187 protein-coding genes, 3 tRNA genes and 2 pseudogenes (2 of these 192 cut by a window edge) are annotated in these 228,124 nt (G+C 67.6%); 99 read left to right on the top strand and 93 right to left on the bottom strand.

What is annotated here, in order from left to right; genetic code table 11:
- A protein-coding gene (locus CYFUS_RS34370) for an RtcB family protein (protein ID WP_095989071.1) crosses the window boundary here: on the top strand, positions 1–475 show its end. The gene continues 761 nt to the left of window position 1, outside the view; only the last 475 of its 1,236 coding nucleotides appear in the window; the start codon falls outside the window, past its left edge; its stop codon occupies positions 473–475.
- Between the two features lie 141 nt (positions 476–616).
- The gene (gene rtcA, locus CYFUS_RS34365; protein WP_095989070.1) at positions 617–1,642 is read left to right on the top strand and encodes an RNA 3'-terminal phosphate cyclase; all 1,026 of its coding nucleotides are present in this window, start codon (positions 617–619) and stop codon (positions 1,640–1,642) included.
- A gap of 62 nt (positions 1,643–1,704) precedes the next feature.
- Here rtcA and CYFUS_RS34360 read toward each other — a convergent pair whose 3' ends face one another.
- From CYFUS_RS34360 to CYFUS_RS34345, 4 genes are read right to left on the bottom strand one after another with little or no spacing between them, the layout of a single operon-like run.
- Positions 1,705–2,727: an MBL fold metallo-hydrolase gene (locus CYFUS_RS34360; protein ID WP_095989069.1), complete on the bottom strand. Its 1,023-nt coding sequence runs from the start codon at positions 2,725–2,727 to the stop codon at positions 1,705–1,707.
- Positions 2,727–3,692 carry a fumarylacetoacetate hydrolase family protein gene (locus tag CYFUS_RS34355; protein ID WP_095989068.1) on the bottom strand — a complete coding sequence of 322 codons (966 nt, stop codon included), beginning with the start codon at positions 3,690–3,692 and terminating at the stop codon, positions 2,727–2,729. Before CYFUS_RS34355 ends, CYFUS_RS34360 begins: the two co-directional genes overlap by 1 nt.
- A 21-nt stretch (positions 3,693–3,713) precedes the next feature.
- On the bottom strand, positions 3,714–4,787 hold the full coding sequence (locus CYFUS_RS34350; RefSeq protein ID WP_095989067.1) for a 2,4,5-trihydroxytoluene oxygenase: 1,074 nt from the start codon (positions 4,785–4,787) through the stop codon (positions 3,714–3,716).
- A gap of 17 nt (positions 4,788–4,804) precedes the next feature.
- Entirely contained in the window at positions 4,805–6,424 is a 1,620-nt protein-coding gene (locus CYFUS_RS34345) for a bifunctional 3-(3-hydroxy-phenyl)propionate/3-hydroxycinnamic acid hydroxylase (protein ID WP_198316242.1), read from the bottom strand.
- A gap of 137 nt (positions 6,425–6,561) precedes the next feature.
- On the opposite strand from CYFUS_RS34345, the gene CYFUS_RS34340 reads away from it, so the two are divergent.
- The 3 genes from CYFUS_RS34340 to CYFUS_RS34330 all read left to right on the top strand — a co-directional run bounded on the left by CYFUS_RS34340 (position 6,562) and on the right by CYFUS_RS34330 (position 10,440).
- Positions 6,562–7,350 carry a TetR/AcrR family transcriptional regulator gene (locus tag CYFUS_RS34340; protein ID WP_095989066.1) on the top strand — a complete coding sequence of 263 codons (789 nt, stop codon included), beginning with the start codon at positions 6,562–6,564 and terminating at the stop codon, positions 7,348–7,350.
- Positions 7,351–7,535: 185 nt separating this feature from the next.
- Complete coding sequence (locus tag CYFUS_RS34335; RefSeq protein WP_157758827.1) at positions 7,536–8,606, top strand: hypothetical protein; 1,071 nt, start codon at positions 7,536–7,538, stop codon at positions 8,604–8,606.
- A 67-nt stretch (positions 8,607–8,673) separates the two neighbouring features.
- Positions 8,674–10,440 carry a hypothetical protein gene (locus CYFUS_RS34330; RefSeq protein WP_095989064.1) on the top strand — a complete coding sequence of 589 codons (1,767 nt, stop codon included), beginning with the start codon at positions 8,674–8,676 and terminating at the stop codon, positions 10,438–10,440.
- Positions 10,441–10,507: 67 nt separating this feature from the next.
- Here the strand turns inward: CYFUS_RS34330 and CYFUS_RS34325 are convergent, their stop codons facing one another.
- Complete coding sequence (locus CYFUS_RS34325; protein ID WP_157758825.1) at positions 10,508–11,827, bottom strand: alginate lyase family protein; 1,320 nt, start codon at positions 11,825–11,827, stop codon at positions 10,508–10,510.
- A 383-nt stretch (positions 11,828–12,210) separates the two neighbouring features.
- Here CYFUS_RS34325 and CYFUS_RS34320 point away from each other — a divergent pair, with 383 nt between their 5' ends.
- Positions 12,211–13,353, top strand: coding sequence for a zinc-binding dehydrogenase (locus tag CYFUS_RS34320; RefSeq protein ID WP_095989062.1), 1,143 nt, complete (start codon positions 12,211–12,213; stop codon positions 13,351–13,353).
- Positions 13,354–13,449: 96 nt separating this feature from the next.
- On the opposite strand, the gene CYFUS_RS34315 is transcribed toward CYFUS_RS34320, so the two are convergent.
- Positions 13,450–14,142: a hypothetical protein gene (locus CYFUS_RS34315; RefSeq protein ID WP_095989061.1), complete on the bottom strand. Its 693-nt coding sequence runs from the start codon at positions 14,140–14,142 to the stop codon at positions 13,450–13,452.
- Between the two features lie 217 nt (positions 14,143–14,359).
- Here CYFUS_RS34315 and CYFUS_RS34310 point away from each other — a divergent pair, with 217 nt between their 5' ends.
- The 4 genes from CYFUS_RS34310 to ruvA all read left to right on the top strand — a co-directional run bounded on the left by CYFUS_RS34310 (position 14,360) and on the right by ruvA (position 17,628).
- On the top strand, positions 14,360–15,487 hold the full coding sequence (locus CYFUS_RS34310; RefSeq protein WP_095989060.1) for a response regulator: 1,128 nt from the start codon (positions 14,360–14,362) through the stop codon (positions 15,485–15,487).
- Positions 15,488–15,604: 117 nt separating this feature from the next.
- Positions 15,605–16,354 (top strand): YebC/PmpR family DNA-binding transcriptional regulator, encoded by a 750-nt coding sequence (locus tag CYFUS_RS34305; protein WP_095989059.1) that lies wholly within the window; start codon positions 15,605–15,607, stop codon positions 16,352–16,354.
- A gap of 93 nt (positions 16,355–16,447) precedes the next feature.
- Positions 16,448–17,020, top strand: a complete 573-nt coding sequence (gene ruvC, locus CYFUS_RS34300; protein WP_095989058.1) for a crossover junction endodeoxyribonuclease RuvC — start codon at positions 16,448–16,450, stop codon at positions 17,018–17,020.
- The gene (ruvA, locus tag CYFUS_RS34295; protein WP_095989057.1) at positions 17,017–17,628 is read left to right on the top strand and encodes a Holliday junction branch migration protein RuvA; all 612 of its coding nucleotides are present in this window, start codon (positions 17,017–17,019) and stop codon (positions 17,626–17,628) included. Before ruvC ends, ruvA begins: the two co-directional genes overlap by 4 nt.
- A gap of 36 nt (positions 17,629–17,664) precedes the next feature.
- Here ruvA and CYFUS_RS34290 read toward each other — a convergent pair whose 3' ends face one another.
- Together CYFUS_RS34290 and CYFUS_RS34285 are read right to left on the bottom strand one after the other, a co-directional pair.
- Complete coding sequence (locus CYFUS_RS34290) at positions 17,665–18,312, bottom strand: TraR/DksA family transcriptional regulator (protein ID WP_157758824.1); 648 nt, start codon at positions 18,310–18,312, stop codon at positions 17,665–17,667.
- A 161-nt stretch (positions 18,313–18,473) separates the two neighbouring features.
- Entirely contained in the window at positions 18,474–19,535 is a 1,062-nt protein-coding gene (locus tag CYFUS_RS34285) for a hypothetical protein (protein WP_095989055.1), read from the bottom strand.
- Between the two features lie 213 nt (positions 19,536–19,748).
- On the opposite strand from CYFUS_RS34285, the gene ruvB reads away from it, so the two are divergent.
- The 7 genes from ruvB (at position 19,749) to CYFUS_RS34250 (ending at position 27,520) form a co-directional block, all read left to right on the top strand.
- Positions 19,749–20,780: a Holliday junction branch migration DNA helicase RuvB gene (gene ruvB / locus CYFUS_RS34280; protein ID WP_095989054.1), complete on the top strand. Its 1,032-nt coding sequence runs from the start codon at positions 19,749–19,751 to the stop codon at positions 20,778–20,780.
- Positions 20,777–22,264 carry a hypothetical protein gene (locus tag CYFUS_RS34275; RefSeq protein WP_095992404.1) on the top strand — a complete coding sequence of 496 codons (1,488 nt, stop codon included), beginning with the start codon at positions 20,777–20,779 and terminating at the stop codon, positions 22,262–22,264. The genes ruvB and CYFUS_RS34275 overlap by 4 nt, the downstream gene beginning before the upstream one ends.
- A gap of 477 nt (positions 22,265–22,741) precedes the next feature.
- Entirely contained in the window at positions 22,742–23,671 is a 930-nt protein-coding gene (gene lpxC, locus CYFUS_RS34270; RefSeq protein WP_095989053.1) for a UDP-3-O-acyl-N-acetylglucosamine deacetylase, read from the top strand.
- A 50-nt stretch (positions 23,672–23,721) separates the two neighbouring features.
- The gene (locus CYFUS_RS34265) at positions 23,722–24,804 is read left to right on the top strand and encodes a thioredoxin domain-containing protein (RefSeq protein WP_095989052.1); all 1,083 of its coding nucleotides are present in this window, start codon (positions 23,722–23,724) and stop codon (positions 24,802–24,804) included.
- A 9-nt stretch (positions 24,805–24,813) separates the two neighbouring features.
- Positions 24,814–26,094: a DUF4388 domain-containing protein gene (locus tag CYFUS_RS34260; protein WP_095989051.1), complete on the top strand. Its 1,281-nt coding sequence runs from the start codon at positions 24,814–24,816 to the stop codon at positions 26,092–26,094.
- Entirely contained in the window at positions 26,091–26,816 is a 726-nt protein-coding gene (gene pyrF, locus CYFUS_RS34255; protein WP_095989050.1) for an orotidine-5'-phosphate decarboxylase, read from the top strand. The genes CYFUS_RS34260 and pyrF overlap by 4 nt, the downstream gene beginning before the upstream one ends.
- A gap of 92 nt (positions 26,817–26,908) precedes the next feature.
- Positions 26,909–27,520: a hypothetical protein gene (locus CYFUS_RS34250; RefSeq protein ID WP_095989049.1), complete on the top strand. Its 612-nt coding sequence runs from the start codon at positions 26,909–26,911 to the stop codon at positions 27,518–27,520.
- Positions 27,521–27,529: 9 nt separating this feature from the next.
- Here CYFUS_RS34250 and CYFUS_RS34245 read toward each other — a convergent pair whose 3' ends face one another.
- Positions 27,530–29,134, bottom strand: coding sequence for a leucyl aminopeptidase (locus tag CYFUS_RS34245; RefSeq protein WP_095989048.1), 1,605 nt, complete (start codon positions 29,132–29,134; stop codon positions 27,530–27,532).
- 122 nt (positions 29,135–29,256) lie between these two features.
- On the opposite strand from CYFUS_RS34245, the gene CYFUS_RS34240 reads away from it, so the two are divergent.
- The 3 genes from CYFUS_RS34240 to CYFUS_RS34230 all read left to right on the top strand — a co-directional run bounded on the left by CYFUS_RS34240 (position 29,257) and on the right by CYFUS_RS34230 (position 31,465).
- Complete coding sequence (locus CYFUS_RS34240) at positions 29,257–30,150, top strand: zinc dependent phospholipase C family protein (RefSeq protein WP_095989047.1); 894 nt, start codon at positions 29,257–29,259, stop codon at positions 30,148–30,150.
- Positions 30,151–30,263: 113 nt separating this feature from the next.
- Positions 30,264–31,040, top strand: coding sequence for a sulfite exporter TauE/SafE family protein (locus tag CYFUS_RS34235; RefSeq protein ID WP_095989046.1), 777 nt, complete (start codon positions 30,264–30,266; stop codon positions 31,038–31,040).
- A complete protein-coding gene (locus CYFUS_RS34230; RefSeq protein ID WP_095989045.1) occupies positions 31,019–31,465 on the top strand; it encodes a hypothetical protein in 447 nt (148 codons plus the stop codon). Before CYFUS_RS34235 ends, CYFUS_RS34230 begins: the two co-directional genes overlap by 22 nt.
- 18 nt (positions 31,466–31,483) lie before the next feature.
- Here the strand turns inward: CYFUS_RS34230 and CYFUS_RS34225 are convergent, their stop codons facing one another.
- Together CYFUS_RS34225 and CYFUS_RS34220 are read right to left on the bottom strand one after the other, a co-directional pair.
- Positions 31,484–32,722, bottom strand: a complete 1,239-nt coding sequence (locus tag CYFUS_RS34225) for a serine hydrolase domain-containing protein (RefSeq protein WP_198316241.1) — start codon at positions 32,720–32,722, stop codon at positions 31,484–31,486.
- Complete coding sequence (locus tag CYFUS_RS34220) at positions 32,719–33,489, bottom strand: 3-hydroxybutyrate dehydrogenase (protein WP_095989044.1); 771 nt, start codon at positions 33,487–33,489, stop codon at positions 32,719–32,721. The genes CYFUS_RS34225 and CYFUS_RS34220 overlap by 4 nt, the downstream gene beginning before the upstream one ends.
- A gap of 126 nt (positions 33,490–33,615) precedes the next feature.
- On the opposite strand from CYFUS_RS34220, the gene CYFUS_RS34215 reads away from it, so the two are divergent.
- The 3 genes from CYFUS_RS34215 (at position 33,616) to CYFUS_RS34205 (ending at position 35,582) form a co-directional block, all read left to right on the top strand.
- Entirely contained in the window at positions 33,616–33,972 is a 357-nt protein-coding gene (locus CYFUS_RS34215) for a DUF6184 family natural product biosynthesis lipoprotein (RefSeq protein ID WP_232536972.1), read from the top strand.
- A gap of 190 nt (positions 33,973–34,162) precedes the next feature.
- The gene (locus CYFUS_RS34210) at positions 34,163–34,705 is read left to right on the top strand and encodes a GFA family protein (protein WP_232536971.1); all 543 of its coding nucleotides are present in this window, start codon (positions 34,163–34,165) and stop codon (positions 34,703–34,705) included.
- A 55-nt stretch (positions 34,706–34,760) separates the two neighbouring features.
- Positions 34,761–35,582 carry a methyltransferase domain-containing protein gene (locus CYFUS_RS34205; protein WP_095989042.1) on the top strand — a complete coding sequence of 274 codons (822 nt, stop codon included), beginning with the start codon at positions 34,761–34,763 and terminating at the stop codon, positions 35,580–35,582.
- 114 nt (positions 35,583–35,696) lie between these two features.
- Here the strand turns inward: CYFUS_RS34205 and CYFUS_RS34200 are convergent, their stop codons facing one another.
- The 3 genes from CYFUS_RS34200 to CYFUS_RS34195 form a co-directional block, all read right to left on the bottom strand.
- On the bottom strand, positions 35,697–36,155 hold the full coding sequence (locus tag CYFUS_RS34200) for an immunity 26/phosphotriesterase HocA family protein (RefSeq protein ID WP_095989041.1): 459 nt from the start codon (positions 36,153–36,155) through the stop codon (positions 35,697–35,699).
- A gap of 158 nt (positions 36,156–36,313) precedes the next feature.
- Positions 36,314–37,039 (bottom strand): hypothetical protein, encoded by a 726-nt coding sequence (locus CYFUS_RS51165; RefSeq protein WP_157758823.1) that lies wholly within the window; start codon positions 37,037–37,039, stop codon positions 36,314–36,316.
- 1,515 nt (positions 37,040–38,554) lie between these two features.
- Entirely contained in the window at positions 38,555–38,791 is a 237-nt protein-coding gene (locus CYFUS_RS34195) for a hypothetical protein (protein ID WP_157758822.1), read from the bottom strand.
- Positions 38,792–38,910: 119 nt separating this feature from the next.
- Between CYFUS_RS34195 and CYFUS_RS51160 the strand changes: the two genes are divergently transcribed.
- Both CYFUS_RS51160 and CYFUS_RS51155 read left to right on the top strand, forming a co-directional pair.
- Positions 38,911–39,210, top strand: coding sequence for a hypothetical protein (locus tag CYFUS_RS51160; RefSeq protein ID WP_157758821.1), 300 nt, complete (start codon positions 38,911–38,913; stop codon positions 39,208–39,210).
- 323 nt (positions 39,211–39,533) lie between these two features.
- Entirely contained in the window at positions 39,534–41,147 is a 1,614-nt protein-coding gene (locus tag CYFUS_RS51155) for a M57 family metalloprotease (RefSeq protein WP_232536969.1), read from the top strand.
- A gap of 119 nt (positions 41,148–41,266) precedes the next feature.
- Here CYFUS_RS51155 and CYFUS_RS34180 read toward each other — a convergent pair whose 3' ends face one another.
- The 3 genes from CYFUS_RS34180 to CYFUS_RS51150 all read right to left on the bottom strand — a co-directional run bounded on the left by CYFUS_RS34180 (position 41,267) and on the right by CYFUS_RS51150 (position 42,909).
- On the bottom strand, positions 41,267–41,449 hold the full coding sequence (locus CYFUS_RS34180) for an SDR family NAD(P)-dependent oxidoreductase (protein WP_095989038.1): 183 nt from the start codon (positions 41,447–41,449) through the stop codon (positions 41,267–41,269).
- A gap of 420 nt (positions 41,450–41,869) precedes the next feature.
- Positions 41,870–42,754, bottom strand: coding sequence for a hypothetical protein (locus tag CYFUS_RS34175; RefSeq protein ID WP_157758820.1), 885 nt, complete (start codon positions 42,752–42,754; stop codon positions 41,870–41,872).
- A 17-nt stretch (positions 42,755–42,771) separates the two neighbouring features.
- Positions 42,772–42,909 carry a hypothetical protein gene (locus CYFUS_RS51150; protein ID WP_157758819.1) on the bottom strand — a complete coding sequence of 46 codons (138 nt, stop codon included), beginning with the start codon at positions 42,907–42,909 and terminating at the stop codon, positions 42,772–42,774.
- Positions 42,910–43,046: 137 nt separating this feature from the next.
- On the opposite strand from CYFUS_RS51150, the gene CYFUS_RS51145 reads away from it, so the two are divergent.
- A complete protein-coding gene (locus CYFUS_RS51145; RefSeq protein WP_232536968.1) occupies positions 43,047–43,214 on the top strand; it encodes a hypothetical protein in 168 nt (55 codons plus the stop codon).
- 214 nt (positions 43,215–43,428) lie between these two features.
- Here CYFUS_RS51145 and CYFUS_RS34170 read toward each other — a convergent pair whose 3' ends face one another.
- The 3 genes from CYFUS_RS34170 to CYFUS_RS34155 form a co-directional block, all read right to left on the bottom strand.
- Positions 43,429–43,758, bottom strand: coding sequence for a YnfA family protein (locus CYFUS_RS34170; RefSeq protein ID WP_095989036.1), 330 nt, complete (start codon positions 43,756–43,758; stop codon positions 43,429–43,431).
- A 170-nt stretch (positions 43,759–43,928) separates the two neighbouring features.
- Positions 43,929–44,951 (bottom strand): hypothetical protein, encoded by a 1,023-nt coding sequence (locus tag CYFUS_RS34165; protein ID WP_095989035.1) that lies wholly within the window; start codon positions 44,949–44,951, stop codon positions 43,929–43,931.
- A gap of 905 nt (positions 44,952–45,856) precedes the next feature.
- Positions 45,857–46,633 carry an LCCL domain-containing protein gene (locus tag CYFUS_RS34155; protein WP_095989034.1) on the bottom strand — a complete coding sequence of 259 codons (777 nt, stop codon included), beginning with the start codon at positions 46,631–46,633 and terminating at the stop codon, positions 45,857–45,859.
- A gap of 627 nt (positions 46,634–47,260) precedes the next feature.
- Between CYFUS_RS34155 and CYFUS_RS34150 the strand changes: the two genes are divergently transcribed.
- The 5 genes from CYFUS_RS34150 to CYFUS_RS34130 all read left to right on the top strand — a co-directional run bounded on the left by CYFUS_RS34150 (position 47,261) and on the right by CYFUS_RS34130 (position 53,575).
- Positions 47,261–48,685, top strand: a complete 1,425-nt coding sequence (locus CYFUS_RS34150; RefSeq protein WP_095989033.1) for a lipase maturation factor family protein — start codon at positions 47,261–47,263, stop codon at positions 48,683–48,685.
- A 233-nt stretch (positions 48,686–48,918) separates the two neighbouring features.
- A complete protein-coding gene (locus CYFUS_RS34145; RefSeq protein WP_095989032.1) occupies positions 48,919–49,449 on the top strand; it encodes a DUF2087 domain-containing protein in 531 nt (176 codons plus the stop codon).
- 185 nt (positions 49,450–49,634) lie between these two features.
- Positions 49,635–51,302, top strand: a complete 1,668-nt coding sequence (locus CYFUS_RS34140; protein ID WP_157758818.1) for a serine hydrolase domain-containing protein — start codon at positions 49,635–49,637, stop codon at positions 51,300–51,302.
- Positions 51,303–51,375: 73 nt separating this feature from the next.
- Positions 51,376–51,711, top strand: coding sequence for a hypothetical protein (locus CYFUS_RS34135; RefSeq protein ID WP_095989030.1), 336 nt, complete (start codon positions 51,376–51,378; stop codon positions 51,709–51,711).
- Positions 51,712–51,775: 64 nt separating this feature from the next.
- Positions 51,776–53,575: an SLC13 family permease gene (locus CYFUS_RS34130; RefSeq protein WP_095989029.1), complete on the top strand. Its 1,800-nt coding sequence runs from the start codon at positions 51,776–51,778 to the stop codon at positions 53,573–53,575.
- Positions 53,576–53,675: 100 nt separating this feature from the next.
- On the opposite strand, the gene CYFUS_RS53230 is transcribed toward CYFUS_RS34130, so the two are convergent.
- A complete protein-coding gene (locus CYFUS_RS53230) occupies positions 53,676–55,565 on the bottom strand; it encodes a hypothetical protein (protein WP_095989028.1) in 1,890 nt (629 codons plus the stop codon).
- Positions 55,566–55,853: 288 nt separating this feature from the next.
- Between CYFUS_RS53230 and CYFUS_RS51930 the strand changes: the two genes are divergently transcribed.
- Positions 55,854–56,660, top strand: coding sequence for a hypothetical protein (locus CYFUS_RS51930; protein ID WP_198316239.1), 807 nt, complete (start codon positions 55,854–55,856; stop codon positions 56,658–56,660).
- Between the two features lie 181 nt (positions 56,661–56,841).
- Here the strand turns inward: CYFUS_RS51930 and CYFUS_RS34115 are convergent, their stop codons facing one another.
- Positions 56,842–57,438: a dihydrofolate reductase family protein gene (locus CYFUS_RS34115; protein ID WP_198316238.1), complete on the bottom strand. Its 597-nt coding sequence runs from the start codon at positions 57,436–57,438 to the stop codon at positions 56,842–56,844.
- A 184-nt stretch (positions 57,439–57,622) separates the two neighbouring features.
- Between CYFUS_RS34115 and CYFUS_RS34110 the strand changes: the two genes are divergently transcribed.
- Together CYFUS_RS34110 and CYFUS_RS34105 are read left to right on the top strand one after the other, a co-directional pair.
- The gene (locus CYFUS_RS34110) at positions 57,623–58,207 is read left to right on the top strand and encodes a hypothetical protein (RefSeq protein ID WP_095989027.1); all 585 of its coding nucleotides are present in this window, start codon (positions 57,623–57,625) and stop codon (positions 58,205–58,207) included.
- A gap of 75 nt (positions 58,208–58,282) precedes the next feature.
- On the top strand, positions 58,283–58,816 hold the full coding sequence (locus CYFUS_RS34105; RefSeq protein WP_095989026.1) for a DUF1801 domain-containing protein: 534 nt from the start codon (positions 58,283–58,285) through the stop codon (positions 58,814–58,816).
- A gap of 33 nt (positions 58,817–58,849) precedes the next feature.
- On the opposite strand, the gene CYFUS_RS34100 is transcribed toward CYFUS_RS34105, so the two are convergent.
- Together CYFUS_RS34100 and CYFUS_RS34095 are read right to left on the bottom strand one after the other, a co-directional pair.
- Entirely contained in the window at positions 58,850–60,301 is a 1,452-nt protein-coding gene (locus CYFUS_RS34100; RefSeq protein ID WP_232536967.1) for a hypothetical protein, read from the bottom strand.
- Positions 60,302–60,400: 99 nt separating this feature from the next.
- Complete coding sequence (locus CYFUS_RS34095; protein ID WP_095989024.1) at positions 60,401–61,141, bottom strand: alpha/beta hydrolase family protein; 741 nt, start codon at positions 61,139–61,141, stop codon at positions 60,401–60,403.
- Positions 61,142–61,211: 70 nt separating this feature from the next.
- Between CYFUS_RS34095 and CYFUS_RS34090 the strand changes: the two genes are divergently transcribed.
- Both CYFUS_RS34090 and CYFUS_RS34085 read left to right on the top strand, forming a co-directional pair.
- Positions 61,212–62,780 carry a DEAD/DEAH box helicase gene (locus CYFUS_RS34090; RefSeq protein ID WP_095989023.1) on the top strand — a complete coding sequence of 523 codons (1,569 nt, stop codon included), beginning with the start codon at positions 61,212–61,214 and terminating at the stop codon, positions 62,778–62,780.
- A 97-nt stretch (positions 62,781–62,877) separates the two neighbouring features.
- Positions 62,878–63,474, top strand: a complete 597-nt coding sequence (locus CYFUS_RS34085) for a response regulator transcription factor (RefSeq protein ID WP_095989022.1) — start codon at positions 62,878–62,880, stop codon at positions 63,472–63,474.
- Here CYFUS_RS34085 and CYFUS_RS54110 read toward each other — a convergent pair.
- Positions 63,463–66,513 carry a serine/threonine-protein kinase gene (locus CYFUS_RS54110; protein ID WP_095989021.1) on the bottom strand — a complete coding sequence of 1,017 codons (3,051 nt, stop codon included), beginning with the start codon at positions 66,511–66,513 and terminating at the stop codon, positions 63,463–63,465. The genes CYFUS_RS34085 and CYFUS_RS54110 overlap by 12 nt on opposite strands.
- Before the next feature lie 147 nt (positions 66,514–66,660).
- Between CYFUS_RS54110 and CYFUS_RS53215 the strand changes: the two genes are divergently transcribed.
- The 3 genes from CYFUS_RS53215 to CYFUS_RS34060 all read left to right on the top strand — a co-directional run bounded on the left by CYFUS_RS53215 (position 66,661) and on the right by CYFUS_RS34060 (position 71,082).
- On the top strand, positions 66,661–68,040 hold the full coding sequence (locus CYFUS_RS53215; protein ID WP_232536966.1) for a sensor histidine kinase: 1,380 nt from the start codon (positions 66,661–66,663) through the stop codon (positions 68,038–68,040).
- Positions 68,041–68,710: 670 nt separating this feature from the next.
- On the top strand, positions 68,711–69,667 hold the full coding sequence (locus CYFUS_RS34065) for a non-reducing end alpha-L-arabinofuranosidase family hydrolase (protein ID WP_095992398.1): 957 nt from the start codon (positions 68,711–68,713) through the stop codon (positions 69,665–69,667).
- 146 nt (positions 69,668–69,813) lie between these two features.
- The gene (locus tag CYFUS_RS34060) at positions 69,814–71,082 is read left to right on the top strand and encodes a glycoside hydrolase family 30 beta sandwich domain-containing protein (protein ID WP_095989020.1); all 1,269 of its coding nucleotides are present in this window, start codon (positions 69,814–69,816) and stop codon (positions 71,080–71,082) included.
- Positions 71,083–71,114: 32 nt separating this feature from the next.
- Here the strand turns inward: CYFUS_RS34060 and CYFUS_RS34055 are convergent, their stop codons facing one another.
- From CYFUS_RS34055 to CYFUS_RS34040, 4 genes are all read right to left on the bottom strand, one after another.
- Entirely contained in the window at positions 71,115–72,539 is a 1,425-nt protein-coding gene (locus CYFUS_RS34055) for a TolC family protein (protein ID WP_095989019.1), read from the bottom strand.
- Entirely contained in the window at positions 72,539–73,882 is a 1,344-nt protein-coding gene (locus tag CYFUS_RS34050) for an HlyD family secretion protein (RefSeq protein WP_095989018.1), read from the bottom strand. Before CYFUS_RS34050 ends, CYFUS_RS34055 begins: the two co-directional genes overlap by 1 nt.
- A 14-nt stretch (positions 73,883–73,896) precedes the next feature.
- On the bottom strand, positions 73,897–76,122 hold the full coding sequence (locus CYFUS_RS34045) for a peptidase domain-containing ABC transporter (protein WP_198316237.1): 2,226 nt from the start codon (positions 76,120–76,122) through the stop codon (positions 73,897–73,899).
- Positions 76,123–77,011: 889 nt separating this feature from the next.
- Positions 77,012–77,482 carry an NUDIX hydrolase gene (locus tag CYFUS_RS34040; protein ID WP_095992396.1) on the bottom strand — a complete coding sequence of 157 codons (471 nt, stop codon included), beginning with the start codon at positions 77,480–77,482 and terminating at the stop codon, positions 77,012–77,014.
- A 286-nt stretch (positions 77,483–77,768) separates the two neighbouring features.
- Here CYFUS_RS34040 and CYFUS_RS34035 point away from each other — a divergent pair, with 286 nt between their 5' ends.
- On the top strand, positions 77,769–77,987 hold the full coding sequence (locus CYFUS_RS34035) for a DUF6766 family protein (RefSeq protein ID WP_332468307.1): 219 nt from the start codon (positions 77,769–77,771) through the stop codon (positions 77,985–77,987).
- Between the two features lie 83 nt (positions 77,988–78,070).
- Here CYFUS_RS34035 and CYFUS_RS51135 read toward each other — a convergent pair.
- Positions 78,071–78,226 (bottom strand): annotated as a pseudogene (locus CYFUS_RS51135) (ketol-acid reductoisomerase); the annotation flags it as partial.
- Between the two features lie 180 nt (positions 78,227–78,406).
- On the opposite strand from CYFUS_RS51135, the gene CYFUS_RS34025 reads away from it, so the two are divergent.
- The 4 genes and pseudogenes from CYFUS_RS34025 to CYFUS_RS34015 form a co-directional block, all read left to right on the top strand.
- Positions 78,407–79,459: an Rpn family recombination-promoting nuclease/putative transposase gene (locus CYFUS_RS34025; RefSeq protein WP_095989016.1), complete on the top strand. Its 1,053-nt coding sequence runs from the start codon at positions 78,407–78,409 to the stop codon at positions 79,457–79,459.
- Positions 79,460–80,016: 557 nt separating this feature from the next.
- Positions 80,017–80,289, top strand: a complete 273-nt coding sequence (locus CYFUS_RS34020) for a hypothetical protein (protein ID WP_095989015.1) — start codon at positions 80,017–80,019, stop codon at positions 80,287–80,289.
- 12 nt (positions 80,290–80,301) lie between these two features.
- The gene (locus CYFUS_RS51130; RefSeq protein ID WP_157758817.1) at positions 80,302–82,665 is read left to right on the top strand and encodes a hypothetical protein; all 2,364 of its coding nucleotides are present in this window, start codon (positions 80,302–80,304) and stop codon (positions 82,663–82,665) included.
- A 58-nt stretch (positions 82,666–82,723) separates the two neighbouring features.
- Positions 82,724–82,999: pseudogene (locus CYFUS_RS34015) on the top strand (tyrosine-type recombinase/integrase); the annotation flags it as partial.
- A 9-nt stretch (positions 83,000–83,008) separates the two neighbouring features.
- Here the strand turns inward: CYFUS_RS34015 and CYFUS_RS34010 are convergent.
- The 6 genes from CYFUS_RS34010 to CYFUS_RS33985 all read right to left on the bottom strand — a co-directional run bounded on the left by CYFUS_RS34010 (position 83,009) and on the right by CYFUS_RS33985 (position 88,833).
- The gene (locus CYFUS_RS34010; protein WP_232537855.1) at positions 83,009–83,932 is read right to left on the bottom strand and encodes a DUF2381 family protein; all 924 of its coding nucleotides are present in this window, start codon (positions 83,930–83,932) and stop codon (positions 83,009–83,011) included.
- A gap of 62 nt (positions 83,933–83,994) precedes the next feature.
- Positions 83,995–86,121, bottom strand: a complete 2,127-nt coding sequence (locus CYFUS_RS34005) for a serine/threonine protein kinase (protein WP_095989012.1) — start codon at positions 86,119–86,121, stop codon at positions 83,995–83,997.
- Positions 86,122–86,275: 154 nt separating this feature from the next.
- Positions 86,276–86,638, bottom strand: a complete 363-nt coding sequence (locus CYFUS_RS34000) for a helix-turn-helix domain-containing protein (RefSeq protein ID WP_095989011.1) — start codon at positions 86,636–86,638, stop codon at positions 86,276–86,278.
- A 12-nt stretch (positions 86,639–86,650) separates the two neighbouring features.
- Positions 86,651–87,094, bottom strand: coding sequence for a helix-turn-helix domain-containing protein (locus CYFUS_RS33995; RefSeq protein WP_095989010.1), 444 nt, complete (start codon positions 87,092–87,094; stop codon positions 86,651–86,653).
- Between the two features lie 4 nt (positions 87,095–87,098).
- On the bottom strand, positions 87,099–88,211 hold the full coding sequence (locus CYFUS_RS33990; RefSeq protein WP_095989009.1) for a serine/threonine protein kinase: 1,113 nt from the start codon (positions 88,209–88,211) through the stop codon (positions 87,099–87,101).
- A gap of 22 nt (positions 88,212–88,233) precedes the next feature.
- Positions 88,234–88,833, bottom strand: coding sequence for a hypothetical protein (locus CYFUS_RS33985; protein ID WP_157758815.1), 600 nt, complete (start codon positions 88,831–88,833; stop codon positions 88,234–88,236).
- An 833-nt stretch (positions 88,834–89,666) separates the two neighbouring features.
- Between CYFUS_RS33985 and CYFUS_RS51125 the strand changes: the two genes are divergently transcribed.
- Complete coding sequence (locus CYFUS_RS51125; RefSeq protein ID WP_157758814.1) at positions 89,667–90,254, top strand: hypothetical protein; 588 nt, start codon at positions 89,667–89,669, stop codon at positions 90,252–90,254.
- 438 nt (positions 90,255–90,692) lie between these two features.
- Here CYFUS_RS51125 and CYFUS_RS33980 read toward each other — a convergent pair whose 3' ends face one another.
- Both CYFUS_RS33980 and CYFUS_RS33975 read right to left on the bottom strand, forming a co-directional pair.
- The gene (locus CYFUS_RS33980; protein WP_095989007.1) at positions 90,693–91,778 is read right to left on the bottom strand and encodes a phage major capsid protein; all 1,086 of its coding nucleotides are present in this window, start codon (positions 91,776–91,778) and stop codon (positions 90,693–90,695) included.
- A gap of 4 nt (positions 91,779–91,782) precedes the next feature.
- Complete coding sequence (locus CYFUS_RS33975; protein ID WP_095989006.1) at positions 91,783–92,577, bottom strand: HK97 family phage prohead protease; 795 nt, start codon at positions 92,575–92,577, stop codon at positions 91,783–91,785.
- Between the two features lie 1,019 nt (positions 92,578–93,596).
- On the opposite strand from CYFUS_RS33975, the gene CYFUS_RS33970 reads away from it, so the two are divergent.
- Both CYFUS_RS33970 and CYFUS_RS33965 read left to right on the top strand, forming a co-directional pair.
- Positions 93,597–93,836 carry a helix-turn-helix domain-containing protein gene (locus tag CYFUS_RS33970; protein ID WP_232536965.1) on the top strand — a complete coding sequence of 80 codons (240 nt, stop codon included), beginning with the start codon at positions 93,597–93,599 and terminating at the stop codon, positions 93,834–93,836.
- The gene (locus CYFUS_RS33965) at positions 93,833–95,044 is read left to right on the top strand and encodes a tyrosine-type recombinase/integrase (RefSeq protein WP_095989005.1); all 1,212 of its coding nucleotides are present in this window, start codon (positions 93,833–93,835) and stop codon (positions 95,042–95,044) included. The genes CYFUS_RS33970 and CYFUS_RS33965 overlap by 4 nt, the downstream gene beginning before the upstream one ends.
- Before the next feature lie 224 nt (positions 95,045–95,268).
- Here CYFUS_RS33965 and ilvC read toward each other — a convergent pair whose 3' ends face one another.
- The 11 genes from ilvC to CYFUS_RS33915 all read right to left on the bottom strand — a co-directional run bounded on the left by ilvC (position 95,269) and on the right by CYFUS_RS33915 (position 108,143).
- Positions 95,269–96,285 carry a ketol-acid reductoisomerase gene (gene ilvC, locus CYFUS_RS33960; protein WP_095989004.1) on the bottom strand — a complete coding sequence of 339 codons (1,017 nt, stop codon included), beginning with the start codon at positions 96,283–96,285 and terminating at the stop codon, positions 95,269–95,271.
- A gap of 41 nt (positions 96,286–96,326) precedes the next feature.
- Positions 96,327–98,066, bottom strand: a complete 1,740-nt coding sequence (gene ilvD / locus CYFUS_RS33955; RefSeq protein ID WP_095989003.1) for a dihydroxy-acid dehydratase — start codon at positions 98,064–98,066, stop codon at positions 96,327–96,329.
- Between the two features lie 56 nt (positions 98,067–98,122).
- Positions 98,123–99,193: a 3-isopropylmalate dehydrogenase gene (gene leuB, locus CYFUS_RS33950; protein ID WP_095989002.1), complete on the bottom strand. Its 1,071-nt coding sequence runs from the start codon at positions 99,191–99,193 to the stop codon at positions 98,123–98,125.
- The gene (leuD, locus tag CYFUS_RS33945; protein WP_095989001.1) at positions 99,190–99,765 is read right to left on the bottom strand and encodes a 3-isopropylmalate dehydratase small subunit; all 576 of its coding nucleotides are present in this window, start codon (positions 99,763–99,765) and stop codon (positions 99,190–99,192) included. Before leuD ends, leuB begins: the two co-directional genes overlap by 4 nt.
- Positions 99,766–99,770: 5 nt before the next feature.
- Entirely contained in the window at positions 99,771–101,201 is a 1,431-nt protein-coding gene (leuC, locus tag CYFUS_RS33940; protein WP_095989000.1) for a 3-isopropylmalate dehydratase large subunit, read from the bottom strand.
- A gap of 1 nt (position 101,202) precedes the next feature.
- On the bottom strand, positions 101,203–102,783 hold the full coding sequence (locus tag CYFUS_RS33935) for a 2-isopropylmalate synthase (protein ID WP_095988999.1): 1,581 nt from the start codon (positions 102,781–102,783) through the stop codon (positions 101,203–101,205).
- A 31-nt stretch (positions 102,784–102,814) separates the two neighbouring features.
- Positions 102,815–103,735 (bottom strand): branched-chain amino acid transaminase, encoded by a 921-nt coding sequence (locus CYFUS_RS33930; RefSeq protein WP_095988998.1) that lies wholly within the window; start codon positions 103,733–103,735, stop codon positions 102,815–102,817.
- Between the two features lie 88 nt (positions 103,736–103,823).
- Entirely contained in the window at positions 103,824–104,363 is a 540-nt protein-coding gene (ilvN, locus tag CYFUS_RS33925) for an acetolactate synthase small subunit (protein WP_095988997.1), read from the bottom strand.
- Positions 104,364–104,375: 12 nt separating this feature from the next.
- Positions 104,376–106,202, bottom strand: a complete 1,827-nt coding sequence (gene ilvB, locus CYFUS_RS33920) for a biosynthetic-type acetolactate synthase large subunit (RefSeq protein WP_095988996.1) — start codon at positions 106,200–106,202, stop codon at positions 104,376–104,378.
- A gap of 107 nt (positions 106,203–106,309) precedes the next feature.
- The gene (locus tag CYFUS_RS51120) at positions 106,310–106,462 is read right to left on the bottom strand and encodes a hypothetical protein (RefSeq protein ID WP_155893167.1); all 153 of its coding nucleotides are present in this window, start codon (positions 106,460–106,462) and stop codon (positions 106,310–106,312) included.
- A gap of 214 nt (positions 106,463–106,676) precedes the next feature.
- Positions 106,677–108,143, bottom strand: coding sequence for a PLP-dependent aminotransferase family protein (locus CYFUS_RS33915; protein WP_095988995.1), 1,467 nt, complete (start codon positions 108,141–108,143; stop codon positions 106,677–106,679).
- A gap of 127 nt (positions 108,144–108,270) precedes the next feature.
- Here CYFUS_RS33915 and CYFUS_RS33910 point away from each other — a divergent pair, with 127 nt between their 5' ends.
- From CYFUS_RS33910 to CYFUS_RS33900, 3 genes are all read left to right on the top strand, one after another.
- The gene (locus tag CYFUS_RS33910; protein ID WP_095988994.1) at positions 108,271–108,774 is read left to right on the top strand and encodes a cupin domain-containing protein; all 504 of its coding nucleotides are present in this window, start codon (positions 108,271–108,273) and stop codon (positions 108,772–108,774) included.
- 2 nt (positions 108,775–108,776) lie between these two features.
- A complete protein-coding gene (locus CYFUS_RS33905) occupies positions 108,777–109,679 on the top strand; it encodes a dihydrodipicolinate synthase family protein (protein ID WP_095988993.1) in 903 nt (300 codons plus the stop codon).
- A gap of 189 nt (positions 109,680–109,868) precedes the next feature.
- Positions 109,869–110,177, top strand: coding sequence for a hypothetical protein (locus tag CYFUS_RS33900; RefSeq protein WP_095988992.1), 309 nt, complete (start codon positions 109,869–109,871; stop codon positions 110,175–110,177).
- 320 nt (positions 110,178–110,497) lie between these two features.
- Here the strand turns inward: CYFUS_RS33900 and CYFUS_RS33895 are convergent, their stop codons facing one another.
- Together CYFUS_RS33895 and CYFUS_RS33890 are read right to left on the bottom strand one after the other, a co-directional pair.
- The gene (locus CYFUS_RS33895; RefSeq protein ID WP_095992394.1) at positions 110,498–111,589 is read right to left on the bottom strand and encodes an alpha/beta hydrolase; all 1,092 of its coding nucleotides are present in this window, start codon (positions 111,587–111,589) and stop codon (positions 110,498–110,500) included.
- A 106-nt stretch (positions 111,590–111,695) separates the two neighbouring features.
- Complete coding sequence (locus CYFUS_RS33890) at positions 111,696–112,940, bottom strand: MFS transporter (protein ID WP_095988991.1); 1,245 nt, start codon at positions 112,938–112,940, stop codon at positions 111,696–111,698.
- A 244-nt stretch (positions 112,941–113,184) separates the two neighbouring features.
- Here CYFUS_RS33890 and CYFUS_RS33885 point away from each other — a divergent pair, with 244 nt between their 5' ends.
- Positions 113,185–114,090: a LysR family transcriptional regulator gene (locus CYFUS_RS33885; protein WP_095988990.1), complete on the top strand. Its 906-nt coding sequence runs from the start codon at positions 113,185–113,187 to the stop codon at positions 114,088–114,090.
- Between the two features lie 280 nt (positions 114,091–114,370).
- Here the strand turns inward: CYFUS_RS33885 and CYFUS_RS33880 are convergent, their stop codons facing one another.
- Positions 114,371–114,595 (bottom strand): hypothetical protein, encoded by a 225-nt coding sequence (locus CYFUS_RS33880; RefSeq protein WP_157758813.1) that lies wholly within the window; start codon positions 114,593–114,595, stop codon positions 114,371–114,373.
- Between the two features lie 40 nt (positions 114,596–114,635).
- Here CYFUS_RS33880 and CYFUS_RS51925 point away from each other — a divergent pair, with 40 nt between their 5' ends.
- The 3 genes from CYFUS_RS51925 to CYFUS_RS33865 all read left to right on the top strand — a co-directional run bounded on the left by CYFUS_RS51925 (position 114,636) and on the right by CYFUS_RS33865 (position 118,708).
- Entirely contained in the window at positions 114,636–116,138 is a 1,503-nt protein-coding gene (locus CYFUS_RS51925) for a hypothetical protein (RefSeq protein ID WP_198316235.1), read from the top strand.
- A 31-nt stretch (positions 116,139–116,169) separates the two neighbouring features.
- A complete protein-coding gene (locus CYFUS_RS33870; RefSeq protein WP_095988988.1) occupies positions 116,170–117,246 on the top strand; it encodes a peptidylprolyl isomerase in 1,077 nt (358 codons plus the stop codon).
- A gap of 112 nt (positions 117,247–117,358) precedes the next feature.
- On the top strand, positions 117,359–118,708 hold the full coding sequence (locus CYFUS_RS33865) for a carbohydrate-binding protein (RefSeq protein ID WP_157758812.1): 1,350 nt from the start codon (positions 117,359–117,361) through the stop codon (positions 118,706–118,708).
- A gap of 54 nt (positions 118,709–118,762) precedes the next feature.
- Here CYFUS_RS33865 and CYFUS_RS33860 read toward each other — a convergent pair whose 3' ends face one another.
- The 5 genes from CYFUS_RS33860 to CYFUS_RS33840 form a co-directional block, all read right to left on the bottom strand.
- Positions 118,763–120,181 (bottom strand): DcaP family trimeric outer membrane transporter, encoded by a 1,419-nt coding sequence (locus tag CYFUS_RS33860; RefSeq protein ID WP_095988986.1) that lies wholly within the window; start codon positions 120,179–120,181, stop codon positions 118,763–118,765.
- 45 nt (positions 120,182–120,226) lie between these two features.
- On the bottom strand, positions 120,227–120,997 hold the full coding sequence (locus CYFUS_RS33855) for an amino acid ABC transporter ATP-binding protein (RefSeq protein WP_095992393.1): 771 nt from the start codon (positions 120,995–120,997) through the stop codon (positions 120,227–120,229).
- Positions 120,998–121,013: 16 nt separating this feature from the next.
- Positions 121,014–121,799, bottom strand: coding sequence for an amino acid ABC transporter permease (locus CYFUS_RS33850; RefSeq protein WP_095988985.1), 786 nt, complete (start codon positions 121,797–121,799; stop codon positions 121,014–121,016).
- 40 nt (positions 121,800–121,839) lie between these two features.
- Positions 121,840–122,601, bottom strand: a complete 762-nt coding sequence (locus CYFUS_RS33845) for an ABC transporter substrate-binding protein (protein ID WP_095988984.1) — start codon at positions 122,599–122,601, stop codon at positions 121,840–121,842.
- Between the two features lie 163 nt (positions 122,602–122,764).
- On the bottom strand, positions 122,765–123,628 hold the full coding sequence (locus tag CYFUS_RS33840; RefSeq protein WP_232536964.1) for an alpha/beta fold hydrolase: 864 nt from the start codon (positions 123,626–123,628) through the stop codon (positions 122,765–122,767).
- Positions 123,629–123,841: 213 nt separating this feature from the next.
- Here CYFUS_RS33840 and CYFUS_RS33835 point away from each other — a divergent pair, with 213 nt between their 5' ends.
- The 4 genes from CYFUS_RS33835 to CYFUS_RS33820 all read left to right on the top strand — a co-directional run bounded on the left by CYFUS_RS33835 (position 123,842) and on the right by CYFUS_RS33820 (position 127,490).
- A complete protein-coding gene (locus tag CYFUS_RS33835; RefSeq protein ID WP_095988982.1) occupies positions 123,842–124,846 on the top strand; it encodes a DUF6310 domain-containing protein in 1,005 nt (334 codons plus the stop codon).
- Positions 124,847–125,605 carry a DUF5953 family protein gene (locus CYFUS_RS33830; RefSeq protein ID WP_095988981.1) on the top strand — a complete coding sequence of 253 codons (759 nt, stop codon included), beginning with the start codon at positions 124,847–124,849 and terminating at the stop codon, positions 125,603–125,605.
- Positions 125,606–125,725: 120 nt separating this feature from the next.
- On the top strand, positions 125,726–126,757 hold the full coding sequence (locus tag CYFUS_RS33825) for a DUF6310 domain-containing protein (protein WP_095988980.1): 1,032 nt from the start codon (positions 125,726–125,728) through the stop codon (positions 126,755–126,757).
- A complete protein-coding gene (locus CYFUS_RS33820; RefSeq protein ID WP_095988979.1) occupies positions 126,738–127,490 on the top strand; it encodes a DUF5953 family protein in 753 nt (250 codons plus the stop codon). Before CYFUS_RS33825 ends, CYFUS_RS33820 begins: the two co-directional genes overlap by 20 nt.
- Positions 127,491–127,723: 233 nt before the next feature.
- On the opposite strand, the gene CYFUS_RS33815 is transcribed toward CYFUS_RS33820, so the two are convergent.
- The 7 genes from CYFUS_RS33815 to CYFUS_RS33785 all read right to left on the bottom strand — a co-directional run bounded on the left by CYFUS_RS33815 (position 127,724) and on the right by CYFUS_RS33785 (position 134,597).
- Positions 127,724–128,065 (bottom strand): hypothetical protein, encoded by a 342-nt coding sequence (locus tag CYFUS_RS33815; RefSeq protein ID WP_095988978.1) that lies wholly within the window; start codon positions 128,063–128,065, stop codon positions 127,724–127,726.
- Positions 128,066–128,157: 92 nt separating this feature from the next.
- Positions 128,158–128,733: a hypothetical protein gene (locus CYFUS_RS33810; protein WP_157758809.1), complete on the bottom strand. Its 576-nt coding sequence runs from the start codon at positions 128,731–128,733 to the stop codon at positions 128,158–128,160.
- 457 nt (positions 128,734–129,190) lie between these two features.
- Positions 129,191–129,994, bottom strand: a complete 804-nt coding sequence (locus tag CYFUS_RS33805; RefSeq protein WP_095988976.1) for a hypothetical protein — start codon at positions 129,992–129,994, stop codon at positions 129,191–129,193.
- A gap of 81 nt (positions 129,995–130,075) precedes the next feature.
- Positions 130,076–130,819: a PH domain-containing protein gene (locus CYFUS_RS33800; RefSeq protein ID WP_095988975.1), complete on the bottom strand. Its 744-nt coding sequence runs from the start codon at positions 130,817–130,819 to the stop codon at positions 130,076–130,078.
- Positions 130,816–131,361, bottom strand: coding sequence for a PH domain-containing protein (locus CYFUS_RS33795; protein WP_232536963.1), 546 nt, complete (start codon positions 131,359–131,361; stop codon positions 130,816–130,818). Before CYFUS_RS33795 ends, CYFUS_RS33800 begins: the two co-directional genes overlap by 4 nt.
- Positions 131,362–131,383: 22 nt before the next feature.
- Positions 131,384–134,017, bottom strand: coding sequence for a serine/threonine-protein kinase (locus tag CYFUS_RS33790; RefSeq protein WP_095988974.1), 2,634 nt, complete (start codon positions 134,015–134,017; stop codon positions 131,384–131,386).
- Positions 134,018–134,231: 214 nt separating this feature from the next.
- Complete coding sequence (locus tag CYFUS_RS33785) at positions 134,232–134,597, bottom strand: hypothetical protein (protein ID WP_095988973.1); 366 nt, start codon at positions 134,595–134,597, stop codon at positions 134,232–134,234.
- Positions 134,598–134,682: 85 nt separating this feature from the next.
- Here CYFUS_RS33785 and CYFUS_RS33780 point away from each other — a divergent pair, with 85 nt between their 5' ends.
- On the top strand, positions 134,683–135,834 hold the full coding sequence (locus tag CYFUS_RS33780; protein WP_095991839.1) for an IS4 family transposase: 1,152 nt from the start codon (positions 134,683–134,685) through the stop codon (positions 135,832–135,834).
- A 171-nt stretch (positions 135,835–136,005) separates the two neighbouring features.
- Here CYFUS_RS33780 and CYFUS_RS33775 read toward each other — a convergent pair whose 3' ends face one another.
- Positions 136,006–136,881 (bottom strand): tetratricopeptide repeat protein, encoded by an 876-nt coding sequence (locus tag CYFUS_RS33775; RefSeq protein ID WP_095988972.1) that lies wholly within the window; start codon positions 136,879–136,881, stop codon positions 136,006–136,008.
- Positions 136,882–136,895: 14 nt separating this feature from the next.
- A complete protein-coding gene (locus tag CYFUS_RS33770) occupies positions 136,896–138,434 on the bottom strand; it encodes a helix-turn-helix domain-containing protein (RefSeq protein ID WP_095992391.1) in 1,539 nt (512 codons plus the stop codon).
- Positions 138,435–138,893: 459 nt separating this feature from the next.
- Between CYFUS_RS33770 and CYFUS_RS33765 the strand changes: the two genes are divergently transcribed.
- The 6 genes from CYFUS_RS33765 to CYFUS_RS33740 all read left to right on the top strand — a co-directional run bounded on the left by CYFUS_RS33765 (position 138,894) and on the right by CYFUS_RS33740 (position 144,803).
- The gene (locus CYFUS_RS33765) at positions 138,894–139,151 is read left to right on the top strand and encodes a hypothetical protein (protein ID WP_095988971.1); all 258 of its coding nucleotides are present in this window, start codon (positions 138,894–138,896) and stop codon (positions 139,149–139,151) included.
- Between the two features lie 109 nt (positions 139,152–139,260).
- On the top strand, positions 139,261–140,106 hold the full coding sequence (locus CYFUS_RS33760) for a DUF692 domain-containing protein (protein WP_095988970.1): 846 nt from the start codon (positions 139,261–139,263) through the stop codon (positions 140,104–140,106).
- A complete protein-coding gene (locus tag CYFUS_RS33755; RefSeq protein ID WP_095988969.1) occupies positions 140,103–140,819 on the top strand; it encodes a DNA-binding domain-containing protein in 717 nt (238 codons plus the stop codon). The genes CYFUS_RS33760 and CYFUS_RS33755 overlap by 4 nt, the downstream gene beginning before the upstream one ends.
- Before the next feature lie 77 nt (positions 140,820–140,896).
- Entirely contained in the window at positions 140,897–141,985 is a 1,089-nt protein-coding gene (gene serC, locus CYFUS_RS33750; RefSeq protein WP_095988968.1) for a 3-phosphoserine/phosphohydroxythreonine transaminase, read from the top strand.
- Positions 141,986–142,018: 33 nt separating this feature from the next.
- Positions 142,019–142,579 (top strand): chalcone isomerase family protein, encoded by a 561-nt coding sequence (locus tag CYFUS_RS33745; RefSeq protein ID WP_095988967.1) that lies wholly within the window; start codon positions 142,019–142,021, stop codon positions 142,577–142,579.
- Positions 142,580–142,709: 130 nt separating this feature from the next.
- Complete coding sequence (locus tag CYFUS_RS33740; RefSeq protein ID WP_095988966.1) at positions 142,710–144,803, top strand: M13 family metallopeptidase; 2,094 nt, start codon at positions 142,710–142,712, stop codon at positions 144,801–144,803.
- 26 nt (positions 144,804–144,829) lie between these two features.
- Here the strand turns inward: CYFUS_RS33740 and CYFUS_RS33735 are convergent, their stop codons facing one another.
- The 7 genes from CYFUS_RS33735 to prfA all read right to left on the bottom strand — a co-directional run bounded on the left by CYFUS_RS33735 (position 144,830) and on the right by prfA (position 152,016).
- Entirely contained in the window at positions 144,830–145,867 is a 1,038-nt protein-coding gene (locus CYFUS_RS33735) for a PA0069 family radical SAM protein (protein ID WP_095988965.1), read from the bottom strand.
- Positions 145,868–145,976: 109 nt separating this feature from the next.
- Positions 145,977–146,049, bottom strand: a tRNA-Gly gene (locus tag CYFUS_RS33730).
- A gap of 65 nt (positions 146,050–146,114) precedes the next feature.
- Complete coding sequence (locus CYFUS_RS33725) at positions 146,115–148,019, bottom strand: ABC transporter substrate-binding protein (RefSeq protein ID WP_095988964.1); 1,905 nt, start codon at positions 148,017–148,019, stop codon at positions 146,115–146,117.
- Between the two features lie 191 nt (positions 148,020–148,210).
- On the bottom strand, positions 148,211–148,600 hold the full coding sequence (locus tag CYFUS_RS33720) for a zf-TFIIB domain-containing protein (protein WP_095988963.1): 390 nt from the start codon (positions 148,598–148,600) through the stop codon (positions 148,211–148,213).
- A gap of 168 nt (positions 148,601–148,768) precedes the next feature.
- The gene (murA, locus tag CYFUS_RS33715) at positions 148,769–150,034 is read right to left on the bottom strand and encodes a UDP-N-acetylglucosamine 1-carboxyvinyltransferase (RefSeq protein ID WP_095988962.1); all 1,266 of its coding nucleotides are present in this window, start codon (positions 150,032–150,034) and stop codon (positions 148,769–148,771) included.
- Between the two features lie 12 nt (positions 150,035–150,046).
- Positions 150,047–150,928, bottom strand: a complete 882-nt coding sequence (prmC, locus tag CYFUS_RS33710; protein ID WP_095988961.1) for a peptide chain release factor N(5)-glutamine methyltransferase — start codon at positions 150,926–150,928, stop codon at positions 150,047–150,049.
- Positions 150,925–152,016, bottom strand: coding sequence for a peptide chain release factor 1 (gene prfA, locus CYFUS_RS33705; protein WP_095988960.1), 1,092 nt, complete (start codon positions 152,014–152,016; stop codon positions 150,925–150,927). The genes prmC and prfA overlap by 4 nt, the downstream gene beginning before the upstream one ends.
- 445 nt (positions 152,017–152,461) lie before the next feature.
- Between prfA and CYFUS_RS33700 the strand changes: the two genes are divergently transcribed.
- The 3 genes from CYFUS_RS33700 (at position 152,462) to smc (ending at position 158,634) form a co-directional block, all read left to right on the top strand.
- Entirely contained in the window at positions 152,462–153,277 is an 816-nt protein-coding gene (locus CYFUS_RS33700; protein WP_095988959.1) for a tetratricopeptide repeat protein, read from the top strand.
- Between the two features lie 53 nt (positions 153,278–153,330).
- Positions 153,331–154,671: a hemolysin family protein gene (locus CYFUS_RS33695; protein ID WP_095988958.1), complete on the top strand. Its 1,341-nt coding sequence runs from the start codon at positions 153,331–153,333 to the stop codon at positions 154,669–154,671.
- 363 nt (positions 154,672–155,034) lie between these two features.
- Positions 155,035–158,634 (top strand): chromosome segregation protein SMC, encoded by a 3,600-nt coding sequence (gene smc, locus CYFUS_RS33690; RefSeq protein WP_095988957.1) that lies wholly within the window; start codon positions 155,035–155,037, stop codon positions 158,632–158,634.
- Between the two features lie 103 nt (positions 158,635–158,737).
- Here smc and CYFUS_RS33685 read toward each other — a convergent pair whose 3' ends face one another.
- The 6 genes from CYFUS_RS33685 to groES all read right to left on the bottom strand — a co-directional run bounded on the left by CYFUS_RS33685 (position 158,738) and on the right by groES (position 164,576).
- Positions 158,738–159,958 (bottom strand): hypothetical protein, encoded by a 1,221-nt coding sequence (locus CYFUS_RS33685; RefSeq protein ID WP_095988956.1) that lies wholly within the window; start codon positions 159,956–159,958, stop codon positions 158,738–158,740.
- Between the two features lie 37 nt (positions 159,959–159,995).
- Positions 159,996–161,375, bottom strand: coding sequence for a sigma 54-interacting transcriptional regulator (locus CYFUS_RS33680; protein WP_198316234.1), 1,380 nt, complete (start codon positions 161,373–161,375; stop codon positions 159,996–159,998).
- A gap of 258 nt (positions 161,376–161,633) precedes the next feature.
- Positions 161,634–162,041 (bottom strand): hypothetical protein, encoded by a 408-nt coding sequence (locus CYFUS_RS33675; RefSeq protein WP_232536962.1) that lies wholly within the window; start codon positions 162,039–162,041, stop codon positions 161,634–161,636.
- Between the two features lie 108 nt (positions 162,042–162,149).
- Entirely contained in the window at positions 162,150–162,407 is a 258-nt protein-coding gene (grxC, locus tag CYFUS_RS33670; RefSeq protein WP_095988955.1) for a glutaredoxin 3, read from the bottom strand.
- A 180-nt stretch (positions 162,408–162,587) separates the two neighbouring features.
- The gene (gene groL / locus CYFUS_RS33665; protein ID WP_095988954.1) at positions 162,588–164,243 is read right to left on the bottom strand and encodes a chaperonin GroEL; all 1,656 of its coding nucleotides are present in this window, start codon (positions 164,241–164,243) and stop codon (positions 162,588–162,590) included.
- 42 nt (positions 164,244–164,285) lie between these two features.
- Positions 164,286–164,576, bottom strand: a complete 291-nt coding sequence (gene groES, locus CYFUS_RS33660) for a co-chaperone GroES (protein WP_002624038.1) — start codon at positions 164,574–164,576, stop codon at positions 164,286–164,288.
- Between the two features lie 404 nt (positions 164,577–164,980).
- Here groES and CYFUS_RS33655 point away from each other — a divergent pair, with 404 nt between their 5' ends.
- Genes CYFUS_RS33655 through CYFUS_RS33645 form a run of 3 tightly spaced genes read left to right on the top strand, consistent with a single transcriptional unit; the run spans position 164,981 to position 166,742 of the window.
- Positions 164,981–165,574 carry a hypothetical protein gene (locus CYFUS_RS33655; RefSeq protein WP_095988953.1) on the top strand — a complete coding sequence of 198 codons (594 nt, stop codon included), beginning with the start codon at positions 164,981–164,983 and terminating at the stop codon, positions 165,572–165,574.
- A 16-nt stretch (positions 165,575–165,590) separates the two neighbouring features.
- A complete protein-coding gene (locus CYFUS_RS33650) occupies positions 165,591–166,229 on the top strand; it encodes a hypothetical protein (RefSeq protein WP_095988952.1) in 639 nt (212 codons plus the stop codon).
- Positions 166,230–166,262: 33 nt separating this feature from the next.
- Entirely contained in the window at positions 166,263–166,742 is a 480-nt protein-coding gene (locus CYFUS_RS33645) for an NUDIX hydrolase (protein WP_095988951.1), read from the top strand.
- On the opposite strand, the gene rpoZ is transcribed toward CYFUS_RS33645, so the two are convergent.
- Positions 166,739–166,978 carry a DNA-directed RNA polymerase subunit omega gene (gene rpoZ, locus CYFUS_RS33640; RefSeq protein ID WP_002624043.1) on the bottom strand — a complete coding sequence of 80 codons (240 nt, stop codon included), beginning with the start codon at positions 166,976–166,978 and terminating at the stop codon, positions 166,739–166,741. The two genes, CYFUS_RS33645 and rpoZ, sit on opposite strands and share 4 nt — an antisense overlap.
- 247 nt (positions 166,979–167,225) lie before the next feature.
- Here rpoZ and CYFUS_RS33635 point away from each other — a divergent pair, with 247 nt between their 5' ends.
- A complete protein-coding gene (locus tag CYFUS_RS33635; protein WP_095988950.1) occupies positions 167,226–168,629 on the top strand; it encodes a sugar porter family MFS transporter in 1,404 nt (467 codons plus the stop codon).
- A gap of 9 nt (positions 168,630–168,638) precedes the next feature.
- Here CYFUS_RS33635 and CYFUS_RS33630 read toward each other — a convergent pair whose 3' ends face one another.
- From CYFUS_RS33630 to CYFUS_RS33615, 4 genes are read right to left on the bottom strand one after another with little or no spacing between them, the layout of a single operon-like run.
- Positions 168,639–169,613 carry a hypothetical protein gene (locus CYFUS_RS33630; protein ID WP_095988949.1) on the bottom strand — a complete coding sequence of 325 codons (975 nt, stop codon included), beginning with the start codon at positions 169,611–169,613 and terminating at the stop codon, positions 168,639–168,641.
- Between the two features lie 14 nt (positions 169,614–169,627).
- On the bottom strand, positions 169,628–171,229 hold the full coding sequence (locus CYFUS_RS33625; protein ID WP_095988948.1) for a caspase family protein: 1,602 nt from the start codon (positions 171,227–171,229) through the stop codon (positions 169,628–169,630).
- On the bottom strand, positions 171,226–171,975 hold the full coding sequence (locus CYFUS_RS33620) for an ACP synthase (protein WP_095988947.1): 750 nt from the start codon (positions 171,973–171,975) through the stop codon (positions 171,226–171,228). The genes CYFUS_RS33625 and CYFUS_RS33620 overlap by 4 nt, the downstream gene beginning before the upstream one ends.
- A complete protein-coding gene (locus CYFUS_RS33615) occupies positions 171,972–172,505 on the bottom strand; it encodes an RNA polymerase sigma factor (RefSeq protein ID WP_095988946.1) in 534 nt (177 codons plus the stop codon). Before CYFUS_RS33615 ends, CYFUS_RS33620 begins: the two co-directional genes overlap by 4 nt.
- Positions 172,506–172,898: 393 nt before the next feature.
- Between CYFUS_RS33615 and CYFUS_RS33610 the strand changes: the two genes are divergently transcribed.
- Entirely contained in the window at positions 172,899–173,723 is an 825-nt protein-coding gene (locus CYFUS_RS33610; protein ID WP_095988945.1) for a nucleotidyltransferase, read from the top strand.
- Positions 173,707–174,411, top strand: coding sequence for a metallophosphoesterase family protein (locus CYFUS_RS33605; RefSeq protein WP_095988944.1), 705 nt, complete (start codon positions 173,707–173,709; stop codon positions 174,409–174,411). Before CYFUS_RS33610 ends, CYFUS_RS33605 begins: the two co-directional genes overlap by 17 nt.
- Before the next feature lie 16 nt (positions 174,412–174,427).
- On the opposite strand, the gene CYFUS_RS33600 is transcribed toward CYFUS_RS33605, so the two are convergent.
- From CYFUS_RS33600 to CYFUS_RS33585, 4 genes are read right to left on the bottom strand one after another with little or no spacing between them, the layout of a single operon-like run.
- Positions 174,428–175,933, bottom strand: a complete 1,506-nt coding sequence (locus tag CYFUS_RS33600; RefSeq protein WP_095988943.1) for a DUF4340 domain-containing protein — start codon at positions 175,931–175,933, stop codon at positions 174,428–174,430.
- The gene (locus tag CYFUS_RS33595; protein ID WP_095988942.1) at positions 175,930–177,513 is read right to left on the bottom strand and encodes a GldG family protein; all 1,584 of its coding nucleotides are present in this window, start codon (positions 177,511–177,513) and stop codon (positions 175,930–175,932) included. The genes CYFUS_RS33600 and CYFUS_RS33595 overlap by 4 nt, the downstream gene beginning before the upstream one ends.
- A 24-nt stretch (positions 177,514–177,537) precedes the next feature.
- Positions 177,538–178,332: an ABC transporter permease gene (locus CYFUS_RS33590; protein WP_095988941.1), complete on the bottom strand. Its 795-nt coding sequence runs from the start codon at positions 178,330–178,332 to the stop codon at positions 177,538–177,540.
- 55 nt (positions 178,333–178,387) lie between these two features.
- A complete protein-coding gene (locus tag CYFUS_RS33585; protein ID WP_198316233.1) occupies positions 178,388–179,119 on the bottom strand; it encodes an ABC transporter ATP-binding protein in 732 nt (243 codons plus the stop codon).
- A 151-nt stretch (positions 179,120–179,270) separates the two neighbouring features.
- On the opposite strand from CYFUS_RS33585, the gene CYFUS_RS33580 reads away from it, so the two are divergent.
- Entirely contained in the window at positions 179,271–180,464 is a 1,194-nt protein-coding gene (locus CYFUS_RS33580; protein ID WP_095988940.1) for an aspartate kinase, read from the top strand.
- 272 nt (positions 180,465–180,736) lie between these two features.
- On the top strand, positions 180,737–183,103 hold the full coding sequence (locus CYFUS_RS33575; RefSeq protein ID WP_332468306.1) for a N,N-dimethylformamidase beta subunit family domain-containing protein: 2,367 nt from the start codon (positions 180,737–180,739) through the stop codon (positions 183,101–183,103).
- 63 nt (positions 183,104–183,166) lie between these two features.
- Here the strand turns inward: CYFUS_RS33575 and CYFUS_RS33570 are convergent, their stop codons facing one another.
- Together CYFUS_RS33570 and CYFUS_RS33565 are read right to left on the bottom strand one after the other, a co-directional pair.
- The gene (locus CYFUS_RS33570; protein WP_095988938.1) at positions 183,167–184,117 is read right to left on the bottom strand and encodes an ATP-binding protein; all 951 of its coding nucleotides are present in this window, start codon (positions 184,115–184,117) and stop codon (positions 183,167–183,169) included.
- A 123-nt stretch (positions 184,118–184,240) separates the two neighbouring features.
- The gene (locus CYFUS_RS33565; RefSeq protein ID WP_095988937.1) at positions 184,241–184,888 is read right to left on the bottom strand and encodes a hypothetical protein; all 648 of its coding nucleotides are present in this window, start codon (positions 184,886–184,888) and stop codon (positions 184,241–184,243) included.
- A gap of 280 nt (positions 184,889–185,168) precedes the next feature.
- Between CYFUS_RS33565 and CYFUS_RS33560 the strand changes: the two genes are divergently transcribed.
- The 11 genes from CYFUS_RS33560 (at position 185,169) to CYFUS_RS33510 (ending at position 212,716) form a co-directional block, all read left to right on the top strand.
- Positions 185,169–188,789, top strand: a complete 3,621-nt coding sequence (locus tag CYFUS_RS33560) for a tetratricopeptide repeat protein (RefSeq protein WP_198316232.1) — start codon at positions 185,169–185,171, stop codon at positions 188,787–188,789.
- Positions 188,789–190,225, top strand: a complete 1,437-nt coding sequence (gltE, locus tag CYFUS_RS33555) for an adventurous gliding motility TPR repeat lipoprotein GltE (RefSeq protein WP_095988935.1) — start codon at positions 188,789–188,791, stop codon at positions 190,223–190,225. The genes CYFUS_RS33560 and gltE overlap by 1 nt, the downstream gene beginning before the upstream one ends.
- Positions 190,226–190,323: 98 nt before the next feature.
- Positions 190,324–190,602 (top strand): adventurous gliding motility protein CglF, encoded by a 279-nt coding sequence (cglF, locus tag CYFUS_RS33550; RefSeq protein WP_095988934.1) that lies wholly within the window; start codon positions 190,324–190,326, stop codon positions 190,600–190,602.
- 68 nt (positions 190,603–190,670) lie between these two features.
- Positions 190,671–192,626, top strand: a complete 1,956-nt coding sequence (gene gltG, locus CYFUS_RS33545; protein ID WP_095988933.1) for an adventurous gliding motility protein GltG — start codon at positions 190,671–190,673, stop codon at positions 192,624–192,626.
- A gap of 109 nt (positions 192,627–192,735) precedes the next feature.
- Positions 192,736–193,350, top strand: a complete 615-nt coding sequence (cglE, locus tag CYFUS_RS33540; protein WP_095988932.1) for an adventurous gliding motility protein CglE — start codon at positions 192,736–192,738, stop codon at positions 193,348–193,350.
- A gap of 12 nt (positions 193,351–193,362) precedes the next feature.
- Positions 193,363–195,240, top strand: coding sequence for a DEAD/DEAH box helicase (locus CYFUS_RS33535; RefSeq protein ID WP_095988931.1), 1,878 nt, complete (start codon positions 193,363–193,365; stop codon positions 195,238–195,240).
- A gap of 100 nt (positions 195,241–195,340) precedes the next feature.
- The gene (locus CYFUS_RS33530) at positions 195,341–207,610 is read left to right on the top strand and encodes a tetratricopeptide repeat protein (RefSeq protein WP_095988930.1); all 12,270 of its coding nucleotides are present in this window, start codon (positions 195,341–195,343) and stop codon (positions 207,608–207,610) included.
- Between the two features lie 152 nt (positions 207,611–207,762).
- Entirely contained in the window at positions 207,763–209,754 is a 1,992-nt protein-coding gene (gene gltJ / locus CYFUS_RS33525; protein WP_095988929.1) for an adventurous gliding motility protein GltJ, read from the top strand.
- A gap of 227 nt (positions 209,755–209,981) precedes the next feature.
- Positions 209,982–210,836: a hypothetical protein gene (locus CYFUS_RS33520; protein WP_095988928.1), complete on the top strand. Its 855-nt coding sequence runs from the start codon at positions 209,982–209,984 to the stop codon at positions 210,834–210,836.
- Between the two features lie 194 nt (positions 210,837–211,030).
- Entirely contained in the window at positions 211,031–211,519 is a 489-nt protein-coding gene (locus CYFUS_RS33515) for a toxin-antitoxin system YwqK family antitoxin (protein WP_095988927.1), read from the top strand.
- Between the two features lie 156 nt (positions 211,520–211,675).
- Positions 211,676–212,716, top strand: coding sequence for a TIGR04552 family protein (locus tag CYFUS_RS33510; RefSeq protein ID WP_232537854.1), 1,041 nt, complete (start codon positions 211,676–211,678; stop codon positions 212,714–212,716).
- 25 nt (positions 212,717–212,741) lie between these two features.
- Here CYFUS_RS33510 and CYFUS_RS33505 read toward each other — a convergent pair whose 3' ends face one another.
- The gene (locus tag CYFUS_RS33505; protein ID WP_157758808.1) at positions 212,742–214,721 is read right to left on the bottom strand and encodes an Ig-like domain-containing protein; all 1,980 of its coding nucleotides are present in this window, start codon (positions 214,719–214,721) and stop codon (positions 212,742–212,744) included.
- A 259-nt stretch (positions 214,722–214,980) separates the two neighbouring features.
- Positions 214,981–216,609 carry a signal recognition particle protein gene (gene ffh, locus CYFUS_RS33500; protein WP_095988925.1) on the bottom strand — a complete coding sequence of 543 codons (1,629 nt, stop codon included), beginning with the start codon at positions 216,607–216,609 and terminating at the stop codon, positions 214,981–214,983.
- Positions 216,610–217,159: 550 nt separating this feature from the next.
- Here ffh and CYFUS_RS33495 point away from each other — a divergent pair.
- From CYFUS_RS33495 to CYFUS_RS33445, 12 genes are all read left to right on the top strand, one after another.
- A tRNA-Leu gene (locus CYFUS_RS33495) sits at positions 217,160–217,245 on the top strand.
- Between the two features lie 196 nt (positions 217,246–217,441).
- A tRNA-Arg gene (locus tag CYFUS_RS33490) sits at positions 217,442–217,515 on the top strand.
- A 325-nt stretch (positions 217,516–217,840) separates the two neighbouring features.
- A complete protein-coding gene (locus tag CYFUS_RS33485) occupies positions 217,841–218,212 on the top strand; it encodes a hypothetical protein (protein WP_095988924.1) in 372 nt (123 codons plus the stop codon).
- Positions 218,205–220,157: a hypothetical protein gene (locus tag CYFUS_RS53210; protein WP_232536960.1), complete on the top strand. Its 1,953-nt coding sequence runs from the start codon at positions 218,205–218,207 to the stop codon at positions 220,155–220,157. The genes CYFUS_RS33485 and CYFUS_RS53210 overlap by 8 nt, the downstream gene beginning before the upstream one ends.
- Positions 220,154–221,845, top strand: coding sequence for a DNA cytosine methyltransferase (locus tag CYFUS_RS33475; protein ID WP_198316231.1), 1,692 nt, complete (start codon positions 220,154–220,156; stop codon positions 221,843–221,845). Before CYFUS_RS53210 ends, CYFUS_RS33475 begins: the two co-directional genes overlap by 4 nt.
- Positions 221,842–222,654 (top strand): hypothetical protein, encoded by an 813-nt coding sequence (locus CYFUS_RS33470; protein WP_095988922.1) that lies wholly within the window; start codon positions 221,842–221,844, stop codon positions 222,652–222,654. Before CYFUS_RS33475 ends, CYFUS_RS33470 begins: the two co-directional genes overlap by 4 nt.
- Before the next feature lie 503 nt (positions 222,655–223,157).
- Entirely contained in the window at positions 223,158–223,793 is a 636-nt protein-coding gene (locus tag CYFUS_RS53205; protein WP_232536959.1) for a hypothetical protein, read from the top strand.
- Positions 223,790–223,957 (top strand): hypothetical protein, encoded by a 168-nt coding sequence (locus tag CYFUS_RS51920; RefSeq protein WP_198316230.1) that lies wholly within the window; start codon positions 223,790–223,792, stop codon positions 223,955–223,957. Before CYFUS_RS53205 ends, CYFUS_RS51920 begins: the two co-directional genes overlap by 4 nt.
- Entirely contained in the window at positions 223,954–224,334 is a 381-nt protein-coding gene (locus CYFUS_RS33460) for a VRR-NUC domain-containing protein (protein WP_095988920.1), read from the top strand. The genes CYFUS_RS51920 and CYFUS_RS33460 overlap by 4 nt, the downstream gene beginning before the upstream one ends.
- Entirely contained in the window at positions 224,331–224,744 is a 414-nt protein-coding gene (locus tag CYFUS_RS33455; protein ID WP_232536958.1) for a hypothetical protein, read from the top strand. Before CYFUS_RS33460 ends, CYFUS_RS33455 begins: the two co-directional genes overlap by 4 nt.
- 36 nt (positions 224,745–224,780) lie before the next feature.
- Entirely contained in the window at positions 224,781–225,764 is a 984-nt protein-coding gene (locus CYFUS_RS33450) for a hypothetical protein (protein WP_232536957.1), read from the top strand.
- Entirely contained in the window at positions 225,764–226,051 is a 288-nt protein-coding gene (locus CYFUS_RS33445; protein ID WP_095988919.1) for a hypothetical protein, read from the top strand. The genes CYFUS_RS33450 and CYFUS_RS33445 overlap by 1 nt, the downstream gene beginning before the upstream one ends.
- Here CYFUS_RS33445 and CYFUS_RS33440 read toward each other — a convergent pair.
- On the bottom strand, positions 226,048–228,124 hold the 3' portion of the coding sequence (locus CYFUS_RS33440) for a fibronectin type III domain-containing protein (protein ID WP_157758807.1). It continues 281 nt past the right edge of the window; only the last 2,077 of its 2,358 coding nucleotides appear in the window; its start codon lies beyond the right edge, outside the window — the gene reads right to left on this strand; it ends in the stop codon at positions 226,048–226,050. The genes CYFUS_RS33445 and CYFUS_RS33440 overlap by 4 nt on opposite strands.

Raw genomic sequence — 228,124 nt, 5'->3', positions numbered from 1 at the left:
GTTGATGCTGCGCTCGACCGTGGAGGCGTTGCAGGCGAGCGGGGAGCTGCCGGAGTTCTCGCTCACGCAGGCGGCGGTGAACTGCCACCACAACTACGTGTCGCGCGAGCACCACTACGGCAAGAACGTGCTGGTGACGCGCAAGGGGGCGGTGCGGGCGCGCGAGGGCGACCTGGGCATCATCCCCGGGAGCATGGGGGCACGCTCGTACATCGTGCGTGGGAAGGGGAACGCGGAGTCCTTCCACTCGTGCAGCCACGGCGCGGGCCGGGTGATGTCGCGCGAGGCGGCCAAGCGGCGCTTCACGCTGGAGGACCACGCGCGGGCGACGGAGGGCATCGAGTGCCGCAAGGACGCGGACGTCATCGACGAGACGCCCGGGGCCTACAAGCCCATCGACGCGGTGATGCAGGCGCAGGCGAGCCTGGTCGACGTCGTCCACACGCTGCGGCAGGTGGTGTGCGTGAAGGGGTGAGAGGCAAGCACGGACCCTGGACCCGGGAGGACGCCATGAGGGGATAGAGACATCGAGACGCCCGCTTCCCTTCCGGTCAGTAGGATGGGGGAGCGGGCGTCGCTACGTGCGGGCAAAGGGAAGTACAGGGAGGGAGCTGAGATGGTTCGCATTGATGGTTCGAAGGGAGAGGGCGGCGGGCAGGTGCTGCGCACGTCGCTGGCGCTGGCGCTGGTGACGGGGACGCCCTTCCAGATGGTGAATATCCGCGCGGGGCGCTCCAAGCCGGGGCTGTTGCGCCAGCACCTCACGTCGGTGAAGGCGGCGGCGGCGGTGGGGGACGCGGAGGTGGAGGGGGCGCAGCTGCACTCGCAGGAGTTGACGTTCCGACCCCGGAGCGTGAAGCCCGGGGACTACCACTTCGCGGTGGGCACGGCGGGAAGCGCCACGCTGGTGCTGCAGACGGTGTTGCCGGCGCTCTTGAGCGCGAGCGGACCGTCCACGCTGGTGTTGGAGGGGGGGACGCACAACCCGGCGGCGCCGCCGTTCGACTTCCTGGCCAAGGCGTACCTGCCGCTGGTGCGGCGGATGGGGCCGGGGGTGGAGGCCACGCTGGAGCGGCCCGGGTTCTTCCCCGCCGGGGGAGGCAGGTTCCACGTGAGCGTGCAGCCGGCGCCGCTCGTGCCCCTGCACCTGCTGGAGCGGGGGAATGTGGTGCGGCGGCAGGCCACGGCGATGTTCTCCCAGGTGCCCTTCGACGTGGCGAAGCGGGAGTTGGAGACGGTGGGGCGCAGGCTGGGCTGGAGCGAGGAGGAGCGGCGGGTGGAGGAGCTGAAGCGCGCGCCCGGGCCGGGAAACGTGTTGTCGCTGGAGGTGGAGAGCGAGCACGTCACCGAGGTGTTCACCAGCTTCGGGGAGCGGGGCGTGCCCGCGGAGTCCGTCGCCTCGGCGGTGTCGGAGGAGGCGCGGGTCTACCTGGAGGCCGGGGTCCCCGTGGGACACCATCTGTGTGATCAGCTCATGTTGCTGCTGGCGCTGGCGCGCGGCGGCTCGTTCCGGACCCTGCCGCTGGATGGACACGCTCGGACGCAGCTTGAAACGTTCGCCCACTTCCTGGACGTGAAGCTCTCGGTGAATGAGCTCTCCGCTTCGGTGTTCGAGGTGGGCGTGGGTCAATCCTCCGTCTGAGCAGGAGCGGCGCTCTTGTCGCCCCGGCGTGGGGAGGCCCGAGACCCTGCTTTTCGTGTTCTTCAGGGCTTCGGCGGCAGGCTGATGCGCAGCCGGTCCCGGCCCACCACGACGCGTCCGTGATAGTGCTCGCTCATGCCGCGTTCGAAGACTTTCTCGGCGAGCCAGTTCGACGGGCTGGGAATCAAGTGGGTCAGGACCAGCGTCTTCACTCCGGCGCTTTCAGCCAGCTTCGCCAGCTCGAGTGTGTCCGCGTGGTAGTGGATGATTTCCTCGGTGTGCCGGGCTTGTCCGGTGTAACCCTCCCGCTTGCTGACCTCGAGCACGCGATCAATCAGCGTACGGCACAAGGCTTCGTGGACGAGGATGTCCGCACCCGCGGCAGCCGTGGCGACATGCGGGGACACCTTGGTATCGCCCGAGATGACGATGCTCTGGCCCGCGTAGTCGATGCGGTAGCCCAACGCTGGTGAGACGGGCTCGTGCTCGACGAGAAAGGCGCTGACGCGAACGTCGCCCGCCCGGTAGATCTCTCGGAGTTCGCCGTGTGCGGTGGGTTCTACCTCGTGCGCGGTGGCGGCGGCGTCTTCTGCCCGCAGTTGATCCGGACGACCGGCCGCGCGGAAGCCGAGATCGATGCTGTAGGCCTGCGCGAGCCCGGTGAGCACCTGCTGGACTCCTCGCGGCCCGTAGACCGGCAGCGCGGTCTTCCGACCGTAGATCCAGGAGTCGTTGATGAGCATGTCGAGTCCCCCGAAGTGATCTGAATGCCAATGGGTGATGAACACCGCATCGACTTCGTGCGTGTGCAAGCCCAGCAGATTCAGACTGCGGCTGGTGCCCTCGCCCGCATCGAAGACCAGGAGTTGATCCCCGGCGACGATCGCCAGACAGGAAGGCAAGTGCGTCTCGTCGGCCTGTGGCGTTCCGGTTCCGCACAGCACGAGATGGAGGCCGGGACCGAGATCTACGGGTGCGTTCGCCTGCTCCAGCCCCTGACGAATCTTGCTGTCGACGTAGGTATCACAGGCGGAGCAACTGGCCAGGAGCAACGTGAACAGTAGGCGGGGAAATGAATGTCGCATCAGTGAACTCCCTGTGACTCGTCCACCACACGGTTGCGCTGCACACCGAGGTTGATGGCGCCGTCCCGGCTGACGATGCGTGACTCGACCACGTCGCCCGCCTTCAAGTACTGGGTCCTCCGCGCCTGTGCCTTCATGAAGAGCTCCCACTTCTTCTTTTCCGAAAGCAGGACTCCCATGCGCTGCATGGCGGGGGAGGGGATGGAGAGCGCGCAACCGGCTGGCGTCCCGGTGGCGATCAAGTCCCCGGCGAGGAAGTCCTGCAGGCCCGAGAGCTCGGTGAGCGTCTCCGCCGGGCCGAACACGAGGTTGGCGGTGGAGTCCTGTTGCCGTACCTCTCCGTTGACCGTGAGCGTGAGCTGGAGCTTCTCGAGCTGAGGGATGTCCTGGGCCTCCAGCAGGCACAGGTAGGGGCCGACCGGTCCAAAGGTGCGGTAGCTCTTCCCCTTGTAGAACTGCATCTGCGGAATCTGCACGTCGCGCGCCGAGTAGTCGTTGACGATGACGATGCCGGCGATGAACTCGTGAAGGTTCGTCCGGGTCACCACGACTCCGCGGTTGAGCTCTCGCTTGAGGACCAGGCCCAGCTCGATTTCATAGTCCAGGAACCGCACGTGCGAGGGCTTCACCAGTTCGCTGTTCGCGGGCACGATGCAGCTCTGTGCCTTGGTGAAGATCATGTTGAAGGTCTTGGCGTGCGGATCCATGCCAGACTCGATCATGTGCTGCCGGTAGTTCGCGCCCTGGCAGACGAACTGCTGGTTGCGCGTCACCGGCGAAAGCAGCTTGACCTCTGTCTCGGCGAGGCTCGGACCCGAAAGCGTGGAGAGCTCGCCGATGCTCGTGCCGCGGATGAAGTCACCCGTGGTCGTGAAGTCGGCCGGAACCGGAGTGATCCGGTTCTCGCGTATCACGCCCCACCGGGCGCGGCCCTGCTGCTCGAAGTGCACGACATTCAATGCCATGATGGTATTCCTCGAAGATGTCTAGCCAAACAGACGCGCCAGTGTGCGCAGCTTGCCGATGCTCAGGTCCGGGCTGCGGCGCAAGTGGCGCAGGGCCCGGATGAGCGTCGCTGGCGTGAGCTTGGGTTGGGTGAAGCCGCGCGGCATCGGCTGGCCCCATTGCGCCATTGCGTCGCGCGAGGTCGGGTGTACGCCAGTGGCCACGTCGGCGGTGAAGAGATCGCCGTCGGTGTAGTGCTCATGCTTGTCGCCGTGGGGATCGTGCCAGTAGTCGAAGATCTGGCTGCCGAGGATGTGGCGGCCGATGCCCCAGGCATGTCTCCAACCCCTGTCGCGCAGCACACGCTGCCCCATGCCGACGGCGTCCGCGTCCACGACTTCGTAGGCGCTGTGGCTGTAGGTCGGCACCACGCCCTGTGCCAGGGCCAGCGTGTGATGGTCGGCCGGACGGTCGCCGAGATCCAGGCGCAGGAAGGCGACGGCCGGCGAGCCATCCGGCAGAACCTGCACGTCGGAGGGGATGAAGCCGAAGTGCCGCGTGTACCAGTCGGCGGTCGCCTGGTAGTCCGCCACTTCGAGCACCACGTGGCCCAGGCGGATGACTTCCGGCGGAGAGAGGGGGGGCCGCTGCGTGTCGTTGATGCGTGGCCGCTCGTCCGCGAAGTTGAGCCGTACCGGCGCCCGGTGCGGCAGTGCCGCGGCCTCGGCCATGCCGAACACGGCGTGCACCGTGAATCCGGAAGGATCCGTCAGGAGGATGCGCTCACCGCCGCCCGGCCAGGGCATTGGCTCGATCTCCGAGGCGCCCGGCAGCGCCGCGAGCTTTTCCAGATCCTCGCGCGAGCCCAAGCGCAGGCCGAAGCCGACGAAGCGCGGTTCGTTGCCTCGGAGTGCGACATAGCAGAACGGCGTGGGGGCCGTGCCGCGCAGGAACAGCGCTTCGTTCGTGCGCGCCGCCACGCGCAGGCCGAAGTCAGTGAGGAATCGCTCGGTGAGTTCGAGATCGGGACGCTCGAACATCAAATAGGCGAGTGCCTGGGCCTTCACCGTCGGGTTGGGATGACGGGCTGGGTGGGGGGTCAGAAGTCTCGACATGGGAATCGCTCCAGCATTCATGCGGCGGGGAGGGCGGGGGCAGCGTCGGCTGCTCGTGGCGCACCGAGCAGAACGAGTGCTTCGCGCACGAGGCGATTCACCTCGCTCACCGGGCCGTCGTGCAGCACGGTGCGGTCCGGGCGTACGAGCGCCGCCCAACCGAAGGGGGCCGCGCCTGGAATCAGCGCTTCGTGCAGGTCCTCCCAGGAGTCGCCGTGCGCCGCTCGATGCAGGCGCTGGCCGCGATGGCGGATCTGCACGACCCTGCCACCGGAAGCGGCGAAGTCGGCCCGTGTCGCCGCGTCGAGCCGCTCGCTGGTGTCCAGGCCGAAGCCGATCAGCGTCAGCGAGGGGCCGAACACGTCGTCGCTCAACCGCGTCGAACCATCGGCACCGCGCAGCCATCCCTGGGGCAGCACTCCGCCGCGGACGAGGTTCGAGGACGTGCGCCCCTCCACGAACAGCCCGCGCGCGAAGCGGTTCCTGGGTTTGAAGCCCAGATTCTCGAGGTAGCCGCTCAGCGGCGGTATGAGCCGGCTCAGCCTCATCAGGCCGTGCGTCGATATCGCGACGGCGGCGTTGCCTGGCATCACCAGCCTGCCCATCCGTCTGGCCATGGCGATCATGGTCTTCGCATGCGGCCGGCGCTCGGTGTCGTAGCTGTCGAGAATCGACGGTGCGGCGTGGTTTCGCAGCACCCACGCGAGCTTCCAGGCAAGGTTGGCCGCATCGCGCAGGCCCGCGACCAGGCCCTGGCCCACGAAGGGCGGCGTGATGTGGGCGGCGTCGCCCGCCAGGAACACGCGGCCACGGCGGAAGGCGTCGGCCACGCGCGCGTGGAAGCGGTAGACGGCCTTGCGCTCGAGCACCATGTCTTCAGCCCGGCCCCAGCGTGAGAGCAGGCGCCGGATGCTCTCGTCGGTCGCGATCTCCTCGGGCGATTCGCCCGGTCGCAGCATGAACTCCCAGCGTTCGCGCCCACCCGGCGCCACCATGTGCGGTGTGGGCCGTCGCGGGTCGCACAGGAACTCCACGTGGTCGATCGGCCGTGGCACGTTCCGCGCGTCGACGATCAGCCAGTCCTCGGCGTAGGTGTGCCCCTGGAAGTCCAGCCCGATGAGCCGGCGTACTCGCGAGCTGGCTCCATCCGCGCCGACAACGTAGGCCGCTTCCACCGAGACCGTGCTCCCGTCGGACCGCTTCAGCTTCGCGAGGACCGTCTCGCCGCGCTCCTCGAGCTCCGTCAGCTCCACGCCCAGCGCCGTGTGCACGGTGGTGTGGGGCGCGACGTTCGCCCGCAGCGCCCGCTCCAACTCGGGCTGGAAGAAGGTGACCAGCTTCGGGTGGCCATCGATGGCACCGCTGGTGTTGAAGCGCGCGAACTCGCCGCAGTAGGGCGAGTGCATGCGCACGTAGGGAATCGCGAGGGTGGTGAAGGCGTCCTCGGCGAGCCCGGCGAGCTGCAGGATGCGCAGCGCTTCGTTGTCGAGCGCGATGGCGCGGGGATGGGTGAGCAGCTCCGGCGAGCGGTCGATGACGAGCGTGCTCACTCCATGGCCACCGAGCAGGCTGGCCACCACGGCGCCCACCGGGCCGAATCCGACCACCAGCACATCAATCTTCGAGGGCAGGTTCATTTGACCGCCTCCACGAGGCCACGCCCCATGCGCGCCTCTTGTTTTTGATGAATTCATCATGATTGATGATTTTGTCAACTCTGAGCCGGATGCCTATATTCCTCCCTGTTGGTCGCCATCTCACCTTTCCCGACACCATGCCGAAGACCACTGTCCCGAAGCGCCCGCCTCGGTCGAGCCAGCCCCCGAAACCAGCAACGGATGAGCCCACGGAGAAGGAGCCGCGCGGAGCACGCCGCAAGCGTGAGACGCGGGCGCGCCTGCTGGAGGCGGCGCTGCGGTTGATGTCCGAGCGTGGGATGGAAGGGGTCGCGATCAACGAGATCACGGAAGCCGCCGACGTCGGCTTCGGCTCGTTCTACAACCACTTCGAGTCCAAGGAGGCGATCTACGAGGCGCTGGTGGACACCGTCTTCGAGGACTTCGCCGATGCGCTCGACCGGCTCACGGCGGACATCGGCGATCCGGCGGAGGTTCTCGCGATCTCTGTCCGCCACGCCATCCGGCGCGCGCGACGCGAGCCCGTCTGGGGCCGCTTCCTGGTCCGCGAGGGGCTTTCGGCACGCGTGATGTCGCGCGGCCTCGGCCAGCGCCTGCTGCGTGACATCCAGAAAGGCTTCGCGGCCAAACGCTTCAAGGCGGAGGATCCGCTGATGACCTTCATCGCCGTCGGCGGCACCGTGCTCGGTGCGCTCTCGGTGGAACTGCGTTCCGGCATGCTCGACGCGCCGCAGTCCGCGCGGCTCGACAGCCTGGGCCTGATGGGCGATGAGTTGCCGGAGCGCACGGCCGCCATGCTGCTGCGCACGCTCGGGCTTTCCTCGGCGGAAGCGGGGGCCATCTCGCGGCGTCCACTTCCCGAGGGGGAATTCGCCTCGGAATCGGTTGGGAGCACCTCATCGGAGACGCGCACGAAGGCCAGATGAGATGGACGGTGGGTGTGGTTGCGGCGCTACCAGGGGTTGACCGCCGTCAAGGATCGCGTTCGTACTGGCGCTCGCGGGTCGTGTTGGCAGCCGCCGCGAAGGGCACGTAGAATCGAGGATACGCTCGTGATGCACGATATCCATGACGGGATATCTCGAACCCATTGCGAGCCAGGAGAACGCACGTGGCAACGAGTCCCAAACGCGTGAACTTGCGGCCTGCCAGCAACTTGAGGGATCTCTTGTTGAACATCCCGATGAACGCGGGGACGAACGTCAACGACGACGATGGAAGAGGAAGAACCTGGGAGAGATTGCACCGGCACCTCGGAGTCCTACACCCCCTGAACAATGGATATGCGTGTGGGAATTTCGCCTTGTCGGGGGGGACCGATGGGAACTTCAACGAACTGGGAACGGAGCACTCCGTTCCTCTCTCCTGGATCATCGATCCGTACGGGCGGAATCCATATCGCGTCTATTACAATCACACCGGGATCGATCCGGGCCGGGTTGCTCGAACGCGAGACGGAGACGAGTATGCCTGGAAGGGGAGGTACGCCTACCAAGGCCGGAATAACGTCCTTGATGACCATGCGGCCGTTTTCAACTTCATCCCGGGTGTGATTGGTGATAACGGCGAGATGCCGAATCCCAATTATTCTCTCTCGGGGAGCGAGTGGACCGGGCTCCAGAATCTGTGGCGTGACGCCTGCCGGGAGGCCTTGAGGTGGAAGAAGGTCGGGCGTCGTGGGAACGGTGGGCGAGCGAGTTTCAACGACGCCGAGACCACTTCGGACTGGGGTGACAGGCTGCGAAGTCTGGACGACCATGAGGCGTTGAATGCCGCCGAGCAGAGCGTGCTCAGGAACAGGGGCCCACTGCACGACAGCGCGTCGATGAAGTTCTTCCACAAGCTGATGAAGAGAGTCGCTGAGTTGTATGGGTGGAAAATCAAGGACTATGACGAGGCACCGAACCCGGGGCGAGCGATGGGGTACAGGAACGGAGTCGGGATCGCGGTGACTTCGTGTAGCTGGTGGGCGGCGGATCACTGGGGATTCGTTGTAACGAATGCGCGGAATCCCGATGGTGACGACATGCCGTATGCCTTTTTTCAACAGGTGCCGACATGTAACGGCAACCTGGATTGCTACGGAACGCGCTTGTGGGACGAGGGACGGGCGATAACGGTGTTGTGGGTGGAGTCCGTGCCGCAACTGGTTTTGGATAAGATCCGCGATCACTATTACTAGTCCTGCCTCCGGCGCGAGAGCCCGCTCCGAGTGCTATGATTCCCACCCTCTTCGATGAGGGGTGGTCTTGAACGTGAAGACGTTTGGAGCGGTAGCGGGTACGGCATTCGCGCTGGGTCTGGGCCTCGCTGGCGAGGCCTGGGCGGGTCCGGGCACGGTGGTCATCCCCACGGCGCCGGAGTTGGGCCTGTCGGTGCGCCTCGGTGGACAGGTGCGGATGATCCCGACGCTCGAGAGCAACTGGGACCTCGGGCTGTCCGAGCGGACGCCCATCCGTGGGATGGGGAGTCACGTGAACGAGGCGGGCATCGTCGGCCACGACTACGTGCGCACGGAGGATCGCCTCTACTTCAACGTGAGCAAGGGCGATGACTGGGACTTCTTCATGGCGCTCGAGTTCGACAGCGTCCTGAACCAGCGGAGGACCGACCGCATCTCCAATCAGGAGAAGGGACTGTTCGATGACTTTGGCGTGGAGCGGTTGCAGGCCAGCGTGAAGCTGCCGTGGATCTCCTCCCGGCTCCATGTCGGGTGGGACACGGGGCCCTCGGCGGACATGGACGGTGGCGGGTTGCTCTACGTGGATGACGACCCGGGCTTCTGGCTGACGGGCAAGGCCGGCCCGCTGGCATGGAAGGCCGCGTACGTCCTCAAGAACGAGTCGCAGTTCGTCTACGCGGATCGCACCACGAGCGTCTCGGGGCCCTGTCCTCCCGTCATCAACGTGCCGCCGGGCGGCGGAAGCGTCCCCACTGGCTGTGCGCAGTTGCTGCCCATCGGGGCCTTCGATCGCAACTTCGGCGAGCGGCGCATCGGGGTCGGGCGGCTCGACTACACCCCGGTGGAGGGGCTGACCCTCTCGGGTCTCTACGCGGTGAACCACGCGCGCGTGCGCGGCCAGCCCCCCGCCACGGGAATCAACGCCCTCACCTCCGTCACCCACTACCCGGGCCTGTTGATCACCGGCAACCTGGGGGGGTTCAAGCCCATCCTGGAAGTGGCCGGGAGCTACGGCTCGGTGCGTTATCCGGGCACGGCGGCGGACATCCCGGACTATCTCGGCAAGCCGATCAACGGCCGCACCTTCCGGGTCCAGTCGTTCGCGGCCTTCGCGGACCTGGCCTACGACGCGAGCGCGGCGGTCGGTTTCAAGTTCGAGCCCCACGTGGGCGCCTATTACCTGAAGGGCGATAGCAACCCCGGGGACGATCTCCTCGGAGGCTATACGCCAGTGGTGGGCATGCCCCGGTTCACGCAGCGCTTCTCGGGGGAGGGCATGATCGTGGCCGATGGCAACATCGCCTATGGCAGCACGCTCTACAGTGCCTTCCCCGAGTTGTGGGGCAATCAGAGCAACCTGATGAGCAACGGGGCGGGTCTCTTCAGCAACAGCCGCTCGGACTCGCCCGGCCTGACGATGATCGGAGGAGGTGTGGACACCGAGCCCCTGAAGGGCACGCTGCGGTTCCGGACCAATGCCTATGCGCTCATCTACAACGAGCGTTTCCTGGTCGGCGCGCTCTCCGAGCCCAACAACGCCTCCTCCGTGGGCCTGACCGCCCGGGACTTCGGCATCAAGCGGCTGGTGGACGAGCACCTCTTCGGCGTGGAGTGGGACAACGAGCTGACCTACATGTTCAACAGCGCGGTCTCGGCCAGGCTCCAGTTCTCGTTCCTCTTCACGGGAGCGGCGGCCGAGCAGGTCGCGGGTGCGCTCTCCGACCAGGGCAGTGGTGAGCCGGTGGAGGTCGCTGGCGTCTCGTTCGAGCGCGCACGGCGGAGCGAGGCGGATTCGATGCGTCGACTCGCTGTCGAGTTGCTCTGGAACTTCTGACGTGCCGTCGTAGGCGACCCCGAGAGCCGGCTTCCGGCTCCCGGTACACGCTCGACACCTCGTTCGCTCACTGGAAGAGATACATGGACGGGATGGGGAACCCGTTGAGCGAGCCATCATCCATCTGTCCCTTGACGGCCTTGTTCACCCAATCGCCCTTCTGCTCGCGCGCGGCCAGGGATTCGGCGATGCGCTTGAGGTTCTCGTTCTGGGGGAAGCGGGAGGCGGCGATGGAGTAGAGCGCCGCCGCGCCCTTGCCGGGGTTGCCGCTCTCCGGGTACTTCCACTGGCCGCGGTCCAGGAGGCCCTCTCCCACCCGCTCCAGGCTCTTGCCGAGCTTCTGGCCCGCGGGCGTGTTGTAGATGTCCACCCCGGCCGAGCGCGCCACCTCCGCCATGGCCGTCATCGGCTGGAGCGCGTAGAGGTGGTAGTGCAGGGACTGCGTGCGCTTGAGCTCCTTGGGCATCAGTCCGTCGCCGTTGATCTGCGTCTCCATGGCCTTCATCATGGCATTGGCCTGCTCACGCACTCCCGCGGTGTCCCCCGTCAGCGCGGCGGCGGAGCCCCGGAAGAGGGTGCGCCAGGCGTGGATGTTGTTGTTGTCCGCGTGCATGTTCTTGGCATTGTCGGCGAAGGTGTCCACCCACTTCATGGCGCGCGCCTTCTGCTCGGGCTCCCACCCCTTGTAGTCCTTGAGGGCGGTCATGGAACTGAAGACAGAGGAGAGCGGGTGGTAGCTGGAGATGCCCGCCTGCCAGGAGCCGAACTCGGGCTTCATGTTCTTCGCCCAGGCGTCCATGAGGTTCGTCGCCTTCTCGGCGTAGCGCTCATCGCCGGTCATGGCGTAGGCATGGTTGAGCGAGTTCATCTGGGTGGCGAACTTGTTCATCTTGTTGATTTCCGACATGTCCCGGTTCGTGTTGACCACGCCGTCCTTGCCGGGCACGTAGCGCCGCTCCGGATCGAACGAGCCGTGGATGGGATCCGGTGAGGCCTTGAGGGCCTCGTCGGCCATGGCGATGATGCGCTTGCCCGCGGGGGTGTTGGCCTGCGCGCGCAGGGCGGCGTGATTGCGCGGATCCAGCGCGTTGCCATAGGGCATGAACGTGTCCTTGGCACCCGCGCGGGAACTGCTGGGGACGTCGTCCAGGGAGGGCACCTCCTCCAGGGGATCCGCCTTGTACGCGAAAGCATTCTTGTCCGGCGAAGACACCTCGGACGGTTTGAAGTGCTTGTCGTAGTGATCGGTGAACTTCCGCTCGGGCTCCTTGTGTCCGCCCTTGTTCTTGATGCCCCACTTCTCCGGATCGCTCTCCACGGGCCGGGACTTGAAGACGTCGTAGCGGTTGTAGTGGTGATGATTCTGGCTCGTGGATGAGATGCGCATGGGAGAGAGTCTCGGGGCTTCGGGCGAAAGGGGTGGGTGTAGGGGGTCCCGTGGACTCAGAGCAAGCGCCGTACCACCGGGAAACATCGAGGAGGGGACGGGGTTCCCCAGGAGAAACGCGGGGGAAGGGGACGGGGAAGTGGTGACTCCCGTCATCAACTCGCGAAGGGAGTCACCACTTCGCCCTGGGAGGCATCAGCACCGAATTGATGCGATTCGCGTTTGTCATAAGACAGTGGAGCCAGTGGGTATAAGCCCCTGGCGCTCGATGGGGCTGGCCCGGCTCGGATTCACTTGATTTCACCTGGCTCCCTCGACAAGAGACGGCCTTCGCGGCGGTGGCCACGAAGTGTCTTCCGACGAACCAAGGTGAGGAGATCCAGATGAACACCCAGAATCAGGAACAGGGGCTCCAGCTTCGCTCGCGAGTGAGCTCCCAAGGCGAACTGGAGTTGTCGCTGGCGCGGGTCGCGATCCCGGAGCCGGGTCCCGACGAAGTCGTCATCCGCGTCGAAGCCTCGCCGATCAATCCCTCGGACCTGGGCTTGCTGCTGGGCCCGGCCGACCTGTCCACGGCCCGGGCCGGAGGAACGGCGGAAAGTCCCGTGATCACGGCGACCATTCCGCAGCCGACGCTGAATGCCCTGGCGTCGCGCTTGGACAAGTCCCTACCCGTGGGCAACGAGGGCGCCGGCGTGGTGATCAAGGCGGGCGCCAATGCGCGGGAACTGCTCGGCAAGACCGTGGCCGCGCTGGGTGGCGGCATGTACTCCCAATTCCGGGTTCTCAAGGCGTCCAATTGCCTGGTCCTGCCGGCGGACGCGACGCCGGCCGACGGCGCTTCCTGCTTCGTCAACCCGCTGACGGCGCTGGGCATGGTCGAGACCATGCGCCGGGAGGGTCACAAGGCGCTGGTGCACACGGCCGCCGCCTCCAACCTCGGGCAGATGCTGAACAAGATCTGCCTCAAGGACGGCATCGGGCTGGTGAACATCGTCCGGAGCCCGGAGCAGGTGGCGCTCCTGCGCGAGCTCGGCGCGGCCCATGCGTATGACAGCACCTCGTCCACGTTCACCGAGGATCTGACCAGGGCCCTGGTGGAAACCGGTGCCACGCTCGCGTTCGACGCCACCGGGGGCGGGCAGCTCGCCGGGCAGATCCTGGCCTGCATGGAAGCCGCGGCCAACCGCACCGCCACCACCTACAGTCCTTATGGATCACCGATCCACAAGCAGGTCTACGTCTACGGCAGACTCGAGCCGCGCCCGCTCGAGCTCACGGGCAACTTTGGCATGGCCTGGGGTGTGGGCGGTTGGTTGCTGATTCCGTTCATGGAGAAGATTGGACCCCAGGCCACGCAAAAGCTGCGCGAGCGGGTGGCCGCCGAGCTGAAGACCACTTTCGCCAGTCATTACGCCGCGGAACTCTCGCTGGCCGAGGCGCTGCGGCTCGACGTGCTCTCCGTCTACAGCAAGCGCTCCACCGGCAAGAAGTACCTGATCAATCCCAACAAGGGTCTGAGCTGAGCCCCCGGACATCGCCATCGCCGGGATGTCCGGTAGCCGTTCCCCTCGGTCGAATGACGCCGCCGGGCGCGGCGCCCTTCCCGGGGAGCGAGTCGCTCAGAACAGCCGCACGCCCAGGCCCAGCCGCGCGCCGTAGCCCAGCCGGCTCTGTGTCACCCCGCGCACTTCCTTGAACACGTCCACGCCGAGCTGGCCCAGCAGCGACAGCGTCAGGTCCTCGCCGAGGTAGATCTCCGCGCCCACGCCGGCCAGGGGCTTCACCCGCCAGGTGCCGCCCGGGCTCAGTCCGATGTCGTAGGGCACTTCCACCGTGCCCAGCGCCGCCACCGTCTCCACCACCCGCCAGGTGGCCACCAGCGCGGGATCCACTCGCAGGAACCAACCCCGCAGGTTCTGCGCGTCGAAGTAGCGGCTGCCCGGGTTGGCCGTCACTCCCAGTCCCAGTTCTGGCGCCACGGCCCATGCGCCCTCGCTCCACACGGGCCAGCGTCCCACCGCCTCCACCGTCGTCGACAGGTGCAGATAGTCGAAGCGCGCCCGGGCTCCCAGCTCCCAGCCCGACAGGCCCTGCCGGTAGGACACACCCACCTCGGGGGCTCCCACCCACCCGGCCACCGCGCTCCCTCCGTCCGGAAGCACCGCCGGGGCCAGCATCGCCCCGAAGTGCCTCTGGCGGTCCTCCACGCGCACCGCTTCCGTCTCCGACGGAGTCGTCTTCTCCGGCGCCGCCGTCCCCTGCGCCATCGCCACCCACGGCATCAGCACCCAGGCCTGCATCAGTCGCTTCATAGGGCCGTGCACTCTGGCGCTTCCTCCCCGGCCCCGTCGAGCGTTTCCTTCGCTGATGTATTGCGCTATACCCAACGATTTCAGGTGCTTGGACTTCACAGCGGGATCATTCCACGTAAAACGTGCGTCCCGAGTGTTTCCTGGTAGGCTTTTTACCGGCATCTCGTATTTTTGGGCTGAAAGCGGACAGCGGCTCACCCTCGAGTAGGAGTCGTCCATGGCCAACAGCACGCGTGTTGCTTCCGTCCTCGAGCCGGCGCCCACGGCGCCCTGCGCGGATGTCAGCCCCCGGCGCCGCGCCAACCGCTTCCGCCCCCGCGTCCTGCTCGCCGAGTCCCAGAGTGAGGTGCGCACCGCGCTCGCCCAGGAGCTGGTCGGCGCCGGCTTCGAGGTGGTCGCCGCCCCGGTCATCGAGGAGCTCCTCGGGGAGCTGAGCGAAGGGGGGCCGCTGCCACACCTGGTGCTCGTGCCCACCGAGGGCTCGCCGGACGGTCTGGACGGATTGACGCTGTGCGAGCGGCTGCGCGCGGATGCCCGCACCGCGTCGCTCCCGGTGTACGTGTTCTCGCGCGAGCAGGCGTCCGCCCCGCGTGAGCGCGCCGAGGCGGTGCGCGTGGATGATCTGCTCGTGCAGCCGGTGGATCCCCGGGTGGTGGTGTCGCTGGCGCGGTTGAAGGCCGGACGGGGGGCGTTCGCGCCCGCCTACGAGGCGCATACCGTGCGCATGCCCCTGTCCCAGATGGTGCGGGCGCTGCTGTGCGGCTCGCGCTCTGGCCGTGTCGAGCTGCGTGACAACGAGGGCTGGCTCGCCTTCCGCCAGGGGCACGTGGTGGATGCGTCCTACGAGGGGGAGCGGGGTCTGGTCGCCCTGCGCCGCCTGCTCTTCTTCGGCTCGGGCGCGTACGCGGTGTCCTTCGGGGACGCGCTCGCCCAGGGCAAGCCCCTGCTCAGCCCGCGGGTGTTCACCTCGCTGCTGCTGCCGGCCGTGGAGCGCTTCACGGCCCTGTGCGACCTGGGCATTCCGCTGTCGGCCCGGCTCTCGGTGGACTTCAAGCGGCTGGCGGACGCGCTGCACTCGCTGCCCGACGACGTGGGGCAGGTCATCCGCCTGTGCGACGGTCAGCGCACCGTGCACACCACGCTCCTGGTGTGCGAGTTGCCGGAGATCACCACCCTGGAGGTGGTGACGTTGCTGTACGCGCAAGGGGTGCTGGCGCCGGCCAACTTCATCGCCGAGCGCGAGCCGCCGAGTCCCCGCGTCCCGCCCTTCTTCGAGCCGGATCGCACCCTGGACGAGGAGCCGTTCTCGGAGGCGTTCGCGGCCGTGGATTCCCGGGCTGCCTAGAGGAGAGAGGCCCTCGCCCTCCCAAGGGGTTTGACTCCCGCCGCGCGTCCGGGCGACAAGGCGCGGCGCTGTCTCCACCTCGCCGGGGGCACATCCGCCTCCAGGAGTGTCATCCCCATGTCCGGTCACAACCGATGGTCGAAGCTCAAGCGGGCCAACGCCATCATGGGCAAGACCAAGGGCAAGCTCTACTCCAAGCTCATCAAGGAGATGACCGTCGCCGCGCGGCTGGGCGGCGGCAATCCGGAGGGCAATGCCCGGCTGCGCGTGGCCATCGCCGCCGCGCGCGAGGCGAACATGCCCAACGACAACATCCAGCGCGCCATCAAGAAGGGCACGGGGGAGTTGGAGGGGGAGAGCTACGAGGAGATCGTCTACGAGGGCTATGGCCCCGGGGGCGTGGCCCTGCTGGTGGAGTGCCTCACCGACAACCGCAACCGCTCGGCGGCCGACGTGCGCTCCATGCTGGGCAAGGAGGGCGGCAACATGGGCGCGGAGGGCTCGGTGAGCTGGATGTTCCACAAGAAGGGCGTCGTCACCGTGAAGCCCGGTCCCAGCGAGGACGTGGTGATGGAGAAGGCGCTCGACGCGGGCGCCGAGGACATGCTGCCCCTGGGCGAGGACGGCTTCGAGGTGAGATGCGCCCCGGCGGACCTGCACGCGGTGGCCTCGGCGTTGGAGGGAGCGGGCCTGAAGCTCGGCGAGCAGAAGTGGACGTACCTGCCGCAGAACACCGTGCGCGTCGAGGGCGACAATGCCCGGAAGATGCTCAAGCTCATGGAGCTGCTCGAGGACAACGACGACGTGCAGAACGTCTACGCCAACTTCGAGATGGATGACGCGCTGATGGACTCGCTCTCGGGGTAAGGGGGCGGGGAGCGCACGGGTCCATCGACACGGAGCGGGCCAACGCGTTATAGGGCTGGCTGAACCCCTGTTCCGTTGTTTCCGGAGAGGCACGTGCGTGTCCTAGGCATCGATCCTGGCAGCCGCTTCATGGGCTATGGCGTGGTGGAGGATCGGCGCGGCCGTCTGGTCCACGTGGGTCACGGCGTCATCAAGGTGGACCCCGACGCCGCGCTCGAGCTGCGGCTCAAGTCGCTGCACGAGGCCCTCCTGGAGTCCTTCAAGCTCTACCGGCCCGCGTCGGTGGCGGTGGAAGGCGTGTTCACCTTCCGCAATGCGCGCAGCGCGCTCATCCTCGGGCACGCCCGGGGCGTGGCGCTGCTGGCCGCCGCCCAGGCGGGGCTGAGCGTGCACGAGTACGCGCCCGCCAAGGTGAAGCGCTCGGTGGGCGCCGGGGGCTCGGCGGACAAGGACGCGGTGGAGCGCATGGTGTGCACCTTCCTCGACCTGGAGGAACTGGAGCGCTCGGACGCGAGCGACGCGCTCGCGGTGGCGCTCTGCCACCTCAACCACGCCCGGACGGGTGTTCCGGTGGCGGGCACCCGGGGCCGCACGCGTGCTCGCGCGACCCAGGCGAAGCTGGCCGACAAGCTCACGCCGTCCTACCGGCGTCCGGAGGCGCGATGATCGCGGCACTGCGTGGCACCGTGCAGGAGAAGAGCCTCGAGGAGGCCATCATCGACGTGGGGGGCGTGGGCTACCGCGTCTTCTTCTCCACGCTCACCCTGGGCCGGCTGCCCGCGGAGGGCGAGCCCGTGCAGGTGCGCGTGCGCACCGTGGTGCGCGAGGACGCCTTCGAGCTGTTCGGCTTCCTCTCGCGCCCCGAGGAGGAGCTCTTCCTCCTGCTCAACTCGGTGAGCCACGTGGGGCCGCGGCTGGCGCTGGCGGTGCTCTCCGGCATGGAGGTGAACGAGCTGGTGGCGGCGCTCGGCCGGGGCGAGGTGGCCCGCCTCACGAAGATCCACGGCGTGGGGAAGAAGACCGCCGAGCGGCTCGTGCTGGAGCTCAAGGACAAGGTGAAGACGCTGCACCTGGAGCAGGTGGCCACGCAGCTCAAGCCGGAGGCCCCCGCGGCCAAGCACCTGGCGGACCTCATCTCGGCGCTCGTCAACCTCGGCTACAAGCAGCCCCAGGCGGAGAAGGCCGCCCAGTCCGCCAGCGAGCGGTTGGGAGAGGAGGCCGCCTTCCAGGCTCTCTTCCGCGAGGCCCTCAAGGTCCTGCGCGCGACGCCTTGAGCCGGGTGCCGCTCGGAAGGCCGCTCGCGTGGCCGCTCAGAAGTAGGTGACGCGCACCTCGGGCTCCGGCGCTTGGTCCGGAACGCCCTCGCGCTTGCGCTGGCAGGCGGCGCAGCACTCCGCCCAGGGCACCAGCTGGAGCCGCTCGAGCAGGATGATGGCGTAGCAGTCCTCGCACAGGCCGTAGATGCCCGGGGTCACCTCGAGCTTGTGGATGGCCCGCTGCACGCGCGGCAGGAGCTGATCATCCCGCTCCTCGCCGGACTCGGCCGCCTCGCGCAACTGCTCTCGCTGGTCCTCGTCGATGGTGGCCCACACCCACTCCGGGGGCTGCTTGCCCGACAGGACGTAGTGCAGCACGTGCAGCTGGTGCTCGGCCTCGCGGCGCTGGGCCTCGCGGCGCATGGTGACGAGCTTCGGATTCTCCATGAGGCGCGACAGGCGCTGCTGCACCTCGCGCCGCATCCCGGTGTCCCGGGTGATGTGCTCGATATAGGCCTGGGGCGAGACTTCCGCGGGTCCACACACCTGCTGGAGCACGCGCTCGAAGACGGGCTCGATGCCCACGGTCGCCGCGGTGGCGATCCAACTCGTGGAGGCGTTCAGCGCATCGAGGGTGGAGAGGATCGATTGGTGGATGTCCTTCCACTGCGGCGGGGGGCCTTCTGGGGAACCGGTCGTCATGCCTGGGGGCATCTAACCACAGGGAACCGGGAGACACACGAGCCCGCTTTTGGGCGGAGTTCGCCAGGAGGGTCCACCGCCGGGCCACCTTGGCGCGTCCGGCCGTCCCCGGGGCGAACCCCGAATTCCCAGGCGCCCGAGGAGCCGCGCCCCCGGTGTGCTCAGGCGGCGGAGGCCAGGCGGATGCGGCCGTGCGCCGGCGCGGGCAGGGTGAGGGTGGGCGTGAATCCGGGTGCCACCTTCGCTCCCGTCAGCAGCGAGGAGGGGTGGAAGTTCACGAAGCATCCATCCACCCGCGAGGGCCCCGCGAACACCTTCTCCACGATCATCGACGAGTACTGCTCCAGCGAGCTCTCGCGGGTGTTGCCGTTGAGGACGACTTCCCAGCCCATCTGCTCGGCGAAGGCGCGCACGCCGGGGATGCCCGATTGCAACGGGGTGTAACTCTCGGTGGCGATGCCGTTCTCGCTCACCACGAAGATCTCCTGATCCGTGGCCACCGCGAGCGACATGTTCCCCAGCGTGTGCCCGGGCGTCGACAGGAGCGCCACGCCCCGGCCGAGCCACGTGTCCCCGTCCAGCAGCACCACGCGCTCCCCGGGCACTCCGTCGGTTCCCCCCGGCACGTACCAGACGCGCTCCAGCGGATGCAGGTTCTTCACCGACGCCCACTCGGTCCGCTGCACCAACAGCTTCGCCCGGGGGAAGTACGCGGGCTGACCGTCGCCCCCGAGCCAGCGCCGCACGTCCTGCACATGCAGGTGATCGAAGGCGATGTAGTCCACGTCCCCGGGCCCGAGGCCCAGCGCCTCGAGGTGCCCCTGCACGGTGCCGTGCTTGCGCGTCATCACCTTGTCCGCGAGGAAGGCGCCGTACTTGCCGCGCAGCGACTTGTAGAAGGGCGCCTCATGTCCGCGCTCATAATCGCTCGGGTTGAAGAGCAGCACGCGCGAGGTTCCCTCCTCCTCGTACTGCACCACCTGCATGCGGTTCATGATCATCACATAGGGGGCCGGGGAGAGCGCCGCGCCGCTGAAGGCGAACAGGGCCGGATAGGGGAAGGTGATGAGATCGCAGGTGGCGAGCGCCTGGACCGGACCGTCCGCCGCGAAGGCCTCGCGCGCCTGCCAGGCTGCCCGGCGCAGCTTCTGCAGCCGGGAGCTGGCGAGGGGCTCGGCGCGGGCTTCGGAGAGGAAGGGCAGGGGGCGGAAGGAAGGAGTCATGGGGTTCACCGGGAAAACGCACGATCCAGGGGGAATGTGTCGCACGTTTCGAGGGGCGGCTGGATGCTCCCGGGCGCGGCGAGGGGGCCTCGGGTTCACTGGTAGACGGGGCCTGCGGGCAGGCGGCCCGGCGGCCGGCGAGCATCGGAGCGCATCATGTCGAGAGCCCTCCACCCGAGGGCCATTCTGGTAGGGTGGGGGCAGAGGACTGGCATGGCGAAGCGGAAATCGGAAGACGCGCTCTCGGGTGAGGCGCTCAACGACGAAGTGCGGGTCGAGGCCTCGCTGCGTCCACGCTCCTTCGACGAGTACGTGGGCCAGAGCGCCGTCGTCGACAAGCTCCGGGTGTACGTGCAGGCGGCGCGCAGCCGCGGGGAAGCGCTGGATCACTGTCTCTTCTCCGGGCCTCCCGGCCTGGGCAAGACGTCACTCGCCTACCTCATGGCCACGGAGCTGGGCGTGGGCATCCACGTCACCAGTGGCCCGGCGCTCGAGCGCAAGGGGGACCTGGCTGGCCTGCTCACCAACCTCAACGAGCGCGACATCCTCTTCATCGACGAGGTGCACCGCCTCAACGCCGCCATCGAGGAGTACCTCTATCCGGCGATGGAGGACTTCCGGCTGGACATCACCATCGACACCGGCCCCGCCGCGCGCGCGATGAAGATCGACCTGCCGCCCTTCACCCTCATCGGCGCCACCACGCGCACGGGCCTGCTCACCTCGCCCTTGCGCGACCGCTTCCAGATCCAGGAGCGGCTCGAGTACTACGAGCCCAAGCACCTGGAGATGATCCTCAACCGCTCCGCGCGCATCCTGGGCGTGAAGCTGGAGCGCGAAGGCGCCCGGGAGATCTCCACCCGCGCCCGGGGCACGCCCCGCATCGCCAACCGGCTCTTGCGCCGCCTGCGCGACTTCGCCCAGGTGGAGGGTGATGGCACCATCACCCGCGAGCTCGCCGCCCAGGCGCTCACCCGGCTGGGCGTGGACGCCTCGGGCCTGGACGCCATGGATCGGAAGATCCTCCTGGCCATCCTCGAGAAGTTCGGGGGCGGACCGGTGGGCGTGGAGACGATCGCCGCGAGCGTGGGCGAGCAGCGCGATACCATCGAGGATGTGTACGAGCCGTACCTCTTGCAGGAGGGCTTCCTGCAGCGCACGCCGCGGGGCCGCACGGCCACGCACCGCGCCTACACGTACTTCAACAAGAAGGCGCCCGAGTCGGCGCAGGGGACCCTTTGGTGAGCACCGCGCCCGTCGTCCATCCGCCTCGTGCCTCGCGCGTCCCCCGCGACTTCTATGAGGACTTCGTGCGCTTCTCCCAGGGCAGCCAGGCCGGCTACCTCGCCGAGCGCGAGCGCTGGTTGCGCGCCCTGCCCGTGGAGGCACGCGAGGAGCTGCTCTTCGAGTTCGAGATGCTCCTGCGCGGCCTGGAGCGCTATGTCCACCAGGAGGACAACGGCGTCACCGATGCCCAGGAGCAGCCGCTCGTCACGCGCGACTTCCGCGAGGAGCTCAAGGACATCCGCGCCACGCTCAGCCAGGCCATCCGCCTCGCCCGGCACCTGTTGGATCCGGACTCGGACCAGAAGCTGCAATTCCGCCGCTACGTGGAGACGCAGCTCGCCGATGACCGGGGCCTGCGCTCGCGCATCGAGGGCGAGCGCAAGCAGGAGACGCCCCAGGAGAGCCTCTTCGTCCTGCGCCAGTCCTTCGAGTCGCTGCGCAACCTCATCGATCACCTGCTGCAACTGCCGGTGTGCGGCCTGAGCCTCTTCACCGACGTGGGCAACCTCGTCCTGCGCGAGATCGTCCTCAACCGCTACTTCCGGCCCTGCCGCCTCACCGAGTTCCGCCTCGAGTACGATCGGCTGCGCTCGGCGCGCCTGCTCGCGCTGCTCGCCACGGTGCCCGCGGAGACCCGGCCCCTCTTCACCACCGTCTACCTGGGCCTGTTCCGGCTGTTGCACTGCCTGGCCTACGTGAGCCAGGACGCCCAGGGGCCCATTCCCCGGCGCGTGCGCGTGCTGCTCGCCCTGGTGCGCAGCGAGGCGCTCAGCCTCGTGGGCTACCTGAAGAACGAGATCGCCCCCCGGGCGGGTCCCAAGCCGCTCCAGGCCGCGTGCCTGCGCGCCGCGCGTGACATCGCCCGCGAGACGGAGCGCATCGCCCGCGACATCCTCGTGGAGCTGGACAGGGATCGGGCCGCCGCCGCGCGCGCCTCCTACGCCTTCACCCAGCTCTTCCAGGCCCAGGTGGTGGCGCTCACCGAGGCGCTCTCTCCCGGCTCCGCCTCCGGCGAGGCCCCCTTCGAGCAGCTCGTCTCCGCCACCGAGAGCGCCGAGCGGCTGCGCCGCGACCTGTGGGTCTTCTCCCAGCTCTGCCGCACGGCGGAAGGCCACCTGCGCAACGACAACGTGCCGTCGGCCGAGGCCGTCATCTCCAGCATCGTGGCCTTCCTCGGTTACTTCCAGGACGGCAGCTACCAGTTGCTGCGCTACGTGGACTACGAGGCCTTCGATCGGTTCTCCGCGCTGCTCACCGAGCTGCCCTGGCCTCCCGAGGGGCCCGCCGTGCGCACCCGTCTCATCGAGGATCTGCGCGGCTTCTCCCAGGTGCTGGAGAACACCTTCGCCGCCGTCAGTCGCCGCGCCCAGCTCCGGGGCTTCAACTTCGACCGGGAAGAGGCGGAGCGTCTGCGGGATCGCTTCCTCGCCGAAGGCAGCTGAGCCGCTGGGGCCCGGACGGGCCTCGTGTGGACGGTTTCGTCCGGTGCGGGTTTCGTCCGGTTCGCGGCATTGCAACCGCGCTGGACTTCATGCTTTTTGCCCGCCGCCGTTTGATTCCGGCCCCCCGTCTGCGCTATCTGCGGGGCGTCCGTGACGCGCCAGGACGGCGCGTCGGCAAGTAAAAGTCCGGACACATTTGTCACGGTGGTGGGGCTGGTGCACGGCGGGTCGAGGGGCTGTCGGAGTTCCCGAGGACGGGAGAGCTCCAGCGGGACGCCCGAAAACTCAATGAATTCAAGCCTTTGGGCAAGGGTTGACTCCCCACGGTTCCCCCCGCAGGTTGAGGAGGGGCGTGGTTTGGGTTTTGCATCGATACGCGGCGCGTCAGATGAGCAGTGAACAGTGAAGGCCCGAGCCCGGAGGTGGAATCCGGGGTGGGGAAGAGAAGCATCCGCATCGGCGAGGCGACAAAAGAACATGCCTTACACCTCCTTCAACCAGCGCACCCTCCTCCAGCCCGTCCGTTGCCAGGGGGTGGGACTCCACTCCGGCGCCCCGGTGAACCTGTCCCTGCTGCCCGCGCCGGTGAACCACGGCATCGTCTTCGTGCGCACGGACACGCTGCGCCCGGTGTCCATCCCCGCGTTGACGGAGTACGTGGTGGACACGTCCCTGGCCACCACCCTGGGCAAGGACGGCGTCAAGGTGAGCACGGTGGAGCACCTGATGTCGGCGCTGGCTGGCATGGGGCTGGACAACGTGCGCGTGGAGCTGGATGGCCCCGAGGTGCCCATCATGGATGGGAGCGCCGCGCCCTTCTCCTCCCTCATCTCCGAGGCGGGGGTGCGCGAGCAGGAGGAGCCGCGCCGCCTGCTGGTCATCAAGAAGACGGTGACGGTGACGGACGGGGACAAGGAGGCGAGCCTGTCGCCCGCCAAGGGCTTCCGCATCTCGTGCACCGTGGACTTCAAGCACCCGCTCATCACCGAGCAGTCCTTCGAGCTGGAGTTCTCCGATCGGTGCTTCGCCCGGGAGATCTCCCGCGCGCGCACCTTCTGCTTCCGCCGGGACGTGGAGATGCTGCAGAAGATGGGCCTGGCGCGCGGCGGCTCGCTGGACAACGCCATCGTGGTGGACGAGTTCTCCATCCTCAACCCGGATGGCCTGCGCTTCGCGGATGAGTTCGTGCGTCACAAGATCCTGGACGCCATCGGAGACATCTCCCTCTTTGGCCACCCCGTGATGGGCCACCTCAAGGCCTTCAAGACGGGCCACGCGCTCAACCAGAAGCTGGTCAAGGCGGTGCTCGCCGACCCCAGCTCCTACGAGATCGTTCCGGCGCGCAAGCACCTGGAGCTGCCCGAGCTGCGTCTGCCGGAACTCGGGCTCGAGCCCCTGGTGGCGTGAGAAATTTCTTTGCGGCTTCGGGGTTTTCTCGACTAAGGACCCCAACCCATATGCTCATGCGCTCGACTTCCACCCTCCTGGCCGGTCTGCTGGCGGCCTCCCTGTTCTCCGGCTGCAACAAGGAGAAGGCCCCGGCGACCGCCGGCACTCCCACCACCGCCTCCTCCACGGAGCTGCCTCCCGACACCGTCGTGGCCACCTTCGGTGACGGTCAGAAGATCACCTTCGGTGAGCTCAACGATCGCATCAAGGAGCCGCTGGCCAACCTGGAGAAGCAGAAGTACCAGACGCGCAAGCAGGGTCTGGATGGCTTCGTGGTGGAGAAGCTCGTGAAGGCCGAGGCCACCAAGCGCAACCTCACCGAGGAGCAGCTGGTCAAGGCCGAGGTGGACGACAAGATTCCCCAGCCGCCCGAGGCGGAGATCCAGAAGCTGTACGACGAGGCCAAGGAGCGGCTGCCCCCGGGCACCACCTATGAGCAGGTCAAGCCGCAGATCGTCGACTTCCTCACCGGCTCGAAGAAGCAGGAGCGCGCGCGCGAGTACTTCGCCGAGCTCAAGAAGAACGCCAACGTGCAGATCACCCTGCCCGAGCCCCCGCGCCCGCCCGTCGAGCGCAAGGAAGTGGCCGCCACCGGCCCCTCGCGCGGCCCGGACAACGCGCCCATCACCATCGTGGAGTTCAGCGACTTCCAGTGCCCCTTCTGCAGCCGCGCCGTGAAGACGGTGGAGGAAGTGCTCGCGGCCTACCCGGACAAGGTGAAGCTGGTGTTCCGCCAGTTCCCCCTGGACTTCCACAAGGAGGCCCCCAAGGCCGCCGAGGCCTCGCTGTGCGCCCAGGATCAGAACAAGTTCTGGGAGTACCACGACACCCTGTTCGCCAATCAGAGCGCCCTCAAGGTGGAGGACCTCAAGGCGCACGCCAAGACGGTGGGCCTGGACACGGCGAAGTTCGACAAGTGCCTGGACTCGGGTGAGAAGGCCACCGTGGTGAAGGCCGATCAGGAGGCCGGCTCGAAGGTGGGCGTCACGGGCACCCCGGCGTTCTTCATCAATGGCATCCTGCTGTCCGGCGCCCAGCCGATCGACGAGTTCAAGAGCATCATCGACAACGAGCTGAAGGCCAAGCAGTAGGGAGTCCGCGTGGCGGCTCGTCCCAAGGCCTCGCTTCGTCCAGGGCAGGGCGGTGAGCCGGCGGTGCTCGAGTTGGAGCGCCCCCTCGCCGCCAGCCTCGCTCCGGGCCAACCCCTCGTGGCGCATTTCCACTCGTCCGAGGGGGTGGTGCTGTTGCGCGAGCCCGCCGCCCTGGGCGGTTTCTTCGCCGGCAGCCTCAGCTCGCTGTCCGTGGAGGAGGTGCTCGGCCACGTCGTCTCCGGCATCCGCAGCGGCCAGCTCACCCTCCAGAACGGCCCGGTGCAGCGCACCGTCACCTTCCGGGATGGTCAGCCCACCTTCGCCGTCTCCAGCGTGCACCATGAGCGGCTCGGCTCCGTGGTGGTGCAGCTGGGGCTCGTCACGCCCGAGCAGCTCCACCTCGCGCTCGGCAAGGTGACGCCCTCGCTGCGCATCGGCGCGGTGCTCACCCGCGAGGGCTTCCTGTCCGAGGCCAACCTCTACAGCGCCATGACGTACCTGGTGCGCGAGGTGATGCTCAACCTCTTCGAGATGGCCGAGGGCAGCTTCCTCTTCCTCGAGGGGCGCCAGCCTCCGGGAGATCAGGTGAAGCTCCAGGAGCGCACGAGGGATCTGGTCATCCAGGGCCTCAAGCGGGGCGAGGCGGTGGCGCGGCTGCGCCGGCGCTTCCCGGATGATCTGCTGGTCACCACCGGCGCCGAGGCGCCTCCTCCCGGCGAGGAGTCCCTCTTCGCCCAGGCGGCCCCTGGCACCTCGCTGGGCGCGCTGCGCTCCTTCTGGGAGGGCAGTCTCTTTTCCTTCCTCACCTGGGTGGAGGAGCGCATGCGCGATGGCGCGCTCGTCATCCAGCTCAAGACGACCGTGCCGGCCGTGGCGCCCGTGGTGCCCGTGCCGCGGCGGGCCTCGGGCACCTTCGCGGCGATTCCCCCGCCCGTGGTGGCCCCCATGAGTCCCGAGGAGCGCTTCAACTCGCTGCTCGCGCAGATCCACACCGCCATCCGCCTCGCGGGCGCCAACCCGGACCTGCTGCGCGGCTTCCTCGAGTCGCCCCAGCCCGGGCTGGAGGCGGCCTACGAGGGGGTGACGCTCGGCCCGGATGGCCGGCTGGACGTGGAGCGCATCCGGCAGAACGTCTCCAGTGGCGGCGAGGCGCTCGCGCGCGCCATGACGCTTGAGGCGCTCGACGCCTTCGTGTCCTACGCGCTCTTCTCCGCGCGCAACGTGCTGCCCGGCGAGATGTCCGAGCGGCTCTACCGCGGCTACCGCGACCTGCAGGAGGGACTGTCATGACGGAGGTATTGCCCGCGCGGGAGCGGATCGCGCTCGCCGCGGATCTCCCCCTGGACGAGGGCCTGCGCCTCTATGAGCGCGTGGCGCCCCACGTGGGCTACGCCAAGGTGGGCTTGTCGCTCTTCGTGGAGCATGGGCCCGCGGCCGTGGCCGCCTTCCAGCGCCTGGGCGCGCGCATCTTCCTCGACCTGAAGCTGCACGACATCCCCAACACCGTGGAGCTGGCGGCCGCGCGGGCCGGAGCGCTCGGCGTGTCGCTGCTCACCGTGCACGCGGCCGGAGGCGAGAGCATGCTGCGCGCCGCGGTGAAGGGCGCGCGCGAGGGGGCTCGCTCCAGGGGACACGCGGCGCCCCGGGTGCTCGCGGTGACGGTGCTCACCTCCCTGTCCGCCGAGGAGGTGGCGGCGGTGGGTCTGCCCGGCACGCCCGAGGAGGCGGCGCTGCGGCTGGCGCGGCTGGCCGTGGGCGCGGGTGTGGACGGTCTCGTGTGCTCGCCCCGCGAGGCCGCCGCCTTCCGCCGCGAGCTCGGGCCCACGCCCTTCCTGTGTACCCCCGGCATCCGCCCCGCGGGCGCGGCGGCGGGGGACCAGAGCCGCGCGGAGACGCCCGCCTTCGCCCGGCGCGCGGGGGCGGATCTGCTCGTGGTGGGCCGCCCCATCCACACCGCCCCCGAGCCGCTGGCGGCCGCGCGCGCCATCGCCGAGGAAGTTTCCTCCGCCTGACATCCCGCGGCGGCCCACCCTTCCATACCCCTGGCCGCTTCCGCCTTCCGTCCCCAGCTTGTGTCCCAGGCCATCCGGCCAGGGGAGAACACATGGACGCAAGGCGGTTGTTGGGGTGGGGCCTGGTCGCGCTCTGCACGGCGTGCAGCGGGGCGAAGCAGGCGGTGCGGGCGTCGTCCGATGAGGCGGTGGGAGGCTCGGGCCCCGTGGCGGAGCGCTCCCAGGAGTCGCTGCTGCCGCCAGAGTCCCGGCGCTATGTGGATCAGACCCTGGGCTTCGAGCTGACCCAACCGGGCGGCGACTGGCTCCTGGATGAGACGGACGAGCAGACGCCCGAGGGGCTCGCCATTCCCGTCGTCCTGCGCCATCGCACGAGCGGTGCCCAGGTGGTGTTGCAGGTGGCGCCCGCGGTGGCCTCGCCCATCCAGTTCGCCGAGCGGCTGACGCTGGGGTTGCGCAGCCAGCCCGGCTTCGTCACCAGCGATCCGGAGCCGCTGCCCCTGTCCGACAGCGCCGTCGGCTTCCAGTTCGCCGTGGGCGACAACGTGCGCGGCCGCGTGGTGGTGCGTGACGGCAGCGCGGGCCACGTCTTCATGATGCTCGCCACGTGGCCCTCGGCCGCGCCGGACGAGGTGCCCGAGACGGTGAACACCCTCTTCGAGAGTGTCCACCCGCTGCCCGTGGAGGTGCCCGAGCAGCTCTGAGCCCGGGACTCAGCTCCGGGCGCGCCCGCCTCGCGCGGGCTTCGCCTTGGGAGCCGGCGCCGCGGGGGCGGCAGGGGCCTCCGTGGCCTCGCTGCGCTCGAGCTGCGCGGCGCGGCGCCGCACGTACTCCACGAGCGTGCGCACGCCCACGCCCGTGGCACCCTTGCCGTTGTAGCCGCGCTCCTTGGGGCTGACCGACGGGCCCGCGATGTCCAGGTGCACCCACGGCGTGTCCCCGACGAACTCCTTGAGGAAGAGCGCCGCGTTGGTGGCGCCGCCCCAGCGCTCGCCCGAGTTCTTCATGTCGGCGATCTCCGAGCGCAGCGCGTCCTTCTGCAGCTCCGTCACCGGCATGCGCCACATCTCCTCGCCCGCCGCGCGCGCCGACTCCAGCACCTCGTTCACCGTGGCGTCGTGGTCGCCGAACGCGCCCGTGAGGTAGTGGCCGAGCGCCACCATGCACGCGCCGGTGAGCGTGGCCAGATCGATGAGCGCCGCGGGCTTGTGCTCGTTGGCCCAGGTGATGATGTCGCCGAGCACCAGGCGGCCCTCGGCGTCCGTGTTCGTCACCTCCACCGTCTTGCCCGAGCGCGACACGAGCACGTCGCTCGGCCGGTAGGAGGTGCCCGACGGCATGTTCTCGCACGCGCCGATGAAGGCGTGCACGGGGAAGGGGGGCTTGAGCGCGGCGATGACCTTCATGGCCCCGAGCACCGCGGCCGAGCCGGCCATGTCCGTCTTCATGTCCACCATGGAGTCGGTGGGCTTGAGCGACAGGCCGCCGGAGTCGAAGGTGATGGCCTTGCCCACCAGCGCCACGGGGGCCTGCTTCGCGTGCCGGGCGTTCTTCGGCGTGTACGCGAGGTGGATGAGCTGGGGCTCGTTCACGCTGCCCTGGGCCACCGCGAGGAACATCCCCATCTTCAACCGCTCGATCTCCTTGCGCCCCCCCACGCTCGCCTTGAGCCCGCTCTGGCGCGCCATCTGCTGCGCCGCCTTGGCCAGCCGCTCGGGGTTGATGACGTTGGGCGGCTCGTTGATGAGATCCCTCGCCCAGTTGGTGGCCTCGGCCACGTGCTGCGCGAGCGCCACCGTCTGCTCCAGCTCCTTCGTCTTCTCCCCCTCGGCGAGCGCCAGCTTCACCGTGGTGAGCCGGGGCGCGTTCTTCTCCTCGCGGGCCGAGGACTTGTAGGTCTCGAAGCGGTAGGCACCCAGCTCCAGGCCCTCCACCACGGCGCGCACGGTGGCCGAGGCGTCCAGCCCCCCCGGCAGCGCGAACACCAGCGAGCGCACCTTGAGCCGCTGGGCCGTCTTCGCGGCGCGGCCCGCCGTCAGGCGCAACACCTCGGGGGTGAAGCGGGCCCGGGTGCCCAGGCCGAGCAGCAGCACGCGCTCCGCCTCGAGCTTGCCGAGCGTGTGCATCACGAAGGTCTGCTCGCTCTTGCCCTTGAAGCCCTCCTGGGTGGCGGCCGGCAGCAGCCGGGCCTCGAGCGCGGCGTGGGCCTGGGCGAGCAGGCCGGGCGCGCCTTCCCCGGTCTCGCCTTCGAAGAGGGGAATCACGAGCAGCTCACCGCTCGTGCGGGCGAGTTCGCCGGAGATGAAACTGAAATTCATGCGGGGGGACAGCTCCTGAAGAGGGAAAGGGGCGCAGGACTGTAGCGCCCGGAATGTTTCAAGCAAGAAGGGTCGAACACTCCCGCGTTGCATTGCCCCGTGGGGCTGACTAGGTCCTGCCCATGCCTTCGTTGTTGCTCCACCTCACGGCCATCGAGCGGCTGGCCGCCAATCCCGGCGAGCTGCCCGAGGACTTCATCCGCGCGCTCTCCGAGGATCTGGCCTATGCGCGCTTTGGCGCCGCCCTGCCGGATCTGCCCCTGTGCGATGGGCTCGTCGGCGGGCTCGCCGCCAACTTCTCCGGGCGGGACTGGCCCCCCTTCGCGCGCCTGTTCCACGAGCGCGCCCCGGTGGCCCTGGGCCTGAAGATGGCCGAGCTGGTGGCCGCCGGCGCCCTGGTGGGCACCGAGGCCGGGCTCGCGATCCTCGCCGGCTACTTCACCCACCTGTGCCTGGATCGCGCGCTCCACCCCCGGGTGGATGAGCTGGTGCTGCGTCACCGGCGCCGGGGCGAGCACGCGCTCGTCGCCCACCGGCAGATCGAATGGACCCAGACGCTCTTCTACCTGCGTGAGCTGCATGGGGCGGACCTCATGGGCAGCCCGCGCCTGCGCTCGCGCTTCCAGGTCACCAAGAGCGCGGGCATGCCGCTCAAGGGCATCGGCCGGGGCATCTACGAGCTGGTGCGGCTCGCCTCCCAGGAGACGCTGCAGCAGGCGCCCACCAAGGCCGAGCTGGACGGGTGGGTGCGCGGCCTGTACCTGGGCGGGCTCTACCTCTCCAGCCCCCTGGGCCGCATGCGCGCCCTGCCGGCCTGGTCCCAGTTGAGCTTCCAGGAGCTCTACCGCAACGACTCCTTCGACTTCGCCGCCGAGGTGGAGCGCGCCGTGGAGCAGTCGCGCGCGGTGCTGCGGCGGCTGTTGGCCTTCATGGCCCGGGGCATTTTCACTCCCCGTGCCCGCTCGCGCTTCCTCTCCGAGTTTCCAGAGGGGAACATCGGCGCGCGCGCCGCCTAGGGAGAGCCTCCCGGCGTTGTCCCGCGGTAGGGGGCAGCCAGCCGATCGAGCCCCGAGCGAGGGGGGAATGCTCCTATCCGATCGTCAAGGGGGCCCCTATCCTCTTTTTGGGTATGACGCTTCTCCTGTTGATCGCAGCGGGTGTGTTCGCGGGCACCATGGGTTCACTCCTGGGGGTCGGAGGAGGTGTCATCCTGGTTCCGGCACTCGTCCTGGGGTTCAAGGTGCCGCTGGAGGACGCGGTGCCGGCGAGCCTGATGTGCGTGGTGGCCAGCTCCTGTGGCGCGTCGGCGAGCTACGTGGAGCGGCGGCTGAGCGACATCCGCCTGGGGCTGACGCTGGAGCTGGCCACGGTGACGGGCGCCATCGTCGGCGGGCTGGTGGCGAGCCTGGTGGCCCCCGCCTGGGTCGCCCTGGTGTTCGGCCTCTTCGCGCTCTACGTGTCGGCGCAGATGCTGCTGGCGCGCGCGGCGGTGGAGCAGGGGCTCGAGGACTACGAGCCCACCAACTACCCGCTGGGCATCTCCGGCTCGTTCGTGGCCGGCGGCCTGTCGGCGCTGCTGGGGGTGGGTGGCGGTCCGCTCAAGGTGCCGCTGATGAACCACGGCATGCGCGTGCCCTTCAAGGTGGCCAGCGCCACGAGCAACCTGATGATCGGCGTGACGGGGGCCGCGAGCGTGGCCGCCTACGCCTGGCGCGGACACGTGAACCTCGCGCTGGTGGCGCCGCTGGTGGTGGGGGTGTTGGCGGGCGCCTCGGTGGGCAGTCGGATCATGCCGCGCCTGCCCACGGCCGTGCTGCGACGGATGTTCGCCTGTGTGCTGCTGGTGGTGGCGGCACAGATGCTGTGGAAGGGAGTGGAGGGGATATGGACGAGCGTGGCGAGATGATGACGAAGAAGGTGTCCGTGCCCGTGGCGCAGTGGGTACCCCAGCGGGTGCGCCCTCGGGCCGTCTCGGGCTCCTACCCGGCGGTGCCCCGGGTGGGCACCCCCTCCACCTCCACCGAGCACATCGCGCGCGCGGAGGCCGGGGAGCGGTGGATCTCCCGGCTCCTCCGGGGAGGCGCCGCTTGCAGTGGCGTGCTCTTCCTGACGTCCCTGGCGCTCGAGTCCCTGCCGGACAGTGAGCCCGTGCACGTGGCCATCGACGTGCTGCGCAAGGGCGCCGCGTCCGCGCTGCTGGTGACGCCGGTGGTGCGCCTGGTGGTCGCGGGCACCACGCTCGGCATCCGCGGCGAGTGGCGCTATGCCGCCTACGCCGCCGGGGTGTTGAGCCTGCTCGCGGTGGCGGTGGGGGCCGGGTTCCACGCCTGAGCCCCAGCGCCCGGGCGCTCAGTCGACGAGCGCTTGATAGACGAGCTGGCGCAGCTGCGAGCGCAGGGGATAGGCGCTGGAGGGCATGAGCTGGGTCATGAGGACCACGGTCAGGTGCTCGGCCGGATCGACCCAGAACGCGGTGCTCGCCATGCCGCCCCAGTGGTACTCGCCCACGCTCGTGGGCGTGCGGTAGGCCACCGGATTGTCGACCACGGCGAAGCCGAGCCCGAAGCCGACTCCGTCGAACCGGGTCTCGGCGAACAGCGGCCGACCAAAGGTGGCCAGGTCCGCTTTTCCCGGCAGGTGGTTCTGGGTCATGTAGCGCACGGTCCTCGGGGACAGCAGGCGCACGCCGTCCAGCTCTCCGCCCCGCAGGAGCATCCAGGAGAAGCGCGTGTAGTCGCGCGTCGTCGACACCAGCCCACCTCCACCCGACAGCCACACCGGAGGCCGCATCACCTCCTGGCCGATCGCGTCGATGCGCGCGGTGCCCGGGGCTCCGGGCGCGCGGGTGTACAGCGCCGCCAGCCGATGCCGCTGGGCCTCGGGACACCAGAAGGCGGTGTCCGTCATCCCGAGCGGCCCGAGGATGCGCTCGGAGAAGAAGGTGTCGAGCGACTGGCCGGAGACGACCTCGACGAACCGGCCGAGCACGTCCGTGGCCACCGAGTAGTTCCACTCCGCCCCGGGCTGGAACGCGAGCGGCAGCTTCGCCCACCCGCGCACGCGCGTGGCGAGATCGGCGCTGCCCATCTCGGCTTCCGCGACCCGGTAGAGCTCGTCGGTGACGTGCGTGCGGTGGAAGCCGTACGTCAGCCCCGCGGTATGGGTGAGCAGGTGCCACACGCGGATGGGCTCCGTCGCGGGCACGGTGACGGGTTTGGCCGCGGGGCCTCCGGTGTAGACGCGCGGCTCGGCGAACTCGGGCAGCCAGCGGCTGACGGGATCGGACAGCTCGAAGGCGCCTTCCTCCCAGAGCATCATCGCCGCGACGGAGGTGAGGGGCTTCGTCATGGAGTAGATGCGCCAGAGGGTGTCCGTGCGCACCGGCACGCCCGCCTCCTTGTCGGCGAGCCCGTGGGACGTCAGGTGCGCGACCTTGCCGCGGCGAGACACCATCACCTGCCAGCCGGCGAGCCGCCCGTCGTCGACGTAGCGGCTGAAGTGCGTGTCGATGCGCCGCAGCCGCCGCGCGTCCAGGCCCACCTCGCCCGGGTCCACGTTGACGCCAAAGCCCATGCTGGAGTCCGTCATCGCGCCGTCCACCCGCAGTCCATCATCTGGGCGGCGCCGGTGATGCCGCTCGCCGCGTCCGAGCACAGGAAGGTGGCGTAGGCGGCCACCTCCGAGGGCTCCAGGAGCCGTTTGACGGCGGCGGGAGCGAGCATGATCTTCTCGATGACGTCCGTCTCGCTCATGTGGTTGACGCGGGCCTGGTCGGCGATCTGCTTCTCCACGAGCGGGGTGCGCACGTAGCTGGGGCACAGGGCGTTGACCGTCACGCCCTTGTCCGCGGCCTCCAGGGCCACCGTCTTCGTGAGCCCCATGAGCCCGTGCTTGGCGGAGATGTAGGCGGACTTGTACGGCGAGGCGACCACGCCGTGCAGCGAGGAGATGTTGAGGATGCGGCCCCACTTGCGCGCGTACATGAGGGGCAGGGCGTAGCGGGTGAGCAGGAAGGGCCCCACGAGCATGATGCGGATCATCAGCTCCCACTTGTCCTCGGGGAACTCCTCCACGGGGGACACGTGCTGGAGCCCCGCGTTGTTCACCAGGATGTCGAGCCGGCCCCACTCCTTCTGCGCCCGCTCCACCAGGGCCCGGCACTCCTCGCGCGAGGACACGTCGGCCCGCTGCGCGATGGCGTTGGGGATGCGCCCGGCCACCGCGCGCGCGCCCGCCTCGTCGAGGTCCGACACCAGCACCCGGACCCCTTGCGCGCCCAGCGCCTCGGCGATCGCCTGGCCAATTCCACTCGCCGCGCCCGTCACGAGCGCACACCTGTCCGTCAACGTTCCCATGGGTGCTCCTTGCATGGGGGGAATCATCCCCAGTGAGAGGTGCACCGACAAGCCCGCCCTTCGGGTTTCGCGGGGGTCCTCTTGACTCTTGCCGGTATGACGCACCCGCGCATAAACCCCGCGTCCATGAACATGAACAACTGGCTGTGGATGTTGGGAGTGGTGGGACTGATGGGCTGCGGCGTGAGTTCCCAGTCCGATGCGGTGACCGTGACCGCCCGGAACATGTGCGCGAGGTACGAGAGCTGTGGCGACATCGGCAGCGGCAAGGCCTATGCGAACGAGGATGACTGCATGATCAAGCAGAAGGCCGACTGGAACAACCGTTGGTCGGTGGCGGCCTGTGACGATCACATCAATGGCGACAACTTCGACTTCTGCCAGGATTCCATCAAGGTCATGTCGTGTGACAATGTCGTCGAATGGATCGTGCTTGTCGCGGACAAGTGTTCCCGGGACAAGGTCTGTAGCGGCAATCCGTAATCCGTAGACCCGAGCGGAGCACTCGCGCGCCGTCACCCGGACCCCTCGGGTGAACGGCGTGGAGGCTGGAGCACCGGGTTCACGTACCGGCGGATGACAGGGGGCGCTCGGCCCACCCGCTCTGGAGCGGCGGTTTCTGGGCGGGAGTGTAGTCCCTGGATGGTCTGGTTTGACTCAAGGACGAGGCGAGATGAGTGTTGATTCGGGTAGGTCCCACCTCGTCGCGTGCGCATGCGGCCAGGTGGTATTCGAGGCGGCGGGTGCGCCGATCCTGACCACGGTCTGTGATTGCGCGAGCTGCCGCGAAGCGGGCCGGCGGATCGAGGCGCTTCCCGGCGCGGCACCGGTGCTCGATGCCGATGGCGGCACCAGCTTCGTGCTCCATCGCAAGGACCGCGTGCGCTGCACGAGGGGAGGGGAGCAGCTCAAGGAATATCGCCTCAAGCCCGATTCGCCAACACGGCGGGTGGTGGCGACCTGCTGCAATTCGGCGATGTTCCTCGAATTCAACAAAGGCCATTGGCTGAGCCTGTACCGGAACCGCATCCCCGGTGCGCCGCCGGTGGAGATGCGAGTGATGACCCGGGACCGCCCCGAGGGCGCGCCCCTGGACGGAAACGTGCCTGCCCATGCCACGCATTCGGTGGCGTTCATGTGGCGGCTGTTCGCGGCGTGGTTCGCGATGGGACTGCGCACTCCGCGCGGTATCGACGGCACGAAGATCGAGGCCTGAGCGGCACCGACGCCGAGATGGCGATTGGGAACATCAACTGAAGCAAGGAGAAGTCATGGGCACGGATGTTTATTTGCTTGGCCACGAGGCCGCTGAGGATCAACGTCTGGTTCGCCAATCGCAAGAGATGGCGGGGGAGGCGAGCTGGCTCTTCGACCAACTCGACCTCCCTGTGGGCGCTCGCGCGATCGACCTGGGCTGTGGTCCGAGCGGCGTGCTCGAGCAACTCTCCGTGCGCGTGGGCTCCTCCGGCACGGTGGTGGGCCTCGAGCGCGGTGGAGACACGCTCGCTCGCGCACGCGCGTTCGTGGCCGAACATGGCCTGCACAACGTCGAGTTGATTCAAGGGGACGCGCGCGCGACGGGGCTACCGCCCGGCTCATTCGATCTCGTCCATGCGCGTCTCGTACTCGTCAACGTCCCGCGACCCGAGGAAATCGTCCGTGAGATGGTGGCGCTGGCGCGGCCGGGCGGCGTGGTCGCCAGCCACGAAGCCGACTACTTGCCGCATCGCTGTGATCCGCCCTGCGCGGCGTGGGATCGTCTCTTCGAACTCTTTCACGCACACTCGCGTGATCACGGCATCGACTTGTTCGTGGGCCGGCGCTCTCACCGCCTGCTTCGCGAGGCCGGACTGACGGATATCCAGGTCCGGCCCCTCATTCACGTCTATCCGAAGGGCCATCCACGTCGCGAGATCTTCGTCCACTTCATCCAGAACGTCCGCGCGGAGCTGCTCGAAGCCGGAAGGATCGAGGCCAAGGAGTTGGACAACCTGATGACCGAGCTCGTGGCACATCTGGCGCGCGAAGACGTGCTCGTGATCTCACACATGTTTTTCCAGGTGTGGGGACGAAAGCCCAACCAAGCTGGGTGAGCCTTCGTTCCTTGCTTCTCGGTGTCTCCGCTCGCGCCCACCGCGGTAGGCGAGATGATCCTTTTGGCCGAGCGCGGACTGGTCGCTGTCGAGCGCCTCGGCCTTCAAAGCACTCTACTGCCCCAACTCCTTCCATATGTGCTCTAATGAATCATTGGGCCGCCCCATGAAGGCGTCAAGCAGGCGTTCCTCGACACCGTGGGACTCCCAAACAGCCGCTGGCTCAAGCCCAATACATTCTAGGGGGGATGCCTCTCTCGAATTGCCGAGGCTATCGAAAATCCAGCAGCGGCGGAGTGGGCCCACTTCCATTCTGAATTGGACAATGGGTTGAGTCAGACGCTCCTCAATCTCTTTCCACCCTATACGCTCCCATGACTTCGGGCGTGGATGGCTGACAACAATCCTGAAGAGTATGGGCTTTGATGCGATCCTGTCCAGATCTGAGTCTGGGCTGGCGGTTCTGTAGTCATAGAAGGCATCAAATGGTGATTCGAGAACCCTTCCATAGCCGAAGGAGCCATCTGCGAGGGGGATTCTCAAGAATGAACCTGGTTTATGTGTTGGCCGCATATCCTAATATCCTGTGTAAGGGTGAATCTGGCCCCAGTGCGTTGTAGCAGCGTCATGAAACCGCCTGCCTCGCGGGTTGTCTTTTGCCACGGCACGCACGATGTTCCCGGTTCGATAGGGCTTGCCCGTGTCGGACTGGGCGCCTCCATGGAAGTCTATCAACTGCTGCTCTCTTCCGCGAATCCGCCAATACGCCAATACGCTGGGTCATCATGCCGCAGATCGTAGTCAATGGCGGTTCCGATATCGAATACATCAGGCAGTGCTTTGTCGAATGAAGCATCCTTCGGGTCTTGGTTCTCGTCAATATGATGATTCATGTCTCGGAATTGAATGGCTAACTGGGCCTGGAGGTCAGGTGGCAGGCCGAGATCAACGACCATGCTGGTTCGCCCTGAGTAATAGAGCTTGGTTTTCTTGTTGAGCTTTCTGTAGGTCACATAGAGACGGCCGCGTTTCTTTTTTCTTTCCCTATCGGATTCTCCATCTGGCCGTCCACTGGGAGGAGCGTGAGGGGAGGACAGCGATTCAGATTGGGCCATGGGCGCGCTTGTCGTCACTGCCACTGTGCCGTCAGGCGCTTGGTGAATGAGGATGTCTATATCGATGGTGCGCGAATTCGCACAGCTCTTTGGGGGATACCGATCCCGAACCCATCCAAAGACATCGCCGAAATGTGTGCCGTAGAACTTGTCCGCGATGTCGATGGGGGTCTGCTCCCCGGCCACAACCGCTTTGACGGTGAAGCAAAGCAGCAGAACACTTCCCGCGGCCGCAACCACCGCGCCACCCGTGACCAGGGCTTCTCCTGCCGCAGAGCCAGTGCCTGCTCCTGGCACGGTCGTGCCACCTTGCGGCGCCGGGCGGAGAATGCCGCGGGGCACCCCATCTCCTGCTCCTCCGCCAGAAGCCCTCGCAGCGGTGGTGGGGAAGGGGGGAGTGGAGTCGTCGGCGAACCCGCCCCCGGCGAAGGCACGGCGGCAGATGCTCCACCTTGTTCTGCCTGCTCAAAGTCGCTGCTCGGGACGTAGACGCAGTACCTTGTCTGTCCAGTGGCAGGGAGAACGCTCCGGGGGACGCTGCTACACCCTACAAGCAACATGCATGTCAGCAGAGCCATCCCTCTTGTCACCTGGCGCCTCCTGGCATGGGCTCCACTCGCGAGGAGCCCCACCTGGGATTACAGGGTGGCCGTACGGTCGAGTCAACCACGGAGAGGAGGTCGAGAGGGGTCCCCGGATCGCGTCCGCGTGGCCAGGGAGCCTCACGTGGCCCACGGCCTCAGCGGAAGTAGCTCTGGGAAATGTCCTCCGAGTCGCCCAACTCCAGCGCGGGTGCGGAGGCCGCCACGAGTGACTGGCGGAAGTGGAGCACCTTGCCGGGCAGGGGCGTCGACGTGTCCGCGGCGTCCTGGCCTTTGTGGGTCGCTGACCTCAGCTGTGTGAATTCAAACAGGACTGGCGGTGGGGGTCTTCGCGACCACTATCAACGTTCATATCTATCCGTTCCACCCCAAGTCCGGTGCTGGCTGGGCAGGGGTGGAGTGGATGGTGGACGTGGCCACTTCGAGGGTCGCGCCATGGCGAACGAAAGGGAACGAGGCTCATGACGGTCGCGGTAGGGACGGCCCTTCGCCGTTTCCGGCTGAGGCCGCCCCCCGCACAGATCCCAGCGAGCGGAATTACCGCACTGGGCTCCCACCTCGGGTCTTGGCGTAGAATCGTTCGTCGGGCCAAGGATGCTGGGTCTTCGCGGGCGGCAGCCACCGGTCCGCGAGCCGAGTCATCCGCTTCCAGTTCAGCCGGTGACGCTGGCTTCGCCGTCGCAGGCTCTTCACCCACGCGCGGATGACCTCCGTTCGGAAACGGCCGATGATTCGGTTGTTCGTCGGTACCGCGTGGTACGCGAAGTACCCGCGGACGACAGAGCCGAGCCAACGACCTTGCTCATCAACTGGATCATGTCGGCGCCGCGCCATGGCGCCCTTGAGCGCCTGGAGCGTAGCTCGCATCCGCTTCGAGTCCGTGTGCCGGGTCAGCAAGAAGCCTCCCCGGCGGGACTTCCCGCAGATGTGAACCAGCCCGAGGAAGCGGAAGGTCTCCGCCGCACCTCGCTCACCTCGTCTCAGTCGCTTCGCGTTCGCGTAGCGCCCAAACTCGAGCCGAAATCCTTCCACGGTCTTTTGGAGCCATAGGCCTCGGTGAGAAGGGTGCTCGCGATAGCTCAAGGAACCCAGCGCTTGACGCCATAGTGCAGCACCACCACGCCACGCTGGTACGTCCGGGTGCCGAGCTACTCGAGCCCGACGAGCTGGGAGCGCCGCGGGGCGAGCCTGCCCCCGCAGCTTGGGCAGGAGAAGACATCCACTGCGAACGTCCTGCGGAGCAACCCGGCCCGGTCTAGCCTCGGGACGCGCTGCCGCTTCCTGCACCTCCTCCCTGCTCCCGCTCCTCCCTCTGCTGCTTCGTCCTCGCCCGGCGCCGCCGCCGTGGCGAGGCGACGTAGGCGAAGCTCTCCAGCTCCTGGTTGGAGTGCTCCAGGCGTTGCTGAGTCTGCTTGAGCTTGGTGATGTCGTTGAGGATCAAGGAGAAGCCGATGATGCGCTCGTTTACATGGATGGGGGCGAGCAGGCCCATGTACCAGCCGGAGTCCACCGCGTCCGAGGTCTGGCCCTCGAATATCTGCTCTTTCCAGAGGAGAGCATCTGCTGGACGCAGTGGCGCGTCTTCTCGACCGACTCCGGAGTGAACCAGTCATGGATGATCGTGCCAATCACTTTCGCGGGGATCAGGTCGGCCACGGTCCGATTGATGAAGCGGATACGCGCCTCGATGTCGCACGTGATCATGAAGTTCGGCGACTGGGCGAGCAGTATTTGGGGACCGAAGATGTCCTCGACGCTCGGCTGGGCCGACACAGCTCGGTGGTCAGGCGGTTGAGCGCCACGGCGAGGGGCGCCAGGGGGGCCGCTCCCTTCCTGACACCGGGCGTGGGGCTCGCGTGCCGTGATGCGCGCGATCAGCGTAAGCAGTTCCTCGAAGGTCACATCCCGTAGTGTCAGATACATCTTAGTTGTAGCACGGTTGGACCCGCAACAGGTGAGGATTCAACAACCGTGAGATTGCTCCTTGTCTTTACCTGATGTGTGTGCTAGGGTTCGCCTCGCCGCCAGCATTTAGACTGGTACGCCTGAGGCAACCCCATGCGCCTGGGTCCGTTTGGGTGGGGAGATCCCGGTTTTCTGGCCGTCTCGTGGGGCAGGCGGGCAGGCGAGGGGTTGAGCCGTCAGCCCGTGTCGCGTCGATCGGACGCTATAACCATTGAGAGCCATTCATGGAATGGCCTTTGCTCACTGCCTGTAAATGCAGAGACAATTATATGAAAATCAATAGCTGTTCATGGATCCTGGCTGCTGTCCGTGTTGTATCCATCTCCGCGTTCGCGGCCTGTGGCGGCTCGCCCGGCACGGAAGCGGGTTCGTCCGAGGACGAATCGATTTCGAGCACGTCGGTTTCGATGAGCTTCGAGGAGTTCGAGGCAAACGCTTATCAAGAGCCCGGGACGGGGGTCTATATCGTCGACGGCGACATCCCTTTGGAGTCGCACGCGAAATTGAAGGAGTTCTACGATCAGCATTTCCAGAATGGCGCGCTGATCGTCAATCGCGTCAACAGTGTGGACGATCGATGGAGCACGACCCAGAAGCGGAGTCTGAGCTATTGCGTCAGCACGGCCTTTGGCTCCAGGCATGATTCGGTGGTGCAAGCCATGGCCAGCGCCGCCAATGATTGGCAGGCTTCGGCCGATGTGCGACTCATCTACGATCGCGCGCAAGATGGTAACTGCACGAGCCTCAATCCGAATGTCGTTTTCGACGTCAACCCTGTCAATCTGGGGCAGTACTCAGCGCGTGCATTCTTCCCGAGTTACCCTCGGCCCATTCGGAACATCCTCATCGATGAAGTCGCCTTTGGTTCGCAGGGACCCTGGACGCTGACGGGTATCTTGCGGCACGAGATCGGACATGTGCTGGGGTTTCGTCATGAGCACACGCGTGTTGGTATCGGGGGTTGCTACGAGGACGGTAACTGGCGTCCGTTGACGACCTATGATTCGGCATCCGTCATGCACTATCCCAGTTGCATGGGAATCAATACAGGTGACCTCGTCCTGACCCAGAAGGATCGCGATGGGGCCAGGGCCTTGTATGGGATCGCTCTCCATTTCAGTCTGCATACCGGCACTCCCTTGGGGGAGACGGACGACCGATGGGCGTTCGCGATCGCCGACAACGGGGACCTCTTCTCCATCCTCAAGAGCGGCACAGGGACGCACAGCACCGAGGTCCATATCCTCTCCGCGGCGAGCAACTACCAGAGCTTCAGCATGCACACCGGGACCGCACTGGGAGAGACGGGGGGAAATTGGGCGTTCGCGGTCGCCGCGAACCGGGATCTCGTCGGCATCCTCAAGAGCGGCACAGGGACGCACAGCACCGAGGTCCATATCCTCTCCGCGGCGAGCAACTACCAGAGCTTCAGCATGCACACCGGGACCGCACTGGGAGAGACGGGGGGAAATTGGGCGTTCGCGGTCGCCGCGAACCGGGATCTCGTCGGCATCCTCAAGAGCGGCACGGGGACGCACAGCACCGAGGTCCATATCCTCTCCGCGGCGAGCAACTACCAGAGCTTCAACCTGCACACTGGTACTCCGCTGGAGCAGACAGACGACTCGTGGGAGTTCGCGGTCGCCGCGAACCGGGATCTCGTCGGCGTCCACAAGCGCAACACGGGGACGTACAGCACTGAGGTCCACGTCCTCTCCGCAGCGAACAACTACCAGAGCTTCAGCATGCACACCGGCACGCCCATCGAGGAAACGGATCAATCCTGGCAGTTCCTTGTCAGCAGGCAGCGTGACCTGGTGGGCGTCAAGAAGAACGGGACGGGCACGCGGAGCACAGAGGTCCACATCGTCGATCTCCCGTGACGTCGCTCGCTCCGGCGGCTGTGGCGAGAGCCAATCCGGGGCGCGTGAACGTGTCCGGGAACTGGTCTGGCGTGGGCGGCCACTCAGCCACTCACGCTGCCACTCGCGCTGAGAGGGTGTCAAAGAACTCGAGCGGCTGCGCGATGGCGTTGGGGTTGCGCCCGGCCACCGCGCGCGCCCGCCTCGTCGAGGTCCGAGACCAGCACCCGGACCCCTTGCGCGCCCAGCGCCTCGGCGATCGCCTGGCCAATTCCACTTGCCGCGCCCGTCACGAGCGCGCACCTGTCCGTCAACGTTCCCATGGGTGCTCCTTGCATGGGGGAATCATCCCCAGTGCGAGCAGCACCGACAAGTCCGCCCTTCGGGTTTCGCGGGGGTCCTCTTGTCTCTTCCCGTCATGACGCACCCGCGCATAAACCGCGCGTCCATGAACATGAACAACTGACTGTGGATGTTGGGTGCAGTGGGACTGATGGGCTGCGGCGTGAGTTCTCAGTCCGATGCGGTGACTGTCGCTGCCCGGAACTCCTGCGCGGCCTACGCGCGCTGTGAAAAGCTTGGCAGCGGCAAGACGGGGGCTGGCACTCGCGTGGTGCTGCTCGGAGAACCCGCCCCAGCACCAGCTCGCGGTGAGCTGCGTCTGGAGCGCCGCCAGCTGGGGCTTCAGGTGAAGAAGGCCATCAGGAGCGTCAGCAGGATCCACAGACCCGGCAGTCAGCCCATCAGGTCACCGACATGGCGGCGTGGATGAAGCAGAACTTCACGAGGGCGCCCAGGATGGCGTCGATCACGTGGGGCTGGCGCATCCAGAAGGAACTGCCCTTCGGGAATACCTTGATGCAGATGTCGATGATGATCTTCGCCAGCCCCGCGTAGTCCGAGTAGAACCACACGGGAGCCATGCTCTCCGGCAGGATGTAGGCGCCCGCCAGCCGGGCCACGCTCAGCGTCGTGATACCGCCCACCGCGCGCCGGTAGAAGCTTGCCCCCCTGCTCAGCAAGCGCCGGGTCTGGAGCGGGTTGAGTTGCATGCCCGAGTCCAGGTCGTGCAGGACGAGCGTCTGGTTGCGGAAGCCTTGGGTCATCACACCCGTCAACTGTCCCTGCGCGGGGGACATGTCGAAGCCCGGCGCCGCGGTGAGCCTTCCCGTGGAGCGCGATGTCAGCTGCTGGCTCGCGGAGACCACCAGGTTGCTGCGCGTCAGGGCCTGGATGATGAAGTTGATACAATTGCCTATCTGGCTTGGGTTGAACTGACCGTGCTGGGAGGCTAGCCGCTGCCCGTCGCGCGTCACGTATTGCGTCAGGAAGTTCTGGTTGACGGCCCTGCCCGGACGCGGCACCACCCGCTCCAACTCGTCCACGTGGTAGGTGTCCACGCGGAACTCGACGATGAGTGCGTCCGGGCTGCGGAATATCACCCGCTCATCGTAGTAGTAGCCCTGCGTCGGGTGACGCCCGCTGCTCACCTGTTGCATCACCATGTCTTGCGCCATGCCCAACCGGTGCGGGTCGAACCCCACGGCGCGCACCACCCGACCGTTGCGTCGCAAGTAGAGGGCGGAGTGTCCCCAGAGGTTCGCGATCTCCTCCGGGTTCGTCATCATCAGCGCCATGTACTGGTCTAGGCCTGGGGACCCGGCTGGATGATGATACCCACCGCGTTCTCGTTACCCCGGTTCGGAGTGAACCCATCCATCGTGGACCAGATGTAGGCATCCGGCAGAATCCGCTTCAGCAGGTCGAGTAGCTCCTTCATCATGTACCTTTCTGTTCTGACGACCACACCCGTAATCGTAGAGTAAACAGTATACCACGAAAGCGTCCCCCAAGCAGGAGCGAGGCCGGAGGAAGAGAGCCCGTCCTTTGCCGCGACGGTGGAGGAGCAAAAATGTTTATTTGCTCGGCCACGAGGCCGCGGAGGAGCAACGTCTGGTTCGCCAAGCGCAAGAGATGACGGGGGAGGCGAGCTGGCTCTTCGACCAGCTCGACATCCCCGTGGGCGCTCGCGCACGCGCGTTCGTGGCCGAACATGGCCTGCACAACGTCGAGTTGATAATCGTCTGATAACGGATTTCAGTTGAATGTTCCGGTCAAGACATACAAACAATCCCGTTCGGGGAGCCCTCGGTAGAGCCTTCGCGCGGTGACGACGGTTCTACCCTCTGTGGGCGAACAGGAATCGATATAAGATATAGGTTTCTGTACCCGTTCACCGGGTTGATGCGCCCGGAAGGGGATGAGAACACTCAACTGAAATCCGTTATGACACCCTCCAAGGCTATTTCCGGGGCCCAAGCACGATGATGGCCATTCCCGTCATGGCAACGAGCGCGCCGATGATGTCCCAGGCCGTGGGCCGTTCTCCCTCAACGAACCACAGCCAGCCGAGAGCCACGGCGATGTACACTCCTCCGTAAGCCGCGTATGTGCGGGCCGCTCCGGTGGGATGTAGCGTCAGGAGCCACGCGAACACAGCCAGGCTTGCGGCCGCGGGGAGGAGCAGCAGTGGTGACCTGCCCTCGCGCAGCCACAGGTAGGGAAGGTAGCAACCGAGCACCTCGGCCAGTGCCGTGAGGACGAAGAGCCCGAAGGCGCGCAGCAGCAGCACGGTGCGGTGCCTCTCACGGGAAAAAGGGGCCAGCAAGCTCCCATTACTACAGGTTTGCTCGGCCTTGAACTTCGCGTTGAAGCTTCGTCTCTTCCTTCGCCCTATGGACACTCCCTTCCGTGTAGCCGACTTACGAGGTATGTCCACGGAAACGGATCAAGCCCAGCCCGCTAGAAGCTGATGAAGGCGTACAGCGCGCGGTGGTTCGACTTTGTACTGCTCACCGTGTAGTCGATCGGCGACGGTTGCACGGCCCCCTGGACGAACAGGTAGTCGATCTTTGATGCCCCGTGCGTGGCCGCCGTACCGTAGCCGGTCATGCCCTGAGCGCTGAGCGTGGTCGAGGGGATGTTCCTGCGGTTCGCGTCGATGCCCACGATGCGGATCGTCGATGCGTTTATCAAGCGGGTCGCGTCCGCCCCGATGTGGATGCCGGTACCGTTGATGCCGGTGTTCCCGTCACCCGCGCACGCGTTCGCCGAGTTCTCCTCCGGAAGGTGCATGGTCGCCGCGAACACCGTGGTGCCGGTCGCCTTGATGGTGAATCGCGCGGCGATGGCGCTGGTGCGCTTCCACTTGTATTGATACGTGGTACCGGAATCGCTGTTCGGCGGCTTGTACAGGGTGCATCCAGCCCCCCCGTTGTACGCCATCCCCGGCTTGAGCCACCCGGCACTCCAGTAGGCCGAGATGTCGTCGGCGGCTAGGCTCAACCGCCCGGTGTTGTAGATGATGCCGTTGGTCTGCTTCTTCTTCAGGTCGCCCAACGACTGATCACTGCACTTGTGGCTGCCTCCCCATGGCTCGGGATCGTCCCAGGCAACGAGCGCCTTGTACGTCCCCACCGGCAGCCCGAACATGGCGGAGAGCTGGTCGGCGTAGGCCTGTGCCTGCCCGATACCGCGTACCTGCTGCACGATGAGCAGATCGGGGGCGACCACTCCGGAGGTACCGGTCTGCCCAGCGTCGTCGACGAGCATCGACCTCAGGTGGTCCGTACCCGAGACCCGGGTGCAGGTCCCGTCGGCGTTGTTCAGGACCAGGTTCTCGATGTTGTTGCTGTACACCCGCAACACCCGATCCGTCGGCTGTCCCGAGATCATGGCGTCCGCGTCTGTGGGCCGGAACGCGGCAAATACCGCGATCAGCGCGAGGCCCGTGAGCACGACCAGTCTTCTTCGATAGATGAACACTGTTTCTCCTTCTCCGCGGTAGAAGCGCTCAGCCCAGGGCCACGGCAAGGGGCAGGCCGAACTCGTGTTCGAGCATGCCCCATTCGCTTCCGGGGTTGACCTCCAGGAAGATGTGCAGTCCCGCGAGTAGGACAATGAGCCCCACGGCGTCTTACACGACCCCCCGTTCGGCGACCAGGCGTTCCATGCTACCAGGCCGTCACGGCTGAAAGCTCGCGGAGACGGACCTGGCGTTGAGGTGTGCCAGATTGGTTCCACGCCTCGGACTTCTGGATCGCGCGACTTGTCCTCCAGTGCGGCCTGGGGCTTGCCTACCTGATTGCCTTCCTGGTCGCGCTGGAGCAGTTCCGCCCATTGCTCGGTGAGCGGGGTCTCCTTCCCGCGCCGCGGTTCATTGCCAGGGTTCGCTTCCGCGACGCGCCCAGCCTGTTTCACTTCCGCTACTCCGATCGCCTGCTTGGTCGTCGTCGCGCTCGCGGGCATCCTCCTGTCGCTCACGATCGTCCTGGGGCTGCCGGATGCCTGGCCGGTGCCTCTCACGATGGCGGCATGGCTCGTGCTCTGGGCGCTCTACCTCTCCATCGTGAATGTCGGACAGACGTTCTACTCCTTCGGCTGGGAGTCGCTGCTCCTCGAGGCTGGCTTCCTCGCCGCGTTCCTCGGCCCGGCTTGGAGCGCGGTGCCCGCTCCGATCCTCTGGCTGTTCCGGTGGCGCCGGGGAAGGTGTCAAAGGATTCGTTCCGACACCTCGTCTCCCACGAATCGTCTGACACCCTGGAACGCTGCGCCCAGCCCTCAGCGCGGCGTGCGTGAAGCCCTCATTCTCAAGACGGTCATCCCTTGGCAGCGCTGGGCCCGCGCTTCCCGTGTCGGCCCGCCGCGCGGGAAGCGCCAGCGCCAGGCGGCTACTGGAAGTAGTAGCTGCCGTAGATGTATTCGCTGTTGGTGTAGTTGTTGCTCGTGATGTCGTTGCGGGTGCTCCCGGTATACGTCAACTGGGCTGGGGCGATCACCGCGTTGACGATGCCGCCGCTCGCGGTGATGACCCCGGCGTGGACGGCCGCGTGGCACACCGACGAATCATCCGTGTAGATGTCCGTTCCCCACACCACCCTGAAGCCGGTCGGGGAGGCGATGACCGCGGCGGTGCAGTTGCAGGACACCACCGTGCTGTTCTGGCCCCGGTAATCCTTGAGCTGGATGGGGCACGGCAGCGCGCACGCATCGGCCGACGCCACGGAGAAGCTGCCCGCATAGCCGCTGGCTTTGTAGTAGGAGGAGGAGGTCACGTCGTTGCGCGTGGAGCCCGTGTAGGTGGTCTGCCCCGCCAGCATGGTCACCCCGATGAACCCGCCGCTGGCCGTGATGGCGCCCGCATGCACCGCCGAGCGGCACGGCGACGAGTCCGACGTATAGACATCCGTGCCCCACAGCGAGCCGGTGCCGCTGGCTTTGCTGTCCGTGCAGAAGCAGGGGATCGTCGTGCCGATCTGGCCGTTGTAGACGGACATGCTGTTGGGGCAGTAGTTGCAGGCCTCCAGTTCCTGCCGCGCCGCGCCCGTGGGCTCCGCGCTCGTCAACTCCGCCGGCTCCAGCTCCGCGCCGCCACAGCCCCCCACCGCCAGCGCGCCGACCACGGCCAGCAGCCGCAACCCATACAGTCCACCGGAACTCTCGAACATCTGTTTTATCTCCTCCTCGTTTGGGTCGCCCCGGGCTGGGGCGAGGACGAGTGCTTGTACGACGTGATGAACGCATCGGTGAAGTCTCCATTGCCGACTTTCTTCACGTTCATCGCACCGCTTTCGCTGTAGGCGTCGAAGCGCTCCGACTCCGTGGCTTCCGGGTAGGCCCTCAACAGCTGATGGTGGAACCGCGGCCTGTACAGTCGGATGCTGAAGCTCGACTGTCACGGCAGGACGACGGAGCAGGTGGGGAACGTCCGGGTGTCCATCCTGGGCATCTCGCAGCCAGTACCCATTCGCCGGGAGCGTCCGTATCCCGACCCCGCTATGATGATTGCTTCTTGACTCCGCCCGCTAGATGCCGATGAAGGCGTACAGCGCGCGGTGGTTCGACTTTGGTTCCTCCTTCTCCGCGGTAGAAGCGCTCAGGCCAGGGCCGCGGCGATGGGCAGGCCGAGCTGCCCCATTCGCCCCCGGGGTTGACCTCCAGGGAGATGTGCCGTCCCGCGGGTATGACAATGAGCGCCACGGCGCCGTACACGAGCCCTCGTTCGGCGACCAAGCACCCCAGGCTACCAGGCCGTCACGGCTGAAAGCTCGCCGAGGCGGACCTAGCGTTGAGGTGTGCCAGATTGGTTTCACGCCTCGGACTTCTGGATCGCGCGACTTGTCCTCCAGCGCGGCCTGGGGCTTGCCTACCTGATTGCCTTCCTGGTCGCACTGGAGCAGTTCCGCCCATTGCTCGGTGAGCGGGGTCTCCTTCCCGCGCCGCGGTTCATTGCCAGGGTTCGCTTCCGCGACGCGCCCAGCCTGTTTCACTTCCGCTACTCCGATCGCCTGCTGGTCGTCGTCGCGCTCGCGGGCATCCTCCTGTCGCTCACGATCGTCCTGGGGCTGCCGGATGCCTGGCCGGTGCCTCTCACGATGGCGGCATGGCTCGTGCTCTGGGCGCTCTACCTCTCCATCGTGAATGTCGGACAGACGTTCTACTCCTTCGGCTGGGAGTCGCTGCTCCTCGAGGCTGGCTTCCTCGCCGCGTTCCTCGGCCCGGCTTGGAGCGCGGTGCCCGCTCCGATCCTCTGGCTGTTCCGGTGGCTGCTGTTCCGCGTGGAGTTCGGGGCCGGGCTCATCAAGATGCGGGGTGACCCCTGCTGGCGTGAGCTCACCTGCCTCTACTACCACCATGAGACGCAGCCGATGCCGAACCCTCTCTCCTGGTACTTTCACCGCCTGCCCGGGCCGCTGCACCGGATTGAGGTTCTCGGCAGTCACTTCGCCCAGCTCGTCGCGCCGCTCCTGCTCTTCTTCCCGCAGCCGATCGCCTCCTTCGCGGGGCTGGTGATCGTCATCACCCAGGCATGGCTCGTGCTGAGCGGCAACTTCTCGTGGCTCAACGTCGTGACCATCGTGCTCGCCGCCTCGGCGTTCGACGATGCCGCACTCGCACGCGTTCTACCCCTCGAGAGGGCCGGCACGATGGTGGTGGCGTGGCACGATGGTCTCGCCCTCGCGGTCACCGTGCTCGTCGTCGTGCTCTCGTACCGTCCCGCGCGCAACCTCTTCTCGCGGGAGCAGATCATGAACACCAGCTTCGATCCTCTCCACCTCGTGAACACGTACGGTGCCTTTGGCAGTATCACGCGCGAGCGCTACGAGCTCGTTCTCGAGGGCACCCACGAAGAGCGTCTCACTCCGGACACGGAGTGGCGTGAATACGAATTCCGAGGCAAGCCGACCGACCCGAAGCGGCGCCCGTCACAATGGGCGCCGTACCACCTGCGGCTCGATTGGCTCATGTGGTTCGCCGCGCTGTCGCCAAGGTATACGCCCTCGTGGTTCCCTCCGTTCGTGGAGAAACTCCTGGAGAACGACCCGGCGACCCTCCGCCTGTTGAGGCACAACCCCTTCGCGGAGCGCCCACCGCGCGCGATCCGTGTGATCCTGTACCGCTACCGCTTCACGACCTGGAAGGAGCGGCGCGACACGGGCGCGTGGTGGACGCGCACGCGCCTGGGCGAGTACCTCCCGCCCATGGCGCTCAGCGGCTGACGGCTCCCAAGTAGGGGCGAGGCCGGAGCCGGAGCATACGGGAGCGCGTGGAGCGGTTGATCGCCGCGCCATGTGTGTTAGAAATGGCCAACGGTCCGCAGTTCACCGAGGCGTCGCCGCCCCGCGAGGGGAGCTAAACCTGCACCTTCATGTGACACGGACTTGTCCCCGTGCCGAGTCGTAAGGGCGACCAGCGACATCCTTCATTGGAACGGCGCATACGAGGATAAGCCATGTCCCGACTCGCCCTCCCCTTCGAGGTCGCCGATCTCTCGGCCTTCGCCCGCTCGCTTCGTGACCAGCTCGAGCACAAGCCGAGCCATGTGGAGCTGCTCAACCTGCTGTGCCGCGCGGCCGGCTTCCGGAACTACCAGCACTTCCGCGCCGACTCAGAGGCCAGGCAACGCCTGGTCGCAGCCCAGGAAGTGAAGCCTGTCCCCGACCATCAGCTCGTCGAGAAGGTCGCTCGGCATTTCGATGCAGAGGGGCGCTTGCTTCGCTGGCCAGCCAGGAGGCCCCACCTGGGGCTCTGCCTGTGGGTGCTCTGGTCACGCATCCCGAGCGGCAGCGTGCTCTCCGAACGCGAGATCAACGAGCTGTTGAACCGCTGGCATGTGTTCGGCGATCACGCCGTGCTCCGCCGGGCGCTGTTCGAGGCTGGCCTCGTCGACAGAACACAGGACTGCCGCAAGTACCGGCGTATCGAGCAGAAACCGCCGGTCGAGCTCGGCGCGCTGCGGGCCCGTGTGACCACCGCCGCCTAGACGCGCCTCCTTCAGCGTGGGGCCTGGCTGAGCCACCGGGCCAGGCTCCCGAGCCCCACGGCCGTGGTGAGGTAGACTGTCGCATCACCATCCTGCCATGAGCCGTCCGCCTCAAGGTGTAGCGCATGCCCCGCCGGGCCAGAGCTGGGCGATATGCTGCCTCGGCCCTTCTGAGAGGACCTCCCATGCTCGCATCGCCGCGCCTCACGGTCGCGGGGCTCGTCGGCTTCATGACGGCGCTTCCGGCCCTTGCCGCCACCCCCTCGCCCATCCGCATCAACCCGGCCCGCATCGATGCGGTGTTCAAGGACTACAACAGCCCCTCGAGCCCGGGCTGTGCCCTGGGCATCTACCAGGACGGCCGGGTCCTCTACTCCCGGGGCTACGGCATGGCCGACTTGAACCAGGCCACGCCCATCACCCCCACCACGCTGTTCGACGTCGGCTCTGTTTCCAAGCAGTTCACCGCCGCGAGCGTCGTGCTGCTGGCCAACGAGGGGAAGCTCGCGCTGACGGATGACATCCGCAAGTACCTGCCCGAAATCCCAGACTACGGAACGCCCATCACCGTCGACCACCTGCTCCACCACACGAGCGGCCTGCGCGACTACAACCAGTTGCTCTTCTTCAAGGGCTACCACTACGAGGACTTCACGGATGACGACGACGCCCTGGACGTCATCGCCCGCCAGCGTGCCCTGAAGTTCAAGCCCGGGACGCGTTTCGAATACAGCAACACCGGCTACTTCCTGGCGGCGCTCATCGTGAAGCGTGTCACCGGCAAGAGCCTGGCCGAGTTCGCCCGGGAGCGGCTCTTCCAGCCCCTCGGCATGACGCGGAGCCACTTCCGCGACGACCACACGGCCGTCCTGCCCGGCCGCGCCACCGCCTACTCCCCTTCGGGGAAGGAGGCCTATCGAATCGACATGTCGAACTGGGAGCAGTTGGGGGACGGGCAGGTCCAGACCAACGTCACCGAGCTCGTCAAATGGGAGGAGAACTTCTACAGCGCCCGCATCGGAGGGCGCGCCCTCATCGACAGGCTTCAGGAGCGGGGAGTCCTGGACACGGGAGCCAGCACCTCCTATGGCCGGGGACTCTTCCTGGACACCTACCGCGGCGTGCCACGCATCCAGCACTCCGGGTCCTGGGGGGGCTATCGCGCGCTGCTGACGCGCTACCCCGCGCAACACGTCTCGATTGCCGTCCTCTGCAACCGGGGTGATGCCCGGCCGAATCTCGCCGAGAGCGTGGCGGACGTCGTCCTGGGCGAGACCTTCCGCGCGGCCGAGCAGCAGCAGGAGGCGAAGGCACCCGCGCCCGCCTCGCCTCGCGCACCGGAGGCCGCGGCCGGGGCGCTCGCCCGGTATGTGGGCCTCTACTACGACGAGAGCGCGCAGCGCGTGGTGCACATCCTCGAGCAGGACGGCCGGCTCCAGCTCCAGCCCGGCGTCGGGAGAAGCTGGCCCCTGCGGGCCGTGGGCGGCGAGCGCTTCGAGATGGAAGGCGTCCCGCTCGAGCTCGTCTTCTCGGACGGGCAGCTGACGATGTCGCGCCGTGAGGGGGTGCTGGGCGTCTTCAAGCGGGCGCAGCCGGCCCCGCTCCCGGACGGCGACTGGAAGCAACTGGCGGGGGCGTATTACAGCCTGGAGCTGGATGCCACCTGGAGCATCGAGCTGAAGGACGGGAAGGCGGTGCTGAAGGGCCGGGCCCTCGGGGCTCATCCGCTCGAGACGACCTTCGCCGATGCGCTCAACTCGACCTTCGGCCTCGTCCGGCTGACCCATGATGAAGCCGGGCGGCTGACGGGCTTCGTTTTCAACGAGCTCCGCTTCGAGCGGAAGCCGCGGTAGGCAGGGCCCGGGCCGTCGAAGCGCGCCGAAGCAAGCTCCTTGTGAAGAGCTCGATGAGGCCGGGTTGCGTGCCATGCTCGCGCATGCACTCGAGGACGCCCTGGGCCTGGCGGCCTTGCTCGCACGGTTGAAGGAGCGTTCCACCTGGGGAGCGCCTGTTTCGCTCTCCGAGGCGGGCACCCCCTTCATGGCCCCCAGCATGAGGGGGCACTCTCTGGATGAGCGCATCCATCAGCTCAGGAGGATGGCCGCCGAGGAGCATGCGCGGCGAGCGAAGGCCATCATTCTCCGCTCGCTTCGTCGTGGCTCCCGGTTCTACCCACGCGCGGGCGCCACGCGGCGGCGGAGTGCCAGCACCCGGCCGCCGCCCTTCGCCCGGCATGAGCAGGCCAGGCAGGCATTCGCTTGATCCATCCCCGAGGTCCGAAGCTCGCCTCATTGCTCCCGCCCCAGGCTCTCCCCACTCTACAGACATGATCACGATAATCGCCCTGGGCGTGCTGGTGATCGCCATCGTCCTGCTCTCCATCGATCGCATCCCCATCGAGGTGAGCTCCCTTGCCATCATCGTGTTGTTGGTACTGAGCGGGCTCGTGACACCGCGGGAGGCCCTCTCCGGGTTCTCGAGCGACACGGCCATCTTCATCTTCACGCTCCTGGCGCTGACGCAGGGGCTCAGTGCGACCGGTGTGATGCAGCTCGTCGGCCGGCGGCTGATCTCCCTCTCGCGCTTCAACCCGCGGGTCTTCACCGTCCTGATGCTGGTGGCCGTCTGCGCGTTCTCCTCCGTCGCGTCGAACACGGCGGTGACGGCGGCGTTTCTCCCCGTGGTGACCGCGGTGTCCTCTCAGGCGAGAGTGGCCACGCGCGGGCTGTTGATGCCCATGGCGTTCACCTCCATGTTGGGCGGCACCATCTTCCTGTTCGGCACGTCCACCAACCTCGTCGTCAGCGCGGCGCTGGAGCAGGTGGGACTCGAGCGCATTGGCTTCGCCGAGCTCGCGCCGGTGGGGCTGCCGCTGGCGATCATCGGAATCATCGCGACGCTGCTCCTCGTGCGGCGCTTGCTCCCGGAGCGTGGCGTGGAGGGCGGCGAGAGGGTCCTGGCTCCGCGTGAGTACGTGACGGAGGCGGTGCTCACGCCTGGCTCCCGGCTGGTGGGAAAGGAGCTTCGCTACGTCACCGAGGGACTTGGGATTCCGGTGCGGGGGCTCGTGCGCGAGGGCGTCACGTTGCCTCCCGCGCCCGGGGAAGTGCTCGTGGCCCGGGAGCACCTCATCATCGCTGGCGGCCTGGATGACATCTTGCGTGTGAAGGATCTGCGCAGCATCGGCCTCAGCGCCGCTCTCCGGATTCCCGAGGGCCAGCGACAGGCGTATACCCTCGTCGAGGTGTCGGTGCCGCCGACGTCGGGCCTGGCCGGCAGGTCCTTGCGCGACATCCGCTTCGCGGAGCGCTACGGCCTCGTGGCTCTGGCCATCCACCGCCACCCCACGCTTCAGCGCGCCCATCAGCATCTGAGCCTGGTGGGCAGCTTCAGGGGGAGGGATGCCCTGAAGAACCTCCCCCTGGCCGTGGGCGACATGCTGCTGCTCGGTGGGCCCGAGAGACGTGTCCGTGAGCTCGCGCGGGACGAGGAGCTGACCGTGCTCGGCAGTGTCGAATATCAGCGGCCGCGCTACCGTCGCGCCGTGCTCTCCGTGTGCATCTTCGCCAGCACGGTGGTCATCGCGGGGCTGCGAATCACCTCACCGGCCATCGCGGGGCTGGCGGGTCTGGTGGTGATGGTGGCGGTGGGCTGTGTCGACGCACGCACGGCGTTCCGCGTGGATTGGCGGGTCGTCATCATGATTGGCGCGTTGCTGGCCCTGGGGTTGGCGATGGAAAAGAGCGGCGTGGGCGCGTTGCTCGCCCAGGGAGTCATTCCCCTGGTGGGCGTCGTGGGACCCCGCGGAGTGCTCTGCGTGCTCATGATCGCCACCGTCCTGCTCTCCGTGCCCATGAGCAATCAGGCCGCCGCGCTGATCATGCTTCCCGTCGGAATCCATGCCGCGCTGGACATGGGGCTCGAGCCGCGAGCGTTCGCCATGGGGATCTGCCTGGCCGCGTCGTACTCGTTCCTCACGCCCCTGGAGCCGTCCGCCGCATTGGTGTACGGCCCCGGGCGCTATCGCTTCCGCGACTTCCTGCGCGTGGGCACGCCCCTCTCCGTGCTGATGCTCGCGCTGCTGACGGTGGCCGTGCCGCTCGTCTGGCCATTCACGACGGCATGAGCGCCGAGCGACCTCCTCCATCGCCGGTTCACCGGCGAGGCGGTGCTGACGCTGGACGGCGGCCGCCGAGACAAGGCGGCCGCCGGTCAGACCGTGGACGTCACGGCTCGAACTGCACGACGAAGGACGTCCACCGCGCCCGGCCCTCGAAGGAATCGCGGATGATCCGCAGGCGGTTGGGCGAATCGAACTCGAACCCCGCCAGCGACTCGCTGATGAGATCATCCGCCGAATAGGACGACTCGCCTCCGGCCTGGCCGTTCATGCCCTGCCCGCTGGCGAACACCACCGAGCGGGACTCATCCACCCGGGAAATGGCGGGGTAGGCCTCGTATTCACCCGGGTTCAGGGTGACCGGCACCGTCTGCACGCTGGCGCGCGGCCCGAAATCGATCCGCTCCCAGGAGATGTCCTGGATGACCGCCGTCGTGCAGCCCGCGCTGGAGCCCGCACCGCGTGAGAAGGAGATCTCCGTGGGAGAGGTGAGCGTGCCCCGCAGGACCCGGTCGCAGAGGCTCGCCGTGCCCGCGTTGGTCACCCGGTAGGTGAAGAGCAGCACGCTGGTGGTGAGGTCCACCGCCGGCAGGCCCGTGACGGTGGCCGCGGTCTGGGTTCCGGTCATCGTCACGCCCGAGCCCCGGGTGACCCGGAGCCCCTCGGCCTCCACCACCTGGAGCGAGCCCTTCCAGGCAGCGGCGCAGGACACTGGCCACTGGAGGTCCACGCGGGAGGACGACTCGGCCAGCTTCGCGGTGAAGTAGTCATCCTCGCCGAGGATCTTTCCGTTCTGCTCGCCGGTCACCAGCAGGAAGGTGTTGTCCGGCGACACGCGCTGGATGGGGACCTGGAGGGTGGTGCTCTGGACCTGGCAGGTCGGCTGCAGGTGCTGCACCTTCAGCCCGGTGCCCAGCTCCACCGTGTGCCACACGATGTACACGATGCCCGTCCCCCTTTCGTTCCGGCTACAGGTGATGGCCTCCCGGGCCGAGAGCACGCAGCGCACGCTCGAGGCGTCGGGATTGGTGCCCGGAGGGCTGATCGAGACGAACAGCATCGTCTTCGACAGATCGAGCTGCGCGGGCGAGATGGGACACGTCATCGAGAGGTCGCCGGCGGGCATCTCACAGACGCCCTTGCGCACCGCCGGCAGGAGGGTCTGGTTCTGCTTCGCCGTGGGCAGTCCCGAAACCGCGGCGACCAGGGGGAACGTGCCGCCGCTCTTTCCCTTGAAATAGAAGGAGGCACGGGTCGCGCCCTGGGCGAACACCGCCGCGGACAGAGGGCTGGTGCAACCCGGATCGGAGAAGAACGAGAAATCCGAGCCCGAGAGCGTCACGCTTGTCGGGCCGGCGAAGGGGAGGGGCTTGCCGCCACCATCGCGTGCCTCGAGTTCCACCAGGGCCGAGCAGCCGCCCGCGGGCAGGGTCTGGGCGCTGGTGACGAAGAAGATGTCCGTCGGCTCGACGACGACGTTCTCGTCCTGGAACGCGGACTCGAGCCCGTTGGCGGCCACGCTGAGACGGACGCTCCTGGCCGCCGTGCTCCGGAAGTAGAAGGTCGCACGGCTGTCGCCAGCCTCCAGCGTCACCGTCTCCGTGGCGTCCGAGCAGGACGCGTCACGGAACAGCCTCACGTCCGTGGAGGGTTGGACGCTCAGCACGACATCCGTGGCGGCCTGCACGGGGGCGGCGCTTCCCGCCGCCGTCCGCGTCTCGAGCACCACGGCCGCCGAGCATTTGCCCACGCCCACGGTCTGCGCGGGGCTGGCGAAGTCCAGCCGAGTGGGCGGACCACTCGGTGGGTCCACGGACCCGCCCTCGGACTGACACATGCCCGCGCGGCAGGTGTAGCCCGCGGCACACTCGTCGCTCTGGGTGCAGGGGTAGCGCCGCGTGTCGGCGCCGGTGGAGCTGGATTGACACCCCTGCAGCACGGCCAGCAGCGCCAGGGCGAGCCAGCAAGACACTCCAGGCCACGACAACCGCTTCATGGGAAGATACCTCCGACCACCACCCCGGTCGGGTGAGTACGGCGAATTGATGGAGAGCAACCAAGGTCCCTTCATCTTAATGAAATGTGCCGGGCCTCGAGCCCACCTCATGGGGGGCTCGAGGCAGACGACAAGCCGAAAGACCCCCGTGATTCCGGGCGATTGCAAGAAAGCGCGGGACCTCTTGGGGGGCGGGAAACTTCCGCCGGCGATTATCGACAATTGGAAATACGAAACCTTCGGGGGTGCAGGAGTGGGAGAGCCCGAAGCCATGCCGAGGTCACGCCCATGAGCGTCGGTTCCACCAGCAGCTCCAGCGGTTCCAGTAGCTCCAGCCGCAGCTCTTCTTCCTCTTCCTCCCGTGGGTCGTCCGAGTCGTCCAGCAGCGGGTCAGGGAGCAAGATCTCCCAGGAGAAGTCGCAGGCGAAGGAGAAGTCTCCGGCGAAGGAGAAGTCTCCGGCCAAGGACAAGGCCCTGGTCAAGGAGAAGGCCTTGGCGTTGTCCAGGCAGGTCGCCGCGCGGAGGGCGGACGTCGTTCGGGAGAAGTTGACCCGCAGCGGCTTCGACACCGCGTCCGTGGCCGGTCCCCGGAAGCAGTTCGTGAACAATGGCGGCACGCAGCGCAACCCCGGGCTCGACGCCATCAACGCGCTGAACCTTCAAGGGGGCGAGCCCCACTCGTGTGTGAGGACCACGCGCTCCAACCTCCAGCGCGCGGGACTGAAGGGGCTGCCTGCCGGCACGAACGCTGACGGCAACAACCCGCGCGGCATGATGGTCCAGATGCTCCAGAGCGGCCACTGGAAGTCCGTGAACATCCCCGAGTCGACGGTGCAGACCATCAACAGCCCCTACGGGAGCGTGCAGGCGCACGTCCTCTCCGGAGAGGCGTATCTCGCGGCCGCCGCCAACGGGCAGATTCCCGAGGGCTCGGTGGTGTTCCAGACGAAGATGGGCTGGGATTACGGCGTGGAGTCCAAGGGCAGTGACGTGGGCATCGTACGCAATGGCGCCATCTTCAACTACCAGGCGAACCGGGGCATGTCTGTCTATGGGAACAACGTGAGCGAGGTCGTCGTGATGCATCCCCAGTAGAACCGACACGCCGGGTGTGGCCAACGGGCGGAATCATGTGGCCGCTCTGGTACGTGATGGTGTTGATCGCCCTGAACGGACTCGTTCCTGGCGTCCTGTGGGATTTGGATGGACTGACGCGCCCGCCGGGTGGGCCTGATCCACGTAAGCGGCTCAAGCCCCTGACGATCCTGGATGGGCCTCAGCGCTTGACGGCGTAGTGCAGCAGCACCACGCCACTCTGGTACGTCCGGGTGCCGAGCAACTCGAGCCCGACGAGCTGGGCGAGCCGCGGGGCGACTGCCTTGCCCGAGCCAATCATCACCGGGTTCACCTTGATGAGGACCTCGTCGATGAGGCCCGCGTCGAAGAGGGTCGTCGCCAGGAGCCCTCCGCCGCACAGGTAGATGTCCTTGCTGACGCTCAGCTGGGCGGCGCGCACGATGCGGCTCATGTCCTTCTGCTGGCCTGGACGTGATTTGAGTTCCTTCACGAAGCCGACGACGTCCTCCCGGACGAGGTGCACACGGGGGGAGGGACTCTCCTTCATGGATCGCGAGCAGACATGGGTCTCCATGGACGGGTACGGGTCCGTGACGCCCGCCTTCAGGCCGAACTCGTAGGTGCTCCGTCCCATCACCACGGTGTCGTACGCCGAGGCCAGGTTGTCGAGGTAGTCCATGACGTGGTCGGGCGGGGAGAGGTGGGGGAAGAAATCCGTCGAGTCATCCTCTCGGGCGATGAAGCCGTCGAGGGTCATGGCCACGTGATACTTGAGCTTGCGCATCTGGGCTTGCATGGGAACTCCACCGGGGTCCAGGACTCCGGAATGTAGGGTGGGAAACCGGCTGGTGCAGCTTACTGGACCACCAGCCCGGCGAGTGCCCGCCGGGCCCCTTGCCCGTGGGCGTGACAATGGATTCCTCCGTCCTCCGTACTGCAGGACGACAGGAGCATCGTGCTCCGGATGGAGGATTCGCACCATGCTGGACCTGCACATCGATCAGCGCTTCAAGCGCACCTGGGACTTCTTCGTGGCCAACGCCACCGCGCTGCTCCTGGGCAGCCTCGTGGTCCTGGCCGGCTTCCTCGTCGTCATTCCGGCGCCGTGGTTCGCCTTCAACCTGCTACAGGAAACCCTCGAGTGCATGCGCACCGGACGCCCCGTGCGCTGGCAGGCGGCCTATGACCGGCCGGGCAACTTCCTCAAGAGCTGGGGCCTCACCCTGGCCATGGGCATTCCCATCGCCCTGGGCTTCATGCTCCTCGTGGTGCCGGGTGTGCTCCTGGCGATCCTCTGGTTCCATGCGCCGCTGCTCGCCGCCGAGGGGCGTCCGGTCCTGGAGTCCCTCGCCGAGAGTGGCCGCATCTTCCAGCGTCGCAAGGACTGGGCCTCGTACTTCATCAACTTCCTCGTCCTGGTGGTGCTGTCGGCCGTGGCGGGAGCGACGGTGCTGGCGTGCCTCGTCACGTTGCCTCTCTCCCTGATCTATCTGGCCTACTGCCACACCGACGAGCTGGGCCAGGGGACAGTGCCGCCGCCGTCCGAGCGGCGGATCATCGTGTGAGCCCTGTCCGGGGAATCCACGAAGCCGCCCTCCCGGACGGCTTCCCCCCTGGGCCTTGGTGCTAGACTCGCCTTCATGCAGCGCAAGGCCACCACCGTCGACCAGTACCTCGCCTCGCTTCCCGAGGATCGCCGCGCGGCGCTCTCCGCCGTGCGCGACGTCATCCGGAAGAACCTCGATGGGGACTACGAGGAGGGCATGCAGTACGGGATGATTGGTTACTACGTCCCGCATACGGTGTTCCCGGCGGGCTACCACGTCGATCCGAAGCAGCCGCTGCCGTTCGCGTCACTGGCCTCCCAGAAGAACCACATGGCCGTCTATCTGATGTGTGTCTACGGCCAGCCGGAGCAGGAGCAGTGGTTTCGCGAGGCGTGGGCGAAGACGGGCAAGAAGCTCGACATGGGCAAGTCGTGCGTGCGCTTCAAGAAGCTCGAGGACGTGGCGCTCGACGTGATTGGCGAGGCCATCCGCCGCGTGCCCGCGAAGAAGTACATCGCGCACTACACGTCCGTGATCCAGCGTCCGGAGAAGAAGAAGGCACCGGCCGCCGCGAAGGGCAAGCCGGCGGCGAAGCGGAAGCCGGCGGCGAAGAAGCGCGCGAAGTGAGGGCCACGTCGTGCGCGTTCGTGTTCCACCGGCTCAGGGGCTCATCGGCTCCTGGCCCGGGCGATCGTCGAACAGTTGCACCCAGCGTCCGTCGAAGCCGCCGTTCTCCGCGAGGTACCACGGGCCGGGCAGCCAGAAACCCGTTTCCACTCCATCGCTCGAATCGACGTCGCCCGAGTGGACGAAGTAGTCGTGCTGCCACCAGTAGGCGTTGGGCGAGCCGGTGTAGCCACTGGCGCTCGCGCGTGTCCGCCCGCGGGAGTCCGCCACCGTGCTGGCCCAGGCGTTGTCATGGAAGTCGCTGGAGCCCCCGCCGCCCATGTCCGAGGCGCTGGCATTGAGCTCATAGGTGCCAAGGAGCCACTTCTTCGTGGGGTAGCCGTCGCGATCGTCCTCGTTCTCGATGTCCCGGGTCGCGGAGAAGAAGCGTTGCATGCCCGCGCTGACCTCGGCCTGTCCGGACTCGTTGATGAGCGGGCTCTCGAGCCAGAAGTCGCGAAAGTTCGTGCCCAGCCAGTGGGTGGAATAGCCGCCGTATTGCCAGTGGGTCGGCAGGATGTCCGCGATGTCTTGCAGCTCGTAGGTCACCCGCTTGACGTCCGACCAGGAGACGGTCTTGCCATTGTCGAAGCGGCTCGCGAGCCGGTCCGCCGTCGCGTAGGTGAGGGGCTGCGCACCGAACGCCGCGACCGCTCCGGGGGACCCTTGCGGCACGAACGCGTAATGCACGTTCTTCTTGCCGTCGTCGTCGTTCACGCCGGCCTCGGCCTTGGCGTTGGCTGCCATCTGGCCCGCGAGCCAGGAGGAGGGGTTGGTCACGAAACGCAACTCCTGCCCATGGGCTGCCAGGAGCTTGTCCGACCACTCCGCCTGCCAGATGAGCACGTGCTGGCCGGTGGGGGTGGACATGAAGTTGAGCTGGGCATGGTCCTGGCGGCGGATCACGTTGCGCTTGTGCTGGGTCACGATGGCATGAGCCACGGACTCACCGCTGCCCGGCGAGCCGACCACGTTCTTGACGAGCAGCTCCACGCGCTCCCAGTCATGCAACTGGTAGTCGCCCGCGGCGTTCTTATCGAGCGCGTGATAGATGTGATAGATGAGGACGAGGTTCTTGCCCCCATCCATGAATTCGATGAGTGAGGTATAGAGCGTTGGACGGATGCGCCAGCGATCGTAGGTGCTGGGACCGGTGCGCGAGGCATTGATGTACTGGGAGATGCTCTTCCAGTGGAGCTTGTTGTTCGAGAAGTCTCCGTCCTGGTCGAAGTCGAAGTTCGTGATCCAGTCGTAGCCATGACGGTCGTTGTTCGCGTTGGCGCGCTTGAGGACGATGGGCGCGTAGTAGTGAAGGTACGCCTGCCGCTGGGCGTGGCTCAGCGACCAGGCTTGAGCCCGGGCGTCGGAGGGCCAGACGAGGCACGCGAGGAGGAGCGCGAGCGCGCCCACGAGGCCGGGCCCTCGCGGTGATGCGGTTTGTCTCATGGGGATGGCGTTCATGGCGGCGGAGGACACCACGGAACATTCATCCTCTCCAAGATGGGAAAACGTGAATTTCGAGTTTCCATGGGGTGCGGAAACGAGTCACCCGCGATGGAGATGACGCCGGAGGAAGCCCAGCGTCCGTTCCCAGCTGTCCTCCCAATCCTGTTGTCGCATCATGTGGTCCGACTCTGGGTACTCGAAGTACTCGACGTGGGAGCCCCAGCCAGGCAGTCCCTGCCAGAGCGTCTGGGCGAAGTCTCTCGCCCGGTGTGGCGGGACGATGCCATCCCGGCCCGCGTTCACCATCAGCAGGGGATTGCGCGCGCAGTCCCACGGACGGTGGACGGGCGCGTGGCGCATCAGCTCGCCAATCTCCTCGGTGATGGGTCCCTCCCGAGGCGTCCAGTCCGGCGAGCCGAGCAGGGACACGGTGGCCTGGACCCTCGAGTCCTCCATGGCCACCGCCAGCGCGGTGTACGCCCCGAACGAGATGCCCACGAGCCCGATGGGGCCATGGCCCTCGTACACCACGTGGTCGATGACGCGGGACACATCCCGGGCGGCCTCGCGGATGGCATGCAGCAGGCGTGCATGGGACTCGGAAGGGCCGAGCTGCTCCATTTCATCCAACCACGCATCGCGCCGGGCCCCGTGGTGCGGGGCATCCACCCCCACCGCGCTGAAGCCCCCGTGGGCGAGCAGGTTCAGCTCCCCCCGCTGGACGTCCGCGTTGGCTCCCAGCCCGTGCAGGACGAGGACGGCCGGCGCGGGCCGGGGTTCGACGTGCAGCTTGAGTACGGGAATGCGGCCATCCACGTGGAAGCGGTATTCGTCGGGCATGTGGCGAGTCTATGGGGGGAGCCGCGAGGCATGCATCGCCCCTCGCGCCCGGGTGTGATAGCCCGTCCGGGTGAGCTCTTCCTTCAAGACCCTCGGCCTCTCCGATGAATCGCTCGATGCGGTGCGGCGTGCCCGCTTCGCCTCGCCCACCCCCATCCAGGCCCAGGCCATCCCTCCGGCGCTCGCCGGGCGGGACGTCATCGGCTGCGCCGCCACCGGCACCGGCAAGACCGCCGCCTACCTCCTGCCCCTCGTCGAGCGTCTGGTGGGGGCTCCTGGCCCGGCCGGACTGGTGCTCGCCCCCACGCGCGAGCTCGTCCAGCAGATCGCCGACGAGGCCACCTTCTTCGGCCAGCCCCGGGGCCTCTCCCAGGCGGTCGTCATCGGTGGCACGGACGCGACGGCCCAGACCGAGGCGCTCCGTCAGCACCCGTCCCTGGTGCTCGCCACCCCGGGCCGGCTGGCGGACCTGCTCCAGGCGGGCATGGTGAACCTCTCCACCGTGCGCATGCTCGTGCTGGACGAGGCGGACCGCATGCTGGAGATGGGCTTCATGCCCGAGTTGGAGAAGATCCTCGCCGCGCTGCCCCGCGAGCGCCAGACGCTCCTGTTCTCCGCCACCCTGAGCCACAACGTGACGCGCTTCGCCCAGGAGGTGCTGCGCAAGCCCGTCCGGGTGGAAGTCACTCCGAGCGGCACGCCCGCCGCGCGCGCCGTGCAGCGGCTGTACGACGTGAAGTCCGAGGAGAAGTACCCCCTCCTGCTCACGCTGCTCGCGAGGGATCAGCTCAGCGCCATCGTCTTCACCCGTACCCGCGAGCGCGCCGAGAAGGTACAGGGCTATCTCAAGGAGGCGGGCCACAAGGCCGCCCTCATCCACTCCGATCGCACCCAGGGACAGCGCCGTCAGGCGCTCGAGGGCTTCCGCAAGGGGCAGTACCGGTGTCTGGTGGCCACGGACATTGCCTCGCGCGGGCTGGACGTGGAGGACATCGGCCACGTCATCAACTTCGACCTGCCGCACTCGCCCGAGGACTACGTGCACCGCATCGGCCGCACGGCGCGAGCGGGCGCGAGTGGGCGCGCGTCGACGTTCGTCACCGAGCGGGACGCGGAGACGGTGGCCGCCATCGAGCGCATCACCCGGATGAGCCTGCCGCGCACCGAGGTGCCCCGGAAGGAGCCCGTCTACCTCGAGGCGCTGGAGGCGTTCCGGGCCCGGAAGGGGGACGACGAGTTGCTGGACGCGCTGGACGCCCCGCGCCCCCGTGCGGCCGAAAAGGCGCCGGCCCGTCCCGCCCGTGCGAAGGGGGCTGGGCGCGAGGAGCGAGCGGAGCGAAGGGGAGGGGAATCCAGCCGCCGTGAGGCCCCGGGCCGGGGCGGAGGGGCCTCTCGGGGCACGGGCCGGGCCAAGGGGCGGGAAGAGTCGCGCGAGCGCGGCTTCGGCCGGGGCGCGGCGCCTCGTGGAAAGGGGAAGGCGGAGGGGAAGGCACCTCGGGCCGCGGGAGGCCCGGGACGGAGTGGACCCCGCGATGCGGCTCGCCCCGGGGGCCGGTCAGGTGCGCGCAAGGGAGGGCCTGCGCGTGGGTCGGGTGCGCCTTCTCGAGGACGAGGTGGCGGGGGACGGGGGCGCCGGTAGCCTGAGTGGGTCCCCATCGGGCGTGGTAGCGTGTGCCGTTTGGTACGACCAAGGGGCCACCACGTTGCACGGTCTTTCGAGCCAAGAGCGTTCCACGGTGTTCGTCGTGGATGACGATCCCTCGGTGCTGCGCAGCCTCTCGCGCATGTTTCAGCTGGAAGGGTACGAGGTCGAGAGCTTCGACCACCCGCGACAGGTGCTGGAGCGAAAACCCGGACGGCGTCCGGGGTGCGTGGTGCTGGACCTGCGCATGCCGGAGCTCAACGGGCTGGAACTCCAGGAGGAGCTGCGGCGCGCGGGGTGGAAGCAGCCCATCGTCTTCATCAGCGGACACGGGGATGTGCCGGCGGCGGTGAAGGCCATGAAGGCCGGTGCCGTGGACTTCCTGCCCAAGCCAGTCGGCATGGCGGAACTGCTGGAAGCGGTGGAGCGGGCGTTGGCACGGGACCGGGAGGCGGTCGCCTCCGAGCAGGAACTCGAGGCGCTGCGGGTCCGCTTCTCCACGCTGTCGCCCCGCGAGAGGGAGGTCTGCCAGTGGGTGGCGCGGGGGCTGATCAACAAGCAGATCGCCGCCGAGCTGGGCACCGCCGAGCAGACCGTGCGCCTGCAGCGCAGCCGTGCCATGGAGAAGCTGGCGGTGGACTCGGTGCCAGAGCTGGTGCGGCTGCTGGAGCGGCTGGGCTCACCGTCGTGAAGCCAACCACTGGGACACTTCGGCCAGCCGGGGGGCATTGTCGCGGCGTTGCCAGTCCTTCTGGGCTCGGGTGGCCAGCTCGAGGGCGCGAGGGCGCTCCTGCTTCGACTCCCAGAGGGCCTGGGCCAGCACGAACCGCGTCTCCGTGGCCGCCTCCTCCGGCGCGAGCCGCAAGGCCCGCTCGAGCAATGGCACGGCGGCCGCGGGCTTGCCGCGCGCCAGTTGGAGCAACCCCAGCCCGGTGAGCGGCTCTACCAGTCCGGCGTGCTCTTCCGGCTGTTGTTGCAGGGCCAGTGCGCGATCCAACTGCCGCTGCGCCTCCTCATACCGGCCCAGACGCGTGAGGGCCCGGCCCAGCAGGGTGAGTGGGATGGAGAGCCTCGGGAGCTGGGGACCCAGCGCCTTCTCCAGCACCGCCAGCGCGCGCTCCAGCCGGGCCTTGGCCTCTTCATACCGGCCCAGGTCCGCGAGCACTCCCCCCAGGTTGATGAGCATGGCCGCCACATCCGGGTGCTCGGGCCCAAAGGTCTTCTCCTGAATGGCCAGCGCGCGCTCGAACCGCAGCCGCGCGTCTTCATACCGGCCCAGGCCCGCCAGATCGATGCCCAGACTGGCGATCACCTTGGAGACGTTGGGGTGAGCGGGGCCCAGCGCCTTCTCCAGGATGGCCAGGCCGCGCTCATGCCGGGCCCGGGCCTCCTCGTATCTTCCCTGGTCCAGGAGCACATTTCCCAGATTGCTGAGCAGGGTTGCCGTCTGGAGATGATCGGGGCCCAGGGCATCCTCCACGATGTTCAGGGCGCGTTCGTGTCGGGCCCGGGCCTCATCGAACTGGCCCAGCTCCTTGAACACGATGCCCAGGGTGGCGAGCGCGTGGGCGACCGACACGTGCGTGGGCCCCACCGTGTCCCGCTGAATGGCCAGGGCGCGTTCGAGCCGCTCCTTCGCCTCCGCGTACTGGCCCATGCTCCGGAGCACGTTGCCCAGATCCGTGAGCGCCAGGGCCACCTGGAGGTGGCTCTTTCCGTAGAGCTTCTCTCGAAGGGACAAGACGCGCTCATGGTGCTCCCTGGCCTGCTTGAACTGGCCCACGTTCTCCAGCAGCCGGCCGCGCACCTGGAGCGAGTCGGCGCGAGTCGCCTCGTCTCCCGCCAGCTCCACCACCGTCTCCACCATTGGCTCCAGCCACTCGGCGTCCTTGGGGCGGGCCTGTCGGAGGCCCACCAGCAGCAGCCGAAGGTTCCAGGCTCGCGCCACCAGCACCGCATCCCTGCCCCTGGCCGCCTCGGAGATGGCCCGCAGCGCCGTGCTCTCGCTGCCCTTGTAGTCGCCCGCGCCCTCTTGCAGCTGGGCCCGGAGCAGCAGGGCTCGCGCATGCAGGGGCGCATGACCCACCGGCTCCACCTGGGACAGCAACTGCTCGCTCAGCGCCAACCCCTCTTTGTACTTTCCCGCCGAGAGCAGCACCGCCAGCGGCTCCACCTGCGCCTGTAGCGCCTCCACCCGCGCGCGCACCTGGGGATCCTCGGGAGGCGGCACCGCCGCCAACAGTGCCTGGGCATCCGCGCAGTACTCCAGCGGCGGCAGTGCCTGCGCCACCGGCACCGCCTTGTCGACGAGCTCCGGATCCGGCCCGCGCCCCAGCAGGCCGGTGAAGGCCTGGAGCTGGCTGCGCCGCCGTTCCAGGCAGGCCTCCCGCAGGAGCTCCAGGCGCTGGGACCGCGATGCCTCCGCCGGGTGCGCGGCCGCCACCTGGCACACCTCGATCCGCTGCTTCACCCAGGCCTGGGCGTACCCATCCAGCAGCCGCTCCACGCGCCGCGCGGTGTCCTTCGCATAGGGCAGCCCCGTGGCCTCCAGCGCCTGGGTGACGCGGGCCTTCACCGGCGCGTCCCACACGTCTTCCAGGCGGCGCTCCAGACTCTCGCAGCCGGGGCCCTGCTGGCGCCCCCACGTCCAGACCGCCAGCCCCGCGAGCAGCGCCACCGACGCGGCCAGCCCGCCCATGCGCAGCCAGGTGCGGCGCCGCACCTCGGGATCGTCCTCCAGCCGCCGCAAGACCTGCTCCAAGGAGTCAGGCCGTTGCTGTGGGTCGGGGTGCAGGCCCTGCAAGACCGCGCGAGAGACCCAGGCCGGCACCTGCGAGTCCGAGGGAGGAACCGGCGGCTGGCGCTCCTTGAGACGGAGGATCGAGGCCATCGAGTCCATGGGGAAGGGGACCCGCCCATGGAGCGCCTCATGGAGCGAGGCACAAAAGGCATACACGTCACTGCGCACGCTCGCTGTCTGGCCTTGGAGCAGCTCCGGGGCCATGTACGCGGGCGTCCCCAGCACGGAGCCCGGCAGGGTGAGCGGCGCCTGCAGCGCCAGGCTGGAAATGGCGGTGACGGGCTGCTCGGCGTCGCCCGGGACGGACCCGGTACGTGCCAGGCCAAAGTCCGTGACGCGCACCCGGCCGTCCTCGCCGACCAGGACATTGTCTGGCTTGAAGTCGCGGTGAACGAGTCCCGCCGCGTGCGCGGCCGCCAGCCCGCGCCCCGCGTCCAGATAGGCGTCAATCACCTTCCGCCAGGGCCGGGGCGGGGTGTGCTGGCACCAGCTGCGCAACGTCTGTCCCTGGACGTACTCCATGGCAATGAAGACGGAGCCATCCTCGAGCGTCCCCGCGTCATAGACGGCCACCACGTGGGGGTGATTGAGGCGGGCCATGCTCTGCGCCTCACGCACCATGCGGACCTGGGCCAACCCATCGCCGCCGCGGCCCTCCTCGCGCGAGTGCACCAGCTTCAGGGCCACGCGCCGATCCAGCCTCGCGTCATAGGCGGCCAACACCACGCCCATGCCACCCCGACCCAAGACGTCCAGCACGGTGTAGCGGCCCGCCAGGGTGCGCCCGGGAGCCATGTGGAAGCCATCTCCCCCCGTGGCGGGGGGCGTGGGCCGCTCGCTCTCGGCGGGGGCGGGGCCTCGCCGCGGGCTGATGACCGTGCGGGCTTCCCCGGGGGCTGCCGTGCGCTCCTCCTGCTCGGGCTCACTCATCCACGCAGCTCCTCGTCTGGTCCGCGAATGGAAGACACCCCATCAACAACTCCGCGTACCTGTCAATTCGACCTGGAGCAAACGAGATGGAATGATGGGAGCGATGGCAGGAGGGAGGTCGCGGCCTGCACGGCACGGAGAATGGGGATGCGCGCCCTGGGCGTTTTGATGCTGTGGCTGATGGCCACCCCGCTCGCGGCCGCCGAGCCGGGCGACACGGTGCTTCCCTCCGGGGAGAGCAAGCGCGGGGACATCTCCGCCTGCGCGCTCCCCTCGGACAGCAGGGGAGACCTCCGCGAGCTCGAGCTCTGGGAGCGCTACCGCTGGGGGGTGCTCGCGGTGGTGGCGGCGGGCTTGCTCCAGGCGGCGCTCATCGTCGTGCTGTTGCTGGAGCGGCGCGGGCGCAGGGGGGCCCAGCGGCTGAACCTGGCCGTGCTGGATTCGCTCCCGGGCGCGGTGGCCATTCTGGACAGGCAGGGCGCGGTGCTTCGGGCCAGCGCCCCCTCGGCCCAGCGCGAGGGGCTGGGCGCGTTGTCCACCCAGAGGCTCCTCTTCCCGGGCAGCTCCTACCTGCAGTCCCTCCAGAAGCTGGCGCACGAAGGTGAGCTCAAGACGGCGGGGGTGGCCACGCTGCTGGAAGACGTGCTCTCGGGCCGGGTGGATGAGGGCATGGTGGAATTCCGGGGCCCTCGGGCGGACACCTGGTTCGAGCTGCGCGCCCGGCGGCTGGAGCTGCCGGGCGGCGGCGCCGTGGTCACGGTGGTGGACGCGACTCCGCGCAGACGCGCCGAGCTGGATGCACGCCGGGCCCGGGACGAGCGGGCCCACATGGAACGGGTCGCCGCGGTGGGTGAGCTGGGGGCCTCCATCGCCCATGAGCTGAACCAGCCCCTGTCGGCCATTCTCACCAACGCCGAGGCGGCTCGGCGGCTGCTGCAGCGCACACCGGCAGATCTCACCCTGCTGCGAGAGATGCTCGATGACATCATCGCCGACGACAAGCGGGCCGGAGAGATCATCCGCCGCACGCGGGCGCTGCTGAAGAAGGACCAGGGCCCCTTCGTCTCCCATGACTTCAATGTGCTGGTCCGCCAGGTGGCGCAGCTGACCGGCAATGATGCGCAGCTTCGGGGCGCCACACTCACGTTGCAACTGGCGGATACCTCGCTGCCCGTGAGGGGAGATGGGGTTCAGCTCCAACAGGTGGTGCTCAACCTGATCATCAACGCGCTGGATGCGGTGAACCCGTGCCCGCCCGGGGAGCGGCAGGTGTGGGTGCGCACCCAGCGGACGGAGGGGCGCGTGGAGCTGGTGGTGGAGGACACGGGCGTGGGCTTGAGCCCGGAGGCGAGCAAGCGCCTCTTCGAGCCGTTCTTCACCACCAAGCCGGCGGGACTGGGCATGGGCCTGTCCATCAGTCGCTCCATCCTCGAAGTGCACCAGGGCCGGCTGCAGGCGGAGCCCCGGCCGGGTCGTGGCACCTTGTTCCGATGCTCCCTTCCGTCTGACCTGTTAGCGGGTGTCTGACCTCGAGAGCCCGAAGACCTCGCGCAACCCCTCCGGGAGCCGGGTGGGCGCGCGCCCGAGCAGCGTCTCGAGGTCGGAGCTGGTCTCGTCCAGCTGGTTGCTTCGGATGTCGGAGCAGAAGCCTCAACGACCGGCTGGCGAACCCGATCAGCCGACACCGGCGCGCCGGGCCGCGTCGATGACGTTCTGGTGCTGCTGCACGTGGCGCTAAGCCAGGCGCGCTCCCCGGTCAACGCTCTGGGGCGCCAGGAAGGTGTCAAAGAACTACCAAGAAGGTGTCAAAGAACTCGTACCGACACCTCGTCTCCCCACGAGTAAAGGAATTCTTTGGGCCCACTGTCTTTGACGTGTCGTCCACTGGTGAACAATCCGATGTGAGCGCTCACAATCCGGGTTGTTCGAGCATTGACTGGTTGGCCGCGACGTCGCTACGGTGACCAGGAGTAAAGTTCAATCGAGCGGATGTTTTGACCCGGGTTGGGCGGCGTCCGGTATCGCGGCTGCTTGCCCATTCCCATTAACGATGACGATGGGGACTCCAATGCGAGGAACACGCTGGTACGCGGCGCTCGCCGCAACCACTCTCTGCCTGAATAGCTCCACCGCCGCGGCTTCCGCCGGGGGTCGACCGTCCACGGACTCAACCCAAGGGGTGGCCACCGCGGCCGGGTTGCCATCAAGTTTCCGCTGGTCGTCCAGCGGGGTGTTGATTGGCCCGAAGTCCGACGCTTCGCACAACATCGTCGCGGTCAAGGATCCGACCGTGGTGCGCTACAACAACAAGTGGCACGTGTTCGCCTCGACCGCCAATTCGGCCGGCAACTACAACATGATGTACACCGGCTTCGCCGACTGGTCGCAGGCGTCCTCGGCGTCGCAGTACTACCTGGACCGCTCGGCGATCGGCCCCGGATACCGCGCGGCGCCGCAGGTGTTCTGGTTCGCGCCGCAGAACCGCTGGTATCTGGTCTACCAGACCGGTCTGCCGTCGTACTCCACCACCACCGACATCGAGAGGCCCGAGACGTGGTCGGCGCCGCGCAACTTCCAGAGCTCGATGCCTGACATCATTCGTGGCAACATCGGCAACGGGTACTGGGTGGACTTCTGGGTGGTCTGCGACACCCTGAACTGCTACCTGTTCTCCTCCGACGACAACGGCCATCTCTACCGCGCGCAGACCACGGTGGCCAACTTCCCCAATGGGTTCACCAACACCGTGATGGTGTTGCAGGACTCCAACAAGTACGCGCTGTGGGAGGCGTCGAACATCTACAAGATCAAGGGCACCAACACCTATCTGCTGATCGTCGAGGCGATCGGCAGTGACGGCAAGCGCTACTTCCGGTCGTGGACCGCCAATGGCATCACCGGTTCGTGGACGCCGCTGGCGTCAACGGAGAGCAACCCGTTCGCGCGCGCGAACAACGTCACGTTCCCGTCGGGTGCCTGGACCAACGACATCAGCCACGGAGAGATGATCCGCTCCGGCATCGACCAGACAATGGAGATCGACCCGTGCCGCTTGCAGTACCTCTACCAGGGCAAGAACCCCTCGGCGGGTGGTGACTACAACCTGCTCCCCTATCGGCTCGGGCTGCTCACCCAGACCAACTCCTCCTGCTGACCACGGCGTCAGCGAAACTGTCATTCGAGTTTGTCCACACCCAGGCCGGCGCCGCGTTCCGGGGTCGGCCGCCCATGACTGCTACTGGTTCGATGGTACTCCAGGCCATCGGACCGAATGCTCTTCTCACAAGCGCGGGGAATAACATGAAAACATCATTCGTACTACGGGCGATCCTGCCTCTGATGGGCGCATGTCTTTTCGGTGCGAACGCATCGGCGCAGGACGTCGTCATCGATCCATCGAAAACACATCAGGTCATTCGCGGCTTCGGCGGCATGAATGGCCCGGGATGGATCGACGATCTGACTCCGGCCCAGGTCGATCTGGCCTTCGGCAGCGACACCGGCCAGCTCGGCCTGTCGATCATGCGGATGCGCATCGATCCGTCGAGTTCCAGGTGGAATCAGCAGGTGTCCTCGGCCGCGCGCGCGCATGCCAAGGGGGTGCTCCTGTTGGGGTCGCCGTGGACGCCTCCCGCCTACATGAAGTCGAACAACAGCCTGAACAACGGCGGCAAACTGCTGCCACAGTATTACGAGGCCTATGCGACGCACCTGCTCGGTTTCGCCAGCTACATGGCCAACAACAACGCGCCGCTGTACGCGATCTCGTTGCAGAATGAGCCCGACTGGCACCCGGACTACGAGTCGGCGGAGTGGAGCGGGACCGACTTCGTCAATTTCCTGAATGCCCAGGGCGCCAGGTTCGGCACGCTGAAGGTGTTGGCCTCCGAGTCACTGAACTTCAACCCGGCGGTGACCGATCCCATCCTCAACAGCGCCACCGCCAGCCAGCACGTGGACATCGTCGGCGGCCACCTGTACGGCGTGCAGCCGAAGGACTATCCGCTGGCCCGGAGCAAGGGCAAGGAACTGTGGATGACCGAGCACTACACCGACAACACCGATGGCAATGTCTGGCCGTCGGCATTGGAGGTGGGAAGCGAACTGCACAAGAGCATGGTGGCCAACTACAGCGGGTACATCTGGTGGTACATCCGACGCAGCTACGGCCTGATCTCGGAGAACGGCAGCGTCAGCAAGCGCGGTTACGTGATGTCCCAGTTCGCGCGCTTCGTCCGGCCCGGTTCCGTGCGCATCGGTGCCACCGAGAAACCGTATTCGGACGTCTATGCGACCGCGTACGCGACGCCGGACGGCAAGATCGTGCTCGTCGTCGTCAACACCAGCACGCAGCACCGAGCCCTCAACGTCAGCGTGCCGAGCGGCCGCGTGGCCAGATTCACCAAGTACGGCACCTCGTCGAGCCTGAACGTCGGCTACGGCGGCGGCTATCAGGCCCAGAACGGCAAGGCGTCGTTCTATGTCGATCCGCAGAGCATCGCCACGTTCGTCGGCGAGGCCACCGCGAGCACAATCGGCGCGTCCGAGGGCGCCTCGTCCGGAGACTGACGCGCTCCCGCCATGTCCTCGCTCAGGGCCACTCACGGCGATACTGGCTCGATCGTGGCCGTGGCGGCGAGCAGGTCCACCACCGCGTGGTGGTAGTCCATCAGGGCCTTGATCTCCTTGAGCTCGGCGTCGGCCGCGGCCTGCTCCCGCTGGTTGACGACCAGCAGGTGGGTGGCGCCTTGCTCGAAGCGCGTGAATTCCGCTCGAGCCAGCCGCCGCGCCACGTCCGCGGCGTTCCGGGCGAGCCCCACCCGCTCATGGGCGGCCCGCAGGGCCGAGACCGCGTCACGCACCTCGGTGGCGATCTTGTCGTGCGCTAGCCGGGTCTTGGCCTCCACCGCCGCTCGCTTCGCCTCGGCGGCGCGCCGCTGTCCGCGCGCCGCCCGCGCCTGCAGGGGAATGTCGAGCGTGAGCGAGGCCTGGAACTCGGTGGGTCTCAGATTGGCCGGCCCCGCCCCCACGTCCCGGGCCACGCTCAGGCCCAGGTCCACCGCCGGGGCCGCCTGATTGCGCGCCAGGGCCGCGTCCACCTGGAGCACGTCGCGCTGGAGCGCCAGTTCCCGCAGCTCTGGCCGCCCCCGCAGCGCCCGCTCGAGCCACGCGTCCAGGGAGTCCTCGAGCGCCGTTTCCGGCACGGGCAGTCCGTCTGGCAGCCGGGAGGCGGGGACGACGTACGGCTCTCCCTGGGCATCCCGCAGGGACAGCGACAGCTTGAGGGCTGTCTTCTCCAGCGCTCGCCGGGCGGCGATCCGGTCCGCGTCGCGCTCCAGGAGCACGCGCTCGTTCTCCGTGTGCTCGATTCGTGGAATGTCTCCTGCCTCCGCCCGGCGGGCGAGCTGGTCATGGCGCGCGGCGGCCAGTTCATACTGGTCATGGGCGATGCGCAGCTGCTGTCCCGCGGCCACCCAGTCCCAGTAATGGTAGGCCGCTTGACGTTGCAGCTCGATCCGCTCGCCCGTGAACGTGAACCCGGCGATCTCCCGCCGCAGCCTCGCCTGGGAGAGGCTCGCCCGCCGCTTGTCGATGGTGCCGTTGCGCCAGAGGGGAATCTCGAGACCGGCGCGCAGCTCGCCATCCGAGAGCGTCTCGTACCCGCCGTAGTACACGGGGAAGTCCCCCCGGCCCAGGCGGTAGCCCGCGAACAGGCGCGTGCCCAGCAGGGGCGTGGGCTGTTCGACGACCGCATCCAGCCGCTCGTGGGGGTAGTAGCTGAAGGGCACGTATGTCCCCTTCGCCTTCACCAGGGTGTCGAAGCCTCCCTCGGCGGACAGCAACTCGGCGTCCGCCGTGGCCAGTCCCTGCCGGGCCGCCGCCACGCCCGGGTGCCGCTCGCGCGTGGAGTCGAGCACCTCCTGGAGCGTGAGCGGGGTCAGGCTCGCGGCGCGCGTGGACGGCGCCGTCAGGTTCACCGCCAGCAGCAGGGTCAGGACGCTCCCGGAGGCGTGGCGCGCGCTCATCACGCACCTCCCGCGGAGGCCTTGCCGCCGGACGAGTCCTTGCCGGAGGCGTCCGGCTCGGAGGTGGCGATGGACGGGGGGAAGCCGTTGAACTGGCGCCACATCTCGTATCCCAGGCGGACCTCGTCCAGGAGGATCCACCCATTGGCGCGCACGCCCTGGCGCAGGAAGCGGCCCGAGGGCCACGCCTCCCCCTCGTCCGGCACGACGACGATGCGGAAGCCGCCCCGGCCGTCGTCCGCGGCGTCCACGAAGGCCACCGTGCCGCCGAAGGTGCCCACCGCCACCGAGGGCCACCCCGCGAACTGAACGGCGGGCCAGCCCTCGAATTGCAAGCGCACGTGGCGTCCGGGGGAGATGAGGGGGGCGTCCCGGCCCGGGACATGCAACTCGACGGCGATCGAGTCCGTGTCGGGCACCAGCACCGCGAGCGGATCTCCCACCTTGACGACCTCGGCGCCCTGCCGGGGCATGAGCCGCAGGAGGGTGCCCGCGCGCGGGGCGCGGATCTGCTGGGTCGACTGGCGCGCGAGCGTGCTGTCGAGCCTGGCCAGCTCGATGCGCTCCTTGGCGAGCTCGGCCTTGGCGGACTCGTACCTGGCGAGGCCGTCGTTGACGAGGGCATCCGCGTCCGTCTGGATGCGCTGGCGCTCCGAGCTGAGCGCCGCCAGTTCGTTCCGGGCGGCGTTCAGGCTGGCACGCGCGCTCTCGGTATCCGTACCCGCCTTGGTGTACTCCAACTGGGCGATTTCCAGGGCCCGGGTGGCCGTGAGGCCGTCCTTGTGCAGGGTGCGCTGGCGCTCCAGGTTGAGCCGTGCCGTCTCGCGCGTCACCTCCGCCGCGGCGAGCGACTGCTCGGCGGAGCGGATGCGCTCCTGCACCATGCGCACGCGCGAGCCCGCCGCGTCGACGCCCGCCAGGCGCGAGGAGCGCAGCGCGTCCACGCGAGACTCGTAGGCCAGCATCTGGCTTTGGGCGGCGTTGATGCGGGCCTCGATGGAGCCGCGCTGCTCTTGCAGCCGCGTCATCAGCTCCGGATCATTGTCGGACAGCTCCACGATGAGCTCTCCCTCCTTCACACGCGAGCCCTCCTGTACCGCCCAACGGGTGATGCGTCCGGCGACGGGGGCCTGGAGGGTCTGCTGGCGCTCCAGCGGCGCGTAGGCGGTGACACGGCCGTGGCCGGTGATGTTCTGCTGCCAGGGGGCCACCAGCAGGGCGAGCACACCGAGCAGCAGCGTCAGCATCAGCACCCGGGCCACCGTGCGAGCCACCCGGGTGCTGTGGCGCACCAGGCGCATGGCGGGCAGCGAGGGCAGGGTGGGGGAGGAGGTCGGATTCATGGTCGGACGCGGGTTCAAGAAGGAAGCGCCTCGTGGTTTCGGGACTCGGGATTCAGGGGGTGGAGCTGGCCGTCGCTCAGCACGAGGGCGCGCTCGCACTGGCCGAGCAGCTCCGGCTGGTGGGTGATGAGGAGCAGGGTCCAGGGGGCATCGGGCGCCAGCAGGGTCTGGAGCACGCGGCCCCGGGTGCGCGTGTCGAGCGTGTCCAGCACCTCGTCGAGGATGAGCAGGCGCGGACGGAGCGCGAGCGCGCGCGCCAGATGCACCAGCACCGCCTGTCCCGAGGACAGGGGCAGGCCGCCCGTGGTGAGGGGCGTGTGGAGTCCGTCCGGAAGCTGGGCGAGCACGTCTCCCAGACCCACCGACTCGAGCACCTGACGCACCTGGCTCAGGGTCAAGGTGGGCTGTCCCATCCGGACGTTGTCCACGAGCGTGCCGGCGAAGAGCTCCGGCGCCTTGACGAGCGCCACGTCCCGGCGAAGCGTGGCGAGTGACAGGTCACGCGTGTCGGTACCGTTGAGCAGGATGCGGCCACGCGTGGGCAGGCGCAGGCCGTAGAGCAGGTCCACCAGGGTGCTCTTGCCCCCGGCGGTGTCACCCGTGAGGACCACCTTCTGGCCGGCCCGCACCTCGAGGCTGACGCCGCGCAGCACGGGCGCGTCCTCGCGGTAGTGGAACCTCACGTCGCGCAGCTCCAGGCTCGCGGGCCCGGACGGGGGCGGATGGCTCTCCCCGGTAGCCTGCTCCAGGGGCAGATCCACGAGCTGGCCCAGCTTGTCCGAGGCCGCCAGCAGATCGTAATAGGCCTCCAGGTGCTTGCCGAACTTGGCGAAGGCGGCCAGGACCGCGGTGACGATCAGCTCGGCGGCGACGAGCTGGCCGAGGGAGAGCTGCCGGTCGATGACGAGCCAGCCGCCCAGGCCCAGCAGCAGCGCGCTCGCCACCGCCTGCAGGCCCAGGGCGCCAAGCACCTGCCGGAACAGGTACTTGAAGTGCTTGCGTCGAAGGCCCAGCCAGTCGCGGGCGAGCGTGTCGGCGCGTTCCAGGGCATGGGCGGCCGCGCCGTGCTGGCGGAAGGTGATGGGGTGGCGCACCAGCTCCTGGAGCCAGGCGGCCACGGCGTACTTGGCCTTGGACTCCTTGAGACCCGCCGCGGCCGCCGAGCGTCCATAGCCCAAGAGGATGCCCGCCACCGACAGCAGGAGGAAGAAGTCGAAGGCCAACAGCAGCGGATGGTAGAACGCCAGCATCAGCAGGCCGATGCCCGTCTGGAGCACCACCGATAGACCCTCGAGCAACAGGGTGGCGCTGGCCTTCTGGATGGTGACGACGTCGAAGAAGCGGTTGACGAGTTCGGGGCCATGCGCTCGATCCATCGCCCGCGCGTGAACCCGGGGCAGCCGGTGGCTCAGGTCGCTGACCACGCGGATGAACAGGCGCTGCTGGAGCAGCTCCACCACCCAGTACTGCATGGCGCGCAGACCTCCGGCGAACACGAGGCCTCCGAGCAGCAGGATGCTCAGCACCACCAGCGGCTGGAGCAGTGCGCCGAAAGCCACGGTGTTGACCAGGGACTGGACGGCGATGGGCGTGGTCAGCGCGAAGAGCCCGACGCCCACCGCGTAGACGAGCACCGCCCGGAGATCCGCCGCCTCCAGCCGCACCAGTTCGCGCACCCGGGCGAAGGGCGAGGGCGTCTGGTTCGCCTCGCCCCGCAGGGCCTGGAGGGACTCCGACTCCTCGGCAATCACCCAGGTGATTGGCGCTGGACCCCAGGCGGCGAGCAGCGCGGAGAGCTCCCGGTGAGCCAGCCAGGCCTGTCCCTCGGACAGCAGGTTGGTGCGCACGTGCACCCGGCTTGTCTCCCATGTGTCGATGAGGAGCCACCGGGCCCCCTGCTCCGAGACGGACACCGTGGCGAGTGGTCCCTGGTGTCCCCCCTCGCGGAGGACCTCCTCGAGGGGACGGCGCATGAGCGTCAGCGTGAGGCCAAGGGCCAGACCCGCGTGCTGGAGATGCCGGCTCCACGTGTCCGCGAGGGACCCGGGGTCGTGTCTCCCGGCATCCTGGAGTGCTCCGCGCACGGTGCCGTGCCCGGGCTCGAGTCCCGCGGTGTGGGCGAGCTCGGTGAGGACGGCCTCGAGCACGTCGGAGGCGGACTCGGAGGGGCCCTGGCCGGCTGGCATGGGGGGCTCGCCCCGGGTGGGCGTGATCGTGGGGGAGGAAGTCTGGTCAGACATGGGAACGGAGGGCCCGTGGCACGCTTGTCATGAAAGGGGTTGTTCGAAGAGGCCATAGGGTAGTGCCTGCTCCTGTGCAGGAAAGTCAGATAATTTGACGGGGTTCCTTCGGAAAAACCGAAGAATGACCCTCCGTGAAGGCGCGGTCTCTGGAGAGGGAGGCAAGAGAACAGTCCCACGAAGAGCCTCGTGCCCCTGCGCGGGATCACCTCGACGTCGATGGAATCCTCGAGGACGAGATGTCGAGCCCATTCACTTGGAGTCTGATTCATGTTAAACAGTTTCGACCTGATTTCATGGATTCCAGCCCGCTTCATCATCTCCGGTGGATGGTTGTTCCCGGCGAGGGGTTCTCGTGCGTCGCTCATCTCGAAGTGCGTTTCTCGCTCCGTGGCTGGTGCTGTGGATGGCGTGTGGTTCGAGTGAACCGCTCCAGGACCAGGCCCCCAACGCCTTGAGCGCCCAGGGCCAGGCCCTCCAGGCGTGTCCCGCCAAGAACCGGAGCCTGACGGGACAGGGAACCTGTAGTACCTGCCACTCGTGTGGCGATGGCCTGTGCACCACGGACGAGTCGGAGTTGACCTGTCCCCGCGACTGCTACTGCGGAGATGGGCAGTGTGTTGGGGAGACGGTGGATACCTGTCCCAAGGATTGCGGGTGCCCTCATCCGCCGGGCACCTGCAACGGCTGCCATATGGGCCTCACGGCGGACACCTCGGCCGGGGCCTGTACGCGGGCCCCAGCCACGAAGGCCGCGTCTCCACTGGAGCAACTCTCGTTTCCGGCCCGTTTGCGGTTCTGAGCCACGTCCAGGACCAAGCCCGTCCATACGCCCCACCGCCACACAGGAGATGGCTGATCGCCATGGCTCTGCCCGGGGAGGTGATGTTCAGACTTCCTCGTCAGGCAGGAGGGTGAGCAGCAGTTCGTCGTCGGGTCCGAGTGGTCGCCAGCCGGGTGGCGGAGGTGCGGCACGGAGTGCTGCCCTGACCTGATCGACGCGATCCTCATGGGTTTCTGGTGTGTAGGCAGACCACATGCCGAGTGCCTTGGCGACCTTGAAACGTTTGGCATCGTCCATCACGGTCGGCCATCCATCAGGGAGCGCCTCGTACAATTCGCGCACGAACTGTCCGCGCACTAGGCGTGTGAGCCGCTTACTCCGCTCCGCCTCGGCTACCAGCCCACTGAATACCTGCACGCCGGTGATGTCGTCCTCGCCGAGTTCCTCGGCCAGCGCCACCAGCGAAACGGTGGGGCGTGCCTCGGCGAAGGCGGTGAGTGAATCATAGCCTCGCTCGCGGACCCGCTCATACAGGCGGACCTTCCAGTTGCCCTCCCAAGGATGAGTGCCGCTCATCGCCCACTCCATGGCGTGAACTTCACGGGGATTCTGTCGCGCCTCATCGCCGCCGCAACGATGTCCAGGATCTCATTTCGCGTCAACATCCGGCCGGCGATGGCACCACGGCCTCTCGCGGCGTGTAGCGCAGGTTCTTCCCACGGCTGGGCGGTGGCGTCAGCGACGCACCTTCTGTGGAGGAAGGTGTCAAAGAACTCGCACCGATACCTCACTACCCCTACGAGTCGTCTGACACCTTTTTGGGCCTCGGAAGGAGGCAGGCCCGGACTCTCCTGGCCCCGGGATGAGTTTCAACGAGGAGCAGCTCCAGCTCGGTCAGCAGGCCGTGAGCTTATGGCAGTACGTGAGCAGTTCCCGGTTCTGGTTCAAGTCCTTCCAGAACTGGCAGAGCGAGTTCCTCTCCGTCGGGGCGCTCGTGGTTCTCTCCATCTTCCTGCGCCAGAAGGGCTCGCCGGAGTCCAAGCCCGTCCATATACCCCACCGCCACACAGGAAATGGCTGATCGCCATGGCCCTGCCCGAGAGACACCTTCTCCGGTGGGTGAGGAGGGAACCGCGAGGAGCCGGTTCCCTCTCCAGCCCCGCTTCAGCGCTCGCTGGAGTCCTTCTTCGACTCACGAATCCAGGACATCATCTCGCGCAGACGCCGGCCCACGTCCTCGATGGGATGCTCGCGGCCCTGCTCGCGCAGCTTGTCGAATACCGGGCGACCGGCCTGGTTCTCGAGGATCCACTCGCGTGCCTGAGAAGGTGTCAGACGATTTGTGTGAGACGACTCGTACGACTCGGGGGGGCCAGTTGGAGACCCCTCCCGGGAGAAGGGCATCCCGCAGGCGAGACGAAGGGGGGCGGAAGCGGACGTCCACGGCCTGCTGGCTCCCCGCGGGGGCGACTGGCCCGTTCCGTGCTGGGGCGCCGCTCCATGCCGGGACCTCATGACCTCTTCGCCCGCTATACCTTTGGCCGTCCCGAGCGGGCAGAAGCCGAACTGCGTGCCGTCCTGCCCGCCCAGATCGTCTCCGCGGTGGACTGGTCCAGTCTGCGCCTGGAGCCCGGCAGCGTGGTGGACCCGGAACTGCGCGAGACCGAGAGCGATCTGCTCTTCACGGCCCGCCTGCGGACGGGCCGCCCGCTGCTGCTGTACGTGCTGCTGGAGCACCAGTCCACGGTGGACCGGTGGATGGCGCTGAGAATGCTGCGCTACGTAGTGCGTCAGGTGGAGCGCTGGCGTCAGGAGCACCCGGAGCACGCCTTGTTGCCGGTCATCCTCCCGCTGGTGATGTACCACGGGCCGGAGGGAGCCTGGAGCGCGCCGCGGCGGGTGGAGGACCTGTTCGAGCTGCCCGGGGAGAGCGAGGAGGAGCGGAAGCAATGGCGAGCGTGGGTGCCGCGCTTCGAGTACCTGCTCGATGACCTGACAACCGAACGGGAAGAGGCGTTGAAAGCACGGCCGGGTCCTTCGCTGGTCCGGCTGGCTTGGTTGGTGCTGCGCTACGGGCGGACGGAGGAACTGGCGCGCAAACTGCCAGAGTGGGTGGGCCTCTTCGCCCAGGTGCAGGCAGCGCCAGAGGGCGCCGAACACCTGCGTGTGGTCCTCCGTTACCTACTGTGGACCGGGGACAAGGCCGTCCACGACGCAACGGGGCAGGTGCTACATTCAGTGCTGGATGAGCAACACGCGGAGGAGTTGATGCGGAGCTATGGCGAGGAACTCATCGAGCAGGGACGTCAGCAGGGGTTGGTGCGAGGCAGGGAAGAGGGTCTGGCACGGGGGTTGAGCCGAGGACGTGCCGAGAGCCTCCTGCGGATTCTCGCTCTCCGGGGGATTCACGTGGAGGAAGGAGCGCGGCAGCGCATCCTCGACTGCACGGACACGGACACGCTCGACAGCTGGTTCGACTGGGTCCTCCAGGCCACGACCCTGTCCGAATTTCTGGATGGTGGGGCACATGCGTCTCGACCAAAGGACTCGTGACATGGCCTCCGCTCGCGTGCCTCTGACGTGGAGGCGGCGGGAATCGAACCCGTGAACAAGGCGATGGAAAACCCTAAGCAGGACGCGCTGTTACCCGCTATCGCCTTGATTCTCCTCGGGTTCGCCATCCCGTCCCGTCCCACCCTGTACCCTCGTGTGCAGCCTCTAACCCCGCTGGAGGGGCACACTGGGGACACACGCGGCCCAAAAGGATCAACCCGCTCACAGACGCGAACGCCCAGAGCGCCCCGGTCACCCAGGGCTCACGAGAGGTCCGTGGGAGGCTGACGGTAGCGTGTGCCCGGCGAGGTGTGGTGGGGAGTAGGTGGTACGCGCAGGTGGGAGTGCCTAAGGCGGGGCCTGCATGGGAGCCAAATTTCCCCTCGGCGCTCGGTATTTGCCTCAGTCTCGATGCGGTAAGTGCCTGAAATTCCGTGGAAAATCAGCCGTTCAAGAATCGTGAACTTCGGTTTAGATTGGGGCGCCCTCTGTCCGATGGTTTGGTCAGCCTTCAGCCCACCTTCGGTCAGTGCCCGCATCGATCTCAAGGAGGATGCATGGACGCTCGGGAATCGCTCGCACACATTCTGAAGATCAAATTCCGCCTCCCCCCGGCGCGCCCCTCCGATGAGGAACTGGACGCCATCCTGGGCGACGTTGCCGAACTACGAAGGTCAAAGCGACGAGACCTGACGGAGGAGGAGTGGGGCGAGATCGTTTACCGCCACGTCAAGTTCAGGGGCAAGTACCTCTACGAAGGGCTCGACTTCTCGGACCTCAATGCCCTGTACGCCATGCTGAGGGCTCAGGCCCAGTCCATGAGAAAGTAGGTCATTGCGGCTATGAACACGACTAACGAACAGGCGGCATTGCAGGCTGAGAAGGAAATCCAACTCGCCCATCATCGACACCACGACGAGCTGCGGGCATTCATACAATTCAACGGGGAAGATCACCCCGTAGAGAAAAAGCAGCAGCGGTTTCTCGACCTCCACCGTAACGCAATTGCCTTCTTCAATCTTGGTGAACAATCAGTTGCTGACAGCAGCCTACTGGGAGCACACCGTGATGAATGGTGGGCGAAGAACAAGGCGGAAACCAGCATGGCTGTTCTTAATGCGGTGCTGAACTTCTATGCAAGTTTCCGCGAGATGACGGCAGCACTTCAGTTGCCGCCCGAGACCATGGAACCGGCCTCAACGGCCTTCGCGAGCATGCAGCGGATCGTCAAACTGCATTATCCCGAAAAGGCTACCGAACTCCGGGAAATGTTCGCCGCCGCAGGGCTGCCGACGATGGGCTTCGACGCGCCACTTCCTCCGCGGGCTACACAAGGGGCGGCAATTAAATTCAAAGATGGCGAGGTCGAGCATGTTGAGGGGCTTACGAGCAGCGATGCCGCCAGCTTTCTGAAGGGGCGCAGCCGAGTGGTGAGCGGGGAAACCAGCGTGACCGGTGCCTATTCGGGGGACCAGGTGGTTCAGGTTGTCGGTGCCGCGAAAGGGTCCGGCGCGGGCAATCATTTACGCAGCTGGAGGAATATCCGTAGCACTGGCTTCATCGTTTTGGGGACCATTGCTATAGCGGCCATGGTGGGAGTTATCTATCGGGCCGTCAGTCCACCACTTAGTACTTCCGACGACCCACGAACGCAGTGCATTCGTGAGGTGCTTCTATCCAAGATAACTCGAGATACAAACGCCGCTGGCAACCTTGTCACTCAACTGAAAGGTAAGGCGTCTCTCGATCTTCAGGGCAGTGGCGACGTTGAAGAGATACGACGGAGTCTCGATCAGAATGCCATTCTAGCGCTTGGTGCGTGTGGGCTACGGATCAAGTCCAAGATTACCGTCACAAGGCGCACTGCCGCCTTGCCTGGAGTCAAGGTTGTTCTGCTTGGCGGGAGCAATACAGAATGTGTAACGGACCCCGAAGGGCGATGTGAAGTCGACCTCTCTGAACTGAAATCATCGGACCCGTTGCGTCTCCGCGTCCTCTACGATGGACAGTGGTCTCCTGACTCTGGGCCGATTGCTTTCGACGAGATCGCAAAGGGCAGTGCGCGCATCGACATTTTTGATCTGTTCGGCGAACCCCAAAAAACAAATCTACGTGAGTTTGATCTACATAAGTCCCGGATCAATTTCAAAGTGCCGGACGCTCATCAAACACATGGGCTGGAACTCCTTGAGGGCGGACAGGCGGATGACCTGTTTCGTTTCTACGTTGTGGCCGGTCGGGGCGCCCGATATTCACTTGAAGATGTTTCACTTGAACTCGAATGGCTTGCTGAGTGCCCGCTACGCGACGAATGCTCCGAAGTTCAGGCCCCGGAGCAGGTAAACGAGTTCATAATTCCGCTTTCGCGGGAGTATAGCAAGTACCCGCTGATCCCACTTCAAATACCGAAGAAACAAGAATGGGTGATGACTGGCCCCGAGGCACAGGTGTTCACTGTGCAGTTGGTTTATGAGCCCTATGTCCTTTATGTGTTCAAGGCTGTTGTGATTGCACGGGATCTCGTCAAGGGGACGACTCTGCGATTGGAATCCCCTAGCTACGGCGCACTTGCCACTGCCAACGGGAATTCTGGCGGATGCCACGATCTCCGTCAGTGGCTTGATGCAGCAAAACACCAAAAGCCCAGTGAAAAGCGATTTGACGAAGGATTGTCCCCTCAGGAATATTCGATTCTAATCTTTCGTCCTGATGATGTCAGAAATCTCGAACAGCAGCAAATGAGGAGCAAGAGCAGATTCGGAGATCTGAAGTTGTCTCGTGAGATTGAGGAGTACAACATTCGTTCACGACTCTCGCAAACGACTGCTGCGGCTCTGTTCCCGAGAATGGTGCAAGTCGCAGAAGCTAGGCAGTTGCCGCAAAATTGGCTTCCTACCCTTTATGAGTTGGAAAGTGCATCGAAGGGGAGACGGTTTACTCCAGAAGGAACTATCAAGGCGGCAGGTAGGCTAGGATGGTTGGTGATGTCTACAGCACAGCTATACGGTAGATATGATCCGGAGTTGCGGCGCATCGCTGCTTATCGAGACTTGGTCGATGCTGCTGTTTCTAAGAATCCGAGGCTTCCCCGCCCATACTGGCAGTCGGGAAGGCTTGAAGCGACGGATTATAAAAGGTGTTCGAAGTCTAATAGTCTAATTGATTTGCCGATGACAACCACTTACACTCTGAAGCCGCCCATGTGAACAGGCGTCACGCCAAGATGTCGTCTGTACGTCCCCGTCCGGCAGGCAATGTACTGCGCAACACCCTCTAAGCCGAGCGGGCATCACGCGCGAGCAGGGGTGCATCATATGGAACGACCTGCGGCACACCTACGGCATCCACCTCACCATGCGGGGTGTCCCGCTCAAGGTCATCCAGGCGCTGATGGGCCATGCGTCCATCGAGATGTCCATGCGGTACGCCCACCTCGCGCCCGAGGCCCGGGAGAGCGCCGTGCAGCAGCTCGACCTGCCCGTGCGCCAGCTCCAAGCCGTTCCGGGCAGAAGCGCCGAAGGGCACACTGGGGGAACATAAACGGCGCGCTTACTGCGCCCTGGCTTTGCCCTCCGGGAAGGTGACGTTCCCGAGGGTGACGGTACGCGGCCCCCCTGCCTCCCACAGCTTGAGGGTACAGGGGCAGCCGAGCTGCGCGGACTCCCCCTCAATGCCCACCACGACGGCACCGGCCCCATTCGCGGGAATGGGTGCCTCTTGCCACCGGGCAAGCTCCACCTGTTCCCCCGTCGCGTCCACCAGCACCGCCCCCGCCAGCGTCCAGGGCTCCGCGCCAGGGTTGGCGAGGGCCAGCCGCACAGCCGCGCTTGCCGGGCGGCTCTCGCCAGTGCGCGTGTAGCTGTAGCTCCTGGCGTCCTTCATCCCGAGCGCGTTGCCTGGCTGCTCCCTCGCAAAGGAACGAAGGTCTTTGAACGCCACGACCCCGGCCCGCTCCAGCCACGCGGCTCCCATGAGCCCGCCCGGTGCCTCACGCTCGGCCAGAAGCCGCGCTTTGTCCTCTTGGCACTGGCGCGCTTCGGCCTGTGCTTCGTCACGCTCTTTCTTGAGCATGTCGGGCGGGCGCGGCTGCCGGAACACCTCCACCCGGCGCGTCCCTCTTGACGCATGACCCACGAGCCAAAAGCTCGCGCTCGCCGGTGCCGCGCCATCCGCGAAGCGCACCGTCACCTTTACCCGCTCCCCCGGCAGATAGTCCGCCTTGGGAGTGGCGTAGAGACTCAGCCCGTCTTGCCCGAGTGCCCAATGCGCGAGGCGTTCCCTTGGCTGAAACTCCACTGCCCCCACAGCGACGCGGGAGTCAAAGACGAAGGTCGTCGTCTCGTCCGCGCTAGCGCACACTTCCGGCGCTCCCTCCGGAGAGACCATCGCCAAGTCAAAGCGAGCCGTCGAGACGCAGGGGGTGACGGGGGCCGGCTCTGCGGCTTTCGCAGTACCAGCGAGCAGGGCGACCACCAAGACGGCACCGGAAGATGGGGGCAGCACGGAATCTCAACCTCCAAAAAGCGGCACAATGCTTAGGGCTGCCCGAAAGGAACCAGGAGAAGAACGCGCGTGGCAGTCTTGGCGTTGCCGTGCTTGCTTCCGGGAGTGAGGCAGACGCCCAAGCCAGGGCCGCAAAGGTATTCATTGCCGCGTTCGTCCAGATAACCTGTGTCGATTTCCAGGCCAGCAACCAAACACACGGGGAGAGTCCCCACGCCTGGAATCTGCGCCCGGTTGAAGGTGCCGAAAAGGCGGTCGTCGCCGAGCTGCCACTGTCCAAGTAGAAGGGTGCCGGCAGGCAGATTGCCAACGTAACCGAATCCAACGCCACCGACCTTGCCCACCTGTAGGGCAGCGGGACCATCCTTCACCCTGGCCAGCTCCCCGGGTTCGCCCTTGTACCCTTTCACCGTGGCGGTCTCGCCGGAGCCGGTAACGTTGAACCTCTCGTGGGTCTCCCGCCATCCCTGCGGACACGTAATCGCGGGGGGCTCGGGGCGCACCTGGGAAGCGGCCCCGGTGCATCCCCCATCCAGCAGCGAGCAGGCCGCGACCGCCGCAACGGCCGGCCTCACCGGGAAGCGGAACCCGGAGCTTTGCGGCTGCGTTTTGGGAGTCTCATTCTTGGTCGTCTGAGCAGTAGTGCGAGGCATAGGGTTAGAGGCGGACGCGGGAGGTTGAGCCCCCGTAGGCGCCGCATCTCCTCCCGGGTGAGATTCCAGCGGCTTTGCCGAAAGCGCCACTTCATGACCGCGCACGCCTGCATCGGTAGCGTGAGGGCCCGGGGACGTGGACGGTAGCGGCAGCTCTGGCCCTGCCTCGCTGGTGCGGCTTGACGAGCCAGGTCCCCCCAGGTTCGCGCCCACGGACAGGACAACGACGGCCACCAGCAGCACGGCCCCAGCGAGCCCTAGACGCCACGCGGCGCGACGGAGCTGGGGAGCGGCGGCGGCGGGCTCGAGTTCGCGAGCTGGCGGCACTGGGGCGCTCTTAACGGGCAGCTCGTGCTCTGCCGGGGCCGGGGCCACGCCGGGCGCGTCCACCGTGGGGATCTCGTCCGGGTTTGCGGCTGCTGCCGGGACCTTTGGGGCTGCCATCTGCTCGGGCAGGAAGAACACCCGGTCCCTTTTCGGCAGAGGCCGCCCGCGCCGGGGGCGCCGCTTCACCGCCCTTAGAAACGCGCGCCGCTGCTCGCTCGCCTCCTGCCGTTCCGGGTCCTCGACCGTGGTTGTGAGCTGCGGATCGTCCGGGTCCCCGAGCGGCGGATCCCAGGTGGCGTCGTTCTCAGCGTTGGACAGGGACTCATTCAAAGCCGCGCACAGCGTCGCAACCACCGGGAAACGATCCTCCGGTCGATCAGCAAGCATCCTCATGCACAGCAGCGAGGCTGCCAGCGGCACTCGGGGGTTCACGACGTGCGGCGCTTCGGGCCGATGGCTCAAGATGCGCTCGCGCAGCCCATCCAGCCCCCCCGGATCCGTCCGCTCGCCAAAGGGAAACACATCCGTAAGCAGCCAGTAATAACTCACGCCCAACGCCCACATCTCGTCGGCCGTGCCGTACTCGTATTGACCCGCGCCGTCAGGGTGGGCGCGCTTGAACCGGATCTGCTCGGGGGATCGGAACTCCTCTGTCCCCGGTGGGAGCTGCGAGCCGGTGACAGTCGGGGCACTCGCAAGAGAACCAATTCCGAAATCAATCAAGATCGGTCTCTCGCTCCCTTCCCGAATGAGAATGTTCTCAGGCTTCACGTCGCGGTGAAACACACCCGCCGCGTGTACCTCCCCGAGCGTCACCGCCACTTCCAGAACGATACGCGTCGCCTTCCGCGCCGATGGGTTTTGGCTGTAGGCAAACGCAAAAAGCGTATCGCCCGGCACGAATTCCATCACGATATAGGGATGGCCGATAACCGGGTCGGGCCAGAAGTCCGAGCCCACGTAGCGGACGACGCCGGGGTTCTCCAGGTGAATGAGAATGCCGATCTCACGCTTGCCCCTGCCGTCCAGCGTGGAGACCAAGAGGAGCTTCAACGCAAAAAAGCGGCCCCCGCGCTCGACCTTGTAGACGATCCCGAGGCCCCCCGCGCCCAAGAACCCCACGACCTTGTAGTCCCCGATCATCTCGCCGATGTCCGGGTGCCTGAGTGTCAGTCCCACGCTCTACCTCACCTCCTAGATGGGGGAGCGTAGCATAACCGCAGGGATGCGGCTCAGACAGCGGGACCGGGGCGGCAGGTGGACCCCTCCATGGTGGCGACCGCTCCAAGTCGGCCGCCCCACCCACCGCCCCAGTCCCTAATCCGAGATGGGGCTATTCATCACGCATCGGCGCAGCGTCGAGCACGCGCAGCAGTCCACACCCGACCGCGACCTTGGACTCCGGCCACGTCCGCAGGAGCCCGACAGCCTTCCGGGTCTCGGGTGACAGATCCTTGTCCGTGGCGGGCACTTCGCGGGGGCTCATATCCAGCAGCACAGCAGGCGACACACCCAACGCCGCCGCGAGCCGTCGGAGTGCCGGAACGCTAGGCATCATTCCGCCGCGCTCGATTCGTCCGTAGACCTGCGCGCTCATGCCAGCCTTTTGCGCTACTTGGGCCTGAGTGAGCCCGAGCCTCTCGCGTGCGGTTCGGGCAGCCTCTCCGATCGTCTTTTGCAGAAGGTCGTCTTCCATAAGGCATCTCTATCAGGTCGCCGCCGCTTGTGCCCGGCTTCGGGAGCGCTGCCGCCGCCGCTTATGCGTCACGAGCACAGCAGCCATGCGCGTGAAGGTGGCAAGCTGAAGCTTATCCATTGTCCGCAACGTGCGGCGCAGCCGTCGAAACTCTCGCGGCATGGGGGCGGGCGTTGGTTCGGGAATCTCGGGTGTCGTCGTCTTCCTGTCACCAGCGAGCCCGATCAAGACATCGACAGAAGTCCCGAGCGCCTTGCTGAGCTTTACAAGCGTCGGAGTGCTCGGGCGCAGGTCGCCCCGTTCATACTTTCCATAGACTTCCGTCGCAACGCCGACAAGCTCGGCGGCTTCCTCCTGCGACAGTTTCAAAGCCATTCGAGCCTTGCGTGCTGCACCTCCAATCTGGACGCTCAGCGGATCCTTCTCGGGCGACCGTGTGACAGGCTTTTGACTCATGGCGCTAGCCTCCCTGCTCGTCCGGCGACAACGCGGTTCGCTCGATTGGATTCGCGACCAACCGCTTGAACTTCGCGGCAGCGTCGAAGATCGCCTTCAGCTCTGCCGCGACCTCGTCGGCGACGACGGGCGGCTCTACAGTCCCGAGGTAGACGAGCAGTTCTTCGCGCATCTCGGCGGCAGAACAACGCTCGCGGGGATCCGGTTGAAGCGCACGCCGGACAATGGACCGCAAAGGACCGGGCGCGAACTCCAGACGACGATCCGCGTCCTGGGGTTGAAAGCGCAGCGTGCGGTAAACCAGCGTGTCCAGGCTTAGCTGCGCGCTCCGCTCGGCTCGCACATGGTAGGCGAATCCCTGCGGCGCGCGTTGCACGGGGATATCGGTCGGATCGAGCGGGTATTCAGCCAAGAGCATTTCCAGCAGCACGAGCCCGAGCGAAAACACATCCGCCCTGCCGTCAATGGCTCCCGCGATGAGCGGGTCGGCCTGGCGCCCGGTGGCCTCCATCGCAGCGCGCAGGATTTCGGGCGCACAATAGGCCGGATCGCCGCGCAGCAGGCCGGGCGGCGTCTGCAAGCGATCGCGCAGCTCGGAGTACGCCGCGCCGAAGTTCACGAGCTTGACGCGACCATCAAACCCGAGACGAATCCTCATCGGCCCCACGGCGCGGTGTATGACGTGCAGCGGTTGGGCATGTGCATAAGCAAGCGCGTCCGCTACTTCCGCCGCGACATAGGCAGCGAAGGGGGGCGACAACATGCGCCCCACCAGCAAAGCGAAGTCCATTGCCGTCAGGAGGTAGCAGCCTCGCATGTGCTCCGAGATGACATAGGGAACATCGGCATGGGAAGCGAAGCCGAAAACCTTCGCGATGCCCGGGTGCTGCAAATACGTGGCGAGCTGCACCTCTTCCCACGCTCGCTCGCCCCGCTCGTGGTCCGACGGCAACTGCATAGGTTTCAGAATGACTTGCGAGCGAGGCCCGCCGCTAACGGGCTGCCTCCAGGCAAGCAAAAGAGTGTCGTAGTCCCTGTGTTCAACCTGGGTGCCGTAAACCTCGTAACGGAAGCCCTCGAAATCGAGGCGAAGGCGAGGGCCAGAGCTGTCAGTCATGGTGCGCTCTCCTAACGAGGCCCTACAGCCTGTCGAGGTTGGGATTGTCTGCACGCCGCCAGCTCTCGCCGTCCCCGCGCGTGTAGAACACGCCTATTTCAAACTCAGCCGCGCCTGCCCCGTGGTCGCGAACCTCGACCGGGCCAACCCATCGCGCGGGCTCACCGGTGAGCGCTGCCGCGAGGAAGCCATCCTGGCGGAGAAGGAATAGGTTCCGGTACTCCTGAACCATCCGGCTCAAGTCCCAGCGGGACAGCCCTTGTCCGTGCTGCTCGACGTAGCGCAGCAGCTCGTCGGCAACGACCCGGGGGGCGTAGTGCTGGGGGAGGTAGGGCAGGATCGGGAAGTAGCGCCGCAGCCGCTCGGCCTGCACAGGCGACACGCTGCGCCCCTGGAGAATGGCTTCGACGGGCAGCCCGGCCCCCAGCAGCAGCGCGCCGAACTCGTCCAGGCCCGCGAGCGCGTCACGGGTAGCGGCGAGCGCATCCGGGGGAGGACGGCTCGCGCACGCAACCGGGCCGGACGCGAGCAACGCCAGCACTGCAAGCAAGCTCAGCGGGGGACGAACCGAAAGACAGGCAACACGAATCCACCTCCGAGGCGAACGCGGTTCGCTCAGCATGGGGCACCTCCAGCGCGGTAGTCAGTAAGGCGGCGAAACGCCCGGATAGGTAACACAGTCATGTGAACAGGGGAAGCCCCGGACTAACGAACAGGTCCGAAACAAATATTGCAGAGATTGCGCGTTTAGGCCCGAAACGGGGAAATCAGTACAGATTTGTTCCCTACATGCCTGGCTTATTCGGGCCACTGTGCGCGGCGGGTGCCCTTACCGGAATCGGTACGGCGCGGGGCTGTGTAGAGGTCGCGCGCTCACGCGCCGCCTTCTGCAAATGATTGTCAATGCAAGGCGGGCCTACGCGCAGTAGTGGCGCGGCCTTCGGGCTGAGAGGTATTGCACCATGGCGCAGCGCGCGGCCACGGCGGCGAGTTGCTGCGCCTCGGGGCCGTGGACGGCAGCGAAGTGAGGGGCCCCAGAGGCTTGGATGCCTGCCGACTCTGCGACCCCGGGCGCAGTGGGGCGCTCTCAGGGACGGGAGGCGGCCAAAGCGCGAGCAGCCCGGGCGCGGTCCCCTCCTGCTCGGGTGCGGCTCATGTCGCGGAACTGCGGCAGCGCGTACCGTGGAGGACATCAGCAACCCGACATGGGGGAGGCGCGGTGGTATCGCGGGAGCGGCAGCCGCTAAGGCGCGACACTCTCGAAGGCGCCCAGCCTCAAAGCTACAGCGACACTGTACGCAGGACCTGTGCCAATGGCCCCGCTGTTCGCGCGTCCTGGCACAGCGTGGTAAAAGTCCCTTGAGAAAGAACCTTGTGCCTTTTATGAAGATGATGCACAGCGGTCATGAATCCGTTCGGAGTACTCTTCAGAGATCCTAACAAAAGGAGGTAGTAGTGGAGCTGAATGCAATTCTTGGGGCGATGAACATTATCATTCTCGGCGGGACTGCCTATCTCATGCACAAAACAAGGCAGGTCATGGTTGAGACTCTTGAGTTTGCGCATTTATCCAAGGTTGTAGACGCGACGCTTCACTGCAACGATCGCTTTGACAGAATCTGTCATGAAAAACTGCCCCCCACCGAGTACTACCTTCGCTTTTGGAGCCATCAGTTAGATCAATTCAATTACTACCGAAGCGGGGTAGTCAAGCCCGCCGACTTCTTTTATTGGATGCTTAGTCGCCATATTGAACTTGTGGGTGACGAGGCACCTGACGCCATATCGGCGGACATGAAAAGCCGAGCTGGCTGGGAAGAAGTAAAGAAGCGATGGATGCCAAATGAATTTACCAGATTTATTGATGAGCACATTTTCACCGAGGGAGACAAGAAGCGAGACATTGGCTATGCGTCCAAGGGCGATATTCCCCCAGAGACCAGAAACCGGATAGAGCGGGCAGTCAACGCCATCAAGCCAAAGCGGTGGCGGCGTCTGGATGGAAGTACGGCTCTTGCCTTAAGCAAGGAACGCAATTTATAAGTGCTTTTGCCAAGTGCAACCTCCCAAGCAATTAAAGAGCCCAAACAATTAAAGAGCCCCTAGTCCCGTTGTCCCGTTTAGTTTGCGAGCCAGCGCCAAGCTTTTCCCGAATCCGATCGCAACACCTCGACATGTCCACGCAGCGTGCCCGCCAGACACACCGCCATATCCCGTCTGCCGTCAGATGCTCGTTGACCGTCAGCTCTCCCTGTTCCCGCCCCAGTCGCATGCCGCATAGCTCACAGCGGGCCGGGTACAAGTTGCGGCGTCGGCCTCCGGCACCCACTCGACCCCGAGCCGCTCGAAGTCCAGGTCGCGGGCGAACCTCTCCCAGAAACCCGCGACGAGCGACGGCTCACTGACCGACAGGATGCGTAGAACCGCGTTGTCGTGGTTCCCCTCCAGGACGGTCAGCTTCGAGCGCGGGCAGGTCTTCCGTTAGTAGGTGATCGAGCTGAACGCCTTCGGCTGGCGCAGCTTGAAGTCGCCCTTCACGATCGCGCGGATGGTCGTCTCGTCGTGCTCGGCGCGGGTGTCGTGCTCGGAGAGGATCAGATTCTCGTCGATTCCGTAGATGAATTGGCGCCAGTCGGCACAGAACGTTACCCGCGTCACCGGGACGCGCGTCGTCATCACGAAGGGGAAGCCCCGGATCGTGCCCTTGTCGAGCATCTCCTGACGGAAGATGAAGATGCCCGTGTCCTTGAGCTGCATCAGCGCGGTCGCCCGGGTCGGGTGAATGACCCACGCCGCAGTGCCCATGCGAACATGTGCGGTCAACGGCAGCTCGACCGCCTTGTCGATGTCGGCCAGGTAGGCTGCGGCGGTCGTGCCCGTGCTCGCGAAGACCTGCGCGGGGTCGAGCTGCACGAAGAGACCCTTCGGCGCGGCGCCCGTGCCGTCACCGTTGAAGCCAGCGTCGTCGAGGCCATCGGCCACGGTGGCGCGGAGGTCCTCACCGACGCCCGCGTCACCGACCCCCGGCGTGCGCAGCAGGTCGTTGCTGACGTCGGTGAGGACCATCCCCTTGTGCGCCTTGAGCACGAGCTTCCCGTACTTCGGCGCGCTCCTCGGGACCGTCTCCCCCTCGCCAACCCACTTGAAGACAGAAGTCCCCGTCTGCCTGCCCATGTGCAACTCGCCCTTGAACGGCTGGGTTCGCACGCCGAGCTTGAGCAGGGCCGCCTCGGGCCGCAGGAACTCGATCACTTCCCCGCTCTGCTGGACGGGCACGAGCACGCCCGCCGAGTCGAACTTGCTGAGCTGAACCGCCTTCTGCACGTCGGCATTGCCGAAGCGCTTCGCGGCGTCGAGCATCTCGGCCGCGCCCGTGCGGCGACCCAAGGCGATGACGCTCTTCGTGAACGCGCCAAAGTTCGCGACGCTCGCGTAGACGCTGCCCTCGCGCGTCGCCCTGTTTGTACCCATGCGGCCCGGCGCGCTCCGGGCGGCGGCGTCGATCAGCTCCCGCGCGACCTCCGGACCAAGCGCCTTGACCATGTCTGCGATTTGCTGGCGATTCATCTTTTCACACTCCTCGGATGTATTGCTTGAACGCCTCGACGAATTGCTTCGCGGCCTCGGGCGCGTCGAAGTTCTTCGGCTTGGTTTTGTCCTCGTCGTCTTCCGCTGGCGCATCGTCAGACGACGGCTCGCCCGGCTCGGGCTTGCTCTCGTTAGCGGGGGGTTGTTCACCCGCGTCAGGCTTCATGTTCTCCTCGTCCGTCGGCACGTCATCGCCGCGCTCGGCGAGCAGCTCGACAACCCGCTGCGCGATACGTTCGACGATGTCGTCGCCCTCGCCGTCGAGAGACTTCGCGCGCAAGGCACGAGCGTTCCCCGGGATCGTCACGATCGAGACTTCGAGCAATTCTTGAGCGGCACAGTCGAAGCCGCCCCGCTCGTTCTGCCGGTAGTGCCCAGGCAGCATGAGGTAGCGAACGGAGACAGCATTGAGGATGCCCTTCGCGACCTTGCGCTCGACCTTGCGTGCGAAGTCGTCTTCATCGTCGAAAACGATGTCGATCATCAGCGCGTCGCCTTCGACGTAGACGCGCCCCTTGCCAATGGGCAGCGCGGGCTCGGCTCCCGTGCTCGCTGCCTGCGCGCCGTCGTCGTGATTGAACAGAACGACGCCGTTCGCGTTGTAACCTTCGACGCGCCAGCCCTTCACGCTCAGGCGGTCGGAGTATCGATCGAAGTCACCGTCGCTCGCCCTGAACGTGTAGACACGTTGACCGCCCGCAGCCTCGACGGCTGCAAGGGAAGCGGCGTCCTTACGAACGGCGGCGAGCTGCAAGCGGCGGGTGATTGGGAGCGTCATTCCTCCCGATAAATGCGTGCGCTTTTTCGGCGTGGCTCAGTCGCCGCTGACGGCGTCGGCGCTCACTTCTGCCGAGATGCCTGCGGAAGGCGTCGGAGTCTGTTGGGGCGCGCTTGGTTGCTGGCCGGGCAAAAGCCGGGCAGTGGAGCCACCAGACGCGAGAGACAGCACGGCGGGCCTGTGGAGGGGCTCCAGGAGCACGGCAGCCGACGCTCGGGCGAGTGCGGTGCCAAGGGCGGGCAGCGGCACCTCGGGACCGTGGAGCGTGCTGGGGTGTGCCTGCTCTGCCGGTAGCCGACGCAGCAGGAGCCAGCCGGTTATGGGGGCAGTTTCGCCTAGTCGGCGGTTTCGCCTAAGAACATCACCCCCGCGCACCTTAAAACGGTCTCACGGTTGATGCGTTCAGAATCCAGCCTCCGGCGTGAACACATCGCCACGGGCCCGCGAGATTTTTTGGAAATTTTCTGAGCGTGTTGGACCGCCGAGCAAGGTTCCAAGTGACGGCGCTCCAGAAAACGGAACCGGGGGGGCCCTCATGGGATGGCACGGCATGGGGGGCGCCGATGAGCGCCTGGCACTGACTAGATTGCTCGCTGCTACAGCAATGCGGTTCCCTTCGTTGTCACGCCGTCAAGCCTTGTTCTATAAACCCCCTAGAGAAAAGTTGATGTAGGAGTAGGAGATGAGGGTATATGAACACACGCGAGGTATAGGGCTATAGGATTGTTGGAACAGCCCAATTGACGCTTGACGCTTGACGCCTGCCCTTGGTTGGTCGCCGACCGCACGGCCCCGGCCGTCAAGCCGTCAAGCCTCTGTTCTATAAACCCCCTAGAGAAAAGTTGATGTAGGAGTAGGAGATGAGGGTATATGAACACACGCGAGGTATAGGGCTATAGGATTGTTGGAACGGCGCAATTGACGCTTGACGGTTGACACCCGCCGCTTTTCCGCTGCCGCTGCCTGCCTGGGCCACGTCTGGAAACCGCACGCATTTAGGCGCTGTGGAAGAGCCCATCTTGTCGCCAGCCCCGAGCCTGCCCACGCCCACCGACGCGGGCATCAACGCACCCGAATTCCTGACGGTTGACGAAGCCGCCGTTTTCCTGCGCGTGAACCGTAAGACGCTCTACGAGTCCATCCGGCGCGGCGAGGTGCCGGGAGTCGTCCACCTCGGTCGATCCATCCGCATCCGCCGCAGTGTTCTGGTATGCTGGTCGCCGGGTAACAGCGGTCCTGCGCTCGGAGAGAAGCGATGAGCGTCAGGCTGCGGAAGTGGGAGACGAAGGAGGGCAAGGTGCAAGAGGCGTGGTGGGTTGACGTGAAGTACCAGCACCCGAGCGGGAGGGTGGAGCGCGTGCGCAAGGCATCGCCCATCAACACCCGCCGAGGTGCTGAGGAATACGAGCGTCAGATCCGGCACGCACTCCTCACGGGTTCCTTCGGAAAGGAGAAACAGAGCGAGGCGGGCCGGATTCCTACGGTTGAAGAGTTTGTCCCGCGATTCCTCACGTACAGCGAGAACAACAACAAATATTCAAGCGTTGTCTCCAAGCGCCAAATCCTCGATCAGCACATCATTCCGGCTCTTGGTCGTATGCCATTGGACTCCATCGGTCTGGCTGAGATCGAGGATTTCAAAGCGGCTATGCGCAAGAAGACGTCGGGAGCCCGCGCCCGGAAGGATGCCCCCACAAAGGCAGCCATTCGCAAGCGTAAGGACATCCAGCCCGCGCTTCTGAGCCTCAAGACCATCAACAACGCGCTAACGGTGCTCCGCAAGATGCTGTCGCTCGCACAGGAGCACGGCATCATCACGCACGTTCCGCGCGTCAAGCTCTTCAAGACTGCGAAGGCGGCGTTTGACTTTCTCAGCTTTGAGGAAGCCGAGCGGGTGGTCGCCGCTGCGGCCCCTGACTGGCGCGCGGTCGTGCTCGTGGCGCTCAAGACGGGACTGCGGCAAGGCGAGCTGATCGGGCTCCAGTGGGGCGACGTGGACTTGCAGCGCGGCAAGCTGCACGTCCGGCGCACCATCTGGCGCGGGGTGACGGGGCTTCCGAAGGGTGGGCGCGAGCGGACGGTCGATCTCCCGGGCTCGGCCCTGGAAGCGCTCAAGGCACACCGGCACCTTCGCGGCCCCTACGTGTTCTGTCAGGCGGACGGGCAGCCACACACGAACGGGACCATGAAGGGCCCTCTGGAGCGTGCGCTTCGGGAGGCGGACATCTGCCGCGAGCAGGGCCGCATCGGATGGCACGACCTGCGGCACACCTACGGGAGCCATCTCGCGATGCGTGGCGTGCCGCTCAAGGCGATCCAGGAGCTGATGGGGCACGCGACCATCGAGATGACAGAGCGCTATGCCCACCTGTCCCCCGAGGTACGGGCGAGCGCCGTGCAGCAGCTCGACCTTCCTGTGCCCCAGCTCCAAGCCGCTCCGGCCAGAAGCGCCGAAGGGGCACACTGAGGGCACATGCGGAAACGAGGGCAAAGAAAAAGCCCAGCAACCCCTCGGGATTGCTGAGCTTCTGAGTGTGGAGGCGGCGGGAATCGAACCCGCCGCCAGGGACTTCCGGCGAACTCGTTCCAACATTGGAACACTTGGCGCTACCTCCGCTGCCTGCTCGGTTGGCGTAAGCGCTAGGGCCTCCAGAGCGGGGGGCGAGGCCCAAGCCGTCACGCTGGCCACCTTCAGCGCTCGCTGGAGTCCTTCTTCGACTCACGAATCCAGGACATCATCTCGCGCAGACGCCGGCCCACGTCCTCGATGGGATGCTCGCGGCCCTGCTCGCGCAGCTTGTCGAACACCGGGCGGCCGGCCTGGTTCTCGAGGATCCACTCGCGGGCGAAGACGCCGGTCTGGACCTCCTTGAGGACCTTTCGCATCTCCGTGCGCACCGAGTCGTTGATGAGGCGCGGTCCGCGCGTGTAGTCGCCGTACTCGGCGGTGTCGCTGATGGAGTGGCGCATCCAGCCCATGCCGCCCTCGTACATCATGTCCACGATGAGCTTGAGCTCATGCAGGCACTCGAAGTAGGCGACATCGGGCTGGTAGCCCGCTTCCACCAGCGTGTCGAAGCCGGCCTGGACGAGGGCAGTGACACCTCCGCAAATCACTGCCTGCTCACCGAAGAGGTCCGTCTCGGTCTCTTCCTTGAACGTGGTTTCCAGCACGCCCGCACGTGTCGTGCCGATGGCGCGCGCATAGGACATGCCCAGCGCCTTGGCCTTGCCCGTGGCGTCCTGGTGCACCGCGATGAGCGCGGGAGTTCCCCTGCCGTCCTGGTAGAGGCGGCGCACCATGTGTCCGGGTGACTTCGGGGCAATGAGCGCCACGTCCACATCCGCCGGAGGGCGGATCTGCCCGTAGTGGATGTTGAAGCCGTGGGCGAAGAACAAGGCCTTGCCTCGGGTGAGGTGGGGCGCGATGTCCGCGTCGTAGATCTGCTTCTGGGTCTGATCCGGAGCGAGGATCATGATGAGGTCGGCCCACTGGGCCGCCTCGGCGACGGACATCACCTCGAGACCCGCCGCTTCCGCCTTGGCGCGCGAGCGGCTGGCGGCATGCAACCCCACCCGCACCTTCACGCCGGATTCCTTGAGGTTGAGGGCGTGCGCGTGTCCCTGGCTCCCGTAGCCGATGATCGCGACCTTGCGGGAGTGGATGGGCTCGAGGGAAGCGTCCTTGTCGTAATAGATGGTGGTCATTGTTCGATCCTTGAGGCGGTAGGGGTGAAACGGTGGGGGGACTAGGAAACCGCGGCCACCTGCCGCCGCTCGGCGGAGGGAGCCTGGGATGAGGCCTGGGGTTGAGGCGGCCGCGTGAGCGCGCCCTCGGAGGCCGAGGACACCAGCGCGGCGTACTTCGCGAAGACTCCCGAGGTGTAGCGGGGCGGAGGCGGCTGGAAGCCCCGCAGGCGCTCGGCGATCTGATCCGCGGAGAGCTCCACGGACAGCTGCCGGGCCTCCACGTCGATGGTGATGATGTCACCCGTGCGGACCGCCGCGATCGGGCCGCCCACGGCCGCCTCGGGTGCCACGTGGCCCACCATCAGGCCGCGGGTGGCGCCGCTGAAGCGCCCGTCGGTGAGCAGGGCCACGGAGTCACCCAGCCCCTGCCCGACGAGCGCCGCGGTCACTCCCAGCATCTCGCGCATGCCCGGGCCGCCGCGCGGTCCCTCGTAGCGGATGACCACCACGGAACCCGGCTGGATGCGGCGCTCCTTCACCGCCGCGAAAGCATCCTCCTCGCGGTCGAACACCCACGCGGGCCCCCGGTGGTGGCCGCGCTCGTGTCCCGACATCTTCACCACACACCCTTCCGGGGCGAGGTTGCCATGCAGGATGACGAGCCCGCCCGTGGAGCGGATGGGCTCGCTCAAGGGCCGGAGGACCCGCTGTCCCGCCTGCTCGGTGGCGTGGGTCGAGGACTCGGCCCAGGTGCGTCCCTCGACGGTCCGAGCACTCCCGTCCATGAAGCCGCCCGCGATCAATCGCCGGGCGAGCAGAGGCACTCCCCCGGCACGGTCCATGTCCACCGCGGCGAAGCGGCCACCCGGCTTGAGGTCCGCGATCAGTGGGGTGCGCCGGCTCACCTCGTCGAAGTCCTTCAGGGCGAGCGGCACGCCCATCTCTCCCGCCAGGGCGAGCAGGTGCAGCACCGCGTTGGTCGAGCCACCCGTGGCCGCCACGGACGCGATGGCGTTGTCGAACGAGGCGCGCGTCACGACGTCCCGAGGGCACGTCCCGCGCTGGAGCACGTCCATGATGAGCCGGCCCGCGGCGACGCTCGCCGCGTCCTTGCGCGCATCCTCCGCGGGGATGGTGGCGTAGCCCACCGGAGCCAGCCCGAGCATCTCGATGGCCAGGGCCATGGTGTTGGCGGTGTACTGACCACCACAGGCTCCCGCGCCGGGGCAGGCGACGTTCTCGATCTCCGCGAGCGCCTCGAGGGACATCTTCCCGGCGGCCACCGCGCCCACGGCCTCGAACATGTCCTGCACGGTGACGTCCTTGCCCTTGTAGCACCCGGGGGCGATGGAGCCGCCGTAGAGGACCAACGAGGGGAGGTTCAGCCGGAGCACCGCCATGGCCGCCGCGGGGATGGTCTTGTCGCAACCCACCAGCGTCACCACCGCGTCGAACATGTGGCCGCGGCACATCAGCTCGATGGAGTCCGCGATCACCTCGCGGCTGACCAGCGAGGCCCGCATGCCCTCGGTGCCCATGGTCACCCCGTCACTGACGGAGATGGTGTTGAACTCCATGGGCGTTCCACCCGCGGCCCGGATGCCCTCCTTCACCTTCTCCGCCAGGCGGCGCAGGTGGAAGTTGCAGGGCATCGTCTCGGTCCAGGTGTTGGCCACGCCGATGAGGGGCTTGGAGAGGTCCTCGTCGGTGAAGCCAATGGCCTTGAGCATGGCGCGTGCGGGCGCGCGTTCGAATCCTTCGGTGATGGCGCGGCTGTTGCGGCGTGTGTCTTGGGACATGGGGGTTCCTGGAAAGCCGTGAGGGAGAAGGAGGTGCTAGCGGGTGCTCGCGGGTGCTAGCGCGCGGGCCCGCCGAGCCGGTCGAGCACGGCCCGGCCAGCCTCCTGGGTTGCCACGGGCCGGGTGCCCGGAGGAACGAGATCGGCGGTGAGGACACCGGCCTCGAGCGAGGAGGCCACCGCGCTCTCCACGGCACGAGCCTCCTGCTCGAGCCCGAGCGAGTGGCGCAGCAGCATGGCCACGCTCAGCAGCGTCCCGTAGGGGTTGGCCACTCCGCGGCCGGCGATGTCCGGAGCGGAGCCGTGAATGGGCTCGTAGAGCCCGCGCCGGTTCGCCCCCATCGAGGCCGAGGGCAGCATGCCGATGGAACCCGAGAGCATGGCCGCCTCGTCCGTGAGGATGTCGCCGAACATGTTCTCCGTGACGATGACGTCGAAGTCCGCGGGGCGTTTGATGAGGTGCATGGCACAGGCGTCCACCAGCATGTGCTTCAGCTCGATGTCCGGGAACTCCTCGCGGATGACCCGCTCGGTCACCGCGCGCCACAGCCGCGAGGTCTCCAGCACGTTGGCCTTGTCCACCGAGGTGAGCCTCTTGCGGCGTGTCCTCGCGAGGGAGGCGGCGGCGCGAACCACCCGCACCACCTCGTCCACCGTGTAGACACAGGCATCGAAGGCGCGATCCTCCTCGCGGCGCTTCTCGCCGAAGTAGATTCCACCCGTGAGCTCGCGCACCACCAGCAGGTCCACTCCGCGCAGCACCTCGGGCTTGAGCGTGGAGGTGTCATGGAGCGCGGGGAGGGGAGCCACGGGTCGCAGGTTGGCGTAGAGGCCCAGCTCCTTGCGCAACGCGAGCAGCCCCTGCTCCGGACGCACCTTCGCGGGCGGATCCCACTTCGGCCCTCCCACGGCGCCCAGCAGCACCGCATCCGCCCGCTGGCAGAGGGCGAGCGTCTCCGGAGGCAGCGGCGCGCCGGTGAGGTCGATGGCCACGCCTCCCATGGGCGCCTCCACCAGCTCGAAGGAGTGGCCGAAGCGCTCCGCCACCGCCTTCAACAGGCGGGTCCCCTGTGCCACCACCTCGGGTCCGATGCCATCTCCCGGCAGAACCGCGATGAGCGCCTTCATGGACGGGCCTCCTCGAAGCGGGTGATGGCCTCTTGCTGGCCGAGCAGGAATCCCAGCTCGTCCACTCCGTTCATCAGGCAGTAGCGGGCGAATGGATCCAGCGGGAAGGTCGCCTCCGTTCCATCCGCGAGTCGCACCGTGCGGTGCTCCAGATCGATGGTGACCTCCGCGCCCGGAGCAGCCAGCAGGCGGCCGTGGAACCCGGCGTCCACCCGCACCGGCAGCAGACCGTTCTTGACCGCGTTGTTGGAGAAGATGTCCGCGATGGAGGAGCTGATGACCGCGCGGAAGCCCCAGTCCACCAGGGCCCACGGGGCGTGCTCGCGCGAGGAGCCGCAGCCGAAGTTGTCACCCGCGACCAGCACCCGGGCGCCCCGGGCCTCCGGCTGCTCGAGGATGAAGTCCGGCCGGGGGCTGCCGTCGGGCTGGTAACGCCAGTCCGCGAAGAGCCAGCGGCCCAGGCCGGTGCGGTGGGTGATCTTCAGGAAGCGGGCGGGGATGATCTGATCGGTGTCGATGTTCTGGCGCGCCAGGACGACGGTGCGCGAGCGCAGTGTGCGGAACGGTTCCATGGGCTTCACCTCAAGAGTTCGCGGGGATCGGTGACCTGGCCGGTGACGGCGGCGGCGGCGGCGGTCAGGGGACTGGCCAGGAAGGTCCGGCTTCCCTTGCCCTGCCGCCCCTCGAAGTTGCGATTGCTGGTGCTCACCACGTACTGACCGGGCCTGGCCTGATCCCCGTTCATGGCGATGCACATCGAGCAGCCGGGCTCCCGCCATTCCGCGCCCGCGTCGCGGAAGATGTCGTGCAGCCCCTCGGATTCCGCCGCCCGTTTGATCTCCTGGGAGCCGGGCACCACGAGCGTGCGCACGCGGGAGTCCACCTTGCGCCCACGCAGGACATGGGCCGCGGCACGCAGGTCCGACAGCCGCGAGTTGGTGCAACTGCCGATGAACACCACGTCGATGGGCTGGCCGATCAGGCGTTGTCCCGGCGTCAGCCCCATGTAGCGCAGCGCGCGCTCCAGCGAGTCGCGGGCGCTCGCATCCGTCAGTTGGTGGGGAGCGGGCACGGTACCGGTGACGGGAATACCCATGCCGGGGTGGGTCCCGTACGTGAGCATCGGCTCGAGCGCGTCGGCATCCAGCGTCACCGCCGCGTCATGGGTGGCGCCAGGGTCCGACGGGAGCGTGCGCCAGTGAGCCACTGCCCTGTCCCAAGCCTCTCCCCGGGGAGCGCGCGGGCGGCGGGCGAGGTACTCGAAGGTGGTGTCGTCCGGGGCGATGAGACCCGCGCGCGCGCCGGCCTCGATGGACATGTTGCACACCGTCATCCGCTCCTCCATGGAGAGGCTGCGGATGGCGCTTCCCGTGTACTCGATGACGTGTCCCGTGCCACCTCCCACCCCGACCTTGGAGATGATGCCCAGGATGATGTCCTTGGCGCTCACGCCAGGGCGGAGGCGGCCCTCCACGCGAACCTCCATCGTCTTCGGCCGGCGCTGCAGCAGGCACTGGGTGGCCAGGACATGCCCCACCTCGCTGGTGCCGATGCCGAAGGCCAGCGCGCCGAAGGCCCCGTGCGTGCTGGTGTGGCTGTCGCCACACACGATGGTGGAGCCGGGCAGCGTCAGGCCAAGCTCGGGCCCGATGACGTGGACGATGCCCTGCCGCTCGGTGCCCAGCGCGTGCAACTCCACGCCGAACTCGCGGCAATTGTCCTCGAGCTGGGAGAGCTGCGCCGCCGCCTCCGCGTCCGCCACGGGGAAGCGCCCTCGTGCATCCCGCGGGAGGGTCGGGGTGGAGTGATCCATGGTGGCGACGGTCCGCTCGGGCCGCCGCACGCGCAGACCCCGCTCGCGCAGCAGGCTGAAGGCCTGGGGGGAGGTCACCTCGTGCACCAGGTGGAGATCCACGTAGAGGATCGCGGGGGTCTCGGCCGTCTCCGGCTGGACGAGGTGGGACTCCCAGATCTTCTGGAACAGGTTTCGGGGTCCAGGAGGGTTCATGTCACGCGCTCACTTCCATGGAGGGGACGTCGTGGCTGGAAACGGGGAGGGGGGTCGCGGTGTTGGCCGCCCGGTTGAGGGCCTCGAGCAGGGCCCGGGCGCTCGCGACGATGATGTCGGTGCTCACGGCCCGGCCGCGGAAGCGGCGGGTACCTGATTCCACCTCCAGGTCGACATGCCCCTGGGCATCCTCGCCGTCGGTGACGCTCGTCACCTGGTAGCGGCACAGGCGGACCTGCTGGCCGGTGATGCGCTCGACGGCCTTGAAGACGGCGTCCACGGGCCCATCGCCGCACGCGGCATCGCGGACCCGGCGCCCATCGGAGTGCTCGAGGCAGACGGTGGCCGAGGGAACGGTTCCCACTCCGGAGACACAGCTGAGCGTCTCCAGCTTCCAGGCCGGCTGCTCCCGAGGGCCGATGAACCCCTGGACGAGTGCCTCCAGGTCCGCGTCGAAGACCTCCTTCTTGTGGTCCGCCAACTGCTTGAACTCCTCGAACAGCTTGTCGATCTGCGGGCCGTCGAGCTGGTAGCCGAGCTCCTTTACCCGCTGGCGCAGCACGTGGCGGCCGCTGTGCTTGCCCAGCACGAGGCTGTTGCCGGTGAAGCCCACGTCCTCGGCACGCATGATCTCGTAGGTGCCCCGGTGCATCAGCACTCCGTGCTGATGGATGCCCGCCTCGTGGGCGAAGGCGTTCTGTCCCACCACCGCCTTGTTGCGCTGGACCTGCAGGCCCGTGACGTTGGAGAGCAACCGGCTGGTGGGGTAGAGGCGCTCGGTGCGGATGGCGGTCCGCACCCCGAAGAAGTCATGGCGCGTGCGCAGGGCCATCACCACTTCCTCCAGGGCACAGTTGCCCGCCCGCTCGCCGATGCCATTGATGGTGCACTCCACCTGCCGCGCGCCTTCCACCACCGCGGCCAGACTGTTGGCCACCGCCAGCCCGAGGTCGTTGTGGCAGTGGACGCTCAGCACGACGCGCTCGATGCCGCGCACGTGGCGCCGCAGGTACGCGATGAGGGAGGAGAACTGGGCGGGCATCGTGTAGCCCACCGTGTCCGGAATGTTGATCGTGGTGGCTCCGGCCTCGATGACGCGCTCCACCACCTCGGCGAGGAACTCGGGCTCGGTGCGCCCCGCGTCCTCGGCGGAGAACTGCACGTCCTCGAAGCGCTCGCGCGCGTAACGCACGGACTCCACGGCGCGCCGGAGGACCTCCTCCTGGTTCATCTTCAGCTTGAACTCGCGGTGGAGCGGACTGGTGGCGAGGAAGACGTGGAGGCGCCGGCGCTCGGCCTCGCGAAGGGCTTCCCACGTGCGGTCGATGTCCTCCCGGTTGGCACGGGCCAGGGCGCACAGCGTGGGGCCCTCGACCCGCCCGGCCACGGTGGAGACGGCCTCGAAGTCCCCTTGCGAAGCGACCGGAAATCCAAGCTCGATGATGTCCACGCCGAGGTCCCGAAGCGCGAGTGCCACCTGTAGCTTCTGCGCCACGTTCATGCTGGCGCCGGGCGACTGCTCGCCGTCGCGCAGGGTGGTGTCGAAGATGATGACGCGCTCCTTCGTGCTCTCCGTACTCATCCGTTCGCCTCTTCTCCTGTTCTGGGGACCACTACTTGCCGGGTACGTAGGTCAACCACTCCGCGGCGCGGGGCAGCTCGCCACGGACGGCCGCGTGATAGGCCTGTTGAATCTTCTGGGTGGTGGGGCCGGTGCGGCCGTTTCCGATGGTGCGGAAGTCGATCTCCCGCAGGCCGATGACCTCGGCGGCCGTTCCGGTGACGAAGACCTCGTCGGCCGTGTAGAGCTGATCGCGAGAGATGGGCTGGGCGCTGACCTCCAGGCCCATCTCCCGAGCCAGGATCATCACCGTGTCCCGGGTGATGCCCTCGAGGATCTGCCCCTCGGGCGGCGTCATCACCCGGTTGCCCCGGACGATGAAGATGTTCTCGCCGGTGCACTCGGCCACCATGCCCTGCGTGTCCAGCATGATCGCCTCGTCGAACCCCAGGCGGACCGACTCCGTCTTGGCGAGCACCGAGTTGGGGTAGTTCCCCGCGACCTTCGACTTGGTCATCACCACGTTGGGGTGGTGCCGGGTGAACGAGGAGACGTTGGCGCGCACGCCCTTCTCAGCGGCCTCCGCACCGAGGTAGGCGTTCCAGGACCACACGGCGATGCCCACGTGCGCCTGGCCGTTGTCGATGTTGAGGTTCCACCCACCGCCACCGAGGTAGAGGAGCGGGCGGATGTAGCATTCCTCATGGCCATTGGCCCGGACCGTCTCCTGGCAGGCCTCGATGAGCTGTCCCACGCTGAAGGGCAGCTCGCGCCAGCCGAGGATCGTCGCGGACCTGTGGAGCCGCTCGATGTGCTCGCGAAGACGGAAGATCGCGGGCCCCTTCGCCGTCCGGTAGCAGCGGATGCCCTCGAACACCGCCATGCCGTAGTGCGTGGCGGGCGTGAGGAAATTCATCTGCGCCTCGGCGGCGGCCACCAGCTTCCCGTTCGTCCAGATGTACTTGCAATCCATGCGTGCTGCCTCTTTGGGTAATACGAGGGGTTCTTCCTCACGCCTCGAGAGCGGAGGGAGCTACTGAGTTGCCAATGACAGGGTTCGCCTAGGCCGCCTGCTCCGGGGGCGCCGCATCCAGCACGCCCGCGAGGGGAGAGCGGGCGCCCCGCTCCATCGCGACGGCGCCGGTGCGCACCAGCTCGATGATTCCGGCGGGGCGTAGCACCTCGATGAGCCCGTCGATCTTGTCCGGCGTTCCGGTGAGCTCCACCACCAGCGCCGAGGGCGTCACGTCGATGGCGCGCGCGCGGAACACGTCGCAGACCTGGAGGAGCTGCGAGCGGGTCTCCTCGGTGGCTTTCACCTTGAGGAGGGCCAGCTCGCGAACCAGCGGGCCCTGGTGCGTGACGTCCTCCACGTAGAGGACGTTGATGAGCTTGTAGAGATTGGCTTCGAGCAGACGCGCCTCGCGCTCATCCACCACCACCACCAGGGTGATGCGCGAGATGGCGGGGCGCTCGGTGCGTGCCACCGTGAGCGAGTCGATGTTGTAGGCGCGGCGCCTGAAGAGCGAGATGACACGGTTGAGGACGCCAGGGCGATCCTCGACGTGAACGATGAAGGTCCGTTGATGGGATGGGCTCATGGCATTGGCTCCTCAGACGGCCCCGCTGTTCCACGGAGAGATCGCGCAGACCTCGCTGTCGTCCTGGGGACGGCGGATCATCTCGTCGAGGTCCGCGCCCGAGGGAACCATGGGGTAGACGCTGTCCTCCTGCTCCACCCTGAAGTCGATGACGGTGGTGCATGCACTGGCGCGCGCCTGGGCCACCGCCTCCGGAATCTGCTCCCGCCGGGTAACGCGCAGGCCGTTCAATCCGTGCGCCTCGGCGAGCTTCACGAAGTCCGGGTTCAGCAAGGGGGTGGCGGTGTAGCGGTTCTCATAGAAGAACTGCTGCAACTGCCGCACCATGCCGAGATAGCCATTGTTGATGATGGCCACGTGGAGCTTGATGCCTTCCTGGGCACAGGTCGACAGCTCGGCCGCCGACATCTGGAAGCCCCCGTCGCCCACCACCACCCAGACCTCCTCGCCTGGCTGGGCGAGGTGTGCGCCCATCGCGGCGGGCAGGGCGAAGCCCATGGTCCCCAGTCCCCCGGAGGTGATGAGTTGCCGCGGGCGCTCATGCCGGTAGTACTGGGCCTCCCACATCTGATGCTGACCCACGTCGGTGACCATGAGGGCCTTGCCCCGGGTCAGCCACCACAGGTCATGGATGACGTGCGCCGCGTGGAGCCTGCCGTTGTGCGGCATGTACTGGATGTCTCGCGCCGCCGAGCTGCTCTTGAGGGACTGGATGTGCTGTACCCAGGGGGTGCAGGTGCGCTGCGCGACGCGGGGAATCAGGTCCGTGAGCGTCCGGCGCAACTCCCCCGCCAGCGCGACGTCCACCTGGACGTTCTTGTTGAGCTCGGAGGGGTCGATCTCGACGTGGATCTTCCGCGCCTTGCGCGCATACGTCTTCAGGTTGCCGGTCACCCGGTCGTCGAAGCGCATGCCCAGGGCAATGAGGAGATCGGACTCCTGGATGGCGGTGTTGACCCAGGCCTCTCCGTGCATGCCCATCATCCCGAGGCTGAGCGGGTGCATCGCCGGAAAGCCGCCCAGGCCGAGCAGCGTGCTGGCCACCGGAATGCCCGTCTTCTCCACCAGCTCCATCAGCTGCGCCGAGGCCTCGGCCTTGATGATGCCGTGACCGGCGAAGATGAGCGGCCGCTCGGCCGCGGCGATGAGCTCGGCGGCGCGAGTCAGGTCCTCCGCTGATGGGTGGTGCGCGGGGCGATGGCCGGGCAGCCGCACGGGCCGGGGCCGGGACTCGATGGAGGCGGTGGCCTGCTGCGCATCCTTGGTGATGTCCACGAGCACGGGCCCGGGACGGCCCGAGCGCGCGATGAAGAAGGCTTCCCGGAGGGTGGGCGCGATGTCCTCGGCTCGTGTCACCAGATAGTTGTGCTTGGTGATGGGGAGGGTGACGCCCGTGATGTCGAGCTCCTGGAAGGCGTCACTGCCCAACAGCGTGGAGGAGACCTGTCCGGTGATACAGACGAGGGGGGTGGAATCCAGCATCGCGGTGGCGATTCCCGTCACCAGATTGGTGGCCCCGGGACCCGAGGTGGCCAGACACACCCCGACCTTTCCCGAGGCGCGTGCATAGCCATCCGCCATGTGGGCCGCCCCCTGCTCATGGCGCACGAGAACGTGGCGGATGGGGCGCTGATGCAAGGCATTGTAGATGGGCATGATGGCCCCGCCTGGATAGCCAAAGACGACGTCGACTCCCTCGCTGGCGAGGACATCCCAGACGATTTCGGCTCCGGTTTTCTTGGCCGTGCTCCTGGCGTATTCCGGAGCGGAGTCGCCCGGGGAATCACCTTGCCCCGTGGGCGCCTGCTCTCTCTTGGGGCTTGTGCCAGCTGTCGTCATTGCGTCTCCACTGCGAACCACGAGGGTTGAGGACGCCGAAAAACGAGAAGCCCCGCCTCCGTTTCCGGGGGCGGGGCTTCTCGTTCAGGCCTGGATGCTCTCCAGTGTCAGAACGGTGGCCCGGCCCCCTGCGCAAGAAGCAGCGCAAGCAGCAGCACGGCTACCAGGACGACTACGAGCACCTCCACGACGAGCGAACGCACGCCACGGTTCGTCGCCGGGCGGAGGGTCAGCTCGAGGGTGGAGAGGGCGTTCGTCATGGTTCGTTCAGTCAGAGGGCCACGAGCATGCACCCAAACGGCCCCCAAAGGCAAATCAAAAAAGAACTGGTCCACTTTCCGTCACATCCATCGCCGTGGAATGACTTTTGATTTCTCAATCGAAAAACCTGCCCGGCCTGCGTGGCCACGGGTCAGGAGCCTGTCTCATACCGTGAGAAAGCGCGTCGTGGGAGTCGCCAACACCACGAGGCCCTCAGCGGGCGCGTGCGAGCCGGCGCACCGCCTCGCGCAGCTCCGTGGGGTTGAGCGAGGCGAAGCCCAGGCGGAACGCCTCCGGCCCTTGTCCCTCCAGCGCGAAGGAATGGCCGGCCGTCACGTGCACTCCCTCCGCACGCGCCCGCTCGGCCCACCCGCCCGCTTCGCGCCCCTCCCGGATGCGCACCCACAGGGCCAGCCCGCCAGCCGGCACCTCGAAGTCCACGTGATCCTCCAGGGCTCCGTGCAGGGCCTCCGCGAGCGCGTCCCGGCGCGCCAGGTACTCGCGGCGTGCGCGCCGGGCATGGCGTTGCAACTCCCCCTCCTCCAGCAACTCGGCCACGGCGCGCTCGAGAGGGGCATCTCCCTGGCGGTCCACCACCGCGCGCAGGGCGGCCAGTTGCCGCACCACGGGCGCGGGCGCGACGACGTAGCCGAGGCGCAACCCCGGAGCCATGATCTTGGAGAGCGAGCCCACGTAGACGACGCTCCCCGAGCGGTCCGCACTCGCCAGGGGAAGCACGGGGCGGCCCTCGTAGTGGAACTCGTGGTCGTAATCGTCCTCGACGACGGCCACCCCGGACTCCGCGGCCAGGCGCAGCAGCTCCAGCCGGCGCGCGACGGTGAGCGTGACGGTGGTGGGGTACTGGTGGTGCGGGGTGACGAAGACGGCCCGCACGGGCCCCTGGGCGAGCAGCGTCCGCAGGGCATCCACGCGCAAGCCCTCGCCATCCACCGGGAGCCCCACCAGCCGGGCGCCGGCGAGCCTCAGTGCGTCCCAGGCTGGCCGATAGCCGAGCGCTTCCACGGCGATGACGTCCCCGGGGCGCACCAGGGCCTGGGCCACGAGGAAGAGGGCCATCTGGCTGCCCCGGGTGACGAGCACATCGTCCTCGCCCGCGGCGAGGCCGCGCGTCTCACTCAGCATGCGGGCCAGAGAGCCGCGCAGGAGTGGCTCGCCGCGCGCATCCCCCGCCCCGAGCGTCGTCCGGGCGCGTCCCGTGAGCACCCGGCGGAAGGCGCGTGCCAGGGCCAGGGAGGGGGCGAGTCGCACGTCCGGGGTTCCGTCATTGAAGATCAGCACTCCCCGCGCGGCGGATGCCGCCACGTCCTCTCGTACGCCCCGTGGCGTCTCGAGTGGGAAGGCGGGCTGCTGCGGCATCCGCTGCCTCGGTGAGCTGCCAAACCCCTTGGGCGTCTTCACCGGCAGGGTGGTGGAGATGAAGGTGCCGCGCGAGGGCTCCGCTGCGGCCCACCCCTGCTGGATGAGCTCGCGGTACGCCGCATCCACGGTGTTGCGGTGGATGCCGAGCCGCTGCGCCATGGCGCGCGTCCCCGGCAGCGCGTCCCCTGGCGACAGGCGCCCTCGCTCGACGTCGCGCACGATGGCGCGCGAGAGCTGCACGAAGAGGGGGACGTTGGACGCCGGGTCGACCTCGAGGTTCATCTTCCAGGAGCGGAGCACCGGCCCAGTCTACTTCGACGAACCGGCACTTTCTGGGGTGCCGGTCGTTTTCTTATGTATTGCCCGTGCCCGCCCCCCGGAGAGGAACTCCTCCGGACACAACCGCGGCGGGCCCTTGGGAGACGCCATGAACCAGACCGCTGAAACGAAGAAGAAGTACGAGTCCGCCGACTTCGACAAGACACCGCCCCGCCCGCGCGTCGTCATGCCGGAGCGGCTGGCCCACCCGAATGTCGAGGATGCCGGCCGCAACGAGGGCTATTCGAAGGAGCGCAAGCACCCCGTCTTCTTCGTGGACCTGCCCTCGCACGCCATCAGCATGACGATTGGTTGGCTGGAGCCCGGCCAGTCCTCCAACAAGCACCGCCACACCTACGAGACCATCCTCTACGTGCTGGAGGGCGAGGGGTACTCCGAGATCCAGGGCAAGCGCATCCACTGGAAGCAGGGTGACGCCGTCTACATCCCCGTGTGGGCGTGGCACAACCACGTCAACACGCACCCGACGGGCCGCGCGCGCTACCTCGCCTGCGAGAACGCCCCCATGCTGCAGAACATGGGCGGCGTGGCGCTGCGCGAGGAAGTGGGTGAGAAGGGCCAGTCCCTGCTGCGCAACGACGAGGAGGGATGACCATGAGCCGCAACGTTCCCATGCGCGGTATCATCGGCTACACCATCACCCCCTTCCGGGCGGAGGGAGGCGTGGACCTCGACACCCTCCGGCTGCTCACCGAGCAGATGGCGGCCTCTGGTGTACACGCCATCGCCCCGCTCGGCAGCACGGGCAGCCTGCCCTACCTGGATGATGGGGAGCGCGAGGCCGTCACCGAGTCCACCTTGAAGGCCGTGCGTGGCCGGGTGCCCGTCATGGTGGGGGTCTCGAGCCTCACCACCGAGCGCACCGTGCACCACGCGCGCTTCGCCGAGAAGGCGGGCGCGGCGGCGGTGATGATCATCCCGATGAGCTACTGGAAGCTCTCCGAGGAGGAAATCCTCCGGCACTTCGACCGGGTGGCGAGCGCCATCTCCATTCCCATCATGGCCTACAACAACCCGGCCACGGGTGGGCTGGACATGACGCCCGAGTTCCTCGCGCGGTTGCTGGAGATTCCCAACGTCACCATGGTGAAGGAGAGCACCGGCGACGTGGGCCGCATGCACCGGCTGCGTCAGGTGGCGGGCGAGGACGTGGCCTTCTACAACGGCTCCAACCCGCTCGCCCTGGCCGCCTTCGCCGCCGGAGCGCGAGGCTGGTGCACGGCGGCACCCGCTCTCATTCCGGAGCTCAACCTGCGGCTCTTCCATGAGGTGGTGGAGAAGGGTGACCTCGGCGCGGCCCGGCGCGTCTTCCAGAAACAGTTGCCACTGCTGCAATTCATCGTGAAGGGCGGCCTGCCCCGCACCATCGCCGCGGGGCTGGAACTGCGCGGCACCCGGGTGGGAGCACTGCGTGCCCCGCTCCTGCCGCTGTCCGAGACGGAGCGGGAGGTGTTGCGGCGCATCCTCAACACGCTCGACGCCCACGGCCCGGAGTGACGGCCACCGGCTAGCGCTTCTCGACGGGCGTGAGGAGCTGCTCTCGCGCTCACTGCAAGGTCCCCTGCGGGCCCGCGTGGATGTTGCATGTTCGACAATTGTGGCCAAGACGTGGATTACTGCTCTGTTCACTCCTGGTAGGACTTCACCACCTTTCCGTTCTGGAAAGGGACATGGGGGATATCAACAATGAAGAACATGTTGACGAAGCTGTTCCTGGTCTCGGGCATGGCGCTGGTGGTGGGCTGCGGCGGTTCCATGGAGGCCGACGAGCAGACGGACGCGACGGTGCCCGCTGGCGAAATGTCCGCAGGCGAAACGTCTGACGTCTCGCAGCAGGCCCTGCCGGTGTGCGGGAGCGGGCTGGACTGCCGTGGCTACTCTGTCTCCGGCTCCTATACCTGTGTCCAGACGCCCACCTCCACGAGGGCCGTGTACTGCTGTCCCAGTGGCCAGCGCGTGTATCACAACGACGCGGGTGCTGAGTGGTGCGCCTGAGCCTCCCGGCGCGGACGCGCCCCTGAAGGTGAGTCTCGAAGGACAGCCGGCCGGGCGAGCAGGTGGGGCGCCCGGCTGGTTTTTGAGCGAAGGGTGCGGAGTTGCCTATTCCAGTATCGAGCGCGAGGAGCGCGGATCGAACTACGGCTATAGGACGAAAGTGGGTAGCGAAGTCGACCCAGATGGGGTGTCAGCTCCGGGTCGTGATGATCTTCGGGTCCTCGCGTTCCTCGGCGCGAACGTCGCCAGGGGCTGCCATTACAACTCCACGCATGGGCGGCTTCTCCTTGTTCCGTGTGCTTTCCCTGGCGATGCCTGGGTCACTTCAGATTGTTCCGGAAGAACGTGGTCAACTTGTCAAAGGGAATGAGGTTGACACGATCGTAGAGATCCACGTGACCAGCGCCAGGCACGATGACCAGTTCCTTGGGGTCACCGGCAAGCCGGTAGGCCTCGTCACTGAACTCTCTGGAATGAGCGTTCTCGCCCGCGATGAAGAGCATCGGCCGAGGAGAGATCGTCTCGATGTCCGTGAACGGGTAGAAGTTCATGAACCTGGTGTTGCTGCTGAGCGTCGGATGCGTCGTGGTATTCGGGCTATGACCCCGCGAAGTGCGGTAGAAGTCGTAGAACTCACGATCAATCGCAGTTGACTGGTCACTCAATTCTTCGGGCGTCCCGCTCGTATATCTGGTTTCACCACCCGCGAACTCCACATCGCGCTGCAGCGCTGCCTCCTCGATGAACTTCTTTCTCTGCTCGAGGGTCACCGAATGCCTGAGCCCGTTGCGGTTGGCAGCGCCCATGTCGTACATGCTGACTGTTGCGATGGCCTTGATGCGCGGATCGATCTTGGCCGCACTGATGACGAAGCTCCCGCTGCCGCAAATTCCGAGGGCGCCAATCCGCTCCCTGTCGACAAACGGCTGGGTGCGCAGGAAGTCCACCGCGGCGTTGAAGTCCTCGGCATAGATGTCCGGCGCAACCGCATTGCGGGGTTGGCCTTCACTCTCGCCCCAAAAAGACAGGTCCAAGGACAGGGTGACGAATCCCTGCTCCGCCATCTTCGTGGCGTACAGGTTCGCGCTCTGCTCCTTGACCGCCCCCATGGGATGTCCGACGACGATCGCCGGATTCTTCGCGCCGCGATCCAGGTCCTTGGGAACGAACAGGTTCCCTACGACATTCATCTTGTATTGGTTCTTGAAGACGACCTTCTGAACGGTGACCCTGTCGCTCGTGTAGAAGTTGTCCGCACCGTGGGTCGTGTCCCCAGGCGGGAGGCCCGGCGTTGGACTCGCCACCGATGCCGAGGGCGATGCGCAGGCCACCAGTGCGGAGAATGAACTGAGCAGAAGTGCATCGAGCAAGGAACGTCGGTGGGTCGCGAGGGGCAGCTTCATTTTCTTCATCGTCTTCATCCTTGTGGGGGTGAGGTTCAAGTGGTACCGCCCGGCTCCGCCGGGGGCTACGCGTCGAACGTGAACGGGCCGTTCAGCGCTCGTTGACGGTGGGCCTTCACGCCTTCCTCCAGGAGGCGCTCTTCAGCGACGCCATGTGGACCTCGGCATCGCCAACGCAGGCATCCCTCGACGCCCGGATGGCCAGGAGGGCCGCTGCTCCGAGCAGTGCGGCGCTCACCACGAACGTGCTCTGGTAGCCGCTCCGGTCGAACAGCAGCCCCCCGAGCGAGGCGCCAACCGTGATGGCGAGCTGAATGGCCGCGACCATGAGGCCGCCGCCAGCCTCCGCGTCGCGCGGCAGCGTGCGGCTGAGCCACGTCCACCACGCGACCGGCGCCGCCGTGCCGATGAGCCCCCACCCCACGAGGAGGACGGCCGTTGCCGCGAGGGACCGGCCGAAGACGACGAGCGCGACCGCGATGACGGCCATGGCCACCGGCGCGGCGATGAGCACCGCGGACAGCCGCCTGGCCACGAGGAACCCGATGAGATACGTGCCCAGGAGCCCCGCGGTGCCCATCCCCAACAGGACCAGCGAGAGGGTGGACACCCCGACCCGCGTGACCGTCTCCAGGAAGGGACGCAGGTACGTGAAGAGGGCGAACTGGCCCATGAAGAAGAGCGTGACCGCCAGGATGCCCCACAGCGCCTTGGGGCGTCGAAGGAGGGCGAACGTGCTCGGAGGCGGAGCGGCGCGCTCCGTGGGCATGGGGGGCAAGGTGAAGAACTGCCACACGAGGGTGATGGCCGCGAGAGGAACGACCGCGAAGAACGCACCACGCCACCCGATGTACTGGCCCAGGAAGCTGCCGAGCGGCGCCGCGATGGTGGTGGCCAGCGCGTTGCCACCGTTCAGCACGGCGAGCGCACGCGGCACGTCGCCCTCGGGGACCAGCCGCATGACGGTGGCCGCCGACAACGACCAGAAGCCGCCGATGACGATGCCGATGAGTGCACGGCCCAGCATGAGCACGGTGAAGCTCGGCGCCAGGGCGGTCACGAGGCCCGAAGCCAGCATCACGCCGGTGAGGCCGAGGAGCAGCTTCCGGCGGTCGACGGACCTGGCCGCGGACGCGATGAAGAGGCTCGTCAGCACGGCGAAGAGGCCGGACACGGCAATCGCCTGGCCGGCGCGGCCTTCGCTCAGGTGGAGGTCCGACGCGATGGGCGTCAGGAGGCTCACCGGCATGAACTCGGACGCGACGAGCGTCGAGACGCACAGGGTGAGCGCGAATACGGCGCCCCATGACGCGGAGCGCGGGGCCGGCGCCACGGGCGCGCCGGCGAGTGGGATGGACATGATTCTCTCTCAGGTTGTGTCGAGAGCCTTGCGGGGTGGGCAAGTGCCCTGCGCGTCGTGCTCGCTGGAGCAGCAGGGCACGGTGAAAGGATTACGCGGCGCGCCCTTCGGGCACCAGACGGCGAGGAGCGAACGGGCCGTTAAGCAGGGGTTGATGGTGGCCCGGCTATTTGCCGAAAGTGGCCATACTCGTGCGCAGGGCCGTCACGGCACTCCCGACCGGCACTTCGGAGGAATCACCGCAATGAAGACGGTCCTCTTCCAGCAGCTCCACGTGTTCCTTGCCGTCGCGCGTCTCCAGAGCTTCCGGGGGGCGGCGCGCGAGCTCGGCGTCTCCACGGCCGCCGTGAGCCAGTCGGTGCGGCAGCTGGAGGAGCAGCTGAGCGTGGTCCTGCTCAACCGCACCTCGCGCAGCGTGGCCCTGACGGACGCGGGGCGGCGGCTGGTGGAGGAGGCCGGTCCAGGTCTTGCCCAAGCCGCTGCCGCCCTCCACGGGGCCGCGGCCCAGCCCGGGGAGGCCGTCGGACGGCTGAAGCTGTCCGTGCCACGAGCGGCGGTGCCCCTCCTCATCGCGCCCGTGCTGCCAGCATTCCGGGCGCGGTACCCCCGCGTGGAGGTGGACGTCGTCGTCGAACAGCGCCTCGTCGACATCGTCGCGGAGGGCTACGACGCCGGCGTGCGCCTGAGCGAGACCATCGAGCGCGACATGGTGCAGGTGCGCCTGACGGACGCCTTCCGCTTCGTGGTGGTGGGTGCACCGGCCTACCTCGAGAAGCACGGCCACCCAGCGCGCCCCGAGGACCTGCTCCGGCACGAATGCATCGTCCTGCGCTCACAGACGACCGGGACTCCCTATGCCTGGGAGCTGGAGCGCGGAAGCAGGACCTGGCGCGTCCCGGTGCACGGCGGTGTCGCCACCAACGACGAGATGACCGGCGTGGCGCTCGCCGCCGAAGGGGTGGGGCTGGCGTACACCCTGGAGCCAGCCATCCAGGAGCATCTGCATTCCGGACGCCTCGTGCGGGTGCTGGAGGACTACGCGCCCACCGTGCCTGGCTTCTTCCTCTACTACCCCAGCCGCGCCCAGCGCTCGCAGCCTCTGCGCCTCTTCATCGAGGCAGCCAAGGAGCTGGCCTGGCGCTCGCGCTGACGTCCCCCAGCGTCCTCACTCCAGGTGAAGGGCATGTCCAGGGACTGGCGGTACAGCAAGGCTCCCGTCGCGGTGTCCCAAAGCCAGACTTCGCCGGTCGGGTCGATCCGCTCGCGGTGCAGCCAGGTAAGCGGGACACCTCGTTTTCTCATGAGTTGGCAAAAGCCTTGCATGTGAGACAGCAACTTCCCGAGGTGGGACACGATAATCCTTAATCCTTTGTTTCCCGATACCAGGAGGACGTATTTTCCTGGTCATCCGAGCGAAATCGCTCTCGCCCTCAGGTTGCTCCCATGCCCGTTCGTGCTCCCACTTCTCGGCCCCCCCAGCTGCCGCCCAGGCCCACGACGACGGCGGGGAAGCCGACCACCCCCGCGTCCGCGAAGCCAACGGCGAACAAGCCGGGCACCTCCGAGACCACGAAGCCGACGGGAGGAGCCTCGACGAAGCCCACGGGCACGGCGGCACAGGCGGCTTCCAGTGGGAAACCGACCGTGGCAAGCACCCAGGCCGCTCAAAGCAAGCCGAGCCGCCTGGATAGTGCGATGGAAAAGCCCACCACCAACTCGGCGCAAGTGGCCCAGGCCCTGAGCGGCTCCGGAGGCACGAGCGGAACGGTGCATCCCTCGACCGTTCATGGGAGCTTCCAGCATGCCCTCGCGCAGGCCCAGGAGGCGGATAAGCCCCCTGCCACGGCCCAGGGCGCCTCCACGGTGAAGCCTCCCGAGACCACGGCGAAGCCGCCTACCACGGCCCAGGGCGCCCCCACGGCGAAGCCTCCCGAGACCACGGCGAAGCCGCCTACCACGGCCCAGGGCGCCCCCACGGCGAAGCCTCCCGAGACCACGGCGAAGCCTCCCGAGACCACGGCGAAGCCGCCTACCACGGCCCAGGGCGCCCCCACGGCGAAGCCTCCCGAGACCACGGCGAAGCCTCCCGAGACCACGGCGAAGCCGCCTACCACGGCCCAGGGCGCCCCCACGGCGAAGCCTCCCGAGACCACGACGAAGCCTCCCGAGACCACGGCGAAGCCTCCCGAGACCACGGCGAAGCCGCCTACCACGGCCCAGGGCGCCCCCACGGCGAAGCCTCCCGAGACCACGGCGAAGCCTCCCGAGACCACGACGAAGCCTCCCGAGACCACGGCGAAGCCGCCTACCACGGCCCAGGGCGCCCCTACGGCGAAGCCTCCTGAGACCACGGGGAAGCCGCCTACCACGGCCCAGGGCGCCCCTACGGCGAAGCCTCCCGAGACCACAGGGAAGCCTCCTGAGACCACGGGGAAGCCGCCTACCACGGCCCAGGGCGCCCCCACGGCGAAGCCTCCCGAGACCACGGGGAAGCCCCCTGCCACGGCCCATGCCACCTCCACGGGGAAGCCCAGCACTCTGGCGAACCTGAACCAGCTCGCCACGAGCGCGCTGAACGGCCTGAGCCACGCGGCCAACTTCGCCGATATGGCGGTCCAAGGGACCCATCTCGCCTCCAGTCTGATGGGGAGCGTGAACCATCTCGCCTCGATCCTGACGGGCGGCGGTTCGACGCATGCGTCGCATGCGTCGCACGGTTTCGAGGGGACGCACCAAACCCCGGGCTACGGACACCACAGCGCGGTGGAGCACGGGGCGACCCATGCCGCGTCCCATTCACATCCGACGAATCTGGCTCACTCGGCTTCCTCCGCCTTCGAGGCGGGTCATGCGCTGCTCGGCAACGCGAGCATGCTGGCGGGTCTCCTCCAGGGCGGCAGTGGTGCCCTGGCGAAGGCGGCCGGGCGTTTCGCTCCGGGCCTCAACATCGTCATGGCGGGCATGGACGCCGCCAATGCCGCGAAGACCTTCATGAGCCCCAACGCGACCCTGGGTCAGAAGCTCAACTCGGGCATCACCGCCATGGGCTCCATCGCCGCCGCCACCAACATCCCCGTCTTGTCGCAGGCCGGAGCCACCGCCGCCGCCATCAGTAGCATGGCGGCTCCCCTCGTGGAGAAGTTCTCGGGTTCGGTCGGGGGTTCGTCCCATGGCCACAGTCCGCGCGTCGGCGGTTGAGCGGTAGCCTCCCGCCTCGAAAAGAGCCTTCATGGACCCGAACCAGAAATCCGCTCTGCCCACCAAGAAGCCCTTCGCGTTTCCAATGTCCATGTCGCTGGCGCGAAAGGCCGAGAAGGGCGGTTCGGTGGAGCTGCCTCCGGTGACCGCGCCTTCCCTGGAGGGCCTCTCCGTCACCGTGCCCGCCCCGGAGCCCATCACCGCCCAGCAGATCCAGGAGCGCTTCCAGGAACTGGCACGTGCGTACGCCACCGAGCGCATGCGTTCGCGCACCGAGCCCATTGCCTGGGGCGATGAGGTGCTGGTCAACATCGTGGGGTATTCGAACGGCCGCCTCATTCCCTTCAGCGTGCGCGCCGATGCCTGGATTCCGCTGGCGCCCTCCCCCCTGCTGCCTGGCCTGTACGAGGAGCTGGTGGGGCACCTGCCGGGGGAGAACGTGCTGGTGAACATCACCCTGGGCGAGGACTACCCCGTCGAGGCGCTGCGCGGTCAGCTCGCGCGCTTCGCCGTCCAGCTCCAGGCCGCGCGCGAGGTGAAGTACCCGGATCCGTCGAGCCCGGAGTTCCTCAGGGCCTTTGGTCGGGGGAACACGGTGGAGGCGGCGACGCGTGCCGTGTTGAAGGAGTTGGAGGAGGTGACCGTGCGGTTGCTGCAACTCCGGGCGCAGGAGATGGTGCTCGATGAGGTGGCCGCCCGCACGAAGGTGGACATCCCCGAGGCGCTCGTCGACGAGGAGGTCCGCCGCCGCTGGGGCTCGAGCGAGGGCCGCGCCGTGACCGACCTCAAGTTCACCGTGAAGCAGCAGGAGGAGTCGCTGCAGACGTGGCTGAGTGACGAGCCCACCCGGGCCGCGGCCCGGCAGCGGCTGCGCATCGGCCTGGCGCTGAGCGCCATCTGCGCGCGCGACGGCGTCACCCTCACTCCGGCCAAGGTGCAAGAGGTCATCCAGGCCGAGGCCACCGCCCTTGGGGTTTCGCTGGAGCAGGCCACCGCCGCCCTGCGCGAGGATCCGCAGCAGTACGCCCACATCGATCAGGTGGCCTGGCATCTGATGGCGGTCGGGTACGTCATGAGCAAGGCCCAGGTGCGCTTCGCGGGCGCCTGAGACTCGGGACGCCGGGCGGGGCGCTTGCCTACAACGCCGTGCTCCATCAGGACGGCCACACCACCGTCTTCGGCACACGTCTCGGCAATGCAGCCCATGAGGTGAGCGAATCATGTCCAAACGCGCAGAAGCGATGATGACCTTGGTTTTTCTCGTCGGAGGGATCGTCGGCTTCACGCCGACGGAGACGAGAGCGGCGGGAGCGAATCTCACCGTCAATCCCGGCTTCGAACAGAACCTGAGCGGATGGACGAACTGGGGAGGCGTGAGCGTCGTCACGAGTCCGGTAGGCGGCGGCGCGAAAGCCGCCCGGATGGGACCCGGCGAAAGCGGCGCTGGCCAGATCGTCGAAGGCGTTGGTCCGAACGGAAACTACGTCTTGAGCGGAAGTGGAGCGGTCAGCCACGGCAACGAAATCGCGATCATCGGCGTCGATCTGATGGACGCGAACGGCGCGAAACTGCCGAACGGCAAGTTCGAACTCCGCTTCGACGGAGGCAGTTACACGAAGAAGTCGCTCGCCTTCACGACCGTTCCCGGCACCGCGAAGATCCAGATTTATATCTACAAGAATCCGAACGTCGGCGGGTATGCCTATACCGACGATATCTCCTTGTCGTCCGTATTGAACGACCTGCCCAACGGCGTGAAGGCAATGTGGGTATGGGATCTGGCGGATACAGCCACCGCCGCGAAGCGCGGCGAGATGATCAGCTTCAGCCTGACGAAGGGCGTCAATCTGCTGTATCTCTACACGGGGAACGCCCTGGTCACCTATCCGGACCGCTATCGCGCGTTGATCGCGCTCGCTCATGCGAACGGCATCCGCGTCGAAGCGCTCGACGGTCAATCCGACTGGGTGCGCAGTGCGAATCATGGCTACCCGCTCGAACGCATCCGGCAGGTGATGAGCTATAACGACGCTTCGGCGGCGAATGAGCGGTTCGACGGCATTCATCACGACAACGAGCCGCATACGCTGCCAGACTGGGAAACGAACAAGCAGTCACTCGGCTCCGATTATGTCGATCTGGCGCGCAAGTCCGTCGGGCTGCTGCGCAGTGGCGGTTCGCCGATGACCTACTCGGGCGACATCCCGTTCTGGTACGAGACGGTGACGATCACCTACGTCGGCACAGCCAAGGAGTTGTACAAACATATCCTGGACGCCATGGATTATGTCACGCTCATGGACTATCGCGATTACGCGGAAGGCGTGGACGGCATCATCCAGAACGGCGCCAACGAAATCGCCTACGGCAGGACTCTCGGCAAGAAGGTGGTGCTCGGCGTGGAGACATACGACGTGCCCGGCGATCCGGAATACGTCACCTTCTATCAGGAAGGCGAAGCCTTCATGAACGCGGAGTTGGCGAAGGTGAACGCTTATTACGCGGCTTCGCCCGGTTACGCGGGATACGCCGTGCATTACTACACCACTTACAAGGCCATGCTGCCTTGACCGAGGCGAGGGCGGCGGGTCGAGCGGCCCGCCGCCGAGGCCGGCACCTGTCGCTCAGTTGATGTAGTACCGGGCCAGGAAGTTCAGGCGCGTCATATAGCCCTTCTCCCCGGCGAGCGTCTGGCGTTCGGCCAGGCTCGCCTCGAGTCCCAGGTCGACGTTCTTCATCGGCGTGAAGATGGGGCCGAAGTTGGCCTGATGGACGAAGCGGTTGATGCCGAAGCGGCCACTGTCGAGCCCCGTCGACACGGCGAGCTCGGTGAAATCATCGTCGAAGTGGCGCGCCATGCCGTAGACCACGTTGAAGCGCAGCCAGTCGGTGGGCTTGAACTGGTAGCCGACGAGGAAGCCGATGGCCTTCTCGAGCCGGATCCGATTGGCTTCCGTCTCGTAGAGGGCGCCCTCGGAGTAGTTGAGGTAGCGCCCCACGCCCTTACCCCCTGTCACGCCGAAGGTGAAGATGTCGCTGCCGCGCACCTTCACGAGCCCGCTGACCGCGGCGCCCCAGCCGCGCCGGATCGCGTTCACCTCCTCGCCATCCTTGACGCGCAGCTCCTGCGTCACGGCGCGCGCGCTCAGCGCACCCCACTGGAAGCTCTTGTCCCAGCGCACGATGAAGTCGGGCATGCGAGACAGGCTCGAGGCCATCACGGCGCCCTCCTCGTCGAGCACATAGCTCGACGAGTTCTCGAGCGCGGCGGTGAAGGTGCCCAACGACTGGGTGACGTAGGCGTAGCGGATCTGCGGTTGGCGGATGATGGTCGCGCCCACGGGGCCGTTGAAGTCCACGGTCTCGGGGTAGTTGTCGATGTCCATGAAGGTGGACCAGGTCTGACCGATGAGCAGTCCGCCGAACTGGCCGTACGCATGACGCAGGCGGAAGCCGTAGCTGCTCGTCAGCTGCTGCGTGATGACGTTCCGGGGTGAGCCGTACTGCGCGGTGTCGCCGGTGCGCGGCTCGTTGTTGAAGTCACCTTCGACCTTCACCTCGAGGACGCCAAAGCGGGTGGGCATGCCCGCCTGGAGCCCCACCCGGGACGTGCGGGCGTGGACGAAGTCGCGGTTCTTGCGGTTCCCCCCGGGCGTGCCCTCGAGCGGCACGTACGGGGAGAACGTCGCGTAGTCGATGTCGGAGTTGTCGCCCTGGAAGTCGTGAATCCAGTTCAGCTCCGCCCAGCCGTAGAACCGCATCGAGATGTCCGTGCCGGGCACGCGGAAGGAGCCGGGGATGTCACCCGAGACGACCGCGTCCTCTTGTTTCACCTCGATGGCGTCGAGCCGCTCCTCCGAGGTGGTCTCGGGCCGTGCCGCCTTGAGGGCGTCCAACTCCTCGCGAAGCCGCTTCAGCTCCTCGCGCAGTGCCTCGACGTCCGATGGCCGCGGCTCTTGCTGTGCCTGCTCGGCGGCTGGGGCGGCGGAGCCCAACAGCAGGACCGCGGTGGAGAACCCTCCGAACGTCCGACGCATCCTCATGTCTTTCATCTCCTCGGAGCCAATACGACCGCGCTGTCCGCGCTGTTAATGCGCGAGCTGTCCCAGGAATCCCCGGATCCGCTCGTTTTGTTGTCTGTCAAAGAACTCGTCGGGAGGCGCCTCCTGAAGCAGGCTGCCCTGATCGAAGAACAGGATCCGATCACCGACGTCACGGGCGAAACGCATCTCGTGCGTGACGACGATCATCGTCATGCCCGAGCGGGCGATGTCCTTCATCACGTCCAGCACCTCGTTGATCATCTCGGGGTCGAGGGCGCTGGTGGGCTCGTCGAAGAGCAGGATTTTCGGTTGCATCGCCAACGAGCGCGCGATGGCCACACGCTGCTGCTGACCGCCCGAGAGCTGGTGCGGGTATTTGGTCGCGTGGTCCTTCAGGCCCACGCGGTCGAGCAGCTCGAGCGCCGCGCGCTGGGCGTCCTGGCGTGGAGTCTTGCGGACGCGGCGTGGCGCGAGCGTGATGTTCTCCATCACGGTGAGGTGCGGGAACAGATTGAACTGCTGGAACACCATGCCCACCTCGCGGCGGATGGCATCGAGGTTCTTCACGCTGTCATTCAGCTCGATGCCATTCACCACGATTCGTCCGGAGTCGTGCTTCTCGAGCCGGTTGAGCGTGCGCAGGAACGTCGACTTCCCGGAGCCGGAGGCACCGATGATGACCGCGACCTCGCCCGCGTGGAAGCGGGTGGAGACATCGCGCAGGACATGCGCGGCGCCGAAGTGTTTGTTCACACCCTCCACGGTGATGAGCGGCGTTTGTTGCGAGGCGGTGGGGGGAGGCTGGGCGGGCGGCATGTTCATGCGTGGGGCCTCAGGACCGCTGCTCGATGTCGAGCCGCTGTTCGATGGCACCCGAGATCTGGGTCAGCACGGTCGTGAGGAAGAGGTAGATGCACGCCGTCGCGATGAACACCGGCACGGGCTGGAACGTGGCGGCCTGCACCCGGTTGCCGATGTTGGACAGCTCCACGACGCCGATGACATACGCCAGCGAGGAGTCCTTGAGCAGCGCCACCAGGTTGTTCACCAGGGGCGGCAGCGCGATCTTGAAGCTCTGCGGGAACACGATGTGGAGGAAGGTCTGCGCGGGCGACAGGCCCAGGGACCGGGCCGCCTCGGTCTGCCCCTTGGGAACCGCGAGGATGCCGGCCCGGAGCGCCTCGGCGTTATAGGCCCCCACGTTCACCGCGAGCGCCGCGGCCGCCGAGTTGAAGTCCGAGAGCTGGATTCCGGGGATGAGCATCGGCAGGGCGAGGAACACGAACAGCACCTGCACGAGCAGCGGTGTGCCGCGGATCACCCAGATGTAGAGCCCGGCCACCCAGCGCAGCGGCGGGAAGGGCGCCAGCTTCGCCAGGGCGGCGAGCACGCCGAGCACGACGCCGACCAGCCCCGAGACGAGCGTCAGCTGCACGGTGACGCGCGCGCCTTCCGCGAACTCCTGCGCGGCGGGGCCGATGGGCTCGGGCACCAGCGCGAGGGGGATGGCGAGGAGCCACAAGAACGCCACCAGGACGACGACCGCCAGGACAATGGTGGCGTTGCTGCGCTGTTGGCGCGTCCAGGCCTGGGGCCAGACAGAGAGAAGACCGTTCATTGAGGCGTCCGGCGCGGAGTGATGTCGTCGCGGCGAGCGCTCACCGGCAGCGGATATCTTCGTTGAAGTACTTCTTGGAGAGCGCCTCGTACGTGCCGTCGGCCATGACTTCCTGGAGGGCCTTGTTGATGGCCTCCACGAGCGAGGTGTTGCCCTTCTTCACCGCGGGGGCGATGTGCTCGATGAACACGAAGTCGCCAATCGTCAGGCCCGCGGAGGGGGCCGCCGCCAGGGCGGCCTTGGCGACGAACTTGTCCGTCACCCACGCATCCACGCGACCACTGACGAGCGCGGCGCGCGCGTCGGTATCCTTCGGGAAGTTCTTCACCTCCTTCACCTTCGCGAGCTTCTGGACGTTCTCCAGATAGGTGGTGCCCGTCTGCACCGCCACCACCTTGTCGGCGAGATCCTCTGTCTTTCGGATGGCCGGGTTCTTCGCGACGATCACCCCGCCCGAACAGTAGTGGGGATTGGTGAAGGAGACGGCCTTGGCTCGCACGGGAGTGACGCCAAACGACGCGATCACCATATCCCAGCGATCCTGGCGCAGGCCGGCGAGGAGCGCATCGAACGCGAGGGCGCGCCACTCGATCTTCACACCCATCTTCTTGGCCAGCGCCTCCGCGAGCTCGATCTCGAAGCCCGTGAGCGTCGGGCCCTGGAAGTAGTTGAAGGGAGGGAAACCGCCTTCGGAGGCGACGATGATCTTGCCGTCCTTCTTGATCTCCTCGAACGTCCGAGCCTCGACAAGGGTGGTTACGAGGCACAGCGCCAGGGCGACAAGTTGGCTCAGCAATTTCATGTGGACAACCCCTCCGCGGATGCAGGCGCGCGGAGACTATTGCACCCGCCCCTTTCGAAACAAGGCTGACGATCAGAACTTCTCGCCTCGAATCAGGGCTCCGGGTTCTGGATGGGCGGGATGGCCACGTTCGACACGTAGAGGCGAGCCGTTGGGTGCGGACTCAGCGGACCTCGTGCTCGGTGATCATCGCGAGCTGCGTCTCCACGCTCAGGTCGCGTGAGCCCATGTGGCCATGGGGATAGGAGGTGAAGACCTTCTGGCCCTCCTGTCCGGGGATGGGGCCGGTGCTCCCGGCGATCCCCACGCCGAGGATCTCATCGGCCTGGGACCAGATGCTGTAGACGTGGTCGCCCTCGTCGTGCTCCGTGGCGTTGATGTCGCTCAGGAACTTGGAGAAGGGGTGCAGACCCGTCTCCAGGTTGGTGGTGGGCACCAGGTTGCCCGTGAGCAGGGCCGATGCCAGGCCGTGGTTGGCGCCAGCGATGCCCACGAAGGTGTCCACGCGGCCGGTGAGCGGAGCGCCGAGGTCGAAGTGGTCGCCGCCGTAGGGGTCATATCCCGGGCCGCCCTGGATGGCCTTGCGGGCCAGGGTGACACCCATGGAGTGGCCGATGACATCCACCTTGCGCGCGCCGGTGTACTCCTGGACGGCCTGGATGAAGGCACGCACCTCCTCCTCGTAGTGCCGGGAGTGGTGCTGCTGGCTGGCGAGCCGTGGATCCTGGGGTCCCCAGGTCATGGCGTACATCTCCGAGGGCTTGTAGCCCTGGGCGGCGAAGCCCTCGATGGACTCCTCCCAGCCGGCGGCGCTGTCGGAGTTGCCGTGGATGAAGATGACGGGCTCGCGGGTGAGCTTCTCGCCCGCGCTGTCCCGGCCGCCGAAGGAGGGGACATCCCCCTGGGCGAAGTCGTACTTGCCGTAGCCGTTCGCCTGCAGCCAGCGCTTGAAGTCCGAGGAGAAGCGCGAGTCCTTGGACACGTCGACCCCGGCCGCCGGGGCGGGCGTCCTGGGCGCGACGGGCATTGGGGAAGGTCGATTCGTGACGTGCTGAGTCATCGCGGTCTTCCGGGGAAAGGGGGTGGTTCTGACATCATCGCACCCGCCACTGGAAGGTTGCGTCCGACGACCTGAGCCTGAGGCCGCCCCACACGCAAGGCCCAGCGAGCGGGACTGTGCTGGCATACTTCAAAGGAGGTCAGGCCAGGCTCGCGGCACCCTCGCTGGAAGGACGTGACGATGCGCTTGCAAACCTGGAGTGCTCTGCTGCTGCTCACCGCCTGCGCGAGCGCACCCGCTCCGAGGTCGGTGCCACGGCCTCACGTCGTCGCGTCGACGCCCACTTCGGGCCCGCGCATCCGGCTCGTTTCCGCGCCGATGGAGCCGGCGCCGCAAGGGTCGCGGATTGGAAAGGAGGACTTGGACCAGGCCAGGGCGTTGTTGTCTCGGGCTCGCGAGGACTTGGAGCCGCGTCAGTGGGAACAGTTGGACCGTAAGCTCACCGCGGCGGAACGGGCCTTCGAGCGCTTCTCGCGCGCCGCGAGGACGAGCGGGCAAGCCGCCGAGGTGGTGCGCAGAGCCGAGGGTCTCGCCCAGGTTGGGCGCGCAAGTGAAACCCCTTTGGCGCTCTCCAGGGTAGGCCCGGTGCTCGTGGCCCTCGTCCTGCTCTGGCCCTCCAACACCGCCGGACCGGAGGCTGACAGCCGCCCGCCCTGGGTCGACGCTCAACGGGAGTTCGAGGCACGGCTGCGGGACGTCTCGGCGTCCTCGCGGCAGCTCATGGCGGGGCTCGAGGCTCAGCCTCGTGCGGCGAAAGCACCGGCTCGGGAGCCCTCGCCGCAGAAGCAGCCCGCGTCCGCCCTCGTGGAGGAAGACGACCCGAGATGCAAGCCCATCCCATTGCCGCGCCACTTCGGCGGGCATGACCCGCACAACAAATGCGCCGACAAGATGCCGAACAATAGCTTCCCTGGCGGGGATGTATATGTGAATGGGAAGAACTTCGATGCGCTGCAACTGGCCACGCGTACGTTGTGGGAAGTCAAGACGGATGATTTCGACATACACTCGTCTCATTCTCAGAGGTTCTTTGCCAAAATGAAGTTGCCGGAAATGCAGCGCGAGAAAAGACTCGCAGAAGCATGTGGGTACAACTTTGCCGTTGGTGTGCGGAGCGCCGCACACAAAGCCGCGCTGCTTGAGCTAGACCCTGAACTCACAATCGTTATCATGGATTGGTGTTGAATGACAGCCACACCAAGCTCCCTCACCCTTGCCGTTTACGCGCCTGCGCTCGTGGGCGACGATGGGCGCCCGCTTGCCGTGGTTCATGGAATGGAGCGCGCACTGCCCGGTTTGCGGCTGGCGTGGACCCTTTCTGAAAAGGGAAGCTTCATTGCATTGACTCACCGCGACGAATGGGTTGCGGCAGACAGGACAGACGGTGGATTTCCATTCCTTTGCAACGATGACGAAAGCCGCCCCGTGACGCTGACCGGATGGGAAAACCCAAGCGGTCTTGCCATGGGGAGTCCGCCGCGCTTTGAAGTCCATGCGTCGCTACCACTGGACGCAGCCGGCGTCGCAGCGGCAGCGGATGTGCTGGATGCTATAGGGGAGGGCGCGCGCGCGGTTTGGGGGCATGCGTCGCCAAACGGCCATGGTCAGATAGTGGCCCAGCAGTTTCGCCGCCCAGGTGATGAGCCGCATGTTCCACCCCACGGATTGCCCTCGCTCAAACTCCCACGGTACAACCCTACGCCTGAGATTCCCCATTACCTCGGGTGGCTGAACTACTGGTCGGCCGCAGCCGCGGAAGCCATCGGGTTCCCGGACTCGGCTCGCGATGCGGAGCTGCTGTCACGCGCACGGCGTACCGCGACGGGCGGGTGGGTTGTCCGGCTCACCGATGAGCCGCTCGACCTGGACAACCCCGCCCACTTGGACGCGCTGAAGCGGGCCTACGAGCGCTTCCCGGAGATCGGCGGGCGAGCTGTCTCTTGAGACCGACACCATTCTGAGGCCGCCCCACACGCAAGGCCCGGCGAGCGGGACTGTGCTGGCATACTCCAAAGGAGGTCAGGCCAGGCCCGCGGCACCCACGCTGGACGGGAGGACGTGTCGATGCGCTTGCAAACCTGGAGTGCGCTGCTGCTGCTGCTCACCGCCTGCGCGAGCGCACCCGCTCCGAGGTCGGTGCCACGGCCCTACTCCGTCGCGTCGACGCCCACTTCGGGCCCGCGCATCCAGCTCGTTTCCGCGCCGATGGAGCCGGCGCCGCAAGGGTCGCGGATTGGAAAGGCGGACCTGGACCAGGCCAGGGCGTTGTTGTCTCGGGCGCGCAAAGACATCGAGCCGCGTCAGTGGGAACAGTTGGACCGCAAGCTCACCGCGGCGGAATGGGCCTTCGAGCGCTTCTCGCGCGCCGCGAGGACGAGCGGGCAAGCCGCCGAGGTGGTGAGCAGAGCCGAGGGCCTCGCCCAGGCTGGGCGCGCAAGTGAAACCCCTTTAGCGCTCTCCAGGGTGGGCCCGGTGCTCGTGGCCCTCGTCCTGCTCTGGCCCTCCAGTACCGCCGGACCGGAGGCTGACAGCCGCCCGCCCTGGGTCGACGCTCAACGGGAGTTCGAGGCACGGCTGCGGGATGTCTCGGAGGCCTCGTGGCAGCTCATGGCGGAGCTCGAGGCTCAGCCTCGTGCGGCGAAAGCACCGGCTCGGGAGCCCTCGCCGCAGAAGCAGCCCGCGTCCGCCCTCGTGGAGGAAGACGACCCGAGATGCAAGCCCATTCCGGTGCCGCACCTGGGCGGAAATGACCCGCACAACAAGTGCGCCGACAGGATTCCGAACAACAGCTTCCCCGGCTGGGATGTGCTCGTGAATGGGAAGCACTTCGACGCGCTGCAACTCGCCGTGCGCACGCTGTGGGAGGTGAAAACCACCGCCATCGAAACGTATAATCCTTATATTCAGCGAATGGAGCTTCAAAAGCAGGTGGAGGAAGGGCTGCACGAGCGAGCCCTGGCAGCAGCCTGTGGGTACCAATTTGTCATCGGTGTGCGGACCTTGGCTCACAAAGAGATGCTGGAACTCGCGGAGCGCCGTCTCACTGTTGTCCTCATGCCGTGGTGTCGAGAGCCCCATGATGAAGAACACCCTTAACATCAAGGTCTACGCGCCTGCGCTCGTGAGTGATGGCAAACGCCCCCTGGCCATTGTCCATGGACTGGAACGTACGCTCCCCGGCATACGCTTGGAGTGGACTATCTCTGAAGATAGACAGCTCGTGGCCCTGCCTCATCGTGATGCGTGGCTCGCTCAGGCGATCAGACGTGGAGGCTTTCCAATCATCTGCAACAACGATGAGAGCCACCCCGTGACAATCTTTGGATTGGAATCACCCGCAGAGACAGGGCCAGGGGGCCATGCACTGCTCGACGTAGACGCGCAACTGCCACTGGATGCAGCCGGCATCACGGCGGCAGTGGATGTGTTGGAGGGGGTGTCAGAGGGTGCACGCGCATACTGGGGTCATGCGACGCCGTTCCGTGCGGGCGTGGAGATCTCGCGGCAAACGAGGGATCCGGTACGCAAGCCGGGAGTTCCGCCCCGGGAACTGCCAGTGCTCAAGCTTCCCGAGGACATCCGCTCGCCCGAGATTCCGCATTGCTTGGGGTGGCTGAACTACTGGTCGGCCGCAGCCGCGGAAGCCATCGGGTTTCCGGACCCGGCCCGCGACGCGGAGCTGCTGTCACGCGCACGGCGTACCGCGACGGGCGGGTGGGTTGTCCGGCTCACCGATGAGCCGCTCGACCTGGATAACCCCGCCCACTTGGACGCGCTGAAGCGGGCCTACGAGCGCTTCCCGGAGATCGGCGGGCGAGCTGTCTCTTGAGACCGGCACCATTTGAAATGGTCGTCAGCTCAGGGCTCGATGGACTGTGCTGGCTTGCCTCCCCGGTCCCGATCCTTCGAGATGGGTAGATAGCACTTGCCCTTGTACTCGGCCTGGACGTCCTTCAGTGAACGTGCCCCGGCTTTGTGGACACACCCAATAAGGTTGGCTACATGGAAGGTAGTGTGTCCATGGAACGAAGTCCATGGAACGAAGGAAGAGTGCGTCCCGTCTTACTCCCACAGGAATGCGACCAGGCGCCCAAGTGGCTGGGATTGCTGAACCCACGCTGCGGTGGGGTCGACAGAAGCGATGTCTCTTTTTTTGATCCACTGCACTCGGGTGGCCGATGCCGTCACGACGCTTGAGGCAAAAGCCGTCAGTACAATCTCTGCTCGGCTGCTGTTTCGCCCACCTTCCGGGAAGGGGACAATCCGGCCAAAAAGCTCATCAATCTTCTCTGAATACTCGCCGAACCAATCCAGAGGAGAATAGATGACCCACCACCTGTCCCGACGAAGCGCCGTCACGGGACCCGAGGTGACCAGGATGGCCTCGGTGACAATCGCGCTCATGGCTCTTTCCGGTGACGGTTCCCCGCCTAGGAATATCGAGGGCCTGGCCCTGACAGCGGCAACCGGATCGTCAATAAGGGTAAATTCGTCGCTCATCTGGGCCTCACCACAATCTGACCTGCCTGCCGCAGTTCGTTGAATAACTCGAAGGCTTGGATTGGAATAAAGAACTCGTTTCCCAAGTCATGCATATTGCCGAGTGGGGTCTGGCCGAATTTGGCTCCTGCTGCCGTGAGGCTTTTCGTGGCCTCCGTCGAGAGGGTATACTCAAGAACGCCCCCGGGACTTCTTCGTGCAGCGTAGTAATAGGCCGCCGCATCATAGCTGTCCGTGAGGTAGAACCCAGCGGGTCCATCGAGCTTCTTTGCCATGGCCTTGGCGGCGTCCAATGTCTCGCCTCGCAGTAGTCGTCTCGCGCTGTCGATGTCGGTACCATGGAAGAAGGTCTGCCCCATTCTCGTTGAGGCATTGTTCGCTCCTATCTTGGATGCAACAGCAGCGGATACACCCTTGGTGGATGAGTTCACCCCATTGCCAATCGCCATTTCCAGAACGCTTACGACTCCAGCCATGCCCTGGAGATACTGGCCATTGAACTGATCCCGAGCGTCATCCAATTCGTCCGTGCCGAAGTTCTCCACCCTCGAGTAAGGAGCGTTCTCATTCATGAAGGAACGTCGCTCCTCAGCCGGCATCTCCATCAGCTCACCCGCGGAGATGCGATCCGGATGTTGTCTCCCCCTCGGCTCTCCTGAGACAGGTACGACAACTCTTCCTTGGCCTCCAGTGCGGTTCTCGGCGCTACTCGTGGTGATGGGACGTTCCTGGTCCGGTACGGGAACCGGACACACGTGACGGCCACAGCAATTGTCACACTCCTTGGCTCGTTCCATTTGTCCCACCGTTGGGGTGGGCTTTTCTCTCGCAGACGCGGAAAGAGGTTGCAGAAGAGCCATCAAGAGTAGAGAGATGGCAAGAATGTGAACACGGGAGAGGACTGCTGACAGGTGCGAGCGGGATTGAGGCTGCAACACATCTAGCTGAGAATCACACGCCGGGGAGTAGATTCGTACAAGGATCTGGGACGCCATCGCTGGTGCCAAGGGGCCAGTTGCTCGCTTCAGCTCAGGGCTCGATGGACTGTGCTGGCTTGCCTCCCCGGTCCCGATCCTTCGAGATGGGTAGATAGCACTTGCCCTTGTACTCGGCCTGGACGTCCTTCAGACAGGGAGGACGTCGTTCCACCGTGAACCAGCATCCCCCGTTGATCTCCACCTCATCGAGTTGGGGATAGCAGGGCGCGGTTGATTGATTCCGAAAGGGCTTGCTGGGCATGGGATAGGCGATGGCCGTTTCGCCCGGGATCGTCGAGCTGCCCATGTTCGTCGCCTCTGGCGAGGGCATTCCCTTGGTCGCCGTGGCGGGGGATGCGTGTCTCGGGTCGATGGAATCGCGCTCGGAGCAAAGCCAGACACCGAGCCCCAGCGAGAGCACGACGAGCGCCGCGAGCGCCAACCCACGTCCGAAGCGTGACTCCCGGGCCGTCGGAGGTGGCGCCGATGGCATCGCGTGCGGTCTGGGTTTGGAGGCAACATGGGCTCGCACCTGGGGGTTGTCTTCCACGCGTGTGATCGCCGCAGTGGTCAGCACGAGGATGTTGGCCACATCCGAGAGATCGGGTGGCGCGGGAGCCTCTTCCACCTTCACGGTCACGGTGGACCACTTCGGGTCGAAGGTGAGCTGGACGCGCAGGGGCCCCTCGGGTTGCCAGTTCACGTTCGTGCTAGGTTGCAACAGGAGTACCGGCGCCCCCGTGCCCTCCTGCCAGGCCTCGTAAAGGCGCCCCAGGCCCGGTCCCAGATCGTCATGTCTCGCGCCCAGGTAGAACGCGCCCAACCTGTCATGCGTCCAGTGTTTCTCATCCGCCATGTTCCGCTCCTTTGCCGCGTAGGCAAGCGGAGTTGACCTCTGGAGTCAACTGTCTTGGAGGAGCCTGTCGGGTTCGATTCGTCACGAGCGGGCACGCAGCCGCGCCACGTGGGCGGCGATCTCCCTCAGGGCCTCCAGGTGCGCGGGGGTCCAGCTCGGAGATGGGCTGGCCGGGTGCAGCTCCGTGTCGTGCTCGTCACCCAGCCCCGTCGAGCGGGAGGCTCGCACCCGCGTCATGATCTGCTCTCGCAGGTCCGTGGGGGATTCGACCCCCTGGATCAGTCCGACATGGCTGGTGTGCTCGAGCTGTTGGTGAGGGCCGCTGCCTCCGCCTCCGGCCGTCTCGATCACCAGATCCGAGAAGCCGAAGAGCCGCTGGAGTGGACCCTGGGTGATCTTCACGTTCTGGACGTTCTCGAAGGTGATGGTGGTCTCGTGGATCGTCCACACGCCGCGCCGGATGCGCAGGGAGCGGTCCGACAGGACGTACCAGGTGGTGTCATAGCCCAGGTAGATGGACACATAGCTGGCGAGGCTCATGACGAGGACGACGGCGAACACGGGCACGAGCACCGCCACCGCCAGGATCGGGCGGGCGATGAGGATGACGAGGCCCACCGCGGTCATCGGGAGCACCGTTGCGAGCAGGCCGAGCCAGAAGCCCACCTTGCGGTAGAGCAGCCAGCCGTCGCACGGGCGCATTGCCACGACCTGGTTGCTGGGAAGGGTCGGCGGCTGGCGTGGCACGCGGAACAGCTCCGTCAACACGGCCCAGACGCCCTGGTACACCCACGCGGAGGCTTGCCTCGTGAGCGGCGCTTTCATGAGGAAGAATCCTCCCGGGACGAGGGGGACCCGGCGATGACCGCCAGGTCCGCCGCGATGCGCCGCAGCAGGACCAGGGCTTCATCCGAGGGCTCCGCGGGAGCACCCGCGAGAGCGGGCGGGGCGGCGGGCTCGGCGAGTCCCCGGGCGCCGCGCATCTTCGTGTAGAGGAAGTCGCGCAGCTGTTCGAACTCGAGGATGCCCTCGATCTGCATCTCGGGGGTCGCGCTGCCGCTGGCGGTCTGGATGCTGACGGTGGCCAGTCCCATCCATCGCTGGAGGATGTTCCGGGTGACGTGGATGTCCTGGATGCGCCGGTAGGTGAGGTGGATCTCCCGCCGGAACAGGATGCCCCAGCTCATCGACACCCCGTCCTCGCCGAACGAGTACTTGAGCGTCTCGTACCGGAAGAAGCTCACGAGCCAGGCGATGGGAAAGGCCGCCAGCGCGGCCAACGATACGAGGGTGTAGTAGCGCAGCAGCACGGGGGCGGGCCGGGTGAGGCCGCGCGGATCGAAAGGAGGAGGGGAGGCTGGAGCCATCGTCCGGCGAGCGTACCTCTCCTCAAGGGTGGGTGTGCGTGGCGAGCCACTGCTCCGTCCGGGCCTTCTCGGGATGCCCGAGCCGCCGCCAGTAGGCGTGGGCCTCGGTGGCCAGCTCCCGGGCGCGCGTGGGGGCGGTCCCGAGGCTCCAGAGCGTCTGGGCCAGCTCGAATTGCACCTCGGCGCGGGTGGACTCCTGCGCCCGTGTCAGGGCGCGCTCGAGCAGGGGGCTGGCCTCGGCGGCTCGGCCCTGGATCCGTCGCAGGTGACCCAGGCCGAGCAGGGAGTCGGCGATGCTGGGGTGCTCGGCTCCCAGGAGCTTCTCCTTGAGCGCCAGCGCCTGTTGCTGCCGCTCTTCGGCTTCCGGGTAGCGTCCCAGGTCCGCCAGTACGGAGCCCAGCAGGGTCAGGGGAGCGGTGCGGAAGGGATGCTCGGGTCCCAGTTGCTTGTCGATGAGGGCGAGTGCCCGCTCCAGGGGGATGAGTGCCTCCTCGGGCCGCTCCAGCTTCCAGAGCACCATGCCCCGGCTGATGAGGGCGTGGACCAGATAGGGATGCTCGGGGCCCAGCACGTCCTCCCAGAGCGCCTGGGCGCCCTCGATGTGCTTCAGGGCCTCCGCATAGGCGCCCCGTTGGAGCAGGGCGGTGCCGAGGTTGCTGTGGAAGCCCGCGATGTAGGGGTGCCGGGGCCCGCGGACCTGTTGCCACAGCGCGAGCGCGCGCTCGAAGCAGGACTGGGCCTCGTCGTAGTGGCCATCGCTCATCCACAAGGTGCCCAGGGCGTTGAGGGCCTCGGCGCGGGCCAGGGCGTCCTCGGTGCGCGACGCGACCGCGGAGGTGATCAGCGCCAGGCCCTCCGCCTCCTGGTAGCGGCCCTGCCGATCGCCCACCAGCAATGTCAACAGGCCCCAGGCCCGGGCGTGCAGCGCGTCATCCCGGCCCTCGGCGGCCAGGGGAATCGCCTCGCGGACGCGGGCCTCGGCGCGCTTGAACTCCCCGGCGCCCTCCAGGTTCTGGGCGAGCTGGTACTGGGCCCGCGCGCGCAGCGGGAGGTAGGGCACCTCGGTCACCCGGGGCAGCAGCGCCTCGCCGAACGCGATGCCCTCGGCATACTTGCCCGACTCGTAGAACGCCTCCAGCTTGTCCACCTCGTTCTGGAGGGACTCGGCCCGGGCGCGCACCTGGGGATTCTCCGGGGGCGGCACGGCGGCCGTGAGCACCCGGGCGTCCGCGCAGTACTCGAGCGGAGGCAGGCCCTGGGCGGCCTCCACGGCGCGGGGCAGCAGCTCCGCGTCCGAGCCCCGGCCGAGCAACCCGGTGAGCGCGCGCAACCGGCCGTGTGCTCGCTCCAGGCAGTACTCCTTCAGCACCGCCAGGCTTCGCGGCTCTCCGGCCTGGTCGCGCGCCTCCTCGCACGCCTCGGTGCGCATCCGCGTCCAGGTGCGGGTGTAGCCCTCCAGCGTCTGGAACACGCGGTCGGCGGTGGCGGGCGCGTAGTCCAGGTTCGTGCCTTCCAACGCCCGCCGCACCCGCTGCCGCACGGAGTCGTCCCAGACGCCCGCGAGTTCTCGCTCGAGGTGGGCGCACTCCGGCCCCTCGTCGCGCTGCTGCATCCATCCCCCGGCGGCCAGCGCCGCCAGTCCCAGTCCGGCCGAGACCCGGACGAGTCGGCTCAGCCGCTCGCGGCGCCGGACGTCGGGATCATCCGACAGGGCCTTGAGGAGCGTGGACATGGAGGCGGGGCGCTGCTGGGGATCGACGGACAGGCCCTGGAGCACGGAGCGCATCACCCACGCGGGCAGGTGCGCGGGAGGGGGGTTGATGCGGCCCTCGAAGCGGGCCCGGGTGCGCTCGACGTCCGTGTCGCCCACGAAGACGGGCTGGTCGCAGAGCGCCTCGTAGAGGGCCATGCAGAAGGAGTAGACATCGCCGCGTGCGTCGGCCGGGGCGCCGCGCAGGATTTCGGGGGCGAGGAAGCGGGGGGTCCCCACGACATAGCCGGCGAGGGTGAGCTCGGCGTCCCAGGCGCCCGGCCGCGCGGTAGAGGGTGGGGGCGCTTCGACGAGGGTCTGGGTGCGCGCCACGCCGAAGTCCGTCACGCGCACGCGTCCGTCGCGGCCGACGAGCACGTTGTCGGGTTTGAAGTCGCGGTGGATGAGACCGGCCTCGTGAGCGGCGGCGAGTCCGTGCCCCGCGGCGAGGAAGGAGTCCAGCACCTCGCGCCAGGGGCGGGGCTGCTCCTGCATCCATTGGCGCAGCGTCTGTCCCTCGACGTACTCCATGGCGATGAAGAACGAGTCATCCTCCAGTCGGCCCGAGTCGTAGACGGCCACGACGTTGGGGTGGTTGAGGCGGGCCATGGCCTGGGCCTCGCGCACCATGCGCAGTTCCGAGCGGGCATCGTCCTCCGGCTCGGTGCGAGCGCGCAGCAGCTTGAGGGCCACGCGCCGGTCGAGCTGGGCATCATAGGCGGCGAGGACGAGGCTCATGCCGCCCTCGCCGAGCGGTTGCAGCACGGTGTAGCGCCCGGCCAGCGTCGTGCCCGATGCGGGCACCTCGCGCGGGATGGACCTGGGCCGCTCCTCGGACACCGTCACCGTCTTCTCGGAGGACTCGAAGGCGCCTTCCTCCTCCGCTGGCCACTCCGTGCCGCTCATTCCGCTGCTCCCCGTGTTACCGGATAGTCGAGTAAAAACGGGAGCGTATCCGATACTCGGAGTGAATGGAGGACAAGGGTGGGGAGCACCTTGCGGCCCTCGGCGAGGAGGCTCTGTCACGAAGATGACAGTGGGTCCCTGGATGGCATCGGAGACCCGGACGTGATTCAGGGGCGAGTTGTCGCAGGCCAATATGCGGTTTTGTTGGGCGCTTCTACTCAGACGCTGGAGGATTGTTCTTCATCAGTTCTTCGGGCAGGGGCATCCTGATGAATCGGAGTCCCGTTCCTTTTCGCTGCGGCATGACTTGGAAGCCTTGCCCCGCGATCCTGACGAGATCTCCGTCCCTTGCCGTTCCACCTGCCAGCCATATGTCGGCTTCTTCTCTCGTCGAGAACGTTTGGGAAATGACGACGTAGTCAATGGCTGGAGTGTAGAACGATCGAAAGAACTCGCGATAGTCATCCAATTTCTGGGTTTCGCGAACGTAGACAAGAGCCACTGCGGCGATTCGGAGTGCTTCGTCTTCAGGAGATCCCTCTGGATACCTTTCGTTGATGGTACGCAGGATCTGAGCCATCCCCTCATTTTAACAGGCGAGCAAGGGAGCGCCGCGTAGGCCGAGTAGTGCGAGAAGTAGGACCCGCATGCTTACTTCTGCGGTCATGCGTAAGCCTCGCCTTGATGACCAGCAGGTGCATACCTTTCTGGAGTCCCTCTTCGAAGAAGACCTGCACGCCAAGCGCGTGTTGTCCCTGGCCTACGCGGTCCTGGGTGTCATTCACGCTGCCAGCCTGGGGGTTCATCTCATTGGCAAAGCCCTGGCGTGGGCGCGAGGCACCAAGAGCAAGCATGGGGTGAAGCAGGTGGACCGGCTCTTGTCCAACCAAGGGATTGATGTCTGGGCGCTGTTCGCACAGTGGGTGCCCTTTGCCTTGGGACAGAGAAGCGAGGCACTGGTGGCGCTGGACTGGACGGACTTCGATGCGGATGGGCAGACAACGCTGGTGGCGTCGTTGGTGGCGAGCCATGGACGCACGACGCCCCTGGTCTGGCTCACGGTGGAGAAGTCCGCCTTGGAGGGGATGCGCAATGACGTTGAGGATTTCGTACTCAATCGACTGCGGCAGGTGGTGCCCGAGCGGGTGCGGCTCACACTACTGGCCGACCGGGGCTTTGGAGACCAGAAGTTCTATGCGCTGCTCGAGCAACTGAAGTTTGACTACGTGGTGCGCTTCCGTCAGTGCATTCAAGTGATGGATGAGACGGGAGAGAAGAAGAGCGCGGGCGAGTGGGTGCCCGAATCGGGCCGGGCGGTGCGCATGGTGGGAGCGCGAGTCACCCAGGACGAAGCGCCCGTGGGAGCTGTGGTGTGCGTGAAGCAGAAGGGAATGAAGGAGGCGTGGTGCCTGGCGACGAGCTTGAAAGAAGCGACGGCGGCCTTCGTGGTGGGGCTGTATGGCAAGAGGTTTCGAACGGAGGAAACATTCCGCGACATGAAGGACTTGCGTTTTGGAATGGGCCTGTCGTCGGTGAGGGTCCGCTCGACGGAGAGGCGGGACCGGCTGCTGTTGGTGAGCGCGCTGGCCTGCGCATTGCTGACGCTGCTGGGGGCGGCGGGGGAGAGCTTGGGGATGGAGCGCTACCTCAAAGCCAACACAGTGAAGACGCGCACCTACTCACTCTTCCGGCAGGGCTGTGAGTATTACCAAGCCATCCCGATGATGCCGGAGGAGCAGCTCGTCCCGTTGATGAAGCGATTCGCTTCGCTGTTACGTGAACAGCCAGTTTTTCAGGAATTTCTCGGCCCAATATGAGGGGATGGGTCAGACGCAGGATTTCAAAGACGGAGTTGGTGTCAAAATTGTGATTGTATGTCATTCCGATGTCCGGACTGTATTCTCAGAAATGACATGGGTTCGGATTTCTAGCCTGGGTGTGCTCACCACTCGAGTGGGTGGTGAGCACAGGCCGCTCCGCCCGGGGCCCTACACCCCGCGCGAGTCGAAATGGGCGAGCACCTTGCGGGCCTTGGCCACGTCTTCTCCGCGGCCCTGGTGCTCGAAGAGCGGGATGACCGTCTCGAGCTCGGTCCGCGCGCCCTTCCAGTCCTGCATGAAGGTGCACGCGATGCTCAAATCCCACCGCGCCCGCGACTCGTAGGCATGGTCGTGCAGTTGCGAGTACAGCTCCGCGGCCTGCTGGAGGTGGGGCCGCGCCGCCTCGTGGTTGCCCAGGAGTCCCTCGGCCTCGCCCAGCAGCAGCTCGCACAGCGCCAGGGCCTCCATGTCGATTTCCGGCTCCTTGCGCAGCACCTGCAGCGACTCGGCGAAGCGCTTGCGCGCGGCCTCGTACTCGCCCGCCTCCATGCGGATGTCGCCGATGTCCAACAGCAGCCGGGCCACCCGGGGCCCGTTCTTCGCCTGCCGGTAGAGCAGCAGCGCCTCCTGGAACTTCTCCTCGGCGCCCTTGGGCTGGCCAATCGCTCGCAGCGACTCTCCGATGGCCGCCCGGCACAGCGCCTCGTTCTCCTGATCCTTCAGGCCGTTGAAGAGCAGCGTGGCCTGGGCGATGTGCTCCACGGCGCCCCGGTGATCCCCGAAGTGGGCGCGTGCCACCCCGAGCCCGAAGAGCACCTGGGCCTGGCCCTCCTTGTCCCCCGCCGTCTGGAAGAAGCCCAGGGCCTCCTCGTAGTGGCGGCGGCTCTCGGCGTGCTCCTCCAGCATGCCGTGCAGCTCGGCCAGGTGGACGAGTCCCCGGCCCGTCTCCGCCGGGTCTCCGGTGATGCGCGTCACGGCGAGCGCGTTGCGCTGGTCTTGGATGGCTTGGAGGATGTGGGCGCGTTCGGTGTCGTGGTGATTCATGGAGGGCGGGGGGGCTAGTTTTCCTCGGCCTTGTTACGGCGGCGCGGCGCCTTGTCCAGCGATTCCGCACGGCCGGCCTCGTGGACCAGCAGGGGCGAGAAGAAGCAGTCCTTCTTGGTGTACTCGTCGAAGGAGAAGGCGAAGCGGTAGCTGGCGGCCGCGCGCTGGTTGCAGTCGGTGCGCTCGCAGAAGCGGCAGGAGATGCCGCTGGGGACGGCGTCCTTGCGCAGGTCCGTGGTGGGCAACCCGTACGCCAGGTACTTGGCGTTCTCCGCGTGCGTGCCCAGGCCGATGGAGTAGGCCGTGCCGCGCACGATGGAGCCCTCGATGGGCTGCAACTGCACCTTGGCGAAGCAGAAGTAGGACGTGCCGTCCGGCATCATCGAGTACTGCCGGGTGATCTGCGACGGGTTGAGGAAGGCCAGGTGCACGGCCCACTTGCCGCACGAGCCCCCGCCGGTGGCGAACTTGATGCCGGTGCCGCTGTAGCGCTTGGAGATGTTGCCGGCGATGTCCGCGCGCAGGAAGTGGAAGGGCAGGCCGCGGCGCTTGGGGTCCGACAGGTTGCACAGCCGGTGCGCCACCGTCTCGTACGTGGTGCCGAAGAGGTTGGACAGCAGCTCCACGTCGTAGCGTGTGCGCTCCACCTCCTTGAAGAACTCCCCGTAGGGCAGCATCAGCGCGCCGGCGAAGTAGTTGGCCAGGTTCACCTTGATGAGCCGCAGCGTCTCCGCGTGCCGGGTGCGCACCGCGCCCACGATGCGCTCCACCAGCTTCTCCTGATCCAACATCAGCAGGCCGATGGAGGCGGCGAGCTGGAACTTGAGGGGCTGCTCGGTCAGGTCCGGCGAGAGGATGAGCTCCTGGTTGTCCGGATCCAGGCGGCGCACCACCGAGGAGCCGCTGGAGGCGGCCTCCAGGCGCACGCGGTAGCCGAAGCGCTCTTCCAGCATGGGGACGAGCTGGGGGCTCGACAGCAGGCGCCCGAGCTTGAAGTCGCGCCGCAGCGCCTCGGCCTGCTCCTCCAACTCGGGGAAGTAGTTGTGGTGCGACTCGAGGAAGTCGCTCACCTCGTCGAACGGGGAGTAGTCGAAGCGCGGCCCCTCCGAGCTGCCCGGCGCCGCGTTCATGCGCGAGCGCTCCTCGGAGTTGAGCTGCGCGAGCACGTTCTCCAACTGCGTGCGCGTGTTCTTGTAGAGGTTGAAGAGCGCCGCCACCGTGCCGGCCAGCTTCGGCTCCGCCGACAGGCTCTGCAGGGACTCGGAGTCGATGTCGAGGCTCTTGAGCAGCGGCTCGTCCAGCAGCTTGGCGAGCGCCTCGTCCACCCGGCCCTCACCCAGCGTGGACATGAACTGCTCGGGATCCTGATCGAAGTAGCGCAGCGCCTTCCACAAGAGCGGGAAGGGCATGACGCGCTTGCCCTTCTCGATGAGGTTCAAGTACGCCGGGGACACCCCCAGATCCTTCGCCGCGTCCGTCTGCTTGATGTTCCGGGCGAGCCGCAGGCCGCGCAGCTTCAGTCCCACGTTGGCGTTCAGTGCGTTCTCGTTCATCGCCATCTCTGGGCCGGCGCCCATGGCCCGCCGGCTCCTCCGTTCCTCGAACTGTGCGAGCGCGTTTACTGATTTGCAATCGGCGTTTTCGGAGAAAATATCCCGGACTCCCGAGGCTCCGGGAGTCCCTCAAGGCAGACGCCTCGCCCGTTTTCGACATTCCAAGCCATTGATTCAACAGGGGGTTTTTGGGCTCCATGGACTGGGGTCCAAGGGAGCGGGCGGGCTGTCAAATTCCATTCACCTCGTTTACCGCCACCTGGACAGGGAGGCGGAAAACCCAGCAACTCCCGAGAGGGTGGGCGTCGCACGGGCATGGAATTCCCAAAGCCGTGTTCTCCCCGGTGTAACCCCATCGGGCGCCGGGCGTATGGTGGCGCGGGCTCCCTTCGTCTCCGGGCGAGGGGAGTTCTCCGCCAGGTGCATCCGACCCCGGCCCGACCCCTGAAAGGAAACGCCATGAACCTCAAGACCCTGACCGCCCTCGTGGGCTCCCTCTCCCTCGGCACGCTCGCGACCGGCTGTGCGACCGCCAAGACCGCGGCCGCTCCGGCCGAGCAGGAGAGCACGAGCGCTCACGCGGCCAGCGCCGTCCCCGCCGAGTCCTCCACCGCCCCCGCCGCCGAGGGCACCGCGACGCCCTCGACCGAGAAGTCCAGTGAGCACAGCTGTGGCTCGGGCGGCTGCGGCGCCAACGGCTGTGGTGGCAAGAAGTAGCCGTCGAAGAAGCCTTCCTTCAAGGATGGCCCCCGGTGCTCCGGGGGTTGTCTCCCGGGCGGTGGGGCTTTTCTTCCCGCCGCCCGTGTCTTTTCTGCGAGGAGCCGACATGCCGGTGGCACACGCGCGAAGGTGGGGCGGCGAGCCGCTCGGGGTGGGAATCGGGCTGCGGCGCGAGTTCTATGCGCGGCTGCCGGAGACCCCCCGTGCGCTGGATTGGGTGGAGATCGTCCCGGAGAACTTCCTCACGCTCGGCGGCCGTCCACAGCGTGCGCTGGACGCGTGCCGCGAGCGCTGGCCGGTGTTGCCGCATGGGGTGGCGCTGAACGTGGGCGGTCCGGAGCCACTGGACGAGGCCTACCTCGCCGGGCTCCAGGCGCTGGTGGAGCGGCTGGACGCGCCCTTCTTCTCGGATCACCTCTGCTACGCGCGGCTGGGGGGAGCCTACCTCTACGATCTGCTGCCGCTGCCCTTCTCGCCCGAGGCGGTGGAGCACGTGGCGCCGCGGGTGCGCGAGGTGCAGGCGCGCGTGGGCCGGCCCTTCCTGCTGGAGAACCCGAGCTACTACGCGCGCATGCCCGGCGGCACCCTGGCGGAGGCGGACTTCCTGCGGCACGTGGCCGAGGAGGCCGACTGCGGCCTCTTGCTGGACGTGAACAACGTGTACGTGAACGCGTGCAACCATGGCTATGAGCCGCGCGCCTTCGTGGACGCGCTGCCGCTGGAGCGCGTGGGGCAGATCCACCTCGCGGGGCACGAGCGGCGGCCCGACGTCCTCATCGACACGCATGGGGCACCCGTCTGCGATGAGGTGTGGTCGCTCTACCGCTACGTGCTCGAGCGCACCGGGCCGGTGCCGACGTTGATCGAATGGGATCAGGACATCCCCTCGCTGGAGGCGGTGCTGGACGAGGCGGATCGGGCGCGGGCGCTCCTCCAGGGGGTGGCGCGATGAAACCGGGACTGCGTGGCTTCTTCGAGTCGATGGAGGCGTACTTCACGGACCCGGGGCCGGAGGCGCTCGAGCGGCTGTACTCGACGCACCCGGGCTGGGACGCGCCGCGCTCGCGCGTGGCGCTCTATGGCCAGATGGTGCGCCACCATGGCGAGGCCACCCTGGACAAGCTCTACCCGCGGGTGCGTGGATGCGTGGAGCCGGCGCTCTGGGCGGAGCTGGTGCGGGCCTACGGTGCCTCGCGTCCTCACCGGCCCTTCGAGATGAACCGCCTGGGCGAGGGCTTCGCCGGCTTCCTCGCGGACGAGGCGGGGGCTCGGGGGCTGCCGGACTTCCTGCCCGCGCTGGCGCGCTTCGAGTGGACGGACTTCGCGGTGTACACGTCGATGGAGCCCGTGCCCGCGCGCGTGGAGCGCCTGACGGTGAATCCGACGCTGATGATGTTGGAGCATCCCTTCCGGCTGTGCGCGTTCATGCGGGCCGGGGGAGGGCAGCGGCCGGAGCCCGGACAGGAGCTGGCGCTGCTCTGGCGTCACCCGGAGCGCCTGGTGACGATGTACCTGGAGGCCGAGGAGCGCTCGTTGTTGGTGTTGAAAATGGCGGTGGAGGGGCTGGAGCCCCATCAGGTGGCGGAGGCGACGGGCGTGGAGGAGGCGGTCATCCGTGCCGCCGTGGACACCCGGGTGGCCGACGGTCTCGTCCTGGCGCCCTGAGGGCGCTTCGCGCTTCCCCTGGCGGAGGCGTTGGGCAGAATGGCCGCGCGTTGTTTTCCCAGTGAGAGGACCCAGCCATGCGCGTCATCAACTTCAATCCCGGCCCCGCGGGGCTGCCCCTGCCCGCGCTCGAGCGAGCGCGCGACGAGCTGATCGACTTCCAGGGCTCGGGCATGTCCGTGATGGAGCACAGCCACCGGGGCAAGGAGTACGAGGCGGTCCACGACGAGACCATCTCCCTGCTCACCGAGCTGCTGGGCATTCCGGACACCCACCAGGTGCTCTTCCTCACGGGGGGCGCGTCGCAGCAGTTCGCCCAGGTGCCGATGAACTTCCTGCACCCGGGCACGAGCGCGGACTACCTGATGACGGGGGTGTGGAGCGAGAAGGCCTATGACGAGGCGCGCATCGTGGGTCAGGCGCGCATCGCCGCCACCACCGTGGGCCCGGACAAGCGCTACGTGCGCGTGCCCCGCCAGGAGGAGCTCCAGTTGGATCCCCGGGCGGCGTACGTCCACCTGACGAGCAACAACACCATCTACGGCACCCAGTGGCACACCTGGCCCGAGGTGGGCAGCGTGCCGCTCATCGCGGACATGAGCTCGGACTTCATGTGGAAGCCCATGGACGTGAGCCGCTTCGCCTTCCTCTACGCGGGGGCGCAGAAGAACCTGGGGCCCTCGGGCGTGCTCATCGCCATCGCGCGCAAGGACTTCATCGCCCAGGGCCGCCGGGACATCCCGAAGATCTTCCGCTACTCCCTCCACGCGGAGAACAACTCGCTCTACAACACGCCCCCCACGCTGGCCATCTACCTGTGCCGCAACGTGCTCGCGTGGATGAAGGCGCAGGGCGGGCTCGCGGGGCTGGAGGCGCGCAACCGGCAGAAGGGCGAGCTGCTCTACCGCGCCCTGGACGCGAACGCGGGCTTCTACCGCGCGCCCGTGGAGCGCGAGTCGCGCTCCTTCATGAACGTGGTCTTCCACCTGCCCACCCCGGAGCTGGACGCCGCGTTCGTCTCCGAGGCGAAGAAGGCGGGCATGGTGGGCCTCAAGGGACACCGCATCTGCGGGGGCATCCGCGCCTCCCTGTACAACGCGGTGTCGGTGGACGACGTGCGCGCCCTGGTGTCCTTCCTGGAGGAGTTCGCCCGGAAGAAAGGCTAGGGTGGCCCCCCCACCCCTTCCACAGGAGAGGTCATGAAGAACACCACGCTGTGTGCCGTGTTGTTGACCGCCGTACTCGCGCTGCCCGCCGCCGCCAAGGACGTGGCGGGGGTGGCATTTCCCGACACGGTGTCCGTCGAGGGCAAGGAGCTGAAGCTCAACGGGGTGGGCCTGCGCAAGAAGCTCGTCTTCAACGTGTACGCCGCCGGCCTCTACCTGCAGAACCCCTCGCGCGAGGGCGCCCAGGCCATCGGCTCGGAGCAGCTCAAGCGCGTGCGGATGTCGATGCTGCGCGACCTGGACAAGAAGACGATCTCCGAGGCCATCGTGGATGGCTTCAAGAAGAACGCGAAGGACAAGCTGCCCTCGCTCCAGCAGCGGCTGGACACCTTCACCTCGGCCATTCCGGACCTGAAGAAGGGCGACGAGCTGCTGCTCACGTACGTGCCCGGCCAGGGCACCACCATCGAGAGCAGGGCGGGACAGAAGATCTCGGTGGAGGGCAAGGACTTCGCCGACGCGCTCTTCTCGGTGTGGCTCGGCAACAACCCGGTCGACGGCGGTGTCAAGGACGGGATGTTGGGCAAGGAGTAGCAGGACTCCATGTCGGGGGTCGTGCAACGGGAAGGGCGTGAGGGTGGCCCTCCCGTACGAGGTTGAGGCGCGCGTGCCCGTGGCCGGATAGGGTGCGCGCTGCCTCACACCCCACATGGAGAACGACTGGATGAAGAAGGCATTGCTCGCCGCATGTTGTCTTGTGGCGTCCGCTTGCAAGACGGCGGAGCCCGCGCCCACGCCCCCCTCGCCCGCCACGCCCGCGACGCAGCCCCAGCCCCCCGCCGAGTCCCGTCCGCTCTCCCCAGGTCTGGATCTGGCCTCGATGAACGAGCAGGCCAACCCCTGCGAGGACTTCTACGAGTTCGCATGCGGCAACTGGGTGAAGAACACGGAGATCCCCGCGGATCGCCCCCGCTGGTCGCGCGGCTTCGATGCCATCTCGGCGCGCAACGAGGAGATCCTCCGGGAGATCCTCGAGGGCGCGTCCAAGGGCAAGGCGCCCGAGGGGCTCGCCTCCGCGCAGAAGCTGGGGGACTTCTACGGCTCCTGCATGGATGAGGCGAAGCTGGAGGCGTCGCTGCCGGTGCTCAAGGCGGAGCTGGCGAAGCTGACGGTGAAGAACGCGAAGGACCTGGCGCGGGTGGTGGGCACGCTGCACGCGCAGAACGTGTTCCCGCTCTTCCGGATGGGCGCCAACACCGACTTCAAGGACGCCAGCCAGATGATCGGCGAGGTGGACCAGGGCGGTCTGGGCCTGCCGGACCGGGACTACTATTTGAAGGACGACGAGAAGTCGAAGGCGCTGCGTGACGCCTACACCGAGTACGTGAAGAACACCTTCGTGCTGCTGGGCGAGCCGGCCGAGACCGCGGCGAAGAGCGCGGCGTCGGTGCTGGAGGTGGAGACGGCGCTCGCCAAGGCGTCGATGTCGCGCGTGGAGCGCCGCGAGCCGAAGAGTCTCTACCACCGCCTCGAGCGCAAGGGCCTGAAGGCAGAGGCACCGGGCTTCCCGTGGGACGAGTACTTCAAGGCCGCGGGGGCCGGGAGCGTGCAGGCGCTCAACGTGTCGCACCCACCGTTCTTCAAGGAGGTGGAGCGGCTGGCGAAGACGATGCCGGCGGCGGCGTGGGCGCCGTACCTGACGTGGAACTACGTGTCGAGCGTGGTGCCGGCGCTGCCCAAGGCCTTCCAGGACGAGCGCTTCCGCTTCTCGCAGAACCTGACGGGCGCGAAGGAGGACGTGGTGCGCTGGAAGAAGTGCGTGCGCTTCACCAACATGGCGCTGGGCGAGGCGCTGGCGCAGCCCTTCATCGAGCGCACGTTCGGCGCGGACGGCAAGACGACCACGCTGCAGATGGTGCAGGAACTCGAGAAGGCCTTCGAGCGCAACCTGGACACGCTGGCGTGGATGGACGCGCCCACGCGCGAGCAGGCGCTGGTGAAGGTGCGCAAGATCGTCAACAAGATCGGCTACCCGGACAAGTGGCGCGACTACGGCGCGATGAAGGTGGATCGCGAGTCGTTCCTGCACTCGATCATGGGCGCGAACGCCTTCGAGCAGGCGTGGCAGATCGCCAAGATTGGCAAGCCGGTGGACAAGGAGGAGTGGCTGATGTCTCCGCCCACGGTGAACGCCTACTACAACCCGCCCTTCAACGAGATCGTCTTCCCGGCGGGCATCCTCCAGCCGCCGTTCTTCGACCGGGAGGCCACGATGCCGGTGAACTTCGGGGCCATGGGCATGGTGGTGGGCCACGAAATCACCCACGGCTTCGACGACGAGGGCCGGCAGTATGACGCCGAGGGCAACCTGCGCGACTGGTGGACGCCGGCCTCGGACAAGGCCTTCCGCGAGCGCGTGGCGTGCGTGAAAGAGCAGTACGACAACTACACGGTGCTCGACGACGTGAAGGTGAACGGGGCGCTGACGCTGGGCGAGAACGTGGCGGACCTGGGCGGGCTGAAGCTGGCCCACGCGGCCATGGAGGCCTGGCTGGCGAAGGATCCCGAGGCCGCGAAGAAGGCGGAGGGCTCGCGCTACACGCCGAGCCAGCAGTTCTTCCTCTCCTACGCGCAGTCCTGGTGCTCGAAGTACCGGGACGCCTACGCGCGGCAGCTCGCGGTGGTGGATCCGCACTCGCCGCCGTACTGGCGGGTGAACGGGCCGGTGGGCAACCTGTCCGAGTTCCAGAAGGCCTTCCAGTGCAAGGCGGACGCGAAGATGGTGCGTCCCGCGGCGCAGCGCTGTGAGGTCTGGTAGGCGCTCGGGCGGGTCCGGCGGGACGCTCAGAAGAAGCTGAGCTGGGTGCCGGACTTCATGGGGCGGCGAAAGGGGCTCTCCTTGTCGCTGTCCGCCTCCATGGGCTCGCTCGTCCTCAGGCCCAGACGGCGCGCGGTGGAGGAGAAGAGCTGGTGGAGGGTCTCCGCGTAGAGGCCCTCCCCACGCATGCGGACGCGGAAGCGCGAGTCGTTGAGCTCGCCACCGCGCGTCTCGCGGATGCGGTGCAGGACGCGCTCGGCGCGCAGGGGGAGCTTCTCGCGCAGACGCTGCTCGAAGATGCCCTGCACGGGGCCGGGCAGGCGCAGCAGGGTGGAGAAGGCCCGGGTCGCGCCCGCTTCCTTCGCCGCGGTGAGCACGCGCACCATGTCCTCGTCGTTGAGCCCGGGGATGAGGGGGGCGACGGCCACGCACACGGAGATGCCCGCGGAGGCCAGCCGCTCGATGGTGCGCAGGCGCCGCCGGGGTGAGGCCACATAGGGCTCCATGGCGTGCGCCACGGCCTCGTCATGGAAGGGCAGGGTGATGGCCACCGTCAGTCGGGCCTGCTGGGCGAGCGTCTGGAGCACGTCCAGGTCGCGCTCGATGAGGGGCCCCTTGGTGATGATGCCCACGGGGTTGCGGTACTCGGCGCACACTTCCAGGCAGGCACGCGTGAGGCGGAGCGAGGCCTCGATGGGCTGGTAGCAGTCGGTGACGCCACTGAAGGCGACCGTCTCGCCCTTCCAGCTCTTGCGCTCGAAGGCGTCGCGCAGGAGCTGCGCGGCGCGGGGTTTCACCACGAGCTTCGTCTCGAAGTCGGTGCCGGCGCCGAAGCCGAGGTACTCGTGGTAGGGCCGGGCGTAGCAGTACGCGCAGGCATGGAGGCAGCCGCGGTACGGGTTGACGCTCCAGGTGAAGCCCACGTCGGGGCTGTCGTTGCGCCCGAGCACCTCGCGGCTGTGGTCCTCGAGCACCTCCAGCTTCGTGGGAGGAATCTCCTCCAGGTACTCCACGGCGGTGGTGTCCCAGGGGTTGGGCGGATTGGAGACGGGACGCGGCTTCACCCACTCAGGGTGGGTCTGAAAGGACGTTCAGTCAAGGTCGCTCGTGGTCCGAAAAGGCGAAGGGCCTGGAACCTCTGGAGGACTTCTCCAGCGGTTCCAGGCCCTTCAGAGCGGCGGACCGGGTTCGAACCGGCGACCCCGAGCTTGGGAAGCTCGTGCTCTACCAGCTGAGCTACCACCGCGCGGCGAGCGAGGGGGAAAGTAGAAGGCCCATCGCTGCTTGTCAACGAGATCTCTTGCGGGGCCGCTACTCGCCCTCCTCGACAGTGAGTTGGTAGGCATCCTGGAAGTTGGCCTCACGATTGCGCGCGTCGCGCACCTCCAACACGTAGACACCCGGCTCGGCGCTGTAGCGGATGGTCTCGGCCTGGTCGCCCTTGGCGCGATCGGACGTCTGCACGAGCGACAGCTTGCCGTCCTCGCCCAGGCGGTGCAGGTACAGACCCACGTCGACCTTGAGGATGCCCAGCAGCGTGGCCCGGATGGGCGTGCGCACCGGCCGGTCCGACAAGTCCAACCGGTAGTAGTCCACGTCCTTGAGCGGATAGACGGTGCCGCGCACCGCCTTGCCGAGGGTCAGCTCGGTGGCGCGGTCCGCGCTGTTGTTCGGCTCACGCTCCTGGCTGCCATCGTCGGGCACGGTGGTGATGGAGATGCGGTAGGGCTGCTCCGCGTTCTCGTAGTCGCGCACCCACTTGCCATCCTGCTTGCGCGAGGCCCCCTGCACCCGGAAGTAGCAGGTGCCGCTACAGGCCACGTTGTTGAGGCGCTCGGGCTCCTTGATGGCTCCATCGTTGGCGCGCTGGAGCACCGTCTCCTTCTGGCCCTCGCCCTCGGGGGGTTGGATGACGGACAGTTCCACGTCCACGCGCTCCACACCCGACAGCTCCACCCGGGCGAGCACCGGCTCGGCCGTCTTCAGGACGAAGTTGTCCACATCACCCTTGGGCGAGAGGAAGCCCTCCTTGTAGCCCGCGAGCGGCAGGGCGGTGGCCTTGTACAGCTCGTCGTTGGGCTCCAGCTCCGCGTTGGCCCCGGCTTCCTCCAGGGTCACCGTGAGCGAGTAGGCCTTCTCGGTGTTGAAGCCCCGCTTCGCGTCCTTGCCCGTCCCGCTCCAGCCGCTCTTCACGACCAGGTACACCACGCGATCGGTCGCCCGGGCCCCCACGTTGCGCAGCGACAGGCCCTCCCCCTCGATGCTCTTGGTGGTGAACAGGGGTGCCTCGGCGGCCGTGAGGACCGACAGCTCCGTGCGCACGCCCTCCACTCCCACCAGATCGATCTTCAGCGCCACCGCGGGAGGCTCTTCCGGCACGGGGGCGGGCTGGTTCGGGAGGGGAAGGGGGATGGGGACCTGGAGCGGCTCGCTCGGCGGGGGCTCCTGCTGGGCGGTGGCGGACGGGTCCTCTCCCGAGGGCTCCGCGGGCTGTCCCGGAGCGGGCTCGGTGGGCGGCACGCCAGTCTCACCGGGGGTGGGCGCCGTCGGGGCCGGAGCCGTGGGCGCGCTCCCGGCGTCGTTCACGTCCGGGGCGGGAGTGGCCTGGGCCGTCTCGGGCAGCTCCAGCCGGTACCAGTCCTCGTCTCCCGCGTGGCCGATGAAGCCCGCCACCGTCTGGCCCAACTGTAGGGGCGTGGCGTCCACGGCCCGATCATTGGGCTCGCGCTCCACGCCGTCCTCGGGGACGTGGTAGCGCACCTCGAGGGTGTAGGCGCCGCCCGTGCCCTTGCGGGCCGAGGCCACGCGCACCCAGCGCTCGCCCTCGACGAAGAGGTTGGGGTAGCGCTCGGGCTTGCCCACGCCGGCGCTGTTGAGGTTGGCGCTGCGCACGCCGGGCGCGTCGTACACCTCCAGCACCACGTCTCCGCCGGGAATGCCGGAGACGCTCACGTCCGCCACGCGCGGGGTACTCGGAGCGAGCCGATACCAGTCCTCGTCGGGCTTGGACGGATCCGCGCCGAGGCTGGCGCTCACCGTCGCGTCGCGGGCGAGGGTGAGGGCCTGCTCGGGCCGATCATCGGGTTCCTTCTCCTCGAGCTGATCGGGTCCGGTGACCACGGGACCCGCGTCGGGAACCGAAACCTCCTTGTTCGAGCAGCCATTCGGGCAGCCGGCCAGCAACAGGCACAGCCACACCCCACCCAGACGTCGCATTCCGTTCCCTCTTGGCATTCGCCTGCCTACTCAATCCCCTGGTGCCCGGGTGTCAAGGTCCGCCAACAGGCGGGCCGACGCTTTCATCCCGGCGGAGGGACGAGTGAAGGCACGAGGGGTCGTTTTCGGGCCCGTCGGGTGGACGGGAGCCCGGTAGGGCGAGACGGAAGAGGGCTCGGAGCGCGAGGGGCTCAGCCGGCGGCGGTCTTCTTCTTGGCGTTGAAGTGCCGGAAGAAGTCGATGATCTCCTGCTCGGCGACCTTGGCGTCGGTGGCGTCGGCGAACTCCGACTCGAGGAACATGCCGCCACACGACTCGCAGGTGTCATAGCTCAGCGGATGCTGACGGTCTCCGCCGTCGACCCGGACGAGATCCACCTGGCACTCGGGGCACTGGCCCGTGAGCGCGTTCGCGTCGACCTTGCCTCCCTGGCTCTCGAGTCCAGGCAGGTTGTTGTGGAGCAGGATCCGGTTGAGATCCGCGACGTCAATCCAGAGTCCGCCGCAATCTCCACACTTGCGCAACGTCTCGTGGTCCCCTTCGAGATCAACCATCTCGACGCTGCAACCGGGGCAATTCATGGGGTGGATCTTTCTCCTGTTGGGGGAGCCGAGCTCCCGTGGGGGGTGCGGTCCGGGTCACGGTGGGCCCCCGGGCGTTCTGGGAATGATAGGTCGCATGATTTTTGAGATGCAACCCAACCCCCGCATTGTGTTCACGCACCCAACCCTCGGTCTACCCCCCGGGGCTCAGGCCTTGACCCGGGCGATGTCCGCTCCCAGGTCACGCAGCTTGCGCTCCAAGCGCTCGTAGCCGCGATCCAGGTGGTAGATGCGCTGGACCTCCGTCTTGCCCTCGGCCCGGAGACCCGCCAGGACCAGCGAGGCGCTGGCCCTCAAGTCCGTGGCCATGACGGGAGCGCCCGAGAGGCTGCGCACCCCCTTCACCACCGCCGTATGCCCCTGGATGGTGATGTCCGCCCCCATGCGGTGCAGCTCCGGCACGTGCATGAAGCGGTTCTCGAAGATGCGCTCGGAGATGACCGAGGTGCCGTCGGCCACCGTCATCAGCCCCATGAGCTGGGCCTGCATGTCCGTGGGGAAGCCCGGGTGCTCGGCCGTCTTCACGTCCACCGAGTGGATGACCGAGGGGGCCTTCACCCGGATTCCTCCCTCCTCGGTCGTCAGGGTACAGCCCGTCTCGCGCAGCTTGAGGATGACGGGCTCCAGGTGCTCGGTCACCACGCGCCGGACCAGCACGTCACCGCCAGTGATGGCGGCGGCCACCATGAGCGTGCCCGCCTCGATGCGATCCGGGAGGATGGCGTGCTCCACGGGATTGAGGCCGTCCACCCCGTCGATGGTGATGACGGAGGTGCCCGCGCCCTGGATGCGCGCCCCCATCTTGTTGAGCACCCGGGCGAGCTCCTCCACCTCGGGCTCGCGCGCGCAGTTCTCCAGCACGCTGCGGCCCTGGGCGAGCACCGCCGCCATCATCACGTTCTCCGTGCCCGTCACGGTGATGACGTCGAAGTTGACGGTGCCGCCCCTCAGGCGCTTCGCCGTCGCCTCGACGTAGCCCTCGGTGAGGTGGATGTCCGCGCCCAGGGCCTTGAGGCCCTTGAGGTGCTGATCGATGGGGCGCGCCCCGATGGCACACCCGCCCGGCATGGACACGCGCGCCCGGCCGAAGCGGGCCACCAGCGGGCCGAGCACCAGCACCGAGGCGCGCATCGTCTTCACCAGGTCATACGGCGCCTCGGGGTGGATGGCCCCCTCGACGGACACCTCGCACACGTCCGAGCGCTCGCCCGTCAGCCGCCCGGTCCCACAGCCCATGGTGCCGAGCACCTTGAGCATGGTGGTCACGTCCGCCAGGTCCGGCACGTTGCGGTAGACGCTCTTGCCGTCCGCGAGCAGCGCCGAGGCGAGGATGGGCAGCGCCGCGTTCTTCGCGCCCGACACGGTCACCTCACCCTTGAGGGGGTGACCACCCTTCACGACGATCTTGTCCATCTGTCCCGTCTCTCACCCCCGTGGCTGGTTGGCCACGGGTTGTGTCCCGAAAGCGAGGCGATCCCGCCGCTCCAGATCCTTCTCCACCCGCGCGTTGTCGTAGCCCGCGGCCTGGAGGAGGGCCTGCACGGCGGGGCCCTGTGTTTCGCCGATTTCCATTGCAAGCAGCCCGCCAGGCACGAGGACGCGGCGGGCCCCTTCGATCACCTGGCGCAGCAGCGCGAGACCATCCGGCCCCCCGTCGAGCGCCATCCGGGGCTCGCGGCGCACCTCGGCCGACAGGCCCGGAATCTCCCCCGTGGCGATGTAGGGCGGGTTGGACACCACCACCTGGAAGCGCGCGTCCGGGGGCAGGGGGGTGAAGAGGCTGCCGTGCAGCACGTTCACCCGGTCCGCCACGCCCAGGGCCTGGGCGTTCTCCCGCGCGAGCGCGCAGGCGTCCGGGGACAGGTCCGTGGCGAGCACGGTGGCCTGGGGCCGCTCGGCCGCGAGGCTGATGGCGATGCAGCCCGAGCCCGTGCACACGTCCAGCGCGGTGCCGGGGCCGTCCTTGGGCAGCGCGTGCAGGGCGGCCTCCACCAGGAGTTCCGTCTCGGGCCGGGGGATGAGCACGCGCGCGTCCACCTTGAAGGGGCGGTTGTAGAACTCGCGCACGCCGGTGAGGTACTGGGTGGGCTCGCCCGCCATGCGCCGCGCGATGAGCGCCTTGAAGGCGGCCAGCTCCTCCTTCTCCAGCGGCCGGTCCAGGTCCACGTACAGGCGCACGCGCGTCGTCTTCAACACGTGGGCGAGCAGTACCTCGGCGGTGAGCCGGGGCGCGTCCACGCCCCGCTTCTCGAAGTGCTGCGCCGTCCAGGTGAGGACCCGGCGGATGGTCCAGATCTCCTCGCTCATGCGCCCGGCGAGCCCGCCCCGCCACCCGTCTGCTGCTTGAGGGCCTCGGCCTGGTAGTAGGTGCGGCAGGCGGTGATGATGTCCTCGACGCCGCCCGACATGATGCCCGGCAGGTTGTGCACCGTGAGGCCGATGCGGTGATCCGTCAGCCGATCCTGCGGGAAGTTGTAGGTGCGGATCTTCTCCGAGCGGTCGCCCGTGCCCACCTGGCCGCGGCGCATGGAGTCGCGCTCGTTGCGGATGCGCTCCTGCTCGATCTCATAGAGCTTGGCGCGCAGCATGCGCTCGGCCATGGCGCGGTTCTTCGTCTGGCTCTTCTCCTGCTGGCACTTCACCACGATACCCGAGGGCTTGTGGATGAGGCGCACCGCGGAGTCGGTGGTGTTCACGCTCTGGCCGCCCGAGCCCGTCGAGCGCATCACCTGCATCTCGATGTCCGCGGGGTTGAGCTTGATGTCCACGTCCTCGGCCTCGGGCATCACCGACACGGTGATGGTGGAGGTGTGGATGCGGCCCTGCGCCTCGGTGGCCGGCACGCGCTGCACCCGGTGCACGCCGGACTCGTACTTCATGGCGCTGTAGATGCCCTCGCCCGACAGGGTGATGGTGACGTCCTTGACGCCCCCGGCGCCGCCCGGGCTCATGTCGAGGATGTCCGCCTTCCACCCCTTGCGGTCGGCGTAGCGCAGGTACATCTGCATGACTTCCTCGGCGAACAGGCCCGCCTCGTCGCCGCCAGCGCCCGCGCGGATCTCCAGGATGACGTTCTTCTCGTCATTGGGATCCTTGGGCAGCAGCAGCACCTTGAGCGCCTGCTCCTGCTCCTCGCGCTGGGTCTTCAGGCCGGGCAGGGCCTCGCGCGCATAGGCCTTCTCGTCGGCGTCCGAGCTGGACAGCCACGCCTCCACTTCCTTGAGGTCGTCGAGCACCTTGCGGTAGGAGCGGAAGGTCTCCACCAGCTTCTCCAGGCTCGCCCGCTCCTTGGAGACCTTCTGTAATTTCGCCGAGTCGGCGATGACGTCCGGGTTGGCCAGGTCGGCGGTGAGGCGCTCGAACCGGCGCTCCACGTCTTCGAGTTTATCGATCATCGGTGTGGGCTCGGGGTTGTGCCCCGTTGTCTGGCCCCTGGCAAGGCCGGACGGGGCCAAGAAATTCCGTGGACTTCCGGTCCCGGAGCGTGAAAAAAGGGCGGTTCGCCGCCTGTCCGTGCGGCTCCATTCCGCCGAAACGGAGTACCAAGAAGATGCCTGCCCAGAAGGGAAATCGCAGCAAGAAGAAGCTGTCCAACCGCGCTGGTTCGAAGAAGGCGGCCCTCAAGCGCCGCCGCGCCCGCGAGCGCCGCAAGTAGTTCGCCGCACGCCTCCTCCCCTGGTCCGAAGGGGAGGGGGCAAGCATTCCCCACCCCGCGCGCTGGATCCCTGGGGAGCTGGTCATTACGTCTTCCCAGGATAGGACCCTCCAGGCACTCACCGGGAGGGATGGCTCTTGCTTGCGCCGTGAAAATGGCGGCGCGTAGATTGATTTCGCGAGTTCATGGCCCGGGAAAAGGACAACATCGCTCTCTCCGACGAGCACAACTCACGTGGCATCGAGTTGGCGGATCGCGGGTGGCTGGACGAGGCCATCAAGGAGTTCAAGAAGGCGATCGATCTCGATCCCGACTCCGCTCATGCCCACGACAACCTCGCCACCGTCTACGCCGAGAAGAAGCTCTATCGCGAGGCGCTGGGCGAGTACCTCACCGCGCTGAAGCTGGAGCCGGACAGCCCCACCGCGCACTACAACCTCGCCTGCTTCCTCTCCACGCACGCCGACGAGATGGCCGTGGTGGAGTACCGCGAGGCGATCGAGCTGGATCCGGAGTACCCGGACGCGCACCTCAACCTGGGCCTCACCTACGCGGACCAGGGGCGCATCGAGGAGGCCATGCGCGAGCTGCAGACGGCCATCGAGCTGGAGCCCCAGGACGCCTTCCCCCGGCACGAGCTCGCCGCGCTGCTGATGGACGAGGGCGACTACCGCTCGGCCATCACCCAGCTCAAGGAAGTGGTGCGGCTGGAGGCCGACAACTTCGAGGCGCACCTGGACCTGGGCATCTGCTACGCCCAGAAGGGCTTCTACGCCGAGGCGGAGCGCTCCTACGAGAAGGCGAGCGCGCTCAACGCCGACGACTTGCTGCTCAACTACAACCTGGCCGCGCTCTACGCGCTCTGGGGCCGCCGGGCCGATGCGTTGACCTTCCTGCAAAAGGCCGTGACGGCCGATCGCGCCAAGGTTCAGGGTTGGCTCGCCACGGATACGATGTTCGACTCGTTGAAGAGCGATCCCGGGTTCGAGGCGCTCTTCTGAGCCCTCCCCCGAGCCCTTTCCAGGGCCCTTCTTCGAGCCCCTGAGTTTCCACCATGGAATGGGTTTTCCTCGGCCTGGCGCTGCTGCTGGTGTTCGCCAACGGCTTCTTCGTGGCGACCGAGTTCGCCATCGTGAAGATTCGCCCCACGCGCCTGCAGGCGTTGGTGGACGACGGACGGCCGGGGTCGGCCACCGCCATGAAGATGGTGGACAAGCTGGACGCGTACCTGTCCGCCACGCAGTTCGGAATCACCCTCGCGTCGCTGGGGCTGGGCTGGCTCGGGGAGCCGGCGTTCGCCCACCTCCTGGAGCCCGTGCTGCTCCAGGTGGTGCCCGAGGCGGCGGGGCCGGCGCTGGCGCACTCGATTTCGGTGGCCATCGCGTTCGCCATCATCACCTTCCTGCACATCGTGCTCGGGGAGCTGGCGCCCAAGAGCCTCGCCATCCAGCGCGCCGAGGCGACGACGCTCGCGGTGGCGCTGCCCATGCGCGCCTTCTACTTCGTCTTCTATCCGGCCATCTGGTTGCTCAACGCGCTGGCCGGCTGGGTGCTCAAGGCGTTTGGCATGCACACCGCGCACGAGTCCCAGGACGCGCACAACGAGGACGAGCTGCGCGTCATCCTCCACAGCTCCGCGGAGGCGGGCGCCATCACCACCGCGCGCGCCGAGCTGCTCGAGCGCTCGCTGGAGATGGCGCAGAAGACGGCGCGTCAGGTGATGGTGCCGCGCAACCAGGTGAAGTTCCTCGACATGGAGGAGCCCCTGGACAAGTGCGTCGCGGACGCGCGCGCGGCGGGCCACACGTGGCTGCCGGTGTGCCGCGGCAACCTGGACGAGGTGGAGGGGGTGGTGAACGTGAAGGACCTCTTCTTCCTGCTGTCCCGGGGCGAGCTGCGCAGCCTGTCCCAGGTGCAGCGGCCGGTGCTGTACGTGCCGGAGCACGTGACGCTCGAGCAGCTGCTCAACGAGTTCCGCCGCCGGCGCCGGCAGACGGCCCTCGTCGTGGACGAGCACGGAGGCACCTCGGGCCTGGTGACGATCGCGGACGTGGTGGCGGAGATCGTCGGCGACGTGGCCGAGCTGGGGCGGCGCGTGGACGAGGTGCGCTCGCTGCCCGGTGGGCGCTTCGAGCTGCCCGGCTCGGCGCAGCTCGATGACCTGGAGGACCGGCTGGACGTGTCGTTCAAGCTGGAGGACGAGGACGTCGAGGTGACGACGATCGCCGGCTACCTCATGGCGAGGCTGGGCCGCATTCCCCTCAAGGGCGACGTGCTCAAGCTGGACATGTGGCGCATCCAGGTGGAGGAGGTCGAGGGTCCCCGCGTGGTGAAGGTGACCGTGGAGCCCCAGGCCAGCCCCAAGCCCCCGGTGACGGCGGCTCCCGAGGCCTGAGCCCTGGTAGTGCCCCTCGCGCCGCCTCCCCCCGGCAGGGGCTGGCCCGGCCATGTCAGAGGGGGGTGCTACACCCTCGCAGACCGCTCCCGTGTGGAGCGAGAGGGCGAGCAGGGCCTTGATCGAGGGATGCCTCCAGGAAGCGCGGAGGGAAGGTAGCGTCTGTTCCCATTCCCACAACCCCTGGGTTGGCGGGTGGGGATGGCCGTGTCCGCCCACGCGAATGCATGGGCTGGACGGGCGTCATGCTTGATCGGTCGAAAACTTGCGTGCTACTCGTCCGAAATCGCTCCGGAGCCGATTTTTCGGCCTCGGCGCCGTTTCTCGTCCGTCCGCACCTTCTTCTCGGGAGCCCGTTCCCTCATGCGAATCAAGCGCCTGGACATCACCGGCTTCAAGTCGTTCATGGAGCGCAGCGTCTTCTCGTTCGATGAGGGCGTCACGGGCATCGTCGGCCCCAACGGCTGCGGCAAGTCGAACGTGGTGGACTCCATCCGCTGGGTGATGGGCGAGCAGAGCGCCAAGAACCTGCGCGGCCGCGGCATGGAGGACGTCATCTTCAACGGCTCGGAGTCCAAGCCGCCCCTGTCCATGGCCGAGGTGTCGCTCACCTTCCACGTGGACGAGACGGACACGCTGCCCGCGCACCTGGGTGGCATCCCCGAGGTGACCGTCACCCGCCGGCTCTTCCGCAACGGCGAGTCCGAGTACCTCATCAACAAGACGACCTGCCGCCTGCTGGACATCACCGAGTTGTTCCTCGGCACCGGCGTGGGCACGCGCGCCTACTCCATCATCGAGCAGGGCCGCGTGGGCCTCATCGTCTCCAGCAAGCCCGAGGACAGGCGCCACCTGATTGAAGAGGCCGCGGGCGTCACCAAGTACAAGTCGCGCCGCAAGGCCGCCGAGCGCAAGCTGGAGGCCACCCAGGCCAACCTGCTGCGCGTCACCGACATCACCAACGAGCTGGAGCGCCGCCTGGAGAGCCTGTCGCGCCAGGCGAAGAAGGCCGAGAAGTACCGCAAGCTCAAGGCGCGCATGCGCGAGATCGATCTGCACTCCGCCTCGCACCGCTTCCTGGCGCTGCACGCCGAGGCCAAGCAGCTTCAGGAGAAGCTGGGCGGCGTGGTGGGCGAGGAGCGCGAGGGCCTGGAGAAGATGCGCGAGCAGGAGGCGGCCATCGCCGAGCGTCGCGCGGGGCTCGAGGCGGAGACCCAGGCGTTGCAGAAGCTGTCGGCCGAGGTGCACGCCCTGGAGAGCGCCGTGCAGCGCGCGGACCAGGACCTGGCCTACTGGCAGAAGGACCTGGAGGAGACGAGCGCCCGGGTGGCCCAGTCCGAGGTGGATCTCCAGGCGCTCAAGGCCCGGCAGGCCGAGCTGGCCGAGACCATGAGCTCGCGCGAGGCGGAGCTCAGCAACATCGCCGGCTCGTGGAAGGAGGACGAGGTGGCCATGCGGGTGGCGCAGGAGGAGCTGCGCCGGGCGGGCCAGTTGCAGGCGGAGATCGGCCTGCGGCTGGAGCAGGAGCGCGCCGCGCTCGTCACCGTGGCCAGCCGCCTGGCCAACCACGAGAGCAACCTCGTCAACCTCGCCCGCCAGAAGGCGGACCTGGAGGCCCGCCGCGCGCGCAACCGCGCCGAGGCGGATGGCTTGCGCGAGCAGGAGAAGCAGCTCGAGGACGCGCGCCAGTCAGTGGCCCGCCAGGTGGAGGATCGCCGCCACCTGTCGATCGAGATCGCCGAGCGCAGGGGCCAGGAGGAGGAGGCGCTGCGCCGCACCCGCCAGGCGTTCACGGAGAACGAGGTCCAGGTCATCGGCCTGCGCGAGGAGCTGAGCGACAAGCGCACCCGGCTCGCCTCTCTGGAGGCGCTGCAGAAGGACTACGAGGGCTTCGACAAGGGTGTGCGCGCGGTGATGGTGCGCGCGGGCGAGGAGGCACGCACCCAGGGCATCTTCGGCCTGGTGGCGGACGTGCTCTCCACCACGCCGCGCTACGAGCGCGCGGTGGAGGCGGTGCTCGGCGAGCGGTTGCAGCACGTCGTCGTGGAGAGCCGCGCCAAGGGCGTGGAGTTGGTGGAGTACCTCAAGGACGCCGCCGAGGGCCGGGGCAGCTTCCTGCCCGTGCCGCCCCCCGAGCGGCTCCCTCCCGAGATCCAACCGGACCGCTCCCGCCCGGGCGTGCTCGCGCGCGCCCTGGACGAGGTGACGTGTGAGCCGGCGCTGCTGCCCGTGGTGCGGCTGCTGCTCGGGGACGTGATCATCGTGGAGGACCTGGCGAGCGCGCGCGCCTACGCGGAGGCCGAGCGCGAGGTGTGCACGCTCGTCACCCTGGACGGCGAGGTGTTCCGCGCGGACGGCACCATCACCGGTGGCGAGCGCGAGGGCGCCGCAGTGGGGGCCCTGCAGAAGAAGCGGGAGATCGCCGAGCTGGCCATCGAGGTGGCCCGGGTGGAGGAGCGCTACAACGAGATCCTCACCCGGCACTACACCCTGCAGAAGCAGATGGGGGACACGGAGGACGTGCTCAAGGGGCTCTCGCGCAACCAGCACGCCGAGGAGCTGAGCCTGGCCAGCCAGGAGAAGGATCTCCACAAGGCGAGCGAGGACCTGGCGCGGGTGCGCGATCGGATCCGCGCCGTGGACGCCGAGGAGACCCAGCTCGCGCACATGTACGAGGGCCTGGCGCACGAGGAGGAGAACAGCCGGGGCGAGGTGGCGCACGGCCAGACGGACCGCGAGGCGCGTGAGGAGCGCGTGAAGCAGTTGCTGGGCGAGCTGGAGTCGCTCAAGCAGCGCGCGGACGCGGCCACCGGACAGCTCACCAGCCTCAAGGTGAAGGTGGCCGCGGGCGGCGAGCGGGGCGATGCGGCGCGCAAGGAGCTGGAGAGCCTGCTCGCCCAGCGCGAGGAGATGGCCAGCCGGGTGCGCAAGCTGGAGTCCACGGTGCGTGAGGGCGCCTCGCGCGTGGAGGACTTCAACCGCCGCATCGGCGAGACGGAAGCCCTGCGCGCCGAGAAGGCCGAGGCGCTGCGCGGCGCTACGGAGGGACTCGAGGGCCGGCGCGCGGCCCATGCCACGGCCACCGGCGAGGTGCGGGACCAGGAGGCGGCGCTGCGCGAGCTGCGCACGAAGCTGGATGGGCTCACCCAGGGCCTGTCGCAGATGACGCTGCGCGAGCGGGAGATCTCCCTGGAGCTGGAGCACCTGGTGTCGGGGGTGCGCGAGCGCCACGCGGTGGAGCTGCCCGACGAGGTGCACCACTACCACCTGCTGCCCTCGCTGAGCGAGGAGGCGGAGCAGGAGCTCAAGGAGCTGCGCGCCCAGGTGGAGAAGATGGGGGAGATCAACCTCACCGCCATCGACGAGCACGAGGAGCTCACCCAGCGCTCGGCGTTCCTGCTCGCGCAGAAGAAGGACCTGAGCGAGTCGATGGAGAAGCTGCAGGAGGCCATCCGGCGCATCGACGCGTCGAGCCGGGAGCGCTTCAAGCAGACGTTCGACATCGTCAACGAGAAGTTCCAGGCCATCTTCCCGCGGCTGTTCGGCGGAGGCCGGGCGAGCCTGGTGCTCACCCAGGAAGGGCAGGGGACGGAGCCCGGCGTGGAGATCGTCGCCCAGCCGCCCGGCAAGAAGCTGCAGAGCATGAACCTCTTGTCCGGCGGCGAGAAGGCGCTCACGGCCGTGGCGCTCATCTTCGCCATCTTCCTCATCAAGCCCACGCCCTTCTGCCTCCTGGACGAGGTCGACGCCCCGTTGGATGAGGGCAACGTGGGCCGCTACAACGACATGGTGAAGGAGATGAGCAAGCAGTCGCAGTTCATCCTCATCACCCACAACAAGCGCACCATGGAAGTGGCCGACACCCTCTACGGCGTCACCATGGAGGAGCCCGGCATTTCCAAGCTGGTGAGCGTGCGGCTGCGCGAGGCCACCGCGGCCAACGACAACACCAGCGTGGCCTGAGCCCCGCCCGCGTCCCCGGGAAAGTGAAGAAGGCGCGGCTCCTGGGTTTCCAGGGGCCGCGCCTTCGGTGCTTCAGGGCCTCGGGTGCTTCAGGCGCCGGGGGCTACTTCTTCTTGGCGTCCTTCTTGGGCGCGGCTTCCCGGGTCTCCTTGGGGCAGGCGCCCTGGTCGGCCTCGAGGCGCTTCTTGGCGTTGTCCAGGTCCTGCTGGGTGTTGTTGATGACCTCCTGGGCCTTGGGCTCCAGGTCGGCCCAGGACGCGTCCTTGGCCTTGAGCTCCTGGGCGAGCCCCAGGGTGCTCTGGTCCACCTTGAGCTGGGCGTCGATGGCGTTCACCCACGCCTGGGAAGAGTCGACGAGCACCTTGCACTTGCTCTTGAGCTCGTCCACCAGCTTCCAGTCCTTGGTCTTCTGGTACTGGGCGACGACGGCGTCATAGACCTCGGCGGCGTTGGCGCGGTGGCCGAAGGCGATGGCCGCGTCGGCCGAGCGCTGGTTGCGCACCAGGTCGAGCTGGAAGAAGCGCATCTCGGGCTGGAGATCCGCGGCGGGCTCGGTGGCGCGCGAGTTGAAGTGGACGAAGCGGTAGGGGAACTTCAGCTCGTCCACGTCCACCTTCGCCGGCACCGCCGCCATCTTGCCCTTGAGGCACGCGGCGAGCTGCTCGCCCTCGGGAGTGCCCACCGGATCGAAGGTGATGTCGGCCGCGGTCGTCGCGGTCTTCTTCAGGGTGATGTTGGCGCGCACCGTGGGGGGCGCCACGGTGGTGAAGCCCGCGTAGCAGTCACACCACTGGGGCTGGGCGAGCCGCACGGCACCCGAGTAGTCCGAGCCCGGGTTGTTGCCGAACTTCACGCTGGCGCTGTTGCCGTGCTCGTGCACGAAGACGCTCTCGGACTCCACCGGCTGCGCGCCCTTGGCCAGGGCGGTGAGCGGCACGAGCGTGTCCACCGTCTTCTGCACGCACGCGATGCCCTCGGGGGTGAGGTTCTCGCCAGAGACGGCGTGCGTGCCGCCCTGGTCGTTCACGGTCGTCTTCACGACGACGCGCGTGGTCTCCGCGTCGCCGCGGGACTTGGGATCCACCAGGCACTCCATCACCTGGGGACGGGCGAAGAGCAGGCCGCCCACGAGGCCGCCCTGGTTGGCGGGTTGGGGCAGGGCGGGCAGCTGCGTCTGGCACACCGACACGTCGAAGGGCGGCTGGTTGCTGATGCGCATCCGCTCTTCCTTCGTGGTGGGGCCCTGGGTCTGGGCCTGCTGCGTGCTGGCGCAGCCCGCGGCCGCCGAAGCGAGGAGGGAGGCGATGGCGATACGGCGCATCATGTGGAGGTTCTCCGTTGGGGTCAGGACAACGGAGGCCTCATTTATCAAGTCCCTCGGCGTTCTTGAGATCCTTCAAGCGCAGACCGTTCTTCTTGAGCAATCGGTAGAGGCTCTGCATGGACAGGCCCGTGTGTTGCTCGGCCTTCTTCATGTCGAAGTTGGACTCGCGCATGACCTCGGCGAAGTAGAGGCGCTCGAAGTCGGCCACCACGCGATCCTTGGCCTCGTGGTAGGGCATGTTCGTCACCAGCGCGGCCACGCTGGTGGTGGGCTGCTCGCCCTCGGGGCGGCGCTGGTTCTGGGCCATGAAGTCCAGCCAGCTCGAGTTGCCCGTTTCCTGCATGAGCGCGCCGCGCTCGAGCACGTTGCGCAGCTCGCGCACGTTGCCCGGCCAGTCATAGCCCTCGAAGAGGGCGAGCGTCTGGGGGGTGAGCTCGAAGGAGGTCTTGATGCCGCGCAGCAGCGACTGGGTCAGCACGGGGATGTCCTCGCGCCGGGTGCGCAGCGGGGGCAGGCGCACGCGCGCCACGGCCAGGCGGAAGTAGAGGTCCGCCCGGAAGCGGCCCTGGCGCACGTCCTCCTCGAGGTTGCGGTGCGTGGAGGCGATGACGCGCACGTCCACGGGAATCGGCGCCCCATTGATCGAGGGCACCTCGCGCGACTCGAGCACGCGCAACAGCTTGGGCTGGAGCGACAGGGGCAGCTCGCCCACCTCGTCCAGGAACAGGGTGCCGCCCTGGGAGGCCTCGAACACGCCCTTGGCGCCCTTGTCCTCGTCGGCGCGCAGACCGCCGAACAGCTCGCGCTCGGCCTTCTCCTCGGTGATGAGGTTGCAGTCCACCACCTTGAAGGGGCCGTGGCGGCGCATGGAGTGCTGGTGCACGGCGCGCGCGGCCAGCTCCTTGCCGGTGCCCGTCTCGCCCTCCAGCAGCAGGTTCATGTCCTCGCGGGCGATGCCGCGCAGCTGCGCGAAGACGACGCGCGTCTTCTCCGCGGTGCCCACCAGCGAGCCGAAGGCGTCCGCTCCGCCCGAGACTTCCACCTCGGTGGCGCGCGACTCCTGCTTGATGACGAGCTTCGTCTTGCCCAGCTGCACCTTGTCGCCGTGCTGCAGCAGCACCTGGATCACCCGGTGGCCATCCAGGAAGGTGCCGTTGCGGCTGCCCAGGTCGCGCAGGAGGATGCCTTGCGAGCTGCGCTCCAGTTCCAGGTGGCGGCGGCTCACCGTCTGATCACTGAGCACCAGGTCACTCGCGGGGTCGGAGCCCACGCGCAGCAGCGCGTCCTGGGTGGTGACCTTCTTGCCCTTGTCCGGCCCCGAGTTGACCTCGACGGTCCAGTCACGCACCTGGATGCGTGTCGGCGGACTGTCTCCCACCTGCACGGTCAACGTGGACTCGGCTCTGTCGTCGATCATGGGCGTGGTCCCTCCATCCGCGCGGCGAGCAGGAGGCTCCGCCAGCTTCACGGAAGTTCCTGTTTACGAGGGCTTCCCGAAGGGAGCAAGCGTTTGTCTCGCGCTCCGGCCCGCCCACGCAGAATCGAGTCACCCGGGAGATTTCCACCCGGGGTGGGAGCTGGGGCGGGAGGGGGAGGGCGCCAGAGCGGGGAGCCCAAACACACGACGGCCCGGACACGCGGGGCGTACCCGGGCCGTTTGTCTCCGTCATGGCCGCTAGTACTTGGCGGGCGAGTCACTGGCCGGGAACGACTCCTTGGACTGCTCGTCCACGATGTCGTCCTGCGCCTGCCCACCCGACTTCATCTGGGCGTTGGTGGGTGAGCCGGCGCCCTTGCGCAGGTGCTCGGCATCCACCACCAGCTTCTTGCCGGGCTGAACGCGGGCCTCACGCGGCGCCTCGTTGCGCGCCATCCGGGCCCCGAGCAGGTTCTTGGCGCGCTCGGCCAGGTCCTTCTGGGACTCCTGGTAGTCGCGCAGGAACTCGACCACTTCCCGGTCGCCCTGTTGCTCGGCGTCCTGGATGTACTGGTCCACGTCCGATGCCGCCTGCAACCGTTGGTAGATCACACCGATGACGTCGTCCTTGATACCCGGGGACTTTCCACCAGCCTTGGCCATCATCCACCTCCCCTGTGTGAGAACCCTGAGTGGGAAATCGCTCGGGGTAACCTGCTCATGGGGGAGGCGAGATGCTTGCTGGGGGTGGGGGCTCGCTCGCCCGCTCGCCACTCAGGCCTGGAGCATGGGGTCCAGCTTGCCGTCCCGGTCCAGCTGGGCCAGGTCGGTGTAGCCCCCGACGTGCGTGCTGCCGATGAAGATCTGCGGCACCGTGCGCTGGCCGCCGCTCATCTCCACCAGCTTCGAGCGCATGTCGTCGTCACCCGTCACGTCCACTTCCTCATACGCGACGCCCTTGCGCTTGAGGAGATCCTTCGCCCGGACGCAGTAGCCACAGTAGGTGGTGGTGTAGATCTTCACGGGTTGCACGTGTGTCCTCCTGGTTGTCTGTGGGCTGAAACTAATCGCGAGCCGGCTCCCGTGCCATCCAGGCATGCGGTCACCCGGGCCCCGCAAAGCGAACGGCCCCTGGCTCCACGAGGGAACCAGGGGCCGTGGCGGGGAGCCCGGAGCGCGGGGACGCCGCGCCCAGGGAGCCGCGGGAGGGAATTACATCCCCATGCCGCCCATGCCGCCCATGCCGCCCATACCACCCATGCCACCGGCGCCGCCGGCGGGCAGGTCCTTCTCCTCCTTCGGACGCTCGGCCACCATCGCCTCGGTGGTGAGCATCAGGGAGGCGACCGACGCCGCGTTCTGCAGCGCGGTGCGGCTCACCTTGGCCGGGTCGATCACGCCCGCGGCCAGCAGGTCCTCGTAGGTGCTCGTGGCGGCGTTGAAGCCGAACGAGCCCGTGCCTTCCTTGACCTTGTTGACGATGACGCTGCCCTCGAGGCCGCCGTTGGCGACGATCTGACGCAGCGGCTCCTCGACGGCGCGGCGGATGATGTCCACGCCGAACTTCTCACCGGCGTCGACCTTGACGCCGTCGAGCACCTTGGAGCAGCGCAGCAGGGCCACGCCGCCGCCAGGAACCACACCCTCCTCGACGGCCGCGCGGGTCGCGTTGAGGGCGTCCTCCACGCGAGCCTTCTTCTCCTTCATCTCGGTCTCGGTCGCGGCGCCCACGTTGATGACGGCCACGCCGCCCACGAGCTTGGCCAGACGCTCCTGGAGCTTCTCGCGATCGTAGTCGCTGCTGGTCTCCTCGATCTGGGCGCGGATCTGCTTCACGCGCGCCTCGATCTCCGTCTGGGCACCGGCACCGTCGACGATGGTGGTGTTGTCCTTGTCGATGGTGACGCGCTTGGCGCGGCCCAGGTCGGTCAGCTGCAGCGTCTCCAGCTTGATGCCCAGGTCCTCGGCGATCATCCGGCCGCCCGTCAGGGTGGCGATGTCCTCGAGCATGGCCTTGCGGCGGTCACCGAAGCCCGGCGCCTTCACCGCCGCCACGTTGAGCACGCCGCGGATCTTGTTCACCACGAGCGTGGCCAGCGCCTCGCCCTCGATGTCCTCGGCGATGATCAGCAGGGGCTTACCCGAGCGGGCCACCTGCTCGAGGATGGGGAGCATGTCCTTCATCGAGGAGATCTTCTTCTCGTTGATGAGGATGAGGGGGTCGTTGAGGACGACCTCCATGCGCTCCGGATCCGTCACGAAGTACGGGGAGAGGTAGCCGCGGTCGAACTGCATGCCCTCGACCACGTCCAGGGTGGTGTCCAGGCCCTTGGCCTCCTCCACCGTGATGACGCCCTCCTTGCCCACCTTCTCCATCGCGTCGGCGATGATCTGCCCGATGGTGGTGTCGCCGTTGGCGGAGATGGTGCCAACCTGGGCGATCTCCTTCTTGTCCTTGGTGGGCTTGGCCAGGTTCTTCAGCTCGGCGGTGATGGCCGCCACGGCCTTGTCGATGCCGCGCTTGATGTCCATCGGGTTGTGCCCGGCGGCCACCAGCTTCGCGCCCTCGCGGAAGATGGCCTGCGCCAGCACGGTCGCCGTCGTGGTGCCGTCACCGGCCACGTCGCTGGTCTTGGAGGCGACCTCCTTGACCATCTGGGCGCCCATGTTCTCGAACTTGTTCTCCAGCTCGATCTCCTTGGCCACCGTCACGCCGTCCTTGGTGATGGTGGGGGAGCCGAAGGACTTCTCGATCACCACGTTGCGGCCCTTGGGCCCCAGGGTGACCTTGACCGCGTCGGCCAGGATGTTCACGCCGCGCAGGATGGCTTCGCGCGCGCGGACGTCGAAAACAATGTCTTTTGCCATGATCTGGATTCCTTGAAAGGGAAGTGGAGGGAGCGGGGGGAATTACTTCTCGATCACGCCGAGCACATCCTCCTCACGGAGGATGAGGTGCTCCTCACCGTCGAGCTTGATCTCGGTGCCCGCGTACTTGCTGAACAGGATGGTGTCGCCGGCCTTGATGTCCATGGCGCGCACCTTGCCATCCTCCAGCACCTTGCCATTGCCGACGGCGATCACCTTGCCCTCGAGCGGCTTCTCCTTGGCGGTGTCGGGGATGAACAGACCGCCCTTGGTCTTGTTCTCCTCGGCCACGCGCTTGATGATCAGACGATCCTGCAGGGGACGAATCTTCATGGTCGGTCTCCTCGAAAGGGGGGCGAGCCGGGGATTCGGCACGCCCACGGGGTGGATGAAGGGCTTGGGGCCCGGGCGATTAGCACTCGCACCTCACGAGTGCCAACCGCCAAGCGCGCGGGATAATAACCAGGGGACTCGACCCGTCAAGCGCGCCCGGCGCCGCGCCAGGAAAGGTGGCAACCACCCGGGATGACTCGGTTTTCCCGGGATTGTCCACCAGTGGATTTCCGGTACTCCGGGCTTCTTCCTCTGATGACTTTCTGGCAGTCGACACCGGGGAGTGCCAACGTAAGTCCTTGGAATGACTGGATGCCGCTTTGCGGCATTTCGGGCTCATTGGTATTCTGACCTGTAAATCCCCCGCCGCGATTTCCGGGGGTGGGAAGGGAGGTCGAGCGTCCATGAGTCAACTGGTCACGTCCCCGTCATTGAAGGAATTCTTCAAGACGCTCCTGGAAGAGGTCATCCGGCGCCAACGGGTCGCGGTCGCGGAGACGACCGAGTTCTACCTGGTGAACCTGCTGGCGGAGTTCGCATCGTCCGACAAGCTGTTCAGCAAGGGAGAGGACGGGCGCTCGGAGCAGGAGCCCCTGGCGGTGCTGTATCACCGCTCGCTCCAGCAGCAGCGGGACGAGCGCATCCGGACCCTGCGGCGGCTGGGCGACGTGTCGCTCTATCAGGCGGGCTTCTTCTCGGGCGCGCTGCGCGAGGGGCCCGTGGGTCAGGACTACTACATCCAGATGGGCGGGGCGGCGTACGGGCAGCTCGCCGACCTGGCCCCGGCCGCGGGCTTCGCCGCCGTGTACCGCGAGCTGAGCGCCCGCTTCCGCGCGCTCGTCGAGGTGCTCGGGGAGATCGCGGCGCGGGGGCTGGTGAGCAATGGTCCCTCGGGTGCCCTCAAGGTGTACGAGAGCTGGGTGCGCACCGGGGATGATCGGCTGGAGCGCGTCCTGGTCGACGCGGGCCTGGTGTGCCCCAAGGGGATGCCCAACTGAGCCCGGGGGTCGGCGCGTGATCGACCGTGTGCAGGCCCACCTGGAGGCCATCTATGGCCTCACCTGCGAGGCCCGGGCGGAGGTCTTCCTGGTGGACGCCGAGGCGGCCGTCCTCCTGGGCTCCACGGGTCGTTCCGAGGAGGAGCTCCTCGTGCGCGAGGAGGACGGGGAGGTGGAGGTCGCCCTCTATCTGGCCCCCGCGCTGCTGCGGCGGCTCGAGCCCTACGCGGGCGCGCCCGTCCACGCCCTGGAGCGCGAGCTGGACGGCTTCTGCCAGGTCGCCGAGGGCGTCTCCCACTTCGTCTATCTGGCGCATACGGCCACCCAGGAGCGGACCGTGTCCCTGCTGGAGCTGGAGGCGCAGGCGGAGGTGGACAAGTTCGTCCTGTGCCTGCTGCACCGCTGGGGAGCGGGCGTGCGGACATGGGCCGAGGAGCTGCGCTGGCGGCTGTTCGACCGGGTGTCCTACCGGAGCCGACTGTCCGAGGAGGAGCGCTGGCGCTACCGGGAGGCCAACCGGCTGTCGCGCAACTTCTGCTCCCGGCTGATGGGGCACGTGGCGTCCCGGCGGCTGGAGCGGCTGTTGTCGGACTTGCGTTACGCGTACCGATTGGGCGCGGAAGCCAAGTTGCGCCACTTCGCGCAAGTCTCCTGACCGCGGTGCGCGCTCATCGGTTACGGTGGCGTCATGCCCCGAGAGGCCTCCGCCGGAGGAATCGTCGTTCGAGAACAGGCAGGAGAGCTGGAGGTGGCCGTCATCCGCCCCCATGGCCGCTCCCTGTGGGCGCTGCCCAAGGGACACGTGGACCCCGGGGAGTCCGCCGAGCAGACCGCGACGCGCGAGGTGTGGGAGGAGACGGGCCTGCGGGCCACGCTCGTCGCGCCGCTGGGGGAGATCCGCTACGTCTACCAGTTTCGCGGCCAGCGCATCTTCAAGCGCGTCCACTTCTTCCTCTTCCGCTATCACTCGGGCGTGCTCGGCGACATCCAGCACGCGGGACAACGGGTGGAGGTGGACGAGGCCCGCTGGGTACCGCTCGTGCGCGTGGCCTCGTTGCTGGGCTACAAGGGCGAGAAGGCCATCGCCGCGCGCGCGGCCCGGATGCTGCTGCGCGCGGGCAGCCCGCTCGCCGTCTCCGGACGACCGCCGGAGCAGGGCGATGACTAGGCGCCCTTGGGCTCCTTGGAGTACTTGCCGGTGAGGGCCTCGCGCACGTCGCGATCGAACTTCACCCGGCCGGTGGCCACCTCGCGCAGCGAGAGCACGGGCGGCTTGTTCTTGGAGATGTCGATGATGGGGCGGGCGCCGGCCATGAGCTGACGGGCGCGCTTGGCCGCCAGCAGCACGAGCGCGAAGCGGTTGTCGACCAGGGGGAGGCAGTCTTCGACTGTGACGCGAGCCATGGAACAGGGGTCCTTCGCTGAATACCGAGGGGAAGAGACCCAACCTAGAGAGTGACTCCCACCGAGTCAAGGACGGATGCCGGGGAGGGCAGGCGGGCGGGGTGGCCCCTGCTCGGACTCCCAGAAATGCCCGTGGGCGACACTGCGGTCGCGGCTTCTTTCCAACGGCCGACACCCTCGCTGCCGTGAAGGGATGACTCGGTGCCCGGCGTGCGGATGATGAGAGCGCGTTCCGGGAGGTGTGTGGATGGGGCATGTGCGCGAAGGCGCGATGGCGGCGGATGGGTCCGTCTCCAAGGTGGTCTTGATCTCCTCGGTGGCCGCCCTGGGTGGCTTCCTGTTCGGCTACGACACGTCCGTCATCAATGGGGCCGTGGGGGCCCTGGCGTCCACCTTCCAGGCCAGTGACACCGCCATCGGCCTGACCGTGTCCTCGGCGCTGATCGGCTCGGCCGTGGGGGCGTTCGCGGGCGGTCAGCTGGCGGACCGTCTGGGACGCATCCGGGTGATGGTGGTGGCCTCCATCCTCTTCTCCGTGAGCACGCTGGGCTCGGGGCTCGCCTTCGGGCTCGTGGACTTGAGCCTGTGGCGCCTGGTGGGCGGCATCGCCGTGGGCATCGCCAGCGTCATCGCTCCCGCCTACATCGCGGAGATCGCTCCCGCCCATCTCCGGGGCCGGCTCGGCTCGCTGCAGCAGCTGGCGATCGTCACGGGCATCTTCGCCGCGCTGCTCGTCGACTACGGCATCGCCGCCGGGGCAGGCTCGGCGGAGAACCCCTACTGGTTCGGGCTGGCCGCGTGGCGCTGGATGCTCCTGTCCGAGCTGCCCGTCGCCATGGCCTATGGCGTGGGCGCCCTGATGATTCCCGAGTCCCCGCGCTACCTCGTCGCCAGGCGCGACGAGGCCAGGGCGCTCACCGTGCTACGCACCGTCCTGGGCCGCGGCGCCGAGGCGAAGATGGTGGAGATCCGCCGCACCCTCTCCTCGGAGGAGCGCGGCCGCTTCAAGGATCTGCGCGGACGCTTCGGCCTGCTGCCCATCGTCTGGATTGGCATCGGCCTGTCGGTCTTCCAGCAGTTCGTGGGCATCAACGTCATCTTCTACTACTCGAGCGTCCTCTGGCAGGCGGTGGGGTTCTCGGAGAAGGACTCGCTCGTCATCACCGTCATCACCAGCGTCACCAACATCGTCACCACGTTCATCGCCATCGCCACGGTGGATCGCTTCGGGCGCAAGCCCCTGCTCCTCATCGGCTCGGCGGGGATGATGCTGACGCTCGGGACGATGGCGTTCGTGTTCGGCTCGGCGCCGTTGGATGCCTCGGGCGCCCCCGTGCTCCAGGGCTCCGCGGGCACCATCGCCCTCATCGCCGCCAACCTCTACGTCTTCTGCTTCGGCCTGTCGTGGGGTCCCGTGGTGTGGGTGCTGCTCGGGGAGATGTTCAACAACCGCATCCGCGCCCAGGCCCTGGCGCTCGCCGGCGCCGCGCAGTGGGTCGCCAACTTCGTCGTCTCCGCCACCTTCCCCAGCCTGCGCACGGCGGGGTTGGGCCTCGCCTACGGCCTGTACACCGCGGCGGCGGTGGCCTCGCTGCTCTTCGTCGTCTTCTTCATCCGCGAGACCAAGGGCAAGGAGCTGGAGGACATGTGAGCCGCGGCCTCAGGGCCCCAGCGCGGAGACGTCCGGACAGGACCCGGCATCGCCTTCCGGGGTCGCGTTCCAACTGCGTTGGCGGTAGGTGAGCTGGAAGCCCGTGTCCCAGCACTCCACCTGGGTCTCCTCGAGCCCCTCGGTCACGTCCCCTCCCGTCACCTCCGCTCGGGCCACCCCGGCGCCGTCCCGCGTCCACCGGCTGAGGATGGACAGGTCCTCGCGCCGCTCGCCCGGCAGGAGGTCCGCCCGGAGGAAGAACCTCATCTCCCCGAGTCCGTCGGGCAGCTGGCGGTAGGTGTACCGGAACTCCCGCCCCCCCTGGGCCGAGACGAAGTTCATCTCCACGCGCAAGGGCAGCGTGCGCGTCTGATAGGCGATGTCCAACCGCTCCTGGGTCGAGAGCCACTCCTGCCCCTGTTCCGAGAGCCACCCCAGATCGAAGCCGTTGGCGACCGCCGCCCCGAGCTGAAGGTGCACCGCTCCCGCCCCCCGGCGCATGCCGCCGTCCGCCTGGAAGATGCCCTCCAGGAAGGTCCACCAGCCCGCATCGCCCGAGCCGGTGCGCCGCACCTCGAGCCGATAGTCGAAGACGCGGCCCGTCCGGGTCATCAGGAGACGCACCTCGTGGGTTCCGGACACGTCGAGCGTCATGGGCCCCCAGGTCCGTTTGCCCAGGGCGCGCGTCGTCGGGGGCTCGGCCTGGATCAGCTCCAGGCGCGACAGCAGTGCATCCAGCCCCGCGTTGAAGATGTCCGAGGCGTCGTGGGTGTTGCGATAGAACGGGGAGGGCTCTGCCAGGGCGAGCGGGGCCACGCGCCATCCCGTGACGCTCGCGCCGGTGCGCGCCTCGCTTCCGGGCAGCCGGGCCATCAGATCCTCGCGCGCGGGCAGGGCGTTGAGGAACTCGAGGTCGTCGTTGGAGAAGTTGCCCACACAGGCGCTGGTGGCACAGCCCAACAGCAAGAGCCAGAGGGTTCGCATGACACGCTCCCGATTCACAGCCGGAACGTGACGAGTGCCCCGAGTTCCCAGTAGCCCAGGGAGCGTGGCTCGTCGACGTTGTAGAGGAGGTAATGGACGCGGGCACGTCCGGTGAGTTCGATGTGGTGGGTCAGCGGCCAGCGCACGCCCGCCATCAACCCGGGGGTGACCACCCCGTAGAACTGGGTCGGCAGGCTCGTGTCCGTGAAGTCGCGAATCATGACCGAGTAGGCCAGACGCGCGCCGAGGAAGGGACTCGCGCGGCCCAGGGGCCACTCGCGCACGAACGACGTGCCCACGTTGAGCAGCGAATAGCGGTAGAGCGGCCCCGACAGCGTGGGCAGCGCCAGCGTGGCCTGCCTCGAGCCGAAGGACAGATCGACGTCCCAGCGCCAGTCCTCGTGGAAGTAGTGGTGCAGGCTCGCCTCCAGCCCCAGCATCGGAGTGGAGAGGAAGAGGTTGTCGCGCGTGGGCGTGTCGAAGAAGGAGTGGTAGCCGCCGCTGAGCCCCAGCGTCCAATAGGCGTGCCGCGTGCGCGTCTGGTACGGCGCTCCCTTCACCGGATCATCCGAGAAGGGCGCGTCGCGCAGGCTCGACTCGTCGAGCACCGTGGTGCTCCCGCGACGCACCTCCGCCTCGCCGATGCGCAGCCGGTCCGCCAGTCTGCGCTTCACCGTGTAGCGGCCCGGCGCCAGGGCGAGCCTGCGCTCGGTGTCCGCCGCCTTGTCCACCTCGGCGACCACCAGGCCCATGGGGCTCACGAAGTAATAGGCGCCCGCGGGCGCGGCACCCGGCAACAGCACGCCCTCGTCGTGTCCACGCAAGTCCGTCAGCACCAGGTCCCCCTGGCCCGACAGGTCATAGCTGAAGGAGGGGTGCTGCGCTCCGGCGCCGCTGTCGGCGGTGTCCGCCACCGTGCGCGCATAGGCATGGGAGTAGGCCTCGAAGAGCGTCACCTGCCCGTCCCCCGAGCGATCCGCGTCCCCCAGCAGGCCGCTGAAGAGGTGGTGGGTGAAGTAGCTGCCCCCCAGCAGATCCGACTCCTGGGAGTCCTCGTCCGCCGAGCTGGAGGTGAGCAGGACGAGCCCCCGGGCGGTCTGGGCCAGGCCCGTGTCGATGGCGAAGGCGGGCGCGCGCCGGGCGCCCTTCGTGCGGGTGAGCGACCCCGAGCGGCACGCATCCAGGATGGCGATGCGGATGTCCACGGGCGAGGCCTCCAGCCGACGCTTGAGCGCCTCCAGCTCCAGCACCCCCTCTCCCATGCGCAGCGCGCCGTCCTTCGCGTGACCCGAATAGTAGAGGATGAGCTCGGTGCGCTCGCCCCGGGCCCGCGCCACCCGTGCCTGGGCCTCCACCTCGGCGAGCGCCCGCAGGAAGTCCTCGGGCTCCTCGTCCAGCAGCAGCCGCGAATCTCCGGGCGCCACCCCGCCCAGCCGCGACAGCAGGCCCAGCATCGTCCGCGCATCCTGCCGCGCGAAGCGCAGTGGCCGGGTGCCCGCGCCCCCCTCGTCATTGCCCGCCGCCAGCGCGAAGCGGCGCGTGGGGACGGCGCCCGCGGCGCTCGCCAGGAGCAGACCCAGGAGCACTCCCCAGGCGGACAGGCCCAGACGCCTCATGGCTTGTGCAGCACCCAGTCGATTTCCTCCCCATCCAGCTCCAGGGGCCGCATCGCCGAGACCTGGTTGCCCGCCTCCTCCCAGGCGCGAAGCGCTCGCGCCGTCACCGCGCCCAGCTCCAGGGGCTCGTTGGACAGCAGCACCATCACCCGCTCGTTCCCCGTCCCCGTGAAGCGCACGCTGTCGGGCAGCCAGTGCCGTCCGCCTCCCGCCTCCACGCGCAGGCTGCGCTGATCCTCGGTGGCATACAGCGGGGAGACCTCCCCGGTGTCGTCCAGCGAGAGGGCGAGGATGAACGGGTAGGGGCCCGCCGTGTAGCCGATCCGCACCCGCTCGTGCGGCAGCACCGTCTCCGTGTCCCCCGGGAGCACGGCGCGCTGGGGGCCCTCGCCACCGATGCGCAGGGTCGCCGAGGCACCATCGCCCTTGAGCCGGTTGACGGACTCGGGCTCGAGGAAGGGACGCACCGTCACCGTGAGCAGCACCAGGGCCGCTACCGCCACCACCAGGCCGTTGACGCGCGGCCGCGAGGCGGGCTTCTCCGTCTCCTTCAGGGCGACCCCGGCCGCGAAGCGCTCGAAGGGCACCTGGGCCTCGAAGCGCGCCTGTTCCTCCTCGAGGCCGTGGAGCACCCGCTGGCACTCCGCGCAGGTGGCGACATGGCTCCGGGCCTGTTGCTCCTCCGCGCCGGGCAGCTCCCCGGCGCGCAGCCGCCGCAGCGTCCACTCCGTCAGATGCGCGCTCATGGCACCTTCAGCTCCTCGTTCGTCAGGGTCGCGAAGCCCTCCAGCCGCTTGCGCACCGTGGGCACCGAGCGGCCCAACAGCGCCGCCACCTCTTCCAGCGTCATTCCATCCACCCAGTAGTGCACCACCGCCGCCTGGGTCTCGGGGTCCACCCGGGACAGGAGCGAGCGCACCAGGTTGCGCGTCTCCAGGGGCCGCTCGCCTCCGTCCCCCTCGGGACGTGCCCGCTCGTCCCGCTCGAACGAGCGACGCCACGGCGCCTGCTCCGCGCGCAGTTGGTTGAGGCAGTGGTGGGTGGCGACCTTCATCAACCACGCCAGGGGCGAGTTCGCCCTGCGCAACGACTCCGATTGCCGCAGGACGCGCACGAAGACCTCCTGCGCCGCGTCCTCCGCCTTCGTGGCGTCCTTCAAGAGAAAGCGGCAGCGCCCGTACACGCTGCCACCGTAGGTCTTGTACAGCTCATGCAGGAAGGCATGCCGGTCCTGCTGGCCTCCGTCGATGACCTTCAGGTCCGCTGGGGTCGTCACTGCCAAGAACTGCCTCGTCTCGCCTCGGGGGGGAGGTCCGAGCCTACCCGCCCCATCCTCTTCACCGTGAGCGACCAGGTGCCCCGCGGGAGTGGCTGCTGGGCCCTTGGTCGGAGGTGTCTCCGGCCACGGCCATGGGTGGGTTCTCGTCACGAGCGTTTCCCCTCGAAGTCTGCCCGGCCCTCGGGTGCGCGCGGCTCGTTCGCTGGAAGTGACACCGTGGCCCCGAAAAACGGAAAGCACCCCGGACGAAAAATGAAAGCTCAAGGATTTCAATGACTTGGACTCTCGCCTGCATGCCCTCCAAGCAGACCTGGGGACGATTTCGACGGGGATCCGCCCCGTTCCTAGCTTCCCCCCATGGAAAAGCGAGACTCCAATCATCCAGGAGAGATGGGAATCGACGCCTCGCTCGCCGAGCGACAACGTCATCCCGAGGAAATCAACACGCGAGGGCGCGCCGTCGAGGTGCTGTTGGACGCGGGCGTACCGTTCCTGGTGGGCGGGGCCTACGCTTATTCCGCCTATACGGGCATCTACCGCGACACGAAGGATCTGGATCTGTTTCCGCGCAAACGCGACGCGGAGCAGGCGCTGATCGTCCTGGAGAAGGACGGCTGGCGCACCGAGCGTACGGACGAGGCCTGGCTCTACAAGGCCTGGCGGGGCGAGTACTTCGTCGACTTCATCTTCTCCTCGGGCAACGGCGTGGCCACGGTGGACGACGAGTGGTTCGAGCATGCGCGCAAGGCGCCGGTGTTCGGCCGCGAGTGTCTGGTGTCCCCCGCCGAGGAGACCATCTGGTCCAAGGCCTTCGTCACCGAGCGCGAGCGCTACGACGGCGCGGACATCAACCACCTTATCCTCAAGATGGGGCACGGCATGGACTGGGCGCGGCTGTTGCGCCGCTTCGACCGGTACTGGGAGGTGTTGCTCAGCCACCTGATGATGTTCCGCTTCGCCTACCCATGCGAGCGCGACCTGGTGCCCACCTGGCTCATGACGGAGCTCATGTCGCGCACGCTCGACACCCTCAAGGAGGGCAACTGGCAGGAGCGCTTGTGCCGCGGCACGCTCATCTCCAAGGTGAACTACATGGTGGACATCCATCACTGGGGCTACCGGGATGGCAAGTCCTGGGACGAGCGGGATCGAGAGAAGGGGGACGCACGTGGCGCGAGATGCGAACTCGAAAATACGCTTGGCGGCGGTCGGTGATCTCCATTGCCGGGATGATCAGCACGGACGCTTCCGCCAGTTCGTCAAGCAGATCAACGCGGAGGCGGATCTGCTGGTGCTCTGCGGGGACCTGACGGATCGCGGCATGGTGGAGGAGGGCAAGGTGCTCGCCGAGGAGCTGTCCTCGCTGCGCGTCCCGGTGGCCGCGGTGCTCGGCAACCATGACTACGAGCACAACCAGGCCAAGGAGATCTGCGGCGAGCTGTCACGCGCCGGCGTGCACATCCTCGACGGGGACCACTTCATCTTCGAGAAGGTGCTGGGGGTGGCGGGCGTGAAGGGCTTCGGTGGAGGCTTCGGCAACGCCACGCTGCAGGCCTTCGGCGAGGGGCAGACGAAGTCCTTCGTCCAGGAGGCGGTGCACGAGTCGCTCAAGCTGGAAGCGGCGCTCAGCCACCTGGATACGCCCAAGAAGGTCGTCATCATGCACTACGCCCCCGTGCCGGAAACGCTGGAGGGGGAGAACATCGAGATCCGCCCCTTCCTGGGCACCAGCCGGCTGGCGATGCCGGTGGACCACTACGGCGCGGAGGCGGTCTTCCATGGCCACGCGCACCATGGCGCGCCCCAGGCGAAGACGAAGAGCGGCATCCCCGTCTACAACGTGGCGATGCCGCTCATGACGAAGATGCACCCCGAGCAGCGCTTCCTGCTGCTCGAGGTGTGAGGCCCCACGCGCCTGCTCAGGGCGCGTTGCCCTGTCCCCGATCCAGCAACTCCTCCAGCGACAGGGGCAGGGCCTCGAGCGCGGCGGTGCTCAGCTCGTAGATGTCCTCGGACGAGCCCCGCCCGTAGGTGCGGCGGTCGTTGTCCGGTACGGGGTTTCCAATTTGCAGCCGCGCGATCACCTGGCCCGTGCCATCCATCAGCGTGACTCCTCGGGAGCTGTCGGTGATGCCATGGCGCGCCGCGAGCTTCGCGCCGGTGGCGACCACGGCTTCCGCCTCGAGCTTCTCCAGGGAGTTCAGCAGGGAGGCCATCTTGAATTGCCGGGCCCGGCCGACGACCGGAGTGCGCACCTCCCAACGGCCATCCTCCTGGGTCCGCTCCAGGGTGATGGGATCTCCGCGTCCGCCCGGGTGGATGACGAGCTTCTCCACCGCGCCGGCCTGCATCTCGAGCACCTTCTTGCTCTTGAAGTCCAGGGGCGGTGGATCCAGGACCCTGAGGGTATTGGCGTCCACCTGGGCCAGCATGGGCTCCGCCATGCCCTCGGTCCGCACGAAGGCCCGCTCGAAGCCGCCCACATTCAGCGTCACGAGCTGGAAGCGAATGGGCTCGCCGATCTTGGGCACCAGGGTGGCCACCACCGCGGGCTTCTCCAACGCTCGCGTCACCTGGGGCATCCATTCCGGTTCCGGGAAGCCGAGGGCCTTGTAGAGCTTCAAGTCGGAGAAGATGCGCTCCACGCGCTTGGGGTCCGCGCGCATCACCATCGGTCGGGTCATCTGCCAGGGCTTGGCGGTGGTGGCCCGCTCCAGCACCACGGTGTCCTTGCGTCCCTTCAACTCGATACGCAGCAGCGAGGACTCCTCCACGGTGAACACGTCACGGCTCCTCCACCCGGAGGTTTCATTGAGGAGGATGACGCGCAGCGCTCCGTTGGCGAGGTACACGTGGGGGTCTCCCTCCCGGCGCACGTATATCGAGCCGTCGAAGACGTTCTCGATCCCCAGGTGGAACGTCACCGAGTGCTGGCGCGAGGCGTCCTGCTCGCCACCACCCTGGGCATCCGGCACATAGGCCCGGGCGGACACGGTGGCTTGAGGCGGCTTCAACCCGAAGCGCTCCAGTTCCTCGTCGGTGGGCTTGTCGGTGACCGTCCCGGTGAACCTCGCGTCCGAGAGTTCATCGACCAGCGCGAGCACCTGCTTGCGCTCGGCCAGCGCGGACACGGGCGAGGTGATGCGCCAGGTGCCGTCGCGCAGCTCCAGCACCGTCTTGCTCTGGGCGTGCTCGCCCTGGGAGCGCTCGATGGAGATCCAGGTGAAGACGGGCGCGGCCGGGGTGTCTCCCTCCGAGCCGGGCGTCTCGGGCGAGGTGGTGGGGAAGAGCGCGCCGGGCGTCTCCGGAGCCGCGGGCTGCTCGGCCTGGGGCTTCATCACCCCGAGGTACGCGTAGAGGCCGAGCCCTCCGACCACCACCGCGGTGGCCAGCAAGGTGACGAGGTTCTTCTGCCGGGTGTTCACTTGTTGCGCCTCGAGAGCCAGATGGCCAGCCCCACGCCGAGCAGCGACAGGGGCAGCGCATCGGTGGCGAGGAAACGGATGCGGCCGAGCATGGCCGCGTCCAGGGGGAGGGAGGAGGTCGCCCGGTCGGGCGGGCGGATGGTGACCTTGTCGGATTGATGGGTGGCCCAGCCGAAGGCGTTCATCACCAGGTTGCGGTTGCCCTCGTGGCCCCAGTTGGAGTCGAAGAGCAGCTCCGAGTCGCCCACCACCACGAGCCGCGACTCATCGAAGCGCTTGTTCGCCGCGTCCGCCGTCTCGCGCGTGCTGGCGGTGACGAGGGGAATCTGCCCCGTGCGCTCGCCCTCGCCGGGGGCTGGATTCTCGTCGGGCGCCGACTCCTCCCAGCCATAGGGCGAGGTGCGCAGCACGCTCTCCACCTTCACGCCCGGCGCGAGCCCCTCGCCGAGCACCGTGAGGCCCCGGGCGGTGGGCAGCTCGATGTTGAGTTGCCGCTGGCGCAGCAGCCGGGAGATCTCATGCTCGCCGAAGAAGAGCGACACGATGAGGTAGGGGCTGCCCCCGTTGAACTGCGCGTCGGCGACCACGCCCGGGTCGAACCCCACGCCATACTCCGCGAACAGCTTCCTCAGCTCGGGCCCCGGTTCTCCATAGACCTCGGCGAAGTAGATCATCCTCCCGCCGGCGGAGAGGTACTCGCGCAGCGACTCCACCTCGGGCGGGTTGAAGGGCGCCTTGGCTCCCGCGACGACGAGCAGCGAGGCGTCCCGGGGCACCGGCAGGCCTCCCCCGAGGTTGATCTCCCGCGGGGCATAGCCTTCCTGGGTGAGCTGCCGCCGCAGCTCCGACAGGCTCGTCGTGCGGCCCTGCTGACCCGGGCGGGGGATGTCCCGCTCCAGGGGCCACTCGCCATGGCCGATGACGAAGTACACCCGCTGGTTGCTCGCGCGGGTGAGCTGGAGCAGGGCGTTGGTGAGATCCTGCTCGCTGATGACGTTGAGCGAGGTGTGGGTCTCGTTGGTGCCCTCGCCGCGCACGAGCACCACCGTCGTCTGGCCACCGCGCAGCGAGTACTTCTGGGTGAGATCCGGACGGCGCCGCGGATCCTCGAAGGAGTAGGAGAAGCGCTCGGGGGCCTCGATGCGGTAGCGCTCGAAGGTGGCGCGCAGGCCCTCGCGCGCGGGGTGCTCCGGGGAGAGGAAGGCGATGACGCGCACGGGCTCGCGCAGGGACCGCAGCGCGCTCACCGTCTGGGGCGACAGCGTGAAGACCTTGCGCTCCGTCAGATCCCAGCGCTGGTTGCGCGCGTGGGCGATGTAGTTGACCGCCCCGAGCCCGAGCAGCGTCAGCAGCACCAGCAGCGCGCTACTGCCGAAGAAGAAGCTGGAGCGGCGCGAGGCGAACTGGCCGAGCCGCTTGAAGTTCGTGGCGAAGTACACCGCCACGAGCCCGAGCCCCAGCACCGCCTTGATGACGAAGAGGGAGGTCGAGCCCGAGGTGACGAAGAGGGTGAAGGGGCTGGACAGCAGCAGCAAGAGCCCGAGTCCACCCAGGATCCTACCGAGGTTGGCCGCTTTCATGGTGGGTACCGGAGTCCTGTCCGCTCATGCCCACCGCTGGGCTTCCACCGTGCGGTGGCAGAGCAGCAGCGCGAGCAGGATGACGGACACGAAGAAGACGGGGGTCTGGAGATCCAACACGCCGCCGAGCAGCCCCGACAGCTGCGAGGAGAAGGACACATAGGCGATGAGGGAGCGCATGGGCTCGTCGGCGCTCTGGGCGAGGTTGCCGAGCAGCAGCCACGGCAGCAGCACGGAGAAGGTCACCAGCGCGGCCACCATCTGGCTCTGGGTGAGCGCGGAGATGAACAGGCCGATGGCCATGCAGGTGGCACCCCACAGCAGCAGCCCGCCGTAGCCCAGCAGCACCGTGCCCCATTCCAGCGCGGGGCCGGACTCGCCCTGGCCGAGCCACGCGAGCAGCACGGGGTAGAGCAGCGTGAGCCCGAGCGTCGCCGTGACGATGCCCAGTCCCCCGAGGTACTTGCCCAGGACGATCTCCACCGGCCGGATGGGCGCCGTCATCAGCAGCTCGAACGTCTTGTTGCGCTTCTCCTCGGCGAACAGCCGCATGGACAGGAAGGGCACCACGAAGAGCGTGAGCGTCATCACCGTGTGCCAGAAGGGCACCATCACCCCGTCGGTGAGGTTGCGGAACTGTGGGGGCACGCTCTCCCAGCCGAACTGGCGCGCCATCTCCTGGGCGCGTTGGAACTCGGAGAGGGAGTTGATGAAGAAGAACGACGCCACGGTCTGCATCGCCGTGAGGACCGCGTAGGCCCACGGGGTGGTGAAATACAGGGACAGCTCCTTGCGGGCGATCGCCAGCGCGGTGAGCATCCGGGAACCTCCAGGGGAAACCCCAAGCGGGGAAGGGTGGGAAACGCGCGGTGCTTCAGGCCGCGGTCAACCTGATGAAGATCTCCTCCAGGGACGCCTTGCCGTCCGCGCCCGCGTGCTTGCGCTCCAGCTTGCGCAGGGTGTCGTACGCCACGACGCGGCCCTGGTGGAGGATGAGCACCTTCTCGCACGTCATCGTCACCTCGGGGAGGATGTGCGTGGAGAGCAGCACGGTGTGCTTGCCCGCGAGCCCCTTGATGAGGGCGCGCACCTCGGCGCGCTGGGAGGGATCCAGGCCCTCGGTGGGCTCGTCGAGGATGAGCACGGGCGGGGAGCCGAGCAGGGCCTGGGCGATGCCCACGCGCTGCTGGTAGCCCTTGGAGAGGTTCTGGATGAGCCGGCCCATCACGTCCGACAGCCCGGTGAGCCCGGCCACCCGCTCCACCTCCGCGGCGAGCCCCCGGCCGGGCACCTGCTTGAGCCGCGCCACGAAGCGCAGGTAGCCCACCACCGTCATCTCCGGGTAGAGCGGCGGCGTCTCCGGCAGGTAGCCGATGCGTCGTTTGACCTCCAGCGGGTGCTCGAACACGTCGAAGCCGGCCACCCGGGCGGTGCCCTCGGAGGGGGGCAGGAAGCCGGTGAGCAGCTTCATGGTGGTGGACTTGCCCGCGCCGTTGGGGCCCAGGAACCCGAGGATTTCACCCTCGGCGAGGGAGAAGTCCAGGTGGTCCACCGCGACGCGGTCCCGGTAGCGCTTGGTGAGCTGGCGCACCTCGATCATGGCCATGTGGGGGCTCCTGCGGGCGGGACGGGGGCGGGGAGGGGCGAGCGGGGGCGGGCCTTGTGCATGGGGTGCTTCCAGAGTGTCTTGGCGGACGCGCCGGGTCAGGTTACCTGTGACCTTTTCGGGTCTCTAGGAACAAAGCATCGGATTCCTTATGCCAATCGTGGTGCAGAAGTACGGTGGCTCGTCGGTCGCCGACGTGGAGAAGCTCCGCCGGGTGGCCCTCCGGGTCCAGCAGACGCGCGAGCGGGGCTATCAGGTGGTGGTCGTCGTCTCCGCCCGGGGGGACACCACGGACGAGCTGCTGGCCCTGGCCAAGCAGGTGTCGGCGGATCCCCCGCGGCGCGAGCTGGACATGCTGCTCACGTGCGGCGAGCGCATCTCCATGGCGCTCCTGTCCATGGCCCTGCAGGAGATGGGCGTGCCGGCCATCAGCTTCACGGGCAGCCAGAGTGGCATCATCACCAACGACGTGCACTCGCAGGCGCGCATCGTGGAGGTGCGGCCCTACCGGATAGAAGAGGAGCTCGCGCGGGGCCAGGTGGTGATCGTCGCGGGCTACCAGGGCGTGTCCTCCAAGCGCGAGGTGACGACGCTGGGGCGGGGAGGCTCGGACACCACGGCGGTGGCGCTCGCGGCGGCGCTGGGAGCCGAGTCGTGTGAAATCTACTCGGACGTGGACGGCATCTTCAGCGCGGACCCGCGGGTGGTGCCCGACGCGCGCAAGCTCGAGTCGCTCTCGTACGACGAGATGCAGGAGCTGGCGAGCGCGGGGGCCAAGGTGCTCAACGCCCAGGCGGTGGAGTTCGCCAAGGCGCGGGGCATCGTCATCCAGGCGCGCACGGCGCACGGGCAGGGCACGGGCACCCGGGTGGAGCAGGGCTCGCCCGAGGACACCGGGGTCAAGGGGGTGACGGCCGAGGGGGAGATGGCGGTGCTCGCGGCGGTGGGCGGGCCCGCCCAGGTGGCGCGGGTGCTGGAGTTCCTGGATGCGCGGGCCGTGCGGGGAAGGGCGCTGGCCTTCGATGGCCTGTTGGGGCGCGAGGGCCGGGCGTTCATCGCGGTGCCCCTGCAGGACGTGCACGGGTTGCAGGCGCTCCAGCGCGAGCTGGGCGAGCGCTTCGGCGAGTCGGTGGCCCTGCGCGAGGAGGTGGGCGCGGTGACGGCGGTGGGGGCGGGCATCAACGCCGACTGGAGCCTCTTGCGGCGCGCGCTGGGGGTGGCCGAGGAGCTGGGCGCCCGGGTGCATGCGGTGCACACCTCGCCGCTCCAGCTCACGCTGCTGGTGGATAAGCAACACTTGAAGGGCCTGACATCCCGGTTGCACCGAGAGTTCCTCGGAGCGTGAGTGCTCCCTACTGTGTCCAAGGAGCTACTCACACCGGGTGCTGGCACTTCCCCATCCAGTCTGGGTGCTTACCCTCGAACCCGCGAGGGGTACGGGAGACAGGCATGGGACTGGGTCGAAACGTCAGCCGGCAGTCGTTGTTCGTCATGGGGTGTCTGCTGGGACTCCTCATGGGATGTACGCAGAATTCTATCCCTCCACCCATTCGGGAGGGGGAGCAGAAGCCCATTCAGGATCCGGACGCGGGCACGCCCATCCTGGTCGACGGAGGGGTGAGGCCGTCCCCTACCGACCCGGGAGACGCGGGCACGCCCCTCGAGCCCCATGACGCCCAGCTCATTCGCAAGGAGAACGCGCGTCCGGGGACGAGTGCCTGGCGCATCACCAAGGGCGCCAACCAGAACGAGATCGAGGGCTACGCGCTCGAGTCCACGGTGTCGCCGGGGCAGCGGGTGTCCATCGCGGTGTCGGTGAAGGACGGGCCGCGCAAGTTCTCCTGGGAGGTGTACCGGTTGGGCTACTACGGCGGGCTGGGAGGCCGGGAGGTGGCGCGCGGAGGTCCGCTGCAGGCGGTGCCCCAGGGGGAGTGTCCGCCGCAGCGGCCCACGGGGCTGGTGAGCTGCACCTGGAAGCCCACGCTGGAGATCCAGACGGACGCGAAGTGGGTGCCGGGCGTGTACCTGGTGAAGCTGGTGCGCGAGGACAACTTCCAGCGCTACGTGCCGTTCTTCGTGCGGAATTCGCAGCCGGGCGCCGAGGTGATGGTGATCATCCCCACCCAGAACTGGCAGGCGTACAACGCCTGGGGTGGCACCAGCCTCTACGACGACAAGTACAGCATCACGGGGGTGGGGCGTGCCTTCAAGGTCTCGTTCGATCGGCCCTACTACCGTGGCCAGGGCTCGGGACACCTCCTGGATGATGATCAGGGGCTCATCCTGTGGCTGGAGGCACAGGGGCTGGACGTGGCGTACGTCACCGACGAGGAGATGGACCGCAGCGGGGAGATCCTCGATCAGGCCAAGGTCTTTGTCATGTCGGGACACGATGAGTACTGGACGCGCGCGCAGCGCGACCGGGCGGACAAGGCGCAGGCCGAGGGCCGCTCGCTCATCAACCTCGGGGCGAACCAGGCCTACTGGCAGGTGCGGCTCGAGCCGTCGGCGGATGGCCGGCCGCGGCGCATCGTCACCTGCTACAAGGGTGACAAGCGCGACACGGTGAGCGTGAAGAGCCCGGATTGGACGGGGAAGTTCCGGGACCTGTCGCCGAAGCGCCCGGAGAATGAGCTGCTGGGCGTGATGTTCTCGGCGCGCTGGCACCAGTTCGCCCACCCCACGGTCATCACCCGGGCGGACCACTGGGCGCTGGAGGGCACAGGGCTGAAGAACGGCGACATCATCTGGCGCGCCAACGGCTACGAGCAGGATCAGCTGGTGGAGAATGGCAAGGCGCCCGGGAACGTGGCGGTGCTGGCCGAGTCCCCCGCGCTGTCGCTGCAGGGCGCCTTCGGCTTCGGGCAGATGGTGGTGTTCAACAAGGGCAAGTCGTGGGTGTTCTCCGCGGGAGGCATCGACTTCGTGCACGTGCTGGGCAACAGCGAGGCGGGAGATCCGCGCGCGGCGCGCATCGTGGCCAACGTGCTCTACAAGGGCCTGGGCCGGGAGGTGCCGGACAACCTGGTGACCATCACGCCCAAGCCCCTGCCCCCGCCGAGGATTCCCGCGCCCGCCACGGTGCGCACGGTGGCGGGACTGGCCGGCAAGCGGGGAGACCAGGATGGGCCTCCGGGCCGGGGACTGCTGGCCGCGCCGGTGGCGGTGGCGGTGTTGCCCGGGGGCGGCTGGGCGGTGGCGGACGCACTGGCCAACAAGGTGAAGCGCGTGTCGCCGGATGGCTCCGTCTCCACGCTCTCGCATGTGCGACTCAATGGCCCGCTGGGAATCGCCGCGGACGCGCAGGGCAACGTGTACGTGTCCGACTCGGACAACTACTGCATCCGTCGCATCACCCCGGACGGCACGACGACGGTGTTCGCCGGAGCGGAGATGCAGCCGGGCGGCATGGACGGCAGCGCCCTGCAGGCGCGCTTCAACCAGCCCGCGGGGCTCTTCGTCACCCCGGCGCAGGAGCTGCTGGTGGCGGACCTGGGCAATGGCGTCATCCGCCGCATCGATCTGCTCGCGCCGGGCAACCCCGTGTCGACGCTCCCGGCGAACCTGTGGATGTACCGGCCCTCGGCGGTGGCGCAGGGCCCGGACGGCACGGTGTACGTGGTGGAGACGGGGATGATGCGCGTGCTCAAGCTGTCCAACGGCACGGTGAGCGTGCTGGCCGGCTCGCCTCCGGGCGGCTTCGCGGACGCGAGCGGCGAGGCCGCGCGCATGCTGCCCTACGTGGGCATCGCGGTGATGCCGGACGGCGGCGTGGCGTTCTCCGATCCGGGCAACTACCGGGTGCGGCGCATCTCCCCCTCGGGCGAGGTGACGACGCTGGCGGGCTCGGGACGCTTCGGCGCGAGGGATGGCCGGGGCGCGGACGCGGACTTCGTGGTGCCCGGTGGGCTCGCCGTGGGCACGGATGGGACGCTGTACGTGGCGGATTCGGGCAACGCGCTGCTGCGCGCCATCACCCCGTGAGTCCGTGAGGTCTCCGCGAGCCCTCGTCCCCCGCGTGGCTGGGGGGCGGGGGCTCGCGCCGTTTCAACGGCCCGTGCCGCGTGAGCTCGTCGGGGGAGGGCCCGGGCGCATGTCGGCCTCCTGGATGAGCCGGCGCCGATCGGGCGTGTCCTTGGGCATCTCCACGAAGGTGCACATCTCGCACAACCGGCTGTAGATGCGCTCGCCCACGCGCTCGCGCAGCAGCTCCAGCTCGCGCAGGGCGCTCTTGGCGTCCTCGGCGGGGCGGTGGTAGCCGGTGGGCGCCGCCGAGCGCGAGGCGCGGCGCTCCGGCTCCAGCGAGTAGTTCGTCGCGAAGAGCGTGGTACGGCCCGCGTTGTAGCGCCGGGCGATCAGCTCATCGAGCGTCTCCATCTCGAACTGGCTGCCGCGCCCCTTGCCCATCTCGTCGATGGCCAGCACGGCCACGTCCGACAGGGGGCCGATGATCTCCCCGCCGCTCTTGCCCTCCTGGAAGCCGCGCCGGATGGTGGCGTAGAGCAGGGAGATCTCCACGTAGCGCGCCGCCAGGCCCAGCTCGAGCACCAGGTGCTTGAGCGTGGCGGCCAGCAGGTGCGTCTTGCCGGTGCCCACCGGGCCGCTCAGCATGAAGCCCTTGTTCACCCCCGCCTTGTCGAAGTGGTGGGAGAAGTGCATCGCCAGGTTGCGCGCGCGATCCTGCGCCTCGTTGGCGGCGCGGTAGTTCTCGAAGCTCGCGTGCGAGGTGACTCCCGGCAGGCCGATCTCGTTGAAGAGCGCCACGCGTTTGGCGCGGTGCTGGCACACGCACGGCACGAGCACCTCGTAGCGCTTGGGGCCCACCCTGGCGCTGAAGGTCTGCTCCTTCACCTCGTACGTGAACCCCCGGCCCTCGCACAGGGGGCAGCGCACGGAGCACGAGCACACCCGGGCATGCGCCCGGTCTCCCTGACGCTCGATGACGTACGTCCGTCCCTCGCACGTGCCGCACACCTCGCCGCTCACCTTGCTCGCCATGACCCCGGGCCATAGCAGAGCCACCTGACGCGCGTCAGCAGGGGAGACAGGTGTTCAGCGCGGCCGGGAACGAGCGGCCAGGCGGGCGACCCGCCGCTCTCCCAGGCCGGACCTCGCGGTCGCCTAGGCCTCGCCCAGGCCCAGGTGCCGGCGCACCGCCACGAGCAGCCGGAAGCGCCGCGACAGCCGCCGCGCGCGCCCGGACATGAACCGGGTGTCGCTGTCCACGCCCCGGGCCTTCCGCCACAGCTCCCGCCGCTCGGGCCAGGGCAGGGCGCGCAGCAACACGAGCCCCACGAGCGCCTCCTGGGTCTCCATCGTCGTGAAGTCCTGGGGCACGCGCTGGGCCAGCGCCTCGCGCAGTCGGTGGACGCGCGGCGCGAGCTCGGGCCGGCTCTCGGCCAGCCGCTCCATCGAGGCCAATAGCTGCGCGTGCCGCGTCTCCTCCCAGGAGCGCGTGCGGGCCGAGCGCTTGCCCTCGCTGCCCGCGCCCGCCATGCGCTCGCGGTACTTCTTGATCTCCGCCTCCACCTGCCGGCGGCAGGCGCGCAGGCTGCGCAACACGGGCTCTCCGGGGCGCGCATCCCACATGGCCTTCTCCGCGGAGCGGGAGATGCCGCGCGCCACCACCTCGAAGGGCACCGCCTGTCCGGCCCACGCGCTGAGCAGCTCCGTGTCCAGCGCCGACAGCATCAAGCCGCTGCCGCGCAGGGCCAGGAAGTAGTCGTGCACGCGCTCTTCGAAGCTGGCGCTCTCGGGGAGGAGACTCATGTTGCTACAGGTCCGTGTGGAGGGAAGGCGGGCGGCCGGGCCCACGTGTCCCCCTTACCAGGGGCGGCTGACAGCGCAAGCGCACTCCTGCTTCTGTCACAGCCTGCGTGGAATCTTTCCAGTGCCACCGAAGCAAGCCGACGTGCCCTGAGGGCCCTGTTGACCGGGTTCGACGCACCACGCATAGTGCCGAGCCTCCCCGATGGAAATTCCCGAAGAGTCCCGGACACTTGCCGAGCAAGCAAGGCAGCCGGCCGGCAGACCCCCGCAGAGGAAACCCATGCGCCGTACGCTTCTTCTCAGCCTCCTGCTCCTGGCCACAGCGGCCCCCGCGCAGGACAAGAAATCTCCGCGCGACGCCAGTCTTGGCAAGAAGAGCAGCACCGCGGTGATCGACAAGTCTCTCGCGGGTGACATCAGCCGCAAGAAGGAGAAGGCGGAGGCCGCTGCTCCCGCGCTGCAATACGATCAGTTCCGCCTGGGCGTGGAGGGGCAGGTGGCCTCCAAGCGGCGCGAGCAGATCGAGTCGCTCAAGAAGATCATCTCCCTGTCGGCGGACTCGAAGGAGCAGCCCTCGCTGCTCTTCCGGCTGGGCGAGTTGTACTGGGAGGAGTCGAAGTACTACTTCTTCGAGGCCAACCGGAAGGACGACGATCTGCTCGTGGCGATGAACGCCAACGACGCGGCGGGCCAGACGAAGGCGAAGGCGGCCAAGGCGGAGCTGACCACGCGCTCCAAGCAGTACGCCAAGCTCGCGCTCGAGCAGTACACGAAGATCGTCCAGAACCATCCGGACTTCGAGCGCTCGGACGAGGTGCTCTTCTTCCTGGGCACCAACCTCATGGAGGATGGCCAGGACCGCAAGGCGCTGGTGGCCTTCAAGCGCCTCATCGAGAAGTTCCCCCAGTCCAAGTACATGCCGGACACGTACTTCGCCTTCGGCGAGTACTACTTCAACAACTCCAAGGGCAAGCGCCAGGATCTGGAGAGGGCGCTCGCGGCCTACAAGAAGGCCGCCGAGTACACCGAGAGCCAGGTGTACGCCTTCGCCCTCTACAAGCAGGGCTGGTGCCACTTCAACCTGGCGGACTACCAGAACGCCAAGGACAAGTGGAAGGCGGTGGTGCTCTACGGCGAGCTGGCCGGCCCGGCCGCGGGCACGGACAAGGACGCGCCGGTGAACAAGAAGGGCAACTCGCTGGTGCGCGAGGCCCGTCAGGACTACGTGCGCGCCTATGCCCGCGAGGGTGACGTGATGCTCGCGCGCGAGGACTTCTCCAAGGTCGCCACCAATCCCGAGGATCGCTTCGGGATGATGAGGAGCCTGGCCAACCTCTACTACGCGGACGGCAAGGACCGCGAGGCGGCCATCACCTACAACGCCCTCATCAAGGAGAAGCCGCTCTCCCCCGAGGCCCCTGGCTTCCAGGGTCGCATCGTCGACATCGTTCTGCGCATGGGCAACAAGGATCGCACCGTCACCCAGGTGCGCCGGCTCGTGAAGATCATGAAGGAGGTCGAGAGCTCGGGTGTCATCAAGGACGACAAGGACAAGAAGGCGCTGGCCGAGGCGAAGGATCTGGCCGAGCGCACCCTGTCCAACCTGGCCGTCACCTGGCACAACGAGGCGAAGAAGACGCGCGAGGAGGCCACGTTCGGCTACGCCGACATGATCTACTCGGACTACCTCACGCTCTTCCCCGACAGCCCCAAGGCGTACGACCTGCGCTTCTTCTGGGCGGAACTGCTCAACGACAACCTGCAGAAGTACGACAAGGCCGCGGCCAACTACACCCTCGTCACCCTGCAGGACGTGAAGCTGCTGGAGGCCAAGGACGAGGAGGGCAACCCCAAGCCGGGCAAGCCGGGCAAGTGGCTCACCAACGCCGCCTACAACGCCGTGCTCGCCTATGACGAGATGGTGAAGGACGCGGAGAGCAAGGGCCTGTTCAAGGACGAGGTCAGCAAGGACATCCGCAAGAAGGCCACCATCCCCCAGGCCCGCAAGGACTTGCTCGAGGCGTGCGAGCGCTACCTGAAGTACGTGCCCAAGGGTGACAAGCGGGTGGAGATCGCCTTCAAGGCGGCCAACATCTACTACCGTCACAACCACTTCGACGAGGCGGTCCTGCGCTTCAGCGAGATCGCGCTCGGCTCGCCCGAGTACAAGTTCGAGACCGGCGAGCGCGCGGGCGAGGTGGCCGCCAACCTCGTGCTCGACTCGTACAACCTGCTCGAGGACTGGGCGAAGGTGAACGAGTGGGCGCGGCGCTTCTACAACAACGAGAAGCTCGCCACGGGCAAGTTCCGCGACGAACTCTCCAAGGTCATCGAGCAGTCGGCGTTCAAGCTGGTGAGCGCGCTCGAGGCGAAGAACCAGTTCGCCAAGGCGGCCGAGGCCTACCTGTCCTTCGTGGCCGACTTCCCCCAGACGGAGATCGCCGACGTGGCGCTCTTCAACGCCTCGGTGGACTACTACAAGGCGAAGATGCTGGATAAGGCCATCCAGGTGCGCAAGGACATCATCGAGCGCTACCCCACGTCGCGCTTCGTGCCGGAGTGCATCTACAACAACGCGGAGGCGCTGGAGGCCATCGGTGACTTCCGCGAGTCCGGTGACGTGTACGAGCAGTACGTGGATGGCTACGAGGCGAGCAAGAGCGGCAAGACCGTGGCGCGCGCGGCGCCCGCCAAGAAGCCCGCCAAGGGCAAGAAGGGCAAGGGCAAGGACAAGGACAATGACGTGGTGGTCTCCACCAGGCCCGGTGCTCCCCAGAAGTGGGAGGAGTCCAAGGCCCAGGTGGCGCTGTTCAACGCGGCCACCTACCGCGAGGGTCTCGGCGAGTACAAGGCGGCCCTCGCCCTGCGCGAGCGCTACCTGACGCTCTGGCCCAAGGCCAAGGACGCCGAGGACGTGTTCCTCTCCATCGTCGACCTGCACGAGAAGTCCGGCAACTACATCAAGGCCATGAGCCTGCTCGAGGAGTACGAGCGGCAGTACCAGAGCAAGCCGAGCAAGTTCCTGATGGCCGAGGGCCGCATCGTCGACATCTACGAGAAGAAGCTCCAGCGCCCGCGTGATACCGAGCGCCTCTACACCCGCATCCTCGACTACTACGAGAAGCTGCCGCGCCGTCTGCAGCAGTCGCTGGAGAAGAACGCGCTGCCGGCCGTGGGCCGCGCCCAGTTCCGCAGCGTGGAGCCGGACTACCAGTTCTTCTCCCGCCTGAAGCTGTCCTGGGGCCGTCCGCCCAGCCCCGACAAGCTCAAGGCCTCCATCGCGGATAAGAACAACTCGCGCGACGTGGTGGAGAAGAAGTACGTGCAGACGGTGTCCATCGGCGCCGCCGAGCCCGCCATCTGCGCCCTGCACCGCCTGGGCATGGTCTACGACAACTTCGCCGACAGGATCGGCAATGCCCCCATGCCGCCGGGCATCGACGAGGAGACCGAGGGCGCGCTGCGCGAGGAGTTCGGCAACCAGGCCCTGCCCCTCAAGGAGAAGGCCGCCGAGGCGTTCATGACCGCCGTGGCCAAGAGCCAGGAGCTGGGCGTCTACAACGACTGCGCGGCCGAGAGCCTCAAGATGCTGCGCACCACCTACCGTCCGGAGCAGTTCCCGACGATGGTGGAGGAGAAGGTGGCCCTCACCAAGGGTCGTGACCTGGCCATCGGCGGGGACATGCTCGCCGCCATCCAGGACATCCCGCCTCCCCCGGTCGAGGTGGCAGAGGGCGAGAAGGACACGAAGCAGGAAGTCGTCGAGGACGTGTCGGACCTCGCCAAGCGGCTTCAGCAGCAGACGGCTACCCAGGTTGACGGTCCGGCCGCGCCCACCAAGGAGGGCACGCCCAAGACCAAGGCCGGCACGGACGACCAGGAACCCGAGGACTTCCTCTAATGAATCGCCCCACGACGAATCACCCCTCCATGATGCGCTCACTCCTCGTGGCCGTGACCGCGGCGCTGTTCGCCGCGGGTTGCGCGGGCACCAACGCCACCAAGAACTCGGTTGTGGACTCGGGCAAGACGACGAAGTCCAACGAGCCGCAGTCCATCTCCAACCGCGCCAAGCTCCTCTTCGAGGACTCGCTCGCGGCGTATGAGGCCCAGAAGAAGGGCGGCGCCATCGACTACCCGTCGCTCGAGCGCAAGTTCAAGGCCGCGCTGGACGCGGACAACGGGCTGGCCGAGGCCCAGTACAACCTCGGTGTGCTCGCCGAGCGTCAGGGCAAGACCTCGGAGGCCGTGGGCCACTACCAGGCCGCCCTCAAGACCAAGCCCTCGCTGCGCCAGGCCTCGGAGAACCTGGCGGTGCTGGCCCAGAACGCCGGCGACGTGCAGGGCGCGGTGAACATCTACCAGGGCATCCTCAAGATGTACCCGGACGACGCCAACAGCCGCGCGCGTCTGGCGGAGATCTACCGGCAGACGGGCGACCACGACAAGGCGATGGAGTTCTCGCGCGCCGCCCTCATGCGCGAGCCCCAGTCCGTCACCGCCTACAAGGTGATGATGCGCAGCTACCTGGAGCGCAAGCAGCTCGCCATGGCCAAGCTCGTGGCGCTGCGCGCGATGAAGATCGACCAGAACGATCCCGAACTGCACCACACCATCGGCCTCATCCTCCTGCAGGAGGAGAAGAAGGACGAGGCGCGCCTGGAGTTCAATCGCGCCGTCGAGGTGCGCGCCGACTACGTGCCCTCGCACGTGATGCTGGCGCAGCTCGCGCTGGATGTGGAGAACTACCCCGGCGCCGAGGCGCACCTGCGCCGCGTGCTCCAGGCCGACAGCAAGAACGCTCCCGCGCACCTGAACCTGGGCGTGGCCCTCAAGGGCCAGGGCCAGTACGACAAGGCGATGCAGGAGTACGACGAGGCCGAGAAGCTCGACCCGAACCTGGCCGCCGTCTACTACAACCGCGGCGTGCTGCTGCACCGCAACAAGGGCGCTCCGGAGCGGGCCGTGGAGCTGTACAAGAAGTACATCGGCCTGTCCGGCAGCGAAGTGGCCCTCAGCGCCGAGCACCCCATCTTCGGGCTGCTGCGCGAGGCGGAGTCCATCGTCCAGGCCCAGCGCGACGCCGTCCTCCAGGAGGAGCAGGCCAAGAAGCTCGAGGAACTGCAGAAGCAGCAGCAGGAGCTCATGAAGGCCGAGGAGGCCAAGCAGGGGGGCGCGGCCACCCCCGCTGGGGGCGCGCCGGCCCCGCAGCCCGCGGCCCAGCCCGCCTCGGGTGTCCAGCCCTCAGCGCCCGCCCAGAAGCCCGCCGACACCGCCGCACAGCCGGCCACTCCGCCCAAGGCGGATCCGGCGGAGCCGTCGGACGACATCTTCTAGATGTGGGATGAGGTGGCGGTGGCGGGGGAGGGGGGATTGATGCGAACCTTCATGACGTATCGCGGCCCGCCGCATGGGCGGGCCGCCCGGAGACAGTGATGCGCAAGCTCCTGATGCTGTGTGGGATGTTGATCGTGACGCCGGCCCTCGCCCAGGACGAGGACTCCCCGCCCCCGACGAGGGATTCTGGCGGCGGTGGCAAGGCGGGCAAGGGCGGCCCGCAGACCATCGACTTCGAGGATGACACCATCGAGGGCGACCTGACCAAGCCCGACGGCGAGTACGTCGAGGCCCGCAAGAAGGTCTCGCACTCCAACCTCATCCGTATCCGCGAGGACTTCGAGGACAAGGTGATGCAGTCGGTTGGCGAGCTGTGAAAATCGCCGGGAACCCATCGCCGTCCGCGTTGTCCTAGAGATCGCCGCAAGCCTACCGAGGAATTGAAATGCCTGTGCCTTTGACACTCAGGGTCTTCAAGGGTGACACCCTGGTCACCTCGAAGGACTTCGAGCGTGACATCATCAAGATTGGCCGTCTCGCCTCGGCGCACCTGTGCCTGGACGACGAGAAGGTCAGCCGTATCCACTCCGTCATCGAGGTGGCCTCCGACGGCAGCCTGTCCATCATCGACATGGGCAGCGTCGAGGGCACCTACGTCAACGGCAAGCGGGTCAACAAGGGCCAGCTGTCGTTCGGCGACGAAATCAAGGTGGGTGGCACCACCATCCGCCTGGAGGACACCACGGCCATCGCCGCGGCCAACCTCGCCTCGGCCGCCGCGAGCACCGCGCCCGCCGCGTCCGCTCCCATCGCGCCCCAGCCGGACGCTTCGCTCGCCGCCGGGCTGGCCCAGGCCGCCATCTCTCCGGCCCGCGCCGCGACGCCCGCTCCCGTGGCCGCCGCTCCCACGCCCGCTCCCGTGGCCGCCGCTCCTACTCCCGCTCCCGCGGCCGCCGCTCCCGCTCCGGTCGCGGCTCCCAAGGCCGTGGCCCAGCCCGTGGCCGCCGCCGAGGCGCCGGCCGAGCAGCCCGCGCCCCGCGTGCGCCGGGTGCCCTCCAAGTCCAAGGGGCCGCTCGGCCTGGGCCTGCACTTCATGTGGGGCGACCAGCGCGTGGGCGACTTCTTCTTCGCTCCGGGCCAGAAGCGCTCCTTCACCGTGGGCAGCGCCAAGGGCGTCGACTTCGTCATGGGCGACGCCAAGCTGGGCGGCGAGCGCTTCGAGGTGATGCGCACGGACGGCCAGTCCTTCACGGTGCTCTTCTCGGGCAAGATGAAGGGCGAGCTCGTGCGCAAGGGCGAGACGCTGGACCTCAAGGAGGTCATCGAGTCCGGCAAGGCCTCGCACGAGGGCGACTCCTACGCGATCACCCTCAAGGACGACGATTTCCTCTCCGTGGACCTGGGCGGCGTGACGCTCGAGGCCGGCTTCGAGTCCGTGCCCAAGCGCGCCTTCGCGCCGCTGGGCGAGTCGGTGGACTTCGCCGTCGTCAACATCTTCCTGGTGCTCTTCTTCATCGCGTCGCTGTTCGTCATCAGCGCGTCCAACCTGGCCGCCGCCGGGGATGCCTACGCGGATGAGCTCGCGGGCAACAACTCGCGCATCGCCAAGCTCATCGTGAAGCCTCCCGAGACGCAGAAGAACAAGTTCCTCGAGAAGCTCAACGAGCAGAAGGCGGAGAAGGCGGCCAAGAAGGAAGCGGCCAAGAAGAAGGACGACACCCAGAAGGTGGTGAAGGAGACGCCCAAGACGACGACCCAGGCCAAGCCCGACAGGAAGGCCGAGGCGAAGAACATGGCCGCGAAGATCTTCGGCGGCAAGGGTGGCGCCGCGAGCCTCTTCGGTGGTGGCCTGAGCAACAACCTCAAGGGCGCCATGGGCAACATGTTCGCCGGGAAGACGGCCGCGACCAGCTTCGGCGGCCTTGGCCTCAAGGGGGGCGTCGGTGGCGGTGCCGGTTCCCCAGACGTGGTGGGCATCGGCACGGTTGGCACCAAGGGCCGTGGCGGTGGCATGGGCTCTTATGGTTCCGCCACCGGTAGCCTGGGTGGCACCAAGCAGAGCGTGGAAGTGGGCATCGCGGCCGAGGAGGCCACGGTGAGTGGCTCGCTCGACAAGGAGCTCGTGCGCCAGGTCATCCAGCGCAACCGCGGGCAGATCCGCTTCTGCTACGAGAGCCTGCTCAACCGCTTCCCGAAGCTGGGCGGCAAGGTGGCCATCCGCTTCACCATCGCCACCGAGGGCAACGTCGTCACCTCCTCCGTGGCCCAGTCCACCGCGGGCAACTCGGAGCTGGAGCAGTGCGTGGCCGGCCGTGTGCGCACCTGGACGTTCCCCAAGCCGAAGGGCGGTGGCTCCGTGGTCGTCACCTATCCGTTCATCTTCAAGGCGGCCGGAGAGTAATCCTCCGCTGACAGGAAACATCCAATGTGGGCGGTTCCGTGTCGCGGAGCCGCCCACTTGCTTTTTGCCTCTGGCGTCCGGGGGCGCCTGGGCTAACTTCCAGCCCTGAATGAAAGCCCTCCGCCCTTTTGTCGTTTGCGCCGCACTCGCCCTTCCCGCGCTCGCGAATGCGCAGGCCGCTGGTGACCGTCCCGCCGAGACCTACGAGGAAATCGAGCGGGGACTGTACTTCTCGGTCCTCGGTGGTCCTCTCTTCATCGTCAATCCGCCCGCGTCCTCTGGACCCCGGCCCTTCTCGCCCGGACAGATGGCCGAGGTGGAGCTGGGCGTGGACATCGGCGATCGCCTGTCGATCGGGCTCTTCCTGCGAGGCGCCGTCAACCGGGCTGGCTCGGAGTACACGGGCAACTCCAACGGGACTGCCTCGGGTGACTTCTCCTCGCTGGTGCCCGGCGCCGTGGCGCACGTGCGTCTGGTGAGCTTCCCCGACGCGCAGGAAGTGCCGCGAACGTGGTTCTACGTGCGGGGTGGCGTGGGCTACGCCCTGTTCTGGCCGAAAGCGCTCCTGCCGGAGTCCGACATTCTGGTATTCGCCGGACCGGGAGTGGAGTACTACACGCGCCTCCGGCACTTCTCGATTGGTGTCGAGGTGACGGCGAGCTTCTTCGTCAAGTCTCAGTCTTTCGGGTTCGCGCTGACGCCGAACCTTCGCTACGCGTTCTAGCGGGAGAATCACGTGCCTCAGGAGAATGGAAGCGGTGGGCCGCGCGGTGGACGGGGCCCGGGTGGTGCGCCCGGTCAGGGTCCTCGCCGGGATGGCCCGGGTGGCTTTTCGTTTGGTGACCGCGAAGGCGGGCGGGGTGGTGGCCGGGGTCGGGGTCGGGATCGCGAGGAAGGACCGGTCGGTCCCGCACAGCGCGTCATCGCCGAGCTGAGCGTCCTGGAGAAGGCGCTGGGCAAGAACGACCTCGCCGCCGAGAAGCAGCCCCTGGAGTCGATCGTCCGCTCGCTGCGCGCCCTGCGCGCGAAGTCGCTCGACGATCTGGACCTCAACGTGAGGGGCCGGCTCATCACCACGCTGCTGCGCGTGCAGCGGCAGACGAAGCCACCCGCGCCCGAGGCGGCTCCGGCGGCGGAGGCGGCGACCGAGGCTCCTGCCGAGGCCGCGCCCGCCGAGGGACAGGCCTCGCCCGCGGCTTCCGGCGAGGGCACGGAGGCGGCCGCCGGTGGCGCGCCCGCGGCGCCCGCGGTGGATCCCGCCAAGGAGAAGTTCCAGGCCTACACGGACGTGCTCTACCTCGTGGGCCGCGCCTGGCGTGCCGCGGGAGATCAGGAGCGCGCCACGGCGGCCTTCGGCCTGAGCGGCCGTCAGCCCGAGCCGGAGCGTGAGGAGCCCGCCGCGCGTCCCGCGGCGGAGCGTCGCGAGGGCCGGGGCGAGGGTGAGCGCCGGGAGCGTCGCGAGGGCCGGGAGCGTCCCGAGGGCGAGCGCCGGGAGCGTCGCGAGGGCCGGGGCGAGGGTGAGCGCCGGGAGCGTCGCGAGGGCCGGGAGCGTCCCGAGGGCGAGCGCCGGGAGCGCCGGGAGCGTCCCGAGGGTGAGCGCCGGCAGCCCCTGCCGGAGCTGACGGGGGACTGGCAGGAGCAGTCCAAGCAGCTCGAGGGCATGGGCCGCACCCGTGACGCGGCGCGCATGCACGAGCGCAACAACTCCTTCGCCGACGCCGCGCGCCTCTTCGAGGCGGGAGGCGACATCCGCAGTGCCCTGCGCTGCGCGCTGGCGGGCAAGGACAACGACACCGCCCGGCGCCTCATGGCGACGGTGCCCGCGGAGCAGCTGTCCCAGGTGCTCGAGAAGGCGGGCGCGTACGAGCTGCTGATGGAGGTCTACATCGGCAAGGGCGACTTCGAGAACGTCGCCCGGCTGTACGAGCGGGCCCGTCAGTTCGACCAGGCGGCGCTCGCCTACGAGCGTGCGGGGAAGTTGTCGCTGGCGCGCAAGGCGTACGAGCGCTCGCGCGACTTCGCGTCCGCCAACCGCATCCGGGACCTGGAGGTGAAGGCCCTGGTGGAGCGTGGAGACCGGCTGGGCGCCGCCACGCTGCTGGTGGCCGCCGGCCGCCGTCAGGACGCCGTGGAGGTGCTCGGCTCCCTGCCTCCGCCCAAGGCCTTCTACTTCCTGCAGCGGCTGAAGCTGGAGGACGAGGCCAAGGCGCTCGCCCAGAAGGAGCTGGCGCGCGCCGAGGCGGAGAACAAGCCGGCCGGCCGTGCCCGGTGGCTGGAGTTGCTCGGCGAGTCGGCCACCGCCGCCGCGCTCTACGAGGAGATCGGCCGCAAGGAGAAGGCTCTCGGCTTGTACGAGCTCATCGGCCACCTGCCCAAGGCCGCTTCGCTCGCCGAGGAGTTGCAGCTGCGCGACCGGGCCGTGGCGCTGTACACGAAGCTGGGTGACGAGGCGGGCGTGCAGCGCGCCCAGGCCCTGCCAGCCACGCCCCCCGCACGGCAGCCCGCGGAAGCCGCCGCCGCGGCCGAGGAAGCGGAGGACGCGGCGGTGGGACAGGCTCCTACTGCCGAGCAGAGCTCGTCCGCCCCTAGTACGGACGGGCAAGAAAGCCAGTAAATCTCCACAGTTGGCGGGATTTGCGAGATTGCGAGGGGCGGGGAGCGGACGATAGAGTGCCGCTCTTCCGCCCCTTCTTTTTTCGCGAGGCTTTTTCTTCATGGATTCGTCGAACCTCCGCCGACCCGCCGAGCGTGTCGTCACCGAGCGGCCCTTCGCCGAGGTTGAGGCCTCGCTTGAGAAGGCAGGCCGGGTCGAGGAGCTCATCCGTCTCTACGAGAGCCGTGCGCGCGAGACGACGGGCGCCGAGGCGGCGCGGGTGCTGGTGCGCGCGGGCCAACTCGCCCACGAGCGATTGCGCAATCCCGCACGTTCCGAGGAGTTCTTGCGGCGCGCGCTGCTCATCGCCGAGGACACCCGGCCCGCGCTGCTCGGACTGAAGGCCGTCTACGAGGCGCGCCAGGACATGTCGGCGCTCGTCGACGTGCTGGAGCGGCTGGGCGCCCTCTCCGAGGGCGATGAGTCCGCGTCCTTCTTCCTCAAGGCGGCCAACCTCCACGAGCAGAAGCTCTTCCGCCGCGATCGCGCGGTGCTGTGCCTGCAGTGGGCCGCGCGCGCCAGGCCGGAGCGCAACACCTTCAAGCGCGCGCGGCAGTTGCTCATGGCCGATGAGCGCTTCCAGCCCGTCTTCGACTCGCTCGAGCGCGAGCGGGCCGCGTTGGGCGGCGAGGGCATGGCGGAGGAATACGCGACCCTCTGCGAGAAGCTCGTGGAGGATCCCACCGAGCACGTGCTCGCCCAGCAGGCGCTGGCCGTGGTGCGGGAGCTGGAGCCGAAGAACGTCCGGGCGGACAAGGCCGCGCAGACGTTGCAGCGCTTCGAGCAGACGTGGCGCGAGCGCGCGCGCACCCTGCGTGGCATGTCGCTGGAGGAGCGCGATCGCAAGAGCGCGGCGCGGCTGTCGCTGCTGGTGGCCAAGCTGCACGCCTGGTACGAGCCGACGGCGACGGACAAGGTGAAGGAGGCGCTGGATCGCTGCTTCCTGCTGTGGCCGGGCATGCCCGACGCCGTCAACCTCATCGAGTTCGTGGCCGAGCGCAACGGCGACGTGTCGTCGGCGCAGTCGTGGATCGAGACGCTCGCGAACGAGGCGCGCGAGCGCACGGTCCAGGCGGACCTGTGGCTGCGGCTGGGCACCTTGCGGATGACCCGGCTCAATGATCCGGTCGGAGCGCTCGCCGCCTTCGAGAAGGCCACGTCGGTGGATCCCTCGCGCGCGGACATCGCCAACCTCGGCGCCGAACTGCTCCTGGATCAGCAGCGTGAGGTGGACGCACTCGCCATGTTGGAGCGGGCGCTGGCGACGGTGAAGGACCGGTCCACCCGGGTGGCCCTGCACCTGCGGCTGGCGGACCTGTACCTGCAGCAGAAGGACGGGACCGCGACGCGGACCCACCTCGAGACCGTGCTCAAGCTGGACCCGGTCAACGCCGCGGCGGCCTTCATGCTCGCGCGGTTGTTGGCGGAGCAGGAGGATCTCGCGGCGCTCGAGCCCCTGTTGGACCTGGCGATGCTCGCCCCGCGCTCGCGCGCCGAGCGCGTGGCCTTCTGCGAGGGCCTGGCGCTGCTGTACGAGGAGGCGGAGAACGCGCGGGGTGCCTTCGAGGTGCTCGCGCGCGCACTGACGCTGGAGCCGAGCCGGCCGATGTTGCTGGAGGCGGTGGTGGAGCACGCGAGCAAGGCCCACGCGGAGCCCGCGCTCGCGACGGCGCTGCGGCGAGCGGCCCTGGCGGCGCTGCCTCCCGAGGCGTCTCTGCCCATCTGGCGCCACCTCGCGCGACTGCTCGAGGGGCCGTTGGCGGATCCCGCGGGGGCGGAAGCGGCCTGGAAGGAAGTGCTCGCGCGCGCTCCGGGTGACAGCGCCGCCCAGGAAGCGGTGAAGGCGTTGCGTGCCGCCGCGGCGCTCTCGGCGGATCCGAAGACACGCCTGGAAGGGGAGATCCTGCGGCGCGAGGCGTCGGGAGCGACCCCCGCCGAGCTGGAGCCCCTGGTGCGCGAGTTGGTGCGACTCGCGCCGGATGATCCGGCGAGCGTGCGGCGCCTGCAGGCGGTGTGCATCGCGCTGTCGAAGGTGGAGGAGGCCACGGAGCTGGCCGGACGGCTGGCGAAGGTGTCCGAGACGCAGGTGGAGCGCAGCGACTGGGCGGCGCGTCAGGCCCGTCTGTACGCCGAGCGCCTGAACCGTCCGCAGGAGGCGGCGACGCTCTTCCTGCAACTGCTCGCGGAGAACGTCTCCACGGGCGTGGTGCTGGGCGGGCTCGAGCGGCTCGCGACGGCGGGAGTGCGCACGGCGGAGATCGCCGAGGCGCTCGCCCGTCATTACGGCCGCCAGGGAGATCATCAGCGCCAGGTGACGGCGTTGTCGCAGCAGTTGGAGGCCACGCAGGACGTGGCGGCGCGGCAGCGGCTGTTCGCGCAGATCGCCGGCCTCCAGGAGAAGCAGCTCGCGGACGGCCGTTCCGCCTTCGATTTGCGCATCAGGGCCCTGCGCGAGGTGCCCACCGACGAGGCCAACCGTGCCCAGCTCGCGCGGCTGGCCCACGAGCTGTCCGCTCACGTCGAGCTGGTGCGCGTGCTGCGCGCCCTGGCCGGTGAAGCGGAGGCGCCGGCCCTCGCCGTTCAGTTGCTCTCGGAGACGGCGACGCTGGCCGATGCGTCCGGGGCGCTTCCCGAGGCCATTGGCGCGCTGGAGGCGGCGCTGCAGCGCACGCCCGATTCGTCCGATGTGCTCGGTCGCCTCATCCAGATGTACGGCAAGGCGGGCCGCGCGGCGGAGGCGGACGCGCTCTTGCGCAAGCGCATCCAGACGGCTCCGCGCGCGGAGAAGGTGGAGCTGCTGATGCAGCTCGTGGAGCTCAACGCCGGGCTGGGCCGTCCGCTGCAGGCGGCCGAGGCGCTCCAGGCCGCCATCCACGCCGGAGCGGACGAGGTGCGCCACCTGCCGCAACTGGCCGAGCTGTACGAGAAGGCGGATCGCAAGCCCGAGTGGGGCCAGGTGCTCGCGCGGCAGATCGCGCTCGCGGAGGACGCGGGCGATCTGGATCGCGTGGCGCGGCTGACGCTCAAGCGCTCGCAGGTGCTCCAGGACTCCTCGGGAGACCGCACGGACGTGGTGCGCAGCTTCTCGGACATCCTCCGTCAGCGGCCGTCGGATACCGACGCCCGGGCCGCGCTCGAGGGGATGCTCACGGCGGGTCCCGCGCGCGAGGAGGCCGCGCGGGCACTCATCCCGGCGTACGAGGCCACCAAGGATCACCGCAAGCTGGTCGCCGCGCTGGAGGTGCTCGCCGAGGTGGCCAAGGATGACGCCGCCCGGGTGTTGGCGTTGCGGCAGACCGCGCAGGTCCACCTGACCCAGCTGCGTCAGCCGGAGCTGGCCTTCGCCTCGCTCGCCCGGGCCCTGCGCCTGGCTCCGGGTGACGCCGCCCTTCGGGTCGCGGCGCGCCAGGCCGCCGAGGACGCGGACTCGCTGGATGCCTACGCGGAGATCCTCATCGAGCTCACGGAGGAGGGAACCTCCGACGCGGTGCGCGTGGGTCTGCTGCGCGAGCTGGCCGAGGTGCAGGAGAAGAAGCTCGACGACCGCGGCGCGGCGCTCCAGTCGCTGCGGGCCCTGCTGGTGCTCGAGCCGGGCAGTGTTGACTGCCTGAAGGCCTTGCAGCGCCTGCACCGCGCGGGCGAGGAGTGGGCCGCGCTCGCCGAGGTGCTGGAGAAGCTCGCCGCCGCGGCGCCCGATGTGGCCGAGCAGATCGCGTACCTGCGCGAGGCGGCCCTGCTGCACGAGACGAAGCTGTCCGATCTGGAGAGCGCCGCCAACGCGTGGCGGGCCATCGCCGAGAAGGATCCGCTCCAGCGCGAGGCCGCCGCCGCCCTGGACCGCCTGTACACCGCGCTGGAGCACCCGAAGGAGCTGGCCTGGGCGCTCGGGCTGCGGCGCACGCAGGAAGGGCAGAGTCCCCAGGGCCGCGAGGTCTCCTTCCGTCTCGCGGAGCTGCTGCGCACGTCCCTGGGCGACGCCAATGCCGCGCTCCAGCTCTACCAGGGCATCCTCGCGGAGGATCCGGGCCATCCCGGTGCCCGCGCGGCGCTCGAGGAGTGGGTGAAGGCGGCCGTGCCGATGAGCGCCGGGGCGCTGGAGGTGTTGGATCCGGTGCTGGCGCGGCTGGGAGACCATGCCCGCCGCGTGGCGCTGCGCGAGGCTCGCTTGGCGTCCGCCCTGAGCGCGGAGAAGGCGCAGCTCACCGCGGACATCCGCCGCATCTACGAGCAGGACATGCAGCAGCCGTCGCTCGCCTTCATGGCGGCGGTGAAGGCCTTCTCCCAGGGCATCGAGCGGGAGTCGCTCCAGCCGGAACTGGAGCGGCTCGCGCGCGACACGGGCTCTCACGAGATGCTGGCCGAGCTGTACGAGGAGGCCGCCTCGGAGCTGCCCGCGGGTGAGGCGGCGACGCTCTCGATGCTGCGCCGCGCCGCGGAGCTGCGCGAGCAGATGGGCCAGACGGAAGAGGCCGCCAGCGTCTGGAAGAAGGTGCTCGAGGACGCGCCGCAGGACCGTCAGGCGCTCGACGCGCTCTCGCGTCTGTACGAGCGGGGACAGAACGCCAAGAGCCTCTCTGAGGTCTATGCCGCCCAGTCCGCGCTGGCCACGGATCCCGAGGCACGGCGCGCGCTGCTGGTGAAGGCCGGTGAGGCCCACGCCGCGGCGGGTGACGATGCCAAGGCGATCGAGACGTGGCGCTCGGCGCTGGCCATCCGCAAGGCGGCCGATGGGCTGCTCGCGCTGGACAAGCTGTTCGCCAAGACGCGCCGTCCCCTGGAGCAGGCGGATGTGCTGGCGCAGCTCGCCGAGCTGGCCAAGGACAATGAGTCCCGCCATGGCTTCATCCTGCGCCGGGCCCAGTTGCTGGAGAAGGAAGGCAGCCACGCCGAGGCGCTGAGCGCCTACCGGGAGCTGCTGGGGCTCGCCCCGGGCGATCCGCAGACCGTCGCGGGCCTGGAGCGCCTGCTGCAGCTCGATGCGCAGCGGGTGGAGGCGGCGCGACTGCTCGAGCCCGTCTACCGTGGCCTCAACGACACCCGGAAGCTGGTGGATGTGCTGGAGATCCTCCTGCCCGTCACCCAGCCTGCGCTGCGCCTGGAGCGCATCCAGGAGATCGCCACCCTGCGCGAGGCGCTCGGCCAGACGTCGCTCGCCTTCGTCGCGCGCCTGCGTGCCTTCAACGATGCCCCGCAGGCCGAGGGCGTGTGCGATGACCTGGAGCGGCTCGCGGCCGACTCGGGCTCGTTCGAGGAGGTGTCGGCGGCCTACGAGGATCAGCTCGATCGCGGGGCCGCCGAGCCCCTGGCGGGCGACCTCTGGCGCAGGCTCGCGGCCATCTACGACGGGCGCCTCAAGCGCTACGATCTGGCGGTGCGCGCGCTGGAGGAGGTCAGCCGGCGCGATCCGAAGAACAAGCAGGTCCTGGAGTCCATCTCCCGCGTGCACCGGCGCACGGGCGCCAACCGGGAGCTGGCGATGGTGATGCGCCGGCAGGTGGCGGCCGAGCCGTCCGTGCCCGCGCAGGTGAACCTGCTCTTCGAGCTGGCGCACCTCGCCGAGGAGACGCTGGGCGACAAGGCCCTGGCCGCGCAGACGTACCGCGAGGTGCTGGAGCGCCGTCCGGAGGACGCCAACGCGTTCAAGCTGCTGGGCCGCGTGCTCACGCAGATGGAGCGCTGGCCGGAGCTGGCGCAGCACATCGAGCGGGAGATCCAGCTGACCGACGCGCGCAACGCCCAGGAAGAGGGCAGCGAGCTGCGCGTGCGCCTGGGCCGCTTGAAGTTCAGCCGCCTGGATGATCCCCGCGCGGCGTTGGAGCTCTACCAGGAGGTGCTGCGTCGCCGGGCGGGACACGCCGGCGCGGTGGGCGCGCTGGAGGAGATGGCGCGCTCGGACAGCCCGCTGAGAGGCCAGGCGGCCCTGGCGTTGGAGCCGGTGTTCGCGGCGGTGGGCGATCACCTCAAGCAGGTGCAGATGCTGGAGTCGCGCGTCTCCGCCGAGCCCGTGCCGCAGGAGCGCGCGTCGTTGCTGCGTCGCATCGCGGAGACGTACGCGGGCCCGCTGGAGAACGCGGAGATGGCCTTCCTGTCGGCCACGCGCGCGCTGCGCGAGCTGCCGGATGAGCCGCGCACGCTCGAGCTGTGCCTCTCGTTGGTGGACAAGGCCGGAGCGCTCGAGGAGTTCGCGGCCATCCTCTCCGAGATCGCCCCGCGGGCGGGAGACACGGCGCGCTCCGAGCTGTACCGGGCCCTGGCGCGGCTGCAGGCCCGCCTGGGCGAGGACGATGAGTCGCTGGCCTCGTGGCGCAAGGTGTTGACGCTGCTGCCCACGGACACCGAAGCGCTCGACAGCATGGCGCGGATGGTGGCCGATCAGGGCACGCCGCAGGAGTTGTTGGAGGTGCTGCGGCGTCAGCTCGCGAGCGCCGAGGAGCCCGCGCGCCGCGCCCAGGTGCTGTTGCAGATCGCCGCGCTCCAGGACGAGAAGTTGCACGATGGCCTGGGGGCGCTGGCCACCCTGCGGCGCCTGCTGGACGTGAAGCCCGACGACGCGGCGGCGCTCGCGCGCATGGATGGCCTGTGCCAGAAGCTCGAGCGCTGGCCAGAGCTGGCGGACGTGCTCGCGCGGCGCATCGCGCTCGTGACGCCCGAGGAGGGACTGGAGCTCAAGTTCCGCCTCGCGGTGGCGCGGGAGACGAAGCTGCTCGACAAGGCGGGGGCGCTGGCGCTCTACGGCGAGGTGCTGTCGATCCAGCCCAACCACCTGGGGACGGTGGGACGCCTGGAGGCGCTGGTGGGCCGCGAGCCGCAGAACCTGCTCGCGGTGGAGACGTTGCTCAATGCCTTCCGCGCGAGCGGGGACGTGACGCGGCTCGCCTCGCTCATCGAGACGCGGGTGGGCGTGTCGCCGGACGCGCACGAGCGCAAGACGCTCCTGGGCGAGCTGGCCACGCTGCGCGAGTCCCAGGGCGAGCCGGAGCTCACGTTCCTGGCGCTCTTCCGCTCCTTCAAGGAGGATCCGAACGACCGCGAGCTGCGGATCCGGCTGGAGAACGCCACGGACGCGGCTGGCTCCTATGACGAGCTGGTGGTGGCCTACGAGGAGGCGCTGCCGCGCGTGGCCGAGGTGCAGGACTCGGCGGAGATCTGCCTCAAGCTGGGCCAGCTCTTCGAGTCGCGCCTGGGCGAGCCCGAGCGCGCCATCATCTACTACGAGCGCGCGCGCAAGCTGGACTCCACGGCGCAGGTCAAGTCGCTGGCGGCGTTGGACAGGCTCTACATCACGCTGGAGGCCTGGCCCGAGCTGGCGGATGTGCTGGAGGCGCTGGCCTCCACGGCCGAGCAGACGGTGGAGAAGGTGGGCTACCTGTTCCGCCTGGGTCAGCTCATCCAGGAGAAGCTGGACAACATGGATCGCGCCGCCTCCGCCTTCGAGCAGGTGATGGCGTTGGATCCCACGCACCTCGCGTCGGCGCGGCTGCTCGAGGGCATCTATGACGCGGCCGGAGCGCAGGACAAGCTGTACGCCATCCTGAAGCTGCAGTCCGAGCGCGTCACGGGTCTGGAGCGTGAGCGCGTCCTCATGCGCATGGCGCAGGTGTCCTCCGAGGGACTGGAGGACCTGGACCGGGCCATCAAGTTGTACCGCGAGCTGCTGGCGAAGAACCCGCGCAACGACCAGGCCTTCACGGCGCTGGAGGGGCTCTACGAGCAGGCGGGCCGTCACGAGGAGCTGCGCGTGCTGCTGGCGGACAGGCTGGCGCAGACGCTGGATCCGCGCGAGGTGGTGCGGCTCAACGAGCGGTTGGGCAAGGTGGTGTACCGGCTGCTCAAGCAGCCGGAGCTGGCGGTGACCTACCTCAAGGCGGCGCTGGATCGGGATCCCCGGCACCGGGGCGTGCTGGACACGCTGCGCGAGCTGTACGAGGAGACGGGACCGGCCGAGGAACTGGTGGGCATCCTGCGGCGGCTCGTGCCGCTGCAGGAGTCGGCCGAGGGCGTGAAGGTGCTGCGCCTGCGGTTGGCCGAGGTGCTCTCGGGGACGGGGCGCCGCGAGGAGGCGCTGGACGCGGCGCGCCGGGCGCTGGAGGTGGAGCCCCACGCGGTGACGGACCTGGAGCGCGTGCATGCGCTCTTCGTGTCCCTGCGGGCCTACAACGACGCGGTGCGCGTGCTCGAGCTCAAGGTGCAGGTGCACCTGCAGGAGAACGAGCGCGACCAGGCGGTGGCCACGTGGTTCGCGGTGGCGGACCTGTGGTCCGGTGCGGGCAACAAGCCCGAGCTGGCGGCGGGCGCGCTGGAGAAGGTCCTGGAGCTGGATCCGGCCAACCGCACGGCCTACGAGCGCGTGTGCGAGCTGTACCGCGCGAACAAGGACTGGCGGGCGTACGCGCAGGTGGTGGACCGCTACCTGCCACACCTCGTCACGGAAGAGGAGAAGCTGGCCACGCTCAAGGAGCTGGCCAAGGTGCAGGAGGAGCGGCTCGGGCAGAAGGACGTGGCCTTCCTGGCGCTCTGCCGCGCGCTGCAGATCGACGCCTCGGACGACATGCTGCGCGAGGAGGTGGAGCGGCTCGCCGACGAGACGGGCTCGCACGAGGAACTCGCCGCCGTCTACGAGGAGGTGGCGGACGCGCTGCCGCGTGGGCCGCTCGCCGAGCGCATGTACGCGACGCTGGCGCGCGTCCATGACCTGAAGCTGGATGACGCGCAGGCGGCGGAAGGGGCGCTGCGGAAGATCCTCGAGTTCGATCCGACGAACGCCACGGCGCTCGATGGGCTCGCGGGGATGTTCCAGCGGCGGGGCCGCGAGCGCGAGTACGTGGTGGCCCTGGAGCAGAAGATCGAGGCCGCGGGCTCCATCGAGGCGCGCAAGGCCATCCTCCGGGAGATCGCGCGAGTCCAGGACGAGCAGGGTGATCCGGACGAGGCCGCGAGCGCGTTGCTGCGGGCGCTGGAGCTGGAGCCGGACACGGAGACGCTGGGAGAGCTCACGGCGCTCTATCGCCGCCAGAAGGCCTGGAGGGACGTGGCCTCCACGCTGCTGCGGGCGCGCGACCTGGCGGCCACCGTCGAGGAGCGGGCACGCATCCAGGTGGAAGTGGCGGGTGTCTACGAGCGTGACATCGGGGACGACGAGCCCGCGGTGGCCGCCTACCGGCAGGCGCTCGAGTTCGAGCCGTACAACCTCCAGGCCCTGGAGTCGCTGGAGCGGCTGCACACGCGGCTCGACCAGCCGGGAGAACTGCTCGCCATCTACGAGCGCATGCTCGAGGTCATCACGGACTACCGGGAGCGGGTCCGGGTGCTCTTCCGGTGCGCGAGCATCTGGGAGGACACGTACCAGAATCCGGCCAACGCGGACGCCTTCATCGAGGGCGTGCTGGCCATCGATCCGCAGAACATGCAGGCGATCAAGTCCCTCATCCGCCTGCGCAGGACGCAGGCGCGGTGGGAGGACCTGATCGTCGCCTACGAGCGGCAGTTGCAGCTGGCCACGTCGACGCAGGAGCAGGCGGAGATCTACGTGGAAGTGGGCAACGTCTACCACCAGCAGCTCAAGCAGGTGGACCGGGCGGTGAACACGTACCACCACGCGCTGAGCATGGATCCGATGTGCCGGCCCGCGCTGCATGCGCTCGGCAACCTGTACGAGCGCAGCGGCAACTGGCCCTACGCGCTGGAAGTGTTGCAGCAGGAGGCGCAGCTGGCGGGCCGTACGCCCGAGGCGGTGGAGCTGTACTACCGAATGGGCCGGATGCACGAGGACATGCTGATGGACACGGGCAGTGCGCGGGCGAGCTACCAGAGCGCCCTCGCGATCGACCCGGGCCACCTGGCGAGCATCCGCGCCCTCAAGGGCATCCAGGAGCAGGAGAAGGACTGGGGCGGCTACGAGCAGACCCTGCTCCAGGAGGCGCAGCAGACCGAGGATCCCGAGGCCAAGGCGCGCGCGCTGCTCGAGGTGGCGCGCTACAACGCCGAGACCAAGGGCGACCCGGACACGGCCACGCACTACTTCGAGGAGACGCTGCGCTACGCGCCGGACAGTCTGGAGGCGGCGCGTCCGTTGTCGGACGTCTACAGCGCGCGCGAGGACTGGGTGCGCTGCGAGCGCATGCTCGACATCGTGGTGCGCAAGATGGCGGAGCGGGCCATCGCGGAGAAGGACTCGGGACTGGCCGCGGAGTTGTGCCGGCAGCTCTACCGCCTGGGCTACGTGGCGGACAAGCTGGGCAACCGCGACAAGGCGCTCGACTCCTACAAGAAGGCCTATGATCTCGACGCCACGTACCTGCCGGTGCTCGAGGGCTACGGCCACCTGTTGGTGCAGCACGCGCAGCGCTACGAGGACGCGCTGCGCATCTTCCAGACCATCCTCATCCACCACCGCGAGGAGCTCACGGACATGGAGGTGGTGGAGGTCTACTGGCAGCTGGGAGACATCCACGCGAAGCTGAACCAGGTGGACCGCGCGCAGAACCACTTCGAGAAGGCGCTGGCGGTGGACTCCAGCCACGAGGCCTCGTTGCGTGCGCTGGTGGCGCTGATGGACGCGTCGCAGCGCTGGGAGCGGGCGGCGGACCTGCGCCAGCAACTCGCGCAGGTGCTGGAAGGGGAGGGCAAGGCTCGGATCTTCCTGGAACTGGGCCAGCTCGCGCGCGAGAAGTTGAAGGATCCCTACCAGGCGATCGACGCGTACACCGGCGCGCTCAAGCTCATGCCGGAGTCGCTGGAGGTGCTGGACGCGCTGTACGTGCTGCTGCGCGAGACGCGCCAGGGCCAGAAGGCCGCGGACATGCTGGAGCGGATGTTGCGGCTGCCCGCGTTGAGTTCCGAGCCGAACAAGGCCAAGCGGGTGTGGTTCGCGCTCGGCGAGCTGCGCCGGGACGAACTGCGCGACGTGGACGGCGCGGCCCAGGCCTTCAACACGGCGTTGGATCTGGATCATCGCTTCGTCGAGGCCTTCAGTGCCCTCGAGGCGATGCTGGGAGGCGCGAGCCAGTGGAGGGCGCTGGAGGAGAACTACGTGAAGATGATCGGGCGCATGCCGAAGACGCCCGACACGCACGGGGCGCGCATGGGCCTGTGGCGGGCACTCGGTGACCTCTACCGCCAGGTGTTGAAGAGCCCGGAGAACGCGGTGGCGGCCTACGGGCTCGTCGCCAAGGGCCTGCCGGACGACGCGTCCGTGCAGGAGATCTACGCCGAGCTGGCCGCGGCCTCTCCGGGCAAGGAGGACGAGGCCATCGCGGCGCTGCGCCGGGCCCTGCCGAACACGCGGGATGCGCGCAAGGTGTGCTCGCAACTGGTGCGCCTGTGCGCGTTGCGCCGTGACTATGACGGTGCGTGGCGGGCGGCGCAGGCGGTGGCGGGGCTGCTGGGCGAGGCGGGAGACGACGAGAAGGAGATCCTCTCCAAGCTCGGGCCCTACGCCAAGCTCAAGGAGGTGGCCCAGAGGCCGCTGCCGGACCGCATGTGGTCCTCGCACCTGCTGCACCCCCGGCTCAAGGGGCCCTTCACCGAGCTCATGGGCCTGCTCTTCGAGCAGCTCGGCCACCTGTACGCGGTGCCGTTCCAGAACTACCAGATCGTGCCCAAGAGGCACCGCATCGACCTGGCCAGTTCACAGGAGTACCACGTGCAGCACTACCGGTACGTGGCGCGCCTGTTCGGGATGGACGCGGTGGAGTTGTACTCGCCGCACCTGGTGGCCCGGCGCGAGAACATGGCCAAGCGCTCCAACGAGCCGGCGCCGGATCCGCGCCTCAACGTGGAAGTGCTCCAGACGCACCCGGCCTGTATTCGCGCGGGTGGGCGCTTCTTCGCGGAGCAGGGGCAGAAGGAGGCGTACTACATGCTCGGCCGGGCGTTCGCGCTGGTGCGTCCGGAGCTGGCGTTGAGCCAGCGGCTGGCGCCCGAGCGGCTCGAGGCCGTGGTGCAAGCCGCGCTCAGCCTGGTGGTGCCCAACCTGCGCTTCACGGTGGATCCGCGCGCGGTGGACGCGGAGCGCCGGGTGCTGGAGAAGAGCGTCAGCGAGCAGGGCCGCGCGGCACTGGCCAAGGTGGCGCGCGTCTACGTCCCGGTGGCGACGCCGGCGGATGTGCGCCAGTACCTCGAGGGCGTGGAGCTGACGGCGGTGCGCGCGGGCCTGCTGGCCGCGGGCGAGTGCGAGCCCGTCAAGCGCATGGTGCTGGAGGAGACCGGGTCGGCCTTCCGGGTTTCTCCGAAGGCGAAGCTCCAGGATCTCCTGCTGTTCGCCACGTCCGACGAACTTCGCGAGTTGCGTGTCGCGATAGGTACGGACGTGGAGGTGCAGGTAAAGAAGTAGCCGCACGATGAAGGGCGCGTGAACCCTGGAGAGGGGTTCACGCGTTGAAGAAGCAACCGGGCGGGCTAGAGCGGCGTCCTTGACCCCCCCGGAAGCGACCTCTACGATTCCGACGGGTTTTCTCCCGTTATTCCTGAGACTTGCGGGGAACGATGCGTTTCGTTTGCGATAGCTGCCGCGCGCAATACATGATCAGCGACGACAAGGTTGGCGCCAAGGGCGTCAAGGTTCGTTGCAAGAAGTGCGGCCATAACATTGTCGTCCGCCCAGCCGGCTCCGCGCCGGTGAAGGAGGATGGGACGGGTAGTGAGGCTGCGGGCGGTGCGGCCGCGTCCCAGGGTCAGTCGAGTACGGACGGTTTTGGCGTTCCCGCGTCCCTGGGCACGCCTCCCGAGGGAGGAATCTTCGGGGGGGTCGAGGACGATGAGATCGGCGCCGTGTTCGATCAGGTGCTCAACTCCGGCTCGCACAAGGTGCCGGCGGGAGAGGGTCCGGCCCTGGTGGAGGACGCGGCGGTTTCGGACGCGAGCGACGCGATGCGCAAGCTGGCGGAGGCCGAGGCGGGGAGCGCCAAGGCCGCGGCCTCGCACGAGTGGTTCGTCGCCATCGACGAGAAGCAGGTGGGCCCGCTGTCGATGGAGAAGGTGAAGGATCATTGGGAGAAGGGTGAGGTCGGTCCGGACAGCCTGTGCTGGCGTGCGGGCTTCAGCGACTGGATTCCGCTCTCCGAGGCCACGGAGCTGGCGTCGGTGCTGGCGCCGCGTCCGACCCGGCCGGTGATCGTGGAGCCCGCGCCGGTGGTGTCGTCGTCGCCGGTGTCGTCGGGTCCGGTGGAGTCCGCGTTCAGCGCGGGAGGCGCCTCCAAGGCGAGCCGGGCAGAAACGCCCGCGCCCGTGGCTCCGTCCGCGCAGGAGTCGGGTTGGAAGCCATCGGCGGCGAGTGTGCTCGCCTCGCTGGTGAAGGAGGAGAACGAGGCGCTGTCGAAGCCTGCGGCCAAGAGTTCCGTGGCGGAGGAGAAGGCGAAGCCCGCGGCGTCCGGGCTGCTGGATGTGCCGCCGCCTGCGGCCGTGCCGGCGCCAAGCCCGCTGTTGCCCGAGGCCCCCGCGCCCGTGGCGCCGGCCTACGCCCAACCGGCGCCGCATTACGCGCAGCCGATGCCGCAGCAGTACGCGCCTCCTCCGGCCTATGCGCCACCCCCTGCCTATCCGGGCTATCCGCCCCCGGCGGCGCCCAAGCAGGGCGGCAAGATGGGGATGGTGATTGGCGGAGTCGTCGGAGCGCTGTTGCTGGCGGGTGGCGTTGGTTTCTTCATGGCGTCCCGGCCGTCCGTGCCGCCGCCAGTGGCTCCGGCGCCCCAGCCCGTGGCGCAGGCTCCGGTGACACCGCCTCCGACGAAGGCCGCGGAAGTGCCCATGCCTCCGCCGCCGACGGCCGCGGTGGCGCAGAATCCCGCGGCAACGGCTCCGGCGGCGGCTCCCACTGCGCCCGCGACGGCTCCAGCGACTGCTCCCGCGGTGGCTGCGGCGGGGACACCGGCGGCCGTGCCGACGGCGACTCCGCCCGCGGCGACGCCGCCGCCTCCCGCCGCGGTGCCAGCGCAGACTCCGCCGCAGCAGGTTGCCCGGGTGGATCCGCCTGCGCGTGGAGGGACCAAGCGGCCTTCGACGGGCCGTACGCAGCGCGAGAGCGAGGACGAGGAGCCCGTGGCGCGTAGCAGCCCGCCGCCCAAGAGCAGTGGCGGGGGAGGCGATGACGAGTTCGATGAGTTGTTCGGAACGAAGCCGGCCAGTGGAAAGGGCTCGGCGCCTGCGGGCCGTACGGTCTACGTGCCTCCGGAGCCTGGTGGCGGTGGATCCATTCCCCAGAAGCTCGGACAAGCGGACATCATGCAGGTGGTCGTGAACAACAAGCCCGCCATCGTGAAGTGCGTGAACGAGCAGAAGAAGAAGGACCCGGGTCTGAGCGGCAAGCTGGTGATGCGCTGGACCATCCAGACGTCGGGCAAGACGACGAATGTGTCCTGCCAGACGGGGGAGTTCCGCTCGACCTACATGGCGACCTGCATCTCCGGGCTGATCAAGGGGTGGAACTTCCCGAAGCACAAAGTGCAGGGAGATCCCATCGACTTTCCGTTTACGTTCTGACCCCAAGGTAGGAGAGGACAGTCACCCAGCGGACAAGACTACAGGGTGACTGTTCATCTCATGGGGAGTGAATCTTCCTTTGGGAGGATGCGTCGAGAGGGTCTGTCGACACTCGTTGACAGGCCTGGAGCGACGGGACTAAAGCCGCGCGCTGCAGGAAGAAGGGGGGCCTTGAGTGGCCGGCTGCCCGCCTTCATGTGACGTATCCCTTCAGGAGGAAGCCGAGAATGCAGCTTCGGAAGATGACGTTGATGATTGCCGCGCTGGGCCTGGCGTTGACGGCTTGCCCGGGTGGTGGTCGTGAGGATCTGTCGTGCACTGCGGATACTGACTGCAGCGCGGAGGGCAACGAGATCTGCCACCCGACGGCCAAGGTCTGTGTGCAGACCTGTACGGACACGAATGATTGTCCGGATTCCTCGAAGACGTGCGAGGCGATCAGCTCTTCGAATACGCAGAAGATCTGCAAGTGCTCCACGGATGCGCTGTGCCAGACGGACGAGCGCGTGACGGACGCCTCGACCCTGTCGTGCGACAAGACCTACCGCGTGTGCAAGTCGACTGGGACGACCACCCCGCCGGGAGCTACCTGCACGGGTTCGGGCCAGAGCTCCTGCGCTTATGGTCAGTTCTGCAGCGGCGGTACCTGCACGGCTGCGCCGGAGGCTGCGGCGACCTGCGAGAACTTCTCGAAGAACCGTCCGAACTGGAGCGCTGCTTCGAGCAACGGTCCGGTCATCTACTCCGTGGCGGGAACCAGCTACCAGGTCGGTTCGGCGTACTGCCAGGCCTCCGCTCCGGATGCATTCATTGTTCGGGTGCGTGCGTACCGGACTGATGCTGACTGGCCCTCTACCCGCGCTGGTCTGTCTGGTTTCTTCTACGTGACCACGGGGGGGCAGCCGTTTGATGTGGTTAACGACGCTCTCCTTGTGCCGAACACTGGCTACAATCGGACTGCCAGCAATCTCAAGGACGCTGAGTTCAACATCTATCTCTGCCGCCCATCCAACTCTCAGACCATCCAGGTTGGTTTCTACTTCACGGGTGGAAACCCGGTGTGCGAGAACATTAGCCGTTAGCCTTGTTGGCTAGTGGGCTGAGTTTCTCCCTCTGTTGGTTGTGGAGCCCCACTCCTACTTGTAGGCGTGGGGCTTTTTATTACATGGGAACATGCTTTTCGACCGGATCAAATACCAGTAAATATCAACAAGACTCGTGCGTCAGTTTGGTTGACGGCGGTAATGCCGTGTTGATTGAAGAAAAGGAGAACAGCATGCAGCTGACGAATTGGATCAGGACGTTCGGAATGTTCGCGGCGGTGACTTGCAGCTCTTCGGTTTTCGCCAAGGAGTCCATCAAGCTGGATTGTCCCACTGGAACCGTGCAGTCCAGCAGCGCGAACGGCAAAGCCGCCGACATCGTGGCTTGCGTGAAGACGAATGGTAAGGCCTTCAGTCCTCATGGGGCCACGGTCTACTTGTATCCCAACGGGACCAAGCAGGCCGAAGGCATGTCTGAGGACGGTTTCCGTACAGGGCTTTGGACCTTCTACAACGAACAGGGCCGGAAGACTGGGTCTGCCACCTTCAAGCACAGCAACTTCCACGGCGAAGTCGTCGAGTTGCACGAGAACGGCAAGATCAAGAAGGTGGATCAGTACATTGAGGGGCTGCGGGAAGGAACGGCCAAGGAGTTTTCTGCGGATGGTACCCTGGTCAAGCAGACTGAGTACCGGAATAATCGTCAGGTCGCTGTCAAGTAGTCTTTGTACCTAGTGGCGGTGATGAAGGGTCTCGATGACCCCCGTTTCTGGCTGAGCCTCTTCCCTCTGTGAGCAGGCTCAGCTAGAAGCTCAAGGGTGAAGTCCGCACCTACCCTACAGTCGTTGCCCGACCTGCCTATTTGTGCCGTGGCTGACATGGGCCTCCGTGAACTTGAGCGCATCCGGCTCATTCTCCGGGGTGGTTCTGTCATTGACTGGCGGCGAATGCACTTTCAGGCCCATGAAGAGGTCGATCGATTCCTTCGCCTCTGTCAACTCGATGCGACTCGGGCTGAAGACGAGGCGTGGGCGCGAGTTGTGCTCTCGGATGCTGTAGAGTACCTCCGAAAAACCTTCAACTACCGGGTAGCTGACGCTGTAGCGAATCCGGAGAAGATTCACGACCTCTTCCTCTTTGCCTCTGGCGTCAAAGGGTTACCAAGGCATCGGCGTATCGCTTGTATCGTCCTCAAGGTGATGCACGTTATTCAGCACATCGAGGGACGCGACCTGCTTCATCGATTGGCATGCTCTGAAGTGGAGTTGTCACGACTGGTAATGGACAAGGTGTTGGGCGTAGCTCAGTTGCTTCAAACCAAAGGTCTGCCAGTTGTTGAGTTCGCTCATTCCATCAAGACGCGAGAATCTCTTGTTACCAAATTGCTGGCCAAGAGAGAGACGGTTGCTGCGCAGATCTACGACCGTACTCGTTTTCGAATCATCACTCGGACGCAATCAGATATCATTCCTGTTCTTTACTTCTTAACCCAGCATCTGTTCCCATTTAATTTCGTTGTTCCTGGACAGACTGAAAATACACTTGTCTCGTTCAAGGCTGTGCTTGCGGAGAACCCTCATCTCCAACAGTACGCGCAGCATCTTCATTTGGACCTCGATTATGAAGAACGAGAAGAGAAAACGCGCAATGTGTTTTCTGGCAGCACGTACCGAGCCCTGAATTTCATTGTGGACGTGCCGCTACGGATGGATGCGTATTTGCCCGCTCCGGAGAAAGATTCTCGTGAGAGAAAAAATAGGACAGTTTTTACTCTTGTAGAATTTCAGATTATGGATGAAGAGACCGCTCAGAAAAATGAGGAAGGGCAGAATGCGCATAAGGTTTACAAGCATAAGCAAAGGCGGCGTGTTTTGCGCCGCCTTTCGCGCGGTCTTGTGATCCCAAAGCGTCAAGGGTGAGCCTGCTGCCGTCAATTTTTAACGGTTAGTGGTTGTGTCGGCGAATGTAAATATATTCTCCTGGGAAATACTCTCCTGAGTTAAGGCTCTCGAACCAAGCGATAATTGGTCTTTCGGATTGATCGATTGCGACTGTTGACCGGAGACTGTTTTCCTGTCCCACGTTGATGCCGTCTATGCTTGATAGACTGGCCCAGGAGTTTTGTTCCCAGGTGCTAATGAAACTCTGACTGCTTCCTTCATTGGTCCAGGAGAATTCTTGCCAGCTAAGGAATGTTTTCCCTGTGGGAGATGTTTTTATGTTGGGAAAGCTTGCGTATGTGTACGCGTTGTATGCACTTAGTGCTGGACCCATTCTTCCCCAGGATTGTTCGCCCGTTGAGTGAAAGACTTGTATGTCCCTAGCTCCATCTGGAGTGGATTCTTCGGACCAAGCCAAATATAGAATGTTGTTTGGTCCTATGCTCAACGAGCAGTCCTTTGCCCAAGTCTCTCCACCAGGAGTTGCGCTAAGTCCTCCTGAGATGTACCCAGTGGATTCATCTCCCCGAAAGGGGGGGACAGCATACTCCCACTTGTCGTTAGTGCTGATGTACTTCATGACATAGATGTTGGTGGGAGAGTATTGCTCCAGGGTTTGTTCCTGGAATGCGACAATAGGTTGGTCGTAGCTGTCGATGACGAGGGATGGCTTTGAACTGCTGGTTTCCCTGGGGACGGCATGTACCCGCCCCATATTGGGTCCTACGCCAAGGAAACCACCTCCACTGACCGACATCCAGACGTAGATGTTCGACACATTGGCGGTGTCTCTCTCGTCCCATGCCACATAGATTTGATTGCCCTTCACCGCGAGCGATGGATTGTGCGCTGGCGTCGGAACCCGGCTGGAACGCGTATCATTTTCGGCAGATAGGGGCCCAGTGCCTACGGTTTGCCACGAACTCCCAATCCATCGCTTCACGTAGATGTTCTCGTTGAATCCATCGGACTCTTCCCATGCGATGATGGGGTTTCCATCGCTACCAAGAGCCATTGACGCCTTGAACGCAGATCCGAGTGGCGTGCCGTTGAGCGGCTCACCCATGGGCACGAAGGCTCTTCCATCCCAACGATAGACGAAGATGGAGGACCTCTTTCCTGGGGTCCGTTCTTCACTCCATGCAACGATGGGGTTGCCTTCCCTGTCGAGCACCATGGTGGAGTCCTTCAGTTTCGTGTCGGTGCCCGTGATGGCTTCCAGCGGGCCTCCGAAGGAGTACCAATCCGGAACCTCGAAGCTCCATGGGGAACTGGTCGAGGTGATGGGGTTGGCCAGCGCATTGCCCGCCAGATCGGTGATGCCCCGGCTCAAGCCAAACGAGAAGGTCGCCGGCAGCGTCGGGCGCTCCTTGGGCTTGATCGTGAGCGTCTTTCCATCGCTCGACAGCGAGAGCGTTTTTTCCGCCTGGACTCCCGCTACCGCGAAGCTCACCGTGGTGTCGTTGACCGTCGTCGCCTTCACCGGTTTGGTGAACACCACCTGGAATGGCGTACGGTAATCCACGTTGGTCGAACCCTGCGCCGGTGTCCGTGACGCGACCTGCAGGTTGGTTCGGTCGACGACCACCTTCACCGGCGCGCTGACGAAGCTCTTCCCTGCGCGAACCGCTCGGGCCGTGATCGTGTACTCCCGCTCGGCGTCCAGCGTTGTGTCCCACGTGTACTGAAACGGTGGGGCGGTCGGCGTGGCCAGCAACTCGCCGTCCTTGAGGATCTGGACAGCGTCCGCGACGCCTCCTCGCACCTCGACCGTGATGGTCACAGACGTGCTGCTGTAGAAGGTGTCCGCGGGACTCGTGATGGTCACCGCCAGGTCGCTCACCGGTGTCCCTGAGTCCGGAACCTCCGCTGACCCCGCGTCCGGTCGCGGGTTTCCCCCGCCAGGTTCGATCTCGGGCACGTTGATACAGGCGGACATCCACCCGGTGAGCAATAGAGGAATGATGCGTTTCTTGATGGGCATGGCTCTCCGCAATGCAGGCTCCATTCCAGGAGCCCGGGGCTGACTCGCGGGGCGCGCGTCGTCGTAAGTCCCCGCAATGTCTCGCCGAGCGTGCCTCAGCCCTCTCCAGACGGAAAGCCCGATGCGCTCGGCTCGTCCAGCGTGGGAGCGGGGAGTCCGGCGGGGTGGATGGGGAGCCCACAAACGACTGCGCCGCTCCAGGAAGCCCGTTGCGGGACTCCCGAGCGGCGCGTGCGTGGCGCTCCCGTACCGGACGCGTCTACTTCTTCTTCCGGTTCTTCTTCTTGTTCTCCTTCTCGCGCTTGCGGCGCTCCTTGATGGCGTCCTTGTTCTCGGGCTTGGCCGCAGAGGGCGGGGCGTAGCCCATCATGCGCGCCTTCGCCATCGCCGCCTGCCCCATGGGCGCCGTGTAACCCGGCGCGATCTGCGGCAGCTGCATGCCTCCCATCCCCGCCATGGCCTTCTCCATCATCTTCGGGTCCTTCCCGAACATGCTCGACAGGTCCATGTTCTTCATCTGCGCCAGCTGCCCCATCTGCTTGAAGCCCGGAATCCTCCCCAGCAGGCCCGGATTCTGCCCAATCGTCCCCATCACCTGCTGCATCATCCCGAACTTCTGCAGCAGTTCGCGCACTTCCTCCGTCTTGCGCCCGCTTCCCTTCGCGATGCGCTTCACCCGGCTGTCGTTGATGAGCTGCGGGCGCAGCCGCTCCTGCTCCGTCATCGAGTCGTACATCGACTCGATCTTCGTCAGCTCCTTCTCGTCCGGATTGAGCTGCTCGGTCATCTCTCCGAAGAGCGGGAACTTCTCCAGCAGATCCTTCAGCGGGCCCATCTTCCGCACCATGCGGATCTGCCCCACGAAGTCCTTCATCGTGAAGTTGCCCGACAGGAGCTTCTGCGCGTCCTCGGCCGCCTTCTTCTCGTCGACGACCTGCTCGAAGTCCTTCATCAGCCCGACGATGTCGCCGAAGCCGAGAATCCGGCTCGCGAGTCCGTCCGGACGGAACTCCTCCAGCTTGTCCATCGACTCGCCCATGCCGAGGAACTTGATGGGCTTGCCCGTCACCTCCTTGATGGACAACGCCGCGCCTCCTCGCGCGTCACCGTCCAGCTTCGTGAGGATGAAGCCATCCAGGCTCAGGCGCCGGTCGAACTCCGCCGCCGTGCGCACTGCGTCCTGTCCAATCATCGCGTCGCACACGAGCAGGATGTTGTCCGGTCGCACCTGGCCCTTGATGGCCTCCAGCTCGGTCATCAACGCCTCGTCGATGGCCAGGCGGCCCGCCGTGTCGATGAGCACCACGTCGCACTTCTGCTCGCGCGCCGCGGCGTACCCGCGCCTGGCGAGTTCTGGTGGCGCCACGTTGGGCTCGAAGTACACCGGGACCTTCAGCCGCTCGCCGAGGACCTTGAGCTGATCCACCGCCGCCGGCCGGTAGATGTCCGCGGCCACCAGCAGCGGCTTGCGTCCCTCCTTGAGCAGCTTGCTGGCGAGCTTGCCCGTGGTCGTCGTCTTTCCCGAACCCTGCAAGCCCACCATCATGATGCCGCTGAGCTGATCGCGCGGCTTGAGCTGCAGGCTCGTGTCCACCGGGCCCATGAGTGCCTCGAGCTCGTCGTGGCAGATCTTCACGAAGTGATCGCCCGCCGAGACGCGGCGCTTGTTGCCCGCCTTGTCCGTGATGGTCGTCTGCACCACCTCGCCCACGGCCTTCTCGCGCACCCGGGCGACGAACTTCTTCACCACGTCGAAGGCGACGTCCGCCTCCAGCAGGGAGACGCGGATGTCGCGGAGCGACTCGTCCACCATCTCGGGGGTGATCTCACTCTTGCCCGCGAGGCGGTTCTTCGCGGCACGGAAGCCCTTGGTGACGGTTTCAAGCATGGCGGTCGCTATATAACAGCGGCGCTCGGGACGGGATGCCCATGTGCGGCGCCGTCGTCCGGTGGATGCCACCCCTCGTGTCCGGTGCGCGGCGCTCTCCCTTTCTCCGGACTCCAGCTGAAGAGCGTCCGTTGGCTCCACCTGTCGAGCCGCTGCTCGCCCCCGCGCCGGGTGCCTTGGACGTTCGCACCTCGATGCACTCGCCAGCACCGGCGTCGCACTCCGCGCCGGACGCTTCGCGGCCCCTCGATGCCAACCCCACGGCTTGTCTTGCCTCGCGCGGTGTCGGGCCGCGCGAAACGCTCCCTCCCCCACGCTCACCGGGTGTGAGCCTCCCACCCGTACTCAGAGTCGAGGACGCGCTGGCAGTACTCCCTCGGGTCTGGTAAGTTCGGCCACCCTGGTTCAACTACCTGTCCAGTTGGGCTCTTTTCATGACCTGTCAGGTAAGAGCGTGGTACCGCCAGGATGAGGTCGAGAGCAGGTCGGGCCGGAAGGACGCGGAGGCGGGGACTGCCTTCCGGGTTCATCCGTTGTTGAGTCGACGCGCGCACGAGTGGCGAAACTGGCAGACGCAGCGGACTTAAAATCCGCTGGCCCGAAGGGGCCGTCCGGGTTCGATCCCCGGCTCGTGCATTCGCAAGCTCCATGCTCGGGGCGGTGAACTCTCGGCCTGGCGTGGACGAGTGGCTCTGCTCGGTGAACTGGCGGACAAGCCTCTGTCGTCCGCATGTCTCTTCCAGGAAGTGTTCGCGCCTGGTGGGCTGTTGCCAGAAAGCGTGCTTGCGTCGGCGGAAGAAGTCGGCTAGTTACCCGCTCGCCGGTGGCGTTTGCGCGATTAGCTCAGCTGGATAGAGCGTTGGCCTCCGGAGCCAAAGGCCGCAGGTTCGACTCCTGCATCGCGCGCTGATGTAACCCGGCGGAACTCCTCGGAGAAATTCCGAGGAGTCCGCCGGGAAACTCGGCCCCCAGCCCTCCCCATCAGTCAGTTGCAAGTCCGCCACACGGGACCTCTTGGTCTGTCAGTGCGGCTGTCGCTCCTGCGTTTGGCTGCTCCCTTTCTGGGCGGTTGGCGCGCTCGGGTTCGTGGCGGCGGCTCATCTCTGTCCGCCAGTGGGGGCGGGGCGACCTACGAGCAGGCCGGTCTCGACGCCCTGTCCTCAGTGCGTCCCGCCATGTCCGAGCTGTCGGACGGGGATGCGGGGGCGGGGAAGAAGATCGGCGGTGATCAATGAGCGCCTCCGACTGCCCGACCCCCAAGGAGGTGGCTCGGCTCGGCGCGGCGGTGGACGCCGCGCGCCGCGTCGTCGCTGTTGTCGACACGCCCACCACGTACGCGGGTCAGGACGAGCACCTCGCCCGTCTGCGCGTGGCGCTCGCCGAGGCCCACGCGGCGCTCGCCGCGGTGCATCCGTCCGCGCCCGCGTCCGTCCAGGACTGGGCGGAGCTGCAAGCCGCCGTTGCTCCCTTCCTCCAGCTCGCCGTCGACAGGCTGGCGCGGCGCTCGTGGGAGCCGGTCCCGGACGAGGCCTGTCGGCGCCTGCTGCGCGCCTTCGGCCACGAGCTGCCGGCGACGCCGGGAGGAGAGGTGCGCCATGGGTGAGCCCACCCGCCTCACCGACGAGCATCGCGAGCAGCACTTCCACCGAGGCCTCGCGCTCGAGCGCGCTCTGGCCGAGTTGCCCGCCATCAAGGAGCGATTCCTCGCGGCCCTGGCACGCCAGGAGGAGGCGCTGCGCACGCAGCACACCCGGGCAATGGCGGCGGCCACCACGGGCGAGGATCCGGACGCCCAGGCCCACCAGCAGGACTTGGCGCTGGACACGCCCGCGCTGTCGACGAGCCCGAATGCCTCTCCCTGGAAGGACGAGCAGCCAGACCCGGAGCCGCCCAGGGGCCCGGGACGCCCGCGGCGGCGCCCGGCCACCGAGGCCAAGGGGGAGAAGCGCGCCGGAAAGGCAGCGTCCGCGAGGACGGCGACGGTCGCGGAGGCCTCGGCCGCGCCAGTGGAGGACGACGCCGTGCCGGCCCCGGCAGTGCCCTGCTGCACCTGCGGCGACTCGCTGGCGGACCACACGAGCCCGCAGGGGGCGGTCGGCGCCTGCCGCGCGAAGAAGTGCCTGGCGAAGCCGCGGTGCCGAGCCTTCCAGCTCGGCCGGGTGCTGGGCTGGACGCTCACGTGGCAGGGCGGGTGGAGGGAGACGAACGACAAGCCCGTCTTCTTCCTCTCGCAGCGCGAAACGGACATCGCCAAGCACGGCCCGCTCCTGCCCCAGGAGGGCGGCCTCGTCTACGTAGACCCGGTTCGCCTCGGGCGCGGTACGGACGTGCTCGCGGTGGCGCGCGCGAAGGGGGAGTGGTCGTGCGTGAAGGGACTGCGCGGCGTGCCCCTGCGCGTGCTGGAGGTGGTGGCGCGCGTCCTCGCCGAGTCCTCCCCGGCAGCTCCTGCCGCGCCCGTCTCCGCGCGGGAGAAGTACCTGGCCGAGACGCGCGAGCGCTTCCCCCACTTCACGGAGGACGAGGTGCTCCGCCATGTGGAGAACTTTCTGAGAATCGATGGGCACCCGCTGGCGGCGCCACCGGCGTTCTCCGGACTCGATGCCACGGCCCTCCTGGACGCGCACCTGGGCGCCCGGGAGGAGGAGCGGGAGTACAAGGACGAGCTGGAGGTGACTGGGACGGACAGCGCCTGCGGCTCCTGCGACGCCCGGGAAGGCCCGCGGGCTCGGTTGAGCTTCTCCCGCCACAGCCGTCCCCGCGGAGTGAAGACGTGGCGCGCGGACAAGGATTCGCGCTGCCTTGGCATCGGCTTCAACCTCTGGTTGTGCTCGCGCTGCTGCACCCCGGAGGCACTCGCCGAGAAGCGCCAGACGCGTGAGCGCGAGGCGACGACAGTGGAAGGGGATGACACTCCGAGCGAGTGCGACGGGTGCACCAGCGAGTTCCCCGCCTCGCAACTGCAACCGGTGGGGCCCGAGGATGCGCGCGGTTTCTACTGCGAGGTGTGCCGGGCGGAGATCGCCAACACCAGCCCCACGCCCGTGCCGACGGCGGCCCCGGCTGCCACGTCGAGCGCGCCTGCGGCGTCTCCGCCGCCGTCCATGCCCGAGAATGGCCCAGGCCCCGAGGAAGGCGTCCCGCTCGACTCCGTCAACCTGGAGGAGGTGACGGACCTGCGAGACGTGCTGTGCCTGCTCAAAGGCTCGCAGGGGAGTGCCCCCCGTGCCGCACGCCTGCGGCACATCGTGTCCGTGCTGGCGCTGTCCGCACGTGAGGAGTCGTGGAGCCACCTCGCCGGACACGAGCCGTGGATTGTCGTGCTGCACCCCACGGCCACTCGTGGGGAGGTGTGGCTGAGCTACGACAGACGGGCGCTGGGCACGGCGGGGCCCTGGCTATGGGACGGGGAGGCGCTCACCCGTGCCGGGGACTGGGCGGCGCCCCGGAAGGGGCACACCAAGGGTAAGTCCGCCGAGGAGGCGCTGCGCCTGCTTGAGCCCGCGCTGCGGGCGGTTCTCACCGCGCTTGGCCCCGGAGGTGAGGCGTGACGACGTGGCGAGCACGGCGCGCGTCGCCGGGGGACCCCATGCTCAAGGGCCCGTTGAAGGGCAGACGCCGGTACCGCCCGGCCGGCGCCCCCATCATCGTGGACCTCTTTGCTGGCGGGGGAGGCGCCAGCACCGGCATTGAGGCGGCGCTGGGTCGAGCGGTGGACGTCGCGGTCAACCATGACGAGTTGGCGTTGCGTGTCCATGGGGTGAACCACCCGCGGACGGTGCACCACGTCGCCAGCCTCTGGGAGGTGGAGCCCCGCGTGGCCACGGCGGGCAGGCCGGTGGCGCTCCTGTGGGCGAGTCCCGACTGCACCCACTTCTCCATCGCCAAGGGCGCCCGGCCGCGCGAGCAGCGGATCCGCGCGCTGGCATGGGTAGTGCGTGACTGGGCGCGGGAGGTGGAGCCGGAAGTCATCATGCTGGAGAACGTTCGCGAGTTCCTCGACTGGGGGCCCCTGTACCCGGACGACTGGCCGGAGGAGGAGCTGCGCGGCACGCCCATCCCCGAGCGCAAGGGCGAGACGTTCCGGCAGTTCGTGGGCAACCTGGAGGTGCTGGGCTACCGCGTGGGCTGGCGTCTCCTCGATGCCTCCCACTTCGGTGCCCCCACGCGGCGCGTGCGCCTGTTCCTGGTGGCTCGTCGTGACGGGCAGCCCATCTCCTGGCCCGAGGCAACTCATGGCCCGGGGAAGCTGCCATTCCGCACGGCGGCCGAGTGCATCGACTGGAGCCTGCCGTGCCCGTCCATCTTCGAGCGCAAGCGGCCACTGGCGGAGAAGACGCTCTGGAGGATCGCCGAGGGACTGCGCCGCTTCGTCCTGGAGAACCCTCGGCCCTTCGTCGTGGGCTGTGGGGGGCGTGCCGGCCAGACGCCTCCCACCGCTAGTGACGCTCCCCTCGGCACCATCACCAAGAAGAACGACCGGGCGCTCGTCACACCCACCATCATTCCCATCGACCAGCAAGGCTCGCGCGGGTCAGGTGCGGCGGCGGACGAGCCACTGTCCACCGTCGTCACGAAGAGCCGTCACGCCCTGGTGGCCCCGACGCTAATCCAAACCGGGTACGGAGAGCGCCGGGGCCAGGCGGCGCGTGTGCCTGGCCTTCACGTGCCGCTCGGAACAGTCGTGGCCACGGGCCAGAAGCACGCGCTCGTCGCCCCCTTCCTCGCGAAGCACTACGGCGGTGTGGTGGGCCACGGGGTGACGCAGCCGATCGGCACCATCACCGCGACGGACCACCACTCGCTGGCGGCTGCCACGCTGGTGAAGCTGCGCGGTACATGCACCGGCTCGGACCTCGAGGAGCCCATGCCGACGCTCACCGCCGGAGGGAACCACGTGGCCGAGGTCCGGGCCTTCCTCACCACCTACTACGGCGAGGGCTCGGCAGGGCAGCGTCTGGACACGCCCCTGCGCACCATCACCGCCAAGGCGCGTCTGGGCCTCGTCACCGTCGAGGGGCACGACTACCAGATCAGCGACATCGGCATGCGCATGCTCGAGCCCCACGAGCTGCTGCGCGCGCAGTTCGGCCGCTTCGCCGAGCACTACGACTTGAGCGCCTGCACCACGAAGGCGGATGCGGTGCGGCTCATCGGCAACAGCGTCTGTCCGGAGGTGGCCGAGGCCCTCGTGAGCGCCAACCTGGGCGAGCGGGTACCCGCGAGGGAGGCTGCATGACCTCGGCGCCCATCATCACCGAGCAGCGGCTCTTCGCCGTGACGCTCCGCCGCCCGTGGGCCGCCCTCGTGGCCCTCGGGGTGTGCCCCGTCATCAGCCTGCCGTCGGCGGACGAGTACCTCTTCGGGGAGTACGTCGCCATTCACGCGAGCGCGGAGGAAGACAGCCGCGCAGCGGAGCGGCTCGCCCTCGCCCGGGCCGAAGTGCCCGAGCACGAGCTCGCCCAGGTGACGGACGCCGTGGTGGCCGTGGCCCGTGCGCGGCGGCTGGAAAGCATTTCTCCGAGCCTCGCACCGGCGCTATCGCCCTGGGCGCATGGTTCCGTCCTGCTTTGGGTGGACACGCCCGTGCCCATTGCCCCGGTGCCCACGCGGGGCGGCCGCTCCATGTGGACGCCCCCGGAGGAGCTGCGCGTGCGGCTCGGCCGCGCCTACCGGGACGCGCGAGCAGAGCAGAAGGCGTTGGCCCGCGCCGCCCAGTGGAATGAGGAGCTGGAGGCCCAGCTGTCCCGGGTGCTCACCGTGGACGAGCCGGGCCGGGCCCGCGGCCCCGCACCCTTCATTCACACCGCCCTGCACAGCGTCCTCCCTGCCCAGCGGGTGCAGCGCCTGGTGCCTTGTGCTCACTGCGGCCGGCTGTGGAGCGGCGGCGGCCCGGGGCGCTTCCATTCGTACCGGTTGCCGAGCGCGAAGTGCGAGGAGCCGGGCTGGCCGCGCTGCTCCCACGGGACGCCCCACTTCGCGGACTGCCGCTGGACGGTGCCCGTGCCCCCTCCCTGCTGCCGGACACAGACAGGAGCTGCGGCATGACGTGCCACGCGGACGTCGCCACCCTGCGCGCGGAACTGGCCGCGGCGCTGGCTCGGGCCGAGCGGGCCGAGGCCACGTTGCACCTGCAGGCCCAGGCGCTCGTCACCCTCACCGCGCGCCTCGGGGATCCGGCCACAGTGCCTCCACCGCCCGCGTCACGCTCGGACAGCGTGACGGAGGTGCGTGACGCGTCACGCGTGACGCGTCACGCCCCCAGCGTGACGCGCGTCACGGACCCGGGCATGACGGAGGCCCAGGAGAACGAGCGCCGAAAGGCTCAGGCGGCAGCAAGATCAAGGGCTTACCGACTACGCCAACGCCTCGTGACGGCCGAGCGTGACAGCGTGACGCGTGACGTGATGCAGGAGGAGGAGAAGAAGAAAGAAATAACTACACCTCCTCCTCCCTCCGTCACGCTGGCGCCCGTCACGCCCGTCACACCGCCGAGGATCGGACGCCTCACCGTGACGCGCGCGGCGGCTGCCCGGGAGTACCGAGCGCCCATGCCCACGGCCCACCTGCCTGCCGAGGTGCAGGCGCTGCGCGAGGCCTGGCAGACGCTCGTGGTGGGCTCGGGGCGCGGTTTCGCTCCGTGGCCCGAGCGCACCTCGGTGGCCCTCCTCGCGAACGCGGAGGCGGCGTTGCAGGAGCGGCCGCTCGAGGAGTGGCGCGAGGTGTTCGCCCGGGTGCCGCGCTCCCCGCTGTGCCGGGGGGAGTTGCGCACCCGCCGGACGGCCGACCTGCTGTGGATTCTCCGGGGCACCTGCCCCGATGGGCACACGCCCGCGGACAAGCTGCTGCACGGGGGGTGGACGCTGGACCCGAAGACGCCCACCGAAGCCTCGCCCGAGGAGCCGAAACCGGAACCTCTGGCCCAGGCTCTACCCGGGGACAGCCCCGCGGGGACTGCGTGGCGGCAGGTGCTCGCGTCCCTGGGTGGGCAGGGCTTCAAGTACGCCGTGAGCCAGCTCGAGCCGCTGCGCCCGCGGGAGGTGGCGAACGGGGTGCTGGTGCTCTCCGCCGGAGACAGGTTTCGCCGGAGCTTCGTCGAGGAGCACTTCGGCCCTCTCGTGCGCGAGCACGCGGGGTGGTGCGGCCTTGCCGGGGTGCGCGTGGACGTGGGGGAGGGCGAGCCATGACGCACGGCCAACAGCGCCTCGTGTTCCTCGCGCACGTACTCCTCGCCTGCGCACTCTTTGGCACCCCGGGCGAGGCGCCCCGGCTGCTCTCCGCGGGGAGCCTCGTGGCCTCGCTGCTCGGCCTCACCCGCGCGGTGGGCGAGCTGCGCCGGAGGCGGCCATGAGGTACGCCGCCCAGAGGGACAAGGCCGAGCCCGCCGTGGTGCGGGCGTTGCAACTCACCGGGTGGACGGTGGTGCCGGTGTCCGCCCCGGGCTTCCCGGACTTGCTGTGCGTGCGCCGCGGCGTGGTGGTGCTGCTCGAGGTGAAGAGCAAGGGTGGGCGGATGCAGCCCGCCCAGGTGGAGCTCCACGCCCGGCTGCGCGTGGCGGGCCTCGCGGTGGCCGTCGTCACCACGCCCGAGGAGGCGCTGGCGGCCGTGCGCGGCGACGTGCAGCGCACCGCCCTCACCGAGCCCGCGAAGCGCCGGGGTAGCGCGGGCCGCACCCTCGCCGAGCTCGCCACCCCAAACACTCTCAACCCAGGCAGGAGGAGGACATGAGCTGCTTTCAGCGCCCCAGCCGAATCACCTGCGCGTGCGGCACGGTGGTGAAGGTGGGCCCGAAGGGCATGGTGCCCTGGCGTTGCCGCACGTGTGTGTACAAGCACAAGCTCGCCCGGGCGAGAGGGGAGACTCCGCCCTCCCGGCCCGCCCACCTGGTGGCGGCGGAGCGGAGTGAAGAGCTCGGCCCCGCGCGCCCTCTGCTGGGCCTCACTGCGGCGGAGTTGAGCGCCTGGCGCCACCGGAGGATTGTCGAGTTGTACCAGCGCGAGCCGGAGCTCTCAGTGGACGCGCTCTGTGAGCGTTTCGACGTGAGCAAGCAACAGGTGCTGGGCACACTCCAGCGGGCGGGGATCCGCGTCCAGGGCAACGGGCGCACGGCCCTGCCGGCGGGACTTCCTGCCCGGTAATGGACGGACACCAGTGCGGCGAGGACAAGGGCCGGCATGGCCTGTTTCGCCTGTCCCGCCCCTTCGCGCTCCTCCGCTCGCGCGTCTCCGCGCCCGGCGCTCGCCGCCGTCCCCAGCACTACCGCGCAGCAGCCCTTCGCCTTCCTCGCCGAGGTGCCCCGGCGCGAGGTGCGGCGCCGCGAGCGCGCGCACCGGCCCCACCTGCGCGGCCGCACGCCCCCGGCAGCGCAGGTGGGGGCCCAGCTGGTGCTGCCCTTCCAGCGGCCGGCCCGGGGGAAGGGACTGCTGTCCCCCGAACTGGCCGAGGCCATGGAAACAGCCCTGCGCGAGGCGCGGGGCCAGCCGGAGGGCAGCCGCCGGCAGCGCGCCGCGGAAGGGAAGTTGTTGCACCTGCTCACCCCCTTCCTGGAGTCCGAGGCGCGCCGGGCCTGGGCGAGCCATGAGCGCACGTACCTCTCGCGCTCTGACTTGCTGCAGGAGGCCATGGTGCGCGCGCAGAAGCTCTGGAGTGGTTTCGTGCCGGGCAAGGCTGGGCCGGGCCGCACCCTGTACCCCGCGTACGTCGGCCAGGCGGTGCGCCAGCACCTGGGCAACGTGCTCGCGGAAGGCCGCCTGGTGGGGCCCACCCACTGGGGCCGCAAGCTCGCCGCGCGCGCGAGGAAGCGGGTGGAGCGCGAGGAGGTGACATTCGAGGAGGCCCTGGCTACCGAGGGCGCCGACGCGGCCACGGCCCTGGCGCTGGCCCAGGGCGCCACCCGGTGCGAGGAGCGCGAGGCCTCGGACGTGGCCGACACTGGCGGCGATCGTCTCGAGGAGCTCTCCGCCCAGGGCTCCGCGGTGGCTGCCCTCGAGCGTCTCCCGCGCCGGCAGCGCCTCGCCGTGGGCGTGCCCCTGGGTCTCGCTACCCCTCGCCTCAATGACATGCAGCTCGCGCGGCACCTCGGGTGCACCCTCGCGGAGTTGCAGGCGGCGCGCGCGGAGGGCCTCGCGGCGCTGCGCGAGCACCTGGAGGCGGCGTAATGCCTGTCATTGTCGCGAAGAAGGCTGGCACGTGCCGGGCCTGTGGAGGCCTCATTCGCAAGGGCGAGGAGGCGGACTTCTCCGCCGAGCTGGGGGTGAGCCACGTGGAGCCCCAGTGCTCGCGCGGCCCGGTGCGCTTCCGCCCCAACGCACGCGCGGCCGCGTGCGCGTGTGGCTCCTGGGTGAAGGTGGGCGAGGGGCGGCTACGCCTCGTTTCCGACGCCGGCGCCCAGGGTGGGAGCAAGCGCTGGGCGGTGGACTGTGAGCGCTGCGCCCGAGGGTGTTAGCTGTTCGTCTCGAAGGAGATGCCGTCCAGGGGGATCTCCGAGCCGGCCGGGGCGACTACCAACACCCGCCCGTCCGTTTCGATGTAGATGGAGACCAACTGGCTCTGGTTGTGCGTGCGGATGAGCCGCGGTGCCTCGAAGGGACGGCATCCCTCTGGCAGGGTGAAGGCCAGAGAGGAGGTGACGGGGGAGGGGGCGAGCAGCACGCCGCGCAGCTCCACCCGCCCGAAGTCGTCCCGACGGTACCGGACGTCCTGGAAACGCCCGTCCGGCGGCGTGGCCGGGATCCACCTATTCTGGTAGGTGACGCTCGTCCACGAGCCCTGGGCCGGGCGGCGAAGCGCATCGAGCGAGTCCACGGTGAGCGAGCCCGTGTACCCCGAGGCCTTCACCACGGACACCACCACGTACCGGGCGCCATCCGGCACCTCCCGGGCGAGCAGCTGCCGACGCCAGAAGTTGGCGATGTAGATGGACTCCGTTCCACCCAGGTTGGCGTTGTTGACCACCGGCAACGGTGTGGATAGGTCGCTGTAGAAGCGGACGCGCAGAAAGCCAGACACCTGCTGCGCCGTGCCCTGTTTGTACCAGCATGAGAACACCCACTGCTCGCCGGAGCGCACGGTGAAGGCCTGGGCGGTGAGGGTGGCGGCGGCGCGCCCGGCGGGGAACACCACCGAGCGGGCACCGGCGAAGCTGTCCCCGGAGGAGACGGCGTCGAGCCCCCACGTACCGCCGGAGAGAGTGAAGGCGTCGGGCGGGGAGTTGATGTCCACCTGCGCCTCGAAGTCCCCGTTGGGGGGGAGGGCGCCGAAGGAGACGGCCTGGAGCATGCTCTTGGGCGTGAGGTACTGCGGGTTGATGATGACTTCTGGCGAGGCCGGACCCACGTTGCCCTTCTTGTCCCGGCTGCGCACGCGGGCGTAGTAGGTGAGGCCGGGGGCAAGGCCCGTCAGGTCAAAGCGTGTGGAGCTGCTCACCGCCTTGAGGCTCGCGGTGGAGAGGAGGAAGCCCGGGGTGGCGCCCACGTGCAACTCGTAGCTGTCGGCCTCGGGCCCGGTGGTGGCGTCCGGCGCGGTGAAGACGAGCACCGCGCCAGCGATGGCGCCCGTCACCGCGATCCCCGAGGGCGCGGCCGGGCCGGTGAAGGTGGGGGCGGGAGCCACGCCGGGCCGGGCCTCCATGCCGAGCCACGCCCGCGGACTCAGGCTGGGCTTGCCGAGCAGCTGCACACGCGTGGTGCCACCGCTGGCGGAGAGGGAGTGTGTCACCTGGCGCACCGCGAGCGTCTGGGCGTCGACGAAGTGCACCCCGTTGGGGGCGAGGCGCGCCAAGTCGGCCAGCTCGAGCCCGGGGTGTAGCGCCACCTCCACACTCACCCCGAGGGAGGCCGAGGATAAGTCCGCGAGGGCCGCGTCGGCCAGGCGCCCGGCGGCCGCCTGGGAGCGGATGTTGCTCGCGGCCGCCTCGGCCACGCGCATGAAGCGCGGCACCCGCGTGCCGTCCGGGGCGGTGTAGCCGTAGCGCATGGTGGCGGCCACGTCCTCGCGCACCACCGTCTTGCGCTTGGGCTGGCCCGTCACGTCCAAGTCGCTCGCGTCCGAGTACACCACCTCCACGAGTGTCCGCACGTCGGCGAGCGAGGTAGAGAGGGCGCCGAGCTCCGCGTAGTCCTTCGGGCCCCATTCCCACACGGGCTCGGAGGCGCTCCTGTCGGGCACCCACAGCCACAGGCCCCAGTCCCCGGTGTCCGGGCGCAGCTTCCACCGACACTCCGCGCCGCGCGCGGTGGCGAGCTTGGAGAGGGCGTCCGCCACGGGCTCCACGGCCTGGTTGTAGGGGCCGAGGTCCCACGTCAGGTCCTCCGGGACGTAGAGGCCGAAGGCGGACAGGTGCGAGTCATTGAGGATGGACTGACACACCGTTTGGAGGGGCGTGCCCGCGGCGCTGCCGTACTGGTGCTCCTGGCGCAGCCACACGTCCTGGAGCACGCCCGCGAAGTCCCGGCCCTTGAATGTGAGCACCGTGGCGCCCGCGTCCACGTCGTCCACCCTCCCGTAGAAGAGGGGGAGC

The sequence above is a fragment of the Cystobacter fuscus genome, assembly GCF_002305875.1.
Taxonomy (GTDB): domain Bacteria; phylum Myxococcota; class Myxococcia; order Myxococcales; family Myxococcaceae; genus Cystobacter; species Cystobacter fuscus_A.
Note: the sequence above shows the minus strand (reverse complement) of the source record. Positions and strands in the feature narration are given on the sequence as shown.

What these genes read in the sequence shown, in the direction of transcription:
- CYFUS_RS33595 (WP_095988942.1), bottom strand. Translation starts at nt 177,513, where the DNA reads ATGAAAGCGGCCAACCTCGGTAGGATCCTGGGTGGACTCGGGCTCTTG.
- leuC (WP_095989000.1), bottom strand. Translation starts at nt 101,201, where the DNA reads ATGAACCCTCCTGGACCCCGAAACCTGTTCCAGAAGATCTGGGAGTCC.
- CYFUS_RS34325 (WP_157758825.1), bottom strand. Translation starts at nt 11,827, where the DNA reads ATGCGCATCTCATCCACGAGCCAGAATCATCACCACTACAACCGCTAC.
- CYFUS_RS33740 (WP_095988966.1), top strand. Translation starts at nt 142,710, where the DNA reads ATGAAGAAGGCATTGCTCGCCGCATGTTGTCTTGTGGCGTCCGCTTGC.
- CYFUS_RS33850 (WP_095988985.1), bottom strand. Translation starts at nt 121,799, where the DNA reads ATGAACGGTCTTCTCTCTGTCTGGCCCCAGGCCTGGACGCGCCAACAG.
- CYFUS_RS33810 (WP_157758809.1), bottom strand. Translation starts at nt 128,733, where the DNA reads ATGAATGAGAACGCTCCTTACTCGAGGGTGGAGAACTTCGGCACGGAC.
- CYFUS_RS33450 (WP_232536957.1), top strand. Translation starts at nt 224,781, where the DNA reads ATGGCCTGTTTCGCCTGTCCCGCCCCTTCGCGCTCCTCCGCTCGCGCG.
- CYFUS_RS34310 (WP_095989060.1), top strand. Translation starts at nt 14,360, where the DNA reads ATGGCCAACAGCACGCGTGTTGCTTCCGTCCTCGAGCCGGCGCCCACG.
- CYFUS_RS33785 (WP_095988973.1), bottom strand. Translation starts at nt 134,597, where the DNA reads ATGGCTCAGATCCTGCGTACCATCAACGAAAGGTATCCAGAGGGATCT.
- ilvN (WP_095988997.1), bottom strand. Translation starts at nt 104,363, where the DNA reads ATGAGCCCATCCCATCAACGGACCTTCATCGTTCACGTCGAGGATCGC.
- CYFUS_RS33700 (WP_095988959.1), top strand. Translation starts at nt 152,462, where the DNA reads ATGGCCCGGGAAAAGGACAACATCGCTCTCTCCGACGAGCACAACTCA.
- CYFUS_RS34140 (WP_157758818.1), top strand. Translation starts at nt 49,635, where the DNA reads ATGCTCGCATCGCCGCGCCTCACGGTCGCGGGGCTCGTCGGCTTCATG.
- CYFUS_RS33560 (WP_198316232.1), top strand. Translation starts at nt 185,169, where the DNA reads ATGCGCCGTACGCTTCTTCTCAGCCTCCTGCTCCTGGCCACAGCGGCC.
- CYFUS_RS33860 (WP_095988986.1), bottom strand. Translation starts at nt 120,181, where the DNA reads ATGAGGATGCGTCGGACGTTCGGAGGGTTCTCCACCGCGGTCCTGCTG.
- CYFUS_RS33760 (WP_095988970.1), top strand. Translation starts at nt 139,261, where the DNA reads ATGCCGGTGGCACACGCGCGAAGGTGGGGCGGCGAGCCGCTCGGGGTG.
- CYFUS_RS34345 (WP_198316242.1), bottom strand. Translation starts at nt 6,424, where the DNA reads ATGAACCTGCCCTCGAAGATTGATGTGCTGGTGGTCGGATTCGGCCCG.
- prmC (WP_095988961.1), bottom strand. Translation starts at nt 150,928, where the DNA reads ATGAGCGAGGAGATCTGGACCATCCGCCGGGTCCTCACCTGGACGGCG.
- CYFUS_RS34095 (WP_095989024.1), bottom strand. Translation starts at nt 61,141, where the DNA reads ATGCCCGACGAATACCGCTTCCACGTGGATGGCCGCATTCCCGTACTC.
- ilvB (WP_095988996.1), bottom strand. Translation starts at nt 106,202, where the DNA reads ATGACGACAGCTGGCACAAGCCCCAAGAGAGAGCAGGCGCCCACGGGG.
- CYFUS_RS51155 (WP_232536969.1), top strand. Translation starts at nt 39,534, where the DNA reads ATGAAAATCAATAGCTGTTCATGGATCCTGGCTGCTGTCCGTGTTGTA.
- CYFUS_RS33980 (WP_095989007.1), bottom strand. Translation starts at nt 91,778, where the DNA reads ATGAATCGCCAGCAAATCGCAGACATGGTCAAGGCGCTTGGTCCGGAG.
- CYFUS_RS34105 (WP_095989026.1), top strand. Translation starts at nt 58,283, where the DNA reads ATGCAGCGCAAGGCCACCACCGTCGACCAGTACCTCGCCTCGCTTCCC.
- CYFUS_RS33985 (WP_157758815.1), bottom strand. Translation starts at nt 88,833, where the DNA reads ATGCTGAGCGAACCGCGTTCGCCTCGGAGGTGGATTCGTGTTGCCTGT.
- CYFUS_RS51120 (WP_155893167.1), bottom strand. Translation starts at nt 106,462, where the DNA reads ATGACGAACGCCCTCTCCACCCTCGAGCTGACCCTCCGCCCGGCGACG.
- CYFUS_RS51150 (WP_157758819.1), bottom strand. Translation starts at nt 42,909, where the DNA reads ATGATGAAGGAGCTACTCGACCTGCTGAAGCGGATTCTGCCGGATGCC.
- CYFUS_RS33645 (WP_095988951.1), top strand. Translation starts at nt 166,263, where the DNA reads ATGCCCCGAGAGGCCTCCGCCGGAGGAATCGTCGTTCGAGAACAGGCA.
- CYFUS_RS51130 (WP_157758817.1), top strand. Translation starts at nt 80,302, where the DNA reads ATGAACACGACTAACGAACAGGCGGCATTGCAGGCTGAGAAGGAAATC.
- CYFUS_RS33505 (WP_157758808.1), bottom strand. Translation starts at nt 214,721, where the DNA reads ATGCCCATCAAGAAACGCATCATTCCTCTATTGCTCACCGGGTGGATG.
- CYFUS_RS33460 (WP_095988920.1), top strand. Translation starts at nt 223,954, where the DNA reads ATGAGGTACGCCGCCCAGAGGGACAAGGCCGAGCCCGCCGTGGTGCGG.
- CYFUS_RS33790 (WP_095988974.1), bottom strand. Translation starts at nt 134,017, where the DNA reads ATGAGCGGCACGGAGTGGCCAGCGGAGGAGGAAGGCGCCTTCGAGTCC.
- CYFUS_RS34130 (WP_095989029.1), top strand. Translation starts at nt 51,776, where the DNA reads ATGATCACGATAATCGCCCTGGGCGTGCTGGTGATCGCCATCGTCCTG.
- CYFUS_RS34000 (WP_095989011.1), bottom strand. Translation starts at nt 86,638, where the DNA reads ATGGAAGACGACCTTCTGCAAAAGACGATCGGAGAGGCTGCCCGAACC.
- CYFUS_RS33685 (WP_095988956.1), bottom strand. Translation starts at nt 159,958, where the DNA reads ATGATGCGCCGTATCGCCATCGCCTCCCTCCTCGCTTCGGCGGCCGCG.
- CYFUS_RS34245 (WP_095989048.1), bottom strand. Translation starts at nt 29,134, where the DNA reads ATGAATTTCAGTTTCATCTCCGGCGAACTCGCCCGCACGAGCGGTGAG.
- serC (WP_095988968.1), top strand. Translation starts at nt 140,897, where the DNA reads ATGCGCGTCATCAACTTCAATCCCGGCCCCGCGGGGCTGCCCCTGCCC.
- murA (WP_095988962.1), bottom strand. Translation starts at nt 150,034, where the DNA reads ATGGACAAGATCGTCGTGAAGGGTGGTCACCCCCTCAAGGGTGAGGTG.
- CYFUS_RS33895 (WP_095992394.1), bottom strand. Translation starts at nt 111,589, where the DNA reads ATGAAGAAAATGAAGCTGCCCCTCGCGACCCACCGACGTTCCTTGCTC.
- CYFUS_RS53230 (WP_095989028.1), bottom strand. Translation starts at nt 55,565, where the DNA reads ATGAAGCGGTTGTCGTGGCCTGGAGTGTCTTGCTGGCTCGCCCTGGCG.
- prfA (WP_095988960.1), bottom strand. Translation starts at nt 152,016, where the DNA reads ATGATCGATAAACTCGAAGACGTGGAGCGCCGGTTCGAGCGCCTCACC.
- CYFUS_RS33890 (WP_095988991.1), bottom strand. Translation starts at nt 112,940, where the DNA reads ATGTCCATCCCACTCGCCGGCGCGCCCGTGGCGCCGGCCCCGCGCTCC.
- ilvC (WP_095989004.1), bottom strand. Translation starts at nt 96,285, where the DNA reads ATGACCACCATCTATTACGACAAGGACGCTTCCCTCGAGCCCATCCAC.
- CYFUS_RS34265 (WP_095989052.1), top strand. Translation starts at nt 23,722, where the DNA reads ATGCTCATGCGCTCGACTTCCACCCTCCTGGCCGGTCTGCTGGCGGCC.
- CYFUS_RS34180 (WP_095989038.1), bottom strand. Translation starts at nt 41,449, where the DNA reads ATGGGAACGTTGACGGACAGGTGCGCGCTCGTGACGGGCGCGGCAAGT.
- CYFUS_RS33820 (WP_095988979.1), top strand. Translation starts at nt 126,738, where the DNA reads ATGATGAAGAACACCCTTAACATCAAGGTCTACGCGCCTGCGCTCGTG.
- CYFUS_RS33900 (WP_095988992.1), top strand. Translation starts at nt 109,869, where the DNA reads ATGAAGAACATGTTGACGAAGCTGTTCCTGGTCTCGGGCATGGCGCTG.
- CYFUS_RS33835 (WP_095988982.1), top strand. Translation starts at nt 123,842, where the DNA reads ATGCGCTTGCAAACCTGGAGTGCTCTGCTGCTGCTCACCGCCTGCGCG.
- CYFUS_RS53210 (WP_232536960.1), top strand. Translation starts at nt 218,205, where the DNA reads ATGGGTGAGCCCACCCGCCTCACCGACGAGCATCGCGAGCAGCACTTC.
- smc (WP_095988957.1), top strand. Translation starts at nt 155,035, where the DNA reads ATGCGAATCAAGCGCCTGGACATCACCGGCTTCAAGTCGTTCATGGAG.
- CYFUS_RS33770 (WP_095992391.1), bottom strand. Translation starts at nt 138,434, where the DNA reads ATGAACGAGAACGCACTGAACGCCAACGTGGGACTGAAGCTGCGCGGC.
- pyrF (WP_095989050.1), top strand. Translation starts at nt 26,091, where the DNA reads ATGACGGAGGTATTGCCCGCGCGGGAGCGGATCGCGCTCGCCGCGGAT.
- CYFUS_RS33990 (WP_095989009.1), bottom strand. Translation starts at nt 88,211, where the DNA reads ATGACTGACAGCTCTGGCCCTCGCCTTCGCCTCGATTTCGAGGGCTTC.
- CYFUS_RS33845 (WP_095988984.1), bottom strand. Translation starts at nt 122,601, where the DNA reads ATGAAATTGCTGAGCCAACTTGTCGCCCTGGCGCTGTGCCTCGTAACC.
- CYFUS_RS33520 (WP_095988928.1), top strand. Translation starts at nt 209,982, where the DNA reads ATGCAGCTTCGGAAGATGACGTTGATGATTGCCGCGCTGGGCCTGGCG.
- CYFUS_RS33930 (WP_095988998.1), bottom strand. Translation starts at nt 103,735, where the DNA reads ATGGATTGCAAGTACATCTGGACGAACGGGAAGCTGGTGGCCGCCGCC.
- CYFUS_RS51925 (WP_198316235.1), top strand. Translation starts at nt 114,636, where the DNA reads ATGGAAAAGCCCACCACCAACTCGGCGCAAGTGGCCCAGGCCCTGAGC.
- CYFUS_RS34235 (WP_095989046.1), top strand. Translation starts at nt 30,264, where the DNA reads ATGACGCTTCTCCTGTTGATCGCAGCGGGTGTGTTCGCGGGCACCATG.
- CYFUS_RS33965 (WP_095989005.1), top strand. Translation starts at nt 93,833, where the DNA reads ATGAGCGTCAGGCTGCGGAAGTGGGAGACGAAGGAGGGCAAGGTGCAA.
- CYFUS_RS33445 (WP_095988919.1), top strand. Translation starts at nt 225,764, where the DNA reads ATGCCTGTCATTGTCGCGAAGAAGGCTGGCACGTGCCGGGCCTGTGGA.
- CYFUS_RS33515 (WP_095988927.1), top strand. Translation starts at nt 211,031, where the DNA reads ATGCAGCTGACGAATTGGATCAGGACGTTCGGAATGTTCGCGGCGGTG.
- ruvA (WP_095989057.1), top strand. Translation starts at nt 17,017, where the DNA reads ATGATCGCGGCACTGCGTGGCACCGTGCAGGAGAAGAGCCTCGAGGAG.
- lpxC (WP_095989053.1), top strand. Translation starts at nt 22,742, where the DNA reads ATGCCTTACACCTCCTTCAACCAGCGCACCCTCCTCCAGCCCGTCCGT.
- CYFUS_RS33695 (WP_095988958.1), top strand. Translation starts at nt 153,331, where the DNA reads ATGGAATGGGTTTTCCTCGGCCTGGCGCTGCTGCTGGTGTTCGCCAAC.
- CYFUS_RS33815 (WP_095988978.1), bottom strand. Translation starts at nt 128,065, where the DNA reads ATGAGCGCGATTGTCACCGAGGCCATCCTGGTCACCTCGGGTCCCGTG.
- gltE (WP_095988935.1), top strand. Translation starts at nt 188,789, where the DNA reads ATGAATCGCCCCACGACGAATCACCCCTCCATGATGCGCTCACTCCTC.
- CYFUS_RS34315 (WP_095989061.1), bottom strand. Translation starts at nt 14,142, where the DNA reads ATGAAGCGACTGATGCAGGCCTGGGTGCTGATGCCGTGGGTGGCGATG.
- CYFUS_RS33565 (WP_095988937.1), bottom strand. Translation starts at nt 184,888, where the DNA reads ATGAGTCTCCTCCCCGAGAGCGCCAGCTTCGAAGAGCGCGTGCACGAC.
- CYFUS_RS51160 (WP_157758821.1), top strand. Translation starts at nt 38,911, where the DNA reads ATGGATGATCGTGCCAATCACTTTCGCGGGGATCAGGTCGGCCACGGT.
- CYFUS_RS33510 (WP_232537854.1), top strand. Translation starts at nt 211,676, where the DNA reads ATGGGCCTCCGTGAACTTGAGCGCATCCGGCTCATTCTCCGGGGTGGT.
- CYFUS_RS34135 (WP_095989030.1), top strand. Translation starts at nt 51,376, where the DNA reads ATGCTCGCGCATGCACTCGAGGACGCCCTGGGCCTGGCGGCCTTGCTC.
- CYFUS_RS33775 (WP_095988972.1), bottom strand. Translation starts at nt 136,881, where the DNA reads ATGAATCACCACGACACCGAACGCGCCCACATCCTCCAAGCCATCCAA.
- CYFUS_RS33675 (WP_232536962.1), bottom strand. Translation starts at nt 162,041, where the DNA reads ATGATGGCCAAGGCTGGTGGAAAGTCCCCGGGTATCAAGGACGACGTC.
- CYFUS_RS34360 (WP_095989069.1), bottom strand. Translation starts at nt 2,727, where the DNA reads ATGCGACATTCATTTCCCCGCCTACTGTTCACGTTGCTCCTGGCCAGT.
- groL (WP_095988954.1), bottom strand. Translation starts at nt 164,243, where the DNA reads ATGGCAAAAGACATTGTTTTCGACGTCCGCGCGCGCGAAGCCATCCTG.
- CYFUS_RS33635 (WP_095988950.1), top strand. Translation starts at nt 167,226, where the DNA reads ATGGGGCATGTGCGCGAAGGCGCGATGGCGGCGGATGGGTCCGTCTCC.
- CYFUS_RS33805 (WP_095988976.1), bottom strand. Translation starts at nt 129,994, where the DNA reads ATGGCGGATGAGAAACACTGGACGCATGACAGGTTGGGCGCGTTCTAC.
- CYFUS_RS33800 (WP_095988975.1), bottom strand. Translation starts at nt 130,819, where the DNA reads ATGAAAGCGCCGCTCACGAGGCAAGCCTCCGCGTGGGTGTACCAGGGC.
- CYFUS_RS53205 (WP_232536959.1), top strand. Translation starts at nt 223,158, where the DNA reads ATGCCCACGGCCCACCTGCCTGCCGAGGTGCAGGCGCTGCGCGAGGCC.
- ilvD (WP_095989003.1), bottom strand. Translation starts at nt 98,066, where the DNA reads ATGTCCCAAGACACACGCCGCAACAGCCGCGCCATCACCGAAGGATTC.
- rtcA (WP_095989070.1), top strand. Translation starts at nt 617, where the DNA reads ATGGTTCGCATTGATGGTTCGAAGGGAGAGGGCGGCGGGCAGGTGCTG.
- CYFUS_RS33745 (WP_095988967.1), top strand. Translation starts at nt 142,019, where the DNA reads ATGAAGAACACCACGCTGTGTGCCGTGTTGTTGACCGCCGTACTCGCG.
- CYFUS_RS34250 (WP_095989049.1), top strand. Translation starts at nt 26,909, where the DNA reads ATGGACGCAAGGCGGTTGTTGGGGTGGGGCCTGGTCGCGCTCTGCACG.
- CYFUS_RS33455 (WP_232536958.1), top strand. Translation starts at nt 224,331, where the DNA reads ATGAGCTGCTTTCAGCGCCCCAGCCGAATCACCTGCGCGTGCGGCACG.
- CYFUS_RS34230 (WP_095989045.1), top strand. Translation starts at nt 31,019, where the DNA reads ATGGACGAGCGTGGCGAGATGATGACGAAGAAGGTGTCCGTGCCCGTG.
- gltG (WP_095988933.1), top strand. Translation starts at nt 190,671, where the DNA reads ATGCCTGTGCCTTTGACACTCAGGGTCTTCAAGGGTGACACCCTGGTC.
- CYFUS_RS33755 (WP_095988969.1), top strand. Translation starts at nt 140,103, where the DNA reads ATGAAACCGGGACTGCGTGGCTTCTTCGAGTCGATGGAGGCGTACTTC.
- CYFUS_RS34225 (WP_198316241.1), bottom strand. Translation starts at nt 32,722, where the DNA reads ATGACGGACTCCAGCATGGGCTTTGGCGTCAACGTGGACCCGGGCGAG.
- CYFUS_RS34205 (WP_095989042.1), top strand. Translation starts at nt 34,761, where the DNA reads ATGGGCACGGATGTTTATTTGCTTGGCCACGAGGCCGCTGAGGATCAA.
- CYFUS_RS33620 (WP_095988947.1), bottom strand. Translation starts at nt 171,975, where the DNA reads ATGAGCGCGCATCTGACGGAGTGGACGCTGCGGCGGCTGCGCGCCGGG.
- CYFUS_RS34220 (WP_095989044.1), bottom strand. Translation starts at nt 33,489, where the DNA reads ATGGGAACGTTGACGGACAGGTGTGCGCTCGTGACGGGCGCGGCGAGT.
- CYFUS_RS33570 (WP_095988938.1), bottom strand. Translation starts at nt 184,117, where the DNA reads ATGGCGAGCAAGGTGAGCGGCGAGGTGTGCGGCACGTGCGAGGGACGG.
- CYFUS_RS51920 (WP_198316230.1), top strand. Translation starts at nt 223,790, where the DNA reads ATGACGCACGGCCAACAGCGCCTCGTGTTCCTCGCGCACGTACTCCTC.
- CYFUS_RS34110 (WP_095989027.1), top strand. Translation starts at nt 57,623, where the DNA reads ATGCTGGACCTGCACATCGATCAGCGCTTCAAGCGCACCTGGGACTTC.
- cglF (WP_095988934.1), top strand. Translation starts at nt 190,324, where the DNA reads ATGCGCAAGCTCCTGATGCTGTGTGGGATGTTGATCGTGACGCCGGCC.
- CYFUS_RS34320 (WP_095989062.1), top strand. Translation starts at nt 12,211, where the DNA reads ATGAACACCCAGAATCAGGAACAGGGGCTCCAGCTTCGCTCGCGAGTG.
- CYFUS_RS34155 (WP_095989034.1), bottom strand. Translation starts at nt 46,633, where the DNA reads ATGTTCGAGAGTTCCGGTGGACTGTATGGGTTGCGGCTGCTGGCCGTG.
- CYFUS_RS34195 (WP_157758822.1), bottom strand. Translation starts at nt 38,791, where the DNA reads ATGGGCCTGCTCGCCCCCATCCATGTAAACGAGCGCATCATCGGCTTC.
- ruvB (WP_095989054.1), top strand. Translation starts at nt 19,749, where the DNA reads ATGGCGAAGCGGAAATCGGAAGACGCGCTCTCGGGTGAGGCGCTCAAC.
- CYFUS_RS34045 (WP_198316237.1), bottom strand. Translation starts at nt 76,122, where the DNA reads ATGTCTGACCAGACTTCCTCCCCCACGATCACGCCCACCCGGGGCGAG.
- CYFUS_RS34290 (WP_157758824.1), bottom strand. Translation starts at nt 18,312, where the DNA reads ATGACGACCGGTTCCCCAGAAGGCCCCCCGCCGCAGTGGAAGGACATC.
- CYFUS_RS34040 (WP_095992396.1), bottom strand. Translation starts at nt 77,482, where the DNA reads ATGAGCGGCACTCATCCTTGGGAGGGCAACTGGAAGGTCCGCCTGTAT.
- CYFUS_RS34055 (WP_095989019.1), bottom strand. Translation starts at nt 72,539, where the DNA reads ATGAGCGCGCGCCACGCCTCCGGGAGCGTCCTGACCCTGCTGCTGGCG.
- CYFUS_RS33910 (WP_095988994.1), top strand. Translation starts at nt 108,271, where the DNA reads ATGAACCAGACCGCTGAAACGAAGAAGAAGTACGAGTCCGCCGACTTC.
- CYFUS_RS34355 (WP_095989068.1), bottom strand. Translation starts at nt 3,692, where the DNA reads ATGGCATTGAATGTCGTGCACTTCGAGCAGCAGGGCCGCGCCCGGTGG.
- rpoZ (WP_002624043.1), bottom strand. Translation starts at nt 166,978, where the DNA reads ATGGCTCGCGTCACAGTCGAAGACTGCCTCCCCCTGGTCGACAACCGC.
- CYFUS_RS34025 (WP_095989016.1), top strand. Translation starts at nt 78,407, where the DNA reads ATGCCGGGACCTCATGACCTCTTCGCCCGCTATACCTTTGGCCGTCCC.
- CYFUS_RS34305 (WP_095989059.1), top strand. Translation starts at nt 15,605, where the DNA reads ATGTCCGGTCACAACCGATGGTCGAAGCTCAAGCGGGCCAACGCCATC.
- CYFUS_RS33680 (WP_198316234.1), bottom strand. Translation starts at nt 161,375, where the DNA reads ATGATCGACGACAGAGCCGAGTCCACGTTGACCGTGCAGGTGGGAGAC.
- CYFUS_RS33585 (WP_198316233.1), bottom strand. Translation starts at nt 179,119, where the DNA reads ATGGCCATGATCGAGGTGCGCCAGCTCACCAAGCGCTACCGGGACCGC.
- CYFUS_RS33825 (WP_095988980.1), top strand. Translation starts at nt 125,726, where the DNA reads ATGCGCTTGCAAACCTGGAGTGCGCTGCTGCTGCTGCTCACCGCCTGC.
- CYFUS_RS54110 (WP_095989021.1), bottom strand. Translation starts at nt 66,513, where the DNA reads ATGAGTGAGCCCGAGCAGGAGGAGCGCACGGCAGCCCCCGGGGAAGCC.
- CYFUS_RS34350 (WP_095989067.1), bottom strand. Translation starts at nt 4,787, where the DNA reads ATGTCGAGACTTCTGACCCCCCACCCAGCCCGTCATCCCAACCCGACG.
- leuD (WP_095989001.1), bottom strand. Translation starts at nt 99,765, where the DNA reads ATGGAACCGTTCCGCACACTGCGCTCGCGCACCGTCGTCCTGGCGCGC.
- CYFUS_RS34145 (WP_095989032.1), top strand. Translation starts at nt 48,919, where the DNA reads ATGTCCCGACTCGCCCTCCCCTTCGAGGTCGCCGATCTCTCGGCCTTC.
- CYFUS_RS33995 (WP_095989010.1), bottom strand. Translation starts at nt 87,094, where the DNA reads ATGAGTCAAAAGCCTGTCACACGGTCGCCCGAGAAGGATCCGCTGAGC.
- CYFUS_RS34285 (WP_095989055.1), bottom strand. Translation starts at nt 19,535, where the DNA reads ATGACTCCTTCCTTCCGCCCCCTGCCCTTCCTCTCCGAAGCCCGCGCC.
- CYFUS_RS34050 (WP_095989018.1), bottom strand. Translation starts at nt 73,882, where the DNA reads ATGAATCCGACCTCCTCCCCCACCCTGCCCTCGCTGCCCGCCATGCGC.
- groES (WP_002624038.1), bottom strand. Translation starts at nt 164,576, where the DNA reads ATGAAGATTCGTCCCCTGCAGGATCGTCTGATCATCAAGCGCGTGGCC.
- CYFUS_RS34240 (WP_095989047.1), top strand. Translation starts at nt 29,257, where the DNA reads ATGCCTTCGTTGTTGCTCCACCTCACGGCCATCGAGCGGCTGGCCGCC.
- CYFUS_RS33655 (WP_095988953.1), top strand. Translation starts at nt 164,981, where the DNA reads ATGAGTCAACTGGTCACGTCCCCGTCATTGAAGGAATTCTTCAAGACG.
- CYFUS_RS34210 (WP_232536971.1), top strand. Translation starts at nt 34,163, where the DNA reads ATGAGTGTTGATTCGGGTAGGTCCCACCTCGTCGCGTGCGCATGCGGC.
- CYFUS_RS33630 (WP_095988949.1), bottom strand. Translation starts at nt 169,613, where the DNA reads ATGCGAACCCTCTGGCTCTTGCTGTTGGGCTGTGCCACCAGCGCCTGT.
- CYFUS_RS33485 (WP_095988924.1), top strand. Translation starts at nt 217,841, where the DNA reads ATGAGCGCCTCCGACTGCCCGACCCCCAAGGAGGTGGCTCGGCTCGGC.
- CYFUS_RS34115 (WP_198316238.1), bottom strand. Translation starts at nt 57,438, where the DNA reads ATGCAAGCCCAGATGCGCAAGCTCAAGTATCACGTGGCCATGACCCTC.
- CYFUS_RS34020 (WP_095989015.1), top strand. Translation starts at nt 80,017, where the DNA reads ATGGACGCTCGGGAATCGCTCGCACACATTCTGAAGATCAAATTCCGC.
- CYFUS_RS33470 (WP_095988922.1), top strand. Translation starts at nt 221,842, where the DNA reads ATGACCTCGGCGCCCATCATCACCGAGCAGCGGCTCTTCGCCGTGACG.
- CYFUS_RS33590 (WP_095988941.1), bottom strand. Translation starts at nt 178,332, where the DNA reads ATGCTCACCGCGCTGGCGATCGCCCGCAAGGAGCTGTCCCTGTATTTC.
- CYFUS_RS33870 (WP_095988988.1), top strand. Translation starts at nt 116,170, where the DNA reads ATGGACCCGAACCAGAAATCCGCTCTGCCCACCAAGAAGCCCTTCGCG.
- CYFUS_RS33935 (WP_095988999.1), bottom strand. Translation starts at nt 102,783, where the DNA reads ATGAGTACGGAGAGCACGAAGGAGCGCGTCATCATCTTCGACACCACC.
- CYFUS_RS33830 (WP_095988981.1), top strand. Translation starts at nt 124,847, where the DNA reads ATGACAGCCACACCAAGCTCCCTCACCCTTGCCGTTTACGCGCCTGCG.
- CYFUS_RS33625 (WP_095988948.1), bottom strand. Translation starts at nt 171,229, where the DNA reads ATGAGGCGTCTGGGCCTGTCCGCCTGGGGAGTGCTCCTGGGTCTGCTC.
- CYFUS_RS33975 (WP_095989006.1), bottom strand. Translation starts at nt 92,577, where the DNA reads ATGACGCTCCCAATCACCCGCCGCTTGCAGCTCGCCGCCGTTCGTAAG.
- gltJ (WP_095988929.1), top strand. Translation starts at nt 207,763, where the DNA reads ATGCGTTTCGTTTGCGATAGCTGCCGCGCGCAATACATGATCAGCGAC.
- cglE (WP_095988932.1), top strand. Translation starts at nt 192,736, where the DNA reads ATGAAAGCCCTCCGCCCTTTTGTCGTTTGCGCCGCACTCGCCCTTCCC.
- CYFUS_RS33865 (WP_157758812.1), top strand. Translation starts at nt 117,359, where the DNA reads ATGTCCAAACGCGCAGAAGCGATGATGACCTTGGTTTTTCTCGTCGGA.
- CYFUS_RS34060 (WP_095989020.1), top strand. Translation starts at nt 69,814, where the DNA reads ATGAAAACATCATTCGTACTACGGGCGATCCTGCCTCTGATGGGCGCA.
- CYFUS_RS33780 (WP_095991839.1), top strand. Translation starts at nt 134,683, where the DNA reads ATGCGTAAGCCTCGCCTTGATGACCAGCAGGTGCATACCTTTCTGGAG.
- CYFUS_RS33530 (WP_095988930.1), top strand. Translation starts at nt 195,341, where the DNA reads ATGGATTCGTCGAACCTCCGCCGACCCGCCGAGCGTGTCGTCACCGAG.
- ffh (WP_095988925.1), bottom strand. Translation starts at nt 216,609, where the DNA reads ATGCTTGAAACCGTCACCAAGGGCTTCCGTGCCGCGAAGAACCGCCTC.
- CYFUS_RS33840 (WP_232536964.1), bottom strand. Translation starts at nt 123,628, where the DNA reads ATGCCCGTCGCGCCCAGGACGCCCGCCCCGGCGGCCGGGGTCGACGTG.
- CYFUS_RS34100 (WP_232536967.1), bottom strand. Translation starts at nt 60,301, where the DNA reads ATGAGACAAACCGCATCACCGCGAGGGCCCGGCCTCGTGGGCGCGCTC.
- CYFUS_RS33795 (WP_232536963.1), bottom strand. Translation starts at nt 131,361, where the DNA reads ATGGCTCCAGCCTCCCCTCCTCCTTTCGATCCGCGCGGCCTCACCCGG.
- CYFUS_RS34340 (WP_095989066.1), top strand. Translation starts at nt 6,562, where the DNA reads ATGCCGAAGACCACTGTCCCGAAGCGCCCGCCTCGGTCGAGCCAGCCC.
- CYFUS_RS33610 (WP_095988945.1), top strand. Translation starts at nt 172,899, where the DNA reads ATGGGAATCGACGCCTCGCTCGCCGAGCGACAACGTCATCCCGAGGAA.
- CYFUS_RS51930 (WP_198316239.1), top strand. Translation starts at nt 55,854, where the DNA reads ATGAGCGTCGGTTCCACCAGCAGCTCCAGCGGTTCCAGTAGCTCCAGC.
- leuB (WP_095989002.1), bottom strand. Translation starts at nt 99,193, where the DNA reads ATGAAGGCGCTCATCGCGGTTCTGCCGGGAGATGGCATCGGACCCGAG.
- CYFUS_RS34215 (WP_232536972.1), top strand. Translation starts at nt 33,616, where the DNA reads ATGAACATGAACAACTGGCTGTGGATGTTGGGAGTGGTGGGACTGATG.
- CYFUS_RS33765 (WP_095988971.1), top strand. Translation starts at nt 138,894, where the DNA reads ATGAACCTCAAGACCCTGACCGCCCTCGTGGGCTCCCTCTCCCTCGGC.
- CYFUS_RS34200 (WP_095989041.1), bottom strand. Translation starts at nt 36,155, where the DNA reads ATGCGGCCAACACATAAACCAGGTTCATTCTTGAGAATCCCCCTCGCA.
- CYFUS_RS33885 (WP_095988990.1), top strand. Translation starts at nt 113,185, where the DNA reads ATGAAGACGGTCCTCTTCCAGCAGCTCCACGTGTTCCTTGCCGTCGCG.
- CYFUS_RS34035 (WP_332468307.1), top strand. Translation starts at nt 77,769, where the DNA reads ATGAGTTTCAACGAGGAGCAGCTCCAGCTCGGTCAGCAGGCCGTGAGC.
- CYFUS_RS53215 (WP_232536966.1), top strand. Translation starts at nt 66,661, where the DNA reads ATGCGCGCCCTGGGCGTTTTGATGCTGTGGCTGATGGCCACCCCGCTC.
- CYFUS_RS33855 (WP_095992393.1), bottom strand. Translation starts at nt 120,997, where the DNA reads ATGCCGCCCGCCCAGCCTCCCCCCACCGCCTCGCAACAAACGCCGCTC.
- CYFUS_RS33580 (WP_095988940.1), top strand. Translation starts at nt 179,271, where the DNA reads ATGCCAATCGTGGTGCAGAAGTACGGTGGCTCGTCGGTCGCCGACGTG.
- CYFUS_RS33905 (WP_095988993.1), top strand. Translation starts at nt 108,777, where the DNA reads ATGAGCCGCAACGTTCCCATGCGCGGTATCATCGGCTACACCATCACC.
- CYFUS_RS33720 (WP_095988963.1), bottom strand. Translation starts at nt 148,600, where the DNA reads ATGAATTGCCCCGGTTGCAGCGTCGAGATGGTTGATCTCGAAGGGGAC.
- CYFUS_RS34175 (WP_157758820.1), bottom strand. Translation starts at nt 42,754, where the DNA reads ATGATGACGAACCCGGAGGAGATCGCGAACCTCTGGGGACACTCCGCC.
- CYFUS_RS33725 (WP_095988964.1), bottom strand. Translation starts at nt 148,019, where the DNA reads ATGCGACGTCTGGGTGGGGTGTGGCTGTGCCTGTTGCTGGCCGGCTGC.